198 protein-coding genes, 43 pseudogenes and 3 riboswitches (2 of these 244 only partly in view) are annotated in these 230,686 nt (G+C 47.1%); of the genes and pseudogenes, 83 read left to right on the forward strand and 158 right to left on the reverse strand.

Translation table 11 applies throughout. The annotated features are described in order from the left end of the window. The 6 genes and pseudogenes from rho to spo0F all read right to left on the reverse strand — a co-directional run. On the reverse strand, window positions 1-481 hold the 5' end (the start) of the coding sequence (gene rho, locus D368_RS01115) for a transcription termination factor Rho (protein ID WP_003151107.1). The gene continues 806 nt to the left of window position 1, outside the view; the window shows 481 of its 1,287 coding nt (coding positions 1-481); its start codon is at window positions 479-481; its stop codon lies beyond the left edge, outside the window. 406 nt (window positions 482-887) lie between these two features. Next, the gene (gene glpX / locus D368_RS01120) at window positions 888-1,853 is read right to left on the reverse strand and encodes a class II fructose-bisphosphatase (RefSeq protein WP_003151105.1); all 966 of its coding nucleotides are present in this window, start codon (window positions 1,851-1,853) and stop codon (window positions 888-890) included. A gap of 33 nt (window positions 1,854-1,886) precedes the next feature. Continuing rightward, a pseudogene (locus D368_RS01125) lies at window positions 1,887-3,175 on the reverse strand (UDP-N-acetylglucosamine 1-carboxyvinyltransferase). A gap of 309 nt (window positions 3,176-3,484) precedes the next feature. Further along, window positions 3,485-4,123 (reverse strand): fructose-6-phosphate aldolase, encoded by a 639-nt coding sequence (fsa, locus tag D368_RS01130; protein ID WP_003151103.1) that lies wholly within the window; start codon window positions 4,121-4,123, stop codon window positions 3,485-3,487. 118 nt (window positions 4,124-4,241) lie between these two features. Continuing rightward, window positions 4,242-5,099 (reverse strand): class II fructose-bisphosphate aldolase, encoded by an 858-nt coding sequence (locus D368_RS01135; protein WP_003151102.1) that lies wholly within the window; start codon window positions 5,097-5,099, stop codon window positions 4,242-4,244. A gap of 175 nt (window positions 5,100-5,274) precedes the next feature. Next, window positions 5,275-5,649, reverse strand: coding sequence for a sporulation initiation phosphotransferase Spo0F (gene spo0F / locus D368_RS01140; RefSeq protein WP_012118670.1), 375 nt, complete (start codon window positions 5,647-5,649; stop codon window positions 5,275-5,277). 164 nt (window positions 5,650-5,813) lie between these two features. On the opposite strand from spo0F, the gene D368_RS01145 reads away from it, so the two are divergent. Next, window positions 5,814-6,335 carry a DUF2529 domain-containing protein gene (locus D368_RS01145; protein ID WP_025853590.1) on the forward strand — a complete coding sequence of 174 codons (522 nt, stop codon included), beginning with the start codon at window positions 5,814-5,816 and terminating at the stop codon, window positions 6,333-6,335. Between the two features lie 47 nt (window positions 6,336-6,382). Here the strand turns inward: D368_RS01145 and pyrG are convergent, their stop codons facing one another. The 3 genes and pseudogenes from pyrG to D368_RS01160 form a co-directional block, all read right to left on the reverse strand. Beyond that, entirely contained in the window at window positions 6,383-7,990 is a 1,608-nt protein-coding gene (pyrG, locus tag D368_RS01150; protein WP_003151098.1) for a glutamine hydrolyzing CTP synthase, read from the reverse strand. Between the two features lie 240 nt (window positions 7,991-8,230). Next, window positions 8,231-8,758, reverse strand: a complete 528-nt coding sequence (gene rpoE, locus D368_RS01155) for a DNA-directed RNA polymerase subunit delta (protein ID WP_071392416.1) — start codon at window positions 8,756-8,758, stop codon at window positions 8,231-8,233. Window positions 8,759-8,985: 227 nt separating this feature from the next. Continuing rightward, window positions 8,986-11,093: pseudogene (locus tag D368_RS01160) on the reverse strand ((Fe-S)-binding protein). Window positions 11,094-11,231: 138 nt separating this feature from the next. On the opposite strand from D368_RS01160, the gene cls (D368_RS01165) reads away from it, so the two are divergent. From cls (D368_RS01165) to D368_RS01175, 3 genes are all read left to right on the forward strand, one after another. Continuing rightward, on the forward strand, window positions 11,232-12,431 hold the full coding sequence (cls, locus tag D368_RS01165; RefSeq protein ID WP_071392417.1) for a cardiolipin synthase: 1,200 nt from the start codon (window positions 11,232-11,234) through the stop codon (window positions 12,429-12,431). 12 nt (window positions 12,432-12,443) lie between these two features. Further along, a complete protein-coding gene (gene uvsE, locus D368_RS01170) occupies window positions 12,444-13,406 on the forward strand; it encodes a UV DNA damage repair endonuclease UvsE (protein WP_103526565.1) in 963 nt (320 codons plus the stop codon). Between the two features lie 68 nt (window positions 13,407-13,474). Continuing rightward, the gene (locus D368_RS01175; RefSeq protein WP_003151087.1) at window positions 13,475-13,747 is read left to right on the forward strand and encodes a hypothetical protein; all 273 of its coding nucleotides are present in this window, start codon (window positions 13,475-13,477) and stop codon (window positions 13,745-13,747) included. Window positions 13,748-13,813: 66 nt separating this feature from the next. Here the strand turns inward: D368_RS01175 and D368_RS01180 are convergent, their stop codons facing one another. The 8 genes and pseudogenes from D368_RS01180 to D368_RS01215 form a co-directional block, all read right to left on the reverse strand. Beyond that, complete coding sequence (locus tag D368_RS01180; RefSeq protein ID WP_025853595.1) at window positions 13,814-15,541, reverse strand: ABC transporter ATP-binding protein; 1,728 nt, start codon at window positions 15,539-15,541, stop codon at window positions 13,814-13,816. An 80-nt stretch (window positions 15,542-15,621) separates the two neighbouring features. Next, on the reverse strand, window positions 15,622-17,124 hold the full coding sequence (cls, locus tag D368_RS01185) for a cardiolipin synthase (RefSeq protein ID WP_069473610.1): 1,503 nt from the start codon (window positions 17,122-17,124) through the stop codon (window positions 15,622-15,624). Window positions 17,125-17,219: 95 nt separating this feature from the next. Then, the gene (locus D368_RS01190; protein ID WP_069473611.1) at window positions 17,220-17,849 is read right to left on the reverse strand and encodes a YitT family protein; all 630 of its coding nucleotides are present in this window, start codon (window positions 17,847-17,849) and stop codon (window positions 17,220-17,222) included. A 138-nt stretch (window positions 17,850-17,987) separates the two neighbouring features. After that, a pseudogene (gene narI / locus D368_RS01195) lies at window positions 17,988-18,658 on the reverse strand (respiratory nitrate reductase subunit gamma). Continuing rightward, window positions 18,655-19,226, reverse strand: a pseudogene (gene narJ / locus D368_RS01200) (nitrate reductase molybdenum cofactor assembly chaperone). Before narJ ends, narI begins: the two co-directional pseudogenes overlap by 4 nt. 10 nt (window positions 19,227-19,236) lie before the next feature. Beyond that, window positions 19,237-20,700: a nitrate reductase subunit beta gene (gene narH / locus D368_RS01205; RefSeq protein ID WP_128574481.1), complete on the reverse strand. Its 1,464-nt coding sequence runs from the start codon at window positions 20,698-20,700 to the stop codon at window positions 19,237-19,239. Continuing rightward, a complete protein-coding gene (locus D368_RS01210) occupies window positions 20,690-24,376 on the reverse strand; it encodes a nitrate reductase subunit alpha (protein WP_128574482.1) in 3,687 nt (1,228 codons plus the stop codon). Before D368_RS01210 ends, narH begins: the two co-directional genes overlap by 11 nt. 175 nt (window positions 24,377-24,551) lie before the next feature. Beyond that, the gene (locus D368_RS01215; protein WP_007407629.1) at window positions 24,552-25,028 is read right to left on the reverse strand and encodes a cyclic nucleotide-binding domain-containing protein; all 477 of its coding nucleotides are present in this window, start codon (window positions 25,026-25,028) and stop codon (window positions 24,552-24,554) included. A 142-nt stretch (window positions 25,029-25,170) separates the two neighbouring features. Here D368_RS01215 and D368_RS01220 point away from each other — a divergent pair, with 142 nt between their 5' ends. Beyond that, window positions 25,171-25,890, forward strand: a complete 720-nt coding sequence (locus D368_RS01220) for a YwiC-like family protein (RefSeq protein ID WP_101562516.1) — start codon at window positions 25,171-25,173, stop codon at window positions 25,888-25,890. Between the two features lie 30 nt (window positions 25,891-25,920). Here the strand turns inward: D368_RS01220 and fnr are convergent, their stop codons facing one another. From fnr to D368_RS01240, 4 genes and pseudogenes are all read right to left on the reverse strand, one after another. Continuing rightward, on the reverse strand, window positions 25,921-26,637 hold the full coding sequence (gene fnr, locus D368_RS01225) for a fumarate/nitrate reduction transcriptional regulator Fnr (RefSeq protein WP_061890877.1): 717 nt from the start codon (window positions 26,635-26,637) through the stop codon (window positions 25,921-25,923). Window positions 26,638-26,734: 97 nt separating this feature from the next. Beyond that, window positions 26,735-27,924, reverse strand: a pseudogene (gene narK / locus D368_RS01230) (nitrate transporter NarK). Between the two features lie 135 nt (window positions 27,925-28,059). Then, the gene (argS, locus tag D368_RS01235; protein ID WP_043020956.1) at window positions 28,060-29,730 is read right to left on the reverse strand and encodes an arginine--tRNA ligase; all 1,671 of its coding nucleotides are present in this window, start codon (window positions 29,728-29,730) and stop codon (window positions 28,060-28,062) included. Beyond that, the gene (locus D368_RS01240; protein WP_031379330.1) at window positions 29,727-30,155 is read right to left on the reverse strand and encodes a YwiB family protein; all 429 of its coding nucleotides are present in this window, start codon (window positions 30,153-30,155) and stop codon (window positions 29,727-29,729) included. Before D368_RS01240 ends, argS begins: the two co-directional genes overlap by 4 nt. Before the next feature lie 153 nt (window positions 30,156-30,308). Between D368_RS01240 and D368_RS01245 the strand changes: the two are divergent. After that, window positions 30,309-30,821 (forward strand): annotated as a pseudogene (locus D368_RS01245) (bacteriocin biosynthesis protein AlbG); the annotation flags it as partial. Window positions 30,822-30,827: 6 nt separating this feature from the next. On the opposite strand, the gene D368_RS01250 reads toward D368_RS01245, so the two are convergent. Both D368_RS01250 and D368_RS01255 read right to left on the reverse strand, forming a co-directional pair. Continuing rightward, window positions 30,828-32,204 (reverse strand): YncE family protein, encoded by a 1,377-nt coding sequence (locus D368_RS01250; RefSeq protein ID WP_128574483.1) that lies wholly within the window; start codon window positions 32,202-32,204, stop codon window positions 30,828-30,830. 39 nt (window positions 32,205-32,243) lie between these two features. Then, complete coding sequence (locus D368_RS01255) at window positions 32,244-33,599, reverse strand: YncE family protein (protein WP_071392426.1); 1,356 nt, start codon at window positions 33,597-33,599, stop codon at window positions 32,244-32,246. A gap of 230 nt (window positions 33,600-33,829) precedes the next feature. Between D368_RS01255 and D368_RS01265 the strand changes: the two are divergent. From D368_RS01265 to D368_RS01295, 7 genes and pseudogenes are all read left to right on the forward strand, one after another. Beyond that, a pseudogene (locus D368_RS01265) lies at window positions 33,830-34,974 on the forward strand (response regulator aspartate phosphatase). Next, window positions 34,958-35,077 carry a PhrC/PhrF family phosphatase-inhibitory pheromone gene (locus D368_RS01270; RefSeq protein WP_069473622.1) on the forward strand — a complete coding sequence of 40 codons (120 nt, stop codon included), beginning with the start codon at window positions 34,958-34,960 and terminating at the stop codon, window positions 35,075-35,077. Before D368_RS01265 ends, D368_RS01270 begins: the two are co-directional and overlap by 17 nt. A 197-nt stretch (window positions 35,078-35,274) precedes the next feature. After that, a pseudogene (locus D368_RS01275) lies at window positions 35,275-35,474 on the forward strand (helix-turn-helix transcriptional regulator); the annotation flags it as partial. 15 nt (window positions 35,475-35,489) lie between these two features. Then, window positions 35,490-35,693 carry a hypothetical protein gene (locus D368_RS01280; RefSeq protein ID WP_069473623.1) on the forward strand — a complete coding sequence of 68 codons (204 nt, stop codon included), beginning with the start codon at window positions 35,490-35,492 and terminating at the stop codon, window positions 35,691-35,693. Window positions 35,694-35,727: 34 nt separating this feature from the next. Beyond that, window positions 35,728-35,913: pseudogene (locus tag D368_RS01285) on the forward strand (DUF4177 domain-containing protein). Window positions 35,914-36,100: 187 nt separating this feature from the next. Next, window positions 36,101-36,382 carry a hypothetical protein gene (locus tag D368_RS01290; protein ID WP_014306021.1) on the forward strand — a complete coding sequence of 94 codons (282 nt, stop codon included), beginning with the start codon at window positions 36,101-36,103 and terminating at the stop codon, window positions 36,380-36,382. Window positions 36,383-36,425: 43 nt separating this feature from the next. Further along, complete coding sequence (locus D368_RS01295; RefSeq protein ID WP_069473625.1) at window positions 36,426-36,938, forward strand: stage II sporulation protein M; 513 nt, start codon at window positions 36,426-36,428, stop codon at window positions 36,936-36,938. Window positions 36,939-37,527: 589 nt separating this feature from the next. On the opposite strand, the gene D368_RS01305 is transcribed toward D368_RS01295, so the two are convergent. The 3 genes from D368_RS01305 to speE all read right to left on the reverse strand — a co-directional run bounded on the left by D368_RS01305 (window position 37,528) and on the right by speE (window position 39,678). Then, on the reverse strand, window positions 37,528-37,746 hold the full coding sequence (locus tag D368_RS01305; RefSeq protein WP_003151056.1) for a helix-turn-helix transcriptional regulator: 219 nt from the start codon (window positions 37,744-37,746) through the stop codon (window positions 37,528-37,530). 169 nt (window positions 37,747-37,915) lie between these two features. Then, window positions 37,916-38,788 carry an agmatinase gene (gene speB / locus D368_RS01310; protein ID WP_003151054.1) on the reverse strand — a complete coding sequence of 291 codons (873 nt, stop codon included), beginning with the start codon at window positions 38,786-38,788 and terminating at the stop codon, window positions 37,916-37,918. Window positions 38,789-38,847: 59 nt separating this feature from the next. Further along, window positions 38,848-39,678, reverse strand: coding sequence for a spermidine synthase (gene speE / locus D368_RS01315; RefSeq protein WP_003151052.1), 831 nt, complete (start codon window positions 39,676-39,678; stop codon window positions 38,848-38,850). A gap of 199 nt (window positions 39,679-39,877) precedes the next feature. Here speE and D368_RS01320 point away from each other — a divergent pair. Further along, a pseudogene (locus tag D368_RS01320) lies at window positions 39,878-41,949 on the forward strand (transglycosylase domain-containing protein). 24 nt (window positions 41,950-41,973) lie between these two features. On the opposite strand, the gene D368_RS01325 reads toward D368_RS01320, so the two are convergent. The 3 genes from D368_RS01325 to D368_RS01335 form a co-directional block, all read right to left on the reverse strand. Continuing rightward, complete coding sequence (locus tag D368_RS01325; protein WP_069473626.1) at window positions 41,974-42,405, reverse strand: hypothetical protein; 432 nt, start codon at window positions 42,403-42,405, stop codon at window positions 41,974-41,976. A 143-nt stretch (window positions 42,406-42,548) separates the two neighbouring features. Continuing rightward, entirely contained in the window at window positions 42,549-43,067 is a 519-nt protein-coding gene (locus D368_RS01330) for a YwhD family protein (protein WP_031378564.1), read from the reverse strand. 12 nt (window positions 43,068-43,079) lie between these two features. Next, complete coding sequence (locus tag D368_RS01335; RefSeq protein WP_003151043.1) at window positions 43,080-43,739, reverse strand: site-2 protease family protein; 660 nt, start codon at window positions 43,737-43,739, stop codon at window positions 43,080-43,082. A 104-nt stretch (window positions 43,740-43,843) separates the two neighbouring features. On the opposite strand from D368_RS01335, the gene D368_RS01340 reads away from it, so the two are divergent. Next, on the forward strand, window positions 43,844-44,032 hold the full coding sequence (locus D368_RS01340) for a 2-hydroxymuconate tautomerase (RefSeq protein ID WP_003151042.1): 189 nt from the start codon (window positions 43,844-43,846) through the stop codon (window positions 44,030-44,032). Window positions 44,033-44,069: 37 nt separating this feature from the next. Here D368_RS01340 and D368_RS01345 read toward each other — a convergent pair whose 3' ends face one another. Beyond that, window positions 44,070-44,489, reverse strand: a complete 420-nt coding sequence (locus tag D368_RS01345) for a MarR family transcriptional regulator (RefSeq protein ID WP_003151040.1) — start codon at window positions 44,487-44,489, stop codon at window positions 44,070-44,072. A 390-nt stretch (window positions 44,490-44,879) separates the two neighbouring features. Here D368_RS01345 and D368_RS01355 point away from each other — a divergent pair, with 390 nt between their 5' ends. Beyond that, window positions 44,880-46,259 (forward strand): amino acid permease, encoded by a 1,380-nt coding sequence (locus D368_RS01355; RefSeq protein WP_032862558.1) that lies wholly within the window; start codon window positions 44,880-44,882, stop codon window positions 46,257-46,259. Between the two features lie 64 nt (window positions 46,260-46,323). On the opposite strand, the gene D368_RS01360 is transcribed toward D368_RS01355, so the two are convergent. The 3 genes from D368_RS01360 to D368_RS01370 all read right to left on the reverse strand — a co-directional run bounded on the left by D368_RS01360 (window position 46,324) and on the right by D368_RS01370 (window position 48,549). Continuing rightward, window positions 46,324-46,824, reverse strand: coding sequence for a YwgA family protein (locus tag D368_RS01360; RefSeq protein WP_007407653.1), 501 nt, complete (start codon window positions 46,822-46,824; stop codon window positions 46,324-46,326). Window positions 46,825-46,863: 39 nt separating this feature from the next. Then, the gene (locus D368_RS01365; RefSeq protein ID WP_025853614.1) at window positions 46,864-48,165 is read right to left on the reverse strand and encodes an HD domain-containing protein; all 1,302 of its coding nucleotides are present in this window, start codon (window positions 48,163-48,165) and stop codon (window positions 46,864-46,866) included. Between the two features lie 159 nt (window positions 48,166-48,324). Continuing rightward, the gene (locus D368_RS01370) at window positions 48,325-48,549 is read right to left on the reverse strand and encodes a YuzB family protein (protein ID WP_003151034.1); all 225 of its coding nucleotides are present in this window, start codon (window positions 48,547-48,549) and stop codon (window positions 48,325-48,327) included. Between the two features lie 205 nt (window positions 48,550-48,754). On the opposite strand from D368_RS01370, the gene D368_RS01375 reads away from it, so the two are divergent. The 4 genes and pseudogenes from D368_RS01375 to D368_RS01390 all read left to right on the forward strand — a co-directional run. Then, a complete protein-coding gene (locus tag D368_RS01375; protein ID WP_025649388.1) occupies window positions 48,755-49,531 on the forward strand; it encodes an RsfA family transcriptional regulator in 777 nt (258 codons plus the stop codon). Window positions 49,532-49,792: 261 nt separating this feature from the next. Beyond that, window positions 49,793-50,107 (forward strand): PadR family transcriptional regulator, encoded by a 315-nt coding sequence (locus D368_RS01380; protein WP_014306027.1) that lies wholly within the window; start codon window positions 49,793-49,795, stop codon window positions 50,105-50,107. After that, on the forward strand, window positions 50,108-50,662 hold the full coding sequence (locus D368_RS01385) for an HAAS signaling domain-containing protein (RefSeq protein WP_070082528.1): 555 nt from the start codon (window positions 50,108-50,110) through the stop codon (window positions 50,660-50,662). Between the two features lie 97 nt (window positions 50,663-50,759). Beyond that, window positions 50,760-51,047, forward strand: a pseudogene (locus D368_RS01390) (ATP-binding cassette domain-containing protein); the annotation flags it as partial. Here the strand turns inward: D368_RS01390 and lipL are convergent. Together lipL and cysL are read right to left on the reverse strand one after the other, a co-directional pair. Beyond that, on the reverse strand, window positions 51,028-51,891 hold the full coding sequence (gene lipL, locus D368_RS01395; protein ID WP_071392430.1) for an octanoyl-[GcvH]:protein N-octanoyltransferase: 864 nt from the start codon (window positions 51,889-51,891) through the stop codon (window positions 51,028-51,030). The pseudogene D368_RS01390 and the gene lipL overlap by 20 nt on opposite strands. Before the next feature lie 46 nt (window positions 51,892-51,937). Beyond that, window positions 51,938-52,837 carry a cysJI operon transcriptional regulator CysL gene (gene cysL, locus D368_RS01400; protein WP_003151014.1) on the reverse strand — a complete coding sequence of 300 codons (900 nt, stop codon included), beginning with the start codon at window positions 52,835-52,837 and terminating at the stop codon, window positions 51,938-51,940. 114 nt (window positions 52,838-52,951) lie between these two features. Here cysL and D368_RS01405 point away from each other — a divergent pair, with 114 nt between their 5' ends. Further along, window positions 52,952-53,929, forward strand: a complete 978-nt coding sequence (locus D368_RS01405; RefSeq protein WP_071392431.1) for a YeiH family protein — start codon at window positions 52,952-52,954, stop codon at window positions 53,927-53,929. A 35-nt stretch (window positions 53,930-53,964) separates the two neighbouring features. Here D368_RS01405 and pta read toward each other — a convergent pair whose 3' ends face one another. Further along, a complete protein-coding gene (gene pta, locus D368_RS01410; protein ID WP_003151012.1) occupies window positions 53,965-54,936 on the reverse strand; it encodes a phosphate acetyltransferase in 972 nt (323 codons plus the stop codon). A 262-nt stretch (window positions 54,937-55,198) separates the two neighbouring features. Between pta and hemQ the strand changes: the two genes are divergently transcribed. Both hemQ and bacG read left to right on the forward strand, forming a co-directional pair. Then, window positions 55,199-55,963: a hydrogen peroxide-dependent heme synthase gene (gene hemQ / locus D368_RS01415; protein WP_071392433.1), complete on the forward strand. Its 765-nt coding sequence runs from the start codon at window positions 55,199-55,201 to the stop codon at window positions 55,961-55,963. Window positions 55,964-56,081: 118 nt separating this feature from the next. Next, window positions 56,082-56,861 (forward strand): NADPH-dependent reductase BacG, encoded by a 780-nt coding sequence (bacG, locus tag D368_RS01420; protein ID WP_025649393.1) that lies wholly within the window; start codon window positions 56,082-56,084, stop codon window positions 56,859-56,861. A 16-nt stretch (window positions 56,862-56,877) separates the two neighbouring features. On the opposite strand, the pseudogene bacF reads toward bacG, so the two are convergent. The 7 genes and pseudogenes from bacF to D368_RS01455 all read right to left on the reverse strand — a co-directional run bounded on the left by bacF (window position 56,878) and on the right by D368_RS01455 (window position 64,175). Continuing rightward, a pseudogene (gene bacF, locus D368_RS01425) lies at window positions 56,878-58,076 on the reverse strand (transaminase BacF). Between the two features lie 12 nt (window positions 58,077-58,088). Further along, complete coding sequence (bacE, locus tag D368_RS01430) at window positions 58,089-59,270, reverse strand: bacilysin exporter BacE (protein ID WP_017418686.1); 1,182 nt, start codon at window positions 59,268-59,270, stop codon at window positions 58,089-58,091. Then, complete coding sequence (bacD, locus tag D368_RS01435; RefSeq protein ID WP_071392435.1) at window positions 59,267-60,685, reverse strand: alanine--anticapsin ligase; 1,419 nt, start codon at window positions 60,683-60,685, stop codon at window positions 59,267-59,269. The genes bacE and bacD overlap by 4 nt, the downstream gene beginning before the upstream one ends. Before the next feature lie 17 nt (window positions 60,686-60,702). Further along, on the reverse strand, window positions 60,703-61,464 hold the full coding sequence (bacC, locus tag D368_RS01440) for a dihydroanticapsin 7-dehydrogenase (RefSeq protein ID WP_070082537.1): 762 nt from the start codon (window positions 61,462-61,464) through the stop codon (window positions 60,703-60,705). Continuing rightward, a complete protein-coding gene (bacB, locus tag D368_RS01445; RefSeq protein ID WP_003151000.1) occupies window positions 61,461-62,171 on the reverse strand; it encodes a 3-((4R)-4-hydroxycyclohexa-1,5-dien-1-yl)-2-oxopropanoate isomerase in 711 nt (236 codons plus the stop codon). Before bacB ends, bacC begins: the two co-directional genes overlap by 4 nt. Then, on the reverse strand, window positions 62,161-62,775 hold the full coding sequence (locus tag D368_RS01450; protein WP_003150997.1) for a bacilysin biosynthesis protein BacA: 615 nt from the start codon (window positions 62,773-62,775) through the stop codon (window positions 62,161-62,163). The genes bacB and D368_RS01450 overlap by 11 nt, the downstream gene beginning before the upstream one ends. A 161-nt stretch (window positions 62,776-62,936) precedes the next feature. Further along, window positions 62,937-64,175: an MFS transporter gene (locus D368_RS01455; protein WP_014306036.1), complete on the reverse strand. Its 1,239-nt coding sequence runs from the start codon at window positions 64,173-64,175 to the stop codon at window positions 62,937-62,939. 223 nt (window positions 64,176-64,398) lie between these two features. On the opposite strand from D368_RS01455, the gene D368_RS01460 reads away from it, so the two are divergent. Then, a complete protein-coding gene (locus D368_RS01460; protein WP_071392437.1) occupies window positions 64,399-65,601 on the forward strand; it encodes a multidrug effflux MFS transporter in 1,203 nt (400 codons plus the stop codon). A gap of 32 nt (window positions 65,602-65,633) precedes the next feature. Here D368_RS01460 and D368_RS01465 read toward each other — a convergent pair whose 3' ends face one another. From D368_RS01465 to D368_RS01540, 16 genes and pseudogenes are all read right to left on the reverse strand, one after another. Next, on the reverse strand, window positions 65,634-67,052 hold the full coding sequence (locus tag D368_RS01465; RefSeq protein WP_101562530.1) for an amino acid permease: 1,419 nt from the start codon (window positions 67,050-67,052) through the stop codon (window positions 65,634-65,636). Between the two features lie 24 nt (window positions 67,053-67,076). Continuing rightward, entirely contained in the window at window positions 67,077-68,759 is a 1,683-nt protein-coding gene (locus D368_RS01470) for a M20 family metallopeptidase (protein WP_071392439.1), read from the reverse strand. Window positions 68,760-68,829: 70 nt separating this feature from the next. Next, window positions 68,830-70,377 (reverse strand): L-glutamate gamma-semialdehyde dehydrogenase, encoded by a 1,548-nt coding sequence (gene pruA / locus D368_RS01475; RefSeq protein ID WP_003150992.1) that lies wholly within the window; start codon window positions 70,375-70,377, stop codon window positions 68,830-68,832. A 197-nt stretch (window positions 70,378-70,574) separates the two neighbouring features. Beyond that, window positions 70,575-71,860 (reverse strand): annotated as a pseudogene (locus tag D368_RS01480) (Glu/Leu/Phe/Val family dehydrogenase). Between the two features lie 185 nt (window positions 71,861-72,045). After that, window positions 72,046-72,507, reverse strand: a complete 462-nt coding sequence (gene bslB, locus D368_RS01485) for a biofilm surface layer hydrophobin BslB (RefSeq protein WP_003150988.1) — start codon at window positions 72,505-72,507, stop codon at window positions 72,046-72,048. A 215-nt stretch (window positions 72,508-72,722) separates the two neighbouring features. Then, window positions 72,723-73,178: a dTDP-4-dehydrorhamnose 3,5-epimerase family protein gene (locus tag D368_RS01490; protein WP_015387544.1), complete on the reverse strand. Its 456-nt coding sequence runs from the start codon at window positions 73,176-73,178 to the stop codon at window positions 72,723-72,725. Next, window positions 73,175-74,023, reverse strand: a complete 849-nt coding sequence (gene rfbD, locus D368_RS01495) for a dTDP-4-dehydrorhamnose reductase (RefSeq protein WP_069449083.1) — start codon at window positions 74,021-74,023, stop codon at window positions 73,175-73,177. Before rfbD ends, D368_RS01490 begins: the two co-directional genes overlap by 4 nt. A 20-nt stretch (window positions 74,024-74,043) precedes the next feature. Beyond that, the gene (rfbB, locus tag D368_RS01500) at window positions 74,044-74,991 is read right to left on the reverse strand and encodes a dTDP-glucose 4,6-dehydratase (protein ID WP_014306044.1); all 948 of its coding nucleotides are present in this window, start codon (window positions 74,989-74,991) and stop codon (window positions 74,044-74,046) included. A gap of 2 nt (window positions 74,992-74,993) precedes the next feature. Further along, complete coding sequence (locus D368_RS01505) at window positions 74,994-75,731, reverse strand: sugar phosphate nucleotidyltransferase (RefSeq protein WP_003150981.1); 738 nt, start codon at window positions 75,729-75,731, stop codon at window positions 74,994-74,996. 27 nt (window positions 75,732-75,758) lie between these two features. Beyond that, window positions 75,759-76,763 carry a PseG/SpsG family protein gene (locus D368_RS01510; protein ID WP_071392441.1) on the reverse strand — a complete coding sequence of 335 codons (1,005 nt, stop codon included), beginning with the start codon at window positions 76,761-76,763 and terminating at the stop codon, window positions 75,759-75,761. 1 nt (window position 76,764) lies between these two features. Beyond that, window positions 76,765-77,505, reverse strand: a complete 741-nt coding sequence (locus D368_RS01515; RefSeq protein WP_015387540.1) for a cytidylyltransferase domain-containing protein — start codon at window positions 77,503-77,505, stop codon at window positions 76,765-76,767. Continuing rightward, entirely contained in the window at window positions 77,498-78,619 is a 1,122-nt protein-coding gene (locus tag D368_RS01520; RefSeq protein WP_044052805.1) for an N-acetylneuraminate synthase family protein, read from the reverse strand. Before D368_RS01520 ends, D368_RS01515 begins: the two co-directional genes overlap by 8 nt. Beyond that, window positions 78,619-79,482 carry a GNAT family N-acetyltransferase gene (locus D368_RS01525; RefSeq protein ID WP_071392442.1) on the reverse strand — a complete coding sequence of 288 codons (864 nt, stop codon included), beginning with the start codon at window positions 79,480-79,482 and terminating at the stop codon, window positions 78,619-78,621. Before D368_RS01525 ends, D368_RS01520 begins: the two co-directional genes overlap by 1 nt. Then, complete coding sequence (locus tag D368_RS01530) at window positions 79,483-80,652, reverse strand: DegT/DnrJ/EryC1/StrS family aminotransferase (RefSeq protein WP_071392443.1); 1,170 nt, start codon at window positions 80,650-80,652, stop codon at window positions 79,483-79,485. Window positions 80,653-80,672: 20 nt separating this feature from the next. Further along, window positions 80,673-82,096 (reverse strand): annotated as a pseudogene (locus D368_RS01535) (CDP-glycerol glycerophosphotransferase family protein). A gap of 4 nt (window positions 82,097-82,100) precedes the next feature. After that, window positions 82,101-82,871, reverse strand: a complete 771-nt coding sequence (locus D368_RS01540) for a glycosyltransferase family 2 protein (RefSeq protein WP_003150972.1) — start codon at window positions 82,869-82,871, stop codon at window positions 82,101-82,103. Window positions 82,872-83,151: 280 nt separating this feature from the next. Between D368_RS01540 and gerQ the strand changes: the two genes are divergently transcribed. Continuing rightward, complete coding sequence (gene gerQ, locus D368_RS01545; protein WP_003150971.1) at window positions 83,152-83,697, forward strand: spore coat protein GerQ; 546 nt, start codon at window positions 83,152-83,154, stop codon at window positions 83,695-83,697. Window positions 83,698-83,742: 45 nt separating this feature from the next. On the opposite strand, the gene D368_RS01550 is transcribed toward gerQ, so the two are convergent. From D368_RS01550 to D368_RS01585, 8 genes and pseudogenes are all read right to left on the reverse strand, one after another. Continuing rightward, window positions 83,743-84,114, reverse strand: coding sequence for a DUF423 domain-containing protein (locus D368_RS01550; RefSeq protein WP_003150969.1), 372 nt, complete (start codon window positions 84,112-84,114; stop codon window positions 83,743-83,745). 63 nt (window positions 84,115-84,177) lie between these two features. Beyond that, window positions 84,178-85,496, reverse strand: a pseudogene (locus D368_RS01555) (purine/pyrimidine permease). An 18-nt stretch (window positions 85,497-85,514) separates the two neighbouring features. After that, window positions 85,515-85,937 (reverse strand): YwdI family protein, encoded by a 423-nt coding sequence (locus D368_RS01560; RefSeq protein ID WP_071392611.1) that lies wholly within the window; start codon window positions 85,935-85,937, stop codon window positions 85,515-85,517. Window positions 85,938-85,995: 58 nt separating this feature from the next. After that, window positions 85,996-86,679, reverse strand: a complete 684-nt coding sequence (locus D368_RS01565) for a uracil-DNA glycosylase (protein ID WP_012118732.1) — start codon at window positions 86,677-86,679, stop codon at window positions 85,996-85,998. A 14-nt stretch (window positions 86,680-86,693) separates the two neighbouring features. Beyond that, entirely contained in the window at window positions 86,694-87,500 is an 807-nt protein-coding gene (locus tag D368_RS01570; protein WP_128574485.1) for a glycosyltransferase family 2 protein, read from the reverse strand. Between the two features lie 84 nt (window positions 87,501-87,584). Beyond that, the gene (locus D368_RS01575) at window positions 87,585-88,112 is read right to left on the reverse strand and encodes a hypothetical protein (RefSeq protein ID WP_071392445.1); all 528 of its coding nucleotides are present in this window, start codon (window positions 88,110-88,112) and stop codon (window positions 87,585-87,587) included. 44 nt (window positions 88,113-88,156) lie between these two features. Continuing rightward, the gene (locus tag D368_RS01580) at window positions 88,157-88,792 is read right to left on the reverse strand and encodes a permease prefix domain 1-containing protein (protein WP_071392446.1); all 636 of its coding nucleotides are present in this window, start codon (window positions 88,790-88,792) and stop codon (window positions 88,157-88,159) included. Further along, the gene (locus D368_RS01585) at window positions 88,785-89,123 is read right to left on the reverse strand and encodes a PadR family transcriptional regulator (protein ID WP_003150960.1); all 339 of its coding nucleotides are present in this window, start codon (window positions 89,121-89,123) and stop codon (window positions 88,785-88,787) included. The genes D368_RS01580 and D368_RS01585 overlap by 8 nt, the downstream gene beginning before the upstream one ends. A gap of 149 nt (window positions 89,124-89,272) precedes the next feature. On the opposite strand from D368_RS01585, the pseudogene D368_RS01590 reads away from it, so the two are divergent. Then, a pseudogene (locus tag D368_RS01590) lies at window positions 89,273-90,084 on the forward strand (bifunctional hydroxymethylpyrimidine kinase/phosphomethylpyrimidine kinase). Between the two features lie 30 nt (window positions 90,085-90,114). Here the strand turns inward: D368_RS01590 and D368_RS01595 are convergent. The 6 genes and pseudogenes from D368_RS01595 to D368_RS01615 form a co-directional block, all read right to left on the reverse strand. Next, complete coding sequence (locus D368_RS01595; protein WP_046341456.1) at window positions 90,115-90,390, reverse strand: LOG family protein; 276 nt, start codon at window positions 90,388-90,390, stop codon at window positions 90,115-90,117. Window positions 90,391-90,453: 63 nt separating this feature from the next. Further along, entirely contained in the window at window positions 90,454-90,930 is a 477-nt protein-coding gene (locus D368_RS19780) for a GH32 C-terminal domain-containing protein (RefSeq protein WP_486129203.1), read from the reverse strand. A 12-nt stretch (window positions 90,931-90,942) separates the two neighbouring features. After that, window positions 90,943-91,895, reverse strand: a pseudogene (locus D368_RS01600) (sucrose-6-phosphate hydrolase); the annotation flags it as partial. After that, entirely contained in the window at window positions 91,892-93,274 is a 1,383-nt protein-coding gene (locus D368_RS01605) for a sucrose-specific PTS transporter subunit IIBC (protein ID WP_128574486.1), read from the reverse strand. The pseudogene D368_RS01600 and the gene D368_RS01605, both read right to left, overlap by 4 nt. A 216-nt stretch (window positions 93,275-93,490) precedes the next feature. Further along, entirely contained in the window at window positions 93,491-94,321 is an 831-nt protein-coding gene (locus D368_RS01610) for a PRD domain-containing protein (RefSeq protein WP_003150954.1), read from the reverse strand. 23 nt (window positions 94,322-94,344) lie between these two features. After that, window positions 94,345-94,659 (reverse strand): hypothetical protein, encoded by a 315-nt coding sequence (locus tag D368_RS01615; RefSeq protein ID WP_128574487.1) that lies wholly within the window; start codon window positions 94,657-94,659, stop codon window positions 94,345-94,347. Between the two features lie 523 nt (window positions 94,660-95,182). Here D368_RS01615 and D368_RS01620 point away from each other — a divergent pair. Further along, window positions 95,183-97,594 carry a S8 family peptidase gene (locus tag D368_RS01620; protein WP_101562545.1) on the forward strand — a complete coding sequence of 804 codons (2,412 nt, stop codon included), beginning with the start codon at window positions 95,183-95,185 and terminating at the stop codon, window positions 97,592-97,594. 41 nt (window positions 97,595-97,635) lie between these two features. Here the strand turns inward: D368_RS01620 and D368_RS01625 are convergent, their stop codons facing one another. The 4 genes and pseudogenes from D368_RS01625 to D368_RS01640 form a co-directional block, all read right to left on the reverse strand. Next, a complete protein-coding gene (locus D368_RS01625; RefSeq protein WP_039253397.1) occupies window positions 97,636-98,637 on the reverse strand; it encodes an LLM class flavin-dependent oxidoreductase in 1,002 nt (333 codons plus the stop codon). Between the two features lie 163 nt (window positions 98,638-98,800). Then, window positions 98,801-99,550: an oxygen-insensitive NADPH nitroreductase gene (nfsA, locus tag D368_RS01630; protein ID WP_021494748.1), complete on the reverse strand. Its 750-nt coding sequence runs from the start codon at window positions 99,548-99,550 to the stop codon at window positions 98,801-98,803. A 102-nt stretch (window positions 99,551-99,652) separates the two neighbouring features. Next, a pseudogene (locus tag D368_RS01635) lies at window positions 99,653-100,839 on the reverse strand (FtsW/RodA/SpoVE family cell cycle protein). A 201-nt stretch (window positions 100,840-101,040) separates the two neighbouring features. Beyond that, on the reverse strand, window positions 101,041-101,538 hold the full coding sequence (locus tag D368_RS01640; protein WP_128574488.1) for a GNAT family N-acetyltransferase: 498 nt from the start codon (window positions 101,536-101,538) through the stop codon (window positions 101,041-101,043). Between the two features lie 255 nt (window positions 101,539-101,793). Here D368_RS01640 and ywcE point away from each other — a divergent pair, with 255 nt between their 5' ends. Further along, on the forward strand, window positions 101,794-102,054 hold the full coding sequence (gene ywcE / locus D368_RS01645; RefSeq protein ID WP_003150937.1) for a spore morphogenesis/germination protein YwcE: 261 nt from the start codon (window positions 101,794-101,796) through the stop codon (window positions 102,052-102,054). A 43-nt stretch (window positions 102,055-102,097) separates the two neighbouring features. Here the strand turns inward: ywcE and qoxD are convergent, their stop codons facing one another. The 4 genes from qoxD to qoxA are packed head-to-tail and all read right to left on the reverse strand — an operon-like array spanning window position 102,098 to window position 106,039. Continuing rightward, window positions 102,098-102,466: a cytochrome aa3 quinol oxidase subunit IV gene (gene qoxD / locus D368_RS01650; RefSeq protein WP_014419185.1), complete on the reverse strand. Its 369-nt coding sequence runs from the start codon at window positions 102,464-102,466 to the stop codon at window positions 102,098-102,100. Window position 102,467: 1 nt separating this feature from the next. Next, the gene (gene qoxC, locus D368_RS01655; protein WP_003150930.1) at window positions 102,468-103,082 is read right to left on the reverse strand and encodes a cytochrome aa3 quinol oxidase subunit III; all 615 of its coding nucleotides are present in this window, start codon (window positions 103,080-103,082) and stop codon (window positions 102,468-102,470) included. 14 nt (window positions 103,083-103,096) lie between these two features. Next, the gene (gene qoxB, locus D368_RS01660) at window positions 103,097-105,046 is read right to left on the reverse strand and encodes a cytochrome aa3 quinol oxidase subunit I (RefSeq protein ID WP_128574489.1); all 1,950 of its coding nucleotides are present in this window, start codon (window positions 105,044-105,046) and stop codon (window positions 103,097-103,099) included. 27 nt (window positions 105,047-105,073) lie between these two features. After that, window positions 105,074-106,039: a cytochrome aa3 quinol oxidase subunit II gene (qoxA, locus tag D368_RS01665; RefSeq protein WP_014306059.1), complete on the reverse strand. Its 966-nt coding sequence runs from the start codon at window positions 106,037-106,039 to the stop codon at window positions 105,074-105,076. 500 nt (window positions 106,040-106,539) lie between these two features. Between qoxA and D368_RS01670 the strand changes: the two genes are divergently transcribed. Beyond that, window positions 106,540-106,785: a GlsB/YeaQ/YmgE family stress response membrane protein gene (locus tag D368_RS01670; protein WP_003150926.1), complete on the forward strand. Its 246-nt coding sequence runs from the start codon at window positions 106,540-106,542 to the stop codon at window positions 106,783-106,785. Window positions 106,786-106,801: 16 nt separating this feature from the next. Here the strand turns inward: D368_RS01670 and galT are convergent, their stop codons facing one another. From galT to D368_RS01690, 4 genes and pseudogenes are all read right to left on the reverse strand, one after another. After that, complete coding sequence (gene galT, locus D368_RS01675; protein WP_128574490.1) at window positions 106,802-108,343, reverse strand: UDP-glucose--hexose-1-phosphate uridylyltransferase; 1,542 nt, start codon at window positions 108,341-108,343, stop codon at window positions 106,802-106,804. Beyond that, window positions 108,333-108,434 (reverse strand): annotated as a pseudogene (locus tag D368_RS01680) (galactokinase family protein); the annotation flags it as partial. The gene galT and the pseudogene D368_RS01680, both read right to left, overlap by 11 nt. A gap of 154 nt (window positions 108,435-108,588) precedes the next feature. Next, complete coding sequence (locus D368_RS01685) at window positions 108,589-108,975, reverse strand: GtrA family protein (RefSeq protein WP_029325749.1); 387 nt, start codon at window positions 108,973-108,975, stop codon at window positions 108,589-108,591. A gap of 79 nt (window positions 108,976-109,054) precedes the next feature. After that, window positions 109,055-109,705, reverse strand: a complete 651-nt coding sequence (locus tag D368_RS01690; RefSeq protein ID WP_128574491.1) for a TetR/AcrR family transcriptional regulator — start codon at window positions 109,703-109,705, stop codon at window positions 109,055-109,057. 307 nt (window positions 109,706-110,012) lie between these two features. Here D368_RS01690 and D368_RS01695 point away from each other — a divergent pair, with 307 nt between their 5' ends. The 3 genes and pseudogenes from D368_RS01695 (at window position 110,013) to D368_RS01705 (ending at window position 111,745) form a co-directional block, all read left to right on the forward strand. Next, the gene (locus tag D368_RS01695) at window positions 110,013-110,174 is read left to right on the forward strand and encodes an anti-repressor SinI family protein (protein ID WP_029972917.1); all 162 of its coding nucleotides are present in this window, start codon (window positions 110,013-110,015) and stop codon (window positions 110,172-110,174) included. Between the two features lie 217 nt (window positions 110,175-110,391). Beyond that, window positions 110,392-111,071: pseudogene (locus tag D368_RS01700) on the forward strand (class I SAM-dependent methyltransferase). Then, window positions 111,071-111,745 (forward strand): glycosyltransferase family protein, encoded by a 675-nt coding sequence (locus D368_RS01705; RefSeq protein ID WP_029972918.1) that lies wholly within the window; start codon window positions 111,071-111,073, stop codon window positions 111,743-111,745. The pseudogene D368_RS01700 and the gene D368_RS01705 overlap by 1 nt, the downstream one beginning before the upstream one ends. A gap of 18 nt (window positions 111,746-111,763) precedes the next feature. Here the strand turns inward: D368_RS01705 and D368_RS01710 are convergent, their stop codons facing one another. The 7 genes and pseudogenes from D368_RS01710 to cidR form a co-directional block, all read right to left on the reverse strand. Further along, the gene (locus D368_RS01710) at window positions 111,764-112,366 is read right to left on the reverse strand and encodes a DsbA family oxidoreductase (protein WP_039253377.1); all 603 of its coding nucleotides are present in this window, start codon (window positions 112,364-112,366) and stop codon (window positions 111,764-111,766) included. An 85-nt stretch (window positions 112,367-112,451) separates the two neighbouring features. Beyond that, window positions 112,452-113,707 (reverse strand): annotated as a pseudogene (gene efeB / locus D368_RS01715) (iron uptake transporter deferrochelatase/peroxidase subunit). Between the two features lie 18 nt (window positions 113,708-113,725). Further along, window positions 113,726-114,048: pseudogene (locus D368_RS19785) on the reverse strand (Efem/EfeO family lipoprotein); the annotation flags it as partial. Between the two features lie 72 nt (window positions 114,049-114,120). Continuing rightward, window positions 114,121-114,288, reverse strand: coding sequence for a beta/alpha barrel domain-containing protein (locus D368_RS19790; RefSeq protein ID WP_486129204.1), 168 nt, complete (start codon window positions 114,286-114,288; stop codon window positions 114,121-114,123). After that, window positions 114,262-114,794 (reverse strand): annotated as a pseudogene (gene thiE, locus D368_RS01725) (thiamine phosphate synthase); the annotation flags it as partial. The pseudogene thiE and the gene D368_RS19790, both read right to left, overlap by 27 nt. Then, window positions 114,791-115,609 carry a hydroxyethylthiazole kinase gene (thiM, locus tag D368_RS01730; protein WP_128574493.1) on the reverse strand — a complete coding sequence of 273 codons (819 nt, stop codon included), beginning with the start codon at window positions 115,607-115,609 and terminating at the stop codon, window positions 114,791-114,793. The gene thiM and the pseudogene thiE, both read right to left, overlap by 4 nt. 2 nt (window positions 115,610-115,611) lie before the next feature. Beyond that, on the reverse strand, window positions 115,612-116,520 hold the full coding sequence (gene cidR, locus D368_RS01735; protein ID WP_003150908.1) for a cidABC operon transcriptional activator CidR: 909 nt from the start codon (window positions 116,518-116,520) through the stop codon (window positions 115,612-115,614). Between the two features lie 106 nt (window positions 116,521-116,626). Here cidR and D368_RS01740 point away from each other — a divergent pair. From D368_RS01740 to D368_RS01760, 5 genes and pseudogenes are all read left to right on the forward strand, one after another. Beyond that, window positions 116,627-117,012, forward strand: a pseudogene (locus D368_RS01740) (CidA/LrgA family holin-like protein). After that, window positions 116,994-117,674 carry a CidB/LrgB family autolysis modulator gene (locus tag D368_RS01745; protein ID WP_012118753.1) on the forward strand — a complete coding sequence of 227 codons (681 nt, stop codon included), beginning with the start codon at window positions 116,994-116,996 and terminating at the stop codon, window positions 117,672-117,674. The pseudogene D368_RS01740 and the gene D368_RS01745 overlap by 19 nt, the downstream one beginning before the upstream one ends. A 129-nt stretch (window positions 117,675-117,803) precedes the next feature. Then, entirely contained in the window at window positions 117,804-117,998 is a 195-nt protein-coding gene (locus D368_RS01750) for a YwbE family protein (RefSeq protein ID WP_128574494.1), read from the forward strand. A gap of 155 nt (window positions 117,999-118,153) precedes the next feature. After that, complete coding sequence (locus D368_RS01755) at window positions 118,154-118,915, forward strand: MerR family transcriptional regulator (RefSeq protein ID WP_062623605.1); 762 nt, start codon at window positions 118,154-118,156, stop codon at window positions 118,913-118,915. 46 nt (window positions 118,916-118,961) lie between these two features. Beyond that, window positions 118,962-119,804 carry a DUF2268 domain-containing putative Zn-dependent protease gene (locus D368_RS01760; RefSeq protein WP_079898253.1) on the forward strand — a complete coding sequence of 281 codons (843 nt, stop codon included), beginning with the start codon at window positions 118,962-118,964 and terminating at the stop codon, window positions 119,802-119,804. 88 nt (window positions 119,805-119,892) lie between these two features. Here D368_RS01760 and D368_RS01765 read toward each other — a convergent pair. After that, window positions 119,893-121,079 (reverse strand): annotated as a pseudogene (locus D368_RS01765) (class I SAM-dependent rRNA methyltransferase). A 94-nt stretch (window positions 121,080-121,173) separates the two neighbouring features. Between D368_RS01765 and glxA the strand changes: the two are divergent. Beyond that, a complete protein-coding gene (gene glxA, locus D368_RS01770; RefSeq protein ID WP_003150894.1) occupies window positions 121,174-121,557 on the forward strand; it encodes a glyoxalase GlxA in 384 nt (127 codons plus the stop codon). A 29-nt stretch (window positions 121,558-121,586) separates the two neighbouring features. Here the strand turns inward: glxA and celB (D368_RS01775) are convergent. Next, a pseudogene (gene celB, locus D368_RS01775) lies at window positions 121,587-122,922 on the reverse strand (PTS cellobiose transporter subunit IIC). A gap of 161 nt (window positions 122,923-123,083) precedes the next feature. Here celB (D368_RS01775) and D368_RS01780 point away from each other — a divergent pair. Next, window positions 123,084-124,826, forward strand: a pseudogene (locus D368_RS01780) (S8 family peptidase). Between the two features lie 56 nt (window positions 124,827-124,882). On the opposite strand, the gene D368_RS01785 reads toward D368_RS01780, so the two are convergent. The 3 genes from D368_RS01785 to D368_RS01795 all read right to left on the reverse strand — a co-directional run bounded on the left by D368_RS01785 (window position 124,883) and on the right by D368_RS01795 (window position 127,700). Then, the gene (locus tag D368_RS01785; RefSeq protein WP_128574495.1) at window positions 124,883-125,743 is read right to left on the reverse strand and encodes a glycosyltransferase family 8 protein; all 861 of its coding nucleotides are present in this window, start codon (window positions 125,741-125,743) and stop codon (window positions 124,883-124,885) included. 257 nt (window positions 125,744-126,000) lie between these two features. Next, window positions 126,001-126,633 carry a GTP pyrophosphokinase YwaC gene (gene ywaC, locus D368_RS01790; protein WP_007407732.1) on the reverse strand — a complete coding sequence of 211 codons (633 nt, stop codon included), beginning with the start codon at window positions 126,631-126,633 and terminating at the stop codon, window positions 126,001-126,003. 131 nt (window positions 126,634-126,764) lie between these two features. After that, complete coding sequence (locus D368_RS01795) at window positions 126,765-127,700, reverse strand: 1,4-dihydroxy-2-naphthoate polyprenyltransferase (protein ID WP_003150884.1); 936 nt, start codon at window positions 127,698-127,700, stop codon at window positions 126,765-126,767. 443 nt (window positions 127,701-128,143) lie between these two features. Here D368_RS01795 and D368_RS01810 point away from each other — a divergent pair, with 443 nt between their 5' ends. From D368_RS01810 to D368_RS01835, 6 genes are all read left to right on the forward strand, one after another. Further along, the gene (locus D368_RS01810) at window positions 128,144-128,293 is read left to right on the forward strand and encodes a teichoic acid D-Ala incorporation-associated protein DltX (protein WP_003150882.1); all 150 of its coding nucleotides are present in this window, start codon (window positions 128,144-128,146) and stop codon (window positions 128,291-128,293) included. A gap of 15 nt (window positions 128,294-128,308) precedes the next feature. Then, complete coding sequence (gene dltA / locus D368_RS01815; RefSeq protein ID WP_101562547.1) at window positions 128,309-129,820, forward strand: D-alanine--poly(phosphoribitol) ligase subunit DltA; 1,512 nt, start codon at window positions 128,309-128,311, stop codon at window positions 129,818-129,820. Continuing rightward, window positions 129,817-130,998, forward strand: coding sequence for a D-alanyl-lipoteichoic acid biosynthesis protein DltB (dltB, locus tag D368_RS01820; protein WP_015240830.1), 1,182 nt, complete (start codon window positions 129,817-129,819; stop codon window positions 130,996-130,998). Before dltA ends, dltB begins: the two co-directional genes overlap by 4 nt. Window positions 130,999-131,014: 16 nt before the next feature. After that, on the forward strand, window positions 131,015-131,251 hold the full coding sequence (gene dltC, locus D368_RS01825; protein ID WP_003150875.1) for a D-alanine--poly(phosphoribitol) ligase subunit 2: 237 nt from the start codon (window positions 131,015-131,017) through the stop codon (window positions 131,249-131,251). After that, entirely contained in the window at window positions 131,252-132,430 is a 1,179-nt protein-coding gene (gene dltD / locus D368_RS01830; RefSeq protein WP_015387523.1) for a D-alanyl-lipoteichoic acid biosynthesis protein DltD, read from the forward strand. A gap of 183 nt (window positions 132,431-132,613) precedes the next feature. Then, a complete protein-coding gene (locus tag D368_RS01835) occupies window positions 132,614-133,705 on the forward strand; it encodes a branched-chain amino acid aminotransferase (RefSeq protein ID WP_025853645.1) in 1,092 nt (363 codons plus the stop codon). A gap of 40 nt (window positions 133,706-133,745) precedes the next feature. Here D368_RS01835 and licH read toward each other — a convergent pair whose 3' ends face one another. The 7 genes and pseudogenes from licH to D368_RS01865 all read right to left on the reverse strand — a co-directional run bounded on the left by licH (window position 133,746) and on the right by D368_RS01865 (window position 140,082). Next, complete coding sequence (licH, locus tag D368_RS01840; RefSeq protein WP_003150870.1) at window positions 133,746-135,074, reverse strand: 6-phospho-beta-glucosidase LicH; 1,329 nt, start codon at window positions 135,072-135,074, stop codon at window positions 133,746-133,748. Continuing rightward, a complete protein-coding gene (licA, locus tag D368_RS01845; protein WP_003150867.1) occupies window positions 135,071-135,403 on the reverse strand; it encodes a PTS lichenan transporter subunit IIA in 333 nt (110 codons plus the stop codon). Before licA ends, licH begins: the two co-directional genes overlap by 4 nt. Before the next feature lie 18 nt (window positions 135,404-135,421). Beyond that, window positions 135,422-136,780 carry a PTS cellobiose transporter subunit IIC gene (celB, locus tag D368_RS01850; protein WP_101562549.1) on the reverse strand — a complete coding sequence of 453 codons (1,359 nt, stop codon included), beginning with the start codon at window positions 136,778-136,780 and terminating at the stop codon, window positions 135,422-135,424. 15 nt (window positions 136,781-136,795) lie between these two features. After that, window positions 136,796-137,104, reverse strand: a complete 309-nt coding sequence (gene licB / locus D368_RS01855) for a PTS lichenan transporter subunit IIB (RefSeq protein ID WP_003150863.1) — start codon at window positions 137,102-137,104, stop codon at window positions 136,796-136,798. A gap of 98 nt (window positions 137,105-137,202) precedes the next feature. Next, complete coding sequence (licR, locus tag D368_RS01860) at window positions 137,203-139,158, reverse strand: transcriptional regulator LicR (RefSeq protein WP_063174452.1); 1,956 nt, start codon at window positions 139,156-139,158, stop codon at window positions 137,203-137,205. Between the two features lie 146 nt (window positions 139,159-139,304). Next, window positions 139,305-139,439, reverse strand: a complete 135-nt coding sequence (locus tag D368_RS19795) for a hypothetical protein (protein ID WP_369719122.1) — start codon at window positions 139,437-139,439, stop codon at window positions 139,305-139,307. Between the two features lie 51 nt (window positions 139,440-139,490). Beyond that, window positions 139,491-140,082 (reverse strand): annotated as a pseudogene (locus D368_RS01865) (DNA-3-methyladenine glycosylase). 240 nt (window positions 140,083-140,322) lie between these two features. On the opposite strand from D368_RS01865, the gene D368_RS01875 reads away from it, so the two are divergent. The 13 genes from D368_RS01875 to katX all read left to right on the forward strand — a co-directional run bounded on the left by D368_RS01875 (window position 140,323) and on the right by katX (window position 153,209). After that, the gene (locus D368_RS01875; protein ID WP_050569564.1) at window positions 140,323-141,321 is read left to right on the forward strand and encodes a FecCD family ABC transporter permease; all 999 of its coding nucleotides are present in this window, start codon (window positions 140,323-140,325) and stop codon (window positions 141,319-141,321) included. Further along, window positions 141,322-142,335 (forward strand): FecCD family ABC transporter permease, encoded by a 1,014-nt coding sequence (locus D368_RS01880; RefSeq protein ID WP_029972934.1) that lies wholly within the window; start codon window positions 141,322-141,324, stop codon window positions 142,333-142,335. 45 nt (window positions 142,336-142,380) lie between these two features. Beyond that, window positions 142,381-143,247 carry an ABC transporter substrate-binding protein gene (locus D368_RS01885; protein WP_128574496.1) on the forward strand — a complete coding sequence of 289 codons (867 nt, stop codon included), beginning with the start codon at window positions 142,381-142,383 and terminating at the stop codon, window positions 143,245-143,247. A 102-nt stretch (window positions 143,248-143,349) separates the two neighbouring features. Next, window positions 143,350-143,700 carry an ArsR/SmtB family transcription factor gene (locus tag D368_RS01890; RefSeq protein ID WP_029972936.1) on the forward strand — a complete coding sequence of 117 codons (351 nt, stop codon included), beginning with the start codon at window positions 143,350-143,352 and terminating at the stop codon, window positions 143,698-143,700. Between the two features lie 13 nt (window positions 143,701-143,713). After that, window positions 143,714-145,012 carry an arsenical efflux pump membrane protein ArsB gene (locus D368_RS01895; protein ID WP_029972938.1) on the forward strand — a complete coding sequence of 433 codons (1,299 nt, stop codon included), beginning with the start codon at window positions 143,714-143,716 and terminating at the stop codon, window positions 145,010-145,012. Between the two features lie 150 nt (window positions 145,013-145,162). Then, a complete protein-coding gene (locus tag D368_RS01900; RefSeq protein WP_003150851.1) occupies window positions 145,163-145,474 on the forward strand; it encodes a PTS sugar transporter subunit IIB in 312 nt (103 codons plus the stop codon). Window positions 145,475-145,488: 14 nt separating this feature from the next. Then, complete coding sequence (locus D368_RS01905) at window positions 145,489-145,806, forward strand: PTS sugar transporter subunit IIA (RefSeq protein ID WP_128574497.1); 318 nt, start codon at window positions 145,489-145,491, stop codon at window positions 145,804-145,806. Between the two features lie 18 nt (window positions 145,807-145,824). Beyond that, window positions 145,825-147,144, forward strand: a complete 1,320-nt coding sequence (gene celB, locus D368_RS01910) for a PTS cellobiose transporter subunit IIC (RefSeq protein WP_071392457.1) — start codon at window positions 145,825-145,827, stop codon at window positions 147,142-147,144. Between the two features lie 29 nt (window positions 147,145-147,173). Beyond that, window positions 147,174-148,574, forward strand: a complete 1,401-nt coding sequence (locus D368_RS01915; RefSeq protein ID WP_031379226.1) for a glycoside hydrolase family 1 protein — start codon at window positions 147,174-147,176, stop codon at window positions 148,572-148,574. A gap of 19 nt (window positions 148,575-148,593) precedes the next feature. Next, window positions 148,594-149,475 carry an ROK family protein gene (locus D368_RS01920; protein WP_029972942.1) on the forward strand — a complete coding sequence of 294 codons (882 nt, stop codon included), beginning with the start codon at window positions 148,594-148,596 and terminating at the stop codon, window positions 149,473-149,475. Then, window positions 149,472-150,416, forward strand: coding sequence for a mannose-6-phosphate isomerase, class I (manA, locus tag D368_RS01925; RefSeq protein ID WP_029972943.1), 945 nt, complete (start codon window positions 149,472-149,474; stop codon window positions 150,414-150,416). The genes D368_RS01920 and manA overlap by 4 nt, the downstream gene beginning before the upstream one ends. 19 nt (window positions 150,417-150,435) lie before the next feature. Next, window positions 150,436-151,518, forward strand: a complete 1,083-nt coding sequence (locus D368_RS01930; protein WP_014306088.1) for a glycosyl hydrolase — start codon at window positions 150,436-150,438, stop codon at window positions 151,516-151,518. Between the two features lie 77 nt (window positions 151,519-151,595). Next, on the forward strand, window positions 151,596-153,209 hold the full coding sequence (katX, locus tag D368_RS01935) for a catalase KatX (protein WP_039253332.1): 1,614 nt from the start codon (window positions 151,596-151,598) through the stop codon (window positions 153,207-153,209). 39 nt (window positions 153,210-153,248) lie between these two features. Here the strand turns inward: katX and D368_RS01940 are convergent, their stop codons facing one another. Further along, window positions 153,249-154,235 carry a choloylglycine hydrolase family protein gene (locus D368_RS01940; protein WP_039253331.1) on the reverse strand — a complete coding sequence of 329 codons (987 nt, stop codon included), beginning with the start codon at window positions 154,233-154,235 and terminating at the stop codon, window positions 153,249-153,251. A 315-nt stretch (window positions 154,236-154,550) separates the two neighbouring features. On the opposite strand from D368_RS01940, the pseudogene D368_RS01945 reads away from it, so the two are divergent. Further along, window positions 154,551-155,908, forward strand: a pseudogene (locus tag D368_RS01945) (purine-cytosine permease family protein). A gap of 13 nt (window positions 155,909-155,921) precedes the next feature. On the opposite strand, the gene D368_RS01950 reads toward D368_RS01945, so the two are convergent. The 5 genes and pseudogenes from D368_RS01950 to D368_RS01970 all read right to left on the reverse strand — a co-directional run bounded on the left by D368_RS01950 (window position 155,922) and on the right by D368_RS01970 (window position 162,676). Then, window positions 155,922-156,752, reverse strand: a complete 831-nt coding sequence (locus D368_RS01950) for an NAD(P)H-hydrate dehydratase (RefSeq protein ID WP_039253329.1) — start codon at window positions 156,750-156,752, stop codon at window positions 155,922-155,924. Between the two features lie 90 nt (window positions 156,753-156,842). After that, window positions 156,843-158,572 (reverse strand): annotated as a pseudogene (cydC, locus tag D368_RS01955) (thiol reductant ABC exporter subunit CydC). Next, the gene (gene cydD, locus D368_RS01960; protein ID WP_128574498.1) at window positions 158,569-160,272 is read right to left on the reverse strand and encodes a thiol reductant ABC exporter subunit CydD; all 1,704 of its coding nucleotides are present in this window, start codon (window positions 160,270-160,272) and stop codon (window positions 158,569-158,571) included. Before cydD ends, cydC begins: the two are co-directional and overlap by 4 nt. After that, window positions 160,272-161,288, reverse strand: coding sequence for a cytochrome d ubiquinol oxidase subunit II (gene cydB, locus D368_RS01965; RefSeq protein WP_003150830.1), 1,017 nt, complete (start codon window positions 161,286-161,288; stop codon window positions 160,272-160,274). Before cydB ends, cydD begins: the two co-directional genes overlap by 1 nt. After that, a pseudogene (locus D368_RS01970) lies at window positions 161,272-162,676 on the reverse strand (cytochrome ubiquinol oxidase subunit I). Before D368_RS01970 ends, cydB begins: the two are co-directional and overlap by 17 nt. A 500-nt stretch (window positions 162,677-163,176) precedes the next feature. Between D368_RS01970 and cimH the strand changes: the two are divergent. Then, entirely contained in the window at window positions 163,177-164,520 is a 1,344-nt protein-coding gene (gene cimH / locus D368_RS01975; RefSeq protein ID WP_039253321.1) for a citrate/malate transporter CimH, read from the forward strand. A 34-nt stretch (window positions 164,521-164,554) separates the two neighbouring features. Here cimH and D368_RS01980 read toward each other — a convergent pair whose 3' ends face one another. From D368_RS01980 to D368_RS01995, 4 genes and pseudogenes are all read right to left on the reverse strand, one after another. Next, window positions 164,555-165,397, reverse strand: a complete 843-nt coding sequence (locus D368_RS01980) for a polysaccharide deacetylase family protein (RefSeq protein WP_003150825.1) — start codon at window positions 165,395-165,397, stop codon at window positions 164,555-164,557. A 99-nt stretch (window positions 165,398-165,496) separates the two neighbouring features. Further along, complete coding sequence (locus tag D368_RS01985; protein ID WP_014306096.1) at window positions 165,497-166,597, reverse strand: ABC transporter ATP-binding protein; 1,101 nt, start codon at window positions 166,595-166,597, stop codon at window positions 165,497-165,499. Between the two features lie 117 nt (window positions 166,598-166,714). Continuing rightward, window positions 166,715-167,607: pseudogene (locus tag D368_RS01990) on the reverse strand (PucR family transcriptional regulator). A gap of 167 nt (window positions 167,608-167,774) precedes the next feature. Then, complete coding sequence (locus D368_RS01995; RefSeq protein WP_003150818.1) at window positions 167,775-168,611, reverse strand: YitT family protein; 837 nt, start codon at window positions 168,609-168,611, stop codon at window positions 167,775-167,777. 65 nt (window positions 168,612-168,676) lie between these two features. Further along, window positions 168,677-168,778, reverse strand: a riboswitch (guanidine-I (ykkC/yxkD leader). A 345-nt stretch (window positions 168,779-169,123) separates the two neighbouring features. Here D368_RS01995 and D368_RS02000 point away from each other — a divergent pair. Next, the gene (locus D368_RS02000; protein WP_128574546.1) at window positions 169,124-169,663 is read left to right on the forward strand and encodes a DUF4352 domain-containing protein; all 540 of its coding nucleotides are present in this window, start codon (window positions 169,124-169,126) and stop codon (window positions 169,661-169,663) included. A gap of 46 nt (window positions 169,664-169,709) precedes the next feature. On the opposite strand, the gene galE is transcribed toward D368_RS02000, so the two are convergent. After that, window positions 169,710-170,726 (reverse strand): UDP-glucose 4-epimerase GalE, encoded by a 1,017-nt coding sequence (gene galE, locus D368_RS02005; protein WP_128574499.1) that lies wholly within the window; start codon window positions 170,724-170,726, stop codon window positions 169,710-169,712. Window positions 170,727-170,936: 210 nt separating this feature from the next. Between galE and pepT the strand changes: the two genes are divergently transcribed. The 4 genes from pepT (at window position 170,937) to D368_RS02020 (ending at window position 174,877) form a co-directional block, all read left to right on the forward strand. After that, entirely contained in the window at window positions 170,937-172,169 is a 1,233-nt protein-coding gene (pepT, locus tag D368_RS02010) for a peptidase T (RefSeq protein ID WP_039253308.1), read from the forward strand. 576 nt (window positions 172,170-172,745) lie between these two features. Next, entirely contained in the window at window positions 172,746-172,913 is a 168-nt protein-coding gene (locus D368_RS19800; RefSeq protein ID WP_003150808.1) for a hypothetical protein, read from the forward strand. A gap of 101 nt (window positions 172,914-173,014) precedes the next feature. Then, entirely contained in the window at window positions 173,015-173,491 is a 477-nt protein-coding gene (locus D368_RS02015) for an LURP-one-related/scramblase family protein (protein WP_039253306.1), read from the forward strand. Window positions 173,492-173,575: 84 nt separating this feature from the next. Further along, a riboswitch (SAM riboswitch) is annotated at window positions 173,576-173,662 on the forward strand. A gap of 78 nt (window positions 173,663-173,740) precedes the next feature. Next, window positions 173,741-174,877 (forward strand): 5-methyltetrahydropteroyltriglutamate--homocysteine S-methyltransferase, encoded by a 1,137-nt coding sequence (locus D368_RS02020; protein WP_015387510.1) that lies wholly within the window; start codon window positions 173,741-173,743, stop codon window positions 174,875-174,877. Between the two features lie 31 nt (window positions 174,878-174,908). On the opposite strand, the gene D368_RS02025 is transcribed toward D368_RS02020, so the two are convergent. Then, the gene (locus D368_RS02025) at window positions 174,909-175,793 is read right to left on the reverse strand and encodes a methyltransferase domain-containing protein (RefSeq protein ID WP_128574500.1); all 885 of its coding nucleotides are present in this window, start codon (window positions 175,791-175,793) and stop codon (window positions 174,909-174,911) included. Between the two features lie 363 nt (window positions 175,794-176,156). Next, a riboswitch (purine riboswitch) is annotated at window positions 176,157-176,257 on the forward strand. A 138-nt stretch (window positions 176,258-176,395) separates the two neighbouring features. On the opposite strand from D368_RS02025, the gene D368_RS02030 reads away from it, so the two are divergent. Continuing rightward, window positions 176,396-177,589 (forward strand): NupC/NupG family nucleoside CNT transporter, encoded by a 1,194-nt coding sequence (locus tag D368_RS02030; protein WP_003150774.1) that lies wholly within the window; start codon window positions 176,396-176,398, stop codon window positions 177,587-177,589. Between the two features lie 47 nt (window positions 177,590-177,636). Here D368_RS02030 and D368_RS02035 read toward each other — a convergent pair. The 3 genes and pseudogenes from D368_RS02035 to D368_RS02045 all read right to left on the reverse strand — a co-directional run bounded on the left by D368_RS02035 (window position 177,637) and on the right by D368_RS02045 (window position 181,055). Then, window positions 177,637-178,309, reverse strand: a pseudogene (locus D368_RS02035) (DUF3298 and DUF4163 domain-containing protein). Window positions 178,310-178,449: 140 nt separating this feature from the next. Continuing rightward, window positions 178,450-178,698 (reverse strand): hypothetical protein, encoded by a 249-nt coding sequence (locus tag D368_RS02040; protein ID WP_046341506.1) that lies wholly within the window; start codon window positions 178,696-178,698, stop codon window positions 178,450-178,452. Window positions 178,699-179,003: 305 nt separating this feature from the next. Continuing rightward, window positions 179,004-181,055 carry a catalase gene (locus D368_RS02045; RefSeq protein WP_128574501.1) on the reverse strand — a complete coding sequence of 684 codons (2,052 nt, stop codon included), beginning with the start codon at window positions 181,053-181,055 and terminating at the stop codon, window positions 179,004-179,006. A 200-nt stretch (window positions 181,056-181,255) separates the two neighbouring features. Between D368_RS02045 and citH the strand changes: the two genes are divergently transcribed. Continuing rightward, the gene (gene citH / locus D368_RS02050) at window positions 181,256-182,536 is read left to right on the forward strand and encodes a citrate transporter CitH (protein ID WP_128574502.1); all 1,281 of its coding nucleotides are present in this window, start codon (window positions 181,256-181,258) and stop codon (window positions 182,534-182,536) included. Window positions 182,537-182,577: 41 nt separating this feature from the next. Here the strand turns inward: citH and bglS are convergent, their stop codons facing one another. Together bglS and licT are read right to left on the reverse strand one after the other, a co-directional pair. Further along, entirely contained in the window at window positions 182,578-183,309 is a 732-nt protein-coding gene (gene bglS / locus D368_RS02055; RefSeq protein WP_003150769.1) for a beta-glucanase, read from the reverse strand. A gap of 247 nt (window positions 183,310-183,556) precedes the next feature. Continuing rightward, window positions 183,557-184,390, reverse strand: coding sequence for a BglG family transcription antiterminator LicT (gene licT / locus D368_RS02060; RefSeq protein WP_128574503.1), 834 nt, complete (start codon window positions 184,388-184,390; stop codon window positions 183,557-183,559). Window positions 184,391-184,561: 171 nt separating this feature from the next. Here licT and D368_RS02065 point away from each other — a divergent pair, with 171 nt between their 5' ends. Then, a complete protein-coding gene (locus D368_RS02065) occupies window positions 184,562-185,812 on the forward strand; it encodes an MFS transporter (protein ID WP_101563125.1) in 1,251 nt (416 codons plus the stop codon). A gap of 30 nt (window positions 185,813-185,842) precedes the next feature. On the opposite strand, the pseudogene D368_RS02070 reads toward D368_RS02065, so the two are convergent. The 15 genes and pseudogenes from D368_RS02070 to D368_RS02135 all read right to left on the reverse strand — a co-directional run bounded on the left by D368_RS02070 (window position 185,843) and on the right by D368_RS02135 (window position 194,869). Next, a pseudogene (locus D368_RS02070) lies at window positions 185,843-187,281 on the reverse strand (DEAD/DEAH box helicase). A gap of 54 nt (window positions 187,282-187,335) precedes the next feature. After that, window positions 187,336-187,710, reverse strand: coding sequence for a hypothetical protein (locus D368_RS02075; protein ID WP_025650045.1), 375 nt, complete (start codon window positions 187,708-187,710; stop codon window positions 187,336-187,338). 55 nt (window positions 187,711-187,765) lie between these two features. Then, the gene (locus D368_RS02080) at window positions 187,766-188,026 is read right to left on the reverse strand and encodes a DNA-binding protein (protein ID WP_071392465.1); all 261 of its coding nucleotides are present in this window, start codon (window positions 188,024-188,026) and stop codon (window positions 187,766-187,768) included. Between the two features lie 16 nt (window positions 188,027-188,042). Beyond that, window positions 188,043-188,408 carry a YxiJ family protein gene (locus tag D368_RS02085; protein WP_071392466.1) on the reverse strand — a complete coding sequence of 122 codons (366 nt, stop codon included), beginning with the start codon at window positions 188,406-188,408 and terminating at the stop codon, window positions 188,043-188,045. 257 nt (window positions 188,409-188,665) lie between these two features. Beyond that, complete coding sequence (locus D368_RS02090; RefSeq protein WP_128574504.1) at window positions 188,666-189,493, reverse strand: hypothetical protein; 828 nt, start codon at window positions 189,491-189,493, stop codon at window positions 188,666-188,668. A gap of 42 nt (window positions 189,494-189,535) precedes the next feature. Next, a complete protein-coding gene (locus D368_RS02095; protein ID WP_128574505.1) occupies window positions 189,536-190,015 on the reverse strand; it encodes a hypothetical protein in 480 nt (159 codons plus the stop codon). A gap of 67 nt (window positions 190,016-190,082) precedes the next feature. Next, window positions 190,083-190,491, reverse strand: a pseudogene (locus D368_RS02100) (YxiG family protein). Between the two features lie 30 nt (window positions 190,492-190,521). Next, window positions 190,522-190,834, reverse strand: a pseudogene (locus D368_RS02105) (hypothetical protein). A gap of 64 nt (window positions 190,835-190,898) precedes the next feature. Continuing rightward, entirely contained in the window at window positions 190,899-191,174 is a 276-nt protein-coding gene (locus tag D368_RS02110; RefSeq protein ID WP_128574506.1) for a hypothetical protein, read from the reverse strand. Between the two features lie 315 nt (window positions 191,175-191,489). Then, window positions 191,490-192,554, reverse strand: coding sequence for a pectate lyase family protein (locus tag D368_RS02115; protein ID WP_128574507.1), 1,065 nt, complete (start codon window positions 192,552-192,554; stop codon window positions 191,490-191,492). Window positions 192,555-192,694: 140 nt separating this feature from the next. Then, complete coding sequence (locus D368_RS02120) at window positions 192,695-193,606, reverse strand: DMT family transporter (protein WP_101562566.1); 912 nt, start codon at window positions 193,604-193,606, stop codon at window positions 192,695-192,697. Between the two features lie 147 nt (window positions 193,607-193,753). Then, window positions 193,754-194,200 (reverse strand): universal stress protein, encoded by a 447-nt coding sequence (locus D368_RS02125; protein WP_128574508.1) that lies wholly within the window; start codon window positions 194,198-194,200, stop codon window positions 193,754-193,756. 81 nt (window positions 194,201-194,281) lie between these two features. Next, window positions 194,282-194,409 (reverse strand): annotated as a pseudogene (locus D368_RS02130) (family 1 glycosylhydrolase); the annotation flags it as partial. Between the two features lie 116 nt (window positions 194,410-194,525). Next, window positions 194,526-194,648, reverse strand: a complete 123-nt coding sequence (locus D368_RS19805) for a hypothetical protein (RefSeq protein WP_269775748.1) — start codon at window positions 194,646-194,648, stop codon at window positions 194,526-194,528. A gap of 41 nt (window positions 194,649-194,689) precedes the next feature. After that, window positions 194,690-194,869, reverse strand: coding sequence for a hypothetical protein (locus D368_RS02135; protein ID WP_042635622.1), 180 nt, complete (start codon window positions 194,867-194,869; stop codon window positions 194,690-194,692). 293 nt (window positions 194,870-195,162) lie between these two features. On the opposite strand from D368_RS02135, the gene D368_RS19810 reads away from it, so the two are divergent. Continuing rightward, complete coding sequence (locus D368_RS19810; protein ID WP_486129188.1) at window positions 195,163-195,936, forward strand: helix-turn-helix domain-containing protein; 774 nt, start codon at window positions 195,163-195,165, stop codon at window positions 195,934-195,936. Window positions 195,937-196,126: 190 nt separating this feature from the next. Further along, window positions 196,127-196,684: a hypothetical protein gene (locus D368_RS02145; RefSeq protein ID WP_128574509.1), complete on the forward strand. Its 558-nt coding sequence runs from the start codon at window positions 196,127-196,129 to the stop codon at window positions 196,682-196,684. 108 nt (window positions 196,685-196,792) lie between these two features. On the opposite strand, the pseudogene D368_RS02150 reads toward D368_RS02145, so the two are convergent. From D368_RS02150 to D368_RS02160, 3 genes and pseudogenes are all read right to left on the reverse strand, one after another. Beyond that, a pseudogene (locus tag D368_RS02150) lies at window positions 196,793-197,609 on the reverse strand (protein rep); the annotation flags it as partial. A gap of 55 nt (window positions 197,610-197,664) precedes the next feature. Continuing rightward, entirely contained in the window at window positions 197,665-198,021 is a 357-nt protein-coding gene (locus D368_RS02155; protein ID WP_232518269.1) for a YwqH-like family protein, read from the reverse strand. Window positions 198,022-198,155: 134 nt separating this feature from the next. After that, on the reverse strand, window positions 198,156-198,566 hold the full coding sequence (locus tag D368_RS02160) for a very short patch repair endonuclease (protein ID WP_024085991.1): 411 nt from the start codon (window positions 198,564-198,566) through the stop codon (window positions 198,156-198,158). A gap of 169 nt (window positions 198,567-198,735) precedes the next feature. On the opposite strand from D368_RS02160, the gene D368_RS02165 reads away from it, so the two are divergent. Next, a complete protein-coding gene (locus tag D368_RS02165; protein ID WP_128574510.1) occupies window positions 198,736-199,842 on the forward strand; it encodes a DNA cytosine methyltransferase in 1,107 nt (368 codons plus the stop codon). 129 nt (window positions 199,843-199,971) lie between these two features. Here D368_RS02165 and D368_RS02170 read toward each other — a convergent pair whose 3' ends face one another. From D368_RS02170 to abnB, 4 genes are all read right to left on the reverse strand, one after another. Further along, complete coding sequence (locus D368_RS02170) at window positions 199,972-201,876, reverse strand: Z1 domain-containing protein (protein ID WP_128574511.1); 1,905 nt, start codon at window positions 201,874-201,876, stop codon at window positions 199,972-199,974. Window positions 201,877-201,989: 113 nt separating this feature from the next. Next, entirely contained in the window at window positions 201,990-202,322 is a 333-nt protein-coding gene (locus D368_RS02175) for a hypothetical protein (RefSeq protein WP_486129189.1), read from the reverse strand. 41 nt (window positions 202,323-202,363) lie between these two features. Then, on the reverse strand, window positions 202,364-202,933 hold the full coding sequence (locus D368_RS02180) for a restriction endonuclease PLD domain-containing protein (protein ID WP_128574513.1): 570 nt from the start codon (window positions 202,931-202,933) through the stop codon (window positions 202,364-202,366). 136 nt (window positions 202,934-203,069) lie between these two features. Beyond that, window positions 203,070-204,476 carry an arabinan endo-1,5-alpha-L-arabinosidase AbnB gene (gene abnB, locus D368_RS02185; protein ID WP_128574514.1) on the reverse strand — a complete coding sequence of 469 codons (1,407 nt, stop codon included), beginning with the start codon at window positions 204,474-204,476 and terminating at the stop codon, window positions 203,070-203,072. 241 nt (window positions 204,477-204,717) lie between these two features. Here abnB and hutP point away from each other — a divergent pair, with 241 nt between their 5' ends. The 6 genes and pseudogenes from hutP (at window position 204,718) to D368_RS02215 (ending at window position 212,173) form a co-directional block, all read left to right on the forward strand. Then, a complete protein-coding gene (hutP, locus tag D368_RS02190) occupies window positions 204,718-205,164 on the forward strand; it encodes a histidine utilization transcription antiterminator HutP (RefSeq protein ID WP_004393292.1) in 447 nt (148 codons plus the stop codon). A 112-nt stretch (window positions 205,165-205,276) separates the two neighbouring features. Next, window positions 205,277-206,815: a histidine ammonia-lyase gene (gene hutH / locus D368_RS02195; protein WP_025853677.1), complete on the forward strand. Its 1,539-nt coding sequence runs from the start codon at window positions 205,277-205,279 to the stop codon at window positions 206,813-206,815. Then, window positions 206,812-208,475 (forward strand): annotated as a pseudogene (gene hutU, locus D368_RS02200) (urocanate hydratase). Before hutH ends, hutU begins: the two are co-directional and overlap by 4 nt. Window position 208,476: 1 nt before the next feature. Continuing rightward, entirely contained in the window at window positions 208,477-209,742 is a 1,266-nt protein-coding gene (gene hutI / locus D368_RS02205; RefSeq protein WP_004393286.1) for an imidazolonepropionase, read from the forward strand. After that, on the forward strand, window positions 209,735-210,685 hold the full coding sequence (gene hutG, locus D368_RS02210) for a formimidoylglutamase (protein WP_128574515.1): 951 nt from the start codon (window positions 209,735-209,737) through the stop codon (window positions 210,683-210,685). The genes hutI and hutG overlap by 8 nt, the downstream gene beginning before the upstream one ends. 70 nt (window positions 210,686-210,755) lie before the next feature. Beyond that, a pseudogene (locus D368_RS02215) lies at window positions 210,756-212,173 on the forward strand (amino acid permease). A 39-nt stretch (window positions 212,174-212,212) separates the two neighbouring features. Here D368_RS02215 and D368_RS02220 read toward each other — a convergent pair. The 7 genes and pseudogenes from D368_RS02220 to D368_RS02250 form a co-directional block, all read right to left on the reverse strand. Beyond that, window positions 212,213-213,513 (reverse strand): annotated as a pseudogene (locus D368_RS02220) (pyrimidine-nucleoside phosphorylase). A 27-nt stretch (window positions 213,514-213,540) separates the two neighbouring features. Then, window positions 213,541-214,721, reverse strand: a pseudogene (locus D368_RS02225) (NupC/NupG family nucleoside CNT transporter). Window positions 214,722-214,813: 92 nt separating this feature from the next. Continuing rightward, a complete protein-coding gene (deoC, locus tag D368_RS02230; RefSeq protein WP_128574516.1) occupies window positions 214,814-215,482 on the reverse strand; it encodes a deoxyribose-phosphate aldolase in 669 nt (222 codons plus the stop codon). A gap of 90 nt (window positions 215,483-215,572) precedes the next feature. Further along, a complete protein-coding gene (gene deoR, locus D368_RS02235) occupies window positions 215,573-216,514 on the reverse strand; it encodes a DNA-binding transcriptional repressor DeoR (RefSeq protein WP_004393275.1) in 942 nt (313 codons plus the stop codon). 70 nt (window positions 216,515-216,584) lie between these two features. After that, the gene (gene yidA, locus D368_RS02240; RefSeq protein WP_039063843.1) at window positions 216,585-217,397 is read right to left on the reverse strand and encodes a sugar-phosphatase; all 813 of its coding nucleotides are present in this window, start codon (window positions 217,395-217,397) and stop codon (window positions 216,585-216,587) included. A 68-nt stretch (window positions 217,398-217,465) separates the two neighbouring features. Beyond that, window positions 217,466-217,990: a hypothetical protein gene (locus D368_RS02245; protein WP_014306122.1), complete on the reverse strand. Its 525-nt coding sequence runs from the start codon at window positions 217,988-217,990 to the stop codon at window positions 217,466-217,468. Further along, window positions 217,980-218,399: a lipocalin family protein gene (locus tag D368_RS02250; protein WP_060673806.1), complete on the reverse strand. Its 420-nt coding sequence runs from the start codon at window positions 218,397-218,399 to the stop codon at window positions 217,980-217,982. Before D368_RS02250 ends, D368_RS02245 begins: the two co-directional genes overlap by 11 nt. A gap of 110 nt (window positions 218,400-218,509) precedes the next feature. Between D368_RS02250 and D368_RS02255 the strand changes: the two genes are divergently transcribed. Then, on the forward strand, window positions 218,510-218,896 hold the full coding sequence (locus tag D368_RS02255; protein WP_004393267.1) for a hypothetical protein: 387 nt from the start codon (window positions 218,510-218,512) through the stop codon (window positions 218,894-218,896). A 160-nt stretch (window positions 218,897-219,056) separates the two neighbouring features. Beyond that, on the forward strand, window positions 219,057-219,419 hold the full coding sequence (locus tag D368_RS02260) for a hypothetical protein (protein ID WP_071392480.1): 363 nt from the start codon (window positions 219,057-219,059) through the stop codon (window positions 219,417-219,419). A gap of 50 nt (window positions 219,420-219,469) precedes the next feature. Here D368_RS02260 and D368_RS02265 read toward each other — a convergent pair whose 3' ends face one another. Next, entirely contained in the window at window positions 219,470-219,862 is a 393-nt protein-coding gene (locus D368_RS02265) for a hypothetical protein (protein ID WP_071392481.1), read from the reverse strand. A 129-nt stretch (window positions 219,863-219,991) separates the two neighbouring features. On the opposite strand from D368_RS02265, the gene D368_RS02270 reads away from it, so the two are divergent. Then, entirely contained in the window at window positions 219,992-220,954 is a 963-nt protein-coding gene (locus tag D368_RS02270; protein ID WP_065180350.1) for an iron-hydroxamate ABC transporter substrate-binding protein, read from the forward strand. A gap of 40 nt (window positions 220,955-220,994) precedes the next feature. Here D368_RS02270 and D368_RS02275 read toward each other — a convergent pair whose 3' ends face one another. The 7 genes and pseudogenes from D368_RS02275 to D368_RS02305 all read right to left on the reverse strand — a co-directional run bounded on the left by D368_RS02275 (window position 220,995) and on the right by D368_RS02305 (window position 228,087). Next, entirely contained in the window at window positions 220,995-221,342 is a 348-nt protein-coding gene (locus D368_RS02275) for a YxeA family protein (protein ID WP_071392482.1), read from the reverse strand. A gap of 13 nt (window positions 221,343-221,355) precedes the next feature. Next, window positions 221,356-223,223, reverse strand: a pseudogene (gene yxdM / locus D368_RS02280) (ABC transporter permease YxdM). After that, entirely contained in the window at window positions 223,198-223,971 is a 774-nt protein-coding gene (yxdL, locus tag D368_RS02285) for an ABC transporter ATP-binding protein YxdL (RefSeq protein WP_071392484.1), read from the reverse strand. Before yxdL ends, yxdM begins: the two are co-directional and overlap by 26 nt. Before the next feature lie 144 nt (window positions 223,972-224,115). Further along, window positions 224,116-225,093, reverse strand: a complete 978-nt coding sequence (yxdK, locus tag D368_RS02290; protein ID WP_017418547.1) for a two-component system sensor histidine kinase YxdK — start codon at window positions 225,091-225,093, stop codon at window positions 224,116-224,118. Next, entirely contained in the window at window positions 225,090-225,779 is a 690-nt protein-coding gene (gene yxdJ / locus D368_RS02295) for a two-component system response regulator YxdJ (RefSeq protein ID WP_004393241.1), read from the reverse strand. Before yxdJ ends, yxdK begins: the two co-directional genes overlap by 4 nt. 149 nt (window positions 225,780-225,928) lie before the next feature. Continuing rightward, on the reverse strand, window positions 225,929-227,368 hold the full coding sequence (locus D368_RS02300; protein ID WP_101562577.1) for a sensor histidine kinase: 1,440 nt from the start codon (window positions 227,366-227,368) through the stop codon (window positions 225,929-225,931). Next, window positions 227,365-228,087: a response regulator transcription factor gene (locus D368_RS02305; protein ID WP_128574518.1), complete on the reverse strand. Its 723-nt coding sequence runs from the start codon at window positions 228,085-228,087 to the stop codon at window positions 227,365-227,367. The genes D368_RS02300 and D368_RS02305 overlap by 4 nt, the downstream gene beginning before the upstream one ends. 242 nt (window positions 228,088-228,329) lie before the next feature. Between D368_RS02305 and D368_RS02310 the strand changes: the two genes are divergently transcribed. The 3 genes in view from D368_RS02310 to D368_RS02320 are tightly spaced (at most 25 nt apart) and all read left to right on the forward strand, a layout consistent with a single transcriptional unit that may run on beyond the window. Continuing rightward, window positions 228,330-229,211, forward strand: coding sequence for an ABC transporter ATP-binding protein (locus tag D368_RS02310; protein WP_128574519.1), 882 nt, complete (start codon window positions 228,330-228,332; stop codon window positions 229,209-229,211). Window positions 229,212-229,236: 25 nt separating this feature from the next. Continuing rightward, window positions 229,237-229,995: an ABC transporter permease gene (locus D368_RS02315; protein WP_007614844.1), complete on the forward strand. Its 759-nt coding sequence runs from the start codon at window positions 229,237-229,239 to the stop codon at window positions 229,993-229,995. Window positions 229,996-230,011: 16 nt separating this feature from the next. Beyond that, window positions 230,012-230,686, forward strand: partial view of an ABC transporter permease gene (locus tag D368_RS02320; protein WP_486129190.1) — the 5' portion only. 60 nt of this gene lie beyond the right edge of the window; the window shows 675 of its 735 coding nt (coding positions 1-675); its start codon is at window positions 230,012-230,014; its stop codon lies beyond the right edge, outside the window.

Here is a 230,686-nt window from a genome sequence, read left to right on the forward strand (position 1 = left end):
GAATTCTTGTTGAGAGATAATTCGGTTTCGTCTCAAGCACCATTTGGCGGTCCGGATAAAGCGGTGTCAGCGCGGGAAAATGAACGCGCTCTTTCGCAGATTCCGGATCGTCTCCATTTACCGCTTCAACGTGCAAAAGTCCGTAATAGCGTTCGTTTTCTTTCGGCGGACGCACCTTGCCGGATACTTTGTCACCGTTTCTTAAATCAAAGCGGCGGATCTGGGAAGCAGAAATATAGATGTCTTCTGAGCTTGGCGAGTAATTAATCGGTCTGAGGAAGCCGAATCCTTCCGATTGGATGATTTCGAGCACGCCTTCCATAAACAGAAGATCCTCCTGCTCGGCGTTGGCTTTCAGGATGGCAAAGATTAATTCTTTTTTAGTCAGTTTGCTGTAGTAGGAGATTTTATAATGTCTGGCCAGTTCATATAGTTCTTTTAATTTCATATTTTCCAAAGAGGAAATAGATACGTCTTTCATAAAAACACCACGCTTTTCATAGTCAATGTATTGCTGTTTTCATTCAAATCGGCTGCTTCGCATGATTCCGCCAAAGCACATTCTTTTATAAAACGTTCAGGAACTTCTATCGGTAACACTTCCACCCATGATCGGCGCTTTTTTAAAAAAGGAATGTCTTAATGAGTTTTGAAGGAAGCGAGGACAAAAACTTGAGAAGATCAATATTTATATCGTCTGTATGCGGTAGAATTTGAAAATTTCCCAGTACTCAAAAGAAGGAATGACACAGAAAAATCGCAGCACTCTTTATTTTTACCTCATTTCAAAAAATTATTCAACTTAAATAATGCTTTGACATATAAATGATAGGGTTGACTCTTTTTTGCAAAAGAAAAGCGGGACTTTCCGTCCCGCTTTTCTCTATTTATGGCCGGATCACAAGATTTGGTTTTTTCTTCAGGCTGTGTCTTCCGTCAACGAATCGGACCGTTCCTGATTTCGCACGGATGACCAGGCTTTCAGTCGTGCCGACGGAGCCTTTGAACTGAACGCCTTTCAGCAGCTCTCCGTCCGTCACGCCCGTTGCGGCAAAAATGGCGTCATCCCCTCTCACAAGGTCCTCCATCCGGAGCACTTTGGATACATCAAGGCCCATTCGCTCACAGCGGGCCTGCTCTTCCGCACTTTGCGGCAGAAGCCTGCCGATGATTTCGCCGCCGAGCGCTTTTAACGCAACGGCAGACAGCACGCCTTCAGGAGCCCCGCCTGAACCGAAGAGAATGTCTACTCCCGTATGGTCAAAGGCCGTATTGATGGCGCCCGCGACATCACCGTCGTTGATCAATTTGATTCTGGCGCCCGCCTCACGCAATTCAGAGATGATTTTTTCGTGTCTGTCACGATTTAAAATGGTTGCCACGACATCTTCAATGTCTTTATTTTTCGCTTTCGCAACGGCTTTTAAGTTATCAATGACAGGCGCTTCGATATCGATGCAGCCTACCGCTTCGGGACCGACCGCGATTTTTTCCATATACATATCCGGGGCGTTCAGCAATGTTCCATGGTCGGCGACCGCGATCACCGTCAGCGCATTCCAGCCGCCGCTCGCTACGATGTTTGTGCCTTCAAGAGGATCGACGGCGACATCGACGCGCGGGCCGTATCCGTTTCCGAGCTTTTCGCCGATGTAAAGCATCGGCGCTTCATCCATCTCGCCTTCCCCGATCACGACCGTGCCTTTCATCGGCACCGTGTCAAACACGTCACGCATTGCGCTTGTCGCCGCATCATCAGCTTCATCTTTTTTCCCGCGGCCCATCCATCTGGCAGATGCTAAAGCCGCCGCTTCAGTGACTCGAACCAATTCCATCGATAAGCTTCTTTCCATTTCAACACGATCTCCTCTCAAAAGTCCGCATTTCTATGAATTTTGGAGCTGTTCTATCTCTTCGTCCGTCAGCCTTTGCCGCCAGATTGTGGCGCCCAGACCTTCGAGTTTTTTCTCAAGATTGCTGTAGCCGCGGTCTAAATGCTCGAGACCGGTAATTTCGGTTACGCCGTCAGCCATGAGTCCGGCGACGACCAGACAAGCGCCTGCGCGCAGATCGCTCGCCTTTACTTTTGCGCCCTGAAGCTCGGCCGGACCGGTGATAATGGCCGACCTGCCTTCCACTTTCATATTGGCCCCCATCCGTCTCAGCTCATCTATATGTTTAAATCGGGCCGAGTAGATGGTGTCGGTTACGACGCTCGTGCCGCTGGCTCTCGTTAACAGAGATGTCATCGGCTGCTGAAGATCAGTCGGGAATCCCGGGTAAACAAGCGTTTTTACGTCGACCGGTTTTATCTGCTTCTGCCCGCCGAGCATAAGAAGCTGATCGTCACTCGTCTCGATGTAAAAACCCATTTCCCTGAGCTTCGCCGTTAAAGACTCCAGGTGAGTCGGTATGACATTATCAATAATGACTTCTTTCCCCATCGCGGCGCCGGCGATCATAAAGGTGCCCGCCTCAATTCTGTCCGGAATGATCGTATGCCTGCATCCGTGCAGCTCTTTTACGCCGTCGATTCTGATTACATTGGTTCCCGCGCCTTTGATCTTCGCGCCCATGCTGGTGAGCAATGTGGCAACATCAATAATCTCAGGTTCCTTGGCGGCGTTTTCTATCACGGTTTTACCTTCAGCCAGTACAGCGGCAAGCATGATATTGATCGTCGCTCCGACGCTGACGACATCTAAATAAATCCGTGCGCCTCTCAGCCTTTCGGCGCGCAGATAAATCGCGCCTTGTTCATTGGTGACTTCCGCCCCAAGCGCCTCAAACCCTTTGATATGCTGGTCAATCGGCCGCGGCCCGAGATGGCATCCGCCCGGCAGTCCGATGACCGCCTGTTTGAAGCGGCCGAGCATCGCGCCCATTAAGTAATAGGAAGCGCGGAGTTTTTCACTTTGCCGTTGGGAAGCGGCATGCTGATCATCGGGGAAGGGTCGACGACCATTTCTCCTTTTTCAAAATGGACGTTTCCGCCGATTTCTTTCAGCAGGTCACGCAGCGTTTCAATATCTGAGATCTCCGGAAGCCCTTCGATCGTTACTTCGGAATTTGCCAGAATGGTTGCGGGTATCAATGCGACGGCGCTGTTTTTCGCGCCGCTGATATGTACGGTTCCGTTTAACGGATCGCCGCCGGCAATATTCAACTTTTCCATGATAGTCTCCTTCCATAAGAAGATAGCTGCGGAGCGTAAATAAAATGGCATTTTATTCTGTCTCTGCAAATAAAGCTCTTGTCCAAAATGTAGCCAATTCGAAGAGAAAGAATACAAGGACATTATAAAATAACAGGAAGAAAATAGCGAAGCTTTGCGGGGCATTTTTAACACAGGATGCACAGAGGCCCGCCGGGTTCATATTCCGGGGAAACACACTCTTCACTTTGATACTGAAGGCCCGCTGCCAAACAGGAAAACATAAGGGTGCGGCAAACGGATGCAACCGGTTTGCCGCCCTTTTCCCCCTTATTTATTCCAGTCAGCCAAGAATTGCTCGATGCCTTTATCCGTTAACGGATGTTTCGTCAGCTGGTGAATGACTTTCAGCGGCATCGTACCGATATGCGCACCGCGTAAAGCGGCTTCAGTCACGTGCTGTGCATGACGGATGGAAGCTGCGATGATTTGTGTATCAATGTCATGAATGTCAAAAATCTGTCTTATTTCTGAAATCAGTTCAAGACCGTTATGGCCGATGTCATCCAGACGGCCTAAGAACGGAGATACATAAGTCGCCCCGGCTCTTGCCGCCAAAAGCGCTTGGTTGGCGCTGAAAATGAGCGTTACGTTTGTTTTAATGTTCAGGTCGCTCAGCGCTTTTACGGCTTTTAACCCTTCAGACGTCATCGGGATTTTCACCGTAATATTCGGCGCGATTTTCGCAAGTTCTTTACCTTCTTCAATCATTTCTTCAGCATTCAGGGAAATGACTTCCGCGCTTACTGATCCGCTCACGACTTCCGTAATCTCACGAAGTCTGTCATGGAAAGACACGTCAGCTTCTTTCGCCACTAAACTAGGGTTTGTCGTAACTCCGGCAAGAACGCCAAGTTCATAAGCTTCTTTAATCTCGTCAATGTTTGCTGTATCAATGAAAAATAACATAAGGAAAGCCTCCCCAGTAATAAATTTTCAGAACTGTAAAACATGATTGCGCTTTCTAAAGGTAAGACATAAAACCGCCTGTCAATGCTGTCAGGCGGTTTATGGATGTTACATTGAATTAAGCTTGGTTTGAAGAACCGAACTCACGCATTTTGCCGATAACCGTTTCTTTGATTGCTTCACGAGCAGGTCCAAGATATTTACGAGGATCGTATTCGTTCGGCTTAGCTGCCAATGTTTCGCGGACAGCTTTTGCAGAAGAAATTTGGTTTTCAGTGTTTACGTTGATTTTAGCCGTACCAAGTGAGATTGATTTTTTAATGTCGGCAGTCGGAATTCCTGTACCGCCGTGAAGTACTAACGGAAGGCCGGTTGATTTTCCGATATCTTCCATTTCTTTGAAACCGAGGTTCGGTTCGCCTTTGTAAGGACCGTGAACAGAACCCAGTGCAGGTGCAAGGCAGTCGATGCCAGTGCGCTCTACAAGTTCTTGACACTCTTTAGGGTCAGCATAGATTACGCCTTCAGCGATCACGTCATCTTCCTGTCCGCCTACAGTTCCAAGCTCAGCTTCAACTGAAACGCCGTGGAAATGAGCAAGCTCAACCACTTTAGCTGTAGTTGCTACGTTTTCCTCAAACGGATGGTGAGATGCGTCGATCATTACAGAAGTGAAACCTGCATGAATCGCTTTCGCACAAGATTCAAAGCTTGAACCGTGGTCTAAGTGAATCGCGACAGGAACTGTCACTTTGTATTCTTCCATAAGAGCTTTAACCATGGCAACCACTGTTTTGAAGCCGCCCATGTAGCGTCCCGCGCCTTCTGAAACACCAAGAATAACCGGGGATTTTTCCTCTTCTGCTGCTTGTAAAATAGCTTGAGTGAACTCAAGGTTATTTAAGTTAAATTGTCCAACAGCATATCCTTTTTCTTTAGCTGTATTCAACATTTCCGTCATTGAAACTAAAGGCATGTCGAAAGTCCTCCTTATGTAGCCTGATTTGCTTCTTCTCGAAAAAAGCTTTCCACCTATAGCATGACCATAAAAACCTGTCATATGTAAAACAACAGATCGCTTTTTCTCCATCTCTAGGATACCAACTTTTCGACAAATCGGCAACACAATGACATAATTGTTTCTAATTTTATTAATTCGATTTTAGAGGTAAATATTTTTTCACCGCGTCTCTGATCTCATCAATGTCAAAAGGTTTCGCAAAATGAGTCAGCGCTCCGAGCTCTTTTGATTCCTTAATCATATCGAGTTCTCCGTAAGCGGTCATGATAATGACGCGGATGGATTCGTCGATCATCTTCATGCGCTTGAGAATTTCGATACCGTCCATGCCGGGGATTTTCATATCTAAAAGCACGAGATCGGGCCGTTCTTTCGTTACGATGTCCAGCGCCTGTATGCCGTTGGCGGCCTGAAACGTCTGGTACCCTTCTTTATGGAACACTTCATTGAGCAATATGCGTATACCGTATTGGTCATCTACGATTAAAATCTTTTCATTCATCATTTTACACCCCAATATTATCATTTTCGTCAAAAGGAAGCAGTTGTTTATGTATTCTGTTTGATTTTCACATTTCCTTTAATTATAATAGTCTACTTTCCGACATTTTCTGAGCATTTTCTCTTTTGTTGTATACTGTTCTTGTATGTGTAAAGGAGGTTTCACTCATGTTAAAGATATTTACGACACAGCTTGCAGGCATTTTTTCCCGCATTCAGGATAAGGAATCCGAAGCAATAGAAGACGGCGCGCGCCTGCTGGCGCAGGCAGCCGTCAGCGGTCATACCATTTATTTATACGGCGCAAATGAGATGCAGGGCATTTTGTGCGAGGCGGAACTCGGCTCAGAACCGATGCCTTCCGTCAAAGCGTTTCCGGATACAGCTGATTCGATTACAGAAAGCGACAGGGTGCTGATGTTTTGTTCAGGTCCGGGAACAGCTGAAGAACAGACGCTGGCTCAAAAGCTTTATGAAAAAGGGGTCGGCCTCGTTTGCGTATCTCCTGTCATCAAAGATCAAACCGGGATTGAGGAATTTTGTGATGTTCATATTGACAGCAAATTAAAAATGCCGCTTCTGCCCGATGAAGACGGGACAAGATACGGCTTTCCTTCATTAATGACAGGCCTGTATGTCTATCACGCGCTATCCTTTACGTTAAAGGAAATGATGCAGGAATATGCCTGATGCAGAAAAAAGACTTGCCGCTTTTAAAGGAGGCAAGTCTTTTTTTATTACTTCTGTTCTGCAGCTTGTACGGAAGCGCCGATAAAGTCTTTGAATAAAGGCTGAGGTCTTGTCGGTCTTGATTTGAACTCAGGGTGGAACTGGCAAGCGACATACCAAGGATGGTCTTTCAGCTCGATGATTTCCACAAGACGGCCGTCAGGGCTTGTTCCTGAGAACACAAAACCGTTCTCTTCCATTTGCTGTCTGTATTCGTTGTTGAATTCATAACGGTGGCGGTGGCGTTCGTATACCACTTCATCCGCATACGCTTCGAAGGCTTTCGTGTCTTCCTGAAGCTTACAAGGGTACAGTCCGAGACGAAGCGTTCCTCCAAGATCCTCGACATCTTTTTGTTCTGGCAGAAGGTCGATGATCGGATAAGGGGTGGACGGATCGATCTCCGCAGAGTGAGCCCCTTCCAGGCCTAATACGTTTCGAGCATATTCAATGGATGCAATCTGCATACCGAGGCAGATGCCGAAGAAAGGAATTTTATTCTCACGCGCATACTTGGCGGCAATGATTTTCCCTTCTACGCCGCGGTCCCCGAAACCGCCGGGCACGATGATTCCGTCTGTGCCGCCAGTCAGCTCTTGAATATTGCTTTCTGTCACTTCTTCGGCGTTAATCCATTTGATCTTCACATCAGCGTCAAACGCATAGCCCGCGTGGCGCAGTGATTCAACGACTGAAATGTAAGCGTCCTGAAGCTCGACGTATTTACCAACTAGGCTGATTGTAATGGTTTTAGACAAGTTTTTCACTTTCGTGACAAGGTCTTTCCATTCCGTCATATCCGGGTCTTTGCATTCTAATTTCATATGATCGCAGACAAGCTTATCGAGTCCCTGCTCCTGAAGGTTAAGCGGGATGGAGTAAAGGTTGTCCGCATCTTCGCACTCGATGACCGCTTTCGTGTCAATATCGCAGAAGAGCGCGATTTTATCTTTCATATCTTGAGAAATCGGCATTTCCGTGCGCACGACGATGATATTAGGCTGAATACCGAGGCTTCTCAGCTCTTTTACGCTGTGCTGCGTCGGTTTTGTTTTCAGCTCGCCCGCCGCTTTGATGTACGGAACAAGCGTACAGTGAATGTACATCACGTTTTCATGGCCGATGTCGCTTTTCATTTGACGGATGGCTTCAAGGAACGGAAGGGATTCGATGTCTCCCACTGTTCCGCCGATCTCAGTAATGACTACATCTGCGTTTGTTTCTTTGCCTGCACGGTAAACGCGGTCTTTCAGTTCATTTGTGATGTGCGGAATGACCTGAACCGTTCCGCCGAGGTAGTCCCCGCGGCGCTCTTTTTTCAATACGGCAGAATAGATTTTACCGGTCGTCACGTTGCTGAATCTGTTCAGATTAATGTCAATGAACCGCTCATAATGCCCTAAGTCAAGGTCAGTCTCAGCGCCGTCATCGGTAACGAATACCTCACCGTGCTGGTACGGGCTCATCGTTCCCGGGTCAACGTTGATATAAGGGTCAAATTTTTGGATGGTGACGCTCATGCCTCTGTTTTTCAAAAGGCGGCCGAGTGATGCTGCCACAATTCCTTTTCCGAGTGATGATACAACTCCCCCGGTTACAAAAATATATTTCGTCATTTCGTTTGCTCCTCTCTTCGGTCTGCGCTACATTCCTTAAAATGTGCCGTTTTATAGAAAATCATTTCACTAAAAACAAATGATGTGTAAAAGAATTTGGGAGATGAAAATAAGAAAGCTCCCTTTCAATTTCTTGAAAGGGAGCGTAGCACTCTTATGAATTCTCTTCTTTTTGAAGAGCCCAAAATACATACTACATAGTTCGACAATGAAAGTCAAGATCGTTTTGCTGATATAAAATCAGTCTTTGCGATCCTCTTCCTCATCATCATAATCTTCCTCATCTTCTTCAATCATCTCATCTTCAATCTCAAGCTCGTCGTCATCTTCTTCATCGATATCTTCGTCTTCAAAGCTGTCTGCGTCAAGGTCAATATCTTCTTCCATTTCATCGAGATCGATGTCATCTTCATCAACTTCCTCGAATTCATCAAGATCGAGATCTTCCTCAACGGCTTTTTTCGCTTTTTTCTTTTTCGCTTTTACAGTCGGCTGTGTTTCTTCGTCCAGCTGATCGTACGGATACCAGCTGCGGAGCCCCCATGTCTGATCTGACAGAGCAATAAAGCGGCCGTCAATGTTGAGGTCTGTATAAAATTGGGCGATACGGTCGCCCAGTTCCTCTTTCGTAACACCGAGCATGGAGATCATTTCATTCAGCAGCTCCTGGAACGGAACCGGTTTTTTATGTTCTGAGAAAATTTCGTGAGCGATTTCAACTAAAGCCATCTGCTTCAGCTGTTCCTGAGAATATTGTTTGATACTCAAGGTCGGACACTCCCTTTCTATTACTTATATGTATCTGTTTCTATCCTATAATAAGAACGAATTTGTATTGTTTTGTTCATAAACCATACCTCTCATTATAAACAAATTAAAACAGAATATGCTACCCTAAACAGCGTAATTTAAGAAATTTTAGAGCCTTCCCTTCATAAATCGGCTGATGTGCGAAAACAAAGCCGCCGGCATATGCGCCGGCGGCCCGCTTCTTTCTATAAAGACTCTTGTTTTTCGGCGCCGAATACAGACATGGCGAGCAATTCACTGACATCATAAGTGCCGATCGCGTCTTCGGCTTCTTTCGCTTTCGTCCCGTCACCGAGCATGGTCAGACAGTAAGGACATCCGGAGCTGATGACCGTCGGACTGACAGAAAGCGCCTGCTCAGTCCGGGCCGTGTTGATTCTCGCTCCCGTTTCTTCTTCCATCCACATGAGCCCTCCCCCGGCGCCGCAGCACATCCCGTTTTCGCGGCTGCGCTCCATTTCCTTCAATTGAACGCCCGGAATGGCTTTTAAGATCGCTCTCGGCGGCTCATACACTTCATTGTATCTTCCTAAATAGCACGAGTCATGGAAGGTAATCGTTTCATTGACCGGGTGAAGCGGTTTTAGTTTCCCCTGTGACACAAGCTCGGCTAATAATTCAGTATGATGATAGACTTCGGCCCGGAATCCGAAATCAGGATATTCATTTTTGAACATATTATAGGCGTGCGGATCAATTGTGACGATTTTTTTGATTCCGTGTTTTTCAAATTCGCCGATGTTGTGTTCCGCCAGCTCTTGGAACAGAAACTCGTTGCCCAAACGGCGCGGCGTATCGCCTGAGTTTTTTTCCTTATTGCCGAGAATCGCAAAGGATACGCCCGCTTCATTGAGCAGCTTTGCAAATGAGACGGCAATCTTTTGGCTCCTGTTGTCGTAGGAACCCATTGAGCCGACCCAAAACAAATAGTCGAACTCTTTGTCTTGTTTTTTCATTTCTTTCACTGTCGGAATCTCTGTATCAGCCTGCTCCCGCCAGTTCTCCCGCTCTTTCCGGTTTAAGCCCCACGGGTTTCCCTGTCTTTCAATGCTTGTCATGGCCCGCTGCGCGTCGCTGTCCATCTTCCCTTCCGTGAGCACAAGATAGCGGCGCAGATCGATAATTTTATCAACGTGTTCATTCATGACCGGACATTGATCTTCACAGTTGCGGCAAGTGGTGCACGCCCAAATCTCCTCTTCCGTGATGACCTCGCCGATTAAGCTCGGGTTGTAATCAATGGCTGCCGCCGCTTCACGCGATCCTCCCCCAGAGGAAGCCGCGGCGAGCTGATTCGCCTTCGTGTGCTGAAAAACGGGCGCGGGCACCCACGGAGATTTTGATGTCACGGCAGCGCCTTTTTCCGTCAAATGGTCTCTGAGCTTTAAAATGAGGTCCATCGGCGAGAGCATTTTGCCCGTACCGGAGGCCGGACACATATTTGTACAGCGGCCGCATTCGACGCAGGCGTAAAGGTCGACAAGCTGAGAGCGGCGGAAGTCTTCAATCTTTCCGACGCCGTAGCTTTCTTTCGTCTCATCGGTAAAATCGATTTTTTCCAGCTTTCCTTTTGAATCCAGCCTGCTGAGGAACACATTCGCCGGGCCCGCAATTAAGTGCGCATGCTTTGATTGCGGCACGTACACTAAAAAGCTGAGCAAAAACAACAGATGAAGCCACCATGAAACATAAAACACGGCGGCAGCCGCCGGCGCTGAAAGACCCCCGAGCACAAACGCAATGGAGGATGCGATCGGTTCCGTCCAAGACAGAGAATGATCGTGCCATAAAAGGTTCATGGCGTTCCCGAGAAGCACCGTCACCATCAGTCCGCCGATAAACAGCAGGACAAGCCCCGCTTTAAACCCGCGTTTCAGTCTGACGAGCTTTTCAATGTAGCGCCGGTAAAACGCCCAGACTACGGCGATTAAAATCAGAAACGTGACGATTTCCTGAAAAAAGGTAAACGCCGGATAAAGCGGGCCGAACGGCAGATGGCGGTCAGGAAGCAGCCCTTTCAGAATAAAATCAATTGCGCCGAACTGAACGAGTATAAAACCGTAAAAAACAGAACGTGGATGATTCCGCTCTTTTTATCTTTCAGCAATTTTTTCTGTCCGAACACATTCACCCATATCTTCTGAAGACGTTCTTTCAGGCGTTTATCAAATTCTTCCCTTTGGCCGAGCTTAATATAAGCGATCCTCGTTCTGATCAGGTAAACGAATAAATAAACGGCGTAAGCGGTTACAGCTGAAAACAGCAGCGCGTTTACCATGAGAAATGCGTTCATCTTGTCTCCCCCTTTGTTCTTATTCCCCTCTTCATTGTCATATCTTTACTTTATCATAAATAATGAATGAGTGTTCAGTCAATAATTAAATTCACATTCTCAGGGCACACTACGGATACTTCGGAAAGGAGCGTCGGTATGAAGGTCATTTTTGTGTTGCTTGTCATTTTTATCATATTGATCGCACTTATGCTGCTTGATATGCTGCTTGGCCGGGCGGCGTACAAAAAACAGGCGTATGAGCCCGTTTTTGACCCGAAAAAAAGTGATATCAGACTTATTCACTGCGGCAGCGAGCTTGTGCAGCAGATGACGGCTGATATCCGCCAAGCCGTCTCTTCTATTCATATGATGTTTTTTATTATGAAGAACGACCAAGTCAGCCATGAGATGTTTGATTTATTGAAAGAAAAGGCCCGGGCCGGCGTCTCCGTATATCTGCTGCTCGATTGGGCGGGCAGCCGCCAAGTGAAAAAGCCTTCCATTCAAACGATGAAAAAAGCCGGCGTTCACGTTCATTTTCTAAATAAACCGGCATTTCCGTTTCTTTTTTTCAGGCTGCAAAAACGGAATCACCGGAAAGTGACCGTCATTGACGGCAAAATCGGCTATGTCGGCGGTTTTAATATCGCTGAAGAGTACCTCGGCAAAAAAGCGAAGTTCGGAAACTGGGAGGATTATCACCTGCGGATGACCGGCGAAGGCACGGCGGATCTTCAGACTCTGTTTGTAAGCGATCTGAAACGAAACACCGGAAAAGCACCCGAATCACCCGGGGTTTATCCGGCATTATCCGAAGGGAATATCTCTCATAGGACATATGCATCTGACGGGTTTTCGCTTGAATCGCATTATGAAAACTGCATCCGTAAGGCGGAGAAAAAAATCATTATTGGCACGCCTTATTATGTACCGAGCAAAAAGCTTCAGGAAGCGCTTATTTCAGCCTGCCGAAAAGGCGTCAAAGTCATCTTGATCGTGCCGATGAAGTCAGACCACCCGCTCGTTCGGGAAACAGCTTTTGCCTATTATCCCGAGCTTCTGAAGGCCGGCTGCCTCATTTATCGGTATTATCAAGGCTTTTATCATGTTAAAGCCTTCATTATAGATGACCGCATCAGCATTATCGGCACGCCGAATTTTGATAAACGGAGCCTGTTCTGGAATGAAGAGGTGAATGTCATCATTCATGATGAAGCCTTTACAAAGGAAGTGCTTTCAACCATAAAGCAGGACATCGAAAAATGCGAGCTTCTCACATTAGAAAAAGTGAAACAGCGCTCCGTCAGACAGCTTCCTGCAGAATGGCTGGGAAAGGCCGTATCTTACTTTTTATAAAGGAGAAACCATATGCTGTTCAGATTCGGATTCGTCGCAAACGCCATGTGCCTTTGGGACGCGTCCCCCGCCAAAACCTTAACATATGCGCGCTATACCAAGCTTTCCCGCAGTGAGCGGAAAGACGCCCTGCTTTCTGTGACGAAAGCAAATCTTACCAATACGCTGCGCACCCTCCACTATGTGGTCGGCCACGGCATCCCTTTATACAGGTTCTCAAGCTCAATTGTGCCGCTCGCCACGCACCCGGATGTAATGTGGGATTTTATCACGCCGTTTCGCCAGGAGTTTCGTGAGATCGGCGGGCTGGTCAGAAAATATGACCTCAGAACGAGCTTTCATCCGAACCAATTCACGCTTTTTACAAGCCCGAAACGGGAGATTACCGCAAATGCGGTCAAGGATATGGCCTATCATTATAACATGCTGGACGCAATGGGCATCGCGGACCGTTCCGTCATCAACATCCATGTCGGAGGCGCTTACGGTGACAAACAAAGCGCGCTTGGCCGTTTCCGCGTGAATCTGAAAGAACTTCCCGATGTCATCAAACAGCGGATGACTTTAGAAAACGATGATAAAACATATACGTCCGAGGAAACACTCAGTGTATGTGAGCAAGAAGGCATTCCGTTTGTGTTTGATTATCACCATTTTTACGCCAATCCGACAGATGACGCTGATTTAGATGACATTCTTCCGCGGATGATCAAAACATGGCAGCGGATCGGCTTAAAGCCGAAGGTCCATCTCTCCTCGCCAAAATCAGAATCAGCCGTACGCAGTCATGCGGACTATGTGGATGCGAATTTTATTCTGCCGGTGCTGGAGCGGTTCAGACAATGGGATACGGACATCGATTTTATGATTGAGGCGAAAGAGAAAGACCGGGCGCTGCTCCGGCTCGTCGAAGAATTAAGCGCCATCCGCGGAGTTAAACGCCTGGCGGGCGGAGTGCTGAGGTGGAAGGTATAACCAGGTTTATCACCCGTTCATATGGGGAATTTCCGAAATAACAGACCATCAGACGGAGGAGAAAACACATGAAAAACATTACATCTTTGAAAATAGCCGCTAAGAAGTTCACTTTAAGAAACATGCTTCAGCTTTATCAGCTTTGCCACACGGGAGGCCACGAGCTGTATATCTACTCTAAAAAAACAATGTGCAAAATCAAAGATATCATTGAGCTGGAAACGTTCAGAATGGCTCATAAAGAACAAGAATATTTAATTGTAGTGGAAGGAAAGAAAGCGGTGCAGCTTGTTGACCGTTTCAAACATATCATCGAACCTGCGCAAAAAGAAGCCCATTAAATAAGGACTACATAAAAAAGGATAGACAGGAGGCTGCCCGGCCCCCGCTCGTCTATCCTTTTTCCATTATTCATGTATCAGCTCGCCGAATTGGGCCTGATGGAGTCTCTGGTACATGCCGCCGGATGCCAGCAGTTCCTTATGATGACCTTGTTCAGCGATGCCTTCTTTCGTGACGACGACGATCCGGTCCGCATCCTTAATCGTAGCCAGCCGATGGGCGATCACAAGCGTTGTGCGTCCTTCAGACAGCTCTTGCAGCGATTTTTGAATGGCGGCTTCCGTTTCTGTATCGAGGGCTGATGTAGCCTCGTCTAAAATTAAGATCGACGGGTTTTTCAAAAACATTCTGGCGATGGAAAGCCGTTGCTTCTGCCCGCCTGACAGCTTCACGCCGCGCTCGCCGATCACCGTGTTTAAACCGTCGGGATACCCGTTTACCAAATCCTCTAAATGTGCCTGGCGGACGGCCTGCCGGATTTCTTCCTCAGACGCATCGAGCCGCCCGTACGCAATGTTTTCCCGCAATGTGCCGGAAAACAGAAAGACATCCTGCTGGACGACGCCGATTTGTCCGCGCAATGATGACAGCGTCATGTCCTTAATATCGATACCGTCGATGGAAATCACGCCTTCAGACGGCTCATAAAAGCGCGGCAGCAGACTTGTCAGCGTTGATTTCCCCGCTCCCGAAGGCCCGACGAATGCGACTGTCTCCCCGGCATGAATGGACAAATTGATTCCCGACAGAACCGGGCTGTTTTCTTCGTAACCGAATGACACACCATCATAACGGATATTCCCTTTTAAACCGGACACATGTCTCGCGTTCGGGGCGTCCTTGATATCAGGCTCCGTTTCCATTATTTCTATAAAGCTTTTAAAACCGGCTATGCCTCTCGGATACAGCTCAATAATCGCGTTGATTTTATCAATCGGACGGAACAGAACGTTCGTCAGCAGCACAAAAGCGACGAATTCTCCGTAAGATAACGATCCGCGGATCACGAACCATGTCCCGCACAACAGGACGAACAGCGTGACGAATCTTGTCAGCATGTAACTGATCGAGCCGTTTTTCGCCATGATTTTATATGACGTCAGCTTTGTTTTGCGGAAACGCTGATTGTTCACGTCAAACCGCTGCTTTTCAAACGCTTCATTGCTGAAAGCCTGAACAAGACGAATGCCGCCGATATTGTTTTCGACCCTCGCGCTGAAGTCTCCGACGTCTTTGTTCAGTTTTGTAAACGCAGAGGTCATTTTTTTATTAAAATACAAAGCAAGCCAAATGACGACCGGCATAATGATAAAGGTCAACAGCGCGAGCTGCCAGTTAATGAACAGCATCACACCGAACGCGCCCAAAATCGTCATGACCGCGATAAACAGGTCTTCAGGCCCGTGGTGGGCGGTTTCTCCGATATACATCAAATCATTGGTGAGCTTGGACATTAAACTGCCCGTTTTGTTGTTATCGTAAAATTTGAACGAAAGCTTTTGCAGATGGTCAAAAAGCTTTTTCCGCATATCGGTTTCAATGTTAATGCCGAGCATATGGCCCCAATACGTCACAACATACTGAAGCGCCGAGCTGAGGGCGTAGACTCCGAATAAAGCAGCGGAAGTCAAAATAATCAGACGCCAATCCCGCCCCGGGAGCAATGTATCGATAAAGTAATTGACAATCAAAGGAAAACTCAGCTCCATCAATCCGCCGGCGATGGCAGAAAAGAAGTCGAGAAAAAACAGCTTTTTGTACGGTTTATAATAAGAAAAAAATTGTCGCAGCACGATTCCGTCCTCCTTGTGCCTCGTTCCTAATGATAATATTTCTCAATTATACTATACACAAGGAGTTTTAAAAGCGTTTTTTATAAAACGCCGGAAAATAACCGCGCGAAGGATTCCTTCGTTCTTTCCCATAATGTGCGCTTATAGAAACGGACGGGGCTGATTTTCTCAGACTCTCTCATATCCTCCAGATAATGCGCTTCAAGATCTTTGATCGCCTTTTGATCTGTAAAAAAGACATTGACCTCAAAGTTCAGCTGAAAGCTTCTCATGTCCATGTTCGCCGTCCCGACAGAGGCGAGGTTTCCGTCAGTGATGAGCACCTTTTGATGCATAAAGCCTTTTTGATAGGAATAGACTTCGATTCCTTCGCGAAGAAGCTCGGGGAAATACGATCTCGTCGCGTACTGGGTTAAAAATCCGTCATTGGTTTCCGGCACCATGACTCGCACCCGGACGCCTCTGGCAGCAGCCTCCTTTAGCGCTGTGCGGATCGGCTCATTCGGCACGAAATAAGGCGTCGCGATCCATACAGATGATTCGGCCGCCGCTATCATGGCATAATACAGATCGCTCATCCGTTCCTTCATATCGGGGCCCGTCGGAACGACTTGATAGACGCCGCCGCTTTCTGCAGGGACCGGGCGGCTGTATGCTTTCTGATCAATCAGCACCTCATCCGAAACGTATTCCCAATCAAGCATAAAAATGCTGTGGAGCGTCTGAACGATTTCTCCTTCGACTTTCATATGGGTGTCCCGCCAAAAACCGACACTTTGGTCTTTGCCGATATACTCCTTGCCGACATTCAGCCCGCCTACAAAACCGGTTTTCCCGTCAACGATGACGATCTTGCGGTGATTTCTGAAATTGAATTTTTGGTTGAAAAAACCGTATTTCAGCGGCAGAAACGGGACGATGTTCACGCCCGCGTGTTTCAGTTTTTTAATGTCTTTGCCGGCCAGCTTCAGGCTGCCGGCCGCGTCGAACAAAAACCGCACCTCCACGCCTTGACGCGCTTTTTCCATCATAATGTCCATCATCTTGTGCCCAAGCATGTCTGATTTGAACATGTAATACTCAATATGTATAAATGATGCTGCCGACCTGAGCGCTTCAAACAGCTCCGGAAATGTTTCGTCCCCGTTTTTGAGCACCTTCAGCCTGCTTTTTGTATTGATATTCATATGGGACGCCTTGATTGAATATTGAAAGAAACGCTTCTGATTTCCTTTCAGCCCGGATAGATCGGGCGTCTGTTCCATATCAAATATCGTTCTCAGCTTTTCCCGGTTGTATGTCCGTTTTGACCTGAACAGCTTGCCTTTTTCATAAAGCTGGCCGGAAAACAGGTAAAATAAGTACCCGGCGATCGGAAAAAACACAAGAATATGAATCCATAACAGCGTGTGCTGCGAGGTGCGGTTTTCAAGAATTAACGAATAGATGCTGAACAAAATAATGCTTGCATAGCAAAGCAACCCTCCGTAAAACTCAAGCCTGGAAACCGGAAAAAACCATATGACATATGCTCCGATAAGCATCATATATAAAAAGCAAAATTCCAGTCTCCTTTTCAGCATCCCGACTCTCTCCCATCTGATCCGATATCTCTGTATACCCTCTGTTTTCCGGCCTGTAAACATATGAAAAATCCTCTCCGCACGAGCGGAAAGGATTATGATGACACTTCCTGTGACTGGCCGGGTGTGATGTTCTGAAGCAATGCCGGATTAAGCGAGCAGCTGCCTTTGATTTTATTTTTGAAGATGCCGATGATCAGACCGGTAACCGCAATCGACACTAAGGAGAAGAGCCCTTTCAGCAATCCGACGGAGAAAATGCCGGCCAGCACGACGCCAAAATCGAAGAGGAAATTAACGGCACCCGGATTCCATCCGCAGCGCTTTTGCAGAAATAAAGCGAGGATATTGGCGCCGCCGAGCGATGCCTGATGATAAAACATGAGCGACAGGCCGAACCCGATCAGCGCCCCGCCGCAAATCGCCCCGGCAAGCGGTGAAACAGAGACCGGCGGCAGCCAGTGATCCGCGCCGGTAAACAGAGTCAGCACTGTGACTGCAAAAACGGTGGATAGAGTGAATTTGATTCCCATTCTGATGAGAGAAAATATATAAAACGGGATATTGATCAGAAAGAAGATAATCGCAAACGAGGAATGAAACAAGTATGACAGGCTTAGTGACAGTCCCGCTGTGCCGCCGGTTAATACATGAGAATGTCTGAGTGTCAGGATGCCGGCGCTTGTCATCAGACAGGCGGCTAAAATGAGGAAAATCCGCTTCATTCTTCACTCTCCTTTTGTTGATGTTATTTCCAAATAAAACATAACAGGAATCCCCGCCGCCCAGCCATTACCTTGGCAGAAAATATCTTATGTTTTTATTTTCTCACCATAAAAAATCCCCCTCTTGCAGGGGGATTTTTACGTGCGTTTCCGATAGACAACATAGCTGCGGGTCAAATACTTGAGGGGCAGGCTGAACACGTGAACCAATCTTGTAAACGGCCAGAGAATAAAAACGACGTACCCTATGATGATATGAAACTTAAACCATAGCGGGACACTTTCCATCAAAGAAGCGTCAGGCCGGAACAAAACAATTTCCCTGAACCACGGCCCGACTGTTGCCCTGTAATCAAATCCTTTCGAATCAATGTTGAGAAACGTGGCCGCAACGCCTGACAGCATCATGAACAGCAGCAGGAGGAGCGTCAGGATATCCGATGGCGAGCTGGTTTTGCGGATTCTTTTGTCAAACAGCCTTCTGTACGTCAGGATCACTAGTCCGGTACATGCCGCAATCCCCGCCGGCAGGCCTGCGCCGATCGCCATTTTGTGATACGTATGCTCTGAAATGCCAAGTGCAGCATACACGCCTTCCGGGATCAGAATTCCCATGACATGTCCGCCGACAACGCACAGCAGTCCCCAATGAAAAAGTGTGCTGCCCGCCGCGAGTTTTTCTTTTCTAACAGCTCGCTTGATTTCGCCGTCCAGCCGAATTGGTCATGCTGATAGCGGTAAATATGCCCGCCGATAAAGATCGTCAATACAATGTACGGCATAATCCCCCACAGGATCTGCCCGCTCATGCCTGAACAGCCCCTTCTTCAGTGCTTTCATGTACACCGATGCTTTCCAGCGCGGCCTGCAGCACGTGCAGCAGCTCAGCATAGAGGCTGTCATTTTTTTCGAGGCGGGAAGCCAGCTCCCTCACATTGGACAGGTATTTCTCAAACACGCTTCTCACCGCTTCAATCTCCGCAACTGCGGCGAATTCCAGCATCAGCGGCAGGTAATCAGGCAGTTCTTTCTCTGTCGGCAGGAAACCGGATTGCTGGTAGGTGTTTTTTAAATGCAGCAATTCGATGCCGCGTTCCCTTTGTTCGCCTGAGTTAAAGTAGGTGACGTACATATTCGTTTTTTTCCGAAATCGAACGTATACACATAGTGTTCAATCAGCGCTTCTCGAGAAAACCTGGCTGCCGCCTCGAAAAATTGCAGCAGTTTCTCACGAATTTGCTGATTGGTGATGTCATGGATAAGAGCCTCCCAATCGGGAAGCCCGGCTCTCCACTCTTCATCCGGATAAGAGAGAAGAATGGAAAGAGCTGCGAACGTCATTTGCCGGTCTGTGGTGTTCATCTTGTTCCACCTCATTTATCAAAAGTTAGAAACAAGAGCCGGGGCCGCCTGAAAATGACAAGCCGCAGCTTCCTTGTTCAGCGTATAAATCAGACACTTCTTCACGATGGCTGCTCGGGATCACAAAGCGGTCATCATATTTGGCGATCGCAAGCAGCCGATACATGTCTTCAATTTGCTGTTCTGTTAAACCGACACCGGAGATCAGTGCCGCGTCGATGGATTTATTCGTCTGGACCGCCCTCATATACTGACGCATGACGGACATTTTCTTTAACGTTGACCGAATATGATCCGTATCACCGGCCGTTAATAACTGGGCCAAATAGTCAATCGGAATTCTCATTTGGTCGATAGCCGGGAAAATATCTTCCGCCGTTTGCCGGCTGCCTTTTCCTTCAAAGAGATTCATAATCGGGCTGAGCGGCGGAATGTACCAAACCATCGGCAGCGTACGGTACTCAGGATGAAGCGGCAGCGCAATCTTCCAATCGATGATCATTTTATAGATTGGCGATTGCTGCGCGGCCTCTATCCATTCAGCCGGGATGCCTTGTTCTTTTGCTAGTTTGGCAACTTCAGGATCATTCGGATCAAGAAAAACGTCCAGTTGGGAATGGTAGAGATCCTTTTCATTTTCAACGGAGGCCGCTTCCTCCACTTTGTCCGCGTCGTACAGCATGACGCCGAGATAGCGGATTCTGCCCACACACGTTTCGGAGCAGATGGTCGGCAGCCCCGCCTCCAAGCGCGGAAAGCAGAGTGTGCATTTTTCCGCTTTGTTCGTCTGCCAGTTAAAATAGACTTTTTTATAAGGACAGGATGAGACACAATATCTCCATGAACGGCACGCGTTTTGATCAACGAGTACGATGCCGTCTTCCTCACGTTTGTACATGGCGCCGGACGGGCAGGAGGACACGCATGCCGGATTGATGCAGTGCTCACAAATACGGGGCAGATACATCATAAAGACCTCATCGAATTCTGTTTTGATCGATTCCTCCATTTTTTGAACGTTTGGATCTTCAAGCCCTGTAATATGGCCGCCCGCGAGATCATCCTCCCAGTTCGGGCCCCATTCGATATTCATAAAATCACCCGTCAATGACGATTTCGGCCGTGCCACCGGCTGGTGCTTTTTCTGCGGACTGTTTGTTAATGTTTCATAATCATAGTTCCAAGGTTCATAGTAATCATCAATCGTCGGCTGGTTCGGGTTATAGAAAAGGCCTGCTAGCCGATTCGTTTTCGGGCCTGATTTCAGCTCGAGCTTTCCTTTTTTCAATGTCCAGCCGCCTTTATATTTGTCCTGGTCCTCCCATTGCTTCGGGTAGCCGATGCCGGGCTTTGTTTCGACATTATTAAAATACATATATTCCGCACCGGAACGATTTGTCCACGTGTTTTTGCAGGTGACGCTGCACGTGTGGCAGCCGATGCATTTATCCAAGTTCATGACCATCCCGATCTGCGCTTTAATCTTCAAGCCAATCGACCTCCTTCAGCTTGCGAATGACGACATTCAGATCGCGCTGATTCCCCGTCGGACCGTAATAGTTAAAGCCGTAACTGAGCTGTGCGTAGCCCCCGATCATCTGGGTCGGCTTGACGTGAATCCTTGTCGGGCTGTTATGGGTGCCTCCGCGGTTATTCGTCAGTTTTGTGCCGGGCACGTTGATGTGGCGGTCCTGGGCATGGTGCATAAACGCCATTCCTTTAGGAATCCGGTGAGACAAAACCGCTCTCGCCACGACAACGCCGTTTCGGTTGAAGCATTCAATCCAATCGTTGTCTTTGATATCCGTGTCCTCTGCGTCATCTTTATTCATCCACACGGTCGGCCCGCCCCGGAACAGCGTCAGCATCGGCAGGGAATCAAAATACATGCTGTGAACGGACCATTTATTATGCGGCGTCAAATAATTAAGAACGATCTCTTTGCCCTCTTGATCAGGCCGCTTGCTTAGGAACGGGCGGTGCTGGAGGATCGGTTTAAATGTCGCCATCGTTTCACCGAATTCCATCATCAGTTCATGATCGACATAATAGGATTGTCTGCCTGTCAGCGTCCGCCACGGGATTAATTTTTCCACATTCGTCGTAAACGGCGAGTATCTGCGCCCTCCTTTTTCTGAGCCGGTAAAAGCCGGAGACGTGATGACCGTTTTCGGCTGGGCTGTAATTTGCTCGAACGTAAAGCATTCTTCCTCGCGTTCTTCCGCCAGGTCTTTCAGCCTCAGGTTGGTGATGTTTTCAAGCGATTCCCATGCTTTCACGGCGACCTTTCCATTTGAGGTGGACGACAGGGTTAAAATCGCTTCTGCCGCCTGCTTTGCTTCACTTATATTCGGGCATCCTTTGGCAACGCCGTCTGAATCGGTTTCTCCCAGTCTCTGTTTGAGTGATTCGTATTCATCCGCAATCGACCAGCTCATCCCTTTTGTTCCGCTCGGCTTTAAAGCAGCGTTAGGACCGAGTGCGGTCATTTTATGAAAAATGTGTTTGTAATCCCGTTCAACGACATGGATGTTCGGCATCGTTTTTCCCGGAATGGCTTCACATTCGCCCTTGCTCCAGTCATTGATTTTTCCGAACGGCTGGGCCAATTCCTGCATCGTGTCGTGGAGGAGCGGCGTCGCGACTACCTCTTTCACCGGCTCCATCTCGACTTCTTCCGCCAGGTCGGAAACGGCTTTTGACAGCGCCTTAAAAATATCCCAGTCTGACCTCGATTCCCACGGCGCCGAGATCGCCGGAGCAAAGGGATGAATAAACGGGTGCATATCCGTGCTGCTGAGATCGTGTTTTTCATACCATGTCGCCGCCGGCAGCACGATATCGGAATACAGCGCCGTACCGGCCATTCGAAAGTCGAGATTGATTAACAAGTCAAGCTTGCCTTCCGGCGCCTGTTCCCGCCATTTGATTTCTTCAGGGCGGATGCTGTCGCTGTCGTCATTCATCAGACCGTTCGTCGTCCCCAGCAGATGCTTGAGAAAATATTCATGCCCTTTTCCTGAGCTTGAGATCAGATTTGCCCGCCAGACGAAGAGATTCCTTGGGAAATTCACTTCATTGTCCGGGTCTTCAATCGCGAATTTCAGCTTTTTGTCCTGAAGCTGTGAGGCTACATACGCACCAACGTCTTCAGGTGTCGCCGCCCCCGCTTTTTCAGCTTCTTTGTACAGGTCAATGCCGTTTTGATTGAATGTCGGATAGGACGGCAGCCACCCTAATCGCGCTGCCAGCACATTGTAATCGGCGTGATGCTTGTAGCGGGATGACGCGGCTATCGGTGAAGCCAAGTCACTGATCGGCTGGTCTTCATAACGCCACTGGTCTGTCGCAAAGTAAAAAAATGAGGTGCCGTTTTGCAGTTTAGGCACGCCTTCCCAGTCCTTTGCGGTTGCGATCGTCTGCCACCCTTCAGCAGGACGGAGCTTTTCCTGCCCCACGTAATGGGCCCAGCCTCCGCCGTTTACGCCTTGGGCGCCTACGAGTAAAACAAGATTTAACACCGCACGGTAAATCGTGTCGGAGTTGAACCAGTGGTTGATTCCCGCCCCTACGATAATCATCGATCTGCCGTCTGTATCGATCGCATTTTGAGCAAACTCCCTGGCAATCTGTATAACGGCTTCTCTTTTAATTCCCGTGATCTGTTCCTGCCAGGCAGGTGTAAACGGACGGGGATCATCATAAGATGCGGCTGATTGTCCGCCGATGCCCCGGTTCACGCCGTAGTTTGCCAATATCAAGTCAAACACGGTCGTGACGTACGTCTCTTCACCATTCAGATCCAATTTTTTAATAGGAAGATTCCGCTCAAGCACTTTGTTTCCGTCATTTGAAAAATACGGAATGCGCACTGTACTGATTTCATCCTCTATTCCGAGCACGGAGAGACGGGGCTCGATCTGTTCCCCGGTGTCTTCGTCGATCATATGCAGATTCCATTTCTGCTGCCCGTCCCAGCGGGAGCCCATTGTTCCTTGCGGTATGGCAAACGCACCTGTCTGTTCATTCCAGACAGCCGGCTTCCACTGATCATGCTTTGTCTGCCGCCCGATGTCTTTCGCATGCAAAAACCGCCCCGCAGTGTATACGCCATTTTCCTTTGACAGAGTGACGAGAAATGGAAAATCAGTGTATTGCTTCGCGTACTCAATAAAACGTTCAGTTTCTTGGTTCGCGTAAAATTCCTGCAAAATGACGTGACCCATCGCCATCGCAAGCGCCCCGTCAGTCCCTTGGCGAATACTCAGCCAGTCATCCGCGAACTTTGAGGACTCCGCAAAATCGGGACTGATTGAAATAACCTTGGCGCCTTTATAGCGGGCTTCCGCCAGAAAATGCGCATCAGGCGTTCTCGTTAACGGAACGTTGGAGCCCCATGTGATGATATAGCCTGAATTGTACCAATCACTGCTTTCCGGAACGTCCGTCTGGTCGCCCCAAATTTGCGGGGACGCCGGCGGGAGATCCGCATACCAGTCATAAAAACTGAGCATTGGGCCGCCGATTAAAGACATGAATCGCGAACCTGATGCGTGGCTGATCATGGACATCGCCGGGATCGGAGAAAAACCGACATTCCGGTCAGGCCCGTATTTCATCATTGTATACAGCAGAGAGGCTGAAATCAGCTTCAGCACTTCCGGCCATTCCGCGCGGACAAAGCCGCCTTTCCCTCTTGCCTGTTTATAGGACTTCGCTTTTTCAGGGTTTTCAACGATCGATTTCCAGGCATCCAGCGGATTTTGATGCGTCTGCAGTGCTTCCCGCCACAAATTGATCAGCACACCTCGCACATATGGATATTTCACACGGAGCGGGCTGTAGATGTACCATGAAAAACTGGCCCCCCGCGGACAGCCTCTCGGTTCGAAATCAGGCATATCCGGGCCTGTTGATGGATAATTCAAGTTTTGTCCTTCCCACGTGACAATTCCGTTTTTCACATAAATATTCCAGCTGCAAGAACCCGTGCAGTTGACGCCGTGGGTGGAGCGAACGACTTTGTCGTACTGCCATCTGTTTCTGTATACATTCTCCCAATCACGATCTTCGCTTGTCGTTTGGCTATGATGATTTGAATGATGTTCGATAGGAGAAAAATAGTTTAATCTCCTGAGCAACGGACTCATTTTCTTTTTCTTCATGATCGTTCACTCCTTCCGAGTCAGGTGATGCTATGTACACTATAAACAGAGACGGCGCATCACCTTGTGAACTATGTCACACACTCTGCTTTTTTCACAAAACGTTCACACAGAGCAGCAGGAAGGATTTTCAAACGATATAGGGACGCCCGCGTCATCAAAAAACCGGTTCTGTTTAAGAACCGGGTTCGGCGTTTTCATCCCGTGATGTATGCAGATACCTCAAAAACAACTGATAGGAACAGAAGACATTTTGCTGAAGCATCGCCAAAAAGTTCATTTGCAGCCGCGGATGGTAAGACATCATTTGCTTAAATACGGAATATGGAATATGGAGTACCAGAATATCCGGTGAGGCATTGACTGAGATAAAAGGCGATAAAGAGAGCCCGCCTTTTTCATCAATCGGAAACACATCGCCTTTTTCCCACAGCGCAACGGTTTGCGACCCTTCAGGAAGCCTGCTGTCCGTAAAACGGATATTGCCTTTTAATACAATATAAACGGATTGTGAATGAAGAAAGGATGGAGATTGGTCAGATGAGCCGCGGATAAACGTCCCGTTTTTCAGCAAGGTTTCGACAATGGACAGAGGCACTTCATTAAACATAGGAAGTTGTTTCAGAAATAATAAATAGTCACACTGATTCATAGGAAAGCCTCCTGTGCTATTGATAGCTTTAGTGTAGCCCGATTGAGCCCGCGCGGCAGTGATGTATTTCACAGCTTGTATGATAAAGGTCACTTATCAGGAGAGTGTTTGCACTTATAATGAAATAAAAAGGAGGGTTTCGATGAAAGCGATGATTCCGAAGCAGCACGGCGCATGGGCGATGCTGCTGATTCCATTTTTACTCGGCATGGTCAAGGGAGGCCCGGTTTTCTGGCATATTCCGCTCTTTCTGGGCTGGCTGTTCCTTTACTTGACGGTTTATCCCGTTTCGCTCGCTTTGAAAAAGAAACAGCTTCGGCCCTATCAAAAGTGGATATGGTATTACGGTTTTCCGGCCTGCTGCTTTTTGATCATTTCTGTCTTTCATAAGCCGCAGCTCGTCTGGATCGGCGTTTTTTTATTGCCGCTGTTTCTCATACATACGCATTATGCCCGCCGAAAAAACGAACGGGCGCTCACGAATGATATTGCGGGTGTTCTGTTCTTTTGTTCGGGCGGGCTTGCGAGCTGCTGGCTGGGAACGGGAATCCTTGACGGCTGGGCTTGGTTTCTATTCTTGCAATCCGCTTTATTTTTTGTTGGGAGTTCTTTTTATGTGAAATCGGTCATACGGGAGAGAAAAAACAGAAGGTTTGCTTACTGGTCGTGGGGATATCACCTCTTGCTCCCCTTTTTATCGGCCCTTCTCGGGGCAGGCTGGGCGTTTCTCGCTTTTATCCCAAGCAGTCTGCGGGCCTGGTTTTTTCATGGAAGAGACTGGCCGGTGAAAACGATCGGCATTCTGGAAATCGTAAATGCCGGCTTCTTTTTCGCCGTCATGTGTATATGTATCACAAGCTGAAAAACAAGGACATCGGCTGCCCTTGTTTTTTCAGTCAATATTGCAGATCTCAAGCGGACAATTTTCACACTCGATCTCGCATCGTAAATAGTCCCGCTTGTGCAAAATAATTTTTCCGGTTTCGTCTATCGAAATAACCCCTTGTTTGCGGAGGTCTCCCAGCATGCGGTTGACGCTCTCCCTTGCCGCCGCGCAAAACTTAGCCAAATCCTGATTTGTCAGCACAATGTTAATCAGAATCCCGTCGCTTCGTTCCAACCCGTAGCTGTTTGATAAGCGGATAAGGGTAGAATAGAGCGCCCCTTTTTTGCCGTGAAGAAGCAGATCCCTGATCTTAGACTGGATTTTTCGCAGATGGGTGCTCATCCATTTCATAAATTCAAACGTTAAAACACCGTTTTGGATCAATTCCTTTTCCAGCTTGTTTTTATTAATGACGAGCACCTCCCCGTCCTCTAACACTTTCGCACTGAGCATATATCTCGGCTCATCTGTGAATAGCGTCAATTCCCCGACAATATCGTGTTTCTGGCAGATTCTAAGTGTCAGGTCTTTTCCGTCAGACGTCAGCTTGCCGATTTCAATGAGTCCTGATTGAATCAGATAAAGCTCTTCTGCATCCATTCCTTCTTGAAACAAATACGTGTGTTTTTTCATTTTCCTTTTCGTACTGATCGATTCCAGCAATTCATGCAGTTCGCGGGAAAGAAGTTCTTTATCAGATTTTCGGACAGAGAGAATATTCATGAGCTCACCTCGAAGAAAGTCACGTTGCGTATGTATATTGTAACGTGACTTGATTTGCACTCGCCCAGAAAAAATTAACAATCTTGTGAATGGATCATTATGAATTGAGGCTATGACTGTTTCTCTCCGTATGTGTTTTCTTTCTTTCCTGCCAATACATCCAGATCACAAGGACAAAGCTGGCTAACGCAACCTCTGAAAGCGCCATAAACCCGATCGCGTATTGGCCTGTCGCCTGAAATACACTTGCCAGAATCAGCGGAGGGAAAAACCGCCCAGTCCGCCCATGGCAGACACAATACCGTTGGCAATCCCCGCTTGCTTCGAAAAATAGAAAGGCACCAGTTTAAATACCGTCCCGTTTCCAATCCCTGAGCAGACTGCCACCGTCAGCGATCCGAACGCATAAAGGCCGATCGCCGGGGAGAATGACAGCATGACGCCTGACAGCGTAAGCCCTGCGAAAACAAACATCAGAATGCGGAGCGGGCTCAGTTTATCTGCAAGAAACCCTCCCACAGGCCTGAGCAGCGTAGAGACCGCAATAAAGCCGGCCGTCCGCAGACCGGCATCCGCAGGGCTCAGCCCAAAATGCTCAACCAAAAAATTCGGAAGATAGATGGTAAAGGCGACAAAGGCGCCGAACGTAATAAAATAAAACAGGCTCAACATCCACAGCACATGATTTCGGTAAACGGCTTTCATTTGTGTCTTTATGGAAACTTTGACTTTCTTCTCATGCCGGTCGCCGAACAAAACGTGCAGTAATGCGAAAACAGCCAGCAAAACAAGATACATCTGCACGGTTGCTTTCCATCCCGCGGCTTGAGCGATAACCGGCGCGGCAAAGGTAGTAACGGCGGTCCCGATGTTTCCGGCACCGTAAATCCCATTGACGACACCGTGCTTTTCTTTCGGATAATATTTCGGGAGGGACGTCACTCCGATGGAGAATACCGCTCCCCCGATCCCTAAGAAAAAGCCGCCCGCAATTAAATCAAATAAAGAATCCGCGATACTGATCCAAAATACGGGAAACAAAAGCAGGATGAAGCTGATCATAAACATCAGCCGCGCGCCATACCTGTTCGTTAAATATCCTAAAGGAATACGGAGAAGCGATCCGAGAATAACGGGAATCGCCGTCACCAATGAAATCTCGCCTTTGCTTAAATGAATATCTGATGTCATTTGAGAAATGAGCGATGAAATCAGCACCCACACCATAAACCCTGCCACTAAGCTTAATGACTGCAACGATAATTGAGTATGTTGACGATTGATCATTCGGCTTGCCCCTTTCACTGATTCAATATCAGTCTTATCATACAAAAACTCAGTGTGCGGGATTGTGAATTACATCACACGCTTTATATGCAAAAAAAAAGAACAAAGCCCGAAGACTTTGTCCTTTGATCATCATTACATTTTTTCCGGAGCGGATACGCCGATCAGCTGAAGCGCATTGTTCAGCGTAATTTGCGTCGCCTTCATTAAAGCGAGACGCGCGCGGCTCTTCTCTTTATTTTCCGGATCGATGACTTTCTCCGCATTGTAGAAGCTGTGCAGAGCGGAAGCCAGATCATAAATATAGTTTGTGACACGGTGAGGAATGCGTTTTTCCGCCGCTTCTGCCACTGCTTCAGGGAAGCCGCCGATTGTTTTCAGCAGGTCATATTCTTTTTCTGATTGAATATGGCTGAAATCAAGATCTGCCGCCGGTTTAAGTCCCTGCTCCTCCCCTTGGCGAAGCATGCTGCAAATACGTGCATGTGCGTATTGCGCATAATACACAGGGTTTTCGTTAGATGTGGATACGGCAAGATCCAAGTCAAAATCCATATGCGTATCAGCGCTGCGCATCGCGAAGAAATAACGGACCGCGTCAAGGCCGACCTCTTCAATCAGGTCGCGCATCGTTACGGCTTTCCCCGTACGTTTGCTCATCTTCATTTTTTCGCCGTTTTTGTATAAATGAACGAGCTGAATGATCTCAACTTCCAATGTGCCTTTCTTGTAACCGAGCGCTTCAATCGCCGCTTTCATACGCGGAATATACCCGTGGTGATCCGCGCCCCATACATTGATGAGCTTGTCGAATCCGCGGTCAAGTTTGTCTTTATGGTATGCGATATCCGGCAGCAGATAAGTGTATGAGCCGTCTTTTTTGATCAGCACACGGTCTTTATCGTCGCCGAACGTTGTGGAGCGGAACCATGTCGCGCCGTCCTCTTCGTATACATGGCCCTTTTCGCGAAGCGCCTCGAGCGCCTGATCAATTTTTCCATTTTCGTACAGGGACGTTTCAGAATACCATACGTCAAACGGCACGCGGAAATTTTCCAGGTCGGAGCGAAGTTTATCAAGCTCGTACTTTAAGCCGTATTCACGGAAAAACGCCTGACGTTCGCTCTCCTCTTCATGTACGAAACGATCGCCGAAATCTTCGGCAAGCTTTTTCCCGATGGCGATAATATCCTCGCCGCGGTAACCGTCTTCCGGCATCGGTTTCTCGAGGCCGAGCGCTTCAAAATAACGGACTTCAACGGAAAGCGCCAGGTTGTTAATCTGGTTGCCCGCATCATTAATATAGTATTCACGGCTCACATCATAGCCCGCTTTAGAAAGCACGCTGCACAGCGCGTCACCTACCGCCGCGCCGCGCGCATGGCCTAAGTGAAGATCTCCCGTCGGGTTGGCCGATACGAATTCGACCTGAATCTTTTCGCCTTGTCCGATGTTTGTCTCTCCGTAATGTTCACCCGCTTCAAGCACGGACGGAATCAGTTTTGTTAAGTAGCTGTTGTTCATGTAAAAGTTGATAAAGCCGGGCCCCGCAATATCCATCTTTTCAATGGAAGCTTTGCCTTTATCAAATGACGCCACGATCTCCTCAGCGATTTGGCGCGGCGCTTTTTTTGCGATTCTCGCCAGCTGCATCGCCATGTTTGTGGAATAATCACCGTGTGTTTTGTCTTTCGGCGTTTCTAACAGTACGCTTGGAATCTGGCTTTCGTCCGCCAGGCCCGCTTTCAGAACGGCCGCTTTGATCTCTTCCTTCAGCACGTCCTTCATTTGTTCCGCAATATTCATGCGTGAGTTCCTCCCTCATACGTGATCGTCATATTATGTAAATGCTGCTGCTCGTCTCCGACATGCATGTCATATGCGATGCTGATTCGGCCTTTTTCTACACCGAGATCAGATTGAATCGATTTTGTGCTTGTTTGCAGCTCAAGCTCACCAAATGACATTTTATATTTCGCAATTGTGGAAGCTCCCGTTATGAAACGCTGATTCATTTTAACAGCGCCTGACCTCATGATCAGGACTTCGCCTTCGCTCACCTTCACAATCGTTTTTACTTTGCCTAGGTCGTGTTCTTCATAATAAGATAGATACACTTTTTGTTGTTTTACATAGTAAAATCCGGTAGTACGGAATTCGATGACTTCCTCATTTCCGTCATCCTCGATCACAGACTTCACATGGAGTGTTATCGGTGTCTCTTGTTTCATTTTGACACGTCCTTTTCATCATTCCACTTTGACTTGAATAGTATAATCCTTCAGTTTGTAAACTTCAACTGCTTCTATCTTACCATCATTGCTCATTAGATTTGAAGATAAACCTCATAAAAAGCAGTTCCTTATGAGAAGAGAAAATCATATCACGATGTCACCCAATCCGTGAAAAACATGACAGCAGCTTTTCAGAAACCCACACAGTCTCATCGAAGCTGCTGCGACTTCCAGCAACATAGATTGGGCAGCAGAAATGCCAACGATGTCAAAGCGCTGCGTGACAGCTATAAAAACGTCCGCCAAACACACGTGATGGCTGCTGTATTATGCCAAGTCATCATATTCGGCTGCGTGTTCGAAATCATCAAAGCCGTCCCTTTCCGCTTTCACACGCCCCTTGCCGTATCAATGGGACTCGCGGTGTTACTGATTTTGTATTTATCGTATTTTATACGGACGTACTTGCTGCAGCTTTTCCAGCATGGCAGCCTGTTCAAAAAAGGGCATGCGGGAGCGCTGACAGGAGCCGGGGGTTGGCGGATGTTCAGTTTCACCATAAGTGAACTGCTGTTTTTGATCATCCTGGCTGCCATCCGGCAGATCGGCTCATTTATTTATAAACGATTTTTTTATCGCAGCTCTGCTTCTCTCAACCTGTGAAATAAGCTACATCGCAATCGCTGACGGACCAGTCCCAACCGGAATCACCGTCATGGCTGTATAATCACTCGTGCGGTACACGGTTACGGTATTGTCGTCGGGCTGTGCTGCATAAATGTACTGATTATCAGGTGTTACGGCAAGGTCAAAGGCGCCGGGCAGAGACACGTTTGCAATGATCCTCTGTCCAGCCGTATTAACTACGTATAAGTTATTAATGAGAGACGGTTCACTATATGGCTCTAGAAAATAAGCCCTAGTGCTATCGCGAGAAAATACAATCGTCCTCAGAGTTTCAAATAAACGGTTGAAGCCGCCTCCCCTGCTTAATGGTGACAAACTGATCTCCGTTACACCTTTCGGCAGCAGCTCACCATTCAACACATACGCAAAATTTCCAGCGTAAGGAGTTGCAATTAAACTGGGAAATTCAAATGAATCTATGATACTTTCTACCAACTGCCCAGTATTTACATCATATTTATCAACCGACCAACTGCTTCCATTAGCGGTATAGACATACTGTCCATTCGGATCAAGAGCAAAGTCTAAAGCGCCGGGTATCGGAATGACATCAATGACCGATTGAGAGGCCGTGTTAATCACATATATAGATCCGGCGGCCATCACGTACGCGAACTCATCTGTTGGATCAAATTCGATCTTTCTCGGCCCTCCTCCAACAGTAATGGTATTTATGATGGTTAATGTTTTATTATCTAGCACTGAGACAAGGTTGGTATTCCCATGGAGGACATACGTGAAAGCTTTATCGAAAGTAACGCCTAGATTAGTTGGCACGTCAGAAAAAGGGATTGTTTTTACAACAGTGTTTAAATCTGAATCAATAACCGAAACCGTGCTGTCTCCTGAATTGGCTGTAAACACATACGATTGAGGGTCTGGTGATGGCGGTAAAATAAGTGTCCCGGTCACCGTAAGCGGACTGCCGTAGAAAGGCGGTACAATGAGAAGATCTTCCACTGTTATTTGACTGAAATCAGGACAGCGGCCAGACTGCGCTGCATAATAAACAACTTGATCAATCTCTTCAGTATGAATCACAGAAACAGACCCGTCCCCTTGTCCATATTGATTTCGCACAGGCGACACACTGACAAGAAGCGTAACGGTCCCTTTTACTCTCACGGCATATCGAACACCGATATCTTCTGGTTCCGGCCCAGTCTGGATTAAGCAAGGCTCACTGATACATAATAAATGATCAGTACTCCATGTGACCGTCGCAGCTGCTTCGGCAGAATCAATGGTGAACCCCTCGGGAATGTCAATCGGCGCTTGAAACGGCGCTTCTCTGCTAATTTCCTCATCACAAAAACAGAAACAATTTTCCTGTAAAGCAGACAGATCATTCTTTTTCATGAATTCACGTCCTTTTAGAAATGTACAGCATGCAGTTGATTAAATCACAATAGCTCCCGGTGAAACCCCAAGAGATATCACAGTTTCCACAGAATAATCATCCGTGTTGTAAACAGTGATGTTCTGCTCTATAAAATGAGCAGCATACAGAAATTCGCCATTCGGAGTAAACGCAAAGTCTCTTGCCGATTGCGGAACATTTCCTATAACGCCTGCACCATTCGGACTGACAGCATATAAATTTCCGGTGAAGCTGTCATGTAAATACACCTCTGATCCACTCGTAAACATTACATATTGACCATCAGGCTCCAGCTCTTGGGTAATGCTGATCGTAAACGTATTTAAGTCAATAACCGTCAAATAATTGAATAAGAATTCTTGTTCTAAGACATACGCATACCGCTCCGGCCAATTTGTTTCTATGGATGATACGATAAGCTCTCGTTCAATCGTTCCTGTGACTTCACCGGTGAATAGGTCCACTTTTTGCACTAAACCAAAATCAAGAACATAGGCGAATAACCCATTGGGATCAATTTCAAAATCAAATCCTTCCACAGGAATCGACCTATCCACAGTTAACGTATCAATTTCAATCACATAAATCGCAGTATCGCCGAGAACATAAGCAAACTCATGATTTGGGATACATTTTATCGATCTAGGCGGCTGATCAAGCAGTATGGATGCTGTCACTGTTAAAGTGTCATAATCGATGACAGAAATCACATTATTGTTGAAGTGCAAAACAAACACAGCGCTTTTATCCGGAATTATTTCAATACCTGTCGGCCGGTACGGCAGAGCAATCGTTGTCACAACAGTATGAGTGTTTGTATCAATCACAGAAACTGATTGATCATTTGGATTCGCTGTAAACGCATAAACGGGTTCCGGCTCAGGAACAAACACAATCGTGCCCGTCACCGATAAAGGACTGCCATAGAATGGCGGAACGACAATAAGGTTCTCGATCGTAATGTCACTGACATCCGGGCAATCATCGGGTTCATCAGAATAATAGACGACTTGGTCAATCTCTGCATTGCGGATGACAGAAACAGCCCCGTCCCCTTGTCCATATTGATTTCGCACTGGTGAGACACTGACGAGAAGCGTAACAGTTCCCTGCAGGCGCACTGCAAATTGAATACCGATTTCATCAGGCTCAGGCCCCGTCTCAATGAAACAGCGTTCAATTTCACAAGAAAGGCTCCCTGCATTCCACGTCACGTTTGCAACAGCTTCAGCCGGATCAACAACAAACCCCTCAGGCAATTCAATCGGCGCTTGAAACATCGCTTCACGGCTTGCTTCTTCCCCGCAAAAACATAAACATTCTTCTTGTGCGGCTCCTGCATTTTCTTTAAAGGAAAGCTTGTTATTTCTCATATCTTCACTTCCTTTTCAGACATACACTGCTCACGCAGATACAACAGAATATGGGAAGGTGTATTTGTTTGCTTGTACAAATTGCGGGGATAATAGTGGATTTTTGAAATGATATCCGCAGACATGCGGTTTTAACGAAAGAAAACATTGCGGTATTTTTGCGCTATCCTTCCGAATGAAAATGATAAAATATGTCATATACATAACGTGGAAGGGAGGGATTCGGAATAGTGGCGAGTGTTTTATCGTCTTCAGCGATTGGAGAAAAAATCAACGAATGGTATATGTACATTCGAAGGTTCAGCATCCCGGACGCCGAATACTTGCGGAGAGAAATCAAAGAAGAACTTGCAGGCCTTGAAGATGACCAGGATCTTCATCTGTACTATTCTCTCATGGAATTCCGCCACAATCTGATGCTCGAATACCTCGAACCGCTGGAATCGCAGCGGATAGAAGAACAGCCGAGACTATCGGATCTGCTCGCGGATATTGATAAAAAGCAGGCCCGGCTGACCGGACGGCTTGATTATTATTTTAATTTTTCCGGGGGATGTATGAGCTGGAATGCCGTGAATATCTTTCAGCGATTCAGTTTTTTAAGAAAGCTGAATATAAGCTGGATTTTGTCAAAGATTGTATCGAGAAAGCTGAATTTTATTTTAAGATGTCAGAGTCCTACTATTATATGAAGCAGACTTATTTTTCTATGGATTATGCCCGGCAGGCTTATAAAATTTATCATAAGCAGGAGGCATATAATATAAGGGTGCTTCAGTGCCATTCATTGTTCGCTACCAACTTTCTTGACTTAAAGCAATATGATGAAGCAATTCAGCATTTTAAAAAAGCTTATGCCATGGCAGAGGCAGAACAGCAGCCTCAATTAATGGGCCGGACTCTATATAATATCGGACTTTGTTTTAACAGCCAAGGAAATTACAAACCAGCCATTGATTACATAAAACAGGCAATAGCTGTTTTTGAAGATGGGAACATCATCACTTCTCTCCCGCAAGCCTATTTCTTAATCACACAAATACATTATAAAATCGGAAATATGGCCATAGCCAGACAATATCATGACAAAGGGGTATCTTATGCAGAGGAGGCAGAAGATTCCCTATATATAGTCGAATATGAATTTTTAGAATCTTTGTATGTCGATGAGCCTGATGAAGAAGCAATCATGGAATGTTTTGACTTTCTCAGAGATAAAATGATGTATGCTGATCTTGAAGATTTTGCCTTAGATGTGGCAAAATATTATCATGAAAGAGAGAATTTCGAGAAGGCTGCTGCATATTTTTTAAAGGTGGAAGAAACAAGACAGCAGATTCAAGGAGGTGTGAAGTTGTATGAAATTGAAGTATAAATTAGCACTTACTTGCTTGGCAGTAAGCACTGTTTTTGTTTCAGCCGACATCGCAAGTGCACCGGAACATCAATTTGAAATTGCTCAGCGCGGAATGATTTAAATGATAATTACTTTTAGGCTTGCAGGTTAAACTGCAAGCCGTTTTTTATATAAACAACTAATTTACAAAAACAAAAAACATACCTTAGAACTCAAATGTGTAAAAAGTATTTGACACTTATACATATATTATTTAAAATAAATATATATAAATTTGAAAATTTAAAATAAAAACAAAATAAGTTAAGGAGGGTTTTAGTGGATAACAATATAAAAAACTTAGAACAGCAGCTGATATTTCACAAAATGATCTGGCTAAGCTCTGCAATGTGACCAGGCAAACCATCAATGCAATTGAAAATAATAAATATGACCCGACTTTAAGTCTGGCTTTTTCGATAGCTCACGCTTTAAATACGGGAATAGATAAAGTATTCAACTATAACGCCAAAAAAATTAAGGGAGCGGTTCTTATGAAGAAAATGGATGAGATGCAAAAACACCAATCGGGTACAGCCGCCAGAATAGCATTTAGTTTTTATACTGTCGCTTTACTGATATGGTCATTAATAGATTATTTTAAAAACGGAAATACAGGATGGCAATTTCCGATTCTTTTAATAGGCTGCGCGCTCTATTTATGGATTCAAGTTTATCAAAATCGAAAAACAAGGTAACGATTTCAATACACTTCCGGAGGATTATACAGCAATGTACGAATACAAGTTCATAAAAGTAGAAGTAAACCGATGGAAAGGAAAGCCTAAAGAAGACTATAAATAAATTATTGAAAAGTATTCGCAGCAAGGGTGAAAGCTGGTTCAAATATTTGCTCCTGCTATTTCAGGCTATGGGGCAGCCGATTATTTTGATATTATTTTTGAAAAAAAAGTATAATGTTTCAGTACCAAAGAAAGCCGGATCATACATATGGTCCGGCTTTCTTTGTACGAAATAAGCCAGCAGATACTTTTACGGATTTCACCTCTTAACTATTATTTTTTCGGAAATCCGCAATTCAAATAGATTCCAATATATTTTATTATTTAACTTGCTGGGGATATTGAAAAAATTGGAGGAAAAAATGAATCTACTTTTAAAAACACAAAATAGTAAAGCGATTTTTACATTAGTAGCATCAGGAATCATTGTTCTCGCTCTTTTCAGTATGAAACATAATCATTTAAGCATGGATGTTATCGATATTTTAAACAGAGCTGGAATTATCGCTCCTAGTTGGATTGTCAGTGCTATCACCGCAACGGGTTCAGTTCTGGCTATCATTACTGTTTTAGGATCTCTTGGTGCGGGCTTGCCATTGGCCGTTTTAGAACAATTGGCTGCAGCAAGTACAGCAGCAGCATAATATAAAACATTAAATTCAATATCCCTGGCAGTCCCTTTAACGAATGGATGAAAATACATTGTTTAAAAAGAATGTTTTAGTCAAATTGTACATACTCTGTCTGATCTTATTTTTAATTGCTTTATTTACAGCATATTTTTATACAGATTCCGCTTCAAATGTAAATAATCTAAATCGAAATATCCGTCCGGATTTTTTTCAGATTTTCTTTAATAATATTAAAGTAGCGAGTCTGCTTGTTTTTTTAGGCCCGTTGACGCTGTCGCTTGGCACGGTTGCTGTTTTAATTATTAATGGATTAATTTTAGGAAATGCGATAGGAAACATTAAAAACAATTTAAACCTTTTACTGCTTGTTATACCCCATGGAATAATTGAAGTGCCGGTATTGCTTCTTGCAGCCTCTGTAGGAATGAAATTAACTTTAGATTTATTACTCCTCAAAATAAATTTGAAATTCACTTTTAAATATATTGGTATTATATTTCTCGGTTTAATGATAGCAGCTATGTTAGAAACATTTATTACACCTATCTTTATAAAAGGAGCCTCTTAGGATTATGCAAATTGAATTATCTTCATTTAAGGAACGAAACATTAATTTTTTGTCCTCGTTTTTGTTTTATATTATCGGGTTAGCTTTTTATTTAAGTTCCCTTTTACCTTTTATGAAAAGTTTAATTCCCAAAAACATCCCTATACAAGTTGTTGAGCAAGTAAAACATTTAGATTACATCATTGCAATAGCCGCACTGTTTCTTTTAATGTTCGGGGTCATTTTTGAAGGATTCGTATTATTTCTCATTATAAATTTTCTTGGCGCTCAAATTAAGATCAAAACTTTTTATTCCCTATTTATGTTTTCTAACATCCCGGTCGCAATTAAGTTTTTCTTATATCATTCAAAAATATTTTCGCAGAACATCCAAACACTAGTTTATTTTTCACAAGTAATCATTTGATTTTTTCTATCTTTGATTTGTTCAATATTGCATATTTATTTCTTTTGTTTATTCTTCTGAAATGGAGAACAAATTTGAACTACCTGACAATCTCAGTTTTTATTTTTACGGCATTCCTGTATAGAATGTTTTTTTAGCATATATAAATAAACCCCCTCAATAGGGGTTTTTCTTTCATTTTGTTCACTGTATACAATTCCTTTTATATGCTTCCGAAACAATACCGACTCTAGTACTCACATTCCACTTTTTACAAAGACCGGCTATGATATATTCGACATTACGCTGCGAGTAGTTTAATGACTTAGCGATCTCTTTATTAGGCTTTTCAGCAATTATCAGTTTAATTACTGAAATTTCAATCTTTTTTAATTCCAATTCATTTTCTACTGCTGTTTTCATTCTAACTTCCTTTCTAAAGATGTATTTACTAAATAATACCCTATTATATAATTTTTATCAATAACATCAATTATTAATAGTAAAATAATATATTGCTTTTACTAACTTCTAAGTAGTTTATATACAATATAAAAATCCCCCGCCATGTTTCAAGCGGGGGAAATTCTTTCTATTTCACAAACCCAAGCAGCATTTCACGGATCATCTTGCTTGCCGTGTTTGCTGTTTGTTCTGAGTGGTCATAGACCGGTGCCACTTCTACGAGGTCGGCGCCTTTTACGCTGACCTCTGAGCGCGCGATTTCATGGATGGACGCGAGCAATTCTTTAGACGTGATGCCTCCCGCGTCAACCGTGCCCGTTCCCGGCGCATGAGCGGGGTCAAGAACGTCGATATCGATCGTGACATAAACAGGGCGTCCCGCAAGCTGCGGCAGCACTTTTTTCAGCGGCTCAAGCACTTCAAACTTAGAAATGTGCATGCCGTTTTCTTTCGCCCATTCAAATTCTTCCTTCATTCCGGAACGGATGCCGAATGAAAATACGTTTTGCGGCCCGATGAGCTCAGCTGCTTTGCGGATCGGAGTAGAGTGGGAAAGCGGTTCGCCTTCATAATCCGTGCGCAGGTCGGTGTGCGCGTCAAAATGAATGATGGCAAGGTCCGGAAACTTCTTATACATGGCTTTTATGACAGGCCATGATACAAGGTGCTCCCCTCCCATGCCGAGCGGGAACTTGCCTTTTTCTAAGATGCCGTCCACATATTCTTCAATCATATCAAGGCTTCTTTGCGGATTGCCGAATGGAAGCGGAATGTCGCCGGCGTCAAAGAAATTCAAATCAGCCAAGTCACGGTCGAGGTACGGGCTGTATTCTTCAAGACCGATAGACACCTCGCGGATTCTCCCCGGGCCGAACCGTGAACCCGGACGGTAGCTGACCGTCCAATCCATCGGCATGCCGTAAAGGATGGCGTCCGCCTCTTTCCAGTCGGGGCGGCTTGCGATAAATACTTTTCCTGAATAAGCTTCATCAAATCTCATCAATAATACCCTCGCTTTCCTGTAAAAAAGCGCAAGATTCGCTCCTGCGCCGTACGTTTTTATTTGATTAAGTCGCTCACAAATTTCGGAAGAACAAATGCTGCTTTGTGAAGCTCTTTCGTGTAATACTTCGTGTCGATGTCGAAGAAACGGCTGTCCTCTACTTCAAGCGGATCGTACTTTTTAGAACCGATCGTAAATGTCCACAGGCCGCTCGGGTACGTCGGGATATTAGCCGTATACAGACGGGTGATCGGGAAGATTTCTTTCACGTCACGCTGTACGTTTGTAATCAGCTCCGGTGTAAACCACGGGTTGTCCGTCTGCGCGACGAAGATGCCGTCTTCTTTTAACGCCTTGGAAATTCCGGCATAGAAGCCTTTTGAGAACAGATTGACGGCCGGTCCGACCGGTTCTGTTGAATCAACCATGATAACGTCATACTCATTTTCTGATTTCGCGATATGCATGAAACCGTCATCGACTCTCACGTCGACGCGCGGATCATCAAGCTTGCCCGCAATGGACGGAAGGAATTTTTTAGAGTATTCAATAACCTTGCCGTCAATGTCGACAAGCGTCGCTTTTTTTACGCTTGGGTGCTTCAGAATCTCTCTGATGACACCGCCGTCTCCGCCGCCGACAACGAGAACGTTTTCCGGATTCGGGTGCGTAAATAACGGGACGTGCGCAACCATTTCATGATAGACGAATTCGTCTTTTTCAGAAGTCATGACCATTCCGTCTAAGAACAGCATGTTGCCGAATTCTTCTGTCTCCACCATTTCCAGATGCTGAAATTCCGTCTGTTCCGTATGTAATGTTTGTTTCACCTTTAATGTAATGCCGAAATTCTTCGTCTGCTTCTCCGTATACCAAAGCTCGCTCAATTGTCATCTCCCTTTCAAGGCTTATTTCATTTATTGTAAGCGTCTGTATCGCTTTTATTCCGGTTAAAATCTCATTTTCACCTAAGGAAAAAGTATAGAGGATGGAGGGGAAAAAGTAAAGAAGTGTCCGGTTTGATATGTTTAAAAAACCCCCTTTTTTCACATAATAATAGAATCATGAAAAAGGGGGTTCCCAAAAGTGGATAAAGTATCTGGAAAACAGCTCAGAATCACGTTCAAAATCATCCGCGCCTGCATCTTTCTGACACTGATCGGCGGAATGCTGGCCGGCGTCTGCTTCACATCCGTTCTTCTTGCAGCGAAATGGCAGGGCGCCCCCTCCGTCCGGGTTCCTCAGTCTACGATTCTTTATGCAAATGACGGCTCAAAGCTAGGTGAGACCGATTTCGGGGAAAAGCGCTACTGGGTCCGGTTAAAAGATATCAATCCGACAGCGGTGCAGGCCGCGATTGCGGTGGAGGATCAAAACTTTTACAATCACCACGGTTTTGATTACCGGCGGATGGCCGCCGCCGCGCTGGCTGACATAAAGGCAATGGCCAAGGTTCAGGGCGCCAGCACCATCACCCAGCAATACGCGAGAAATCTCTACCTTGAGCATGATAAAACATGGAAACGAAAATGGAACGAAGCATTTTACACGATCCGCCTTGAACAGAACTATTCTAAAAACGAGATTTTAGAAGGTTATGTAAATACGATATATTACGGCCACGGCGCATACGGAATTGAAGCCGCCTCCCGCCTGTATTTCGGCAAACACGCCAAAGATCTGAACGATGCGGAAGCCGTGCTTTTGGCGGGCATACCGAAAGGCCCGTCCGGCTATTCGCCATATGTCAGCGAAAAGAAGGCCAAACAGCGCCAGGAAACCATTCTCCGTCTGATGGCCAGACAAAAAATGATCTCAAAAGAAAAGGCGGAAAGGCTTAAGAAAACGCCGCTTGCCTATCAGCCGCTGAAAAGCAGAACCGCGGCGAAAACGGCGCCTTATTTTTACGATGATGCGATGAAAGAACTCGAGAAAAAGCTCGGCATGACGCGCGAACAGCTCGCAACGAGCGGATTGCGTGTTTATACAACGCTTGATAAGCGCATGCAGCGGATTGCGGAAAACACTGTGGCACATACGATCCGTACCGGCTCTGACATTCAGGTCGGCTTTTCCGCGATTGATCCGGCAACAGGGCGCGTGCTTGCGCTTCTCGGCGGACGTGACTACGAAAAAGCCCGTTTGACCGGGCGACACAGGCGAAACGGCAGCCGGCTTCCACGATCAAGCCGCTTTTGTACTACAAAGCGATTCAAAGCGGCTTTACACCGGTCACGCTGATGAAAAGCGAAGCCACTGAGTTCCAGATTGACGAAAACGGAGATACCTATTCTCCAAGCAATTACAACGGCTACTACGCCAATAAACCGATTACGCTGCTTCAGGCGCTTGCGTTATCAGACAACATCTATGCCGTGAAGACCCATCTCTTTCTCGGCATGAATAAGCTCGTGTCGGCGGCAAAGGAATTCGGCATCAGCGAACATTTAAAGCCCCTTCCGTCTCTGGCGCTCGGAACTGAACCCGTGCGCCCGATTGAGATGGTTAATGCCTACGCGATGCTCGCAAACGGGGGAAAACAAATCACCCCTTCCTTTATCACAAAAGTGACGGATACCGCCGGCAACGTCTTGTATGAACAGCCGCGCGGACATCAGCAGACGCTTGATAAAAAAGCCGCTTTTGTGACGGCGAGCATGATGACGGGCATGTTTGATCAAGATTTAAACGGCTATACTTCCGTCACGGGACGCACCATTTCAGACAGGCTGACCCGGACGTACGGCGGGAAATCAGGCACGACCAGCGCAGACAGCTGGATGATCGGCTTTAATCCGGCACTTGCCGCCGGTGTGTGGACAGGCTATGACAAAAGCAGCACGATTGATTCAGTAGAAGAAAAAAGCTATGCGAAGACGATTTGGGCGGACTTTATGGAGAAGGCGCTCGAAGGAGAACCGGAAATAGCGCTTAAACCGCCGAAAGGCGTCACGGGCGTCTATATTGACCCCGCTTCCGGCTACACATCGGGACCCGGATGCGCCGCAAAGCATTATACGTATTTCATCGCAGGCACTGAGCCCGCGGATGTGTGCTACGGACCGGAACCGTCTAAAAAAGAAAAGGAACACGTCCCCGCCCGTAAAGAAGCTCCGCGCAAAAAGTGGTGGGATAAGTGGCTCGGCAAAAAAGACTGAGCCCGGTGCATTGCGCGCCGGGCTTTAATCCGCGTCTTCCTCAAGCACCCACGGGAGCAAGAGTGAAAAGTCGAGATGGATAATAGGGTCAGGAAAACCCTTCGGTATAAAAAATGTTGTACTCGCCAATGAAAACGAAAAGCGGATATCTCCCGCCCTCTCGATATGAAACTTTGGCCAGCCTTCCCTAAGCCTGCCGACAATCGGATAGCTGCCCGCATAATGATGCAGGCCGTTTTCCTTTCCATGCTCCCCCAAATCGTGACAGACAGCCAGACGAATCCCAAACTGCGTAAACAATCTTGTTTTCTCGGCGGGAAGGAGATTCACCGCCTCGGAAAAGTTCCGGCAGCTCCCGCATTCGCAGGGATCAGGCCATGATTTTTCATATTGTTTTCTCGTTTCCGCCGTATCTGCTTCAATGACCCAAGGCCCGATGTCAAAGACGGTGAACATGATGAAACCTCCGCGTAAACATGAAAAACCCCGAGTCTTGGTTCGGCTCGGGACTTTCCATGTCCTGATTCTGTATCAACAGTTTACTCAGTACAATTGCGAAATAGTGCAAATATTTATAAAGTTCACAAAAAGTTCACAAATTATTTTTCGCCCGGAAGCAGACCCGTTTTCAATTCATCGGATGAACGTTCCCAGAGCCCTGGGTCATGCTTCTGCAGAAATTCAGCAAGCACCTGCTTTGAGCTGGCGTCCATTTTGTCCACGATAATGCGGCGCTTCATTGATTTATCCATTAAATTCACATGCTCCGGCAATGACTTATAGCCTCTGCGGATACTTCTGTCCACGGTCATTTCACAAGCCGTCACACCCGCGTAATAAGGGCCTTCTTCTTTTCTGTCGATGGTGACCCACACGAGCCAGTACGGTTTTCCGTTCGGCACTTCATCTTTGTTCGGCAGGAATTTGATGCCTTTTTCAACGACACTGCGGGCATGCATTGCGCCGATGTCAACGAAGGCTTCCTTCTCTTCCACATCGACAAATACCGGAGATATATTGTCAAGGCTCAGCGACCCGGCGCCGAAACCGCCATGTCCGTCGGTCGGATCACTTTTAATAATATTAAATCCGATTGTTTTCTTCTTTTTTTCTTCCATGAAAATACCCTCCTACAAAAGCGGTTGAAATATAATGGCAAATACCTTGAGAATCCAGTCTCTCCCCTCGCTTAGCAGCGGCCACACCACATAGGAGCCGACCGGTGTCACAAACAGCACGAGAAACACGATAATCCCGTAGCTCTCAAACTGAGTCATTTTGGCGCGCACCCGCGGCGGCACGAGATCCTCAATAATCCGGTAGCCGTCAAGCGGAGGAAGCGGCAGCAGGTTGAATAAACACAGCGCGAGATTCAGCTGAATCCAAATAGAGAAAAAGCGGTCAAGCCCCATGCTGAATGCAGAAAGCAGCTCCATTCCGTAAGCATGCATCAACACTAGCAAAAAGAAACCGATAAAGGCAAGAAGCAGGTTGCTTACGGGCCCGGCGACGGAAACCAGCACTCCCGCCAGCCGCGGTCTTTTAAAGGCGCGGCGGTTCACCGGCACCGGACGGGCCCAGCCGAAACCCGCGACCAAAATTAGAATCGTTCCGAAAACATCAAGATGTTTAATCGGATTGAGCGTTAATCTGCCCTGTCTCGCCGCGGTATCGTCTCCGAACCGATACGCGACATACGCGTGCGCCAGTTCATGCATCGTAAATGCCACGATCAGCGTAATCACGACATAGGGCATAAGCTCCAGCGGATAATATAAAAATCTGTCCAAATGTCAAAATCCCCTTTTTTAAAAAATGCAAGATTGTCCTTCATTCAGTATACTATAAGTGATCTCTCTTCCAAAGAGAGGAAACGATAAAGGAGGACAGCACCATGCCGCTCGTAACCGTTAAAATGCTTGAAGGCCGCACAGATGAACAAAAACGGAATCTGGTTGAAAAAGTGACCGAAGCCGTAAAAGAAACGACAGGCGCAGCCGAAGAAAAGATCATTGTCATGATTGAAGAAATGAGAAAGGATCATTACGCCGTCGCCGGCAAACGGATCAGCGATACGGAGTAATCCTTGATAATGGCCGGCGCTGCTATGTCAGGCCGGCTTATTTCACAACCTTTTCAACCAGGCTGAAAAAGATTTTCTTTTCTTCCTCTGTCAATGCTTCGAACAGTTCGTCAATCAGCAGCTGCCGGTTTTCAATCATTTGCATGGCCGCCATTTTTCCCGATTCGGAAAGCGTCATCCATACCGTGCGGCGGTCTTCATTGTTTCTCGACCTTTCCACGAATCCTTCTTTTTCTAAATGATTGAGAGCGGTTGTCGTGGCGGAAGGCGATAATGTGACCTCCTGTAATATATCTTTAATCGTGCATGTGCCGTGCCGGTAAATAATCCTCAGAATAAATCCTCTGATATTGTTTATACTCTTCGGAATTGTCGCCTCATCAAGCTTTTTCGTGCTCTTTAAATATTTCGTGAGCGCGTAATCCAGTACATTTGCTTGCAAGTTATCGTGCTTCATGCAGAAACTCCCCATTTCAAGATGCATCCATCATCATTTGTTTGTTTTTTATTACATTTTACTGATACCTTACGGAGAAAGTCAAAATTCCGGCCGGAATGCCCGCAACTTTTATCCTGCCCTGCACAGGCTTTTGTCTCCCTCTTTTTTACCATATCCTTTTATGCAATGCTGGTTTTATAGACACGATTCAGGTAAAATCATTAAGGGTGACTGCGTTTGACGGAAAGGATAATCTGATCGGATGCGGCAGACAATATGATTGGAAAAGAAAAGAAACGGAACAGACGGGGAAACAGAACACAGGATTGTCGATTACACAGAAGATGTGACACGGGTAAAAGCCAAAGAGTCCCTCTTGGCTTTTGCTTTTGGATGGAGGGATGCGTGTTGCGGAATATCCTACAAAAAAAAGACATCACCCAGCTGCTTGAACAAAGCAGAAACAGGCAGACTGCCAAAACAATGGGTGGATTTGATTTAACATTACTGGGCATCGGCGCCGTCATCGGGACGGGCGTCATGGTTCTTACAGGCATTACGGCCGCGAAAAACGCCGGGCCTTCCGTAATCTTTTCTTTTATCATTGCAGCCGTTGTCTGCAGCCTTGCAGCATTATGTTACGCCGAAATCGCTTCTGTTCTCCCGGTTTACGGAAGCGCCTATATTTACTCTTATACCACCATGGGAGAAATTGTCGGCCATTTAATGGGCTGGACGCTCTTATCCGTTTATATGGTGACGGCGTCGGCGGTGGCAAGCGGCTGGTCAAGTTATTTTAATAATCTGTTAGCCGAAATCGGCACGCCTTTGCCGGACAGTCTGCTGCACGTGCCGAGCCAGGGGGGCATCGTCAACCTTCCTGCCATCATCATTACTCTATTAATTGCCGTCGTTCTGTCACGCGGCTCTAAAGAGAGCAAAACCTTTAATAATATAATGGTTCTCGTAAAAATCGGAATTGTTTTGCTGTTTATCATCACAGGAAGCTTTTTTGTAAAGCCGGGCAATTGGCATCCTTTTATGCCTTTTGGAATCAAAGGCGTCATTACGGGGGCTTCTGCCGTCTTTTTTGCGTTTCTCGGGTTTGACGCGATTTCGGCTTCGGCTGAAGAAGTCAAAAAACCGCAGCGCAACCTGCCGATCGGTATTATCGGTTCACTGGTGATCTGTACATTGGTATACGTCATCGTCTGTCTCGTCATGACGGGTATGGTTCCGTATTCACAGCTTAATGTGCCGGAAGCCATGTCTTATGTGCTGCAGACTGTCGGACAAAACGCGGTGGCGGGCATTATCGCTGCCGGTGCGGTGATCGGACTGATGGCCGTCGTTCTCGCCCATACCTATGCGGCGACCCGTATATCTTTTGCGATGGCAAGAGACGGAATGCTGCCGAAAGTCTTTACCATTGTCGGAAAGAAATCGGGAGCGCCGATCTTTAATACGTGGCTGATCGGACTGATCAGCGCATGCATCGCGGGTTTTGTTGATCTGAAAGAGCTGTCAGATCTCTCAAACATCGGCGCGCTATTGACATTTGCCATGGTCAGTCTGTCCGTGCTGATTCTGCGCCGCACCCATAAAGATCTTCCACGGGGATTTAAAGTGCCTTTTGTACCCGTACTGCCGATTTTGGCCATTATCTGCTGTTTGTTTTTAATGGTCAATCTGCCGCTGAAAACGTGGCTTTATTTTGCCGTCTGGCTGATCATCGGCGTCATCGTTTACTTTTTATATTCGTACAAGCACAGCAAATTGAGACAATAAACAAAACCAGGCCCGCTTTATCGCGGCCTGGTTTTTTCATAAAAAAAGACGAAAGCCATCGCCTTTAACAAATGTGTTTCAGCTCTTCTATGTAGTGAAGCGCCTCATCATATTCTTCATCCGTATATTTCTGTTTGCTTTTTATCGTAAACACTTTCTCTTTCTTTTCCTCAGCTTCAAGGCCGTCAAAATACAAAATCGTAGACACCAGCTCCAGAAACCGGGATGAGCGGCTGTTGACGCTGTCGATGTACTTCTTCATATCCGGCATCGTAAGCTCCGCATGATGTAAAAACTCGGCTCCCGTCTCCGTCAGCGAGTACCGGTATTGAAAGTAGCCGCCCTTTTTTTCCTTCACCTCATCCAGAAACCCAAGATTGCACAGCTCTTCAATTCGAAGCGTCAGTTCTTCGGAATACGGGCCGTAAAAATGAAAATCATATTTTTCGTAGAAAGGATACTGCATTTTCTTCGCGATATAAATGATTTTCTGCAGCTTTTTCCGCCCGATGATTTCTCCAGAATCCGAGAACACCTTCATCAGTTTTGCATGTTCTTTCAACAAATTCCCGACATCTCCTTTTCCTTCTTTACCAAAATCCTTTTATGTCAGTCCCAGCAGCTGCCGGATTTTTAATTTTGCTTCAGGGTTTTCTGAATCATCAAAAATGAGGTCCATCGGATAGTACAGCTTATGATCCGTCCGGCGTTTGCCCGAAATGGATTCGACAATAGCGGACTGCCTGGACAGCTCTTTGATCTGGCCGTTCTGCGTTAACAGATGAATCGGCAGACGCTCCTCCTCTTCACCCGGCCGGTAAAAATCATACGGCAGATCCGATGAAGAATCGACCACTAAATAGTAATTGGGATCAATTCCCGCCTCTTTAAACAGAGCGGTCAATTCAAAATAAGCCGACATTTCCTCATTGGGATTAAATTCGGCATATTGAAACAGCTGGCGGTTAATGAAGCGGCGGCACAAGTCGGACAGAATCGGGTCCTCTTCTTCCTCCCAAGCCTGGAAATAATATAAAATGATGGCTTCATCAAGCTTCAGGTAATCCGCAAGCGTCAGCTTCCCTTCAAAAATGGAATAAAAATGAACGGGAGCATGAGTGAATATATACCCTTCTTCATGGAGCTGCTTCGCGCGGTGGAGAATTTTCGTCAAAATGACTTCTGCGCTTCTCGTCACGGGATGAAAATACACCTGCCAATACATTTGATAGCGGCTCATAATATAGTCTTCGACGGCGTGCATGCCGCTTTGCTTAATGACGATCTGGTCCTCTCGCGGACGCATGACCCTTAAAATCCGTTCCATATCAAAATGTCCGTAGCTGACGCCCGTATAGTATGCGTCCCGCTGAAGGTAATCCATCCTGTCGGCGTCAATCTGGCTCGAAATCAGGCTGACCACCTGTTTGTTTTTGTATGTTTTGGCAATGACTTCGGCAACATCCTGCGGAAATCCCGGTCCCGCCTTTCTGAGAACCTGATTCACCTCGGTGTCGCCGAGAATGATTTCCCTCGTATAGTCTTCATGATCCAGATGAAAAACCTTTTCAAAGGAATGCGAAAACGGCCCATGTCCCAAATCGTGCAAAAGCGCGGCGCTGAGACAGAGTTCGCGTTCATTGTCATCCCATTCAGGACGCCCTTTAAAAACATCATCAACCATTCGTCTGACAATCTCATAGACGCCGAGAGAATGGTTAAAACGGCTGTGTTCCGCGCCGTGAAACGTCAAATACGTCGTACCGAGCTGTTTGATCCGGCGCAGCCGCTGAAATTCACGGGTGCCGATCAAATCCCAGATCAGCTTGTCCCGCACATGAACATAGCGGTGAACGGGATCTTTAAACACTTTTTCTTCTGATAATTTTCCGTTTGGATACGCCATCGTCATTCCCTCTTTTTTTAGCCGTGATTCTATTATATCGGCTCTGTAATTTGAAAACATCCTTGAATTTGTCCGGCGTTTTGTTCCAGTTTTCCGACATTGATTTTTTGAAGCAAAAAAGCCTGACCCATCGGGCGAGGCTGTCGTAAAAATGCACATTTACTTTTTGATCTTCTTTTTCACTTTCTCAATCAGCTCGTCCTCAGTCGGCGCCGACAGCGGGCGGTTGTTTACGAAAGCAAACGATTTTTTGCGTCCGGGCCCGCAATATGACTGACATCCGACCTCCACTTTTGCATCCGGGTCAGCTTCTTTCAAACGCGGCAGCAAAGTCTTAATATTGGTGGCCTGGCAATCATCACACACTCGGAATTCATTAGCCATGATGTACGCTTCCCTTCATTCAATGTGTTCCTCTATGTTAAATCTTAATTTTAAAAACGAAAAAAATCACATCACGTTTTATTGTACAAGGATTCATCTTATCCTGCAAGGCTCTGCGTATCTCTCATTCTTTCAGCCAATTTGTATAAATATTTTCCAATCTGGACATTCTAATACCATCAAAGATTATTGGGGGTTGAGAACATTGACAAAGCAAAGACAGGACGCCTGGTCGGAGGAAAATGACCTGCTGCTTGCGGAAACCGTGCTCCGGCACGTCCGGGAAGGGAGCACGCAGCTGAACGCCTTTGAAGAGGTAGGCGATAAATTAAACAGGACGTCGGCAGCGTGCGGATTCAGATGGAATGCCGTCGTGCGCCATCAATATGAAAAAGCGCTTCAGCTTGCAAAAAAACAGCGGAAACAGCGGATGCGCGCGCTCGGAAACGGCCAGCCGGCCAAGAAGAAACTATTATACCAGCCGCCTGCACCGGATGCGGACATCATTCAAGAAACCGCAGCCGAAGAGACGGTTCAAACGGAAGCGCCAAAAGAGGATCGGCAAGCCGTCATGTCCGGCGAACACATGCCTTATGTCGATGAAAGCTTCAAGGAAGAGTTAGCTAGTTTATCACATTTGCTGGCGCCTCAGCAGCCGAGCCAAAAGGCGGAGCTCACAATGGCAGACGTCATTCAATTTCTGCAGAGCTATGAAGGCAGCGGAAAGCAAACTTCCGCCTTGCAGATGGAAAATGACCGTTTAAAACGGGAAAATCAAGAACTTCAGTCTAAAACCGAGCAGCTGGAAGCGGCCGTCGAAAAGCTTGAAAAAGATCAAAAGACCATTCAGGAAGACTACGAAACCTTGGTGAAAATCATGAACAGAGCCAGAAAACTAGTTTTATTTGAAGACGACGAGCATGCCTCTTCTCCGTCCTTTAAAATGGACCGGAACGGCAATTTAGAAAAAATGGCCGAATAACGCAAAAAACCCCTTTCCTTGTCATGGAAAAAGGGGTTTTTGCCATTTGTCAATGACGCGCATCCTGATCTATATTAATGTAAACATTGTTCAGGAGGCCTTCTTCCCGCAAGGGCTGCGCATCTCGGTCCCCGCCCGCGCATAAGCATAAAGATTCAATTCCTCATCCCAAATGGTTCTTGGGAATTATTGATCGATTAGCTACTGTGCAATACACTGTATAGAGAATACAATTATTAGATATGATGGGAATGATAGTAAATGAGTAGCCAATTACGAAAAGGAGCATTGGAACTTTGTGTGTTGTCCCTGCTTCTTTATGAAGATTTATATGGTTATGAATTAATCAAGGTCATAAGTGAAACGTTCCCTGTATCGGAGGGCACCATCTACCCCATATTACGAAGACTTACGAAAAATAACTATTTAAAAACGTATACAGCAGCTTCAGATCAAGGCCCGTCACGCAAATATTACAAAGTAACAGAAGAAGGCGCCTTTTATCATCACACATTAAAATCGGAATGGCTTGACCTGTCCGAAAAAGTGAACAGCATCATTAAGGAGGGAAAATGAATGTGTAAAGACCAATATTTAAAACATCTCCGGCGGGAAATAAAAGATCTGCCGGAACTTGAACAAAAAGAGATACTCGCCGATATCGGCGAAATATTCCAAATGGGCGGCGCTGAAGGAAAAAGCGATGAACAAATCGCCGGCAATTTAGGAAACCCCAAAACACTTGCGCGCGCCTTAAAAGCGGATATTTTCATCAGTGATGCCGAGGAGCAGAAAACATGGCGCTCCTTTTTCAAAGCGTTCGGCCTGATGCTGGGTATGGGCATGTTCAACTTCATGTTTATGCTGACACCGTTTCTTTTTGCCTCTGTTGCGGTGTTAAGTTTGATGGCAATCGGCCTGATGCTGATGACCGGATCATTCTTTCTCCTCATAAAAGTGCCGATTGTAACAGCCATTTTTAACGGATGTATGGTCCTCGGAGCGGGTATGGCGGTGTTTATGGCCGGATTTGATCTTTCGAAACTGATATTCCGCATCTTTTTGCGCTATTTCAAATGGAATGTCAGCGTTGTAAGGAGGGAAACCATTGAATCGAAAAATGTGGTATAGCATTGCTTTCATTTTAATCGCTGCCGGCCTGATCGGAAGCATGTTCTTCGGTTTTGACGGCTTTTACCCTAAATCATAAGGAAGGTGTGCCAGTAGCATGAGTGAACCAGCCCTGATATTAAAAGATGTCTCTAAAACCATCAATCATACCCCTATTGTACAGTCAATTTCTTTCGATGTGAGAAAAGGTGAGATTTTCGGCCTTTTAGGGCCGAACGGCTCAGGTAAAACCACTATTTTCAGAATGATCGTACAGCTTATTAAAAAAACAGAAGGAGCCATTTCATTCAGAGGCAGACCGGACAGCGACTTTGAATATTTTATGAGACATATCGGGGTTATCATTGAAGCAAAAAAGCCCGGACTCAGTCCAAGCTTTCGTGCGTGCCGAACACCTTCTCATTCCGTTCCAGCATTCGGGTCAGATTTTTTTCAAATACCATTTCCTCTTCCGGCGATAATCCGGCTGCATACAGGCGTCCGCTGAGTTCCTTCAGTTCAGTCAAAAGCGCCAGCATTAAGTCCTGCACGGTAATGTCCGTTTGCAGCAATTCGCTTAATGAAGCCATCGTTTCGGGCCGGATATCGGGATATACGCCTTTTGTATCGTTGCTTTTGTCTTTTAAAGCGGCTTGATAGAAACGTCTGATCAGATCGGCGCGTTCGCTTCCGCTTTTATCGGCGCAGAGGTAAATCTGAACCGCGGTTCCGCCCCGCAGGCGTCTTTGTGAGATTCCCGCGAATTTTCGGCCGCCGATGCTGAGATCATAGCTGCCCGGACAGTACGATCCTTTAATTTCATATGCTTCAATTTCGGCATTGTGCGGACGCAGCATCCGCCGCACCAGCTCTGTCATCGCCTCGTAGCCTCTGTCAATGTCGATGCCTTTTTTCTCATCTTCAAAAATAAGCGAGATATTCAATACGCCTTCATCGAGAACGACCGCTAGGCCTCCTGAATTGCGGACAATGACACGGTAGCCTTCGTCCTCCAGCAATTTCACGCCGTCCTCTAAAAACGGCAGGCGTGTGTCCTGAATACCGAGCACGATCGTCCGGTGGTGCACCCAAGAGCGTGCCGTCGCAGGCGATTCCCCTTTGCCTACGGAGGCGCACAGCGTATCATCCATTGCGAATGACTGCTTCGCATCAAAATAAGGGCCGAGGCTGGATTGGTCAATGATTCTCCAGCTCGGCTGCATCAGTAAATCAATCGGTTGCTTTCCCATCTATATTAAATCCCTTTCGTCATAGGCTTTCCATGCATTTATTATATCACTCCGCTTGAGATGATTGAAATTGGCTTTTCAAAAGAGCGATGAAGATTTCTTTGTTTTTTGTGTTCTCCATAATGGAAGATTGGATGATAGACAGTTTCCGTTTTAAGGAGAATCCTTTTATCTCAAGCACGGAAATGCTGCCGTGAAGCAGATCCTTTTGCAGCACGCTTTTTGACAGAACGGAAAGACCCATTCCGCTGATCACGGCTTCCTTGACGCCCTGGTTGCTGCTGATCGTCATCATGGATTTCGGCCGCAGTCCGTTTGATTGAAGGACGTGGTCTAAATATTCCCTCGTTCCCGAACCCTTCTCCCTTGTCACCCACGCTTGATTTTGCAATTCGGCAGCCGGGATGTTTTTTCTGCCGGCGAGCGGGTGTCCGTTCGGTGCGGCAATGCACAATTCATCCTCCATAAACGGCTGAATGTCGAGCTCGTTTTTCCCCGTATGCCCTTCAATTAATCCGATATCGGCTTGAAGCATACGAACCGCTTCGCTGACCTCCTCCGTGTTTCCGATCATGACGTCCAGGTTCAGCTCAGGATACTCGTCATGAAGCTTGGCGAGAAGCGGCGGCAGAATATATTCGCCGATGGTAAAGCTCGCGGCGATTTTGAGCTTCCCTTTGACATAATGATGGTGGGCGTAAATTTCGGATTTCGCCTGTTCGTACAAAAAGACCATCTGCTTGGCGCGCTGATAGAGAATGTCCCCCGTCGGCGTCGTCGTAAAATGCTTCGGAGAGCGGTTCAGCAAGGCAGTTTGAAATTCTTTCTCCAGGTTTTTAATGTGAAGGCTCACGCTCGGCTGAGAAATCATCAGCTTCTGCGCCGCCTTTGTAAAGTTTTTTTCTTCCACGACGGCAATGAATGTTTTCAGTTCCCCATAATACAAAAAGCATCGCCCCTAATCATTATTTTCCTAATCGTTTATATCATATAAATATATTTTACTAATGATTAAGACCGCAGTAAAGTGGAGTTATCAAGATAATGGGAAGTGACTGAGATGAAGATGATAAAGGGTATTTCAGTTACCGCAGGAATTGCGTTTGCGGCTTTCTATGTCAGCCGCCTGCCGTTTTTGCATATGCTCGGAATGCTTGTCCTTGCCATGCTGATCGGCATGCTCTGGCGCGCCGTATTCGGACAGCGGGCGGCATTAGAGCCGGGGATCGCGTTCTCAAGCAAATACTTGCTGAAAGCAGGCATCATCCTGCTTGGCATGAGACTGAATCTGGCGGATATCTATCATGCGGGCTGGCACATATTTGCAATTGCTGTCTGCTGTATGATGTTTGCGGGTGCCGTTGTATACGGACTTTCCCGGCTGTTCCGTATAGATCAGACACTCAGCACGCTGACAGCCTGCGGCACAGCGATCTGCGGGGCGGCTGCCATTGCCGCGATCGCGCCGCAGATCAGATCAAATGAAAATGCAGCCGCCATCAGCGCGGCCGCCGTTTCGTTATTAGGAACCGTTTTTACTGTTGTATATTCTCTTGCTTATCATGGATTGGGCTTCTCTCCTGCGGCTTACGGAGCCTTTTGCGGGGCAACGCTTCACGAAGTGGCGCATGCGGCGGCTGCCGGCAGCGCCGGAGGAAAAGCAGCCGTCGAGATGGCGGTGATCGTCAAACTGACCCGGGTCGCGCTGCTCGTCCCGGCCGCATTCATGCTCGGAATGCGGGCGCGCCGCAGCGGAAAGTCAAAGACGGCTTCTGCCGCTTCGCTCCCCATCCCTTGGTTTATCTTCGGATTTCTCGGAATGAGCGCCATCCATACATCAGGCGTTATTTCAGCTTCGTTTTCCGCATTTCTTGTTCAAGTGTCTTATGTTTTAATCGGCATGGCGATGGCGGGTCTCGGTTTGAAAGTCCATATATCGGCGTTTCGTCATAGCGGCTGGCGGGCGCTCGCAGCAGGCTTGATCGGTTCTCTCTCTTTGTCCCTGTTCGGCTGGGCCGCAGTGACGTTCTTTCTATAAAAAAGCCGGACCTCGTAAAGGCCGGCTTTTGCGGATTACAGCGCTTGAGCAGCCGTAATTAACGCAAGATTGTAGACGTCTTCCGCATTACATCCTCTGGAAAGATCATTTACAGGCATATTCAATCCTTGCAGAATCGGTCCGACCGCTTCAAAGCCGCCTAAGCGCTGAGCGATTTTGTAGCCGATGTTTCCTGCTTCAAGGCTTGGGAATACAAATACATTCGCGTCTCCTTTAATGTCGGAGTCCGGCGCTTTTTTCTCCGCGACAGACGGCACAAATGCAGCGTCGAATTGGAATTCGCCGTCAAGCGTAAGCTCAGGCGCTTTTTCCTTCGCAATTTTCACGGCTTCAGCCACTTTGTCCGTCTCGTCTGATTTCGCCGATCCTTTTGTAGAGAAACTGAGCATGGCAACGCGCGGGTCAATGTCAAACATTTGAGCCGTATTGGCGCTTTCAATGGCGATTTCGGCAAGGTCCTGGCTGTCAGGAGCAATGTTGATCGCGCAATCAGCGAACACATACTGCTCGTCACCGCGGGCCATGATGAAGACGCCTGATGTTTTTTTCACGCCTTCTTTTGTTTTAATGATTTGCAGTGCAGGGCGCACCGTATCGGCTGTAGAATGTGCAGCTCCGCTGACAAGTCCGTCTGCGAGACCTTTGTACACAAGCATCGTGCCGAAATAGTTTTCGTCCAGCAAAGCTTTGCGGGCCTGTTCTTCCGTCGCTTTGCCTTTGCGGCGTTCTACGAAAGCCTGAACGAGTTCTTCCATGCCTTCATATGTATGCGGGTCAAAAATGTCCACGCCGTCAAGCGTAAGATTTAATTCTTTCGCTTTTGCTTGAATGTCTTCTTTATTGCCGACCACGATCGGCTTTAATACCTTGTTGCCCGCCAAGTTGTTGACCGCAACCAGGATACGTTCGTCCAACCCTTCAGGAAATACGATTTTCACATCTTTTCCTGCGACTTTTTCTTGTACTTTTGTAAATAAATCTGCCACGATATTCCCTCCTCTATGTTGACAAAAAACGCTTACTTTTACAGCATACTCTTCTTCCAGCTAAATTCAAATAACCAACTTCTATTATAGCGCTTTCAAAAAGAAATCTTATTTTTCTAACTAATTTAATTGACGGTTTGTTTCACGGCTTAGTTTCTGACACAAGGCTTCGGATTATTCAAGGTTTCTCCACAGCCGAAACGGTTAAACTGTGATATAGTGAAGGCATCAATGTAATGAAAAGATATAGGAGTGAAGATACATGAGTGAGCAGCAAAAAACGAACGAAGCCGCCCAAACGCTTGACGGCTGGTACGCGCTTCACGATTTCCGCACAATGGACTGGACGTCATGGAAGATGTTATCCAGCGATGAGCGCCTGTCGATTATTCACGAATTTACGGGACTGCTTGAAAAATGGGGCGTCGCCCAAAAAGAAGGCAAAGGCTCGCAAACGATCTACAGCATCGTCGGACAGAAAGCTGATTTCATGCTGATGATTCTTCGCCCGACAATGGAAGAGCTGAACGAAATCGAGCTTGAATTTAACAAATCAAAGCTTGCTGAATTTACAATCCCGGCTTATTCTTACGTGTCCGTGGTTGAGCTGAGCAACTACCTGGCAAGCGGAGAAGGCGATCCGTATGAAAACCCCCATGTCCGCGCGCGCCTGTATCCTGAGCTGCCGGAAGCGAAATACGTCTGCTTCTATCCGATGGATAAGAGAAGAAGCGGCGATGACAACTGGTACATGCTTTCTATGGATGAACGCAGAAACCTGATGAGAAGTCACGGCTTGATCGGACGGAGCTATGCCGGCAAAGTCAAACAGATTATCACAGGATCTGTCGGTTTTGACGATTACGAATGGGGCGTCACGCTCTTCAGCGATGATGTGCTTCAGTTCAAAAAGCTTGTTTATGAAATGCGCTTTGATGAAGTCAGCGCGCGCTACGGCGAATTCGGTTCATTTTTTGTCGGAAACCGCTTGTCTCTCGACACGCTTCCGAAGTTTTTGCATGTGTAACACCCACCCGCCTGTCCGGCGGGTTTTTCTTTGTCAGAATTTAAATAAAATTTGCTATTTTTATCATTTTTTTTTACGATGTAAAGGAGATTCCATTTTGGTAAAGGGGTGCAGACAGTTGTCAAAACGAACCGCATTTATTATGGGAGCCAGTCAGGGGATCGGCAAAGCGATCGCTCTGAAACTGGCGGACAATGGCTTTCATACCGTCATTAATTCACGAGTTCCCGAAAATATCGAATCGGTAAAAGAAGAGATCCTCGCCAAACATCCGGATGCGGGCGTCACCGTTCTGGCCGGCGATATGTCGGACCAGAAGGCGAGAGCCGGCATTTTTGAAGAAATCAGATCACAATGCGGACGGCTTGATGTATTGATCAACAACATTCCGGGCGGCTCGCCGGATACCTTTGAAAACTGCGATATAGAGGATATGACAAATACCTTTACGAATAAAACGATCGCCTATATCGACTCTATGAAAACGGCCGCAGCAATCATGAAACAGCACGAATTCGGCAGAATCATTAATATCGTCGGAAACCTATGGAAAGAACCCGGCGCCAATATGTTTACCAACAGCATGATGAACGCCGCTTTAATTAATGCCAGCAAAAACATCGCCATTCAGCTTGCGCCTTTTCACATTACTGTCAACTGTCTGAATCCCGGATTTATCGCCACAGACCGTTATCACCAATTCGTGAAGAATGTCATGAAGCAAAACGGCATTTCTAAAGCGGAAGCGGAGGAACGGATTGCCTCAGGCGTCCCGATGAAGCGTGTCGGAACTGCGGAAGAAACCGCGGCGCTGGCTGCCTTTCTTGCCTCTGAAGAAGCCTCCTATATTACCGGACAGCAAGTGTCAGCCGACGGCGGCAGCATGAAAAGCATATAATAAAAACATCCCGCTCTCAGCGGGATGTTTCTTGTAATGAAGGAAAGGACAAACCTAGCTTTTGAATCCGCAGCACGAATTCCCTTAAATCGCCCTGTTTTGCCACCATTGATATTCTGACATAACGCTTTCCGCCGCTGCCGAAAATCTCGCCGGGCGTCACGACAACATGGGCATGCTCCAGCAGATAGTCCGAAAACTGGTGTGATGACTCGAATTCATTCGGAATTTCAGCCCAGACATAAAAAGTCCCTTTCGGTTTTTCAATGCTCCAGCCTAATTCCTTTTCACATAACGCCGTGAAAAAATCAATCCGTTCTTTATATGTGCGCTTCAGACGCTCCGTATGCTCAGGATTTCCTGACAGCGCCGCCGCTGCCGCCTGCTGAAGGCCGCCGAACATGCCGACGAAGACGTGATCCTGAAACTCATTGACCGCCTGAATGATTTTCTCATTCCCCACGGCAAATGCCATTCTCCAGCCTGCCATATTGAAGGTTTTCGAAAATGAATAAAGCTCCGCGCCGACTGTTTTTGCTTCCTTCGCCTGAAGAAAGCTGGCCGGGTTCTGATCAAATTCGAACGCGCCGTATGCAAAATCGTGAATAAGATGGATGTCATGTTTTTTGCAAACGCAGCCGCTTTTTCATAAAACGCCTGATCCGCAGTCGCGCCCGTCGGGTTATTCGGGTAATTCAAAAACATCAGCTTGGCTTTTTTCAGGACGGCGGGATCAATCCGCTCAAAATCCGGCAGATAGCCGTTTTCAGGATGAAGCGGCATCTCATGCAGCTCCGCTCTGGCCATTGTGATTCCCGATAAATACTCAGGGTAGCCGGGGTTCGGGACTAAGGCGATATCGCCGGGGTTCAGCAGGCATTGCGTCAAAACGTACAAACCAGCTTTCCCTCCGCCGAACAGCGCGACTTCTGTCTCCGGATTGACCGATACCCCGTACTCTCTCTCATAAAATTCCGCGATGGCTTCTTTCAGAAACGGATAGCCTCTGAACGGGCCGTATCCGTGATACGAAGGATTCAGCGCAGCCTCCCGCAATGTTTCAACGATATGCGGCGGAGTGGGGAGATCGGGATTCCCCTGCCCGAGATTAATGATCTGGGCTCCCGTTTTCTCCATCTCTTTTACCTTTTGAAAAACGAGCGAAAATTCCTGTTTCGGAAGTGTCTTGATGACGTCGGACGGTATGATTTCCATCTGAAAGGCTCCTTATAAATGAATTTGCTCTGATTCGTTATTCCGTTCTGAAAAGGATTTATTGACCAGTTTTGTATGCAGAAACAGCCCGCTGACCAAAAGGACGATAAACGCCATGATGACTGCCGCGTCTACAATATTGATCAGCATGGAACCGACGGCGATGCACAATCCGATGGACGCCTCCGCCACCGAAAAGATCCGGCCCTGAATCTGGTTCGCCGCGTTCTCCTGAACTTTGACCTTTGCCAGCACTTCACCGTATTCCATTGCGATAAAGAAAAGAATGGCGGCAATGACTGACACGGCGAAAATCGGGGTAAACAAAAACAGCGCAAGCGAGACGATCGATAACACTGTAAAATACATCAGCCCTTTATTGTTGTTAAAGCCCCATTTGCTGACAAGAGCGGCGCCGATAAAGCCGCCGAAGCCGATACAGAACGTCAGGATGAAATTGCCGATTTCCCCGTCGCCTAAAAAGCGGCTGACAATCGGGAAATAGCTGTAGACGACACCCCACAAAAGCGCCATCGTAATCATCGTGAACATGGCGTTTAACACAAAAGCATTTGTTTTGATTTCCTTCAGGCCTTCTTTAAACGACTGAAAAGCTTCTCTTACGTTTTCTGACTGAATCGGCACGTATTGAAGCTTAATGCGGCTGATGAAAAACGCGGAGACAAGATAGGTCACCCCGTTAAACGCGACGGCAAGCTCCACAGAACCGCCTAACAGAAAAAGTCCGCCGGCTGCAGCGCCGACAATAATCGAAATCGTCGTGGCTTTTGCAAACAAAGTGTTGATATTTTTAATATCCGCTTCTAAAGACGACATGACCGCGAGACGTGCCGGGTTAAAGAACACGCCGCTTCCGTAAGAAATAAACAGCAGCGCCAGAAAAAGCAGCGGATATTCGCCTTTCGGGAGAAATGTCAGCCCCAAAAAGATGACACCTCTGATCACATCCGTCCACAGCATGATTTTCACCCTGTCGAGCCGGTCCACGAGCACGCCTAAAAACGGCTGAAACACCATCGGAATACTGCGGACCGCGATGACGCCGGACGTCACCCAGTAGTCGTGATAGTATGTAGACAAAATGAGCAGGGCCGGGAGAACGCAATAGTCTCCCATAAACGAAAGCGCCTGCCCGAAAAGCAAATACTTAGAGTTCGGTTTCAGCTGTTTCATACCGGTAACGCATACTTTGCAGTCAGCTTCGCCTGCTGCTGAATTTGTTTGATTGATTCGGTCACGTCACCCGAATTGCTTCCTTTCAGCTCAAACGCCGCAATGCTGTTGAACGCTTCGAACAGCCGCAGATCCACGGATGTACCCGCCTCCGCCGCCGAGAAAGAAACGAGTTCGGTGTCTCCCTTTAAGACGCCGTCAGGAATGTCAATGCTTTCAATGACGAAATCGACAGCTGTCTCAGGCAGCTGGCCGTTCTCTTTGAAATGCTGAGGATACAAGTGGCAGTCGGCGACATAGCATGGCTCCTGCTCCAATAATCCTTTCGGCAGATCGGCTTCTTTTCCGAAACAGAGAACATCCAATAACAGCTGCGCCATATCGACGCCGAAGACCTTTTTAATATTCGGAATCATGTTCCATCCCGCAAATCGTGCCGCTGATTCAATCAGTCCGGCTTCCCTGTTTTTCATTAATTTAATCTCTGTATGTGTCGCACAGTTTTCGAGGCCGAGTCCTTCATTCGCCTTTTTGGCTGCTTCGACGATTTTCCGCTTCGCGTCATCATCCAGGATGGACGGCGTAATATGCGATGTCTCCGTGAATCCGATTTGCGGTGTTTTATCATGAATCGCGACAGGGAAGTATTCCCCGTCGGCCATGATGCCTTCTATGCTGATATAGTCGGAATAACCGCTTGTTTCGTACCAGTCGTCATACTCGCCCTGCAAAAATTCTTCCGCGATAAAAGGCGCTTCAAACGTGACCGCTTTCGGTACGTTAATCGACTTCAGGTATTCATTGACTCTGTTAAATTCGGCTTCTGCCGTTTCTCTCTCTTTGATGAGCGTCACGCCGATGGAGCTCGCCAGATATGTAGGCTTCAGAATGAGCGGCGTTCCGATTTCCTGAAGCGCGGCGCGGAAATCTTCCAGCGTCGTCACCCGTTTGTTTTTGATGGACTTGACGCCGGCCCGGTTGAAGGCGGCTCTCATTTTGTTTTTATCTCTGGCATTTTCAGCGGCCTGTACGCCCGCTCCCCGCAGGCCGAGACGTTCACACGCTTTTGCCATCGGAGCGATAAACAGTTCATTGTTGGTCGTAATGGCGTCAACCGCGAACATGTCAGCCACCTTGACGATTTCTTCGACGACTTCTTCCTCAGGTTTGTCATGATCTTCATGAGCCCAGTAAATCGAATCGGGATGCTCAAAATCAGCCAGACTCTTAAAATAGTCTTTATCTTTAATGACCGCAATCGAGTATTTTTCAATTAATGCCGCATGAGAGGCTGTAATTGCAAAAGGTCTCGGAATAAAGCTGACGAGGTTGTATTTTTCGGCTGCGCTTTTGTAAAACATATGCGGCGGGCATCCCCCAAGGTCAGCGATAACCAATACTGTTTTTCTCTCCATATGTAAACACTCCTTCTCTATTGTGCGGTGTATCCACCGTCTGCGGTGATCGCGCTTCCGGTCATATAGCTTGATAAATCCGAAGCGAGAAACAGCATGACGTTCGCTATTTCTTCAGGCTTGCCGAGTCTCAGCAGCGGATTGACTTTCGCTTTTTCTTTTTTGATTTCTTCAAGCGTGCCTTCGTTGTTTTCAAGGAACGACTTTTCATTCAAAGGTGTGTCAATGATTCCCGGGCACACGCAATTGACGCGGATGTTGTGTTTGGCGTAATCGACGGCCATCGAACGCGTCAGCTGCAGTACGCCGCCTTTAGAGGCGTTATACGCGGGAATGTCGGGCCATGCGACGACTCCTCCGACGGAGCACGTGTTAATGATATTGCCCTTGCCGCTTTTGAGCATATACTTGAGCGCGTGCTTGCTCATAAGAAACATGCCCGTCAAATTGACGTTGAGCACTTTGTCCCAATCGCTCAGCTCCATCTCATGAATCGGGGCGACAATCTCGATGCCGGCGTTATTGATTAACACATCCAATCCGCCGAACTTGTCAACCGCTGACCGGATGGCGTTTTGACATGCCGGTTCATCTGTAATATCCGTCTGCACAAAATGCAGCCTGTCATTGTTTTCTTTCCGGATCATCGCTTCTCCCTGCGTCTCATCAATATCCGCGACGACCACATTTGCCTCTTGATTCAGAAACGCCTGAACCGCGGCATAACCGATGCCTGATGCGCCCCCTGTGATGAGGACGGTTTTATCCGTCAGGTTCATGACTCTTTCGCCTCTAATTTTTTCGCTTTTGCTCTGTTATAGCGCGGAGGGAAAAAGATATTGACTGATTTTGAATCTTTTTCAAATCTGTTGATGGCGCCGTGATCTTCTCTCGGATCGCAGAAATAAGCTGTACCGAATGTCATATCCACTTTGCAGCCTTCAATGGTCATATCATAGCCGCCGCCGATGCAGATGCCGATCTGTTCATTGCGGTGTTTATGGAACGGCATTTCTCCTCCGTTGCCCGGAATGTTGGCAAGCATGATTTCCACCCAGTCTTCCACGAAGAACGTGACTTCCATCCCAGGCAATAAGTCTCTTGTTTTAAAAATATTCAAAAAATAATCCTCAGGGCTTGTATAGGTTTCACCGGCTTTCAGGCGTTTAATATCAATGGCGATCACTTCTTGATCCGTCTCGTTTCTTGCGCCGTGAGGCACGTTAGGAGGCGCGATATAGGCTGATTCCAGCGCTGTCATCTTTCTTGTGACATCTCCGACAGTCATGGACAGCTCGCCGGAAACGACAAGGCCGATTTGGACTTCCTTATGCTGATGCGGTTCCACGTTTGTATGCGGCGGAACGTAAGAAAGCAGAACTTCCGTATCGCCTCTGACGGACGAATATTGTCTTACTCCGTTATCCCATTCTATTAATTTAGGCGTCGGGAAATAAAGTTCCTGCAAATCTTGTTCAGTTTTCATCATGAATCTCTCCTTTTCCGAATAATGACCAGCTCATGGGAATGCTTTTAAATGTTTTGACAAAGTGAAGGCCGTACTTTTGTCTGGCCAGCTCATTTGTCAGCGCGATGTCGGACAAACCGTCCTTCACTCTTTTCGCGGCTGCGCTCGTTGAGTTCACCAGATCAAACGTGACATCTTTACGGGTAAAATACTTAATCAAATTGATAGGAGACGGGTGGGATACGATGACAGTCTTATCAAGCATGTCATCTGTATATTCAAAACCGGGCCGGACAGCCAGGCCGTACATCGGGGTGTCGCACCTGAAAATTTGCAGAAGCTGCAGATCCGGTCTCATGTAGAAGTGCTTAATGCCGTCATACGCGTGAGGCACAATTGTGTATTCCAGCGGACTTTGAAGCGTTTTTTCAATGCACGATTCAAATGTATCATGCAGTGATAATTTGCTGTTCACCCCTTGGAGAAGGGTGAAATTGGTGATGAAGTTTTTTGCTGCGTACTCACTGCTTGTCCCTTCAGGACCGAGCGTGTTGATCGTAATCAGTTTAGATATTGAATAAGCCTTGCTTTTTGTTTGAATGCTATTATCCAATATAATCATGAGCACCAACCAATCTGTTAAATTTTAAGTAAATATTATCCATAGACGTTCAAGCTGTCAATATTATTTGAAAATATTGATAATTATTCCTATATATTAGAAAACACCTTATGATATAAGGTGTTAAAAATTAACATTTACAAAATTATAGAAACTTTATTTTACCGATACAATGATTGGTCGGTCTTATGCTCATATTTTCCATACCTTCTGTATGCGAAAACGCTGAGGACAAAGCCGATGAGGGTGACGGCCGCACAGATAAATCCGACAGCTGCATATCCGTATCCGACATAGACCGGACCCATGACAGCAGAACCCAAGGTGACGGCCAAATTGGACGCCAGACTGTAAAATGCCATGATTTTGCCCCGGCGGCTCTGTGAGCAATCACTTAAAATAGTGCTGAGCAAGGTCACCGTCAGGCTTTGCATCAACCCCCAGACGAATAACCCGATGACCAAAAACGGCATTGATGACGGCGCATAGGCGAGACAGGAAAGCCATATGCTGATCACGGCCAATGCCGCGATCAAAGAGCGCATTTTCCCCGCCTTATCTGCGATTTTTCCGGTGAACACGCTCATGGAAAAACCGATTCCGTACACCATGATCAGCAGCCCTGAAGCTGTATTCCCCCCCGGCAGCACGCGGTGAAGATATGTGCCGAGAAAGGAATACATGCCGTAAAAACCGATCATGTTGCAAAAAGTGATCGTGAGGTATACAGGGACACGGGGCACCTTCAGCGCATCCCGGAAAGTGCCTGCCTGCCGTCCGTTTTCCTCTTCTGTTTTATTCCCATCCGCCGTGCTGCGGCGCGCCTCAATGAAAATGAGCGAAGCAACGAGGACAGACATGAGGGCGAAAATCCAAAACGTCCACCGCCAATTCAAAACGCCGCCGATAAAAGAGCCGATCGGAACGCCGAAAATCAAAGCGAGCGACCAGCTTGACACGATCAGACCCATCACCTTGCCGCGGTACGCATAAGGCACACGGTCGCCGACCACCGCGTATGCTGTCGGCACAAACGCACCCGCCGCAAGCCCGGAAAGCGCCCTGCCCAGAAAGAAGAAAAAGAGATTGTGCGCCAGCGCGCAAATCACCGTGCCGGCCGTAAATATAAGCAGCCCCGCCAGCAGACTGAGTTCCCGGGAATATTTATCTCCCAGCGGAACGAGAAGCGGCGCCCCGATAAAAATCATCACTCCGTAAATACTGATGGAAAGCGCCAGCACACTGACATCCGAACTGAAAGCCCGCGCTAAATCCGGAAGCAGCGGAGAAATCACCAGCTCTTCAGAACCCGCGGCAAATACGCCTAATGTCAAAGCAAGCGCGAGACAGACCGGAAATCGGCGTTTCGTTTCGATGTGATCGGTTTGTTTGCTGTTCATGCTCTTTGAACACCTCTTCCGTAAAACTTTTCTACCTTTTGTTGTTTTATAGTTTAGCATCCTTATATTTCATTTTACATTTCACATGAAAACTAATTCTGATTTTTTATTTACATTCAGATTTTAAATAAAATATTTAGTTTGTATTCAATAAATGATATAAAATACGCCGTCCGCTTATGCTATAGTGATAGAATCATTTGTTAAGGTGGGGGGTTATGAAATGAATAACGCTGATTCAAAGGCCGCCCGCGCAGGCCTCGGCATGGTACTGATTCTCGGGACGCTCGCTTCATTCGGGCCGCTTTCGCTCGATATGTATCTGCCCGCTTTGCCTGAGGTGGCGGCCGATCTTCACACGACAGCGTCACTTGCGCAGCTGAGCCTGACGTTTTGTCTTTTGGGGCTGGCGGTCGGGCAGATCGTTGTCGGGCCGCTCAGTGATATGATCGGGCGCCGGAAGCCGCTGATTCTGTCATTGCTGCTTTATACGCTGTCTTCTTTATTATGCGCCTTCAGCCCTTCTGTTTCGTTTTTAATTGTCATGAGGTTTATTCAAGGATTCACCGGGGCGGCCGGAATCGTCATCGCACGGGCTTCCGCACGCGATATGTATTCCGGAAAAGAATTGACGGCTTTTTTCTCATTACTGATGCTCGTCAATGGGGCGGCGCCGATTTTAGCGCCGATTACAGGGGGATTTATCCTTCAGTTCGCCGGCTGGAAAATCGTATTTATCGTGCTGGCGGTGATCGGCTGTATCATTTCTGCCGCCGTGCTTACGGCGTTGCCTGAATCACTCCCGCCGGAAAAGCGGACAAGCGGCGGACTCCGGGAGACGCTGATGACGTTTCGCGGCCTGCTTGGCGACCGGATGTTTATGGGATTTGCGCTCAGCCAGGCATTTGTGATGACCGGCATGTTCGCATATATTGCCGGGTCGCCGTTTGTACTGCAAAACATCTACGGCGTATCGGCGCAAATGTTCAGCCTGCTGTTCGCCGTAAACGGTGCGGGTATCATATGCGCCACCCAAATCACCGGACGGATGGCCAAAACACATGATGAACGGAAGCTGTTTGTCTCCGGTCTGATGATTGCCGTCATCGGGAGCATCGCTTTGCTTTTATCACTTGCGTTTGGTTTAGGCCTGACGGCGGTCTGCATTTCTTTATTCATCATTGTTTCTTCTGTCGGGATCGTCACAACGATGGGGTTTTCTTTGGCTATGCAGAAACAGGAGAAAGGCGCGGGAAGCGCTGCGGCTCTTCTCGGACTCCTGCCCTTTATCGGCGGTGCGGCAGCCGCTCCCCTTGTCGGTATTGCCGGAGAAGAAAATGCCTGGCCGATGGCCGTCAGCATTTTCGGTTTTCAGTTCTGTGCCGTTCTATCCTATGTTCTGTCGGCCAAACGAAACACAAAGTAAAGCCCGCCGCTTTAAGCGAAGGGCTTTTTTTCTTATCCGGCAGCGCCTTTTTCCGAAGAAGCCGGCTCACGCTTCAGGCGTTTTTTGATACCGAAGTGATAATACGCGTAACAGATGATCATCAGCGGGACGCCGCAGTACAGACCGATACGCTGGTCGGGGATAAAGATGAGACTGATTAAGATAAGACCGTAAACCGAAAATCCGAGAATCGGCACAATCGGATAAAGAGGCGTTTTAAATGCCAGGTCTTTCAGATTTCCTCCTTCAGCAAGAAAGCGTCTCCGGAAAACGAATTGTGAAGCGCAGATTGACATCCACGCGACGACGGTAATCATACCGGAGATGGAAATGAGCCACACATACACCGTTTCAGCCGCGACTACACTTGTCAGCAGGGATAAACCGGAGATGGCGATGGTGATGGAAAGAGCTTTCAGAGGCACGCCTTTTTTCGTCAGTTTCGTTAAGGAAGCGGGGCCCATCTTAGTTTTTGACAGGGACCACATCATTCTGGACGAAGCGTACAGCCCGGAATTCGCCACCGACAGCATGGCGGTCAGAATGACAAAGTTCATGATATCAGCCGCATAAGGAACGCCGATTTTATCCAGCACAGCCACAAACGGGCTTTCGATGACGCCTGCCGTTTCGTACGGCAAAATGGACACGAGAACAAACATCGCCAGCACGAAGAAAAACAGCGTCCGCCATATGACGTTTCGGATCGAGCGGGGAAGCGTCTTTTCCGGATTTTCGCTTTCTCCCGAGGCGATTCCGACCAGTTCGGTACCCTGGAATGAAAAATTCACCATGACAAGGGTAAACAGCACGGCTTGGGCGCCGTTCGGGAAAAGCCCTTTGTCCGTCGTAAAGTTTGACAGATACGGAGCTGTCTGCCCGCCGTTAAAACCGACAAAGCCGAATACCGCAGCGCAGCCGAGAATAATAAACAATACAATGGCCATGACCTTAATGCTGGAAAACCAAAATTCCATCTCCGCAAAACTCCGCGCAGACAGCGCGTTAATGGAAAAAATGACGACGCCGAATACCAGGCACCACACCCAAATCGGAACGGCCGGAAACCATCGTTGCATTAAAATCCCCGCCGACGTCAGCTCAAGCCCCACTGTATTGGCCCAGCTGAATGCGTACATCCATCCGATCGTAAATCCCGTCGACGGCCCGAGAAACTTTGCGGCATACGCCTGAAATGATCCTGCGACCGGCATAGCGACCGCGAGCTCCCCCAAACAAAGCATCACCAGATACATTAAAAATCCGCCGATCACATAAGCCAATATCGCGCCGATCGGTCCCGCTTCACTGATCGTAAAACCGGAGCCCAGAAAAAGCCCTGTCCCGATCACGCCGCCGAGGGCGATCATAAACAAATGCCGGCCCTTCATCGTGCGCTGCAATTCATTTTGATTGGTATCTCCCTGCATATACATCCCCCTTATTCCGTTATGTCAGCCATTTGTGCGTATGTCTAATCGGTAGCTGTGCAAAAGGTGCATTGTCGTCTGCTGAATGAGTTCCGGCAGCACATGGAATGTGTACGGCTTGTACACGCGTTCCGTCCATTTATGGCCGTCCTTTCCGTATACCCCTATATTGACCGACGGAATATTCAATTCCCTGATTTCTTTAAAAGGAATCGTCCCGATGACATCCCAGCCCGGAAAATTATCGGTAAAGGCGGAGACCTCCTCGTCTGTTTCATGCAGCGATAAAAAGCTTCCGTCCGCTAAATAGGGGAAAAACTTTTTAAAGACGAATGTTTCTCCGGTTGATGCCGCTGTTTTATCGACCGCTTCTTGAATGACATGCTGCAAAAGCCGGTCCCGTGTGCTTTCTTCCTTCAGATAATTGTGCGGAAGATAAGGCGGCGCATAGAAAATAATGACTTTGGCTCCCTGCTCAGGATCGAGTTTTTGCAGTTCTTCGACGGCTTTAAAACATCTCATCCGCAGTTCAAGATGTTCATATGTTTTAAATGCCTGCCCGATACACTGTGCAGGGTCTATCCCGCGGCTTCTCAGCCTTTTCAGGTAATCTTCCAGACTGTACACTTGAACGTTCCATGACATCTCTTTTTTCGGCAGGCTCGTTCTCTCACAGTATTCGTCATAATAATCAGATAATTTTTGTTCTGTCTCTTTGCAGGCTTCGTCAGCCACGGCGGTCAGCTGATCCATGACTTCTTTGGCGGTTTTCTCGTAAATAAAATAATTAAAATAGACATAGCTGCTGACGGCGGTCTGCACGTTATACGCTTCCTTATTGTCACGCTGGTAGAGGCAGGTCGGCGGAAGCACAAGCTCCCCTTCAATGTTTTCCGCCATATGAATATTGTTGTGAATTCTTCTGGTGATTTCTGACGCGATCAAATTCGGGTCGATGCCGGACAGCGTATCTCCGACATGCACCTCCCGCCCGTAAATCGCAAAGCAAGGCAAAAGCTTCCCTGCCGCACCCGTGTATATGTACCTTGTCGTGTCACCCTCATACAGCGGCGTGATGAAGTCATTGTTAATCGCTGCTAAATAACGAAGCTGCTTTTCTTGTTTCAGCCGTTTTAATTCAGAAATGCTGGTTAAAATGCCGGAATGCTGGCTTTCTTCATCCGGGTTTGCCATGAACAGAATATGGCCCGGCAGCTGATCGCGCCGTTCAGAAAAGTGAAGCAGATTGGCGAGATGAACGGCAATACCGCTCTGCATATCAACCGAACCCCTTCCGAACATCCACTCGCCTGAGCGGGCGTCCCGCTGCACATCCCGATCAAATTCATAGTTTGAGAAATATTCCGCGAGACGGTCGGAATCAAAAGCGATATCTTTTAAAGGGCCGAAATCCTCGATGCCGACCGTATCAAGATGAGCGTGATAAATGACCGTATTCAGGCTTTCGCCGTTTCCCTCAATAAATGCGAAAATATTTTTGCGGCCGTAAGGGTCCTCAGGAATCGCCTGCTCCCACACATGTGACGGATTCTCCTGAAAGTAGGGAAAGCTCTTGATCATATCTTTGATATAGTCGGCTTTTTTTCCTTCTCCCAATGTGCCGTTGATGCTGTTTAAGGCCACCAGTGATTTCGTAATGGCTTCTATTTTCTCCTCCGGAAGCATTTTGCTGAGCTGCTGATACATATTCCATCCTCCTTACCCTCATATAGAGAAAATAGCGCGACTCTTTTTTCATCGCGCTATTTCCGAAAGATTAATAGGCTTCAGACGTTGTTTTTGCCTGCATATGAAGAATCAGATAGTCAGGTCCTCCGGCTTTTGAATCGGTACCTGACATATTGAAGCCGCCGAACGGCTGGTATCCGACAATCGCTCCCGTACAGCCGCGGTTGAAGTATAGATTTCCGACGTGAAAATCTTCGCGCGCGCGTTCAATGTGCGCGCGGGTTTTCGATAACAGAGCGCCCGTCAGTCCGTAATCGGTATTATTGGCAATCTCAAGCATATGGTCGAAATCACGGGCTTTTGAGATCGCGACGACAGGCCCGAAAATTTCCTCCTGCATCAGGCGGGCGTTTTCATCAACATCCGCAAAAATGGTCGGCTGAATAAAGTATCCTTTTGAATCATCACCTTCGCCTCCCGTCAGGAGTTTTCCTTCTGTTTTGCCGATTTCGATATAACTCATGACTTTATTATAAGATGCTTCGTGGATGACTGGCCCCATGTATGTATCAAAATCTTCCGGACTTCCGACGGTGAGTGATTTTGTTAAAGCGACGGCTTTTTCAACAACTTCATCATAGACGTCCTGATGAATGACCGCACGCGAACCGGCTGAACATTTTTGTCCTGAGAATCCGAAGGCGGAATACACGATTGAGGAAGCGGCAAGATCAAGATCAGCATCTCTGTCTACAAGCACCGTATCTTTCCCTCCCATTTCGGCAATGACCCGTTTCAGCCACTTTTGGCCCGGCTGTACTTTTGCGGCGCGTTCATAGATGCGGCATCCGACCGCGCGGGAGCCTGTAAACGACACAAATCTCGTCTTCGGATGCTCAACCAGATAGTCGCCGATTTCTCCTCCGTCACCCGGTATGAATTGGAGCACGCCGTCCGGCAGGCCCGCTTCTTTCATTACTTCAACGAATTTCGCCGCCACGACAGGCGCCGCATCCGCCGGTTTCAGAAGTATCGTGTTGCCTGTTACGATGGCTGCCGCCGCCGTTCCGGCCATAATCGCAAGCGGGAAGTTGAATGGAGAAATGACAATTCCCACCCCAAGCGGCTCATAGTGATACTGATTATATTCTCCGTCACGGCTCTTTACAGGAGAACCGTCTTTCAGCTTCAGCATCTGACGGGCGTAATACTCTAAAAAGTCGATCGCTTCCGCCGTATCCGCATCCGCTTCCTTCCACGGTTTTCCCGCTTCTTTCACCAGGTACGCGGAGAATTCGTGCTTTCTTCTGCGGATGATCGCCGCCGCTTTAAACAGCACATTCGCGCGGTGTTCCGGCCGTACTTTTTTCCATGTCTGAAATGCCTGCAGCGCAGCCTGCATGGCCTTTTCCGCAAGTTCTTTTCCGGCTGCCGATACAGAACCGATCACTTCTTTTTTATCTGCCGGATTGACGGAAATGATCTTTTTATCCGTTTCAATCGCTTCACCGTTGATGATAAGCGGATAATGCTTGCCGAGCTGTGAATTCACATAAGCCAGCGCTTCCTGAAACGATTGTTTATTTGTCTCTTCCTGAAAATTTGTAAATGGTTCGTGTGCGTATGAAACTGTCATTAGAATTCCTCCCCGTATTTTGTAATGTGTGCTCACGCTTAATGAAGATGCAAGAAGCATACCAGCATAGCAATTTGTGATAAAAAAAGATAATCTTTGCCGAAAGCTTGTCCGAATCTGTCAGCTGCAATCTGAAAACGCAAAGAAATTTTGCGATCCGCTATATAATTGATGCAAAATCTCTTTGCGGATAACACTTAGACCCAGCCGCGGAACCGGGCCGCTTCAGCCGACTTTCTGATGCCCGTCATATAGGCGGCCAAACGCATATCGACTTTGTGGGTATGCGCTGTCTGATAAATGGATTCAAACGAATTCACCATGACGCTGCGCAGTTTTCCGGCGACTTCCTCCTCAGACCAGTAAAAGCCTTGATTATTTTGCACCCATTCAAAATAAGACACCGTCACGCCGCCGGCGCTTGCCAAAATATCCGGCACGAGAAGCACGCCTCTTTCATTCAGGATTTTCGTGGCGTCTATCGTTGTCGGGCCGTTCGCCGCCTCCACAATGATTGAGGCTTTAATGTGATGGGCGTTTTCAGCCGTTATCTGATTGGAGATTGCGGCAGGCACGAGAATATCACAGTCCTTTTCCAGCAGCTCCCGGTTCGTTATGACATCAGAGAAGAGATTCGTCACCGTGCCGAAGCTGTCCCGCTTATCCAGCAGGTAATCAATGTCAAGGCCGTCAGGGTCATACAAAGCCCCGTGGGCGTCTGAGATGCCGATCACCTTGGCGCCGGCGTCATGCATAAATTTAGCGAGAAAGCTCCCCGCATTTCCGAACCCCTGAATGATGATCCGCGCATTTTCCAATGGAATCCCTTTTTCTTAACGGCTTCCTCAATACAAATCGTGACGCCTTGCGCGGTCGCCGTTTCCCGCCCCTGTGAACCGCCGAGAACAATCGGTTTGCCCGTAATGAATCCCGGTGAATCAAATTCTCTCAGGCGGCTGTATTCGTCCATCATCCATGCCATAATCTGCGAGTTGGTATATACGTCGGGAGCCGGAATATCCTTTGTCGGACCGACGATCTGGCTGATCGCGCGCACATATCCGCGGCTCAGCCGTTCCAGCTCTCCGAATGACATCGTCCGCGGATCACAGATGATGCCGCCTTTTCCGCCCCCGTAAGGAAGATTTGTGATGCCGCATTTTAAAGTCATCCAGATGGAAAGCGCCTTAACCTCTTCTTCACTGACTTCCGGATGAAACCGCACGCCCCCTTTTGTCGGGCCGACTGCGTCATTATGCTGTGAGCGGTAGCCCGTGAAAACCTGTACTGAACCATTGTCCATTTTGACGGGGATGCGTACGGTCAAAAGCCGCATCGGCTCTTTCATCAGTTCATACATATTGTCAGGATAGCCCAGTTTGCGCAGGGCCTCTTTTATGATCGATTGTGTGGACAAGAACAAATTAAGAACTTCTTTTTCTTCATCTTTCTGATTGCTTTTAGAAAGCGGGTTGGCTGACATGTTTTATCACCTCATCGTATTTTACGTGTAAGCTTCAATTACCGGCAGAACGAAATGTAAGCGCTTTTACACCAAAACCCATCAATCCCTTTCACATTGTCGTTACACCCCTTTTTATATGCAAGATTCATGCCAGGATTTTGCGCATAAAAAAAGAGGCTGTTGTCAGCCTCTTTCCTCCCGGATTAACGCGGGTCAATAACCAGCTTTGTTTCGGCATAGAGACTGCCGGCCCCCAAACCGTTTACGTAATCGCCTTTAATTGTATACGTGCCCGCGCGCGGAAGGTTTTTACGCACCAGGACGAGATTGTATTCAGAGGCGCCCAATAAGTCAAGGGTAAGCGGAAGTCTGACCGTTTTTCCGTAGTTGAGAATTTGCGTTTCTTTCAGTGTTCTTCCGTTTACAGAGTCCCTCACAGTGGCGTTGAACCCGTCAGGAAATTGAAATTCAACGGCACCGACGGCAAGCAGCGCATTCGGCTTGTATGTGACTTCAATATCAGACGTCGCGTATTCTTTCGTACTATTGACGGTTTTCGCTTCAATAACGGCAGATTGGGCGTTCGCATGAAAAGATGGCAAGAACACAGCTGAAAATACCGCAGCACTGATGAGAAAGGCAGAAAATGATTTTCTTTTTAACATCATGAATTCCTCCAGATCATATAGGATTCAGAGCGTCCTCTGCCGGAAAAGCGTGTCTGATGATTCCATTCGCGAATTGGGTTTCTCTTTTCCTGAGAATAATCTACCACCTTTATCCATGGAAGTAAATTATTTTTTAGAATATTCAATCATTTATTTTTCGCGAGATGAATCAGCACAAAAAACGAAGACATCCGCTGTCTTCGTCTTGTGCGCTACCGGTGAGCCGTCTGCCAGTCAAATCCGATGCTCTCATCATTCCACGGGATTCTTTTTTCGTCAGGCTGATCCGGATTGTAGGACATTGTCGTGAAATAAATAATGGTCAGCGGGGTTTCGCCCAGCACTCTGTACCCGTGTGCGACGCCTTTGGGAATGAGAAGGAGCATCGGATTGTCTTCTCCCATGTAGTAGACATCCGTTTCTCCCTTGGTTGCCGACTCTTCGCGAAGGTCATGCAGCACGACCTGGGCGTGGCCCGTCGGGAAAAACCACAGGTCATCCTGTTTCTCATGATAGTGAAACGCTTTAATGACGCCGGGATAGCTTTTGGACCAGGAAGCCTGCCCGAAACGCTCTAAGAGATGTTCATCGTCACGGACGAGTTCTGAGAAAAAACCCCGGTCATCGCTGTGTTTGATCAGCTTTTTAATTTTTACGCCTTCGATCACTTGCACTGTCCCTCCCTTTGTAAATAATCCTGCAGCGCTTCCCGCCAATGCCTCATGCCGAGCCCCTGCCGTTCAATCGACTCAAGGCTCAACACCGAGTAAGCGGGGCGCGGCGTCTCATTTCCGTATTCCTCCGTCGTGACGGGCAGCACGGCGGCGGTTCTGCCGCTTTCTTCAAAAATAGCCTTGGCAAATTCATACCAGCTGCACACTCCGCTGTTTGCGGCATGGTACAAGCCCGGCGGCCTGTCAAACAGACCGATCACCGTTTCGGCTAAATCCTTTGTGTACGTCGGTGCGCCGACTTGATCGTTAACGACACGAACCTGATCATGTGTATCCGCAAGTTTCAGCATCGTATTGACAAAGTTGTGCCCGCCGCTGCCGTACACCCACGACGTTCTGATAATGGTGTGGTTTTTTCCCGTTAACCGGATCAGTTCTTCGCCGAGTTTTTTGCTTTTTCCGTAAATCGTGCCCGGATCTGCGGGATCATCGGTCTCGTATGGCCGTGTTCCTTTGCCGCTGAAGACATAATCGGTGCTGATGTGAATGAATTTCGCGCCGGTGTTTTCAGCCTCAAGCGCGGCATAATAAGCGCCGATTCCGTTTATTAAATACGCTTTGTCGAGCTCCGTTTCACATTTGTCAACGGAGGTGTATGCCGCCGTATTGACGACGATATCCGGCTTGTAATGGCTGAACGAGTGCCGCACCGAACGCTGGTCGGATATGTTCATCATCGCTTTTGTCAAGGCGATCACTTCATACCCTTCCCGCTTCAGCTGGCGGCATAACTCCCGCCCCAGCTGACCGGCCGCTCCGGTTACTAATACCTTCGTCAATCGGATCCCCTTCTTTCCGATTAGTCTTGGCTGTCTGTATACCAGCGAATGGTTCTTCTCATTCCTTCTTCAAATGTGACGTCCTGCCGCCATCCCAGCTCATTTTTCAGCTTTGAAGCATTGATGGCGTAACGGCGGTCATGCCCTTTTCTGTCTTCGACATGAGCAAACCGTTCCTCGACACCGAGCTCCTTCATGATAAATGACGCAAGCTCTTTATTCGTCCGTTCATTTCCTCCGCCGATATTGTAAATTTCGCCGAGTGTTCCTTTTTCCAGCACGAGCTTAATGGCGCGGCAATGATCTTCCGCAAACAGCCAGTCTCTGATCTGCATCCCGTCGCCGTACAGCGGAACCGGCGTGCCGTTTACAGCATGCCTGATAATGGTCGGAATCATTTTCTCATGGTGCTGGTACGGCCCGTAATTGTTGCTGCATCTCGTAATGATGGCAGGAAGCTTATGGGTTTTCACATAAGACATGACAAGCAGGTCTGAGCTTGCCTTGCTGGCGGAATACGGATTGTTCGGAGAAAGCGGCGTCGTCTCTGTAAAAGCGGGATCATCCGGCGCCAAATCTCCGTACACCTCATCTGTGGAAATGTGAATCAGCCTGCCGGCTTTTCCCTGTAACACCGCGTCCGCCAGTCGGTATGTGCCCATCACATTTGTTGTGATGAACGGCTCTGCCTGATTTATGCTTCTGTCCACATGGGATTCAGCCGCAAAATGAATGACAGCGTCATACATTTGGGAAAAGACTTTGTCAATGTCCTCTTTTTCAGAAATGTCACCTTTGATAAAACGGAAACGGCCGTTCTTTTTTAAGGCTTCTATTTCAAGCGGCCTGCTTGCATACGTGAGATTATCCAGGACGGTAATCTGCGCATCTGTTTCTTTCAGCATCATCTTTGTGAAGGTAAGGCCGATAAATCCGGCGCCCCCTGTAATTAAATATGATTTTGGCATGATTAATGCTCCTGTCCTTTCTGTAATGCCTGATGCGCCAGGCTTCCGGCGAGATAGAGCGATTCATGCGTGCCCGCATCCACCCACCAGCCCGTTAACACATCATACGTCAGCTCACTGTGTTCAATGTATAAATTATTGACATCCGTAATTTCCAGTTCGCCGCGTTTTGAAGGAGAAATTTGTTCAATATAAGAAAACACTTCTGCGTCGTACATGTAGATCCCCGTGACGCATAGTCTGGTCGGCGGCTGCTCCGGCTTTTCAATGATCGACTTGATCCGTTTGTTTTCCTCATCAATCTCGGCGATGCCGAAGCGCTCCGGATCGTCAACTTCTTTCAGCAGCACTTTCGCTCCTTTTCCCTGCTTTGCGAAACGCTCCGTATAAGGTTTTAATGAATCTTCAAAAATATTATCTCCCAAAAGCAGAACGAACGGATCGCGCCCGGTAAACCGCTTTGCGTATGATAAACCGTCGGAAATGCCGGATGCGGCTGGCTGAACCTGATATGTGATTGAGACGCCGAGCTCTTCTCCGGTTTCGAGAAGTTTATGAAATTGCGGAATATATTCTTTTTGTGTAATCAGCAAGATATCCGTAATCCCCGCTTCTTCCAGCTTCATGATCGACCAGTAAATCATCGGATATGGACCGACAGGGAGTAAATGCTTATTGACCGCTTTTGTCAGCGGCATAAGGCGTGAGCCGGTGCCTCCGGCTAAGATAACACCTTTCACATGAACACTTCCTTACGTGTGGTTTTATCACAAATCATAAAGAATCGCCGCCGCCCGTTTGATGCCCCTGCCGTCAACCAGCGGCTTTCCGTTTTGATGAAGTCCGGTCCGCATCGGATAATCAGCGGCCAGCTCAGACATATGCCGAGCGAGCACGTCCGCCGCGGTCTGTTCTCCCAGGCCGAGATGAACGGCGGCGCCCCGTGCGGCGAATTTTTCCGCCGTCTCAGTTTGATGCTCCACTTGAGAAAGAACGATGCAGGGCACACCTGTACAAATGGTCTCATATAAAGTGATCCCGCCGGACACGACGGCCATATCAGCTCTCGTGAGAAGCGCGGCCATGTCATTTGTCTGCCTTACCATCTCGGCATAAGGCATTTGTGTGATCAGCGCGCGCACGTCATCAGCATGAGGCGCGGCGCCGCCCATGACGATGATCACTCGTTTCCGCTGAATGCCGGGGATGCGGCGGCATGCTTCCATCACTTTAAAGACAAGCTTCTTCGGGTCGCTTCCTCCTAATGAGACCAATATGGTCCGGCATTCTTTATTCAGCTGATAAAGCTGTTTGGCTTTTTCAAAACCCGGATGAAGAATCATATAATCCGGGCCTTCATATACCGCGGCGCTGCCCATTTGAACCGTCCGGCTTTTCAGCCCGCCGTAAATGCCGTTTATAACGGCATCGCATAAATGAATGACATGTTCCCTCTTTTCTTCAAATAAGACGATACGAGCCGATGAATGCTTTTTAATTTTCTCCAGCCAGTCACACGGCATATCGAGCAGATCGAATATGAGAAGGTCGGGAGCCCGCCTGTTTATTTCCCGGACAATAAATTCCTTCTGTCCCTTGTCAGGCTTGATGATCACTTCCCATTGATCAGATGACAGATAAGAAGAAGCCTCTTTATTTGTGTAGAACGTTATTGAGCAATTGTTCTTAATGGCACCGGCAAGCAGCTTCATCCGAACCGCGTGCCCCATGCCGATGTCACGGCCCCCGTCCGCGAAAATCAAAACCCGCACGCTAATCAGCCTCTTTTTGCCGGATCATTTGATTAATGGCCCTGAGCTCCGGATCACGATTCAGCAGATGGATCAATTCTTTTGCCGGAATATCAGGACGCGAGCCCGCTTTTACGTACAGCTCGCGGGCCAGCCTGTAGTCCTCTTCTGTATCGACGGTCATCCGCAAGTGAGGAGCCCGGAGTTCCTGCGGGGGCTCAGGAAAGAGAAGCCGGTACCTCTCAGGAGATTCTCTTATTAAAAGGGTGACATGCTCCTGATATTTGTCCGCCAGCGTTTTGTCGGCATTGATCTCCGTTAAAAGGCGCGCGTTTACCGCTTCGCCGCCGATCCCGAGCGGTGTACCGCAGATATACGTGTAGTCTGCGTGCTGATCTAAATGCGATTGAATCAGAAAATCAAGCAGCGAAGGGTCGACAAACGGGTTATCCCCCGTCAGTCTGACTGCGATGTCCGGTTTTACTTGTTCGATGACTTGTGCAAACCGGTCAAGCACACGCTGTTCGCTGCCGCGGTGCACACGGTAGCGGTTGCTGAGGCAGTGCGCAGACAGAATGTCGTCGGTCTTGCTGTCAGACGCGGCGACGATCAGATTATCCCGTGATTGATCGTAAAACGCGCTTTGCCGAACCCTTTTGACAATCATATCGAGGATCGTATACCCGCCGATCGGTTTCAGCACTTTGCCGGGAAGACGCCCGCTTCCCATCCGCGCCTGAATGATAAACAAAATGTCAGTCATCATATGGGCTGCCTTTCGTCAAAAGGTCATCCCAAGTGATGCCCGTGTCGGCGGGGATATCCCTGACCGCACGCGCGCCGTCAGTTAAAAGCTCAAAATATCTCGGGTGAAGCCCCTGCGGTTTTTGGCCGGGACGAAGGACGGCAAGGTTTTCCGCCGTAAAACATTCGCCTTTTTGAATCGGCGCTGTTGAAAAAATGCCTCTGTAAGCAAACCTTCTGATATCCCCTTCAATCGGTGTCGTCGTTTTATGGGAACTTCCCGACAGCACTTCCGGCACCGGAGCGTGATACCCCTGCCGCAGCTCCGCTTCAACTGAGCGGATCGCCGCAACCATTTCTTTTAATTCATCCGGATTGAGGGCGAAGGAGTGATCAGCACCGGGCAGGTTTTTATCGATCGTAAAATGCTTTTCAATCAGTTTCGCTCCGAGCCTGACAGCCGCGCACGGCACATCATACGGATGGGCGCTGTGATCGGAGAAACCGATCACAGCATCCGGGAATGCGGCGGCAAGCATGGGAATGACGCTCAGATTGCTGTATTCAGGCGGCGCGGGATATTTCGCCACACAATGCATGATCGCAATTTCTTTGTTCCCCTCGCCGGTAATGGTTTGATAAGCCTCCTGAATATCTGAAATATCAGCGCCCGCGGTGGAGAAGATAATCGGTGTCTTCAGCCCCGCGACATATTTCAATAACGGCAGATGGTTCAGCTCGTAGGAGGCGATTTTAAAAGCTGAAGGCGAAGTCGCATACAGTAAGTCGGCAGAGCCTTCGTCACATACCGTGCTTAAAAACAGCACGCCTTTTTTCTTACAATATTCAAGCAGCGGTTCGATCCACTCAGCGGGCATTTCCATTGATTGCACCAAAGAAAAAATAGAGACGTTTTTTCCCGCAGCGGTTTTGTATAAGCCGGGGTCTTTCTGATACATTTTGTCAGCCTGAAACATTTGGAACTTGACCGCGTCCGCGCCGGCCTCACTGGCCGCATCTATCAATTCAAACGCCTGGCTCAGTTTTCCGTCATGATTAATTCCGGCTTCGGCGATGATGAATACGGGCGAACCTTCGCCGATTGACTTCGTTCCGATTTTGCATGATGCCATCAGTCCGCCTCCTTCCCGGGCCACACATGATAGTAGTAATAGGACGCATCCGCTTTAAATCCCATTCTTTCATACAGGCGGATGGCTCTTACATTGTGGAGCTGCGTTCCCGCTGATACAGTCTTATGCTGAAAACGCAATGATTGTTCAATCACGTGCGCCGCTAAATGGTATCCCGCTCCTTTTCCTTCAAAGCCCGGCTTTACCGCCATCAGATCAAGGACGAATTCATCGCCTTTAGACAGCCCCTGAACAAAGCCCGCGGTCTCTCCCTTATATTTGGCGAGGAATTGTAACGAAGCTCTTCCTTCCGCGTTATTCCGCGCCCACTCTTCAAACAGGCGGTTTGCACTTTCATAGCTGAGATGGGGGTCTTGATAATACCTGCTTTTTGTAAAGGCGTCGCGGGCCAGCCGGCTGATCGCTTCCGTGTCGCCGGGTCCGGCTTCTGTAATCTCAAACGGCGGCGTGCTGTTATATACACGCACCGGACTGACGAGCTTGAGAAGACTACCTACAAAATAAGCGTTCGGAAGCTGCTGCACGACCTGCATCGCGCCGATATCTTCAGCCGGTATTTTAATAAATATAAAATCAGTGCCGTCCGCCCGCCTTGCCGCGTAAAATTCCTGAAACAGCCTTTTGAGCTGTCCGGTGCTGTTTGCGGCTGCAAGCTTCACATTGATGATATTTTTTCGGAACAATTGACTTTCCCACGAAGAGTTTTCATATAAAATCACGCCTTGAAGGCTGTTTTCTTCCAATAAACAGAGCGACGATTCATAGGCTTCCGGCTGAATGCCCTTCTGATGCAGGAAGGCATGAATCATGTCCTGCGCAAGATTTTCCCTCAGTCTGTACACCTAATCAGCCCCTTTGACGATATCCGTAACGGCTGCAATGACGTATTCAACGTCATCATCTGTCATTGACGGATAAAGAGGGAGTGATACGGTGCGGTGATAATACGCGGCCGCGGCCGGAAAATCAGTTTCCTTATATCCGTACGTTTTTTGATAATACGGATGGAACGGAACCGGAATAAAATGAACACTTGTGCCGATATTATATTGGTCTTTCAAAGCGGAAATCAGATCGTTCCGGCTGATCCCGGCCTCCTGCTCCTCTATTTGAAGAACATACAGATGCCATGCATGCCGCCCGTCATCACTGACATATGGGACGGTCAGCCCTTTCATGTCTCTGAAAGCGTCCTGGTAGCGGCTTGCAATGTCAGCCCTTCTTTGCTGCATGCTGTCAATCCGTTTCAGCTGATGAAGCCCAAGCGCTGCCTGAAGATCAAACATATTCATTTTATAGCCGGGCGTTTCGACCTCGTAGTACCAGCTTCCGTTTGAAGAATAGCGGTTCCACGCGCCTTTGCTCATGCCGTGAAGGCTGAGCACCCTGATCTGATCGGCAAGCCCGTCATCGTCCGTCGTCAGCATGCCGCCTTCACCGGTTGCCAGGTTTTTTGTCGCGTAGAAGCTGAATGCCGTCGCATCACCGATTGATCCGATCATTTTCTGTTTATAAGTGGTATACACGGCATGTGCGGCATCCTCTAAGACAAATAACTGATGCTTTTCGGCAATGGCCAGAATCTGATCCATATCACACGACTGGCCGGCGAAATGAACGGGTACAATCGCTTTTGTCCGCGGGGTGACGGCCGCCTCAATTTTTTCAGGGTCTGCATTCAGCGTAAGCGGATCGATGTCAGCAAACACCGGAACGGCGCCTGTGTGCACGATTGTATTGGCTGTTGAACTGAACGTCACGGCAGACGTGATGACCTCGTCACCGGGACCGATCCCTTTCGCTTTCAGGGCCAAAAACAAAGCGGCGGTACATGAGTTCAGCGCGATCGCGTGCTTTGCCCCCGTCCAGGCGGCAAAGGCTTTTTCAAACGCCTCTACTTTCGGTCCCTTTGAAAGCCAGCCCGATTCAAGCGTATCAATAACCTCCTGAATTTCGTCCTTCCCGATCATGGGCAATGAATAGGGAAGAAAAGCTGATCTTTTTTGCACCATTTTTTTGCGCTCCTATCTTTTTATGAAGGGTCAACCCGTCTGAAGCTGACTCCGGTTTTTTCCTGAAGCACTTGGCATAAAGCGGCAAGCGAATCCTGAACCGGGTAGTTCGCGGCGACAAAAGCACGGCGCGCCTGTTCCGCTTTTTGATATGCTGCGGGGCTTTCGCATATCCGGATTAATTCCTGAGCGAGTGCCTGCGGGTCCTCAAAGACAAATTCTCCAAGTGAATGATAATAAGGGTATCGGCGGGTTCCCGCTGATTTTCCGATCAGCACGGGCTTTTGAAACAGCATCGCTTCAAGACCGACCGTTGATGTCTGTGTCACCGCAGCGTCAGCATACGGGAGAATATCATACAGCTCCATCTCTTTTTTGATGATTTTGCCTGCTTTATATTTCCGCAGCACCTGATTGTAAGCATCCAGCTTGTTTTTGCCGATTTCCCACGGATGCGGTTTAATAATGAGCTGCATGTTCTTTTGGCCGGCAAGCTCTTCAAGCACTCCCGTATAAAATTCATCAGAAAACGGCTGCGTGGCGATCAGCACCGTCCGCTGTGACGGGAGAAAAGAAAGTTTGCGGTAAAACGTGTCCCGATCTATCGGCTCTCTTGAGAAAATCTCGTCGAAACGGGGATGCCCCGTGATGATGATTTGTTCCTCCCTGCAGCCTTTTGCTTTATACCACTCCGCTTCATAAGCCCCGAATACGGCCTGATAGTCCGTAAATACGGGCAGAAACGCTTCATCTCCCATGAGCGCTCCGTGCTGCAGACAGATGCTGACGGCGTTTTTTTCGCGGACATCAGCGCCAGCACACGGCTGTAAATATCCTCCGTCGTGCCGACTACAACGGCTGAAATCTTCTCGGCCGTAAACAAAATATCAACGGCGTCAATCGCTTCAATAAATAACGGGATGTCTTTATACAAACGTTCCTGAAATTCTCTGTTTCCAAAAGCGGGATGGCTGTGAAGCTCTTTCAAAATGGAATGGGCTTTTTCAATATAAGGGACGGGGTTCCCTTTTTGTCCCATTTCCGTCAGCTCCAATTTGCAGATAACGGGCAGCCCATGATGGTCAGGCAGACTCCACCTGGCCAGTACCGCTGTTTTTGCCGGATCAAACTGCCGGTAATTTCCCTCGGTGAACCGAAGATGATCGAAATGCAGAATGACTTTTCCGTTTACCGGTTTCTCATCTGTTTTCTTAATGTTTTGCCTTTTTTGATCATAATAAGGCTGAATACCGGCTTCAGGAATATGCTGATCCGCCGGACCGAAAAGCTCTGGGTTCTGCTCCATGTTCTCCCGAAGCGCCGGACTGATATATTGATAAAAATTACTGATCAATGCGAGCGGGATGTCTTTGTAGCGAAGTGACTGAAAAAGGTCAATATACTGCCGGTACAGCACCCAATAGTTCGCTAAGTATGCCGACAAGCCCTCACCCCTTTCCAAGCTTTTTTAATGATTCCCTCAGCTCCCGGCACGTGGTCTGCTGCGGAAGGCTGTTCACAAACTCGTTTTTCTCCGCCGCGAAAAGCTGATAATGGATGGATTGATCGGTAATATAATTGATATCAAGCTCCTCAGAAATCGGGTAAAACGGATAAAAATGATTCACTCTCCAGAAAAAACGGGCGTCACCGATACGGTAAAACGCGGGGCTTTCATCCCAATAGGAACCGAATGCCGATTTGACCTGTTCCAGCACGGAAAACCGGTGCATGACCGAACAATGGTCAATGGCGCACGGCGCGTTCCACACGATCCGTTCGGCGGGCCTGGCCGTCTCCTTCACCGTCTCTTTCCGCTGATTCAGATGATAGGTTTTGGAACTTGAATACACGACGGCTTTTTCCGGGTCTTCATCAAGCTCTTTCACCATTTTCTCGAGCCGTTCCGGCACATACGTGTTGTCGTCGGTCGCATACGTCACGTACTCGCCCTCCGCCATTTCTATTGCCTGATTAATCAAGGCGGCGTAGCGTGTTTTTTCCGTTCTTTCTTTGACGCCCGATACATCGCTTTGATAAAACCGGACGCGGTCATCCGTGAGAAAAGGACGTATTTCCGCCAATGTCGCTTCATTTGAGTTGTCATCCATAATGAACAGTTCAAAGTCTGTAAACGTCTGAGACAGAATACTTTTAATAGAGCGGGCCACATAGTCACTTTTGTTATAGCTCGTCATGATCACTGACACTTTAGGCAACTCGTCACCCCCTTTTCGCACCTGAAACTACCGCTATCATATGTTCCTTATGCGGAAGATGCGCTAGGAAGACAGACTATTATGTGAAAAGTCAGCATTGCGCGCACAAAAAAAGCCGGCTCTGATGTCCGGAAACATTGGATCGTATTTTCTTTTTTCGCATAAATCTTTCTTTGGGCTCATATGGTGGAATAGATAAAAACAGCAGCCGCTCTGTCGGCTGTCTGATACTTGTCAGGAGGTTTCAGCATCAAGAGGTTTTCATCAAAGGAGGAACAATATGAAACCGAAAAAGAATCAATATCAGCAAATGCAGGGGATGGGGATGGGAATGGATATGCAAGGATTCCAGCCGCAGCTCGGGCCTAATCCTTATCCGCAGCCTCAGGGCCAAGGATCACAAATGATGCCGATGCAGCAGCAAATGACAATGCCGATGCAGCAAGGCCAGCAGGGCTTCGGCGGGGGGTTCCCCGGCCAGCCGCAGCAGCAGGGCGGCGGCAGCTTTCAAATCCCGTCAGGTCCATCATCGTCACAAAACGTTCCCGGCATGCTGCCGATTGAAGAGTCATACATTGAAAATATTCTGCGGTTGAACCGGGGCAAAACGGCGACGATTTATATGACATTTGAAAACAGCAAAGAATGGAATTCAAAGATTTTCCGCGGTGTGATTGAGGCGGCGGGACGTGACCATATCATCATCAGCGATCCGAAAACGGGCACCCGCTATCTGCTTCTGACCATTTACCTTGATTACATCACGTTTGATGAGGAAATCGCTTATACTTATCCGTACTCCATGTCTTCTTATTCTCCGAGATAAATCAAAAAGCCAATCGCTCACTTGACAGAGGATTGGCTTTTTTCTTTATAAATATTTGACGGCCGCGACGATAATCATAATCCAAGAGATGATAAACGCCACGCCGCCGAGCGGTGTAATCGCGCCGAGAATGGAAATCTGCGTCACGCTCAATACGTACAGGCTTCCTGAAAACAGAACGATGCCCGCAAACATCAGCCAGCCCGCGACAGAAACACTGCCTGCGCCAGAAAGCTTTTCGGCCAAAAACGCGACAGCCAGAAGACCGAGCGCGTGATACATATGATATTGCACGCCTGTGTGCCACACCTGCAAATATTTATCGGGGATTTTCCCTTCAAGCCCATGCGCGCCGAAAGCGCCCAGCGCCACGGCCAATAAAGCGTTAATCGCACCAAGAATAATAAACACTTTCATCTATTTTTCTCCCGCCTTTTCGTTAAAGTTTCCAATTCAATCATAACCCAACATCGGCAAAATTCAACGTCCGTCATCCGATGACACGAGATTGTCGGATTTTTCTTTTTGATAAGCTGGATTCGGTCAATCGCTATCGCCAGCAGCGTCCCGAGCACAAGGCCGTTGCTTAAGAGCGAAATCAGGATCGGATGCATCCCTGATAACGCGCTCTCCGGCACAAACATTACGCCGACCCCCGTGAGGAGCGCCAGACCGATAATGGAGCGGATTCGTTTTTGCTCCGCTTTCTCATAAGAGTCAAACTCTGTAAAGGCAAGACCCGCCATCGTGGAGAAAACGACGAAGTTTACCGCAAAGCCGACCGGTGAGGGCAGACTCGCAAACGCATTCATAAATAGCGGGATCATACTGATGATCATGACAAATACACTTCCCAAAAGAAACGGCTTTTTCGAAGGAAGCTTCGTCGTCTCAATAAAACCGGCCGCCCCTGAAATCGGCACAGGCGCAATGCCCCCTGACAGTCCGCTCAAAAGGTGGCTGATCGAAGCCGCAAACCCTGCCGGACGCTCACGCCGTTTCCCAACGGTGCCGCCGAATTTTTTCACCGCCGCTTCTACAACCCGGATGCTCGCGAGCATGTTGACAATCAAAAGCACGGTAATGAAGAGTGACGTAATGATCAAGCCGCTGTCAAACACGGGTTTTCCAAACGGAAAAAGAACCGGCAGCTGAATCACGCGATCCGGTATTTGAATCGGTTTGGCAGCGCCGAAGACGGCGAATAAGATCCATCCGCCGGCAAGCGAAAGGAGAATCGCATACTGTCTTAAGAACGTAACATTCGATCGGGACATGATGAACATCGCCGCCGTCACAACCATGGCGAGCCCGAATACAAGGCCGTCGACGCTGTTTTTTAAATAGCCGATGCCCAAAAGGCCTTTCACAATCGGCTGACTCAGCTGCATGACCAACAGCAGCAGATACACACCGGTCACAACCGGCGTAAACAGCACGGCCAGCCGTTCAATCACTTTAAAAAGGCTGAACAAAAAGAAAAAGACAGCGCTTAATAACAGCGCCCCCTGCAGCGCCCGCAGCGTCTCGCCGAATGTCGCAAACACCGTGCCCGTCAGTCCGCCGTAAATCGTGTATACGCCCCACCATAAGCCTGCCGGGCTTTCATTAATCGGCAGACGATGTCCCTGGAGACATTGGATGACCGCAGCGACGCCAAGCACAAAAAATGTGCTCTGAATCAATGCGGCAGAATCGGCATGGTTCAAGTGAAATGATTGTGCGATGGCGACAGGAACTACAATCGCAGCCGCAATCATAAATGCCGTCCATTGCAAACCCCCGAGTATCAGTTTCAAGTCAATCAACCTCTCCTGTTAAAAATCGAAAATGGAATCCCCGTTTCCGTCTTCCTCACGTTCGTCTTTCGCTTTTTTCTGATATTGGTTCAGCCCGGCGCTGCCCATCATTTTTTCAAGCAGCAGCGGGTCTGTCGAAGGAGACGCGGAAGGTTTCGGCGCCGCTTTCGGAATCGGATTCTGCACAGGCGCCGGAGCGGTGTGCGTCTGAGTGCCGAGCACGACATCACACAGAGAGCGGATGGCGGCCGAGTGCATTTTGACCTCCTCGATGCGGGTCGCCGTTTTCGCCTGCCTCAGTTCTTCTTCCATCTTCTGAATCAAAGCAGAAATATGTATGTTCATGAGTAAATCCTCCAGCAGTAATTTGTCTTCTTCCTGCATTTTATCAAATTTCTGAGCGAATCGCAGAATGGAGTTTGTTATTTTTTCTGACGGCATTCCGCCCGGAACATCAAAAAAGACGCTTCCGCCGGGCGGAAGCGCCTCAAAAAACCGTTTATTGCGGCAGGTCGGGGATGCACCAATCGATCGGCTGCTCCCCCATTTTTTCAAGGGCGGCGTTTGTACGGGAAAACGGTCTGCTCCCGAAAAAACCGTTCCTTGCCGAAAACGGGCTCGGATGAGTCGATTCAATAATAATGTGTTTCGATGTGTCAATGCGCTCTTTTTTCATCTGCGCGTGACGCCCCCACAGGATAAAGACAATCGGCTTCTCTCTTTCATTCACCACATCAATGATGCGGTCAGTGAGCCGCTCCCACCCTTTGCCTTTGTGGGAATTGGCCTGCCCGCGGCGAACCGTAAGCACTGTGTTTAACAAAAGCACTCCCTGCTTCGCCCAGCTGACGAGCGATCCGTGGTTCGGTACGGAGCAGCCGATATCGTCCTGAAGCTCTATGAAAATATTTTTCAAAGACGGCGGCTGTCTGACCCCGGGCTGAACGGAAAAACTAAGCCCATGCGCCTGTCCTGGCCCGTGATACGGGTCCTGTCCGAGAATGACCGCTTTTACATCCTCATAGGGCGTATAATGCAAGGCGTTAAAAATATCATGGCTGTCAGGATAAATCGTTTGGCTGCTGTATTCTTGTTTCAGCATCTCTCTCAGCTCTTGATAATACGGTTTGTCAAATTCATCTTTCAGCTGATTCCACCAGCTGTCTTTTAAAAGCTGTTTCAAACTGTCCGTCCCCCTTATGAACTGTGCAGTCTTGAATGGACGGGCTTTCCGTCCCACACAATGTCAGTCGGCGCCTCCCGCCTCTTCATGTCCGGCTCTTCAAGAAGAACCGCGAAGTTTTTCGTCGGGAGCTCCCCAAGCCCGTGCTTTTCGCTTAACCGGTCTAAGTACCGCTTCCGTTTGCCGCCGAGATCCGCGGACTGATTGCCGCCTCCCTCAAAAAACGCATATATGACGCTTGCGCAAGGAACACGCTTCACACAGTGCTGTTTCGCGGCGCGCAAATAAAAGTCCCAGTCCCAATAATTATGGACATCCGGATCAAAATACCCTAACGTGTCATGCAAAGAACGTCTGTACATGCTGCCTGACGGAACGTACGTGGAAAATACCCGCATATCCGCATAATCGGCCGTATAGGCGAATGGCTTTCGTGACACCGGGTATCTCGTGCCGCCCCGTTCTTCAAATGACACAATTTCCGCGTCAGAATGGACAAAATCCGCATCAGCAAGTGCAGCCGCCATTCTTTTCAAATGGCCCGGCGTAATGAAATCATCATCATCGCACAGCATGATGTAATCACCCGACGCTTTTTTCACACCTGCGTTCCGCGCTTCCACATGTCCGGCATTCTGTTCTAAATCAATAATCTGAATCTGCAGATCGCTGTACAGCTGCTTCGCTTGTTCGACCGATTCCCCGGCATCATTTACGATGATGACTTCATAAGGCTTAATGGTCTGCCTGGAAATCGACTCCAGCAGTTCACACAAAGCCGGAATCCGATTATACGTGACTATGACAATTGATATATTCATGACCCGCTCCTTCTGCTTTTTCTCATGTTCTATTAAAACATAAAGCGGCGGAGAGATCAGGGGGGATTTTTGATTTCGGCCCATTCAGAAACAAATCCAGGTCATCCCCGCCAGCAAAACCAGAATGATCAGAAGGTCTCCCCAAACAGTGCATACCGCCTTGGCATTAAGTCTGCCCGCATCCATGGCATTCCAAAGTTTTGATTGATAAACAGGCACCAGCACCATCGCATAGCATGTGCACAAGCAGACAAAAGCCGGCGGGACAAGCGCACATCCATCCTCATGCCAATCATGAATCAGTTCCGGTATACTCACCCCGCTGTCAATGTACAAGTATAATATACCCGCCAGCGGAATGAGCGAGCTGATCTGCAGCTCGAAAAGCTTCACCTTCCACTCACGCGCAAACGAAACGGCCCAAATCCATCCCAGCGCATAAAACAATAGAAGAAGCAAAATACTGAAAACAACAAAAATAGCGTCTTGCATCCCATTCAGAAACATAATAAAAAGACTCACAACGGGCAATGCAAGAACCAAGCCGCAGACGGTAAATACGGTAACGGCTATTTGGGCGCACGCACCGTACATCCACGAACCTAATCTCATTTTAACACCCCTATATAGATTTCCTATGTATATAGTGAAAAAGATCAGGCAAGTCTCTGCCTGCCTGCGTAAAAACCCATTTTGCCGCAAAACGGAAAACATACCGTCACAACGGCGCATACTGCCGCAAAACTCGGTGTGACCGCCGAAGGAAACAGCCCAGCCGGAACCAGATTGAACAAAAAGACAAACATAAAACATAGATTCGGCACCATTGAAGCCCATACCGTCCGCTCAGCAAGCTTTTTGCCGCCAGCCCCGAACTCTTTACCAGCTTGATAGCCGATTTGGAACCAATACAGCACATAACCGATCATAATCAGCCATACTGACACGGAAATCCCTTTCCACAGCGCGTCAACTGCGGGATGAATCCTCCACGCGTGCATCATCGTAATCATCGCCCCCATCACAAAAAGACCGCAGTTGCAGAACAGATAAAAGAGCATAAAAGTCCGCGCGGGAACCGCCGAAGCTTTTTGAAAAGCAGAGATAATCTCAGACGGAGTCCCCACTTCCCGCAGAATAAGCTCCATCGCTTCGCTTTCGGTTTTGCCTTTTTCCAGATGATCACAAATGGCATGATGAATATGGCTTTCGATTTCCTTTAATAATTCACGGCTTCCGGCCTTGCCTTCCAGCCCTTTTCTGATTTCCTGCACATAAAGGTCCTTATCCATTCTGCCCGCCCCGCTTCAGCATCCGGTCCATCAGAGCGGAGAACAGATTCCATTCCTTCGTCCGTTCGGCTAGAATGTTTTTTCCTTCATCGGTGATCCGGTAATATTTTCGGTCGGGCCCTTTGGTCTGCTTTTCCCAGTAAGAAGAAATATAGCTTTGGCGTTCAAGCTTATGAAGCGATGGGTACAGCGTGCCTTCCTTCATTTGCAGTTCATTCCCGCTTCTTTTCTCCATTTCTTTCACAAGTTCATACCCGTACATGGGCCGTTCATTCAGCAGCGTCAGCACCAGAATGACCGTGCTTCCCTTTACAAGCTCCCTGTTGAGCATTTATTTTCTCACCCTTACCTAGTAATCTTATGTAGGTATTGTACGCACATCCCCCGGGGCTGTCAAATCATTCCTCCAAGCCTTCCGTATTGTGATCGGGAGAAAATCTAACTATAATGAGATATAAAACACTGATGGAGGCCATTGATATGTCAATGCACAAAGCACTTACTATTGCCGGTTCTGATTCCAGCGGCGGCGCGGGAATTCAGGCCGATTTAAAAACATTTCAAGAAAAAACGTATACGGAATGACGGCTTTGACCGTGATCGTAGCGATGGACCCGGAGAACAGCTGGGATCATCAAGTATTTCCGATTGATGCCGATACGATTCGCGCACAGCTGGCGACGATTGTTGACGGAATCGGCGTAGACGCCATGAAAACGGGAATGCTCCCTACCGTGGAGATCATAGAGCTTGCGGCGAAAACGATTAAAGAAAAACAGCTGAAGAATGTCGTTATCGATCCTGTCATGGTCTGCAAAGGAGCGAACGAAGTGCTGTATCCGGAGCATGCCGAAGCGCTTCGCACCCAATTGGCGCCGCTGGCAACCGTCATCACGCCAAACCTGTTTGAAGCAAGCCAGCTGAGCGGTATGGATGAATTAAAAACGGTGGAAGACATGAAAGAAGCGGCCAAGAAAATTCACGAACTCGGCGCGAAATATGTATTGATTACAGGCGGAGGCAAATTGAAACATGAAAAAGCGATCGACGTGCTGTATGACGGAGAAACCGCGGAAGTATTAGAAAGCGAAATGATTGATACACCTTACACGCACGGAGCCGGATGCACATTCTCCGCCGCCGTGACGGCCGAACTGGCCAAAGGCGCTGAAGTGAAGGAAGCCATCTATGCGGCAAAAGAATTTATCACTGCGGCAATCAAAGAATCTTTCCCGCTGAACCAATACATCGGACCGACTAAACATTCGGCGATGCGTCTTAGCGGAAAATAAAATAAATATCCCCCTCATGATCGAGGGGGATTATTTCATTTTTTTCGCGGATGACCGCAAAAACATCTCAATCGATTGCACAAACAGCGCATATTCCTTCATCTGTTCATATGTATGCCTCAGCCGATCACTCCATTCATTGTGCGGCTCAGCCCTCTTGAGCATGCGATTCAGCTGAAGCAATACTTCTTTATATTCTTCCCGCTTATCTTCCACTTGCTCTGCGGCTTTGACAAGTAAACATTTCGGCGTCATCTTCTGATTTTTCAAAACTGAGAAAACAACTCCTTTTATTCCTGGAATCATAGGCTTTCGTTTGAAGAATAGCACAGATGGCATAGGTTTCACATAAGAAAAAAGAACGATTTTCTACAAAAGTGTCCAAATTGAGGCATTTATTTCCGTTTTTCCAACCGAAGTGACGGTTACGTCATCATTTCCCGGGAAAGGAAAATATCTGGCGCTGAATACCTCTTCTCCATCATTCAAAAACAATTCAATGGAGGATGCATCCAGAAAGAGCTGCACGGAATGCACCTCGCTGATGGCGCAGCTTCTCTTTTCTTTTTCTTCTCCGCTGAAAGCAGTGCGCTCCAGCACAGCCAGCCCCTCTTCCTGATGAAATATAAACCGGGCCGCGCCCCGAATTGAGATTTCAAAACCGGAGGATTCGCAAGTGATGTCTTCCAGCAGCACTTCAGCCCGGGACGCATCTTTCACCGGGAGGCTTACAGACGAGCAATTCAATTGAAGACGGCGCTTTTGTTCATCCGTGCGGCGCGATTTCATTTCCGGGAGCGGACGCTGTATGATTCTGCCGTTGGACAGTGACAGCTGTCTCGGCATCGTTAAGCAGTGAATCCAGTGATACGCATGTGTCGGATGTTTGTCCTCATGCTGATCCGGAACGCCCATCCACGCGAACAGAATCCTCCGCCCCTTATCATCTTCCAGCGTCTGCGCCGCATAAAAATCAAATCCTCTGTCAAGCTCCGTAAATTCACCATGCTTAAATTCTGGCGGCTCTGTATGCAGCCTGCCGAGGAAATAGCCCGCCTGGTGGCTGTTATGATATTTTATCCCGTCGGCTTCAAGCCCCTGTGGACATACGAGCAGCACGTCGGTTCCGTCAAGGGAAAACAGGTCGGGACATTCCCACATATAGCCGAATGACCCGAGACCGCCCGAGTCCGCCCCCGCAATCGAACCGAGAAACGTCCAATCCGTCAGGTTCTCTGATTTGAACAATACAGCGCTTCCGGTGAGCTTTTCTGTCTGCGCGCCGAGCACCATGTAATACGCTCCGTCTTTCTTCCAAACCTTCGGATCACGGAAATGAGCGGTATAGCCTTTTGGGAGACGCGCGACGATTCCTTTTTTTCAAATACGATCCCGTCTTCGGATACGGCGAGGCATTGATACGTTTCCCGATTTCCTTCTCCGTCACGGACATTGCCTGTGTACATCAGGCAGAGCCGCCCGTCTTTTTCGATGGCGCTTCCGGAATAACAGCCGTTTTTGTCATACCACTCACCCGGCGCAAGCGCGATTTCTTCCTCTTTCCACTCAACGAAATCCTTCGTCGTCACATGCGCCCAAAATTTCGCGCCGTGCCCCGTATGAAATGGCTGCCATTGAAAAAACAAGTGATATACGCCGTTCCATTGGATCACGCCGTTAGGATCATTTAAAAGCCCGACCGGCGGCATAACATGATAGTTCTGGCGGTATGGATCTGACGCGGCTGTTTCTCCCCGCTTCTTTTTCACTTCCTCAGCCTGCAGGCGCAACTCTTGATCCGTTGTCCTCATTTGACGGCCTCCTTTTCTTTAGCTCCCATAATGTAAGCGGCAATAAACGCCGAAACAGAGGCGATGCCCATTCCGATCAGATAGTTTATAAGATTTCCTAAACCGAGCGGAGCCGTGATGGCAATCATCGGAATTCCGGTCAGACCGTAAGCATTGGCTGCGACACCGGTCACCACGACATAGGCCCCTCCCAGCGCTCCGCCGATCATTCCCGCGATAAACGGCTTACGGTACCTTAGGTTCACACCGAAAATGACTGGTTCTGTTACGCCGAGAAAAGCGGAAAATGCGGCAGGCAGAGCGATTTCTTTCATTTTCACTTTTTTTGTCAGGAAAAATACAGCCAGCCCCGCCGCACCCTGAGCGACATTCGCCATCGACCAGATAGGAAGGATATAGTTTCTGCCCAAATCAGCGATGAGGCCGGCCTCAATCGCATGAAAGCTGTGATGCACACCGGTAAGCACAATAAGCGGATAAAGACCGCCGAAAAGAAGTCCGGCAACAATGCCCGCATGATCATACACATATGTCAGCGAGACGGTAATGCCTGATCCGATCGCCCTGCCAAGAGGACCTATTGCGATAAAGGTGATAAATCCTGTGACAATCACCGTGACAAACGGCGTGACCAATAAATCGAATGCGTGAGGCACAATTTTTCTCGTGCCCTTTTCCACTTTGCTCATAATGTAAACGGCTAACAGTACGGGGATGACCGTCCCTTGGTAGCCGAGCAGCGCAATGTCGAAGCCGAAGAGCTGCATAAAATCAGGTGATGCATCCGCAAGCCCCCACGGATCTAAAAGCGAAGGATGGATCATAATTCCTCCGAGCACAGCACCGAGATAGGCATTACCGCCAAATTCCTTCGCCGCGCTGAACCCGATGAATACGGGCAGGAAGATAAACGCCGCGCTTGAAAACATGTCTAAAAGCTTAAACAGCGATGATTGTTCAGACACCCAGTGAAAAGCCTTCATCATGCCGAGCAGCCCCATTAAAAGTCCGCTTGCCACGATAGCCGGAATGATGGGAACGAATATGTTAGACAGTGTTTTCGCAAATCTTGCGGCCGGATTCAGCTTTTTTTTCGCTGCGTCCTGATGTGTCTCACGATCCTCCCGCCCCAAATCGGCTTCTTTTGAAACAGCGTCATACACTTTATTCACAAGACCGGTGCCGAATATAATCTGATATTGTCCCGAGCTGCTGAAAGCCCCTTTTACTCCTTCTATCTCCTCAATGCCGGCCTGGCTGATCTTCTGTTCATCTTGAATGACGAGCCTGAGCCGTGTGGCGCAATGTGTCGCGCTGATGATATTTGATTTCCCTCCGATGTGTTTGATAAGCTGTTTTGCCGTTTCTTGATAATTCATGATGTATCCCCCTTTCTAAAATCAAAAAAGACCTAAAATTCGCCAACGAAAAAGGTCAGCATGATCCCTTTTTCATGTACGCAAATTTTAGGTCTTGCCTGCATTACCAGTCACAATCCCGCAGATTCAGTTTTTTAATGCGCTTTCATTTTATTTCATGATAGCGCTTTCGTCAATATGTTTTCAAAAAAAAGTCTGTTTCTCGAAACAGACGTGTTATTCCGGGTTTTTTTGCAGACGCTGGACATGCAGCGTAATATAGCCGGCCTCGGATTCCGGCAGTTCCAAATCATATTCATTTTTTAAGAACGCCGCCAGTTCAAGCGCACACCGATAAGCAAACGGATACTTTTTTTGGATGAAATAAAGCATCTCCTCGTCCATGGAATGGAGTGCTTCATTTGAGTCCAACCGGCTGACCGCATACCGCAAGTGCGTGACGAGGCGCTGATAGGAAATACTGTCTTCATCCACCTTCTGTTCGAAAAAGGATTCGATCTTTTCGATCATTTCTTTGATCATGGTTGTATGCTTCATCGCCGAATACATGCTTTTGGCATCCGCCTTAGCAGTGTGGATATGAAGCGCGATATACCCCGCCTCATCATCAGGCAATGATATACCGAGGGTTTGTTTCACGTGTTCAACCGCCCAGCGGCCGATTTCATATTCTTTTTTATAAAGCGCCTTAATTTCATGAAGCAATCGGTTATGCACCTGAAGGCCGTTTTGAATCCTTTCGATCGCAAAGGATAAATGGTCCGCCAGCGCAATGTGGATGTGATCGTTCAAAGGTGCCGCAAGCTCTCCCTCCGCATGGCTGATGATATCTTCAGCCGCCTCTATATGCTCTTCGGGAAGCGTTTCTAACACTTGTTTGAACTTTTCATTTTCGTCGTGCACGACAAATATTTTTTCAATTTTATGTTTTTGAATCACATCATTTTTTCTCTTTTGAAAAGCGATTCCGGGACCCATTACGATCTTTTCCCGTCCGTCTTCTTTTATTAACGCCGCATTGTTATTTAATACTTTGTCTATTCTCAAGAGGTTCGCTCCCGTTCATATGTTTAGTGGGATTGTACCCTCTTTTTCATATGATGTAAAGGTGCCGGACCCGCGCGCTCCCGTTTCGGCAATTCTTTGCGGACAGGCATCCATCGGTTTTTATCCAGCCTGCCGCGGGCCGATTTCGTTTCATCGGTCAAATCCGCCGATCGGACACGGCTCACAAACGAAAAAGCCCCAGCCGTCCGCTTCGCTTTCTTATGATAAGCCGCTTGGTTTCCGTACACGGCGGCTAATGGATATCTTCCGTTACCCAGCGCCATCCAGTTCATCAGAAAGACCATCCACACCCGTAAAGATACTAGCAAACGTTTCATTGCAAATCATCCCTCCGCTTCTTTTTGACAGACAGCTTGTTCGCAGGCCTGTTTTTCTCTCCGCTTTAACGGAAAAGGCGGCCGATCCTTCTCCGCTAAAAACTAGCGGGTCTAGCAACCCTATGACTCTATGATAGACGCGGCCGGGCGAATTGTTTGTCACAATATGAGTGAAAAAACAAACTAGTTTTCAGAAGTTTTGTTGAAAGCTGATGGAAATGACCTGAAAAATGGAAAAGCCGATAAAAAAGTTATACACACCTTATCCCTTGGTTAAGCACAGCTTAAACACAGGGTATATCCACATATCCACAAACTCGATCTATATTTTGTATAGGAACACTCGTTCCCAACAATATATATACACAATTTTATTCAGTTATACACAGGATTCTGTGTATAACTCCCTCCTTATTCACAGACCAATTTCCATAAATGAGTCATATGTCACAAGGATTATTTTGAATTTTCAAGAAATATATACTAGATTTCTATTTCAGATAAAGAAAAGGGGGAAACACGATTGAAAAAAGGAATCATCCGTTATCTGCTTCCGGCTTTTGTCTTATCCTTTACCTTATCCACAAGTTCACAGGCTGCGCCGGCTTCAAAACCGCAAACTCCTGATCTTGAGAAGGCTGAGGTGTTCGGTGACATTGATATGACCACCGGCAAACAAACGACAGTCATCGTCGAGCTGAAGGAAAAGTCACTGGCGGAAGCAAAGGAACTCGGCAAAGCACAGACAAAAAGCAAGCTGAAAAGCGAACGCTCAAAAGTGAAAAAGAAAGCGCTCAAAACCATTAAACACGGAAAAATCAACAGGGAATATGAGCAAGTGTTTTCCGGCTTCTCCATGAAACTCCCGGCAAATGAAATCCCCAAACTGCTGAGTGATCAGGATGTCAAAGCGGTTTATCCGAACGTCACCTATCATACCGATCAGCTGAAAGATAAAGACATCACCCTATCTAAGGATGCCGTGTCTCCGCAGATGGATGACAGCGCGCCTTATATAGGGGCAAATGACGCGTGGAAGCTCGGCTATACGGGAAAAGGCGTCAAGGTGGCCATTATTGATACCGGTGTCGAATATAAACACCCTGACTTAAAGAAAAATTTCGGACAATATAAAGGATACGATTTTGTGGATAACGATTACGATCCTGAAGAAACGCCGTCCGGTGATCCGAGAGGCGCGTCGACTGACCACGGAACCCATGTCGCGGGCACGGTAGCGGCAAACGGAACGATTAAAGGCGTAGCGCCGGATGCTACACTCCTTGCCTACCGTGTGCTCGGTCCGGGCGGAAGCGGAACAACGGAGAACGTCATCGCCGGCATTGAACGCGCCGTACAGGACGGAGCGGATGTCATGAACCTTTCTCTCGGCAATTCTGTGAATAACCCGGACTGGGCGACAAGCACGGCGCTTGACTGGGCGATGTCAGAAGGCGTCACGGCCGTTACATCAAACGGAAACAGCGGGCCGAACAATTGGACCGTCGGCTCTCCGGGAACGTCCAGAGAAGCCATCTCCGTCGGAGCGACCCAGCTGCCGCTGAACGAGTACGCCGTCTCCTTCGGTTCCTATTCCTCAGCGAAAGTAATGGGCTACAACAAAGAAGATGACATAAAAGCACTGAATAAAAAAGAAACAGAGCTCATAGAGGCGGGTATCGGCGAGCAAAAGGATTTTGAAGGCAAAGATCTGAAAGGAAAAGTCGCGGTCGTCAAACGGGGCAGCATCGCCTTTGTGGATAAAGCAGACAACGCCAAAAAAGCGGGCGCGATCGGTATGGTTGTGTATAACAATGCTCCGGGAGAAATTGAAGCCAATGTACCGGGCATGTCCGTGCCGACGGTTAAGCTTTCATCAGAAGACGGCGAAAAACTCGTCAGCCAATTAAAAGCGGGCGGCACAAAAGCGACATTCCATTTATCCGTCGCTAAATCGCTCACTGAACAAATGGCAGACTTTTCGTCACGCGGCCCGGTTATGGACACGTGGATGATTAAACCTGACGTCTCCGCTCCCGGCGTAAACATCGTGAGCACCATTCCGACCCATGATCCGGCCGACCCGTACGGCTACGGATCGAAGCAGGGAACGAGCATGGCTTCTCCGCATGTAGCCGGCGCAGCTGCCGTCATCAAGCAGGCCAAACCGAAATGGAGCCCGGAACAAATAAAAGCCGCTCTCATGAACACGGCGGAAACCTTAACGGACGCGGACGGTGACGTATACCCGCATAATGCGCAAGGCGCCGGAAGCATCAGAATCATGAAGGCGATCAAAGCAGACTCCCTTGTCGCCCCGGGAAGTTATTCTTACGGAACGTTTATGAAAGACAAAGGCAATGAAACGAAAAAAGAAACCTTTACGATTGAAAACCAATCGTCCATCAGAAAATCATATCAGCTCGAGTATTCTTTCAACGGCACGGGCATTACCGTTTCGGGCACAGACCGGGTCGTGATCCCCGCTCATCAAACCGGAAAGGTCAATGCGAAAGTAAAGGTCAATGCCAAAAAAGTAAAGGCGGGCACCTATGAGGGAACCGTCACAGTGCGTGAAGGCGGAAAAACAGTCGCAAAAGTGCCGACGCTCCTGATTGTAAAAGAGCCGGACTATCCGCGCGTGACGTCAATCGACGTGCAGGACGGCACAACGCAGGGAACCTACCAAATTGAAACCTATCTTCCGGCGGGAGCCGAAGAGCTTGCCTTCCTTGTATATGACAGTAATCTTGACTTTATAGGCCAAGCCGGCATCTACAAAAAGCAGGATAAAGGCTATCAATATTTCGACTGGAACGGCAAAGTCAATGGTGACACCGCACTTCCCGCAGGAGAATATTATATGCTGGCCTATGCCGCGAACAAAGGGAAATCAAGCCAGGTGCTGACTGAAAAACCTTTTATCATTGAATAACCGAACAGCCCTGCTGGAGCAACAGCAGGGTTTCTTTCTGACTATTCGGCAAAAGCTTCTCGAAGCAGACGGTATGACTGAAGTTTATCTTCAAAATGATGAGTAATGGTTACAGCCATCACTTCTTCCGTTCCATATGCTTTACTGAGAGCCACAATCTGTTCCTTCACTTGCTGCTTCGTTCCGATGATCATCCGATTCCGATTATCGGCAATTCGTCTTTGTTCATACGGTGTATACGTATTGCCGCGGACGGTTTCGTAAGACGGTACGCCGTGAAGCGGAATCCCCTGTTCACCTGCAAGCAGCGTATAATCCATGACAGCCGCGAGTTCCTCCGCTTTCTCCTCCGTATCCGCGCACAGTACAAACACCGCCACGGCTGTTTTTGGTTCTTTTCCTAATACAGAAGGTTTAAATCTGCGCTTATATTGTGCTGTCGTGCTTTCTCCGCCTTCTCCATTAATAAAATGGGCAAACATATAGCCTGCTCCCATTTCTGCGCTCAGAAGCGCGCTTTCCCCCGAAGAACCGAGAAGCCAGACTTCCGGCGCCGTCTTAATAAGGGGTGATGCGGTCAGATTCGGAAAACGGTGATTGTCATCAGCTGCATCATGCAAATACATCGCCAGCTCACGAAGCTGCTGCGGATATTGATCAGCGTTACGCTTCCCGCCGTCATTCAGCGCCCATGATGCGATCGGCATTCCGCCCGGCGCTCTCCCTAATCCGAGATCGATTCTGCCCGGCGTCAACCCTTCAAGCACGCGGAAATTCTCCGCCACTTTATATGCGCTGTAATGCGGAAGCATGACACCGCCTGATCCTACCCGAATGTCATTCGTTTTCGCCGCAATATGACTGATCAGCACTTCAGGGCTTGAACCCGCCAACCGCTCTGAAAAATGATGCTCTGACACCCAAAACCTCTTATATCCGAGCTTTTCCGCCTCCTGCGCCAGTCTTACTGTATTCCGCAGTGCACTTTCCGCAGAACACCCTTCTGATACAGGAGATTGATCCAATATACTTAATGAAATCATCACTGTCACCTCATCAACATCGTACCACTGCTAAGCCGTTTTTTCTTTCTGTATGCTTATAAGCATCCCTGATGATAAACATTTATATACCTTGTTCCATTTTGTCGAAATATGTTACACGTGAAACATAAAAAAACCTCTCCCGGTCAGGAGAGGTTTTTTCTTAATTCTTTTGAAAACCTTTATCTTTTACATATTGATTTAAATAGGTTCTCGGTTTTTGTTTCATGAACTGCAGGATTTGATCAGACCACGTTTCAACCCGCTTGCCGTTTGTCCGTTTATCATAATAATCGGAAATGGTTTCATCATATTCCTTCATATAACTGCGGAAGTTTTCTTCATTCGTATCGTACGTGTTTTCATGATATACGGCTTGTTTCGGCAGGCGCGGCTTTTGACCGGACGGATGAGCGGGATGACCGACTACCAAGCCGAACAGCGGCAGCACATGATCAGGTGTACCAAGCACTTCCGTCACCTGATCAAGTTCATTTCGAATGCCTCCGATATAACAAATGCCGAGTCCCATTGATTCCGCGGCAACACTTACGTTTTGTGCGGCAAGTGCGGCATCAATGACGCTGACCATAAACATTTCCGTATTCTCAAGAAGCTCGGTAATGTTTTCGCCTTTTTCCTCAGCAAGTTTTTTATGACGGTACAAATCAGCGCAAAACACAAACAAGTGCCCGTTATTTTCGACGTAAGGCTGGTTTCCGGCCAGTGCCGCCAGCTTCCGCTTTTTCTCCTTATCGGTTACGCCGATGATGGAGTAAGCCTGCACGTAACTGGACGTTGACGCCGCCTGGGCGCTTTTCACTAATGTATCTATCTCTTCTGCTGTCAGAAGCTCGTCAGTAAATGATCGGATCGACCGATGATTAAGTATAGTTTCGATGGTATTGTTCATATAAAAGCCTCCTTCTTTATATATCATATCCGAAAGGGAATCATGTCAAAAGCGAAATGCTCTAAACAAAAAAAGACAGCCCGAAAAACGAGCCGTCTCACATTAAGAATTGAACAAGTAGCTTTTATATTTCGTCAGCTGCACACTTGCGTTATATACGATCCCGAAGCTGATTAATGTAGAAAGCACCGAGCTCCCCCCCATAGCTGACAAACAGCAGCGGAATACCTGTAACCGGCATAATGCCGATATTCATCCCGATGTTCTGGAAGGTGTGAATCACGATAAGTGCAGTAAACCCTACGCAAAAAAACGCGCCAAATCGGTTAAACGCATGCAAGCGGTCAATCAGCACCACAAGCCTGTAAATTAAAAGAAAACATGACAACCGCAATGGCGCAGCCTAAAAACCCAAAACTTTCACCCAAAATCGCAAAGATAAAGTCAGTCTGTCCCTCAGGTACGTACACCTTCAGATTATGAACGCCGTTTCCGGTAATGCCGCCCGATCCGATCGCCATAACGGCCTGATCCACCTGCCAGCTTTTATCGCTCTCGGCCTGAGTCGTTGCCGCACTGGAGTCAGACATCCACGATGTAATCCGGTTAATTTGATAATCCGCAATGCCGATTGAATTCGCCACATGGGGAAATTCAATTACCAGCACTAAGAAAAGGCCAAGCACAAGCGCGGCCGAACCGCCGATGATGGTGATCAGCTTCCAGTTTACACCAGACATAAACACCATCACCATAACGATAAACAGACAGATCGCACCCGTTCCGGCATCCTGCAAAACGATCATCCCGATCGGAATAACCGTCCATGCCGCAATTTTCAAAAGCAGATTCACATCTTCCCGAAGTGATCTTTGATCTTTCGGGCCCGCCTTCGATATAATGGACGCGACCATCATCATAATTCCTATTTTCGTAAACTCAGAGGGCTGGAGGGTAAAGTTTCCGATTTGAAACCAGCTCTTCGCTCCGTTTTTAATCGGCGCGATGGATTCCGGCGCCACACGCAGAAGGAGCAGCGACAGCACGCCGGCAATCAATACATACAGACTCAGTTTCTCAAGCTGCTCTAAATCAAAGTACAGCAATAATCCGATGAATCCCGCACCTATAACATAGAAGACAATCTGCTTCATCCAGGCACTGCCTCCATACTGCCCGAACTGTCCGGCCGCATAAATCGCCGCAACACTAATTATTAAAAACACACCAAATATAAAAATCAAATCCCCCTGATAATAGGGATTTTGCTGTTTCTTATATCGACTCATTCTATCCCGCCTTACATTTTCATCGGAAGTCACTATTGTTTATTATACATGAACACCGTTCAAGAAAACATGATGAGGTTGCTTCCTTTTTATTTTTTACGGTTTGGGGACTACACGACATATGACGTGTCAGAAAAGGAAATGTTTCGGTCATGATGAAACTTTTCCGATAAAAAACCCCTTCTCGTCAGAAAAGGGGTTTCAGCCTATGTTTAACGTCATAAACAAGCTGTTCGGGTCCTCTTTATAATGTGCAAACGAATCACAATATTGAAACCCGGCTTTTTCATACAGGCGTCTGGCGGGGAGAAAAGCCTCCATAGAACCGGTTTCTAAGCTGATCCGCTCATAGCCCCGCCGCCTTGCTTCTTCAAGCATATGGCGGAGGATCCGCTTGGCTGCGCCTTTTCTGATATGATTCGGAGAGGTTTTCATTGATTTGATCTCACCGTGCCGGCTGTTTAGCTCCTTTAAGGCGCCGCAGCCGAGCAGGACGCCGTCTTCCCTCGCACTCCAAAACGTAACGTCAGGCTGACGCAGCCGGTCCGCATTGAGCGCGTGTATACTTTCCGGGGGAGAATGCATGGTCATGCTCTTCAGATGCTCCTGCAAAAGCGCAATGACCTCCGGCGCTGTGACATCGTCTTTTGTTATGTCCACTTCAAACCCACCCTCGCTGTGCATGTTTTCTTTGAACATGGCAAAGGTTCAAAGCCGTGCGCCATTCCCTTGTACGGAAATGTGACAGGGTATTTGACCTTTCCGGTTTCTTGTACCTATCCAAAAATGAGGCAATAGTTGCAATACATTTCTCGAAAAAGCGGTATCAAAAATTGGAAAACATGGTATAATAATTGTAACAAAATGTTCAAAAAACGACCACAAAACAGACACATTTTATTCTCTGCATTTCATTTTGGAAACGCTGCCATAAAATGAAAGGAGACATGTAAGATGGACATGTTTTTTGCTTATTTACTGGTCGCAAGCGCAACACCCCTCTTTATCTGGCTGGATAACAAAAAAGTCGCTCTTTCGGCCATACCGCCAATTATTCTCATGTGGGTTTTCTTCTACTTTTACGCAACCAGCAGCCTGTCCCCTCTCGGCCACACACTCATGATCATCCTGTTTGCCGTCAACGTCATCGTTGCCCATATCGCCGCCTTTATCATTTATGGCCTTCCGCGCCTGCGCCGGAGAAGAAGCCAATAAAGGCACAAAAAACCCTCTTCGCCTGAACGAAGAGGGTTTCTTTTTATTCCTGATGTTCGGAATGTTGCTTCGCACCGCCAGGAGGGTTTCCATCCATATGGTCCCCGTGATGGTAGTGCGCCGCAAAAATCCAGATGGAACCAAGGATGATAACAATCGCTCCGAAAAATCCGAAGAGCGTGTTTCCGACTTGAATTCCGCCGTTTTCGCTTTCTGTCATGTGCATGAACATGAGAAGCTGAAGGCCGGCTTGGATAAATGCGAATCCGAAAATGATCCACAGTTTTGCTGATGGGCTTAATTCCGTATATACCGCAACCCAAAGGGCCAGCAGGGTCAGAATAATAGACAACGCAAAACCTACGATATGCTTCCACGGAAAGTGGCTGTGTTCAGCAGATTTGTTTGCCATATTATAGTCCCCCCAATCCGATGAGATAGACGCCTGTAAAGATGAAGATCCAAACAACGTCTAAGAAGTGCCAGTATAAACTTGAGATAAAGATTTTTGAAGACGTCTGCGGCGTTAATCCGCGTTTCTTCAATTGCAGTAAGATGCCGGCAATCCAGAAGATACCGATCGTTACGTGCGTTCCGTGCGTTCCCAGAAGGACGAAGAATCCAGACCAGAAAGCACTTGTACCGAGAGATGCTCCTTCATGTACATAGTGGATGAACTCGTTAAGCTCACATCCGACGAAGCCCGCGCCGAGAAGAAGCGTAATGATCGTCCAAATGACGACGCCTTTTAAACTTCCGCGACGCATTTCATGAACAGCGATCCCGCAGGTGAAACTGCTGATCAGAAGCAGGAATGTCATGATCATGACAAGCTTCACTTCAAATAATTCAGCCGGTAAGACTCCTCCTGCTGTTCTTCTTTGAAGAACGAAGAAGGTTGCAAATAGTGTTGAGAACAACACAATCTCTGCCCCTAAAAAGATCCAAAACCCGAGAATATTGAGTCTGCCGGTTTCAGATTGATATTCCATAGGCGCGTTAGAATTGCCGTGTTCTGCATGTTCCATAAATCACGCCTCCTTTATTCGGAAATCTTTCTTTCCGTCTCTTTTATTTCTTCAACAGGTATATAGTAGCCATTGTCATATTCAAATGAACGAAGCACCATGCAAAGCAGAATGCCGATCAAGCCGACAATGCCCATCCAGAACCATTCAAATACAAGTCCGAAGCCTGCAATACCGAACGCCACTGACATAATAAGCGGTCTTCCGGAGTTGTGCGGCATATGGATTTTCTTGAACTTGCTTTCCGGATGAATATCCGTTTTGTCTTCTTTCAATTGCAATAACGCATCTTGAGATTTCACTTCAGGAAGCACCGCAAAGTTGTAATGCGGCGGAATCGCAGATGAAGTCGCCCACTCAAGCGTACGTCCCACGTCCCATGAATCTCCGCTGATCTCGCGAGTAGAGTAGCGGAAGCTGTAGTAGATGTTGTAGCAAAGGATTAAGAATCCGACACCCATCATGAAGGCTCCGACAGTTGAAATAAAGTTCAATGCAGTCCATCCGTCATTCGGTCCGTAAGTGTAAATACGGCGAGGCATACCTTGCAGCCCCAAGAAGTATTGAGGGAAGAAACATACATTAAATCCGATCATAAAGATCCAGAAGAACCATTTTCCGATTCTTTCGTTCAGCTTGTGGCCGAACATTTTCGGATACCAGAAAATAAATCCTGCGAAACATGCAAATACCGTACCCGCGATCAGCACATAGTGGAAGTGAGATACGAGGAAGTACGTATTATGGTATTGATAATCCGCTGCAGCCATCGCAAGCATAACCCCTGTTACCCCGCCGACAACGAAGTTCGGGATGAACGCGAGCGCCCACAGCATCGGTGTTGTAAAACTGATTCGGCCTTTATACATCGTAAAGAGCCAGTTAAAGATTTTAACCCCGGTCGGAACCGAAATCGCCATCGTTGTAATCGAGAAGAAAGAGTTAACAGACGCACTGTTCCCCATTGTGAAGAAGTGGTGAGTCCATACAAGGAAACTCAGGACGGAAATGGCGATAATTGAGCCGACCATCGCTTTGTAACCGAATAACTGCTTTCTTGCAAACGCTGAAATAATTTCAGAGAAAATACCGAATGCCGGTAAGATAACGATATATACTTCAGGGTGTCCCCAAATCCAGAACAAGTTAGCCCAAAGCATCGGCATACCGCCGGCTTCCAGCGTGAAAAAGTGAGCGCCGAACAAACGGTCAAATGATAACAGCGCCAATGCCACTGTCAAAACAGGGAAGGCGAATACGATAATAACCATTGTAATCAGCGTCGTCCATGTGAACATCGGCATACGCATCAGCGTCATGCCTTTCGTACGCATTTTCAGGATCGTCACCATAAAGTTGATACCCGTCATCAGCGTACCGATACCGGCAATCTGAAGACCGAGCAGGTAGAAGTTCTCACCAGGCCCGGGACTCATGTCGTTGCTTGCCAGCGGCATGTAACTCGTCCATCCTGCGTTCGGAGAACCTCCGATAACGAAAGAAATATTGAAAAGCATCGCACCTACAAAGAACGTCCAGAAACTCAGGTTGTTCAAGTAAGGGAATGCTACGTCGCGCGCACCGATCTGCAAAGGTACGACAACGTTGATCAGACCGATTAAAAACGGCATCGCCATGAAGATAATCATGATCGTACCGTGAGTCGTAAAGATCTCATTATAGTGGTTTGAGTCTAAAAAACTGTTATTAGGAAGCGCTAACTGGGCGCGCATCATCAAGCCGTCGACCCCGCCGCGGAACAGCATGATAACAGCAGAGATAATGTACATGATTCCAAGTTTCTTATGGTCTACAGACGTCAGCCATTCAGACCAGAGCCATTTCCACTTTTTGAAGTATGTGAGTACAACGATGATAGCGATAGTGGAAAGCGCAATGGAAACTTGTGCGCCCAGAATTAATGGGTCACCTGTTACAAAAAATTCATCCCATCTCAATTTCATTCGGGCTTCCTCCTTTCTTGTTCAATTTCAATCTTGTTTATCGTCGGATACTTTAAATTCGTTTTTCTTTACATCTTCCCACGGGTCTGTTTTAGAGTGCGGTGATACGGCTTTGTAGCCAAGGCGTTTGCGCGCCTCCATCGCATATTCGGCATCTTGGCCGTGGTCAACGTATTTTAAGTGTGTAGAAGAGAACGTTAATTTTCCGACATTCTCCGGAAGCATCAGTTCGTCATACTTCTCTTTCGTCAGCTTTGGAGAATCGCTTTGGGCTTTTTTCACCCAGCTGTTAAAGTCTTTTTGCGTAACAGCTTTTACGTTGAATTTCTGGTCGGCAAAGTGTTCGCCGGTGAAGTTCGCGTTGCGGCCTTCATATGTTCCCACTTTGTCAGCTTGTAAGTATTGATCCATCAGCATTCCCGCCATCGCGTATTTTTGTCCCCCAAGCTGAGGAATCCATAGCGATGCCATTGAATCTGCTGAAGAAATTTTAAATAAAACCGGACGGTCTACAGGAATGTTCAGGTAGTTAACCGTCTCAATATCCTGCTCAGGGTAGCTGAATACCCATTTCCAGTCTACCGAAGTAGCATAAACAACAAGAGGCTCTTTATCCTTTGTCGCTTCAGGCGCTTTTTCTAACGAATATATCGTCTGTACGGTAGGCACAGAAAGTGCAATAACAATTAAAATTGGGATCACTGTCCAGACTACTTCTAAGAACGTGTTGCCGTGCATCTCGGGCTTGTAATTTCCGCTGTCTTTGCCTTTGCGGTCGCGGTATTTCACTAAAATGATTGTAAATAGTACGAATACGACGCCGACAATGAACAGCATAAATCCGATTGACAAGAGAATCAGATCTTTCTGCTGGTCTGCTACAGGTCCTTTCGGATCTAAAACGGAAATGTCGCTGCATCCGCCCAGTACGAAAACAACAGCCAACATCGCTAATAAAAGTAACGGTTTAAATGCTCTGAACAAGAAGATCACCATCCTTCCTATTGATGTAGTGAATCTGAAATGTACTTTCTCAAAATCTTTTCTCTATCTACCTTGTTATGCTATCAAAATCTGCACTTATTAGCTTTATTTTTTCTAAAGTTCATCTTTTTTTCGACCTAATGTCACAAAATCGTCAAAAAATGCATGAACTTTTTCCACTTGCGTAAATCAAACATAAAAAGTTTTAGATCATTTAGCATATATAGAGAAAAAAGATAGCGAGAACGAATAATACCAAATAAAGGTTTACCATAATAAAAATCGCTGGTCAACAAAAAGTTTCATTTTGTTAAACATTCTACAAAAGAAATATTTTTTCCTTTGCTCACACCTTTTCACACGGTTTCCATTTTAACGCAACGCATTGTGAAAAAAAAGACCGGAACGCGCCTTGATATGTTCATTATAAAAAACGCATTCATATGTTTAATATGGACAAAACGAAGGAAACATATAGGCATAAATAATAAAAATAGGAAGTGATATTTATGGGTTTTATCGTATCTCTGATTGTCGCTATTATTATCGGCTGGATCGGAAGTTTATTTGTAAAAGGCAGTATGCCCGGGGGAATCATCGGGTCAATGATCGCCGGTCTGATCGGCGCATGGATCGGGCACGGACTGCTCGGCACATGGGGTCCTCACCTTGCCGGCTTTGCCATCATTCCGGCAATCATCGGAGCTGCGATCGTGGTATTCTTATTCAGCCTGATCGCCAGAAGCAGAGGATAAAAAAAAGCCTCGTCCCTTATGGGATGGGGCTTTTTTCCGGTAGAGCGCCCAAATGGCGGATAAACCGCCGGAAAGCCGCTCTGCCTTCTTCTGTCTGTTTAAAGACGCCGGCATGCTCCAGTATCCGCGCAAAGGCATGGCCGATTTCCTCTTTCAGAATCTGTTCCGCGTTTTCTTTCGTTACCTTCCGCTTATGCAGCACACTGAGCGCCCAATCTTTATGCTTTGCCGCAGAAGGGTCTGCCGTTAAGACCGCTTCCGGGTCCGGGGAGCACAGCGCTTCAGCCGTGTATTTCATTTCTTGTTCAAGGCGGCCCGGCAGAATTGCAAGCCCCATTACCTCAATCAGTCCGATATTTTCTTTTTTCAGGTGATGAACTTCCTGATGGGGATGAAAAATTCCCAGCGGATGCTCATCAGAGGTGCGGTTATTTCTGAGGACGAGATCTAATTCGAATAAACCGTTTCTCCGCCGGGCAATCGGCGTAATTGTATTGTGCGGTGTTTCTCCTGAAAAGGCGAGGAGATCAGCCGCCTCATCGGAATAACCGCGCCACGCCCGCAGGATGGCATCCGCCGCGCCGGAAAGCTCAGACGCGCTCTCGCTTTGCAGGCGGATGACCGACATCGGCCACTTCACAATTCCCAGCACCGTTTTCGGATAGTCAGGCAGCCTGTACCGGCTTTCTGTCTCCGCCCGCGCCATCGGGAATTCATAATGGCCCCCCTGAAAATGGTCGTGGCTTAAAATACTGCCGCCGACAATCGGCAGATCAGCATTGGAACCGAGAAAATAATGAGGATACTGGCTGACAAACGACAGCAGCCTGTCAAACGTTTTTTTGCTGATCTTCATCGGTTCGTGCCGGTCTTTCAAAACGATGCAATGCTCCCGGTAATACACATACGGAGAAAATTGCAGAAACCACTGCTCATCGCCGAGAATGACCGGAATGACACGAAGGTTTTGACGCGCCGGGTGATCCGGTCTCCCCTCGTACCCGACATTTTCTTTACAAAGAACACATCTCGGATAATCGGATTGAGGCTGCTCTTTGGCAGCGGCAATTGCTTTCGGATCTTTTTCCGGTTTTGAAAGGTTGATCGTGATGTCCAGCTTTCCGTAAGCCGTCTCAGCCGTCCACCCGACATTCCGCTGTATTCTGTCCGAACGGATATAATACACATCCTCTGAAAATTGGTAAAACGCCTTTGTCGCCTGCTCCGGCCCGTGCACCGCCTTTGTTTCTTCAAAACGACGGACAATCTCGGACGGCTGCGGGGCAAAACAGCCCATGATCTTCGCGCTCAGCAGGTCGCGATAGGTGTCTGTATCGGCTGCAATCCGGCCCGTTTCTGCCGCCCATTCATAAATCGGGGCCAATATGTCCGGCAATGATGCCGCCGATTCATTTTCTTTCTGTTCTGAAGCCTCCGGATGGGTAATATGCAAAGTTTCGTATAAACGGTTTCTTGTATATTCAATATCAAGAAATGAAATCAGCTCTTTTTGCAATCCGTACCGGATTAAACGTTCCACGTGCCGCTCAATTGCCATCGTCATCCCCCTTTAGTTCTCTCGCTCCGGCTCCGATATCCGCCGTGTAAAAGTCAGCTTTTCTCCCTGTCTTCTCCTCATAGCGGGCCCCGTTAGCTCTCCGATGAGATACTCTGCCGGGCGCAAAGAAAACGCGCAGGTCTCGGATTCCCCCGAATACATCAGCAAACGCTTTCTTTATTTTGTGCTTCATACGCATCCTCTTCCACCATTACACTTTCCCCCCGGGGCGCGGAAAGAAACCGTTATGACACGCCCTCTTCTTTCGCTTTTCTGAAGACAATCCACTTGCTGGCCGCATAGTTGACGACTACGATAATGACGTTATCGGCGATTTTCGCCAATGTTTCGTTCATATGAAATTGACTGACCAGAAGAATCATCATGGCGAGATCGATGGCGAGAGACAGCACCCGCACGCTGAAAAAGGCCGTTAATTCTTTCATCAGACTCCGCATCCCCGCGGTCTTTTGCTGAAAGACATACAGTTTATTCGTAACATAAGCAAATAGAACGGACAGAATCCAAGCGGCGACAGTCGCCGCCTTGTAATCCATCTCAAATGCCGACGTCAGAATGTAAAAACTGACGATATTCACGATGGTCGTGAATATCCCCATAATGATATACATCATAATTTCTCTGTAGCGCATGGCAGTTCCTCGCTTTCTGAAAGACTTTTCTAAACCTTTTGTCAAATCAAGAAGAACGTTACCCTGATTTTCTGCCGCTGACAAAAACATAGAGCGCGTCAAACATGCTGCGGAAAGTAACCGGCCTTCCCAGCACATTGGATTGCTTAATCATCCCGTCGATGAGCGCGCACATCATGTTAGCGGTATGCTCGGTATCTATATGGTCTTCTATTAAATTTCTCGATTTGAGCCAATTTATGTACATGGTGCTTTCTTCTATCCATAACTTATAAAGACGGATATAAGCTTCATATTCACTGACGACTTTGTAAGTAGGCATATGAACGGCAAAAGACACAACATTCCAGGCAGGCTTGCTGTTTACAAACCGCATCAACAGGCTGGCCGCGCTGGCCGCGGCTTCACAAAGCGTCAACGGCCGCTCTGTTTGCTTTTCTAATTCGTCGAGATAGCCAGTGATGATCCTTTTTTTAATCTGACGCCTCTCTAACAAATGCTTCAGAAAATCTTCCTTGCTTTCAAAATGAACGTAAAACGCCCCTTTGCTGAAACCCGCCGCTTTACTGATGTCATCGATTGAGACTGAATCGTAAGCTCTTTCAATCAGGAGATGAAGGCCTGCGTCAATAAAACTTTCAAATGTTTCTTCTCTCTTAATTTGAAATTTGTTTTTTTCATTTTTTACCCCAGCTGTTTGATCATTCACTTTATCTTACACCGAATCATTCTTTTGCGGTATTTTTTATGCAAAAAGAATATGCTATTCGACGTTTTGAGGGTAAATATTAATAGGTCATATGGTTTATTTTTATTTGCATACTATCCAGTCAGTATTTATTTGTTTATTATTATATGTAAGAATTCTTGAAGGATTTTGGTTATTTCAGTCATTTTCTTAGGGAATAGGTAGGTGAATTCATCTTCAATTTGGGATTACCGGCCAACTATGTGTGATATTTGTTATACATTGGCTGCTGTAGCTGGGCAAATCAATTTTTCAATTGGAGGTTCTTATGAAAACTCATGTAATGAAAGATATAGATCAAGATTGGCAATTGTTAATTCAAGAGGCTAGAATCATGGGTTTGAACATTGACGATGTGAGGCGCTTCTTAAATACTGAAAAAGCGGTGAAGAAAAAAACACCAATGAAAAACACCATCCGCCAGCGGTAAGATTACAGGCGGATCCTTTTACTATATGACCTGCCACAGTCCGCCCGCACCTGAGTTTTCAAAGGAACACCCGCAATAAGAGGGGAATCAGAGAACAAACCGTATACCGGACAACCATTCCCGTCCGTATTCCGCAATTGAACAGCCAAACATGGTGATATGAGATCCCCCCGCTGCATATCTTGTGTATTATGCCCATTTATGAGGTGATACACAGATGGATACGAATCCCTATTATGATGAAAAACAACAGAACTACTACGAAGGCCTGAATCCTTATTTATTGAACAAAATAGACGAAAACTGGCGGACAGTGCTTGATGTCGGCTGCGGAACGGGCAATTTAGGAGCGGCGATCGAAGACCGCGGAATAACGGTTTACGGCATTGAAGCGTATCCCGAAGCCGCAAAAAAGGCGGAAAGCAAATTGAGCCATGTGCTTTGCGGCGACATTGAATCCGCCATTCTTCCGTACGAACCAGAGCAATTCGACTGCATGCTGTTCGGAGACGTTCTTGAGCATCTTATCGACCCGTGGACAGTGCTGAAAAAGCTTCGTCCTTATGTAAAAAAGACGGCACTGTGCTTGCATGCATACCGAATGTCGGCCACATCTCAGTCGTGCTGGAGCTTTTAGCCGGCAAATGGACTTACAGTGACGCCGGATTAATGGATCAGACCCACCTGCGTTTTTTTACCCGGGAAGAGACTCTTTCATTATTTAAAGCCGCCGGCTATGAGGTGAAACGCATTGAAGCGATCCGCGTTGATCACCCTTCTTACCACAAAGCTATCGCATCATTGCACGAAGTATGCGTACAGCTTGGCATAAGGCATGACTTTATGACAGAAGCATCGGCCTATCAATATGTGATTGAGGCCGAGAGGAGCATGTAATGGATTCACATTCATTTCTGTTTGTCATTTGCGTGAATGATGAGTCGCTCTACTCCCGATGCAAAAACCATATTCTAAAGCTTACCGTCCCCCCTTCACATTCCGTTGATATCTTGCCGATATACGATTCAGCAAGCATGGCCTCGTCCTACAACAAAGCGCTGAAACACCCCTCCAAATATAAAATTTATCTGCATCAGGATACTTTTATCATTCATCAGCATTTCCTTCATGACATGCTTCATATCTTTCAATCTCATCAGGAGCTCGGCCTTCTTGGTGTCGCCGGCTGCAAAACCCTGCCGCCGAACGGCATTTGGTGGGAAAGCGGACAGCGGATGGGAAAAGTGATTGAATACCGGGGGAATGCTTATCACCCGCTGGATTTTGAGCACGGTGATGAAGACGGCCTGTTTACGCCCGCTGACGCCATTGACGGCTTGTTAATGGCGGCTCAATATGACGTGGAGTGGCGGGAGGATTTGTTTCGCGGCTTTCATTTTTACGACACATCACAGTCGCTCGAATTTCAAAAACACGGCTATCAAGTCGGCGTCGCCTGCCAGAAAGACCCTTGGTGCCTTCATTTTTGCGGCGACTCCTTTGACGCCGCGGCATATGAAGCGGACAGACAAACATTTGTCAAACACTATATGGCAAAGCCCTCTCGCTGATGCAAAGAGGGCTTTTTACTAACGTTTATTCAGTTCCCGCTCAATGATTTGTTCAAAGGTTTCCTTTCCCGCCGCGCCAGGGATTCTCTCATCGCCGATGATAAACGTCGGCACTGCCGTAATGCCGGCTTCCTCATAAGCATGGCGGAGCGCTTCCCGCTGTACGTCCTTGTACGCTCTTGTCTCAAGCGCCTCTTTGAAGGCAGCGCCGTCAAGTCCGGCTTCTTCCGCAAGCTTTGTCAGCACGCCAACGTCACCGATATTTTGTTCTTCCTGAAAGAACGCCTGAAAAACGCGTGTATGGTATTCGCTTCCTTTCCCATGTTCCTTTGCGAAATGAAAGCCTTCAAATGCCAAATCCGTGTAAGGATGCGGTGACACGCGGGGGAACGTGATGTCAACGCCTAACGACTGCGCCATCGGCTCAATGGAGTTTTTCCACATCTGCTGCTTGGCGGGATCATTCACCGGATCAAGTTTCGGCGAGGGGCTCGGACGCAATTCAAACGGCATCCATTCCACCTGTACGTCCTTGTCTTTGATAGCTTCTTCAAACGCCGCTTTGCCGACATAGCAAAACGGACATACATAATCAGAATATACTTTAATCTGCAGTGTCATTGTAAGTCTCCTTTCCTTATCATTTTAAGTTGTAACTTTTATAGTTACAAGCGTTTTTTAAAAAACACCTTCCATATGGAAGGTGTCACGATTCCAGCAGCCTTTGGGCGATATATTCTCCTTTTTTACAGCCCCCGGGACAGGCGAATAAGGAAGAGCCGATCGTTTGTGTGTATTCATTCAGCGCATCCTTTGCCGCCAAAGCCTTCAGCATCGGGACAAATTGGCGGTCCGGGTCTTTTTGAAAGCAGATAAACAGCAGGCCTGCGTCAACATAGCCCGTCTTCGGATCAATTCCGTCCGTATAGGAAAATGCTCGGCGCAGGATCTGTCTGCCGGTTGATTTTGCCACGCTGACATGCGAGTCGGCGGGAATTTGATTCAGCTTCACGGGATCGGTTTCCTTTTTTGTCCGAAAGGCGCGCCCGAGCTTTTCACCCGCCCGAACGTGTCCTCTTGTTCCTTCAAGGATGAACGGTCCCATATATCTAAAAACATCTTAATTTTCCTAAACGCCATGTACGTGCCGCCCGTCATCCAGTCCGGCTCTCCTGATTGAACCCAAACGATCGAATTCATCAGGTTTTCATCCTTCGTGCTTTGGTTGCCGGTACCGTCTTTGAATCCGAAGAGGTTGCGCGGTGTTTCTCCGTTTTTTCCGCCGCTTAAGAAACCTTTATTGAGAAAGCGGACTTCACACACACCCGATGCCTGTTTCATCAGATTGCGCACCGCGTGAAACGCCGTTTGTTCATTATCCGCGCAGACCTGTATGACGATATCACCGCCGCCTTGTTTCTTATCGAGCTTGTCGTTAGGCATCGGCGGAATATCGGCGAGGTGCTTCGGTTTTTTATCTTTCAGTCCGAAGCGGTCCTTCCCGTCTTTCTCGAAAAACCCGGGGCCGAAGCCGAAGGTAACGGTCAAATTCGTCGGTGCCAGATCCTGCGACTCCCCGGTATCCTGCGGAGGCATATATTTATTTTTCTGTTCGCCTGACGGGACGGCGCCTGAAGTCAGCAGCTGTGTCAGGCTTGTCCATTGTTTGAAAAGGGAGATGACATCGGCTTTGTCGCTTGACATGACATCAAGCGCCGCAAAATACACATACGTCTGATGCGCCGTTGTGATTCCTGCTTGGTGCTTTCCGTAAAAAGGAACGATTTGATCACGATCACGTTTTTCATCATTCTTCTTTGAAGCGGTGGCCGCCGGTTTGAAGAACGGCGCGAGTCCTCCGAGGCCGCTCGCTCCGACAGCGACGGCTGCGCCCGCGACGGCGCCCCACTTCAGGACATCCCGTCTGTGGATCTGTTTTTCCTTGTTATGTTCATCGCTCATGCTGTGTCTTAACTCCTTTTAAAGCACATCGGCAATCTTCGACATGGTTTCAGAAAGGGCCGTCAGCTTCGTGCTTATCTCTCTGATTTGATCTGTACTTAATTTATCACAAGACGTATACGATTGATCGCACGTTTTGTATTTCGACATCAAAACTTCAAATTCGCTGAATTCCGCATTAAGTTTTTCCGTGACCTCGAAATGATCTCTCACTGCGCGCTATTCACTGTTTTATAGAGGGCTTTTGAGCCTTCGGCGCCGGCGGTGATTGGTTCAGGCGTCACTTTGAGAGAAGCGATAGAGCCGTCAAACGCTTCGGTCGATATTGCAAGCTGATTGCTCTGTTCTTGACATACGGCTTATATTCTCCAAGTCCGTCACTGCCTTTTTGCACACACAGAAAAAGGGCCGCCCTATCGGGACAGCCCTGCTTTGGAGCGCCGAATTTCCTCTGAAAACTTCCGCGCCGCCGCTTTTGGATCTTCGGCTTGGCTGATGGCGCTGATCATGCTGACGCCGTCTGCACCCGCTTCAATGACGGGCGCCGCGTTGTCAGCCGTAATGCCGCCGATTCCTACAATCGGAATGGTGATGCCCTGACGCCGTACCTCTTCAATCAATGTAACGCCCTGCACGGCTTCAGCATCTTTTTTGTTTCGGTCGGATAGACCGGGCCCATTCCGACGTAATCGGCTCCGGCTTCTTCCGCCCGCTTCACCTCGGAGACGTTATGTGCTGACACACCGAGAATCATATCGCCGATTGCCGCTCTCGTTTCTTCGGCGTCTGCGTCATCCTGTCCGATATGCACTCCGTCCGCCTCAAGGCGCAAGGCCAATTCGACATCATCATTAATGATGAAAGGAATCCCGGCCTGCCTGCAGACATCCTGCACCCGCTTCGCGAACAGGACACGTTCATCCCCTGTTAAAGAACCGCTCCCCTTTTCCCGAAATTGAAAAAGCGTAGCGCCGCCCTCAATTGCTTTTTTCACCACGGAAACCGGGTCTGCGCTTGTATTGTTTGATCCCATAATAAAATAAACCGATAACATATCCTTCATCATTTCCCGAGAAATACGCGTCATTTTTCTGTCACCCTTTCAATTGCGGCAAGCTCGGCCGCTTCTTGTTCTGAGATGCTTGCCAGCTTGTTTAAAAGCTCAATCTGGAAGCTGCCCGGCCCCTTATGGGAGGTGTCCAAGGCGGCAAGCTGAGCGGCGCTTCCGTATACAGAAACGGCTGAAACGGCCGCTTGCAGAACGTCCTGCCCCGCTGCGCAGAAGGCTCCGATTACAGACGTCAGCAGGCATCCCGCCCCCGTCACCTTCGTCAGCAGTTTATCACCGTTATGTACGGCGTATGTGTCGGTGCCGTCGGAGATGACGTCGGTTTTTCCGGTAATCGCAATGACCGTCTTCAGCCTGCTTGCAGCCGTCTTAGCGAGCTGAACCACATCTCCTCCGGCTTCCCCCGCATCCACGCCTTTTATCTTCCAATCAGGGGCGCCGGCAATATTGGCGATTTCCGCGGCATTTCCGCGAATGACGGACAAGCGGACCTCCTGTATGATCTTGCGGGCTGATGCCGTCCGAAACGGCGTGGCGCCGGCGCCTACCGGATCAAAAATGACCGGAACACCGTTTTCATTGGCCGATTTTCCGGCTGCGATCATAGCTTCAACCGACGCCGAGCTGAGGGTGCCTATATTCAGGACGAGCGCTCCGGCGATTTTCGCCATGTCGGCGGCCTCCTCAATTGCATAAGCCATAACGGGTGATGCGCCGAGCGCGAGCAGTCCGTTAGCGGTGAAGTTCGTGACGACATTATTGGTGATACTGTGAACGAGCGGGTTTTGATCCCGCACTTTACTCAAGTGTTGAGCTGCGGTTTGTGCGTCCATGCTTAATCATCCTTTTTTCTCTTTTTCGGATTCCATAAATACGATTTCGTATGCTCCAGCCAGGCTCTGGCGGCAAAGGACATATAGCGGTCTTTCCGCCAAATGATGGCTAAATGCCACGGAATGACCGGATGAACGAGCGGAATGGTTCTGACTTTGTCAGGATCAAGACCGCGGCAGATTCTTTCCGGCAGCAGGCCGATACCGAGATTGGCGGATACCATTTCGCTGATAAAGTCCCACTGTGATGTTTCATAAATGACATGCGGCCTGAATCCGGCTTTCACGCATTCCGTCATAATTCGATTATGAAGGACAAAATCCTCCCTGAAAAATATGAACGGCTCCTCTTTCAATTCGTGAAGACTGCATTCTTTCTCGTCAGCGAGCCGATGTGACGGATGGACGACGAGCATAAGGGTTTCCTTGACAATTGTGAAGGTATGAAAAATCTCTTCATTCGCGGGAAGCACGACGACCCCGATATCAAGCGAGCCGTCCTCCACCCCTTGCTGCACTTTAATAGAGCCGTCCTCAACAAGCTGAAACGTCACATCGGGGTATGTGACGCGGAAGTCACCGAGCACTCTCGGGAAAAAGCCGGACCCGATCATCGGCGGAAGACCGATGCGGACGTGCCCTTTCTTCACTTCCATAATATCGTTCAGCTCTGACGTCAGGTTTTGGAATGACTTTGTGATTTCCTGCGCCTGCACATACATGCTCTGCCCGGCGTCAGTCAGTTCAACTTGCCGGCCATTGCGGTAAAACAGCTTAATGCCGAGCTCCGTCTCCAGGTTTTTAATCATTTTTGAGATTGTCGGCTGTGAAACATACAGAGACTGCGAAGCCTTCGTAAAGCTTTTCAAACGGGCCACTTCCAAGAAATACGTTAAGTGCCGGATATCCATTACATTTCATCCTTTCTATAGACAAAAGGAATACATATTATTCTTTATATGTATTTTACCTATAGCAAAACCTTCTGTACAATATAAATATAAGGGAGGCATCATTATGAAAAAATTGCTGCTTACCGTTATTCAAATCGCTCTGCTGTTTATATTTGCGCGTCTGATCAATTGGGTCACGGCGGCTCTTCATATAAATATTCCCGGCAGTATAATCGGGATTGTGATTCTTTTCACATTATTGCACTTCAAGATTATCAAACTTGAATGGATTGAGCTTGGCGCAGCATGGCTCCTCGGTGAGCTGCTGCTGTTTTTCATCCCGTCTGCCGTCGGAGTGATTGAATACGGAGATATTATGTCTAAATTTGGCGTAAGCATTTTACTTGTCGTCGTCATCAGCACATTTGTCGTGATGGTTTCAACAGGTACGCTTACACAGCTGATAGCAAAAAGAAAGGAGAAAAACAAACGTGTTCATCGGAATCATAAGTTTATTCTTAACTGTCTTAGTGTATTTGGGCGCGAAAAAACTCTACATTCGTTTTCCGCGGGTGTATACGTCGCCGCTTCTGATTACGCCCGCTGTTTTGGTCGTCCTGCTGCTTCTTGTCAATGTCCCGTATCAGACATACAATCTCGGCGGCGGACTGCTGACCGATATGCTTCAGCCGGCAACAGTGGCGTTCGCCATCCCGCTTTATAAATATTTCCCGATTTTAAAGAAATACGCCGTGGAAATTATTTTGAACGTAGCGGTCGGTTCATGTATCGCCATTCTGTCAACAGCCTTTATCGCAAAATGGTTCCATCTCGGCAGCAGCTTAGTCGACAGTCTCGTGCCGCGATCCGTGACGACGCCGATTGCCATGAACGTTTCAGAAATGATCGGCGGGATGCCGGCCGTTACAGCGGTTTTCGTCATTTTAACGGCTTTATTGGGAACGATCATCGGGCCGATGGTCATCCGCTATTTCCGCATTGATAACGAAATTGCCCGGGGCGTGCTGCTCGGAACTAGCGCGCACGGAGCGGGAACATCTAAAGCATTTGAGCTCAGCTCCGTATCAGGAACGATCTCAAGCGTGTCGATGATCCTCGCCGCGATTATGACACTGTGCGCGGCCCCGATTTTGCTTTCGTTTATGTCATAAAAGACTGCTCCTTACAGAGCGGTCTTTTTTTAGTTGCCATGAAGAATTGATTTGTCTGTCCTTCATAAAAAGACGAAAACACGATATGATAAGACATGAAGTGAAAAGACTGAAGAACGGATGTGTCATATGAACGGCCAGCAGCGAAGCAGCATCAGAAAAGGACTTGAAGTCGATATCGTCCTGAAAGCCGATCAGCGTTCAGGAAAGCTGACAAGAGGAATCGTCAAGGATATTTTGACGAACTCAAGCTTCCACCCGCACGGCATTAAGGTCCGCCTTGAAGACGGGCGAATCGGCCGGGTGCAGCACATTATTGAATAGAAAAAAGCCGGAGTTTCACGCCCGGCTTTTTTTCTTTAATTTCAGCAATGAAATCCTCATATGTTCTCCCTTTATATACAAAAAATCTTTAACCAACTATTGACTCTTACGTTGCGTAATACTTTAGAGTAGCCATTAAGGAGGCGGCAAACGTGATGGGTATGAAAGTAAAAGAAGTAGCTGAACTGATTGGAGTAAGCATACGTACTCTCCATCATTACGATCAAATCGGATTATTGACTCCTCAAGAAACGACCGATTCCGGTTATCGGCTTTATTCTGAAGAGAATCTTGAACAGCTGCAGCAGATACTATTTTTCAAGGAGCTCGATTTCTCCTTAAAAGAGATTAAAGAAATCATTAATAGTCCTTCATTTAACCGAAGGGAGGCATTCATTTTACAAAAGAAAATGTTGATTGAGAAACGGAATAGAGTCGATAAGATGATTGATACCATCGATAAATCAATCAAACATATGATGGGAGAGATTTGCATGACGAACAAAGAGCGGTTTGAGGGAATGAACTTCAATCATAATCTTTATGAACAAGAAGCCCGCAAACGGTGGGGTGATCAACCTGTCGATAAGGTAAATATTAGATTGAAAAACATGACTGATGGCGAGCAAAAAGATTTATCTGATAAGTGGACTGCAATGTTCAATAAATTTGCACTCCTTATTAAGCAATCTCCCGAGTCCCCAGACGTACAAACCGCTATCAAAGAGTGGTTTGATTTTCTCAATGAAAATTTTGGTGAATATTCTTTTGATGCCTTTTACGGATTAGGTCAACTCTATATTGAAGATGAACGCTTCACTAAGAACATCGACCGGTATGGTGAAGGGTTGGCGAAGCTCATGAGTGATGCCATTACAATTTATATAGATACTCAAAAAAAGGGTGGTACCCATTAAAATCATTATCGAGGATACAATTGGGCAATACGAAAAGTTATTTTCAATGATTGAAAATAGAGAAGATTATTATCGGTATTCAATGATGAAACCTTTTGAAGATATGTGGAAAAAGATTAATGTTCCCTTAAAGGCAAAGGAACCTAACGGATATGATGTAATCATGGCTGCAAATATGCTGGGCTATCTGAGCATATTTGATACGGAAACCGGAAGAAAAGCACTAGAGAATCTAAAAGAAATTCAAGCTCCTCAAATTGCATTTGACACTTTAACTCATTGTGTTAAATTTATCAAACAAAACCGCTTAAAAATAAATGCTGATGAAATAAGGTTTGGGATGTATCTGGCCAATCAAAAAAAGCTTGAATTACATAGAGGGTATTGTGGATTCGGAGGAATTCCGGGATTTATTCAAGTTTCAATATTCCCCAATTCATATAACATACCGAGACTGCCTGCTGTAATCGCACATGAATTTCATCATAATATTCGTTTTTCGTATTTCAATTGGGATTATGGGAACGTAACGGTTGGGGATTACTTAATGATAGAGGGGTTGGCAGAATCGTTTGCCAAAGAACTTTACGGAGAAGCTCTGTTAGGTCCCTGGGTTACTTCTTTTGAAAAAGAAGACTTAGAATACTCAAAAGAAATTATCAAAGACTCATTAAATGTGAAAGGATTTGCTGAGGTCAGCAGTTACATGTTTGGTGACACCTTTGCAGCCGAACAAGGTTATCAGCCTGTCGGCTTATCACCGTTTGCAGGTTATGCGGTTGGCTACCAAGCGGTGCAATCCTTCATGAAAGCCAACAATGTGGGGATTAGTGAGGCCACTTTACTTGGCACAGATGAGATACTAAGTAATAGCGGGTTTTTTCTTTAAACAGTAAGATATGAAGATTATTTATCCCGGATTAGAGCGATGGAAGAGGGTTTTCTTTTCCCCTCTTTCCACGCTATAAATGATCATCCTATTTTTTCCGCAAGAAAACAACCTTCAAATAGTTCCCTTCTTTAAACGCGGGAATCGTTTTGAAATCTTCCGGAAGCGTGTATTCTTCCAAAATGTCGTAACGCTCATTTGTTTCTTTAAAGGCGGTCTCTATAAAACCTTTAAATTTCTTCATATTGAAGGCGCTGCTGTTTGTCGAAGCGACGATGATGCCGTTTTTTGCAGTGATGGCGATCGTTTCCTTCAGCAGGTTTTTATAATCTTTCGCCGCGCTGAACGTCCGTTTTTTGTGCGGGCGAAAGAAGGCGGATCAAGGATGATGAGGTCAAACGCCAGCCCTTTTTTCTCCGCATAGCCGAAGTATTTGAAAACATCCATGACTTTAATGTCATGCGCCTCATAATCAATTCCGTTGGCGCTGAACTGTTCAATCGTTTTTGCGAGACTGCGGTTGGCGACATCGACGCTTGTCGTTTTCTCAGCTCCGCCAAGCGCCGCCGCAACGGAAAATGCCCCCGTATAAGAGAACGTATTCAGCACCCGTCTGCCGTTTGCATACTTGTCCCGAATCGCTTTGCGTACATGACGCTGGTCTAAGAAAATGCCCGTCATCGCCCCATCGTTTAAATCCACCGCGTACCGTATGCCGTTTTCTTGAACAATGACCGGAAAAGCTCCTCTTTCGCCTTTGACAAAATCGTCGTCTTCCACGTATTGCCCGGCAGTATCGAATCGTTTCTTTTCATAGATTGCTTTATAAGAAAGCTCCAGTCCGTCAATCGCCTCAATCATGCTGTCCTTATAAGCGTAAATGCCTTTACTGTACCATTGAATCAGCAGATAACCGTCATAAAAGTCAATCGTGACGCCGCCGATGCCGTCGCCCTCACCGTTGAAAAGCCGGAACGCCGTCGTATCGGGCGCCTTAAACAGATGAGCTCTTGCTTCAGCCGCTTTTTTCAGCTTGTCCAGAAAGAAACGTCCGTCGATCCGTTCATCTTTCGCGCGGGACAGCACCCAGCCGACTCCTTTATTCTGCAAACCGTAATAGCCTTTTCCGATAAACTCACCCTTCTCGGATGTCACATCAAAAAGATCGCCCTCTGTTAAATGAGCCGAGCTTCCGGACAGAGCGTCTTTTTCAATCAGGGGGAATCCTTTTTTCAGCTTTCCGGCAAATGTATCTTTCACTGTAAGTAGCTTCATTGTGCATTCCTCTTTCGTTTTGCTTTCTCTTATCGTACCATAAAACATGATCAACACCGCATTGTCCCGAAAAATTCAAAACAGGGGGAAAACCATGACAGCCAAAAGAATCGACCATACAGGCATTATGGTCAAAGATATTGAAACATCCATCGCCTTTTACCAAGACGTTCTCGGTATGCAGTTAAAGGATCGTATCACTCATACGAACGGCATTATTGAACTTGCCTTTCTCGGCTTTCAAGAAGGACCGGAGACCGAAATTGAGCTGATCCAGGGCTACAGCAGCGAGCTTCCCGCAGAAGGGAAAGTGCACCATGTCGCTTTATTGACTGAAGATATCGCGGCGGAGTTCACGCATGCGAAGCGTCAGGGCGCCGTATTTATTGATGAAGAAATCACGACACTTCCGAACGGGTACCGCTACTTTTACATTGAAGGACCTGACGGCGAATGGATCGAATTTTTCCAGCGTTAAAAAAACGGGCGAAAGCGCCCGTTTTTTTTTTATGTTTCTTCTGTGACGTTTTGTTCCGCCGCCCGTTCCTCTCTCCATTTTTTGAAGATCCCAAATTCGGAAAAACGGATAATAAATGATAAATGTAATCAGGAGATTGATCAGCTGCATGACCGAACCGGAGATTTTCCCGCCCGTCGCCAAATAACCGGAAATCAGCGGCGGCATCGTCCACGGCACGGCGATTCCCGCCGGTTTTGCCACCATCCCCGTGCTCATCCCGATGTACGTCGCCGTAATGGTCAAGAGCGGCGCAATGATAAAGGGCACGATTAACAGCGGATTCATGACGAGCGGCATCCCGAAAATAATCGGTTCGTTAATGTTAAAAATCGCGGGCCCGATGCCGAGACGGCCGAGCTGTTTCATCTGTTTGCTTCTGGAGCGCACAAGCATGGTCAGCACAAGGGCAAGCGTCGCTCCGCTTCCGCCGACATTAATCCATATTTGAAAGAACTGTGTCGTAAAAATGCTCGGCAGCGCTTCTCCCGCCTGAAAAGCCAAACGGTTGGCATCCATCGCCCCGTACCAGATCGGCGACATGACTCCGCCGATAATGGACGCGCCGTGTATGCCGCACGACCAAAGCAGCATTTGCACGAATTCGGCGATAAGACTTCCGCCGAGACTCCCGCCCAAAATAGACAGCGGGGTGCCCAGCAGATCGCCTACGACGTTGTGGAGGCTTTTAAAAGGAGTTATTTCAATAAACAGACGGGCCAGCCATACAAGCGTAATAATAATGAAACCGGGGATGAGCGCAACGAACGATTTGCTGACCGCAGGCGGCACTCCGTCAGGCATCTTAATAACGATATTTCTTTGTATGATAAACCGGTACACTTCCGTAGACAGCATTGCAATGATCATCGCGACAAACAGACCTTTGCTTCCGAGCAGCGAAATCGGAATGCCGCCTCCCACCATAATCTCTGTTGACGAGCCGTCAGGGATAAACGGAATCTGATACGGCGTCGCCAATAAAAAGGCGGCAAGGGCAATGGCTCCCGACGACAGGGCATCCACCTCATAGCTTTCCGCAAGCCGGTAAGCAATCCCAAAGGCGGCGACAAGCGCCATAATGTCAAAGGACGCATTCACGGGATACCCGAGCTTTTCAACCCAATTTTCACCGAAAAGACCAGCCATAAAATCGGCATAACCGGGAATCGGAAGACTCGTCAGAATCAGAAAAACCGATCCGATGATGATAAGCGGCATCGTCAAAATAATGCCGTCCCGCAAAGCTCTTAAGTGCCTTTGGCCGGCGACTTTTCCGGCGACAGGCATGATTTTTTCTTCCATGACCCGATTGAACGTACTCATTTATCAAAAACCCCCTTTTTGAGTTCATTGCGCAGATGTCTTAAAGCATTTTCTCCATCATATTTTGGAAACGCTTACATTTGCATACAGAAATTTTCCTTATCCCTCAGGAAAAAAAGAATTCCGCACTGCCGATATATAAAGAAAAAGGGGGAATTGCAATGTATCACACCCTGAAACCGATAATGGCCGCGGCCTTGTGCGTCGGACTGTTCTCCGCCGCGGCGCCCGCGCACGCCGAGACGCACGACCGGGACGTTATCGTGGTGTACAAAAATCAAAACGGCAAGGAATCCGCCATAGACAGCGGAGCGGATGTGGAACAGACCTATCAGCATCTCCCGGCAGTCGCCGTGTCAGCCGATTCGCAAACGGTGAAAAACCTGAAACAGGACCCTGACATCTTATATGTAGAAGACAATGTATCCTTTCAGGCAGCAGGCGGTTCTGATATCCGCCCGTTATCAGCGGCCCAAAGCAGCAGTTACGCGCTGCCGCAATGGGATATAGAACCGACTCAGGTTAAGCAGGCGTGGAAAGAAGGCTTGACGGGAAAAAAGGTGAAAGTGGCTGTCATTGACAGCGGCATTTATCCTCATGATGATCTGTCCATTGCGGGAGGCTATTCCGCAGTCAGCTATACTTCCTCATACAAAGATGACAACGGACACGGGACGCATGTCGCCGGAATCATTGCGGCCAAACATGACGGATACGGCATTGACGGCATCGCGCCGGATGTCCGGTTATATGCGGTTAAAGCATTAGACAGAAAAGGTGCGGGAGATCTTAAAAGCCTTCTTAAAGCGATCGACTGGTCGATCGCCAATAAAATGGACATCATCAATATGAGCCTCGGGACAAACGCAGACAGCAAAAGTCTTCACGACGCCGTTGACAAAGCTTACAAAAAAGGAATCGTGATCGTAGCCGCCGCAGGAAACGACGGCAACAAAAAACCCGTCAATTATCCGGGCGCCTACAGCAGCGTAACGGCAGTCTCAGCGTCAACTGAAAAAAACGGGCTCGCGTCTTTTTCCACGACCGGAAAACAAATTGAGTTTGCCGCACCCGGCACCAATATTACGAGCACATATCTGAATCAAATGTACGCCACGGCTGACGGCACATCTCAAGCCGCGCCGCACGTCACCGGCATGTTCGCGCTGCTCAGGCAGAAATATCCGGAGGAAACAAATACACAGCTCCGGCAGCAGATGCAGCAAAACGTCAAAGATCTGGGCGCTCCCGGACGTGACAGCCGATTCGGGTACGGACTGGTGCAATATCACACAAAGCAAAAGAGCTTTGCCGAACGGGCCGTAATAAAAGCGGAAAAGACGAAAAAGCAGGCAGATATCAATGAAGCAAAAACGGCAGTCAGCAAACTGTCCAAGTCAAAAGGAAAAACCGCTCTCGAGGCGCGGATCAATAAAGTTCAGACGGCAAGAAATGTGACGGACGCAAGAGACAAAGTCCGGACTGCCGAAAAACAAAAGAAAAAACCGCCGTCAATGCCGCACAAAGCGCCATCCGCAAATTACCGGCCGGTTCAGAGAAAAAAGGGCTGCAAAAGCGGCTGAACGCTGTCAACTCAAGCCTTTTGAAAACAGCTGAGGCCAGCGTCAAGCAGGCGGAAAAAAGACCTCTGAAGCCAACACCGCAAAAGCCCAAAAAGCAGTCAGCGAAATCCAGCCGGGAAAAGAAAAAACCGCTCTGGAAAAACGGCTTGGCCGGATAAAAGATAAACTCAACCTGCAGCAGGCAAGGGACAAAGTAAAAACGGCGGAAAAACCAAGACGAAAAAAGCAAAATCAGCGGCGCAAACGGCAGTCAGCCGATTGAAGCCGTCTGCCGAAAAGACCAGCCTGCAAAAACGCGTGCGTGCGATTCGGGTGAAATAATAAAAAAACGCTTGGGAGCCGGTCAACGGCTTCACAAGCGTTTTCATCACACCTGCCTATTGGTTCATGGCCGGGCGGTCAATCGTGTTCCATTTCGTAAAGGACATATATCGGAAATAATGATCACGATACGGGTGCGAGGTGCCTGTATTCCAAGGCTTGTCCCCGCCGCAGAAATGGACGATGGCCGGTTCGGCACGTGTTTCTCTGTAACGTATACGGTCGATCAGTTCAGGAGGCGTTTTCTCATTCATGATAATATGCGTCTGCGCGTTCCAGCGCGGATGCAGTTCATGCCATTGATCATATAAGATCGCGTTAAGCGCGTCCTGATCATGAAACACGAGAAAATCCTCCGAGCTGTTATCATTGATAAAATCAATCACTTTTTTAGAAATATTCTGTTTTCTCCAAGGTTCGAAATCTATAATCATAATACCGGAATTAAAATACTTGGCAGTGTCGCTGATATTCATTTTTTTCAGTCTTTCATGCTGTCCGGCATCTTCTACCGCCGCAACTATTGCCGGGGAAATATCCAAGTCCCATAAAACCGAAATATCTTCCATCACAATTGCATCGCAATCGATGTAAATCATCCGCTTTACAGACTCATCCTTAATTAAATCAGGGATAGAAATGCGGTAATAAGCCGCTTTTGTAATGTGGCTGCTTTCGACTGCATGCTTGTATTGATCAGCGTCTACTTCTAAAAATTCAAGCGGCGTCCCGAATGACATCGCAGTCTGTTCAAGCTTGTCCTTGTTTTCGGCAGTAATTCCGCCGTCGATCACATATAATTTGGCATTCCTTGTTTTATCCATATTCATCAATAAAGAAGCGAACATCCCACCCAAATGACGAGCATAATGATCATCGGCACATGATACGATATGCATTGTTTCATTCTTTCCCACTGATATTCATCTCCCTTTTTGTTGTACAAATGTCTTTCCCTTTTTAAAAAGTAAACCTCGATCCTACACATTTTTTCTGCGGGAATGTGCTGTTTGCGATTTGATATCTATTGCATTCTCTGTTCAAATTCAATCAGAATTTCAGCCTGAATCGTCGTCAGAATACATCGTGCGGGAAAGCGAAAACGCGTAAACATAAAAACAACCAGCCGGACTGCGTATAATAGCGGTCCGGCTGGTTGTGACGGGTCAATCGTTTAATCGACTTCTTTCTTAATCCCAAGCATCTTTTCGTCTAAATAATGGGCGATGTCCGCCGCTTCCTTCAGCTCGTCGGTCAGATGCTTTGGGACTTCGTTATTTAATTTGTAATAAATTTTGTGTTCAAGGCTCGCCCAAAAATCCATGGCGATGGTGCGGATTTGAATTTCCGCCTTCACATATTCCACACGATTCGTCAAATAAACGGGAATTTCAATAATCAAATGCAGACTGCGGTAGCCGTTCGGCTTCGGATGTTTGATATAATCCTTCACCTTTACGATCTTCAGGTCCTTATGCTGCTTCAGAACCTCAGCGACATTATAAATATCGGAAATAAAGGAACAGATAATCCTGACACCCGCGATATCATGAATATGCTCTTTCATTTCCTGCGTCGTCACATCGCAGCCTTTGCGCATCAGTTTATTGACGATGCTTTCAAAACTTTTCACGCGTGATTTTGTATGCTCGATCGGGTTATGCCCGTGAATCAGATTATATTCCTGGCTGATGATCGAAAACTTCGTATCCAGCTCATCTAAAGCGAATTTATAAACTAATAATTCATTTTTCCAATCTTCCATGACCGTTTTTAAATCATCCATATGGGCTGTTGACAAGTCCATTTTTTTCATCTCCTTGCTTTGCTGTCCATATATGAGACGGGTCAGTCCGCGGTCAGGTTCTTTACAATATCGTGAAGATTATGTCATAAAAAAAAGCAAATGCCGGTTATGGCATTTGCCCTTTCATTTGATCAGCGGAAATAACTGATCAGGAGTCCGATTGAAAGCAGGAATCCGAAGAATGTATTGGTTTGCGCCGTTGATTTCATCGCAATAATCATGTTCATCGGCATTTCGTTTTTCACAAAGCCTTTCACGGCCTGAACGGGTTTCGGCACGCTCAAAAAGACCAGGAACAGCCACGGGCTTGTGTAACCCATGATGACAAGACCGACGATCCAGATGTAAGCGATGGCAAAAGATGCGGCCAGTATCATGACGGCCCCTCTATGCCCCATCAAAATGGCCAGCGTTTTACGTCCGCCTTTTTTATCTTCCTCAATATCACGAATATTGTTGGACAGGTTAATCGCTCCGACCAGGATGGCGATCGGGATGGAAATCAAAATGCTCTGTTCATTAATTCTGCCTGTCTGAATGAAGAAAGAAATAAGGACAAATACAGAGCCCATGCAAATGCCGGAGAACAGTTCCCCGAACGGTGTATACGCAATCGGCAGCGGGCCGCCCGTATACAGATAGCCGATCAGCATGCCGGCAAGGCCGATAGCCGCAAGCCACCAGCTGCTGCTCATGCAGATATAAACACCGAGCACGAGGGCAATCGCATAAGAGCCGAGCGCCAGCTGCAGAATTGTTTTCGGCTTCATGCCGTGGCGGACGATCGCTCCGCCGATACCGACGGAATCCTCCGTATCTAAACCGCGTTTAAAATCGTAATATTCATTGAATAAGTTCGTGGCGATCTGGATCCAGAGACAGGAAAACAGCATGGCCAAAAACAGCAGGAAATCAACCTTTACGTAAAACATCGCCAATACGGTGCCGAGAAGTACGGGCACAAACGATGCCGTCAATGTATGAGGGCGGGTTAGCTGCCACAAAATGCGGCCCATGCTTTCTTTCTCGGGCGTCTTTTGGCTGCCCCCCATATTGTTTTGATTCATTTTCCTCTTCCTTTCTATTAAAAGGCTTTCACAGTCAGCCGATAACAGTAGTGTTGAATTGGGGTTTTCACGTTTTCTGCTACCTTATCTATCATAATAATTTCTTCCTCATTTCACAAGATGCGGCGCTTTATCAGCTATCCTGCCGGAAACGGCTTTTCGCCCTTCTCCATTGGGGTTCGGCACAAGCCTGCTTAAGAAAAAGCCGCCAAAATTTTTTTACCTCGTTTATATTTACGATAAGTTAAAAATCCCGCCTGAACAGCGCTTTTTTAGTATGATCATTTTCCAATTTATACATGCGTGTTTTCCATCCTTTTGTTTCTCATTCATTTTTAAGGAAATTTTAAGCTTAGGATATTAGACATATTTTGAAACTTTTTGTTAATCTAATCGTCATATACTGGTGTAATTATTGAATACGCGGGGAAGGAATTTTGAATATGATGCAAAAATTAAAACGTGCTTATGAAAATACATTGATCAAATGGACGTTTCATACGGGCTTTTATTTTCTGATATTAGTATTGCTCTTTTGGATGTATGGATTTCATACAGCGAATACCGGCACTTATATTTACAACGATTTCTAATCGGGGAGGATAACTATGAAACTACTTGATGCTATAAAAACATACGCAGACGCCAAGCCGCAGGCCATAGCGTTTCGTTCCTTAGATCATTCCCTCACTTACGGGGAATTATGGGATTTGTCGGAGCGGGTTGCGTCCGGCATTCAAAAACATACAGCTGACGGTTCGAAAGCGCCTGTCCTGGTTTACGGACATATGGAGCCGAATATGATCGTTTCTTTCTTGGGAAGCGTCAAAGCGGGCCGCCCTTACATCCCTGTCGATGTTTCCATTCCGCCGGAGCGGATCGTCAAAATCATTGAAAGCTCAGGCGCAGAGCTGCTTATCAGCGTATCGGGCGATGCAGTCGATACGGGAAGCAATCTGATTAAAACCGTTACGCCCGAAGAGCTTGCAGCTGACGGAGATCCAGACCTCAGCCGTGAGAACTGGGTAAAAGAGCTGGATACGTTTTACATTATTTACACGTCCGGCAGCACGGGAAATCCGAAGGGCGTGCAGATATCGGCTGATAACCTGCAAAGCTTCACTGACTGGATCTGCAGGGATTTTCCTGTGGGCGGGGGTAAGACATTCTTAAACCAAGCTCCGTTTTCTTTTGATTTATCTGTCATGGACATTTTCCCGTCGCTTCAAACGGGAGGTACGCTGCACTGCGTAACGAAAGACAAAATCAATAAACCGAAAGTACTATTTGAAGAGCTGGAGAAATCCAAACTGAACGTGTGGACATCGACGCCGTCTTTCGTCCAAATGTGTCTGATGGACCCCGGCTTTACGCAGGAGCTCCTGCCTGAGGCAGAAGTATTTATGTTTTGCGGAGAAGCGCTTCCGGCTGCCGTGGCACAGGAACTGTTAAACCGTTTTCCGAAGGCCCGCGTATTCAATACATACGGCCCGACTGAAACAACGGTTGCCGTCACCTCCGTTGAAATTACGCAGCAGATTATCGATGAAAATGAATCTCTGCCCGTCGGTTTTGCAAAACCCGATATGAATATCTTCATCATGGATGAAAACGGGAATAAGCTTCCGGACGGAGAAAAAGGGGAAATCATCATCGCCGGCCCGAGCGTGAGCAAAGGCTATCTCGGTGAACCGTCTCTGACTGAAAAAGCGTTTTTCTCAATTGACGGCCAGTGGGCATATCACACGGGTGATGCCGGTTATGTTCAGGATGGTCAGATTTTCTGCCAAGGACGCCTTGATTTCCAGATTAAGCTTCACGGCTACCGCATGGAGCTGGAGGAAATCGAAGTACATGTAAGGCAGTCTCAATATGTGCGCACGGCGGTTGTCATCCCGTATCAGCCTAACGGACCAGTCGAATATTTAATTGCCGCCATCGTGCCTGAAAAACATGATTTTGAAAAAGAATTCCAGCTGACAAGCGCCATTAAGAAAGAACTGGCCGCTTCGCTTCCGGCCTACATGATTCCGAGAAAATTCATTTATCAGGATCACATTCAAATGACTGCGAACGGAAAAATCGACCGTAAACGCATTGGCGAAGAGGTTCTTGTATGACGCCTTACAGCTCGTTTTTCTTCTTTATCTTACTTGGAATCCTTCTTTTGCCGACGATTATTTTAGGGCTGAACGGCAAGAGATTCCAAGGATACAACATGTTTATATCCATCATCGTATTGGCTTTGATTTTCGCGCATGATCTGCACGGCGTGATCGCACTATGTATCTTTACGCTGTGGCAGGTGCTTTTAATCAGGGGTTATCTCGCTTACAGACTGAAAGCCAACAGCGGCTTTGTCTTCAGTATGGCCGTGATCGCGTCTATTTTACCCCTGTTTTTATCTAAATTATGGCCGTTTTTCTTCCCGCCGGTGCCTCATCACCCGGTTCATAACCTGATCAGTTTCTTAGGAATTTCTTATTTGACATTTAAAGGCGTCCAGCTGATCATGGAAACGAGAGACGGACTGATTAAAGAAAAAATGCCGCTTCACCGCCTTTTGTACTTTATTATGTTTTTCCCGACCATTTCTTCCGGCCCGATCGACAGATACCGCAGATTTGCCAAGGACGAACAGAAAGTATGGACAAAGGGAGAATACGCTGATTTACTGTATACCGGCATTCATAAAATTTTTATCGGTTTCTTATACAAATTCATTATCGGATATGCGATTAACACGTATTTCATTATGAATCTGTCTCATATCACCCACAGCAAACTGTGGGGTAATGTGCTGTACATGTACGGATACAGCTTGTACCTGTTTTTTGATTTTGCGGGTTACACGATGTTTGCCGTCGGTGTAAGCTATATCATGGGTATCAAATCTCCGGAAAACTTTAATAAGCCGTTTATCAGCAAAAACATTAAAGACTTCTGGAACCGCTGGCACATGTCCTTATCCTTCTGGTTCAGAGACTACGTATTTATGCGCTTTGTTTTCTGGATGACAAAGAAAAAATGGATAAAGAACCGGATGGCCGTCTCGAACATCGGGTATTTCCTGCTGTTCATGCTGATGGGCGTCTGGCACGGACTCGCCCTGCAATATATTGTATACGGCCTGTACCACGCCGTATTAATGACCGGGTATAACTTTTTTGAGAAATGGAATAAGAAATACAAGTGGCTGCCCGCCAATCGTTTTACGGCCTTTTTAGCCATCGTCATCACATTCCATTTCGTATGTTTCGGATTTTATATTTTCTCAGGAAAACCATTTCATCACTAAAGGAGATTGAAAACACATGGAATTTAAACAGGAAGTATTAGACGTATTAGCTGAAGTTTGTCAGGAGGACGCTGTGAAAGAAAATCCTGATATTGAAATCTTTGAAGAAGGACTGCTTGATTCTTTCGGAACAGTAGAACTGCTGGTCGCCATCGAAAACCGCTTCGGCATTACAGTGCCGATCACTGAATTTGACCGTGACGAGTGGAATACGCCAAACAACATTGTAAACAAACTGACTGAGTTGAAGTAAATGAAAAAGCGTTTCTTTGGACCAATTATTTTAGCGTTTGTCCTGTTTGTCGGAGCTATCGCAGTTCCGGCTTCATGGCTTACGCGCTTCATTCCTGAAAAACGTGTCGAAGAGTCGGCAGCGGCCTTAAATCCGAATATGTTCCAGGGGCTCTATCTGCAAAACAAAATGTTCGAAGACTCGAAGTATATGCCGATTTTCGGTTCTTCCGAGCTTTCAAGACTGGATGAGTTTCACCCGTCCAACTATTTCCAAGTGAACAACCAAGGCTTTACGCCTTATCTTGTCGGAAAAGGCGGGGACCAATCCTTGATACACGCCGTGAACTTTGCGGCGCATTATCAGCAGCTGAAGGGCAAAAAGCTGGTATTCATTGTTTCTCCGCAATGGTTTATCAAAAAAGGTTCTGATGAACAGCACTTTGCGCCGAATTTTTCATCACTTCAGGCATTGGATTTAGCATTTAATAACCAGATTGATCCCGCGGTCAAAAAGAACATGATGAAGCGCATGCTCCGTTTTAAAGTCGTTCAGCATGATGCCGTCCTTTCTGAATTATACAAGGGAATGGTCAACGGACAATCATGGAAAGTGAAAGCGGTCATGCCGGCTGCCAAAGCTTATTATTCTCTGCTTGAGAAAAAAGATCTTTATTATTCAATGGGAGAAACCAAGGGCCCTGAACGGACGATCTCTGAAAACCTGAAAGGGAAATCGTGGTCAGAGTTAAAGACAGCCGCCGCTCAATTAGGAGAACGGAGCTCCAAGTCCAATCCTTTCTATATCGATGACGCTTCTTATAAAAAGATTAAGAAGAAAGTAAAGAGAGTGAAAGGAATCAACAAAGGAAGAACGTACGCCAAATCAGTCGAATATCACGACTTTGAGGATATGCTGGACATTCTGAAAGATGCCGGCGCTGAACCGATGTTCGTGGTTATTCCGGTCAACGGAAAATGGTATGACTACACCGGCTTCCCGAAAAAAGGCCGGACTGATTACTACAAAAAAGTCACTAAGCAAATTAAAGCGAAGGGCTTTCAGGTTGCCGACTTATCCGGGCACGAATATGATCCGTACTTTATGAAAGACACCATCCATATCGCCTGGAAGGGCTGGGTGTACGTCGATAAAGCAATGGAGCAGTTTTACAAAACCGGCAAGGTGACGGTTCACTGAGCACAGTGATGACAGAATACGTAAAAACGAACACGCAGGGGGCATTCTCTCCCCTGCTTTTTATGTGATTTGATTTTTTCACAAATTTGAGGAAAACTATTGCGAATATTTGTTGAAGGTATACAATAGAATATAAATTATTTTCAAATAAGTTTGACAATAACACCAATAGGGAGACAGAACATTATGAAACAAGACATTCGTGTTGAATTGACTTCAGCCAAAAAACCGAAACCGGACCCCCATAACCTTGCGTTCGGCAGAATTTTCACCGACCATATGTTTGTTATGGATTACGACGCCGGTCAAGGATGGTATGATCCGAGAATTATCCCTTATCAGTCCATCTCAATGGATCCTGCGGCCATGGTTTATCATTACGGCCAAACCGTTTTTGAAGGGCTTAAAGCGTATGTAACGAAGGATCAGGAAGTGCTTCTGTTCAGACCGGAGAAAAATATGGAGCGCCTGAACCAGTCAAATGACCGCCTTTGCATCCCGCTCATTGATGAAGAGCTTGTTCTTGAAGGCCTGAAACAGCTCGTAGCCATCGACCAAGACTGGATTCCGAAAGCGGAAGGCACTTCCCTTTATATCCGTCCGTTTATTATTGCGACTGAGCCTTTCCTCGGTGTAGCGGCATCCCATACGTACAAGCTGTTTATCATTCTTTCCCCGGTCGGCTCTTATTACAAAGAAGGCATTAAACCGGTAAAAATCGCCGTGGAAAACGAATTCGTGCGCGCCGTCAAAGGCGGCACCGGAAACGCGAAAACCGCCGGCAACTACGCATCAAGCCTGAAAGCGCAGCAGGTTGCGGAAGAGAAGGGATTTTCTCAGGTTTTATGGCTTGACGGCATTGAGAAAAAATACATCGAAGAAGTCGGCAGCATGAACATCTTCTTTAAAATTAGCGGCGAGATCGTGACGCCGGAGCTGAACGGAAGCATTCTTGAAGGAATTACGAGAAATTCCGTCATCACCCTTCTCAAACATTGGGGACTGACTGTGTCTGAGCGGAAGATTTCGATCGATGAAATCATCCAGGCGCATCGTGACGGCCGATTGGAAGAAACATTCGGAACCGGTACGGCGGCGGTCATTTCTCCGGTCGGCGAACTGATCTGGAATGATGAAAGTCTTGTCATCGGCAGCGGTGAAACCGGAGAGATCTCGAAGAAATTGTACGATACCATTACAGGCATTCAAAAAGGCGCGGAAGCCGACGTGTTCGGCTGGACGACGAAAGTCGCCTCACTAAGCGAATCAAAATAAGCAAAAAACCCGGAAGCGAATCCGGGTTTTTTTACTGCTCTTATGCTTCAATCGACTTAAAGAAATGGGGCAGATGTTCTTTGTGGGCCTCAAGCATTTCATCCAGAATGGCCTTTGCCACGGAGTCTGACGGGACAAGAGGGTTGATCGTCATCGCAAGAAGCGCCGTTTGATAATCTCCCGTGACGGCTGCTTCAGCGGCGACGCGCTCAAATGATTTGATTTGCTGGACGAGTCCGCGGACAGACACCGGCAGATCACCGACGGCGATCGGTTTCGGACCGTCTTTCGTCATGACGCAGTTCACTTCGACCGCTGAGTCATTCGGAATGCTGGCGATCGCGCCGTTGTTTATCGTATTGACGGGCTGGATATCATGTTTGTCGTTATAGATGGAGCTGATCAGGTTGCAGGCCGCGTCACTGTAGTACGCTCCGCCCCGTTTTTCCAGCTGCGGCGGTTTGATGGCGAGATTCGGATCTTTGTACAGTTCGAACAGTTCTTTCTCAACCTTCTGCACGACCTCGGCGCGTGTGCCCTCCGTCTGTGAAGCTTCTATTTCATGCTCGAGCATTTCTTTCGTTTTGAAATAATAGCGGTGGTAGCCGCAAGGAATCAGATCGAGCGCCTTCAGGAATTCTGGCTCCCATTCCGCTCCGGAAATGTTCTTCATCGTCATGGCGTTTTCCGGGTCTCCCATGGCTTCAATGACTTGATCCTTCACACTGACGCCGTCTAAGAAAACATCTAACCCGAAGACCATGTGATTCAGTCCGGCAAATTGCACTTCGATCCGGCTGACATCCACATCCAATGCTTTTGCGACGCCCATTTTAATGCCGATCGGCACATTGCAGAGGCCGACGACTTTTGTGAGATTCGAGTAGCGGAGCAAGGCCTCGGTAACCATGCCGGCAGGGTTTGTGAAATTCACAAGCCATGCATTCGGACAAAGCTCTTCGATGTCTTTCGCGATTTCCAGAATAACCGGGATGGTGCGCAGCCCTTTGAATAAACCGCCCGGACCGTTTGTCTCCTGGCCGATTACGCCGTATTTTAACGGAATCCGTTCGTCTTTGGCGCGGGCCTCAAGGAGACCGACGCGGAATTGAGTCGTTACGAAATCAGCATCCTTCAAAGCTTCTCTCCGGTCAAGCGTCAGGTGAATCTCTATCGGAACGCCCGCTTTTTCGACCATGCGTTTTGCAAGCGTGCCGACGATATTGAGTTTTTTCTCGCCTTCGGGAATGTCGACGAGCCATAATTCTCTGACAGGCAGTTCCTCATAGCGCTTAATGATGCCTTCCACAAGCTCCGGTGTATAGCTTGAACCTCCGCCGATCGTTACAATTTTAATTCCTTTTGTCATATTTTTGCTCCCCCTTGCAGACTCACTTTTTCGTAAATCTCGACTAACTCAGCGGCCAAGTCTTTCACGGTCATGGCATTCATTAAATGATCTTGCGCATGCACCATTAAAAGCGTCATGTCTGTTTTTTCTCCGCCGGCTTCATTTTGGATCAATTCTGTCTGGTAATGATGGGCTTCGGTCAGTTCCCTTGCGGCTTCCTGAAGCTTTTCCTCGGCCATGGCTCTGTCCCCCCGCTTTGCGGCGGCAATGGCTTCCATTGATGCGCTTCTTCCGTTGCCGCCATGCAGGATGATCTGAAAAATGGTCTGTTCCATTTTTTCATTCATGTGTTTCACTCCCTTTCTCTACAGCACGGCTTTTTCGTCTCCCTGTACGGCTGGCGCCTGCGATTGTTCAAGTTCGTTTTCTTCTTTCAGCTTTTGCGAATCCCACATTCTGAAGAACGGATAGTACACGATAAAGGCTGTGGTGATATTAATCGCCTGCATGACAGCCCCTGATATTTTTCCGCCCGTGGCAAGATAGCCGGAGAAAATCGGCGGCATCGTCCATGGGACGGCAATGCCGGCAGGTTTGGCGACGAGGCCTGTGCTCATTCCGATATAGGTAAAGACCAGTGTGACAAGCGGTGTGATAATGAACGGAATGAGAAGCATCGGGTTCATGACGATCGGCATTCCGAAAATAATCGGCTCATTAATATTAAAGACAGCCGGCCCGATGGCGAGTTTCCCAAGCTGCTTCATCTGCTTGCTTCGCGAACGGAGAAACATGGTGACCACGAGCGCCAGTGTCGCGCCGCTTCCGCCGATGTTGATCCAGATTTCAAAGAACTGCTGGGTGAAAATATTCGGCAGCGCATCGCCCGCCTGAAACGCAATCCGGTTGGCATCCATCGCTCCGAACCAGATCGGCGCCATGACGCCGCCGACAATGTTCGCCCCATGTAATCCGCACGCCCACAAGAGCATTTGAACCGCTTCGGCTACCAGGCTTCCGCCGAGACTTCCCCCAAGAATCGAGAGCGGCGTCCCCAGTACAACGCTTACAATGTTATGAAGGCTTTCAAACGGCGTCGCTTCGACAATTAAACGCGCACCCCAGATCAGAAAGATGACGGCAAAGCCGGGAATTAAAGCGACAAATGATTTGCTGACCGCCGGAGGCACGCCGTCCGGCATTTTGAAGACGAAATTCCGCTGGATGATCAGGCGGTAAATTTCCGTCGACAGCATGGCGATGATCATCGCGACAAACAGCCCTTTGCTTCCCATGAGAGACAGCGGGATGCCGCCGCCCACCATGATTTCCTCTTTGGCGCCGGAAGGCAGAAACGGAACTTTGTACGGCGTTGCCAAGAGAAACGCTGCCAACGATATCGCACCGGCCGATAATGCGTCCACCCCGTATTTTTCGGCCAGGCGGTAGGCGATTCCGAAAGCGGCGACAAGGCCCATGATTTCAAAGGTCGCATCAACCGGATATTGCAGTTTTTGAGACCAGGCGCTTCCGAACGTCTTTGCCATGAAATCCGCATATCCCGGAATCGGCAGGTTGCCGATGATCAGAAAAAACGAACCGATGATGATAAGCGGCATAGTGAGGATGATTCCGTCACGCAATGCTTGCAGATGCCGCTGGGAGGCAATTTTTCCGGCAATGGGCATGACTTTTTCTTCTAAAAACTGGTTCACCTTATTCACACGGCCCGCCCCTTTCTACGATGCGTTTCCGAGCTGTTCCGCTGATTTCAGAACCTCCGCTCCATTGCAAGTGCCGTAATGGACGGTATTGATGACTTCAACCGGCACTCCTTTTGATTCACCCAATTTTTTCAGCTGCGGAAGCAAATAACGGACTTGAGGCCCAAGCAGCAATACGTCCGCTTTATCAATATGCTGGTTGACTGAATCGCCTGACACCGCCCAGATTTTATATTCTTTTCCTTGTTCCTGCGCGCTTTTTTCCATCTTGGTGACGAGTAAGCTTGTTGACATCCCTGCTGCACAAACGAGTAATATATTCATGTAAAAGACCTCCTGAAAGTTTGATATTTTGTATGTCTCGATGTTAGTACCATCATATTATGAAATCGCTTTCATAACTACTCAGGCTTTTTCCGCTGCTAACGGAAAAAAGGTGTATCCCGGTCTTTCTCTGATCGTTTGTCTCTGAATACTCGTAAAACCTCCTGATAGGTTGTGCATTTTAAGAGACGGCTTACCGCGGCCGGATCATCCAACATCCCGCCGAGCCATTTGTACATATGCTGGAGGTCGGCTTTGCTTTCTTTCTCGACGCAGAGCAGGCAGACAAATTGGACACGCTTATCCGCCCAGTCAATCGGCTTCTTCAGCGTGCATACCGCCCAAAACGTCGTGTCCGTCTGCGGAACGAGCGGGTGCGGAATCGCCGTAAGATTGCCGAAACTCGTAGGAGAAATCGCTTCCCTTTCAAAAATAGAATCTGTCAGAGAATCAGAAGCGAGGCCGGCTTCTGCAACCTGCTGTCCGAGAAAACGGATGACGTCCTCCTTCGTCTCCAGATCCTGCTGCAAAAATACCAGCTCCGGTTTCAGAAAGTTCAATTGTTCCCGGTTTTCTTCCAGCATGGCGTCGATTTTTGTAAAATCCCCGCCGCCCAACAGCGTATGAACCTTCAATACGGGAACGGGCAGGTCTTTTTTGATCGGCACCGTGCTGACCACAAAATCAATCGACTCAAAGGAAAGCTGGTCAAGGCTGCAGTAATCAGCCGTTCCGACGATTTCAAGACGCTTTGCGAACCGGGATCGGAGCTTTTCTCTTAAAAGCTGCGCGCTGCCGGCGCCGGACGCACAGACAATCAGACAGCGTTTAGGCGGCCGTTCCGTCTTTCTCCTTTCAATGGCGGCTCCGAAATGAAGCGCCAAATATCCGATCTCATTTTCATGAATATCAATGCCGGTTTGCTCCTTGATTACGATTCCCGCAATCACTCCCGCTTCAAATGCGAGCGGATAATTCTCCTTTATGGCGGAGAGCATCGGGTTTCTCAGGTTCATTCCGTACCGGTTTCGGTTAATCGCCGGCTTGATATGGAGCGCAAGACCCGCTTTCAGCTCATTGTCGTCCGTGATTCCGAGCTTCAGCTCCCGCTCAATGGCTTCAATCATGGCCTCCGTCAAACGGCTGGTTTCCCCGTCTATCAGCCTTGTAAGCTCTTTTCCTTCCATTTGTGACTGGGTCATGCGCTTTGTCCCGAGCAGGTGAATGGCGATATAGGCGGTTTCCTGTTCGGGAAAGGTGACCGAAAGCGCCGATTCAAGCTCTTTTACGATGGCTTCCGCTGACTGATATTCTGTTTCGAGCTTAATATCATGAAGATCTTCCGGAATGAGAGATACATAGTTTTCTGTCCGGATTCGTTTGCAGGCAATGGCGATATGGATGATGAGATTGTTCAGGCCGAAGAAAGAAAGCGGGATCTTATGGTTTCGAACCTGCTTCATAATGGCTGTGCGGATCACATGAATGTCGTCTTTCGGCAGAATACCGGCCTTTTCACTCAGGAGATCAGGCTCGGGCTCGCGGTCGTCCACTAAGTATTCCGCCATACAATAACGGAGACGGAGCTCTTCGCCGCGCAGCTTAAAGCCGTAGTTCGGCCTTGTTTCCAAAATGATGTCATAGGGGCGGAGCCGTTTTTTGACTTCTTTTAAATCAGATTGAAGTGTGGATTTACTGATGAACAGTTCTTCCGCCAAGTCATCCAGCTTGAGGTAGCCGTCGGTCAGAAGCATTCTTTTCATCAGGTAATCTATCCGTTCATCGGGAAAAATCGGCACGGTGCTGTTCTGCTGGAAATTGTCCTGAAGCCAGTTTTTAAACGGCTGCTCATTCCGGATCAGCAGCTTATAGCCGCTCCCTCTGACAGATTGAATGGATGCGCCGTGTTTTTCTACAATGGTTTGCAGTTCCTTTATGTCATTGCGGACCGTCCGCGTCGTTACCTTTACATTTGCAGCGATGACTGAGCTTGTAACCGGTGTTTCAGCAGCTAAAAGCAAGCGCAGAAGTTCACGAAGCCGCCCATGAAGCATGAGAAAAACCTCCTATCAGATCAGATGCAGACGTGAAAAATGGGCAAAAAGAATGAGGAAGGGGTAAATGTATGTAAATTCTATAATGGGAAGGATTTCAAGTCAATGCGGCAATCCGATGCCAAGCCCGTAAAAAAACAGCCGGATCAGCCGGCTGTTCGGGATGCGGACATGCGGTTCCGCTTAGATGCCTTCCGTTCTTTTATGATTTTTCTGATGATCGGATAGATGACGGGCGCCCATTTGATAATCGTTTTGAAAAATTTTTTCAATGTCTGAATCCCCTTTCTTTTACCTTGTCTTTCCCCTGTTATCAGCGTTTATAAACATGGTCAGCGTGAGACATACCGGTTCCCCGTCACCCAATAGCGCCACGGATAATCCCGGGCTTCTCCGCTGTTGTCAATCCCGATTCTCGGGCCTGTTGATATATGTTCAGGCGTAAAGCCCTCCGTAATATACAGCGGCGGTTCCGTGATCATGCCGCCGTAGTCGTTCATTGAAATGCCCATCGCCTTCGTCAGTTTTCCCGGGCCGTTTGTCCACTCTCTCGGGGGGTCTGCCCGGTCTCCTGCTCTCCATCAGGAACTGTCCTTCATGAGGCTCCGCCGCCCTGATTAACACGGCCTGCGGAATGCCGATGTCCGCGGCGACGACGTTCATTAATGTATGAGTGTGCATGACGTATGTATAAATGCGGCCCGCCTCATGGAACATAATTTCCGTCCGTTTCGTGCGCCGGTTGCCGAAGCTGTGCGCCGCCCGGTCATCCGCTCCCATATAAGCTTCCGTTTCCACGATAAAACCTGAAGCCGTTCCCTCATCCGTCTCCTTCACCAGGAGACAGCCGAGCAATAAAGGGGCAAGCTCCACTGACGGTCTCTGGTAAAATTCAATCGGCAAAGGCTTTCCTTCTCCCGCCATTTGCCTCCCTCCTTTCTGAATATAGCGATTTCCTCTTTCACGTTTTTCACTTCTTTTTTACAATATAAACATGAAAGAAAAAGGGCATCATTGTTGAACACTCTATTGCGTTTTAAAAATCGGCCCGGTATAATATGATGGTTCAAATGAAAATGATTCTCATATTCAATAAATACCGGACAATGATCATAAAAGTAGGTGAATTGATTTTTGAGCGATTCTGTCACGTCCGCAAGCCGTCTGATCAGCATCTTAAAAAACGGGGTTTTCTTCCTGATCGCGGTGATCGGGCTGCTTGTTTCTATTTTTTTCGCCGTCTCATTCGGCGCGAAAGACATTACTTTACATACGGTTTGGTCGGCTGTTACTGATTACAATCCGAACATGACGGGCCAGCAGATCATTCATGAATTGCGTCTTCCGAGGGTGCTCGGGGCGGCCGTTACAGGAGCCGCTTTTGCCGCAGCCGGCGCCCTCATGCAGGGTGTCACGAGAAACCCGCTTGCCGATTCGGGTGTCTTAGGCGTAAATGCGGGCGCCATGTTTGTTGTTGCGCTCAGCTTTGCTTTTTTCCCTCATTTGTCATATGCCCTGCTGATGGTGATGTCATTTTTGGGAGCACTGGCAAGCACCGGCTTGATTTTCTTTATCAGTGCGGCGGGAAAAGGCAGCATGTCACCTTTAAAGGTGACGCTTGCCGGGGCGGTCGTGGCCGCGCTCTTACACTCACTCAGTACCGGTGTGGCGATTTATTACGATTTAAGCCAGGATTTGGCCTTCTGGTACGCCGGCGGGGTGTCGGGGATCAAGTGGGCTCATTTACAAGTCCTTGTTCCCGTGATTGCGGTCTTCATCATTCTCGCGACATTCATGGGCCGGTCCGTCACCCTTCTCTCAATGGGAAATGACGTGGCGGCGAATTTAGGGGTGAACACGGCTCTCACGCGTGCCGCCGGATTAATGATCGCCGTCGTTCTTGCCGGTGTGTCTGTTTCCGCTGCCGGCGCGATCGGCTTTGTCGGGCTGGTCATCCCCCATATCGCCCGCAAGATCGTCGGCGTTACGTACAGGCTGATTATTCCGATGTCCGCGTTGCTCGGCGCGATTCTTTTGATTTTGGCCGACTTGGCCTCACGCACGTTCAGTCCCCCGAGAGAATTGGCGATAGGCATCATGGTCGCACTTGTCGGTGTCCCTTTCTTTCTTTATATTGCCCGCAAGGAAGGGAGAGACTTATAAATGAAAGTGCAGAAAGAAACAAAAAAAGCGGCGGCGGCAGGTCTCGTTCTGCTGGTCATCGCCGTTTGCATTATTCTGATCGGGCTGCATACGGGCTCATTCCGGCTTTCTCCCCTCACCGTGGGAAAAACGCTGTTCGGTTACGGCACGTTTCAAAGCACAACCGTTTTATTCGATTACCGGCTCCCCCGGATGCTGGTGACGATGCTGGCCGGTATCGGCTTAGGCGTGTCGGGCGCTATTTTGCAGGGTGTATCCCGAAATCCGCTTGCCGATCCGGGCATTCTCGGACTGCATGCCGGCGCTTCCTTCGGTTTGATGATGTATATCACATTCTTTCATTCCCTGGAGGCGCAGGCGTCGATGTTCATCCCGCTGTTTACGTTTGCGGGCGGAACACTCGCCGCCCTGCTGATCGTAGTGCTTACGTACGACAGGCTGAACGGTTTTTTAACGATCCGCATGCTGTTGGTCGGGATCGCCGTTTCCGCGGGCTTCAGCGCCGTTACATTGTTTATGTCGCTGCGCCTGAATGAAGAAACTTATACATTCGCTTCCCGCTGGCTGGTGGGAAACGTCTGGGGCAGAGATTGGATTCACGTGTGGTCGCTATTGCCCTGGATCGGCATTCTCGCACCGCTTGCATGGCTTAACGCCCGTTCTTTGAATATTTTAATGCTCGGTGACCAGGCAGCCGCGGGGCTCGGCGCACACGTGCAGAGAAAAAGGATCATGCTGATCGCCATAGCGGTCGGCTTGTCCTGCGCGAGCGTCGCGATGGCCGGCGGAATCGGCTTTATCGGCTTTGCCGCCCCTCACTTGGCAAGACGGCTCGTCGGCACCATGCATCAGCATATTATTCCGATTGCGGGATTAATCGGCCTTGTCATTCTTGTCGCGGCAGACACCATCGGCCGGTCTTTGTTTCAGCCGAACGCCATTCCGGCCGGCGTGGTTGCGGCAGCCATCGGCGCGCCGTATTTTCTCTATCTCGTCATGAAAATCAAATCATAAAACAAGGAGTATTCCCATGAAAAAACAATAGCGCTCATCAGTTTCATGTGTATTTTCTTACTGGCTGCCTGCCAATCCGATTCATCACAGCCGGAGTCAAAAAAGAAATCCGGCGATCATAAAATCGCTTCGATGTCCATTCACCTGACAAATGATCTGCTGGCTCTCGGCGTTACACCTGCCGGTTCCGTCGTGGGCGGAGAATTAAAAGATTTTCTCCCTCATGTGAAAAATCAGCTGAAAGACACGAAAAAACTCGGACCTGCATCAGACCCGGATATGGAAGCTTTACTTGAGCTGAATCCAGACAACATTTATCTTGATAAAGAATTTTCGGGAAAAGATGTGTCAAAATACAAGAAAATCGGAAACACACACGTTTTCGACCTTGATAAAGGCACATGGCGCGATCATTTAAAAGACATCGGAAAAATCGTCAACCGTGAAAAAGAAGCTAAAACATTTATTCAAGATTACGAAGATGAAACAAAACAAGTCAGATCCATGATGAATAAGGAATTAGGGAAAAACGCCAAAGTCATGGCGATCCGCGTGAACGCAAAAGAGCTTCGCGTCTTCAGCACACGCCGCCCGATGGGACCGATTCTGTTTGACGATCTGAAGCTGAAACCGGCTGACGGCATTAAAGAAATGAACACCTCCCGCCCTTATGAAGTCATTTCTCAAGAAGTGCTGCCTGATTACAACGCAGATGCGATTTTCGTGGTCGTTAACAGAGACGACAAGTCACAGCAAGCTTATAAAGAATTGCAAAAAAGCGCTGTCTGGAAAGGGCTTAAGGCCGTGAAAGCAAACCATGTCTATAAAATTGCCGATCAGCCTTGGCTTGATTATTCGGCACTGGGAAATAAATTAGCAATAGATGAAGCGAAAAAACTGTTCCAAAAATAAACATGAGCCGGTTTTGCGAAAAGTGCAAGACCGGCTTTTTTATATTACCATTTACTTATATAAATATCTGCTTATATAATAGTGTAAAAAAGGAGTGAGCGCATGGAACGGCGGCATAATGCTTTAAGTTCCGAAGGGATCAGCCAGTGCCTCAAACTTCTAAGCGACCCGACGAGGCTTTTGATGCTGAAGCTTCTGGAGGATAAGGAATATTGTGTCTGCGAGCTGACGGCTATTTTTCATATAAGTCAGCCCGGCATCAGCCAGCACTTGCGGAAATTAAAGAACGCCGGCCTTGTGCGGGAAAGACGCGAGGGCCAGTGGCGGTACTATGCCATTCATCCGTCCGGACCGGAATACGCGCTGGTTTGCTCGATTCTGCAGCAGATAGATGAAAAGGACGAAGTTTTACAGACATTGCGGCAAATAGAAGTCACTGTTACATGCCGGTAAGGGGGATATATTCTTGGGAGTTGCGGTTTTATCAGCGCTGATTTTTGTGCTGACACTTGTGTTTGTCATATGGCAGCCGAAACATATATCAATCGGCTGGTCTGCCTGCGGCGGAGCGGTCCTCGCTTTGATCGCCGGAGCAGTCAGCCTGCACGATATCGCGGAAGTGACGGGGATCGTCTGGAATGCGACACTCGCCTTTATCGCCATTATTATCATTTCATTAATTCTTGACAGTATCGGTTTTTTTGAGTGGGCCGCGCTGCATATGGCCATGGCGGCCAAAGGCAGCGGGCTGCGGATGTTTCTCTATGTGTCGGTCTTAGGGGCTGTGGTCTCCGCCCTTTTTGCCAATGACGGAGCGGCGCTCATTTTGACGCCGATCGTACTGGCGATGGTGCGGGCTTTGAATTTACCTGAAAAGCTGGTTTTACCGTTTATTATCGCCGGAGGATTCATCGCCGACACCACCTCGCTGCCGCTCGTTGTAAGCAATTTGGTCAATATCGTATCCGCCGATTACTTTCATATCGGGTACATTGAATATGCATCACGCATGCTGGTGCCCAACCTCTTTTCTTTGGCGGCAAGCATTTTGGTGCTGTATCTCTATTTCAGAAAAAACATTCCGAAACGGTTTGACACCAGCCTTGTGAAACATCCTGCATCCGCCATTAAGGATGAGCGCCTTTTCCGGTTATCATGGGCTGTCCTGGCCGTTTTATTGATCGGGTATTTCGTCAGCGCGCTGCTGTCGATACCCGTTTCCTTCGTTGCCGGCTCCATCGCGGTCATTTTTCTCATTCTGGCGCAGCGAAGCCCCGCCGTCCCTGCGAAACAAGTCATCAAGGACGCCCCGTGGGCCATCGTGTTTTTTTCTGTCGGCATGTATGTTGTCGTGTACGGCTTGCGGAATGCCGGACTGACGGATCTTCTTTCTCAGCTTATTCAGAAAGCGGCGGATCACGGATTGTTTGCGGGCACACTCGGAATGGGTTTTATCGCTGCGATCCTCTCCTCCGTTATGAATAACCTGCCGACGGTGATGATTGACGCCATAGCCATCAGCGGAACGGACACTCACGGGCTGCTGAGAGAAGCATTGATTTACGCGAATGTTATCGGTTCTGACCTCGGGCCGAAAATCACGCCGATCGGGTCGCTGGCGACATTGTTATGGCTCCACGTGCTGAGCCGGAAAAACGTGAAAATTTCCTGGGGAATGTATTTCAAAACAGGTCTGATATTAACCATTCCGACGTTATTCATCACCCTGATCGGACTTTATATATGGCTGTTATGGCTCGCTTGAGAAAAAAACCTTTTAGTTGAATCTTAAAAGGTTTTTTTGTGTCAAAATCCGAAAAGTTAAACTTTTATATTTTAAAAGTATAGACATTTAATTTCAAAAGATTATAATATTCATGAAAACGTTTTAACTTTATGAAAGAAGGGATTCCTCATGAAAAGAATTTTATTAGCCTGCAGCTCAGGCATGTCCACCAGCCTTCTTGTCACGAAAATGCAGAATTACGCCAGCTCCATCGGTGAGGAGGCCGAGATTTGGGCAGTCGGACAGGATAAAGCAAAAGAAGCGATGAAAGACGCAGACGTCGTACTGATCGGCCCGCAGATGAGTTTTTTAAAAGGCGAGCTTCAAAAAGAGGCGGACCCGCTTCACATCACCGTTGATGTGATTGATATGATGGCATACGGCATGGGAGACGGCAAAAAAGCATACGAACAGGCCGTTGCCTTGATAGAGAACAAATAAAGGAGGCGATAAGCATGGAAACGTACACGGATGAACAGATCAGTTTTCAGCTGATTCTTCACAGCGGCAATGCCCGCAGCTGTATTATTCAATCGATACGCGCTTATAAAGACGGCCGGCCAGATGAGTCAGACACCTTTCTGACAAAGGCTGAAGATGAACTGGGGAAAGCGCACGACATCCATTTTCAGATGATTCAAAAAGAAGCCGGCGGCGCCAAAACGGATGTCTCTCTGCTTTTTATGCATGCTGAATATCACTTAATGTCAGCGCTTTCAATGAAAGAGATCGTCAAAGAAATGCTCGACTTATTTCAATCAAAGAATTTATAAAAAGCCGGGGGTGAAGACGTGTTTGAGAAAATCAGCCAATTCCTTGTTCCGATCGCGGGCAAATTAAACAATAACCGCTACCTGCAAGTCTTACGGGATGCTTTTATGCTGGCGTTTCCGCTGACCATTTTCGGTTCGGTGTTCGTCGTGCTGACGAACCTGCCGTTTTTAAACAAAATCATGAGCAGCTCCGCCCTGTCTGTCTTTCAATCCAGATTTGGCGGCGCTTCGACGGCGACGATGGGGATTATGTCCATTTTTGTCGTCTTCGGGATCGGCTATTACCTTTCCAAAAGCTACGAAGTGGAGGCCGTATTCGGCGGAGCGATCGCATTGGTTTCTTTTCTGCTGCTCACCCCTTTCGTCTTAGAGCCGGAAACGGGCAAAGCGGTCGCAGGCGTCATTCCGGTTGACCGGCTTGGAGCAAAAGGAATGTTTCTCGGCATGATGACCGCGTTTTTGTCAGGTGAAATCTACAGAAGAATCGTTCAGAGAAACTTAACGATTAAGATGCCTGCCGGTGTTCCTCCGGCTGTTGCTAAATCGTTCGCCGCATTGATTCCGGCTTTTATCACGCTTACTGTCTTCCTCTTGATCAACGCGGCTGTCACCCAGATCTTTCACACCAATCTGCATGATGTCATTTATCATACGGTTCAAGCCCCGCTTGTCGGACTTGGAAGCGGCATCATTCCTACATTAATCGCTGTTTTCTTTATTCAGATTTTATGGTTTTTCGGACTTCACGGACAAATCATTATTAATTCCGTGATGGACCCGATCTGGAATACATTACAGGTCGAAAATTTGGCTGCGTATACAGCGGGAAAAGAGATTCCCCATATTATTTCTAAGCCGTTTATGGAGATTTACACCGTCGGAATGGGCGGAACCGGAATGACATTGGCCATAGTGATCACCATCTTGCTTTTTATGAAAAGCAAACAGATGAAACAGATATCCAAACTCGGTCTCGCGCCGGGCATTTTCAACGTCAATGAGCCGGTTATTTTCGGTTTGCCGATCGTGATGAACCCGATCATTATCATTCCGTGGGTGATCGCGCCGATGGTTGTCACGCTCGTCACCTACCTGGCCATGTCGGCGGGGATCGTGCCCCCTCCTACCGGCGTGACCGTGCCCTGGACCGTCCCCCTTTTCATTAACGGGATTATGGCGACCAATTCCGTCATGGGCGGCATTATGCAGCTGGTCAACCTCTGTATTGTGTTTGTCATCTGGTTCCCGTTTCTTAAAGCGCTGGACAAATTAAATATGGCAAAGGAAAAAGAAGCAGAGACCGAGCAGCATGCCCGGGATGACAGCATGAGTATGTAATCAAAATCGCAGTAAGGGAGAGAAATCAATTGACTGAATCAAATATTCAATATCGTTTTCCGGAAGGATTCTGGTGGGGGTCTTCCGCCTCCGCCACCCAAACAGAAGGCGCCGCCGACAGAGACGGAAAAAGCCAAAACATATGGGATTACTGGTATGAAAAAGAGCCGAGCCGTTTTTTTAACGGCGTCGGCCCCGGCGACACGTCACGTTTTTATGATCAATACAAGGAGGATATCCGGCTGATGAAAGAAATCGGCCACAACTCCTTCCGGCTGTCTATTTCCTGGTCAAGATTGATTCCGGACGGAACTGGCGAGGTCAATCAGAAAGCGGTCGCGTTTTATCAGGACGTCATCGATGAAATGCTTGCCCATCGCATTGAGCCGTTTGTCAATTTGTTTCACTTTGACATGCCGCTTGCCCTTCAGCGTAAGGGGGGCTGGGTCAGCCGGGACACCGTTGACGCGTTTGAACATTACGCCAAAACCTGCTTTTCGCTATTCGGTGACAAAGTGAAAAAATGGTTCACTCACAACGAGCCGATTGTGCCGATTGAAGGCGGCTACTTATACGACTTTCACTATCCGAATCACGTTAATTTTCAAGAAGCGGTGCAGGCCGGCTTCCATACCCTGCTGTCGAATGCAAGGGCTGTCAAAGCCTACAGAGAATTGAAACAGGACGGACAAATCGGAATCATTCTGAATCTGACGCCTTCTTATCCGAGAAGCTCACACCCTGAAGATCTGAAAGCATCCCGGATTGCCGACGCCTTTTTCAACCGCTCATTTTTAGATCCCGCCGTAAAGGGCGAATTTCCTGAGGAGCTTGTCGAGATTCTCAAGGCAGAAGGCTTTCTGCCGCGTTACGAGAAAGAAGATCTCCGCCTCATTCAGGAGCATACGGTTGACCTGTTAGGCGTGAACTACTACCAGCCGAGACGCGTCAAGGCAAAAGAACATGTTCCGAATCCGCACGCCCCTTTCCTGCCTGAGCGTTTCTTCGATCCGTACGTCATGCCCGGACGGAAAATGAACCCTCACCGCGGGTGGGAAATTTACGAAAAAGGAATCTATGACATTCTCACCAATCTCAGAGAACATTACGGAAATATCGAATGTTTTATTTCCGAGAACGGCATGGGAGTTGAAGGCGAGGAACGCTTCCGCGATGAAAACGGCATCATTCAGGATGATTACAGGATTGAATTTATCCAGGAACATCTCAAATGGGTGCATCGGGCCATCGGAGAAGGTTCAAATGTTAAAGGCTATCATCTTTGGACTTTCATGGACAACTGGTCTTGGACAAATGCTTATAAAAACCGCTATGGCTTTGTATCTGTCAATCTGGAAAACGGGGGCGAACGGACCGTCAAAAAAAGCGGCCGCTGGTTCAAAGCCGTTTCCGATCAAAACGGATTTTAACAGATGAGGAGGTACGGCCATGCTTGGAGGTATTGAAGCCGGCGGCACGAAATTTGTCTGTGCCGCCGGACAAAAAGACGGCACCATTCTGGACAGAGCGGAGTTTCCGACGGGAGAACCGGATGACACACTCAGACAGGTCATCCGTTACTTTACAGATTTCCCGATAGAAGCCATCGGCATCGGGTCGTTCGGACCGATTGACATCCGCCCCGACAGTCAAACATACGGGTGCATCACCGCGACGCCGAAGACAGCCTGGCGGAACTGCCCTATTCTTCAAACGATCAAAAGCGCTCTGGATATTCCCGCAGGCTTCACCACCGACGTTAATGCGGCGGCGCTCGGAGAAGCTTCTTTCGGCGCGGCCAAAAACGCGGACAGCTGCCTCTATTTGACGGTCGGCACTGGCATCGGAGCGGGCGCCATCATGAACGGCAGATTTGTTCAAGGGCTGTCTCATCCTGAAATGGGCCACATTTATGTCAGAAGACACCCTGACGACGGCTACAAAGGCAATTGCCCTTACCATACAGATTGCCTGGAAGGCCTCGCGGCAGGTCCCGCCATTGAGAAACGCTGGGGGAAAAAAGCATATCTGCTGGCGGATCAGCAGGAAGTGTGGGAGCTTGAGGGCTATTATATTGCCGAAGCGCTTGTGCAGTATATTCTCATACTTTCGCCGGAAAAGATCATTCTCGGCGGGGGCGTCATGAAGCAGCATCAGCTGTTCTCTTATATCCGTCAGCACGTGAAAAAGCGGCTGAATCAATATATTGACCTGCCCGACATTGAACACTTCATCGTTCCCCCTCAATTAGGGATTCACTCCGGCGCGGCCGGTTCGCTCGTATTGGCGGAGCGCGCATTAGAGACGGCAAACCGGGAGGCGGGAAAATGACGAAACTCTTATTTTTGGAACCGGTTTTTAAAGAAAGATTATGGGGCGGGACGAAGCTGCGCGATACATTCGGGTATGAAATTCCTTCTGAGCGGACGGGAGAGTGCTGGGCGATTTCAGCTCATCCGCACGGTACATCCATCGTGCGGAACGGGCCTTTTTCCGGAACATCATTACACCGTCTCTGGAATGAACACCCTGACCTGTTCGGACATCCGAAAGAAGACGCTTTTCCCCTGCTCACAAAAATTCTTGACGCAAATATGGACTTATCCGTGCAGGTTCATCCGGATGACGCATATGCACATCGGCATGAAAATGGAGAACTCGGAAAAACGGAATGCTGGTACGTGTTGGACTGCAAAAAAGACGCGGAGCTCATTTTAGGGCACCGCGCCCAAACGAGAGAAGATTTCGTTCGGCTCATTGAACGAAACGAGTGGGATCACCTGCTCCGCCGCATCCCCATTAAGCCCGGCGACTTTTTCTATGTCCCGAGCGGCACACTGCACGCTTTATGTGAAGGTACGCTCGTTCTTGAAATCCAGCAAAGCTCTGATGCCACCTACCGGCTTTACGACTATGACCGGACGGATGGGAACGGGAATAAACGCGAGCTTCATCTTGAGAAAGCAATTGACGTAACAGACATTCCCCATACCGATGAAAATGTAAAAAGCACAAAGCATCGGATCGGAGATGCTCTTATTACGATACTCGCCGAAACACCTTTCTTTTCAGTTTATCAATGGGATGTGAGCGGGAAAGCATCATTCCCCGCACCCGGCCGGTATTTACTCGCAAGCGTCATTAAAGGACGCGGAGAACTGGATGGATGCCCCGTTCACAAAGGCGATCACTTTATCATGCCGGCGGATTCCGGAGATTTTGTTATAGAAGGAGATTGTGAGGTTATCGTTTCACATCCTTCATCATCTTAAAAATCAGGAGGTCTTTTATATGCTTAAAAAGTTAGCAGTCTGCCTGTCTATCGTTTTATTACTCTTAGGAGCCGCCAGTCCGATATCGGCTCACACCGTTTATCCCGTCAACCCAAATGCCCAGCAGACGACAAAAGATATCATGAACTGGCTGGCGCACCTGCCCAACCGTTCAGAAAACAGGGTCATGTCCGGAGCGTTCGGCGGCTACAGCGATGTCACTTTTTCAATGACAGAGGAAAACCGCTTGAAAAACGCGACGGGACAGTCTCCCGCCATCTACGGCTGTGACTATGGGAGAGGGTGGCTGGAAACAGCGGATATCACCGATACTATCGATTACAGCTGCAACAGCAGCTTAATCTCATACTGGAAAAGCGGCGGCCTCCCTCAGGTCAGCCTGCATCTCGCAAATCCGGCCTTTCCATCCGGAAACTATAAAACGGCCATCTCAAACAGCCAGTACAAAAACATCCTTGACCCTTCAACTGTGGAAGGAAAACGGCTTGAGGCGCTGCTCAGCAAAATCGCCGACGGCCTTACTCAGCTGAAAAATCAAGGCGTCACCGTTCTGTTCAGACCGCTGCATGAAATGAACGGCGAGTGGTTCTGGTGGGGGCTGACAGGCTACAACCAAAAAGACAATGAGAGAATCTCGCTGTACAAAGAGCTTTACAAGAAGATATACCGCTATATGACAGAGACAAGAGGATTGGATAACCTTTTGTGGGTGTATTCGCCGGATGCCAACAGAGACTTTAAAACAGACTTCTACCCAGGCTCATCTTATGTGGATATTACCGGTCTGGACGCTTACTTCACTGATCCGTATGCGATATCAGGCTATGATGAAATGCTGTCTCTGAAAAAACCGTTTGCCTTTGCCGAAACCGGTCCGTCCGGCAATATCGGAAGCTTTGATTATGCTGCTTTTATTAATGCGATCAGGCAAAAATACCCTCAGACCGCGTACTTTTTGACATGGGATGAACAATTAAGTCCGGCGGCCAATCAAGGCGCGCAAAGCCTTTATCAAAACAGCTGGACGCTGAACAAGGGCGAAATATGGAACGGCGGGTCCTTGACGCCGATCGCGGAATAACCGCTTCTTTTGAAAATCGGTTTTAAAAAACGGCTCTGCTGGGCATATTGTTACCGTTCAAAAAGGAGGGTTCAACAATGGAAAATAACAAAAACAGCAAAGAAACGCTTTCCAGTAAGACGACCGGTAAAGGCGAGTCAGAAGACACGCTGACAAACCGGCAGGGCCATCCGGTCACTGACAACCAGAATGTCAGGACAGTCGGCAATAGAGGACCGACGACATTGGAGAATTATGATTTTTTGGAGAAAATCAGCCACTTTGACCGCGAACGGATTCCCGAGCGCGTCGTTCACGCGCGCGGCGCCGGCGCACACGGATACTTTGAGGCGTACGGAAGTTTTGGAGACGAGGAGATTTCTAAATATACAAGAGCGAAAGTGTTTCAAAAGAAAGGAACGAAAACTCCGGCGTTTGTGCGGTTTTCTACCGTCAACCACGGGAAGCATTCCCCGGAAACATTGCGTGATCCCCGGGGTTTTGCCGTTAAGCTTTATACCGAAGACGGCAACTGGGATCTGGTCGGCAACAACCTGAAAATCTTTTTTATCCGTGATCCGCTGAAGTTCCCGGATCTTGTGCACGCATTTCAGCCTGATCCCGTTACGAACATTCAGGACGGCGAGCGTATTTTCGACTTCATTTCCCAATCACCGGAAGCGACTCATATGATCACTTTCTTGTTTTCGCCGTGGGGCATCCCGGCCAACTACCGGCAGATGCAGGGCTCAGGCGTCCATGCCTACAAATGGGTCAATGAAGAAGGAAAAGCCGTGCTCGTCAAATATCACTTTGAACCGAAACAAGGCATCCGCAACCTGACACAGAAGGAAGCGGAAGAGATTCAGGGGAAAAACTTTAACCATGCGACACAGGATTTGTATGAAGCGATTGAAAAAGGCGATTATCCTGAATGGGAAGTGTATGCGCAAATCATGACTGATGACGAGCACCCCGAGCTGGATTTTGATCCGCTTGATCCGACCAAGCTGTGGTATAAAGACGATTTCCCTTGGAAGCCGATCGGTAAATTGGTTCTGAACAAAAACCCGGAAAACTACCATGCCGAGGTGGAACAAGCATCATTCGGAACGGGCGTGCTTGTGGACGGCCTTGATTTTTCAGATGACAAATTACTTCAGGGGCGGACATTCGCCTATTCAGATACCCAGCGGTACCGCGTCGGCGCAAATTACCTGCAGCTTCCGATCAACTCGCCGAAAAAGCATGTCGCCACCAACCAGGAAGGCGGGCAAATGCAGTATCGTGTCGATCGGGCAGAAGGACAAAACCCGCACGTCAACTATGAGCCGTCCATTATGGGAGGACTCACCGAAGCAAAGCAGGATGGGAAAGACCATACACCTCATGTCGAAGGCGATGTGAAGCGGGAAGCGATCGACCGGCCGAATAACTTCGGCCAGGCCGGAGAAACATACCGCAGATTTTCGGAATTTGAACGGAACGAATTGATCACAAACCTGGTCAATACGCTTTCTTCCTGCCGGAAAGACATTCAGGATCAAATGATTGAGAATTTCACAAAAGCAGATCCGGACTACGGAAAACGTGTTGCGGAAGGGCTGAAAAAAGCCTCCGAAAGCAGCAGCGGCGGGCCGATCGGCACTACAGATACGGCCCAAGCCGCAAAACAGGCTGAACAGGAAAGCCATCCGTCTGATCCGTATTAAATAAAAAAACAGGACAATCGCGTCCTGTTTTTTTTTGAGCTAATTCAGCTCCTGTATATTCTGCTCCGCCGCGGCCGCAAATACTTTCGGCTCCGGACGGTCAAGATCTTCATGGAATAAACTTACTTTGTGAATCTGCCGGTTGTCGTACAGATGAAAGTAGTAGTTTCCGGTGTCACAGCACATGACCGACGTATACTGCGTATAATCAATTTCATTCTCCTCTGTGATCACCGCGCCTTTTGGAATATTCACATTGGACAGCACGTGAAAAGCGGCCGTAACGCCATCCGTTTCATGGGCGGAAGGCTCTAAATGCTCTTTCAGATAAGCGGCTCTGATGAACCGGGATGGCGGCGTGTAATCACCGGGAAGCCCGATCGTTCCAGATCCTTGGCCGAAAGCGGTTAATGTCATTCCGCCCAATGTTTTGCTTTCTGACTGCTGCGGCCTGATTCCGATATAATGGCGCAGATTGGTCACATGCCAAGGAAATTCCGGACTGTTGGTCATCACTCCGGGTTTGTTGTCATATACTTTCATTCCCTCCGGTGTCGGCTCGATGACAATGCAGCCGCCCGTGCGGTCTGATAAAATCCAATGAAGAGGCAGCACCGTATCCAATAACATTAACTTCTTCTCTACAATCGTCAGCATTGAGAGCTTTTCCTTTATGTCTTCAAGAGAGTCACAGTTTGATAAGGCCCAGGTGACAAACTCATGAGGAGCAATGTGACAGGTGCCCTCCCGTTCCGCTTTCTCGTATCCCGCAAAGCCCGGAAAATACAGCGTCGCACACGACAGCCCTTTTTCATTTACGCCGTCGGCAAACAGAACATTGCCGAGATTTCTCCCCATGCCGATAAATGCGTATTTCGTCTTATGCATCCTGCCGTCAGCTTCGCTTTTCCAGCTGTACTGACGAGGGTAAAGCACGACGTCCGTACCGAGCTGAAATGCAAAATCCATCGTTCGCGCCAATAGGTGATTACCGTCTGTCGTTTTCAATGTAAGACTTGTACACATATCATCAATCCCCTTTTCATTAATGAAATTTACACAAAGTAAACTATTCTTTCAGCTTAACGAATAATGGCTCCATTCGTCAAAAGATTGACACATTTCTCCTTCATACATATTAGTCCGTAAGCATATCCATGCCTTTTAACCCCTGGCAAATCGTTTTGGCGGCAGTGTTTGTTCCGTTTTTCAAAAAAACTTTGAACGGCTGTCAGCGAGGCTTTACAATGTTTTTCCTGCATGCTGGAATTTGTAAACGGCAGGTCAATCTGTTAAGCTATGTCTTTATGTTAAAGAAGAACATACGGAGGAGATTATCTATTGAAAGTAGAAAGGCGAACGATTGAACATATTCCGCATGACGAAAGACACGGAAAGGCTAAAGATTTATTCCCCGTCTGGTTCGGGGCTAATATGCATATTACGACGTTAGTCACAGGCACACTGCCCGTTACAATGGGACTCGATCTCTTTTGGAGTATCGCCGCCATTATAATCGGAACCTTTATCGGCGCAATCTTTATGGCGTCTCATTCCGCACAAGGACCTCAGCTCGGAATTCCGCAAATGATTCAAAGCCGCGCGCAATTCGGCGTGATCGGAGCGATTCTGCCCCTCTTTTTGGTCATGTTTATCTACCTGGGCTTCTTTGCGAGCAGTACGATTCTCGCAGCCGGTACACTGAGCAGCTTTGTCCCGATTCCGGCTTCATGGTGTATTATCGGCTTAAGCGCCATCTGTTTTTTACTCACGATCTACGGTCATGATCTGATTCACAAAATGCAGAAAATCCTCTCTTGGACCTCCTTTGCCGTTTTTTTGCTGCAACAATTCTTATTTTTCAACTGCCGATTCCTTCAGGAAGCTGGGTGCCCGGCTCATTAGATCTGCCTGTTTTTCTAGTGGCGGTCAGCGCGGTGGCCACATGGCAGCTGGCATACGCGCCATATGTCGCAGATTATTCCCGTTATCTGCCGGTCAAAACACCGGCATCGCATACTTTTTGGTACAGCTATGCAGGTACGTCAGTCAGTTCCATCTGGATGATGCTTCTCGGCGCCATTTTGACGACGGCGCTCCCGGAATTTACCGCTAATGCGGGAAATGAGATTGTCCGATTGTTCGGTCCGTTTTCCTTTATTATGCTGATCATCGTCCTGTTCGGGCAAATGGCGATCAACGTCTTTAATTTATACGGAGCCTTTATGTCAACCACGACTACCTTGGAGCCGTTTTTAAAACTGAAGGTGACGCCGAAAACGAGAGTGGTAATGATCCTTTGTGTGACGGCAGCGGGTACTGTATTAAGTCTCTTGGGCCAAAGCAATTTCATGGAACTGTTTTTAAATTTCATCTTTTTCATCAGTTATTTCTTAATTCCATGGACGGCGATCAACCTCGTGGATTACTATTTTATCCGACGCGGAAAATACCACGTCAAATCGATGTTTGACGTCAACGGACAATACGGCAGGGTCAATTGGATTACAGCGGCCGCCTTCGTTTTGTCGATTATATTAGAAATCCCGTTCATCAATACATCCTTTTACATCGGGCCGCTCGCTGAAATATTCGGCGGAGGCGACATTGCCTGGGTCATCGGCCTGGCCGTTCCGTCGCTGCTGTATTATGTCCTGATGAAATCAAGGGTAAAACAAAAAGAGGCGCCTTCCCTATGAAGACGCCTTTTCTTTATTCATATTCCTTCCATACACGCGGCAGCAGTTCAGAAAGTTCGTGCGCCAATAAGGTATGGGCGGAGCGCTCTTTCGTCCATAATTCCGCACATTCGCCGTGAAGGCGGACGGCGTTCAATACGGCATGCTTCGGGTCTTGATGACAGCACAGCATGCCGAGAATCATTCCCGTCAGCGTGTCGCCGGTTCCGCCTTTTGCAAGCGCGCCGTTTCCGGTTGTATTCCTGCGGCATTCCCCGTCGGGAAAAGCGATAATGGTTTCGTTTCCTTTCAGGACAATCGTGACATGAAGCCGCTCCGCCCATTCCGCGGCATATTCCGCTCTGTTCTGCTGAATCTCTTGAATCGGAAGGCCTGTCATTCTGGAAAATTCGCCGGGATGAGGCGTCAAGATCACGGGAGCTTTCCTCTTCGGATAGGTTCTTTTCGTAATGGCGCCCGCATCCAGTATGACGGGATAATCGCCAGAAAGCAGCTGATCAGCCGCCTGCTGCACTTCGTCTGTTTGGGGAAGGCCCGGCCCGATGGCAGCGGCCCGGACGGTTTCCCCGGGCTGGCCCGCCGCGGCTTTTTTCCAGCCGTCCCGCCAGTACGTCGCTTCCGGCAGCACTGGGACGATAAGCGGAATGACGCCTGCCGATGTACCGATGACGAGCTTGCCGACACCGCTTCTCATCGCGCCCAATCCGGCCAGAAGGGCGGCTCCCGGCATGTCATCGCTCCCGGCCAGCAATAACGCCGTCCCGAACGTTCCTTTATGGCTGTCTGCCTCCCGTTTCGGCAGCGTATCTTTCACATCTTGTTCCGTCCAATCCATTATATTCATCTCTGTACCTCCTCTTCTGTCTCCTATTTATATTCCAAACAAGAAGAGATTTTAAACCGCACAAAAAAACAGCCGCTCGTTTGCGGCTGTTTATGTTCTGATCGGAACATCAAGACGGTAAAGCTTCCGGTACCTTTCGTTTTCTGCAAGCAGCTCTTGATGGGTTCCTTCCATTTCTGCTTTTCCATTTTCTAAAAAGACGATTTTATCAGCTGTTTCCACACCCGCTAAATGGTGTGTAATCCAGAGGATCGTTTTCTCTTTAAAAACATCAAAAATCGTATCAAGCAATTCACGTTCAGTGACCGCATCAAGGCCGACCGTCGGTTCATCAAGGATAATGACCGGCGTGTCTTGGAGCAGAATACGGGCAAGCGCGATCCGCTGCCGTTCCCCGCCTGAGAAACGAATCCCCGTCTCCTGCACGGACGTTTCATATCCGTCAGGCAGTGATTCAATATAATCATGCAGCTTCACTTGCCGAGCCGCACGCTTAACATCTTCATCACTCGCCTTGCCGTTTCCGAGCCGGATATTGTTCATAATGCTCGTGTTAAAGAGATGAGGTTTCTGATTCAAAACGGCCACCGCTGAGGAAATCTGCTCCTGCACGGCCGCAGTTTCCAGCCCGTTCAGCATCACCTTGCCCGAATCGGGAACTAAGGCGCCTTCAATTAAAGCGAGAGAGGTCGACTTACCGGAGCCGCTCCTGCCGAGCAGCGCCATTTTTTCCCCCTGGCGGAGAGTGAAGGAAAAACGGTCAAGCACATGACTGTGCTGATCATAAGAAAACGTCACGTTATCAAATGTAAGTGTCACATCAGATACATCCAGTTTCTCATCGGTCTGCTTCACCTCACGACTTCGCAGCTCCGGAGCCGCCTTACTCATTCTTTTGATGGAATCCTGATAAGAAGGCACTTCCGTCAGCGCATCCGAAAGGGGCAGAAACGCCTCCGTCAATGGAAATACGACAAGCACAAAGGCCGCGATCATCGTGTTGGCGATGCTGCCGTCCGCATACTGACCCGCCGTCCAGAACAGCATGATCAATATGAAGCCGCCGACAAGGCATTGCGCGGCGAGATCACGCCATCTCGTAAACCGCTGACGTTTGCTTTCAAGGTCAAACCATGCCTTCTCTTTCTCTTCATAAGAGGAAATAAAGGCCGCCTGTCGTCCCGAGAACATCCAGTCGCTCACGCCGAGCACGGCATCTGTCAGCCGGCTGTAGAGCGTATTCCGGCCGCTTTTCAGCCTCATGTTTTTCGCTCTCGTCACAAGAAGCGACACAACCGGAAACAATACAACCAATATAAACAGGTAAATCGCCGCAAAAGCGGCAAACGGCCAGGAAAAAAAACCGAGTCCGATAACGGATGCCGCATACAGCAGCAAAGCGGAAACCGCCGGGAAAATCGTTTTTAAAAACGCATCCTGCAAATGCTCAATATCCTCAGCCAAAATGCCGAGCATGTCGCCCGTCCGAAAACGGGATGAAAGCATGAGCGAGGCCGGCTCCAGCATATTGTAAAGCCGCACCCTCATGTCGGACACGATTTTCAAAATGATATGGTGTCCCGTCAGACGCTCGGCGTACCGTGAGACTGAACGGGCAATCCCGAACGTCCGCACGGCCACAATCGGAACGTACACCAGCAGGATATTCTCAGGCCTTGTCGCCGACTTAGAGATCAAAAAACCGGAAGTGAACATGAGAAAGGCCGCCGAAAAAATCGTCACCGCGCCTAAAAAATCACAAGAACAAACAAACGGGCATTTTGCTTCATATACGGCAGAATCCATTCTTCTTTTCTCATGTTCTTTCCCCCAGTTGCGCCTTTACAAGTTTGGCGTATACGCCTTGTTTCGCCATCAATTCGTCGTGGGTGCCGATTTCCGCCACCGCGCCGTCATCAAGCACGATAATTTCATCCATCTCAAGCATCCAGTGAAGACGGTGAGTGGCCAGAAAGACAAGTTTGTTTTCAAACAGGTCTTTCATCGTTTCTTTTATTTCATATTCTGTTTCAATATCAAGGTGAGCGGTCGGCTCATCCAAAAGGAGAATCGGCCGGTTTCCTAAAAAGGCTCTGGCCAGCGCGACACGCTGAGCCTGCCCTCCGCTGAGCGTCCGTCCGCCCTCGCCGATCCGGCCGTCAAGACCGCCGGGCAGATCGCGGATCAGTCCGGAAAGACCCGCTGAATCAGCGGCGCGCGCCGTTTCCTCACGGGAAGCATCAGGATGATAAAACCGGATATTATTCAAAAGCGTGTCATCAAAAATGTACGGATGCTGCGGAATATAGAGCAGCTGCTTCTGCCAGCCGTCCGACTGAAGATGCGAGCGGGATTCACCGTTTACCTTGATCTCACCGGACGCAGGCTCTAAAAAGCCGCCCAGCACATCAATGAGTGTCGATTTTCCCGCACCGCTTTCCCCGATAATTCCGATTTTCTTCTTCCCTTTAAAGGACAGATGAAATTCAGACATCGATTCTCGGACGGACAAACGCGTAAGCTGTAATTCATCCCCGTCAGTCCACGTATCAAGTTCGAGCGGCTTTTCTTCTTTAAAACCGGGCTGCGCCAAAATCGCTTGAATGGTTTTCCCCGCCTCCTGCCCGTTTAACGTCGCGTGGTAATCATTTCCCACTTCGCGGACCGGGAGAAAATATTCAGGCGCGAGAATCAGCGCGGTCAATGCCGGACCGAGCAGAATTTGTCCGTCTATCAGCCGCAGGCCGAGAAACACCGCCACTGTCGCCACCGACAGCATCGTAAAGAAATCCAGGGCGAATGATGATAAAAACGCGACCCGGAGCGTACTCATCGTCGCCTTGCGGTATCTCTCACTGACATGAAAGATGTTTTTACTGTGTGATTTGCTTAATCCTAAAAACCGCAATGTCTCCAGTCCGCGGAGCGAATCCACGAAATGATTGGAAAGCGTCTGATAGGACTTCCATTGGCGATCGGCTTTTTTCTGCGCGACAAGTCCGAGCAGGATCATAAATACAATCAAAATCGGAAGCGCAAGAATCAGAATCAAAGCCGATGTTTTATCCTGAAAAAACACGTAAATAACAACGGCCGCCGGCACAATCGCCATGCTGACCATTTTCGGCAGAAACAGCTCTAAATAACGGCGGAACTGGCTGATGCCTTCCATCGCCAGCGTCACCATCCGGCCTGTCCCCTCTTTTTTCGCAAAGCGGGGGCCGAGACGGAACAATTGCTCAAGAAATCTTTTTCTTAAGTCTGCGCCGGTTTGCGCGGCATATTGGTATACGATTTTCTGCCGGACCGCTGTCACCGCATGCCGGACCAAAAACGCAAGCAGGAAAAAGCCGATAACCGGATAAAGAGAAGCAATCCGCTTCCCGTTAAATAATCCGGTTACCGCCTGGCTCAGCCATTCCGCCTGCAAGATGATGGCGGCCGTTTGTATAATCGTTAATCCCGTAATGATCGCAAGAATCCGCTTCATTCCTTTATAAAGAAACAGGTCTTTTCCCATTAATAAGTCATAGGCTCCTTATGGCTGACGCGTTTCCGGAAGACATAATAGCTCCAGATCTGACTGCCGATGACAAACGGCAGCAGAGTCAGTGCGGCAATTGTCATGACTTTAAGTGAATAATCACCGGATGACGCGTTAGCTACTGTTAAGTCATACGCGCTTTTCAGCGAGCTGACCATGACGCGCGGGAACAGAGAGATAAAAATCATCGCAACTGTCAAAGCAAGACCCGCGCCGGTCATACCGAATGCCCAGCCGTCTTTTTTCTTGCTCATGAACACAACAGCAAGAACGTTGCAGATGACAATCAGCACGAATACCGGAATCGTGATGTTTGCCCGGCGTGTAAACATATCCGTATCGTATGCAGACATCGCAAAGAAAGCAAGTACAACAAGAAAGATAACACCGATTACGCGTTTTGCCATTTTTCTCGCACGCTCTTGTAAATCACCGATCGTGCGCAGTGTGACAAACATTAAACCGTGCAGGAATGAAAGAAGGGTGACGGCTGCTCCGCCAAGGACGGAATACACGTTCACAATATCTGAGAAACCCGCATGCATATTCATATGGCCGTCAATCGGCATGCCGCGGAACAAGCTTGTGAAGATCAGGCCGAATACAAACGGCGGGATAAGGCTGCCGAAGAAAATCACCCAGTCCCATGTTTTGACCCATTTTAAATGATTCACTTTTCCGCGGAATTCAAACGCCACCCCGCGGCCCATTAAAGCAAGAAGGATGATGATAAACGGAATATAATATCCGCTCAGCATCGTCGCATACCAGTTCGGGAATGCCGCGAAGATCGCTCCCGTACCTGTCAGCAGCCATACCTCATTCGCATCCCAGAACGGGCCGATGGTGTTAATCAGCACTCTGCGTTCTAATTCATTATGGCCAAGAAATCGGGTCGAAATGCCGACACCGAAATCAAAACCTTCTAAAAAGAAAAATCCGACAAACAAAACTGAAACGAGTACAAACCAAAGATCATGAAGTGACCCCATGGTAGACCTCCTGACTGAACGGATCCGTTGATACAGGAACATCCTTGTGATCATCATGGTCCGCACCTTTTTTAATTTCACGAACGAATAGGAAAACAAGCAGCGCGCCTAAAATCAAGTACATGACGCCGAAACCGATAATTGAAAACAGCAGAGATCCCGTCGTTACGTTAGGCGAAACGGATTGTGCGGTTGTCATTTGCCCCATAACCGTCCACGGCTGGCGGCCGATTTCAGTCATAATCCATCCGGCAGAGTTCGCAATGAACGGGAATGCGATCAGTGCGATCATGCCCCGTAAATACCACTTGCTCGTATGAAGCTTTTTGCGGCGGTTCAGAATAAAGCCTGCAATCGCGGCAAAAATCATAAGCGCACCCGCTCCCGCCATAATGCGGAAACTCCAGAACGTCGTTTTAACAGGCGGGATATAGTCGCCTTTTCCGTACGTTTTTTCATATTCTTTTTGAAGTGTTTTCATCCCTTTCACACTGCCGCTGAACTTCTGGTAAGCCAAGTAGCTGAGTGCGTAAGGAATTGAAATTTCTGATGTGTTTTTTCTTTATTCGTATCAATATTCGCAAAAGCCGTCCACGCGGCAGGATCACCGCTGTCATCCCAAAGCGCTTCACTGGCGGCCATTTTCATCGGCTGCGATTCCATTAAATGCTCAGCCTGCATGTGTCCGCTGAACGCAACGCCGATACCGGCGATCAGACCGACAATCATCGAAAGCTTGAAAGATTTATGGAAGAAAGGCACTTCTTTTTTCTTCAATAATTTAAATGCGCTGACACCGGCGATAAAGAAAGCACCCGTCGCAAGCGCTCCGAAAATGACGTGAGGGAATTCAACCCAAAGCTGAGGGTTTGTCAAAAGCGCTCCGAAGTCATTCATTTCCGCGCGGCCGTTTTTAATCGTAAAGCCGACCGGCTCCTGCATGAATGAGTTTGCCGTCAAAATCCAGAAAGATGACATAATCGTTCCGAAGGATACAAGCCAAATGCAAAGCAAATGCACTTTTTTAGATAAACGGTCCCAGCCGAAAATCCATAATCCGATAAAAATAGACTCCATAAAAAACGCCAAAAGCGCTTCAATCGCAAGCGGAGCCCCAAATACGTCCCCGACAAAACGGGAATAATCAGACCAGTTCAATCCGAACTGGAATTCCTGAAGAATCCCTGTGACGACGCCGACAGCAAAGTTAATTAAAAAGAGATGCCCCCAAAATTTAGCCATTTTGAGATAGGTCTCTTGTTTTTGACAACATAAAGCGTCTCCATCAAAGCAACCATAAACACAAGCCCGATAGACATAGGCACAAACAAGAAGTGAAACAATGTTGTAGATGCAAATTGAATGCGGGCTAATACCAACTCACTCATGATGTTTTTCCTCCAATCTGGTAAATTGCTCAACATTTCACAAACATAGTGGAATTCTTGCTCGGTATTTCACAAAAAATGATATATTTGCTCAATGTTTCACAAATTCGTCAAAACTATTGAAATATCAGCCTGTACACCCTAGGGACAGCGGCTGTCATAGAAATGATTCAATATCATTACTTTACAACGATTCAGCCTAAAAAAAGAATCAATATACCTAAAATCAGGCTGAAATTGTGACTGATTATTGTCGGATTTGTAGAGATTTTATGTCAGCACCTAGGATATTTGTCCCTTTGATATCGTACCTCTTTTTTATTCGTGTGGCGAACAAAATGCTTTTCTCGGCGAAAAAGTCCGCCAAATCGCCATTTTGAGAAAGAAAATGTGAAGAAAGCATGTCCTCTAGTAAATTCATAATATATGAACAATTTAAATTTTTTAGTATACTTTAAATGGGGATATTTTTTCACTACATAACGACTGGGGGAACAAGCATGGGAGAACTTCAACCAAAATTGCAAACGGATTCAATCCAAAAACAGGAACGGACTGATAACTGGTTTGCCAGAGCAATGAATATAAGAATCGGCATTATTCCTCTTCCTATCTATATCCTGCTTTTCTTGCTTATTACGGTGTTTGTCATGAGCCGTGATGTAAAAAGCGACATTCTGACATCAATTGCCGTCATGAGTTTTTTCGGATTTACCTTCGGCCAGATCGGAAAATCCATTCCGATCGTGCGGTCCATCGGCGGCCCTGCGATTCTCGCAACCTTTATTCCATCCGCTGTCGTCTACTACCACCTGCTTCCGAAAGACATTATTACTTCAACAACAGAATTCACGGAAAGCTCCAACTTTCTCTATCTATTTATTGCCGGTATCGTCGTCGGCAGTATTCTCGGGATGAAAAGAGAGACGCTCGTCAAAGCTTTCGTTAAGATTTTTATTCCGCTGATCGCCGGCTCGATCGCGGCCGCCGTCGTCGGCTTATGCGTCGGGACGCTGCTCGGGCTCGGCTTTCAGCACACGCTGCTTTATATCGTCGTTCCGATTATGGCGGGGGGTGTCGGTGAAGGCGCGATTCCTTTATCCATCGGCTACTCCGATATTATGCCGATGTCCCAGGGAGACGCCTTTGCGCTTGTGCTGCCGTCCATCATGCTAGGCAGCCTGTGCGCCATTATGTTATCAGGTTTGCTGAATGTCATCGGGAAACGCAAACCGGAATGGACGGGCAACGGGAAGGTTGATAAGTCTGATCATTCCGCTCCCGCATTGGAACAGCCGGCCGATGATAAAACGTTTGATTTGTCCTTTTTCGCTTCGGGCGGTATTTTAGCGGTTTCCCTCTATTTGGTCGGCATGCTGGCGCATGATTTCTTTCAGCTTCCGGCTCCTGTCGTGATGCTCGTCCTTGCCGTTCTCATTAAGCTGTTCAGGCTGGCGCCGGCTTCGATTGAAAACGGAGCCTTCGGCGTCTCGCGCTTTTTCTCCACAGCCGTGACCTATCCGCTCTTATTTGCGATCGGCGTTTCAATGACACCGTGGGACAAGCTGATTGCGGCGTTTACGATCAGCAACATCATTACCATTTTATCAATCGTCGTCACGATGATGGCCGTCGGTTTTCTGACCGGAAAATGGCTGAATCTGTACCCGATTGAGACGGCGGTTATTAATGCCTGCCATTCCGGCCAGGGCGGCACCGGCGACGTCGCGATCTTGAGCGCCGCTGAACGGCTTGAGCTTATGCCGTTCGCCCAAGTGTCGACCAGAATCGGCGGAGCGATTACCGTAAGCGTCACTCTTCTGCTGCTTCATCAATTCTATTAAACTGAAAAAAGCCTCCGCATATGCGGAGGCTCTGTTATTTCATCACATTTTGAATATAAGAGCCGAATGCAGCGCCGGACATGCCCGGCGACACACGGACGCGGTGAAGCCCGTAAAGCCCCTGATCTCTAGACGCCGCTCCCGGCTCTGTCGTGACCGCCATACGGTAGCCTGACGAGGCGGCGGCTTTTAATGTTTCTTTATTATATCGTCCGACAGGGTAGCTGATCATAGTCGTCCGCTGCCCGAACATTTGATCAAATAAACGCTTAGAGTCCTTCATTTCACGTCGCTGCTGCTGCGGTGTGAGCCCGTTCAATTCGAGATGGTTCATCGTATGGCTCTGAATGGAAATGCCGTGGGCGGCCATCTCCTTCATCTGCTTCTCAGTCAGATGATTCTTATGCCCGATAAAGTTTCCGATCATAAAGATTGTCGCTTTCATCTTGTATTTCTTTAAAATGGGATAGGCTGCTTTCACATTGTCTGTATAGCCGTCATCAAATGTGATCAGAACACATTTTTCACGCGGCTCCTTATCCTCCGTCAGCATCAGATAGGCTTCTTCAGGAGTCATCGTATAATAGCCGTGATCATGAAGCCACTTCATATGCTGCCGGAATTCTTCCTTCGGCACACGCAGGCTGTTTCCCTCTGAAATGCTGTGATACATCAGAATCGGCAGTCTCGCCGTTCCTTTCGTTTGAACCCAGGCGGACGTATCCGGCTCTTTTTTGATTTGCCGCTTTACGGACTTTTTTTCGCTGTGCGCTTCTGCCTTCGGAATGCTTTGTTCGGCGCTTGCCTCATGGCCCGAGCAGGCGGCAAGTGTAAACACGGCAGCCAAAAGGCACATGCACATGATCATGCGTTTCATCGTTTTCCTGCTTTCTGTCTTCTATTTACTTTTTATATCGGTTATGCGTCATAAATTGTTACATCAAAAAAACCGGACATCCAGCTGTCCGGCTTTGCGTTATGAGCGGATTCTGATTTCTGTTTCACTGTCAAAAAAGTGAGCCTTATTCATGTCGAAAGCGACGGTCAATTCCTCACCGGCACGAATGTCATGGCGGGCGTCAATCCGGGCGATAAAATCCTGATCCCCGATCCGGGAATAAACCATAATTTCTGACCCGAGCAATTCCGCGACATTGATTTTAGCTGTGATGGATGAATTCTTATAGGATTCTACTACAATCAGCTCGTCATGTATGTCTTCCGGGCGGATGCCGAAGATGATATCTTTGCCGGCATACCCTTTTTCCCGGAGCATTTTCATTTTCCCTTCCGGCACGCTGAGAGCGGCTGAACCGATCTGAATGGCGCCGTCCGTCAGCTTTCCTTTGAAAAAGTTCATCGCCGGAGAGCCGATAAACCCGCCGACAAATACGTTTTCGGGATGTTCATACACTTCTTTCGGGGTGCCGATCTGCTGAATTTTTCCGTCCTTCATGACTACGATGCGTGTCGCCATCGTCAGTGCTTCTGTTTGGTCGTGCGTCACATAGATTGTGGTTGTTTGCAGCCTTTGATGGAGCTTAATAATTTCAGCCCGCATCTGCACCCGAAGCTTTGCGTCCAGATTTGACAGCGGCTCATCCATTAAAAACACTTTGGCGTCCCTGACAATCGCCCGGCCTAATGCAACCCGCTGCCGCTGCCCGCCGGAGAGCGCCTTCGGTTTACGGTGCAGATACTCTGTGAGCCCCAGCATTTTCGCCGCTTCTTCGACCCGTTTTTTAATCTCCGGTTTCGGCATTTTCCTCAGCTTCAGACCGAAAGCGATATTATCATAGACCGTCATGTGCGGATATAACGCATAGTTTTGAAACACCATGGCGATATCCCTGTCTTTAGGAGCGATGTCATTCACTCTCGTATCACCGATATAGAAATCGCCCTTCGTAATGTCTTCCAGCCCGGCTACCATCCGCAAAGTTGTCGACTTGCCGCACCCCGACGGACCGACAAACACGATAAACTCTTTATCTTTAATATGAAGGTTAAAATCATCGACAGCCGCTTCTTTTTGATCGTAATACTTATAAATATGCTCGAGCCGAAGTTCCGCCATGTATATCCCCCTTTATTTGTAAACGCTTTCTTAAATAGGATTGTAACAGCGTCAGACGGCGGCGGATATAGGCAATGTTCATAAAAAAAGTCCGCTGCCTTCGTGCACATTTCCCATTTAATGTGATTTTTCATATTGCAGACAAATGAAATAAGCCAGCAGGGCGCCCCGATATGTCTTAATATCAATACCTGAGCGTTCCGCAAATTTATCAATCCGATATTGAAGACTGTTGCGGTGCAAATGCAGTTTTTTCGATGTGAGCGACATGTTCGAGTTATGTTCAATAAAGGTCTGAATCGTATGCTTCAGCTCCGGTTCTTTCTGAAACAGCAGCGCCGCTTCTTCGTGAAGCAAGGCTGAGAGCTTTTCTCTGCTTTCTTCCGTGAGCATGGCCGGAAATACCGTTTCCGCGGTCAGCGTGCTCAGCTGCGGGAGATGACGCCGGCCGATCTGACAATATTGCTGTTCTCTCTGATAATGAAGGCGCAGACGTTCCCCCTTGCAGTAATACCTTCCGACGAAAAAACGGACACTGAAATAAAAATCGCCTTCGAGAATCTTCACAAAAGATGCGATGTCATCCGAATCTGGCGCTCCCAGCTTTTCTTCCTCCACAATCACGCCATGATCCCTCCCCGTCGGGACAACTGTATATAAAACCGGCCAGAAATGGCGCAGCGCTTCCGTAAATGCCCCCCAGTCCCGTTCTCCCAATAAGTCATAATGGATAAAACGGACACGCGGCTCCTTGACATCAGGCACCGGACCTTCTTCCAGCAGAAAACGCCGCCACCTCTTTGCTGCCGCCGTCTCCGGAAAAAAACGCCTTTTTCTTCAGCGGGCGTCAAAAATGATTCCAGAAGCAGTTTCTCCTTCGGGGTAATATCCTCCTTCGGAATGGCGGCATAGACCCGCCTTTTCTCATCATAAAAGCAAAAGACATCCTCCGCCGTACAGCACGTATCAGACAACACAGCCCTCGGGTAAATTGCCAATAACGGGTTCATATGCGCTCCTTTCTATCGCTCTATCATATTTTCAGTATAAAACGTCCGGCCGATAGTATCCACTTCGTTTTAAGAAACAGCTTTCAGGCTATTTCCCGGGAAACGGATCATAACCGCTTCTGCCGGCATAAGAAAAAAACCCTCTGCGCCGGCAGAGGGATCCTTTTTTATTTAGAGATATCGACGAAGCCTTCACCAAAGACGTCACGCACATCATGAACAATGACAAACGCTTTTGTATCACAGCTTTTAATAATTTTTTTGAGCATGGAAAGCTCTTGTTTCTGGATGACGATATATAAAATTTCCTTCGACTGCCCCGTGTAATTTCCTTTACCCGACAGCAGCGTAACCCCTCTGTCCATCAGCGTGTTGACCTGTTCAGCGATTTCGTGCTTATGCTCAGATATAATTGTCACCGCTTTTTTCGTATTCAGGCCTTCAATGATAAAGTCCATCACCTTCGTTCCGATATACAGCATAACAATGGTAAACATCATTTTTTCCGCACCGATGATGAAATAAGAACTGAAGACGACAATCAGATCAAAGAACAAAAGCGCATAGCTGATATTCCAATCGAGATATTTGTTCGCAATCCTCGCCAAAATGGCAGAACCCGCAGTCGTGCCTCCGACTCGAATAATGATCCCGATTCCGACACCGGCAAACACACCCGCAAAAATAGTATTAATAATGAGTTCATGTGAAGGCGAGTGCCAATCATGCGTCAGATGCAGAAACAGTGAGTTGGCGACAACGGTAATGATCGTATAAAGCGTTGTTTTTCCGTCTAAAAATTTATATCCGATAATCAATAAAATCCCGTTCAAAATGATATTCGTCACCCCGGGCGACCATTCAAACACATAGTACAAGATCAGGGTGATTCCCGTTACCCCGCCCTCTCCAAGATCATTCGGAATGGCGAATAAATTAACGGCCAAAGCAAAGATAAAAGCTCCAATAATCAGCATCAGCACATCCAGCAATCTCTTTTTCATCCCAGACACTCCCTTTTTATAAAATCAAAAAAGCCCGGGAGAGCACTCTTCATTAAAAGAGCAGAAACTCCCGGGCTTTTATCCCAACGTGTCACAGCAGGAACCTGCTGTGTGTTTTCTCTCGGTCCAGACCAATTCAGCATTGCGGAACCCTAGAAAACCACTGTTTTTTATGTTCAGTTTTTGTATATCTTTCAAGATTATACGGGAAATCCCGAACATGTTCAACCACTCTTTTTTCAATAAACCTATAAAGAATTCGAACGATCTGCCGATACTAAAAAAGGAACTAAAATACATGACTAAAAAATTATTAAAATACTTTTTTTCTCAAAATATTATTGACTATAGGTTATTTTACAGGCATTATAGTATGTAGTTTTTAAGAAATAGTTTACATAGGAGGAAATATTATGGCAGGCAACCTGGTGTCTTGTAAGGCGTGCGGCAAAGAAATCGCTAAAGGCGTTAAAAAATGCCCCAACTGCGGTAAAGATCAGAGAAACTTTTTTATGAGACATAAAATCATCACACTGCTTCTGGCAGTAGTGGTTATTATCATTCTCGTAAACATCGGCGGCGGAGGCGATTCTTCATCATCTAAGGTCGCATCTTCAAGTTCTGCGGAATCTAAAGAAAAACTGTATAACATCGGTGACACTGTTAAGACTGAGAAAACTGAAGTGACTCTTACAAAAATAGAAAAAAGAGACTCAGTAGGGACACAATATATCCAGAAAAAAGCGTCTGACGGCGGCGTTATCGTAGCTGTACAATACACAGTTAAAAATGTTTCAAAGAAGCCTATTAGCTCTTTCTCCATTCCGAGCGTGAAACTAGTAGATTCTGAAGGAACTTCCTATGATCCGGATATTGACGCTTCATCGACTTATGCAACGGAAACAAAAGTGAACAACAGTAAAATTTTAAGTGACCTGAACCCGAACATTAAGGTCACTGGAGTGAAAGCCTTTGAAGTTGATAAAGACGCATACTCTAAAGGCACTTGGAAAATAAAATTCAGCAACGATGTTGAAGTAAAAGTTAAATAATGATCATAACAAAAGAGACCTTCATCATTTGAAGGTCTCTTTCTTTTTACGCCTTTTGGTACCCGTTCACATTGGAGGACTGCCACTTCCAAGAGTCGGCGCACATTTCTTCAAGCCCGCGCTTTGCTTCCCAGCCTAATTCAGCCTTCGCTTTTGCCGGGTCTGCGAAGCATGCGGCGATGTCTCCCGGGCGCCGGTCGGCAAAACGGTACGGCACTTCTTTTCCCGATACTTTTTCAAACGCCTTGACCATCTCCAGAACGCTGTAGCCTCTTCCTGTGCCGAGATTATAGGCGTCGGCGCCCGTTGTGTTCAGCACCTTTTCAAGCGCTCTGACATGCCCCTCGGCAAGGTCAACGACATGGATGTAATCCCGCACGCCGGTGCCGTCCTTTGTCGGATAATCATTGCCGAACACCTGCAATTGCTCAAGCTTGCCGACAGCGACTTGTGCGACGTACGGCATTAAATTATTCGGAATGCCGTTCGGGTCTTCTCCGATCCGGCCGCTCGGGTGCGCGCCGAACGGATTAAAGTAGCGGAGCAGCGCAATGCTCCATTCAGAGTCCGCTTTATGCAGATCGCGTAAAATCTGTTCCAGCATCAGCTTTGTCTGCCCGTAAGGATTGGTCGCGCTTAAAGGAAAATCCTCAGTGATCGGCGTTGTTTCCGGAACGCCGTAAACCGTCGCTGAAGAACTGAAGACGATTTTTTTCACGCCGTGTGCCTGCATGGCTTCACATAAAATAAACGTTCCCGTCAGATTATTATGATAATAACGGAGCGGAACAGCCACAGACTCACCGACGGCTTTTAATCCCGCAAAATGAATGACGGCTTCAATCTCATTTTCAGCAAACACACGGTGAACGGCGTCACGGTCAAGGAGATCCGCTTCATAAAACACAAGCCCTTTTCCGGTAATGTCTTTCACACGCTCCAATGCTTCCGGTGAACTGTTTGACAGATTATCCAGAACCACGATGTCATAGCCGCCGTTTAACAGCTCGACACATGTGTGGCTTCCGATATAACCCGCTCCGCCTGTCACTAAAATCGCCATGAAGAAAGCCTCCCCTATTGAATGAATTGACCATATTATATCGGTTTTTTCTTCCTCAATCATCCATTTCCAAAAAGTTTAATCGTTTAGTCATCGTTTCTTCATAATTTATTTTCATTCGCGTAAAAAACAGAGCCCTCAATTCAAACGGGTTGTGAAATAGAAATCCCTCCCCCGCGCATGGTAAGATAAGACAAAGGAGATGACGGTATGAAAAATGAAATCATTGAACGCTTTACCTCTTACGTAAAAGTCGATACACAGTCTGACGAAAACAATGAAAACTGCCCTTCAACCCCCGGCCAGCTGACATTGGCCAACATGCTGGCAGATGAATTAAAGTCGATCGGCATGACAGAAATCACAGTCGATGACAACGGGTACGTCATGGCGACTCTGCCGGCGAATACGGATAAAGACGTGCCGACTGTCGGTTTTCTGGCTCACGTGGACACCGCGACCGATTTTACCGGGAAAAATGTGAATCCTCAGATTATTGAAAGCTACGACGGCCATGATATCGTTCTGAATGACAAACTCAATGTCGTCCTGTCGCCTGAGCAATTCCCGGAGCTTTCCCGCTATAAAGGCCAGACGCTGATTACAACAGACGGCACGACGCTGCTCGGAGCCGACAACAAAGCGGGCATTGCCGAAATCATGACAGCAATGGCGTACTTGATCAAACATCCGGACATCAAACACGGAACGATCCGGGTCGCGTTCACGCCCGATGAAGAAATCGGCAGAGGCCCTCACAAATTCGATGTCGCCCGCTTCAACGCCGCATTCGCCTACACGATAGACGGAGGCCCCCTCGGCGAACTGCAATATGAAAGCTTTAACGCAGCCGCCGCAAAGCTTACTTGTTACGGAAAAAGCGTCCACCCGGGGACGGCGAAAAACAAAATGGTCAACGCTTCAAAAATCGCGATGGAATTTCATCATGCGCTGCCGAAAGAAGAAGCGCCGGAATATACGGAAGGGTATGAAGGCTTCTATCATTTACTTTCCATGGACGGAGACGTTTCTGAAGCCGCCCTGTCGTACATCATCAGAGACTTTGACAGAGACCGCTTTGCAGAACGAAAAGAATATATGCAGAAAACCGCCGATGCGCTAGCGGCCAAATACGGCAAGGAAAGCATCAAGCTTGAACTGCGTGATCAATATTACAACATGAGAGAAAAAATCGAACCGGTCAAAGAGATAGTCGATGTCGCGTATCAAGCCATGAAAAACCTCGACATCGAACCGATTATCGAACCGATCCGGGGCGGAACCGACGGATCACAGCTCTCTTACATGGGACTGCCGACACCGAACATTTTCACGGGCGGCCAAAACTTCCACGGAAAATATGAATACATTTCCGTCGATCATATGGAAAAGGCGGTAAACGTCATTGTTGAAATCGCCAGGCTCTTTGAAGAGCGCGCTTAAAACCAAAGCCCCCTGCTTTGGTTTTTTTCTTTCACATGAAACCTTTCCTTCTTTCTTTCCGTATATAAGGTATGAAATGGAAAGAAGGAGTGAAGACTATGGCAAGAGGGACTGTAGCGAAAGAATTGAAAAAAACCTTAAAAGACCCGCGTGTTCTGGAGACAAAATCAAACCCTTTTAAAAAACTGCGGAAAATGTTCAAACGATTTTTTTAAGATAACATCTCGTTTTCTTTAAAAAAATAAAGAAAGCGCTGTCAACTTGCAGTCATCTGTTAGAAGCAGTTATTTTGCATATCATAAGGTTTTTTAGGGTACTGAATAACACAAGGCAAACGAAAACACCGAAGTAGTTAATTAGACACTTACAAAAAATAGTGAAAAAGTTATATAAACGATCATCATTCATCAGCCGATACAATCTATAGAACCACAACAAGAGCAAAATTTCTTCAACCCATAGTCATTTTTACGGAAAATGACATTATTTTTTAAAAAAGTGACAATTGTTTGAATACTTTTCGTTTGTTTTTTCGTACAATAATAATACCAAAACTTTTTTTGGGAGGTATGTAAAATGATGCTACTTATTTTCGCTGCTTTGACAGGGTATCTTGTTTTCTCTTTCAGTAAGGACAACCGCCGGAAAACGCCAAAGACAAGCCCGCTGGTGACAGCTGCCGACACGAATAACATCATTGATTTAAATGCGATCCGTCAAAAACGCCGGATGCCGCTATCATAAAAACGACAGCTGCCGCAAAATCGGCAGCCTTTTTTTATGCACCCGGCCGATATGAAACCTTCCGCCTCCTTTTTTCGTACAACATAAAAAAGGAGTTTTTTATGTACCATTTTTACATCAAAGAGCGAATGTTTACGATTAAGAATCGTTTTCAAGTGTTTCTTGAAAGCGGAAAAGAAGTCTACAATGTTGAAGGAAAGCTGTTTTCATTCGGTGATGAACTGAAGCTGACTGATTTGGACGGCCGCACGCTTGCCAGCGTCAATCAGAAACTGATGTCGCTCGTTCCCCGTTACGAGATTTCCGTCAGCGGCAAACCCGTCTGCCAAGTCATCAAGAAAGTCACGTTTTTCAAACCGAAATTTGAAATTTCCGGACTCGGCTGGGATCTTACCGGCGATGTGTGGGGCCGGAATTTTCAAGTGACAGACGGAAAATCAAACCGGATGACCGTCACCAAATCATGGATGAGCTGGGGCGATTCCTATCATTTGCAGATTGAAAAGGAAGAGGATATTGCTCTTTGTCTTGCGATCGCCATCGTGATAGATATGATTCTATTTGAGGGTGACAAATAAAAATATTTATCGAAATATATTGACAATATAAGATAATATACTAAGATTAAGAGTATTACAGTTTATTCTGAAAAATATCATATTTCCTTATCAAGAGAGGTGGAGGGACTGGCCCTATGATACCCGGCAACCGCTGTTCAGCAGAATGGTGCTAAATCCTGAAGATAAGGTTGAGATTTGCGGACGCAAGCTCTTCCCTATCCGAGGGAAGAGTTTTTTTATATTTCATCAGGAAAGAAGGAATCGTTCATGTCACAGCAAAACACAGAACAACCATTGCATACTCTTCTAAGAAAAAACCCGCCGTTTCGCGCGGATCAGGTCGGAAGCCTGCTGCGGCCGGCGGCTGTGAAGCAAGCCCGCCTGCAAAGAGCGGCGGGTGAGATTTCGGCAGAACAGCTGCGCGAAATCGAAAACAGAGAAATCATCCGCAGCGTGGAAAAGCAGAAAGAAACCGGCCTCAATGTCGTGACTGACGGCGAATTCCGCCGTGCCTGGTGGCATTTTGATTTTCTCGAAAATTTAGACGGCGTTGAGGCATTTACGCCTGAAAGCGGCATTCAGTTTCACAACGTACAGACGAAAGCGCGCGGCATTAAAGTAACGGGAGATATTGATTTTTCTCAGCATCCGATGCTCGAAGATTATAAATTCCTGCACAGCATTGCCGGCGATGCTGTTCCGAAAATGACCATCCCAAGTCCGAATATGCTGTTTTTCCGTGGAAAATTGGAAAAAGCGGCCTACCAGAATGATTACAAACAATTTCAGCACGATGTGTCAAAAGCGTATAAAAAAGCGATTCAAGCTTTCTATGATGCCGGGTGCCGCTACCTTCAGCTTGATGACACCGCATGGGCCGTTTTCTTATCTGAAGCGGGGCTTCGTCAGATTGAAGATTTCGGCACAACGCCGGATGAGCTGCGCAAGCTGTTTGCCGCTTCCATTAATGACGCGATCAAGGACCGCCCTGACGATCTGAAGGTTACGATGCATATCTGCCGCGGCAACTTCCAATCCACATGGACGGCTGAAGGCGGCTATGATGCAGCGGCTGAAACGATTTTTGACGGGCTTGACCTTGACGGATTGTTCCTGGAATATGATGATTCCCGCTCCGGCGGCTTTGAACCGCTCCGCTATGTCAAACGCTCTGATCTTCAGCTTGTGCTTGGATTGATTACATCAAAACATGGCGAACTTGAAGACAAGGACGCGATTAAACGCCGGATTGAAGAAGCTTCACAATATGTCAGCCTGGATCAGCTTTGCCTCAGCCCGCAATGCGGATTCGCCTCCACTGAGGAAGGAAACCTGATCACAGAAGAACAGCAATGGGCGAAACTTCGTCATGTCGTCAGCATTGCCGGTGAAGTCTGGAAATAAAAAAGACACGCGATCAGCGTGTCTTTTCTGTTTACAGAGGACCGTTTCCAATTAAAATATCGATATCTATCGTAATATCCGCCGCTTTCCGGCTGATAAACCGCCGGATGCTTTCATCAGTACATTTCCATGTTAAGGGCGTCATTTTCACAAGCCGCTCGAGGTCAGGCTGCGATAAGGTCTTCGTGTAACACAGCCGTTTGCGCTCAAAGGTTTGAAAGCCCGCTTGGAATCGTCCGGCCGCAGAATCGGTGGTGTCATTCCGCCGAGGACTGTCTCCGAAGAAGAATTCCCTTACTTCCTTCAAATAATCACGCCGCGGCACCGCTTTAATGACTGTGCCGCCCTTTCGTAAAAGCCTGCTGCATTCCTTGTAATTCCAAGGTGATAAAACAGACATCACGACATCAAAACAGCTGTCGGCAAACGGCGCATCCGCCACATCAGCGACGGCAAAAACAAAATGATCCCCGAAGGCCTTTGCGGCATGCAACACACCTTCTTTCGAGAGATCAATGCCGATTCCCGTCACGGAAAAAGCGGGCTGAAGCCATTTGCATACGGCGGCTAAATGAGAGCCTTCTCCGCATCCCGCATCCAATATCGCCGCCGTTTTTGTTTGCGGAGATTGAATGCGGCTGATGATGGCGGCGATCTCCTTTTGAACCGGGACAAAAAATTCCCGGCTGTCAAAAAGAGCGCGTCTCGCTTCGAACAGCTGCCTGTCATAGCGGGTTTTGACCGATTTATTGAGGAAATTCACATATCCTTGTTTTGATATATCAAATGTATGCCCGTGTCCGCACATCAAGCTTTGGAATTGTGAGACCGCCATGGCCGACCGGCATAGCGGACACCTGAATACGGACTGACATGATTGCAGTAATTCCGCGCGTTTTCTTTTTATAGACGTCAATAAAAACACCTCATTCATTCGTTATTCCGATGAAATGAAAAAGGCATAGACAAATAAACCTCGCAAAATTGGAAGTTTAACCTATTTATCTATACCTCTCATTATCTGTAACGAATGAACTGAATGATCATGAAAATGACCCCTTCTCTGCCGTCTTTTGAAGGCGGTGCCCTCAGATCCATTTTATCAGCTGCATCCCGTCTTTACAATGAACCGGAACTGTTTTTCGGGGGCTTTTTATACCTTTTTAATCCAATTACTTGTGAACATCCTTTATTTTCTTTATTTATAATATAAATTTATTATTTTGAAAATATCTAAAAAGGTTGATTTTCAAAAATTGAAACGATAAAATACTGCTATCTCATGTAATATCGTTATTCTTGTATATGATCAGTAATATGGTCTGATTGTTTCTACCTAGTGCCGTAAAAGACTAGACTACAAGAAAGTTTGCATAAATTTGAACGAGTGAAAAGCATATGATGCTGTCAGTCTATTCTTTTCTTTTGGCTCTTATTTATCACACTTTCTGGCTTTCAGGAATTTGTGACGAATAAGAGCTTTTTTATTTCCATAATACCCTTATAGGAGTTGCTCACATGTACTTTTTATTGAACATTGTCGGTCTCATTGTTGTCATGGCTGTTGTTTTCTTATGTTCTCCCAACAAGAAGAAGATTAAATGGCGTCCGATTGTCATGCTCCTCGTCTTTGAGTTTCTGATTACTTGGTTTATGTTAGGGACAAAAGTCGGCGGCTTTGTCATCGGGAAGATCGGCGCGTTCTTTACATGGCTGATTTCCTGCGCCAGTCAAGGAATTGCGTTCGCTTTTCCGTCTGTCATGGCCAATCCGACGGTTGATTTTTTCTTCAGCGCATTGCTGCCGATTATCTTCGTCGTGACCTTCTTTGATATGCTGTCGTATTTCGGTATTCTGCCGTGGCTCATTGATAAAATCGGCTGGCTGATTTCTAAAATATCCCGTCTGCCGAAGCTGGAGAGCTTTTTCTCCATCCAGATGATGTTTTTAGGAAATACGGAAGCTTTAGCCGTCATCCGCCAGCAGCTTGCCGCCGTCAGCAACAATCGGCTTCTGACATTCGGGCTGATGAGCATGAGCAGCATCAGCGGCTCGATCATCGGATCATACTTGACGATGGTTCCGTCCACTTATGTGTTTACAGCCATCCCGCTGAATTGCTTAAATGCGCTTTTAATCGCCAATATGTTGAATCCTGTGGACGTTTCTAAAGAGGATGATATTATTTACGTTCCTTCAAAAGCGGAGAAAAAAGACTTCTTCTCCACGATTTCTAACAGTATGCTTGTCGGCATGAACATGGTCATTGTCATTTTAGCGATGGTAATCGGCTATGTGGCGTTAACAGCTGCGTTAAACGGCGTACTCGGACTGTTCATGCACGGTTTGACCATTCAAAAGATTTTCTCATACATCTTCAGTCCGTTTGCCTTCCTTCTCGGATTAGGCGTACATGACGCGATGTATGTCGCACAGCTGATGGGCATCAAGCTCGCGACGAATGAATTTGTGGCAATGGCCGATCTGAAAGGGCAGCTGAAATCACTTCCGCCGCACACGATTGCCGTGGCTACGACATTCCTGACATCATTCGCAAACTTCAGCACCATCGGTATGATCTACGGATCTTATCAATCTCTGCTTGATGGTGAAAAATCAGCCATCATCGGGAAAAACGTCTGGAAGCTGCTTGTCAGCGGAATTGCCGTTTCCTTATTGAGCGCGGCGATTGTCGGATTGTTTGTCTGGTAAAATAAAAAAAGCGATACCGCTCCGTTTTGGAGTGATATCGCTTTTTTTTATTGATAGACGGATGCAGGCACGAAAACGTCCCGGATTCCTGCCGCGTATGGTCCGAGATCATATTGTCCAAACACAACGGCAATGCCGTTTTTCGTAAAGAAGAAAGGTCTTTCGTTATTGAGGATGATCTCTTGTTTTTTGACGTCCTGGTCAAACAGATCGTCATGTTTCTTGATGTAGCCGTAAAGATAGTCTCTCGTTTTGTTGGCTTTCGTTTTTGTATTGAGCACATCATTGAGTGTGACCCGTTTTTTTGCGGCCAGGTCGTAATTAAAGGTCTGAACGGCTGTCAGCCCGTGTGCGCCGCCTGTGTAACTGTAGTTTTCCGTCTGAATGCTGAGCTTGCCGCCTTGATTATACTTCACCTTGAAATCTGCCTGGTATTCCGCTTTATAGCCTTGTTTTTCACCGTCTTTTTGTTTTTACATATTCTTTGTACGAGTTTTCAATATAGCGTTTGAAGTCCTGATTGATTTTCTTTTCAAAAGATGCGTTTCCCGTATTTGTGACCTCGGGGTACGTCAGCTGCTTTACATGCTTATACGTCTGGCTTTTGACGACGGGCTTTGCGGTTTGCGCGGCCTCGGCTGAAGGCGCGAAACCTCCGAACGGCGCGGCTGTCAGCACGGTTAAGAGCACGGCCGCCATCATTTTGAATGCCTTTTTCATCACAACTCCTCCTTTTCATTACCGTTCCCTTTTTGAAAACGGATTACACTCTATAGACAGCGCAGATCAGCAAATTGTTTCTGGGCCTTCTTTCACATTTTCTCCATGAAAAAAAGAGACATGGATAATCCACGCCTCTTTTACCGTGAAGGTCTTTGTGCAATGGCTTCATAAACGGCTTCCGCCAAATCGGAGTTGCCGAACATCTCCAAAACGCCGATGACGGTTTGATCAGGAATCGGTTCTGATTCCTCCTTCGGCACGACAAGCTCTTCAGCCGTTTTTCGCAGCTCTTCGTTTAAAGGCTGTCCGGGGTAAGCCTTGCTGTAAATGGCCATCGGATCAAGGTCATGATTGACACACCATTGGGCGAACACCAAAATCATCATGTTTTCGTCACGCCGGTAATATTCTTCGAGTTGTTTTTCGGTAAACGGCTTCACTATCAATCGCTCCTCCAGAAAATCTACCCCTAAGATACACAAACACAGAGCGGAAGTAAACCAAAGAGGGTGAAACATATTATTTCATCAACCCGCCTGCTTTAAATGGCGCATGCCCTGACTCTCTAAAACTGTTGTCTGAATGTCCAGGACAGCGGAAGGTACGGATTTGTACGGAAGCAATTTCGTTTTCTCCCAATATTCTTTCACAAGAAAAAAGCGCCCCTCTCATCAAAGGCGCTTTTTCATTCTTATACGTTTCTGTCCCAATGCCGATGCTCAGCCACGGCTTTCAGAAATTGTTCATGGTTTCCGTCCGGAACAAGACCGGGGCCGCTTTCGGTTCCGGCGGCGAGGACGAGAAGTTCTTTTCCTTCACCGGAGGCGCCGATCGCTTTGTAATGGCTGAAAGCTTCGTTGACGAAGTCTCTGGCCGATTTTTGGGCTTTGAGGCTGTCTGTGCTTTGTTTTCCGCCCGGAATGAAAACAGCGTCGTACAGGACGGAATCCGCTGTCAGGAAAGTGGCTGACGCTTTCAGCTCCGTACCGTTTTCTCCCTTGACGGTTCCCAGCGCAGGACTGATGATATCGGCTCTGACTCCCGCCTGTTTGCATGCGTCAAGCACTTGTTTGACTTTCTCATCAGAAAACCCGTGGTCGGTTAAAACCGCAACCTGCCTTGTCGCTGCCGTCTTCACCGTGTTTTCCTGGCTTAAGGCCGGGGAAGTGAACGTTTCATCAGATTCACGGTCCTTCGGCGGCGGGTTCACGCCGATTCCTTTCGCAACACGCTCGGCAAGCCCGGCGTCGACGTGACTGAAGACGTCAACCACCTGCTGCTGCACATCCTTGCTGTTCACTTTTCCGACCTCAAAACAGAACGCGGAGATGATATGTTCTTTTTCGGCGGGAGACATGCTGTTCCAGAACATCTTGGCCTGAGAAAAATAGTCATTGAAGCTCTCACTGCGCTGGCGGATTTTTCTGCCTTCTACTTTTTCCTGGTAATGAACGTATCCGCCTTCTTCTTCTGAGGCCGGCGACGGATCATTGTTCTGCAGGGAATTTTTATGATAGGCGACAGGGCCCTTATTAATCGTCATCCGGTGGTAGCCGTCGTATTGGTTGTTATGGAACGGGCAGACCGGCCGGTTGATCGGAATCTCGTGAAAATTCGGCCCGCCAAGACGGATGAGCTGTGTATCTGTATAAGAGAAAAGCCGGCCTTGAAGAAGCGGATCATTGGTGAAATCAATGCCCGGCACGACATTTCCCGGATGGAATGCAACCTGTTCCGTTTCCGCAAAGACATTGTCCTGATTGCGGTCAAGGGTCATTTTTCCGATCAGCTTGACGGGAACCAGTTCCTCCGGCCACAGCTTCGTCGGATCAAGGATATCGAAATCAAATTTAAATTCATCTTCTTCGTCAATCATCTGAACACCGAGCTCATACTCGACTTTGCCGCCGTTTTCAATCGTTTCCCATAGGTCGCGCCGGTTGAAATCGGGATCTTTCCCGGCAATTTTCTGCGCTTCATCCCATACGAGGGAATGAACGCCGAGCACGGGTTTCCAGTGGAATTTGACAAAGCGCGCTTTTCCTTTCTCGTTGACGAAACGGAACGTATGCACGCCGAAGCCCTCCATCATCCGATAGCTTCGCGGGATGCCGCGGTCAGACATCGTCCACATGACCATGTGCGCGGATTCAGGATTGTTTGCGACAAAATCCCAGAACGTATCATGAGCCGTCGCAGCCTGCGGCATTTCATTGTGCGGTTCCGGTTTTATGGCGTGAACGAGATCCGGGAATTTGATCGCGTCCTGAATGAAGAACACCGGAATATTGTTTCCGACGAGGTCATAGTTCCCTTCTTCAGTATAAAACTTCGTCGCAAATCCCCTGGCGTCACGGACGGTGTCGGCTGACCCCTTGGAGCCCGCCACTGTTGAGAAACGGACGAAAACAGGTGTTTTGACAGACGGGTCCTGCAAAAATTTCGCCCGTGTATATTCCGTCATCGGTTCGTACACCTGAAAATGCCCATGAACGCCGTACCCGCGCGCATGAACGACCCGTTCCGGAATCCGCTCGTGGTCAAAGTGCGTCATTTTTTCACGAAAATGAAAATCCTCCATCAGCGTGGGGCCGCGGACGCCCGCTTTTAAGGAATGCTCATCCTCAGACACGCGAAGCCCCTGATTGGTCGTCATTTTTTTGCCGCTGTTATCAGACCGGTACTGCTCCAGCTGTTCGTCCTTTGAGTGTTCATTTACTCGTTTGTTTTGATCATCACTCATGTCAGTTCCCCCTTCTAAAACGAAACATTCTACAGCACATTTACCCGCGGCGTTCTTCAAATAAACTGCTGATCCGCTCATTAGGATTTTAGGTCTGTATTTACATATGCGGTCATACACATTTTGAAATAAGCCCTTTTCACAGAAACAAAATGTGAAAACGCTTACCAAAACAGCTGTTGAACAGGGGAGGTCATATCGTGCTTGCCATACTCGGTTTTGTGATGATGATTGTCTTTATGTATCTTATTATGTCTAACCGGCTTTCCGCTCTTATTGCTTTGATTGTCGTTCCTGTTGTGTTTGCCCTGATCAGCGGATTTGGAAAAGATCTCGGCGGGATGATGATTCAGGGCGTTACAGACCTCGCTCCTACCGGGATCATGCTGTTATTCGCCATCCTGTATTTCGGCATTATGATTGATTCAGGTCTGTTTGATCCCCTCATTGCCAAAATCCTATCGCTTGTCAAAGGAGATCCGTTAAAAATCGCCATCGGCACAGCGGTTCTGACGATGACCATTTCGCTGGACGGAGATGGGACAACAACGTATATGATTACGATTGCGGCAATGCTGCCCCTTTACAAACGGCTCGGCATGAACCGTTTGGTGCTGGCGGGGATTGCGATGCTCGGTTCGGGCGTCATGAATATTATTCCGTGGGGCGGGCCGACGGCAAGGGTTTTGGCTTCCTTGAAATTGGACACGTCAGAAGTTTTTACGCCGCTGATTCCCGCTATGATCGCCGGCGTTCTCTGGGTGTTCGCCGTTGCTTATCTCCTTGGAAAAAAAGAACGGAAGCGTCTCGGCATCATTTCGATTGAACACGCGCCGTCTTCTGATCCGGAGGCGGCGCCGCTGAAGCGTCCCGCTCTCCAGTGGTTTAACCTGCTGCTGACTGTCGCTCTGATGGCCGCGCTGATCACCAGCCTGCTTCCCATCCCTGTTCTTTTTATGATCGCGTTCGCCATCGCCTTGATGGTCAACTATCCAAATGTCAAAGAGCAGCAGAAACGGATTTCGGCGCATGCGGGTAATGCGTTAAACGTTGTCTCAATGGTGTTTGCGGCAGGCATATTTACAGGCATTCTCTCAGGCACAAAAATGGTCGATGCGATGGCGCATTCTCTCGTTTCCCTCATCCCTGATGCCATGGGCCCGCATCTGCCGTTGATCACGGCGATTGCCAGCATGCCTTTCACCTTTTTCATGTCGAATGACGCCTTTTACTTCGGTGTTCTTCCCATCATCGCCGAAGCCGCTTCCGCTTACGGAATAGACGCCGCTGAAATCGGAAGAGCCTCCTTGCTGGGCCAGCCGGTGCATCTGCTCAGCCCGCTTGTGCCATCCACCTATCTATTGGTCGGAATGGCAGGCGTCAGCTTTGGCGACCATCAAAAATTCACTATTAAATGGGCCGTGGGAACAACGATTGTGATGACGATTGCGGCGCTTTTGATTGGGATTATTTCGTTTTAATTAAAAAAGGATTTCCGCTGGCGGAAATCCTTTTCTGTACATTATTTTTTTGTATAACGCACCCAGTCATAATGAGCGTATAGCGGATTTACACCATTGTAGGAACCGAGCCAGTCATCGACACCTATCCCATTCCACAAGTTCATCATGATCTTTCCCGGTGTTGTCGGGATTTGGCTTGTCGCAGTATGTTTTAATTGCCCATCGACATACCATTTAATAGAGTTCGGCTGCCAATCGAACGCATACGTATGATAGGCATTGGCCGCGTCAAATCCGAGATCCGCAACCTTCTCATGGTTTCCCGCGCCATTTGTATAATAATTAAATTGAACCTTTGTCGTATCTTTTCCTAAAAATTCGATATCAATCTCATCCCAAGGGGTACCATCCGTTGGACCTGTATAAGTGAAGAACGATGAAACGATCCCCGTGTTTTTAGCCGGTTTCATTCTGACTTCATAAAGTCCATAGCCATAGGTTTGAGCGGAGCGGTTCTCCCCGCAGTCAAACTTGTTATAAGACGGGCTTGTCAGCGCCAAACGCATTTCACCTGATGACGTCACGGATACATTATTTGCACGCCAAGTGCAGTTGAACATATCTCCATTGGAGTAACCATTTGCTTTTTGCCAGAAACCGGAGTTATAGCTGTTAAAAGGTTCAAAAAACGATCCGCCTGTTTGAGCTGATGCAGCAGAAGTGATCGCACACAAACTCAAAAACAATCCAGTGACAAGAATGAGCAGCACTCGTTTCATACGATAAAACATGTTGGCATTCCCCTTTCTTTGAAAGCGATTTCTTTATCGATCATACATGATTCTGTTAAAAGGGAACATCGGTCAGAATAATGATAATAATGAATCTTAAAAACCTAAATTACCATCAGCACAGTAAGAGATGATCCGCACTCATTGTAATTTAGGTTTTGCCTGCTTATGAGTAACAATCCTAACAAGATCATATGTGAATGTAAGAAAAAATGAATACAAGAAAACAAAAATGCCAACGCTTTCATTATGCTTGTTTGACTACCCTTTCTATGTGAATCGTTAAATACAGCAGCTCGTCACTGGTGAGCTTGTGCTCATACGCCCTCTCAATGCATGTTTGGATTTTCTTCGTGCATTCATACGCCCGATGATATTTTTCTTTCACTGTCTCCAGCAAAAAGTCGTCCTGGCTTTCCATATGTGTGCCGTTAAAAAGACGCTGCGCGAAAAACTTTAAGTGGGTGACAAATCGATAATAGTGAAGCGATTCTTCGTTGAATTCAATCTTAAAATGGTATTTTACGATCCTCAAAATCTCTTGCATGACTTTTGTAACGTTGATGATATTGGGCATCTCTTCATTCAGCTCGGCATTTACAATATGCAGCGCAATAAAGCCTGCTTCATCCTCCGGCAGAGACACGCCAGTCTTGTTTTTCACCATGGCCAACGCTTGTTTGCCGTTTGCAAATTCGTCTTTGTACAGCCGTTTCGTTTCCCACAGCAAGGCGTTTTTGATATCCAGCCCTTTCTTATTGCGCTGGATCGCAAAGTTAATATGATCGGTCAGCGATACATAGATGCTGTCGTTGAGCTTTTTGCCGAGCTGTAATTTCGCATAGCTGATAATCTCTTCGGATACTTCCATACACTCGATCGGAATATCATACAAAAGGGTTTTGAACTTTTCGGATACATCTTTGTTATCGAGGGTGAACACTTTCTCAATGCGGGCTTCATCTACCGGATCTCCCGTTTTCTTTTGAAAAGCAATGCCCCGGCCCATGATGACCAATTCCTGATTGCCTTCTTTGAGCACACTGACGACATTATTATTAATGACTTTCGCAATCTTCAATTCCGTCTCCCTCCCGCCTGACCATTTACCTGCTGCACCTTGATTGTACATCCTTTTTGTACTAGGTCAATATCTCCAGGTCAATCAGAAAACGCCGTTCAGAAATCATTGTCCAACGATGAGGCAGAGGCGCATATAATGCAGAGAACCGGTTTTTGGGAAGGAGCGTGTGTGATGAAACGGTTTTCGAAAGAAGAAAGCAGCTGGATGCTGTATGATTGGGCCAATTCAGCTTATTCGGTCATTATTATGACGGCGGTGTTCCCCTTGTTTTTTAAAGCGGCGGCGGCGGAAAACGGCGTCAGCGCAGCTGATTCCACCGCTTATTTGGGCTATACGATTGCCGCCGCGACTTTTATTTTGGCGATGCTCAGCCCCGTCTTAGGAACGATTGCCGACTACAAAGGATGCAAGAAACGGTTTTTTGCCTTCTTTTTTCTGATCGGTGTGGCGGGCACCGCCGCGCTGGCTTTGATTCCCGGCGAATCTTGGATGCTGTTATTAATTTGTTATACGATCTCCACGATCGGCTTTGCCGGATCTAATGTGTTTTATGATGCGTTTCTCGTTGATGTGGCCGCAAAGGAGCGGATGAATATGGTGTCCGCCAGGGGGTTTGGGCTGGGCTATATCGGCAGTACAATCCCTTTTCTCCTCAGCATTGCCGTGATTCTGTCAGCACAAGCGGAGGTGATTCCGCTGTCCGCCCAGACTGCGGGCCGCATTGCCTTTTTGATTACGGCGGCATGGTGGGGGCTGTTTTCGATCCCGCTCCTTCTCCGCGTCCGCCAGCGCTATTATATCGAGAGGGAGCCGCGGCTTGTGATCAGCAGTTTTATACGGCTGGCCGGCACGCTGAAGCAGATCAAGAAGCACCGGGCGCTGTTTTTGTTTCTGCTCGCCTATTTCTTCTACATCGACGGGGTCGGCACCATCATTACGATGTCCACGTCATACGGGGCTGACCTCGGCATCAGCGCGGCAAATCTGCTGATTGTTTTATTTGTCACACAGGTCGTCGCCGCGCCTTTTTCAATTTTGTACGGGCGGCTGGCCGAACGGTTTAAGGGAAAAACAATGCTTTATGCCGGCATCGGCGTGTATATGATTGTCTGCACGTATGCTTATTTTATGGATTCCGCTTTTGATTTCTGGGTTTTGGCTATGCTTGTCGCCACTTCCCAAGGCGGTATTCAGGCGCTGAGCCGCTCTTACTTTGCAAAGCTTGTCCCCAAACAGAACGCCAATGAGTTTTTCGGCTTTTATAATATCTTCGGCAAGTTCGCTTCGATTATCGGCCCGCTTTTGATTGCCGTCACCGCCCAGCTGACCGGAAATTCGTCAGCCGCCGTGTTCAGCCTGATTTTGTTATTTGTAATCGGCATTGCCATCCTTGCGTTTGTGCCTGAGGAAACGGCGTAAAAAAAGCCTGCACGCGGCAGGCTTTCTTTTTTATTTCTTGGCTTTATGGACTTTCAGTTTTTTGCCTTTGACCGTCGTATTTTTCATGATGTCAAGAACGTGCGGGCCTTTGCCGTTCAGAATTTCGACGTACGATGCGTTGTCCAGAATCGTGATAATCCCGATATCATCGGCTGAAACGCCGTCGATTTTCGCGATCGTCCCGACAAAATCGACCGCTCTGAGTTTTTTCTTTTTCCCGCCGTTAAAGTACAGCTTCATGATGTCTTTGTTTAACTGTTCGCTTTTGTCTGTTTTGACATCGGGGCGGGCGTTCAATTTTTCCGCAAAAGCCGCTTTCCGTTCCGCTGTTTCTTTCTCAGACGGCGCCTCCCGCTTTTGGATGCGGAAACCGATATATGTCTCAATGTCATTCAGAAACCGCGATTCAGACGGCGTCACAAACGTAACGGCCCGTCCGCGGTGTCCGGCGCGGCCCGTTCTGCCTGTGCGGTGCACATAGCTTTCTTTTTCAAGCGGAATATCATAATTGATGACGAGGTTGATGTTTTCGATATCAATTCCTCTGGCGGCAACGTCGGTCGCAATGAGATAGCGGAACTCGCCGCGCTTGAATTCATTCATGACGTCAAAGCGGTCTTCCTGCACCATACCGCCGTGAATTTTATCGCAAGGGTAGCCCAGCCTGTCCAGCTCATCGGTTAACTGGATGACCCTTTCTTTTGTCCGGCAGAATATGATGCAGCTGTCCGGGTTTTCGGTGATCAGAACATCACGCAGCAAAGATGTTTTGTCCTCTTCTTCTGTTCTGGTGACAAAATGCTCGATGTCTTTTGTCGTCAGGCCTTCCGCTTTTACTTCAATCAATTCAGGGTCTTTCATATATGTGCGGCTCAGCTTCTCGACGTCATCCGGCAGCGTCGCTGAAAACAGCATGGTGACTCTGTTTTTCGGCAGATGCTGAATGATGGCTTCCACCTGTTCAATAAATCCCATATTCAGCATTTCATCCGCTTCGTCAATCACCACATACGCCAGCCGCTCAAGCGGCAGCGTCCCTTTTTCTATGTGATCAAGCACACGTCCCGGCGTTCCGGCAACGACGTGGCTTTTTTGCTTCAGTTCGGTTTTCTGTTTGTCAAAAGAAGCTTTTCCGAAAACCGCCGTGGCTTTTATCCGTTTGAAACGGCCGATATTCGTGATATCTTCTTTAATCTGCGCCGCAAGCTCGCGGGTCGGCGTTAAAATCAGGGCCTGCGGTTTGTTTTCCTCCCACTCCGCAAGCTCGCAGATCGGAATGCCGAAAGCCGCGGTTTTGCCGCTGCCCGTCTGCGATTTGACGACGAGGTCTTTTTTTGCAGCGCGGCGGGGATGACGCGCCGCTGCACTTCAGTCGGCTCGGTGTATTGCAAGCCATTCAGCGCCCGTCGGATCTCGGGGCTGATCGCATATTCATTAAACTCATTCATGACTAAACTCCTTCTCTGTCCGGCTCCCCTCATTATACGCGAAATGCCGCCGCTTTACCCTGACGTTTTGCCGGGCCGTTCGGGGGACTGCTTTTTCTTCATGTCGAGCACGACCCATTTGGCGCAATAAAAGCTCATGCTTCCTTCCCCGTCATTGACATAGTAGCGGATCGATTCCCAGCCGCCGTCGACCGGGCTGATATCCAGATGGATGTCGGTGATGCTTTCAAGATCATCCAGCCGGGCAGACCTCACATCCTCAAACCGCAGCACGGCATCATACTGTCCGTCAGTCAGCTTCAGCTCAAACACCGGGATTTTATCATAATACTCGTTATACCCGGTATAGAAAGTAAACTCCGTCAATTCAAAACAACCCGGCGAATCCGGCCCCAGCAGAACTGCTTTCTCATGTTTGTGCCACTCCATTTTGCGCCTCCTTTTTTTCACCTGAATTGACATGTCTGACTCAAATGAATTTTTCTTACAAACCCCCATGAACTTCTTTATATTCCTGCACCCAATCTCTTAATTCTTCTAACGTATGCAGATACGCATCAGGCGAATCTTTCAGATCAAGCCCGCTCAAATATACGAGCATCTCCCAAACGGTTTCGTCCTCAACCGCCGGATCATCTGCAGCCACGTACTCGCACGCCCAATCCGACACTTCTTCCCTCGCCGCTTGACCGTTCAGGATCAGACCAGCCTTCTTCAGACATTCTGCTATTGTGGGTTCTTTCACGTCAGAAGCCTGCCTTTCATTTCTTGTTTAAAATGCTGACTAACAGCCTCCTGGCCCGTTCATGCCGCCCGATTTCCCGGCTGAGCTCCGGATAATCCGTTAAAGCGTTTTTCAGCTGCGCATATTGCGGATACAGCTCAAAAAAGGATTTATATAAGGCTTTACGCTGCCGCGCAGGGATTTGTTTATTCGCCAACACAAAATCTAAGCTGCCGCAGACAAGTGCGAAGTATTCATAAAAATCCCCAGCGCAGGCAGCACCCTCAAAGTCTTCTTCGAATCTCCCTGCATCTGAAGGCAGCGGCCCCTCTAATTCTTTTTTGTATAATTTCAGGTTTCGGATGACGTCATTATTTAAAGAATATCTGTTGGATCTTAACATCTCAGAATCACTCGAATATCATCTGATTCTTCGATGATCGTAATCGAAAGCCCGCCATTCTGATGCCGTCCGAGATACAGACGCCCGCAGTTATCAAAATGACAAAAACATCTTTTTACTGATTCTTCGACTATCTTATTCATTTTTATTTTCATGTACTTGCCCCTTGAGTCTTGGATGGTATTTTATTTATATCGATCGTTCACTCTGTAAAATGATATGCAGATGGCTGAAAAAAGCCATCTGCATAGGATTGATCAATACTTTACCAGATATAAATCGTTATCATGAAAGATAAAAATACGGTCCTGGACGGCTCTGTACGTTGTTTCTCCTTTTCTATCAATACCGTGTATCATGACGTCAGTCTCTGATAAGCCTTTGTGCTCTTCATGAAATGAAAATAGGGTATCCTCGTGACTCTGAATCAGCAGCACCCTTTTTTTCGAAACGGATAGCTGATCACAATAGGAGTATTGATCGCCGTCCAGCACATATTCTGCAACAGTACGAATTCTGTCCCGTCCAATCTGATAATGCCCGATGACACAGCGATCCTCTCCCTCGAAACATACATACAAATCAGATTTGATCGATTGTACGGCATAGCATTCATGCATCATTTCTTTAAAATCGTCTTCAAAATAAAACGTTCTGTCTTCTGTATGAAAAGCAAATATCGCTTTTCCTTGAGGATTTCTCTCATCATACATACCCTCGTCCGTTAATCCGATCCATAATAAACCATCCTCACCCAGATGAAATACATTGGCGCTTAATAGAAAAGAACAAATCGGATTGATTTTATTACTGTTTATGCAGTATGCGGCTAATTGACACGTATGATTTTCCAGGTAAACGATCACGATTGTGTTATCATACGAATCAATCAGATAGAAATGGGCATCTTCAGAAAATCCGTGTAACTCTTTTTTGATTAAAAGAGAGCTGCCTTTCATAACCTCCAATATTACTTTGTGATCGTGCACCGACACAATAAATACCTGATCATCCCGACCCGCATTGAAATAGATGATGTGCTCTCTTTTATATGACCCAACCCGCTCCGCGGTAAGTTTCAACATCAGCAACACTCCATAGATTAAGAATCTGGAATTTATATCAAATTAATCAATGATATATAAATCTGCTGCATCAAATTCAAACCAAATGATTTTTTCATTATTTTCAGTAGTTACATCAACCTTTTGAGTGTTCAGGTTCATATAGGACTTATTTTTGGCAGGATTTGCTATTATAACAACAAAGTCATTGATCGATGCTAAAAAATATAATTCATCTAATAAGTGATCTGCCATCAATTCTTCTTTGGTTAGGGCACATTCAATATGAATGAACTTTTTCGATACAGTATTCATATTTATCATTTTCTTTTCAACCTTCTTCTTCCATTCTTCAATAAAAGAAGGAAATGCCATTACTTCTATTAGAGCTGTTTCGAATTCTAAGTCATTCATTAATTGAGAAAAAGTATCTTTACTCACTAGATCACATGAATAAATCGAATTGTATTTAAGCGGATTAATCACATCCAGATTCCCTATAGCCTTCAATGATTCTTTTTGTAAATTTAAAGGAGTGTTCATGTTTGCCTCCGCGAACGATTTCGTTATGTAAGAAAAGAGAGGCTGGGGACCTCTCTTATTTGTTTATTTATGATTTCGAATGATACGCATAAAATGATTGATCATCAAAGCGAACTGTTTCAGCTTCTATAGCAATCAGCATTCTGTTCATGTCAATGAGAAAATTAGCATTTGATTGATACTCCGGAATTACAGCATTTGATAGATTACCGATTCCTTCCGGGTGGTAACTCATCTCAAATACTTGCCAATTGTATTCTTCAGGATCTATTTTTTCTAATCTCATATCACCAATATCTGCACTAAAATAAACAGATGCTACATTTTGAAAAAGAATGTTATGCGTATATTCGGCTTTATTTTCAACGACCTGAATCTTAAGTGAAAGTTCTTTTTTAAACACTTGAAAATCAAAATGAAGGACAGCGCACCCCCCCATCTATGTAATCTACCCATTCATTTATAGTTTTGTACATCGTTTATCTCCCTAATAAAGTTTTGGATTCTTAGAGATCTGATTTTAAAGTCTCACAAAAATTTCTAGCGTTTCTTCATTACGAATATTCGTTTTCTTTATCTATACTCAAAATAAAAAATGGTTCAATTGTTTCTAAACGTATCCTGTCTTGATTGCCTGCTAATAACGCTTCGATCACTGATGTCAGCATTTTATATTCACTTTCTAATAAAACGGCAGAGTAATCGCGGGCGATTACTTTATTATGTTCCAACATTTCAAACATTGTTGAGATAAAAGGATCATCCTCCGCCTCTTGACCTTCTTGGTGTTATTTCAAGTTCCAGACAGCTGTCTCCGATTTTGGTCGCTGTCTCCTCCCTTTGAGTAAGAGAGAGGCTGGGAACCTCTCTTCACATTAATAGACTAGGATTCATTTAACATTTCAATCATTTCTGCCGCTTCTAAGTACAATTCATTTATCCTGTTTTGAATTTCTTCTGCGATTTCTTCATCACTTTCTAGATCTGATAAATATCCCGCTTTACCTGAAAACAACTTTTTTTCACAAACCCATATATCAAAATGGTCTACACAATAGCCGTCTTCATTATCGTGAAAGCCGGTGCTGTCCAAATAGGCTGCAAAAAAAATATCAGTGAATGATAGGTATTCTCCCGATTCTTCCAAAAGCAGCTTCAATTTTCAATCCCATTTTTCTAAACGTTTCTTGATTCTTATTTTGTTTAATGCGATTCGTTCAAATTGTTTTTCTATTTGTAAGATTTCTTTTTGTGTAATAGAATTCAGGTTGATGTTTTCATGTTACTCTCCAGTATTCTGGCGGTTAGGGTGAGTTAAGTTCCACTTCTTGTGCAACACAGTTTTAACAATAGTAATATTATTGAAATTGTTTATCAATATTCTCCTAGGTATTTAAGGTTATTTTAAGGATTATAGGAATTTTGAACCTTTTATTCATATAAAAAAACCGCCGGGTGCCGGCGGTTTTTCGTATTATGGATAGCGAAGATTTGTATTTTGTGCTCCCGCGTAGGATTGGGCGAAGTTTTTGGCGTCCTGGGCTGAAAGCGTGCCATAGCTGTAATTTGATCTCGGATTCCAGCCGGTGCGCGGTGATTTCGGGGCTTTGAGCGACGGGAATGAACCGATGTCAGTGAGTTGGGCCGTCCCGTAATCGTCTATCATTCCGCCTTTTTCATTTCCGTTACCGAAATAGTTGGCTTCTGAGAAGACAGTCGCGTTTGTATGAATGGTGAATCCTAAATTAAAATTGGTCACATAGTTGTTTTTCGCGTGAAAATAGCCGTATCTCATCAGGCCCGGTGAACGCACATAGACGTTATTAAAATAGTTGTTGGTGATCGTCATATGCGGATAGCCGATATAATTGCGTCCTTCGTTATCATCATTCGGATAACCGAGAATCAGGCCGTACAGATGGTCTGTGAATTTAGAGTTAGACAGCGTCACAAAATCCGCTTTGGCGCCGACATACAGAAGCTTTCCCAAATCGCTGTGGCTGTTCGGATTGTAGCTGTGTCCTTCAAACCACACGTGGTCAATCCAGTAATTCTGTCCGTTCGCTATGTACATCGGAATGTCGTTGTTGCCTGTAATGGCGGCATTATGGCTGATAATGAGATTTTTGAAAATCACATTGTTTGAGCCGGAGCCTGTTGTCAGATAGATGTTGGTCAGCCTGTGGCTGATATAAGAGCCGACGATGGTTTTATTGGCGCCGACTGTCACAACGGCTTTACCCGGGGAAGAAATATCACTTGTGATGACGATGGTTTTGCGGTCCGTTCCGCCCGCATTGTTTTTCAGATCATTAAGATTGCTGACGTAGACGACGGGGCCGCCCTGGCCTCCCGTTACGGCGGATTTTGCTTTTCCGTTATGATCCTTCGCATTTCCCGCGAATCCGGTAAGTCCCTGCATCACATCCGGATAAGCCGCTGCCGCTTCTGCCTGCTTGGATGCGGAACATACAATGGCCAGACAAAGCGCAAAGCCGAGTGCAGCCAAGAAAGCGAGATGACGCGTCTTCTTTTTCATGCCCTTCACTCCTTTAATCTCTTAAATTGTAAACACATGGAGTATTATACAATTACTATCCTCTTTTTCCATGATCTGTTTGTCTGCTTTTTCGTTATGGCTGAAAAGCCCCAAAATAAAAAAGCAGCCGGTACGGCCGCCTATATACGGGTGCTGTCTGCCTGAGTTTCCGCCGGCACGGCTTTTTGCTTTCGAATCAGGGACAGCGCCATTCCCGCAAAAATCAACACAATCCCCAAAGATTGATAAAGGTCGGGGCGAAATCCCGTAAATACGGTGTCAAGCACAATCGCCACCGCCGGATCAAGAAATACGATGATTGAAATAAACCGGGTGGATAAAAACCGCAAGCTGTCAAAAAAGAGCAAATACACAATTCCCGTATGAATGATACCGGTTGACACAATCATGATCCAGTTCACATGCGACAAATCAGAAAAAGCGCCGAAACGGACGAACGGGAGAAGAATGATAACGCCCAACCCGGTCTGCAAACAGGTGACCGCATATGGGCTGAGACTGTTGATACCTTTCCCGGCCAGTGTCGTAAAGGCGTAAAAAAGGGCGGCCAGCACGGCCCAAATAATACCCGATCCCATCAGCTGAGAAAAAGATGTACTTCCGTTGATGCCGGAAATCAGGGCGGTGCCCAGAAAACAAATCACGATGGAACTGACGGACACAAGATGCAGTTTTTCCCGGTATATGAGACTCCCGAGGAGAAGAACAAGAACCGGAGCCAGATGATAAACGGAAATCGCTATCGTCACTGATGTCTCCTCAAATGATTTAAATAAAAACACCCAGTTCAGCACGAGAAAAAATCCGCAGGCCAGTGTCTGCAGCACCTCACGCCGGTTCCATTGTTCGGTGCGGTACCGTCCGGAACCAAACCAGCAAACGCCCAGAAACAATGAGGCGCACAGACATCTAACAAAAACCAGTTCAATTGAAGGTACATTCGTATGTTCTGAGAAAAAGCCGATTGATCCGAAAATGACCATGGAAATGACCATTTTGATGACGGCATTTGATGTTTGTTTAGCTTGCATTGATTCGCTTCCTCCATATCATTGACTGTTTATTCAGACAAATACTAACAGCCATTTTACTTGATTCAGAGGAAGATTTCACCCTATTTTTCGAGAGACGGAGATCTTTTCTCATAAAAAAAGCCCCGCATCAGCAGGGCCGTCTGTTTAATGAACGATCAGTACAGGGCAAGGAGACAATTGTGAGACTTTGTGGCTCACGCTTCCGAGCATCATTTCTTTAAATCCGCTGATTCCGCGGCTTCCGACGACAATCAGATTGAAATGCTGTTCTTTCGCTATGTTTAAAATTTGATGTGCAGGTTCGCCTTGAACGTACAGGCTTTCCGCGTTAACTCCGCTTTCCGCCGCTTTCTGCTTGGCATCTTCCAGAATGGCTGCTCCTTTTTGCGCGACTTCATGTTTGATGTCTTCAATTAAGTTTTCCGGAACATAGACAATGCCGGTTAAGGCTGTTGTGGAGACAACGGCTTCACGTCCCGCATAGAGAATGGTGAGTTCCGCCTGCTGTTCTTTCGCCAGATGGATCGCTGCATCCAGAGCTTTGCTGCTCATGTCTGAACCGTCTACTGCTGCAAGAATTTTTTTAAACATATGAATCCCGCCTTTCTGCTTTTATTGTCCTCCTCTCTTTGCTGAATGTCAATTTTGCCGGCTTTCTCCGGAACATTGCGCTTACAGACTTTCTCCGTTTGTGGCGATGACGTCTTTATACCAATAAAAACTTTTCTTTTCTTTCTTTCAAACGTGCCTTTTCCGTCATTGCCGCGGTCGACATAGATATAGCCGTAGCGTTTTTTCATTCTAAAAGGGTCCGGGTGGCGCTGAGTGAGTCAACTCCTTAATCCTCCCTACGGTCCGGTTACCGTTGACTCACGCCCTATTCGCTTGCTTCCCTAAAATCCTTTAATAACGCAATTCAAAAAATAATTAACACAACAATCGCAGTAACAACCACTGCTTCTACAGTGTAGGTCACTTTTTTCCTTCGCATTTGCTCTTTATATTTTCTTTGGATTTCCCTCTTCTTATCAACATTCATTTTTTCGGCTCCTTCCCAACCCCTCGAAAACTTCACATCCCTTATTTTGAACTACCGGAATAAGACAGCTCTAGCGCTTTTCGTATGTATTCTTCTTCTGTGATTTCTCCATGAAACCGCCTTTCTAAGAGCTTTTCCTCTTCTTCCGTCAGCACTAAGCCCTCAAAGCCAAGGGTTGCTCTTACATATTTCATCCCTGTTTCAAAATCAATCTCTTGCATTACTACCCCCTCCTCTTTATCAAAAGGCCCTGCGGGTCATTTTCGCCAGTACGCCCCAATTTATTTGGTGCGTATAACTGGGCACTCCGTGACCGCTCCTAAATTCCAAAACAAACTCAAACACAAAAGAACCCAGTCAGTCCCCTGTCATGACTGGATTTTTCCTCTCGTTTAGGTATGCAGCGCCTTTTAAAATGCACCCTTTTCAAAACAACTCAAATCATAATAAAGGGTGCAACACTTAAAGGTGTCTGACCTCGCCATAGCGAACCTATTTTACGAGGTGATTCGTGATGGATATGGGAGTCAAATTATCGTCCAAGGACGTCGCAAAACACCTCGGTATAGAGCCGGTGACTGTCCGCAAGTATGCCAGTATGCTTGAAGAACAAGGCTACTCGTTCAATAAAGATTCGAAAGGATGGCGACTCTATACCGAAGATGACGTAAAGACTTTAGAGTATCTATGTACAATGACTAAGATCAATGGACACTCACTCGACGAAACGGTAAAGCATATAGCAAGCCTGTATCGTTCAAAACTGACCATATCGGATACCGCTACATCGCTACAGGACAATCCTTTGGTGGAATTCATGAAGCGACAGGAAGAATTCAACCAAAGAATGGCGGAACGGATGGAACAATTCGAAAAAAGACAGCATGAAAGACACGAGACACTCACTGCGGCATTACGGAAGTCGCTAGAGACACAAAGAATGATCGCAGCCACTAAACAAAAAAGTAGTGGCAATTTTGGAAATAGAACACACGGAAAATGGCGCACTTATACACACAACCCTGTGTACATGCTAAATCTCTCGATTTCCGTCAGGCGTGTTACAAAAAAGGAGACTTTCACCGAGTCCACTTTTTTATTTTTTCACTCATGCATAACAATTTTCTCTCTTTTGCACCGCAATAAAAAAACAGGCCTGAAGGCCTGCTTAATCTATTTTAGCTTTTTTCCATGTACTCCTAACAATTCCCATGATCACTATGTATACAATCGCAATACCAACAGTTACACCCTCAATTTTTGTAAAAAAGCTATTCAAAATTATTAATAAAAACGCTAGTACTGACGCAAACCAGTGTATAGATTCATATTTTTTGTCACTCATTGCTGATCCCCTCACTCTTTCTGTTAAACACTTTATATACCTAAATCCATCATGACACAATTTCCGCTATGGAATCAAGCGGTAAAATGGTTTATAATTTACAAGGTATTTTCAAGTAAAAAAGGGGGATAATATGAAATTTGTTCTAAAGTACAGAAGTAAAATTATTTTGGCAGTTGTTTCAGTGTTTTTATTTTCAATCCTTGGAACGACAGCCGCTGAAGCCGCTGAATCACCGAATAATCAATCATTAGTTCGAGACACTAATCTCGAAAAAGAATTTTCAAGTTTGCTTTCTAGTCAAAAAGCATTATACGCAATTGAAAACATACCTGACTCAGTGGTCAACCAAGGTTCTGATGCAATTTTAGATTGGTTCAGAAATAACATCGATGATCAATCGCTAATCAATGATATGAACGCCGCTGCAACTGAGCTTCATCAATCGGACAAACCATTCAAGACTCAAGGTGTCCTAGGTTGTATAAGTGCTGTTGGTACCGCACTTGCCAGCCTAGCTTTCGCTCCTGCAAAATTGTTAAAGATCAAAAAGGCAATAAAAGCCTTGGGTGGAGTAAAGACATTCGTCACTAAAACATATCAGTACTACAATTATTACAAGAAAAATACCGCAGTAAAAAACCGCTTGGAACAAAGCAGTCTCCAAAGCAGCTTCAAAAGCCAGCCCTGAAATAAAAGAGGCGATAATGGACTTCTTTGGCATTACGGCCATCGTTTCTGCTTGTATTGAATAACGGTTCCACAAAGTAAGAGAGCAAGCCACATGGCCTGCTCCCTTTCACTTGATTATGTAATTTTTGATGCCGGGATGCCAATAAGCCATGACCTCAAAAGCGCTGTTTGCCACCTCATCGTCTTCCTCATCAATCTTAACCAGATCGCCGTCTTCCGCATCTTCAAGGTTCAGATCTCAGATCTTTATGTATCTCCTATCTCCTTCAAAATGCCGCCGTACCCGATCAGCCTTCGCGCAGAAAGCGCATCATCCAAGTAAAACACAGTATTTAAGTTATCATCCGTCACCTTGCTGCCACGCACCACATCCGTGTCCTTAACAGGATATTTAGAAATTTCGAGAACTGCTTTTTGCTCCATCATGGCTTCCCGCACATCGCTCTCAATTTGCTCAGCATCAATTTTAGCTCTTCCCTTGACTCTCGAATGTCAACAATCGGCGTATAGTCCAGTTTCATCGCCCTTTTCCAAAGACTTGTCCATTCTGCCTGCTTGATATAATTTTTGCCAAAATAACTTCTCTTCACAGGCAATAACACATGAAAATGCGGATGATATGTATCTTCTTCATGATTTTTAGTAATCTCTAAAGCTCTAAAATAGCCAAGTACCGCTGTATCGACCCTTTTGTATTTCATGAGACGATTAAACCCTTTCATCATGTCAGAAATCTTAGACTTCAGCTCTTCTCCTGCTACATTTCTGACAGTCAGCGTGAGAAAAATCCACCCGCAACCGTACTGCCGGTTAGCTTCTTCTACAATTAATTTATTATGATAAGCAATTTTTAACGACCGGCGCCACGCACACATAGGGCATAACCTCACTTTGCAAAAATGGGCTTGATACAGCTTCAGTTTGTCCCCTGCTTTACCATATGGAAATCCATCTTGATCTCCTGTCCCATATCGCACCTCATCTCTTCTCTTTTTGTTTTCGGATCTCATTCTCAATTGATCGTATTCTGTGCTGAAGTGTATGCACGTCACCCTCTAATATAGAAATCTTTTCATTAATGCGTTCAATTATCCCGTTCACCTGGTCCTTTTTGATATCAGCCCAGGCATGTGCCATATCTTCGCGAACCTCTTCAAAGGCCTTTGCATGGCTCCCTTTCCACGTAGGCGGGGATAAATGAGGCTGACTGATCAAATGGTTGATATCTGAAAACTCAAGTTTTAAATTTGTTATTTCATGTCTGACTCGTTTCAGGGCATGAATGTGCTCTTGTTTTATAGCAAAGTCGGCTCTTGCCGAATGTAATGCGTTCATCTCTGCTAGTATAAGTAAACACCTCGCTTGTAAATTTTGGGGATTATAGACTATTTTCATGTTACACTATGGGTTTATTTGGATGAATGAGAAAAAGGAATTATTTATCATCGGGAAAATTTATAATCAGTTATCTACATATTCGTTTTTATAAAAGTTTCTATCTCATCTATTGTTCTTTCAAAATTCTCTTTAAAAGCATGTTCCCAAACCCTTAATATATGCCAGCCATGTTTTATATAGTAGGAAGTAACCTCTTGATCTCTTTCCTTATTCCGCTTCAGTTTTTTCTCCCAATACGCTTTGTTGCTTTTTGGCTGATTTCCATGAGAGCTGCATCCATGCCAAAAACAAGAATCAACAAAGATAACAATTTTGTATTTTTTAATAGCTATATCTGGCTTACCAAAAAGAGATGAAACATTTCTTCTGAATCGCAGCCCCCTGTTCCATAAGGCTGCGGATACTTTATCTTCTAATTTTGATTTTGCTTTAATTGCCTGCATATTCTTTCTTCTTTGTTCTTTTGTATGAGTGTCAGCCATACGACTCCCCTCCCGATTTGTAAAAGTTTTCCCTGAATGAAAACATTTAAATCTTCTATTAAAACAAAAGTTATCTCCTTTCAAATTCGCGAAACAAACGTTCCCTTTTTAGCGTTAAGATGTGTTATAGTTTATAATGTGTATGAGATCAACAAATGGAGGTTTTTATATGATCTTCCGAAAAGGAGAATTGTTCAGCGGACCAGGAGGACTGTCTTTAGGAATTACAAGCGCCCGTGTCGTTGACAGTTCCGGTAATGAATACAGCATAAAACATGAGTGGTCTAATGATTATGACGAATCTGCATGTAAAACATACAGAAGAAATATCTGCAAAAATATTGATGACCCGTCAGTAATTGAGGGTCCTGTGCAAGAATTGGATATAGAAAGCCTCCCTCCTATAGATGTATTAGCCTTTGGATTCCCTTGCAATGATTACAGTATAGTTGGAGAACATAAAGGAATGAGCGGCGATTACGGCCCTCTCTACTCATATGGTGTAAAGGTGCTCAATTATCATAACCCAAAATTTTTCATTGCTGAAAATGTGGGCGGTCTGCAAAGTGCAAATGAAGGTAAAGCTTTTATTCAGATATTGAGGGAACTGGGAGAAGCGGGGATGGGTTATACAATCACTCCTCACTTATATAAATTTGAGGAATATGGCGTACCGCAAAAAAGACACCGTATTATTATAGTAGGTATCAGAAAAGACCAAAATTTAGAATTTAAAATTCCTGCTCCTACTACTCCAACTCAGTATGTTACTGCATACGACGCACTCAATAATCCGCCTATTCTTGATTTTACTGAAAATCATGAGCCTACGAAACATAATCAAAAAACTATTGAGATGCTGAACTATATTCCTCCCGGAAAGAACGCCTGGTATGAGGGCATTCCGGAAGAATTACGACTTAAAGTGAAAGGTGCCCGAATGAGTCAGATTTATAAACGTCTTCATCCGGATGAACCATCTTATACGGTGACTGGAAGCGGCGGCGGCGGCACTCACGTGTACCATTGGGAAGAGCCCCGCGCCTTAACAAATAGAGAACGGGCACGCTTGCAAACCTTTCCTGATCATTTTGTATTTGAAGGAAAGAAAGAAAAGGTAAGACAGCAAATCGGCATGGCTGTGCCTCCAAAAGCTGCTCAAATTATTGCAGAAGCGATACTAAAAACGTTTGCTGGAATTGAATATGACTCCATTGAGCCAAAATGGACTTTTAAAGAGTTAGTTAAAGAGGAAAAAGTTCCATTTCTCATCTAAAATACATCGTTACTTGCAAATGACAACATTTGCAAGTTTTTCATTTGTTTTAAAATAAAAAAAGGGACTGGCCCCCTTTTTTAATCAATGTTCGATCGTTAAGATCAGTCCCGTCCTTTTATAGTAATTTTAATCGTTCGGTATGTCATTAGTTGAAAACATAAAATAGGTATTTCCATCTGGGAACCTTAAATTAGGCACCCATAAAGGTTTGTCATCAGACCACCCTTTATTCGCAGATCCAGTGTACTTATACATAATTAAAGTCGGACCATGCGGATTGAATAATAAATTATCATCCGATGACAGCATTGTTCTGGCATTCTTTTTTATGTCTCTGTTTCTGCGTACGGCAATATAGCCGCGGTTATTATACATCTCTTTCATATTTTTCAAACAAGCTAAAATTGCTTCATCATCCCAGCTGCCGCCCTCAATATTCTTAGACTTAGTTAGATTGACGATTTCTATCAATCTTTGAATCGTTATCATTTCCAGCCCTTGCTCATCTTTATAATCTTCTAATAACTGATCTAACAAACCCACATTACTTACCAATGGATTTCTGGGAAAATAGCGTTTTCCTGACATATAAAATAATACAGAATCCAGATAGATAACATTCGATCTTGTCGGCCTGAGCAAAGAGTGTTTTGTCCTTGATAGAACTAATGCTTGAAGGTCACTAGAATCAGCCTTATTAATTACTGTTCTTAATCTTTTTTCAGAAAGATAGGCTTCTGTAAAAATCTCAGCTATTGAGTACGATGTAAAAAATCTTAACACACCTAAATCTCGTTCTCTATAACCATACATTCTGGCATGTTGAAGAATTGTATCAACTTTGGGCGCTTGGCTGGAACGTCCATAATAAGTAACTAATAACCTTTTAACTGTTACTCCCCTGCCTAATTTATTTCCTCCTATTAGAATATTGAATGGGGAACTGTATCTAGGTTTTTTAAAATGACTCCCCGAAATAATTAATTGTGACTGCGTGCTGGTTATGTTATCAGCTAGCTCCGCTATAACTAATTCAAATGAAGGCGTCCTGCTGTTAGTTTGCACCAAATCTTGATAAGCTTCATTTAAATAAGTATATACAATATTTTTTTCTGTTTCATGGTTCTCTTCGTGCAAAGCCTTAGATAGACTTGTAATAAAACCATTAATCATCGTCTCTAACCTTCGATGGTCGTCCTGTTTATGACTGACGTGACAAAGAAATGTATAATTTGTTCCTTCTCCATTGCAAATTTTAATTGAAGCTCCAATAAAAAAAGTGCATAGGGCTTGTCTTAAACCGGTAGGGATAGCGAGCCCCTTTGTATGGGGAGCAATATCTGATTCTTCGTTCATTATGTCATCAATCTCTGAGTCTGCAAATGTCTTGAGAGCACCAGCACCTTCTTCAAAGAACGCTTCTCCCCCTATATAACCTGCGCCGGGACTGAATTTCACAATAAAATCCGGTCGGAATTCTTTGTTTGCGCCTTGTAATAACAGTGCTTGAGGCGTAGCGGTTACTTGAACATAGACATGATTGTTAAAAAAATCTCTAAGGTTAACAATAGCAGCACTTACTTCACTTAATTTATCCTGCACTTCAGTATTGGCAAACGTATTTAAGCTTGCTTGATCTGCTTCATCATCAAATATAACTGATCTTGTATTCCGGGGTATGTGCTCTTTAATAAACTCCTGCATTTTAGGTAATATTTTTTTATTCTTAGTGGTAACTAAAACAACTCCTCCGTTATGGTTTAACGCTGTTTGAATTCTAGAGGTCATTGATTCAATTCCCCAAGAATCCTTTCCAAGAGTAAGTAACCCGGGGAGCGCTTCTTGAACACGCTCTAAGGTCTGGTCATACAACCACAGGTTGTCAGATGTCAGTATGATAAATAAACGATGGCCATTATCCGAGGCTTGAGCAATTGTCATCAACATATGATTTGTTTTACCGCTTTGTACTTGTCCAAACAGTAAACCTTGACGGGTTTCATTATTAGGAAACCCTATCTTTTCATTCATTTCTTCAGCTGTTTTTTTATCTTATTGATTTCCTTTTCTGCTAATTCTCTCTTTAAGACTCTGCTGAACTTCTCAACCTTACTTATTCCAGATCGAATCATTATATTTCTCCCTTAGCTAAAATCCATAAAATAAGTTTCATTATTTATTTTATATATGGTGACATGATGTCTCCCGTACCTATCTAAATCTTCAACCCTAACAAAACTGCCTAATGGTACGTTGAGTCTTTTTCTGAAATATTTTCCCAGTATGCTATTATCCTCTGGTGTCTCAAGAGCTTTATTGTTTTCTTGCGCTACTACACATGTAAAACTCTCTCCGTCATCTGTTATCAAATTGAATTGCATTTTCTTATCTGGAAAAAAGTCAGTTGTATAAACTTCTTTAGGAATAGGGATATAGGCTTGATTCGATTCTCTATCCGGACGCTGTCCCCAATTCAATCCTGATTTTTGATGAATCTTCCTTCTATCACTTTTAATAGTTAACGGGAAATCAAAATGTTTATATTCTTTTCTTTTACTATTTTCCCTAACCCAGACCCTTCTTTTTCTGAACTTTTCAAATCAGACTGATATGTAAATGTAATATACTCTTCAATATTAGGATGTTTAAAATCTATATACTCTCCAATATCATTAAAAATATTGCCTATTTCTATTGGGTCAGCCTCTGCCATTATTTCGCTATAATTAACATAGCCATTTCTAGTAAAATTTGCAGATCCAACAAAAGCTAATTCTGATGCAAATAATCCCTCCTGCTCCCAATAAATAATTTTAGAGTGGACAGGTCTCTCTCCATAAAAATAATTTACACTTAATCTATTAGTTTCACTCGCCATTTTTAAGTATTCTTTGTGATCCCATACTGTTATTGGCTGATATTTAGTCATACCGATGTACATTTCAATTTCAATTTCATTAAGTCCATATAGTACATGATGTAAAAAAGCAGGGGAAGCATAAGCAGTAATCACTTTTAGCTTTCTTCTTCCTTTGTTATATGGATTTAGTATAATATTATTAAATAAACGATCTTTATATACAAGAATAGAACTTCCCTCCTATTTTAAAAAACATTATTCAAGGACTAAAGTTTAAGAATTAGATTTGCGTTAATTGCATATACATACTTATTATATCTCTTTTGGATAAAACTAGTCTAGTACTTGTAAATGCATTACAAAGTTACTTCACACCCCAAACAGCCTCCCCCTCACCGCTCAGCACACTAAACGTCACAACTTCCTTCTCCCTCGCTGAGTCCCATTCTTTCAGGAAGACGCCGTCATAATGTGTGCCGTTCAGGTTGATTCGGGCTTTGCTGCTGTCCGTTATTGTCCAGGTTCCGGTCATTTCCCCGGAAATGGTGCCGTCGTTGTTAAGCCGGATGGTTTTTGGGGTTTTGATCGTAGCTGTAATGTCTTTTCCGTGCTGGATGAGTTTGTAGGCTCCGGATGCGGCGGCTGCCGATATGTGAGTATCCGGTTCTCCCGCGTAGCGGTACGGCGCTGCAACGGGCCATCCGTCTTTGTTCATGTACAGCCGATGCACTCTGACTTCGTGCTCTTCTCCTCTGTTCGGGAAACGGGTGTGGAAAATGAGGTATGATCGTTTCGTTTTCCCGTCGTAAAACACGGAGTTGTGTCCCGGAGAGACGTAGCCCGTGCCTTTTTCAGATTGTGAGGCGAAGCTGTAGCCGCCCATGAGTTTGACCCCGTACGGTTCAATTGATTTGTCGTCGAAGAAACTGCCGTCTTTTCCTTTGGCGTCAAGCATGTTATGGCCTGCGGCGTCATAGTACGGACCGTCCGGATTTTGGGAACGCGCCACACGCATATTGTAACCGCCGGCTGTGTCAAGTCCGCCGAATGACAGATACAGATAGTAATATTTCGTTTCCGGATTGTAGCTGATGTACGGGCCTTCGATTCTGCTGTGATTTCCGCCGAGCAGTTTTTTTCCGTAGCCTTGGTTCGGGAGCGGGAAACCGGTTTTCGGATTCATTTCCAGTATGAAAATCCCCCCGGAGTAAGAGCCGTACACCATCCAGAGCTTGCCTTTATGGTCAAAAAACGTTTGCGGATCTACGACGTTCGGGTGAACGTTTGCATGATACGTCGTGCCGTCTTCGCTTTTTCCTTCCATGCCTGATTTCAAAAAGATGCCTTTGTTTTTGTAGGGTCCTTCGATTTTGTCACTCACGGCGACACCGAGAGCGGATCGCGGCGAGTCTCCTTTACAGGCGTTATAGTACATGTAATATTTCCCGTCAGCCAGCTGAGCCACATCCGGCGCCCACAGCGTATCAGACTGGGCCCAGTCGAATGTCTCTTTTAATTCGGAGTAGACGTTCGGGATCAAGGGATTATTGGGATTGACGCTTGAAGACAGTTGCTGCCACTGCATCAGGTTTTTCGACTTGGCGGAAGCCAAATGCGAGCCGAATACATAGTATGTATCGCTTGTTTTAATGACGGACGGATCATGCACGCTGACCTCTGAAAAAACGGGATGCTGGGCTTTTGCCTGCGGCAGAGTGAACCCGATAATCGCTGCTGAGACCAGGCACACACGAAAGAAACTGGTTTTCATTTTCTGAAATCTCCTCGCTCTCTTCTTTTCTTAAAACGCTTTCAAGACAACGCTCCATTTTATGACGCGGATGGCGGAAATATGTGATCAACAGCGCCGGCTTCCCGATGTACCGCTTTAATACAATAGCAATCTGATTTGTGAAAGACTGGAAAAAAAGTTTTGACTTCTGATTCGCAAACACTTAATATAAAAAACAGTTACTAGTTATCAGAATATTTAAGAATTGAGTGAAGCATATATGACCTTACACAAAGACCGCCGCATCGGGCGATTGTCCGTCCTTCTTCTGCTTCATGAGACTGAAGAAAACCAGCAGATCAGCCGGCTGGAACGGGACGGCTGGAAAGTCTGTCTCGGCAGGGTGGGTTCAATGGATGCGCATAAGGTGGTAGCTGCAATTGAAACCGCTTCCAAAAAGAGCGGCGTCATTCAATCTGAGGGTTATCGCGAATCACATGCGCTGTATCATGCCACAATGGAAGCTTTGCACGGAGTGACGCGGGGCGAAATGCTGCTTGGCTCGCTGCTTCGTACCGTGGGCCTGAAGTTTGCCGTCTTGCGGGGAAATCCGTATGAAAGCGAGGCGGAAGGCGATTGGATCGCCGTTTCCCTTTACGGCACGATCGGAGCTCCGATTAAGGGGCTTGAGCACGAAACATTCGGAGTCGGAATTAATCACATATGAATCAGCCCATAGATTTCAGATGATAGGGGGCTATGCATGAAACATCATTTTCATGGCATAGCTCCTTTTTGTATGGGCGCTTTACCAAAGTAAAGAAAAAGGGGTTGAAATGATGGTAACGTTAGACGGTTCCTCACTGACAACCGCAGATGCCCAGCGTGTGCTGTTTGATTTTGAAGAGGTTCAGGCATCTGCCGAAAGCATGGAACGTGTGAAAAAAAGCAGGGCGGCGGTTGAACGGATCGTTCAAGAAGAGAAGACCATTTACGGGATTACGACGGGGTTCGGCAAGTTCAGCGATGTGCTGATTCAAAAAGAAGACGCCGCGGATCTGCAGCTGAATCTGATTCTTTCTCACGCGTGCGGCGTCGGTGATCCGTTTCCGGAATCTGTATCGCGGGCCATGCTGCTTTTGCGCGCCAATGCCCTGCTGAAAGGCTTTTCCGGCGTGCGGACTGAGCTGATTGATCAACTGCTCGCGTATCTCAATCATCGCATTCACCCGGTCATCCCGCAGCAAGGGTCACTGGGGGCGAGCGGAGATTTGGCCCCGCTTTCTCATCTCGCACTGGCGCTTATCGGGCAAGGCGAAGTCTTTTACGAAGGTGCCCGGATGCCGGCAGCTCATGCTTTAGAAAAGACAAACCTTCAGCCGGCCGTCCTGACCTCTAAAGAAGGGCTCGCGCTGATCAACGGAACGCAGGCCATGACCGCGATGGGACTGATCGCTTACCTCGAGGCCGAAAAGCTGGCCTATCAGTCGGAACGGATCGCGAGCTTAACGATCGAAGGCCTTCAGGGCATTATCGATGCGTTCGACGAGGACATTCATGCCGCCCGCGGATATCAGGAACAGATGGATGTCGCAGAGCGAATCCGCTATTACTTGTCAGACAGCAAGCTGACGACCGTCCAAGGGGAGCTGCGTGTCCAGGACGCTTATTCAATCCGCTGTATCCCTCAAGTCCACGGCGCATCATGGCAGACATTAGCGTATGTAAAAGAAAAATTAGAAATTGAGATGAATGCCGCGACAGATAACCCGCTCATTTTCGAAGACGGCGCCAAAATCATCTCGGGCGGAAACTTTCACGGACAGCCGATCGCCTTTGCCATGGATTTTCTCAAAGTGGCGGCGGCCGAGCTTGCGAATATTTCTGAACGCCGTATCGAACGGCTTGTGAATCCGCAGCTGAATGACCTGCCGCCCTTTCTGAGCCCTCAGCCCGGCTTACAATCCGGAGCGATGATCATGCAATATGCGGCGGCCTCCCTCGTGTCAGAAAATAAAACCCTGGCCCATCCCGCCAGTGTCGATTCCATTCCTTCATCGGCAAACCAGGAGGATCACGTCAGCATGGGAACCATCGCCTCAAGGCACGCCTACCAGATCATCGCGAATACGAGACGGGTGCTTGCCGTTGAAGCTATTTGCGCGCTGCAGGCCGTGGAATACCGGGGTGCGGAACATTGCGCCTCGTACACAAAACAGCTCTATCTCGAAATGAGAAACATCGTGCCGTCCATACAAGAAGACCGCGTGTTTTCTTATGACATCGAACATCTGAGTGACTGGCTGAAAAAGGAGTCTTTTCTGCCGAATGAGCATCACCAAAAACTGATGACCAATGAAGGGGGACTTACAAGATGACTGATGTAAAGAAATCAATCCGCGCCGGCCGCGGCACCGAACTTGAATGCTTAGGATGGGAGCAGGAAGCCGTGCTCCGCATGCTCCGAAACAACCTTGACCCGGAGGTTGCCGAAAAGCCGGAGGATCTGATCGTATACGGCGGCATAGGCAAGGCCGCGCGAAACTGGGATGCTTTTCACGCGATTGAGCGCTCCCTCAAAACGTTAAAAGATGATGAAACACTGCTGATCCAATCCGGAAAACCGGTCGGACTGTTCCGCACGCACAGCCGCGCGCCCCGCGTCCTGCTGGCTAATTCGGTTCTCGTGCCGAAATGGGCAGATTGGGAGCATTTCCATGACCTTGAGAAAAAAGGACTGATGATGTACGGGCAAATGACCGCCGGCAGCTGGATTTATATCGGTTCACAAGGTATTTTGCAAGGCACCTATGAAACCTTTGCGGAGCTTGCGAGACAGCATTTCGGCGGCAGTCTGAAAGGAACCCTTACACTGACGGCCGGACTTGGCGGAATGGGAGGCGCCCAGCCGCTGTCCGTCACGATGAATGATGGCGTCGTCATCGCCGTTGAAGCGGATGAAACACGGATTGATAAACGGATGGAAACAAACTATTGCGACCGGAAAACCGCATCAATTGACGAAGCGCTGCGCTGGGCCGAAACAGCCAGACAAGCCGGAGAACCTTTATCGATCGGCCTTCTCGGCAATGCGGCAGAGGTGCATCATGAGCTTTTGAACCGCGGTGTCCATATTGACATCGTGACCGATCAGACTTCCGCTCACGACCCGCTGATCGGCTATATTCCGGCAGGATACTCACTTGAGGAGGCCGACCGCCTGCGCCGGGATCAGCCTGATTTATACGTAAGGCTTTCCAAGCAGAGTATGAAAAAGCATGTGGAAGCCATGCTCGCCTTCAAGAAAAAGGTGCCGTCGTCTTTGATTACGGCAACAATATCCGCCAAGCTGCCAAAGATGAGGGGCTCGCCGATGCTTTTGATTTTCCGGGATTCGTTCCCGCCTACATCCGGCCTTTATTTTGTGAAGGAAAAGGGCCGTTCCGCTGGGCTGCGCTGTCCGGTGACCCTGAAGATATATACCGCACGGACGCTTTATTAAAAGAGCTGTTTCCAGAAAATCAAGCCCTCCACCGCTGGATTGACATGGCGCAGAAAAAAGTCACGTTCCAAGGCCTGCCGTCCCGTATTTGCTGGCTCGGCTACGGTGAACGGGAAAAGATGGGGCTCGCCATCAATGAATTGGTCAGAAACGGCGAGCTGAAAGCCCCGATCGTCATCGGAAGAGACCATTTAGACTGCGGATCTGTCGCCTCTCCGAATCGGGAAACAGAAGCGATGAAAGACGGAAGCGACGCGGTCGGCGATTGGGCGGTGCTGAACGCGCTGATCAACACGGCCTCAGGCGCAAGCTGGGTTTCTTTTCACCACGGCGGGGGCGTCGGCATGGGGTATTCCCTTCACGCGGGAATGGTCGCGGTCGCTGACGGCAGCATCCTTGCGGAACAACGGCTTTCCCGCGTTCTGACAAGCGATCCGGGAATGGGCATCATCCGCCATGCGGACGCAGGTTATGAAAAAGCGGTTCAAGTCGCCGAGGAACAAGACATTATGATACCGATGAAAAAGGAGCGGTAACATGCCGAAACAAATAGATACCATACTCACCAACATCGGCCAGCTGCTGACGATGGAATCCGGCGGCCCCCGATCCGGCGGGAGCATGCAGGATCTTCATGTCACGGAAAATGCCGTCATCGGCGTTCACGACGGGCGCATTGTTTTTGCCGGACATCAAGGAGCGGAGAAAGGATACGAGGCAAGAGACATTATCGACTGCGGGGGACGGCTCGTCACCCCCGGCCTCGTCGATCCCCATACCCATCTTGTATTCGGAGGGTCCCGCGAAAAAGAACTGAATTTAAAAATTCAGGGTATGTCTTATTTGGATATTCTGGCGCAAGGCGGCGGTATTTTGTCAACGGTCAAAGACACGAAAGCCGCCTCCGAAGAAGAACTGATTGAAAAAGGGCTTTTTCACCTCGGACGCATGCTGTCATACGGCATCACGACCGCGGAAGTAAAAAGCGGGTACGGACTCGACAAAGACACGGAGCTGAAACAGCTGACCGCGGCGAAAAAACTGGGTGAGCGCCAGCCGGTCGACCTTGTCACGACCTTTATGGGAGCACACGCCATTCCGCCTGAGTACCGGAACAGCCCTGACGAATTTCTGAATCGCATGCTGCAGCTTTTGCCTGACATAAAAGAAAAAGGCCTTGCGCAATTTGCCGATATTTTCACAGAAACAGGCGTCTTTACCGTCAGCCAGTCACGGGACTACCTGAAAAAGGCGGCTGAAGCTGGTTTCGGCTTGAAAATTCATGCTGATGAGATTGACCCGCTCGGCGGCGCGGAATTGGCGGCAGAGCTGCATGCTGTTTCTGCCGATCATTTGGTGGGGGCGTCTGACGCAGGCATCGAAAAGCTGGCGGAGTCCGGAACAATCGCCGTCCTGCTGCCGGGCACGACTTTCTATCTCGGAAAACACACTTATGCGAGAGCCCGGGAGATGATTGATGCGGGCGTACGGGTCAGTTTGGCGACTGACTTCAACCCGGGCAGCTCACCGACGGAAAATCTCCAGCTCATTATGTCGATTGCCGCGCTTCATTTAAAAATGACCGCAGAAGAAATCTGGCACGCTGTCACCGTTAACGCTGCGTATGCGATCGGAAAAGGCGAAGAGGCCGGACAAATTAAAGCCGGACGGGCGGCTGACATTGTCATTTGGGAAGCGCCGAATTACATGTATATCCCGTATCATTACGGCGTCAATCATGTCCGCCGTGTCATCAAGAACGGAAAGACGGTCGTTTCAAGGGAGGGAGCCGCTCTTGGATAAGTATCCGTTTCTGCAAAAAGCCGGCTCCCTCTTCAACGACCGCCATGTGACAAGGATCGGCGATGTGACGGAAGCGTGGGCGGGACAAACGATCAAAGGGCCGGCTTTGATCGGCGTTCCGCTTTCTAAGTCGTCAATCAGCCATTCCGGCGCCTGCTTTGCACCCGGTGCGATCCGCCGGGCGCTCGGCGGCATTTCCGCATATTCCGCGGAGCTGCGGGAGCATGTCACTGACCATCTGTACGATATCGGCGATATTCAGATTCACGTCACGGATGTCGTCAAATCTCATGAACACATTTATCGGACCATTTATGACATTCTGACGGACCAGCCTGACTGGGTGCCCGTCATTCTCGGCGGCGACAACTCCATCAGTTATTCCACCATTAAAGCCATTGCGGAAACGAAAGGAACAACGGCCGTCTTTCAATTCGACGCCCACCACGACGTCCGCAACACAGAAGACGGAGGGCCGACAAACGGCACGCCATTCCGCCGTCTGTTAGATGAAAATATCATAAGCGGACAAAACCTGATTCAGCTTGGAATCAGGGAGTTCAGCAACAGCTTGGCATATGAAAAATATGTAAAAGAGCGTCAGGCAGACGTGCATACAATGGAGATGATCCGGGAGAAAGGGCTTCTCCGAACGATACAAGACACTTTGCCGGCCGTTCAAAAAAGAGCCGACGCCATTTTTATTTCGGTTGATATGGATGTGCTGGATCAAGCTCATGCGCCCGGCTGTCCTGCGATCGGCCCCGGAGGCCTGTATACCGAGGAACTGCTTCAGGCGGTCCGGTTTTTAGCCCAGGAGGCTGACATCTCGGGTATTGAGATCGTTGAGGTTGATCCGACACTTGATTTTCGCGATATGACAAGCCGGGCAGCCGCACACGTCATTTTACATGCATTGAAGGGATTTAAATTGTCACGTTAAAGTCAAATCCGGCACGCGTGATCTCGGCTGCCGGAAGATTCTCATGCCACGCAAAAAGGGGGAGATCACGATGGATGTTGATCAAGGCGGCAATCAACTAAAGCGCACGATGAAAAGCAGGCACTTATTTATGATTTCATTGGGAGGGGTCATCGGCACGGGGCTGTTTCTGAGCACAGGGTATACATTGAGCCAGGCCGGGCCGGGCGGGACGATCGCCGCTTACCTGATCGGCGGCTTGATGATGTATCTTGTCATGCAGTGTCTCGGAGAATTGTCAGTAGCCATGCCTGTGACCGGTTCATTTCAAACGTATGCGACAACGTTTATCGGGCCGTCCACGGGTTTTATGGTCGGTATCATGTATTGGGTGAATTGGGTGGTGACGGTAGGATCGGAGTTTACAGCTTCCGGTATCCTCATGCAACGCTGGTTTCCCCACAGCAGCGTCTGGATGTGGAGCGCGATTTTCGCGGCTCTCCTTTTTGCCGCCAATGCATTCTCCGTTAAATTGTTTGCAGAAACGGAGTTTTGGTTTTCCAGCGTCAAAATCGTCACCATCCTTTTATTTATCATCTTAGGCGGCGCCGCGATGTTCGGTTTGATTTCATTGCACGGTTCGGGTGAAGCTCCGATGCTGTCGAATTTCACCTCACACGGCGGACTGTTTCCGAACGGCTTTCTTGCGGTTTTCATCGCAATGATTTCCGTAAGCTTCGCCTTTTCAGGGACGGAGCTGATCGGAATTACAGCGGGTGAAACCGCCAATCCGGCAAAAGATATTCCGCGTTCGATCCGAAATGTCGCCTGGAGAACGGTCATCTTTTTATCGGCGCCATTTTTGTGCTGTCCGGACTGATCTCCTGGAAGGAAGCCGGTGTGATTGAAAGTCCGTTTGTCGCGGTCTTTTCCCAAATCGGAATTCCATACGCCGCAGATATCATGAACTTCGTGATTTTAACGGCTTTGCTTTCGGTCGCCAACTCCGGACTGTATGCTTCCACCCGGATGCTGTGGTCTCTTGCGAATGAAAACATGATCAGCGCCCGGTTCAAAAAAGTCACGCCGAAAGGCATTCCGCTGAATGCTCTGCTCGCCAGCATGGCCGTTTCCTGCATATCCTTGATCTCAAGCATCGCCGCCCCGGGCACGGTCTACGTAGTGCTCGTGGCAATAGCCGGATTTGCCGGCGTCGTGGTGTGGATGAGCATCGCCCTGTCTCAGCTGTTATTTCGAAAACATTATGTGAAAAACGGCGGACGCGTCGCGGATCTGACCTTCCGCACACCGTTATATCCTCTCGTTCCGATCGCCGCTGTGATCTTATGTTTCGCTTCATGCGTAGGCCTTGCATTTGATCCCAATCAAAGAATCGCCCTCTTCTGCGGAATTCCTTGTATGATCTTGTGCTATCTCATTCGTTTTTTGAGAAAGAAACAGCCGAAACAATCCGTCCGTGACATTCATTTGGATAAAACCATGCCATAAAAAAAGGCGCATACTGATGAGGTATGTGCCTTTCTTCTGTTATTCCGTAATCAGCGTATGAATCAGTTTCGGCGCTTCCGCTTTTTCTGAGATGCGGATGTTGTCATAGACTTTGGCGGTCACGTCGTCAACGTTTTCGCGGTTGGCGTAAAGGGTGACGAGCGGCTCGCCTTTTTCGACTGTGTCACCGACTTTTTTGCGGAGCATAATGCCGACGGCAAGGTCGATTTCGTCCTCTTTTGTCGCACGTCCCGCGCCTAACAGCATCGCTGCGACGCCGATTTCGTCAGCGACGATTTCTGAAACGACACCCGCTTCTTTTGCCGGAACGTCAATTTTGTACGCCGCTTGCGGAAGTTTGGACGGTTCGTCAACGACGGAAGCGTCTCCTCCCTGATTGCTCAGGAACTCTTTGAACTTTTCAAGCGCTTTGCCGTTTTTCATGACTTCCTGAAGCTTCGTTCTCGCTTCTTCCAATGTCTCAGCTTTTTTCGCCAATACGACCATTTGGCTGCCGAGCGTGAGGACGAGTTCGTTTAAGTCTTCAGGCCCTTCCCCTCTTAACGTATCAATGGCTTCTTGTACTTCCAGGGCATTCCCGATCGCAAAACCGAGCGGCTGCGACATGTCAGAAATCACGGCCATCGTCTGGCGGCCGACGTTGTTTCCGATGCGGACCATTGCTTTGGCGAGGTTCACGGCGTCTTCATCCGTTTTCATAAACGCGCCGGCTCCCGTTTTGACGTCAAGCACGATGGCATCTGCTCCGGCGGCGATTTTTTTACTCATAATTGAGCTTGCGATCAGCGGGATGGAATTCACCGTACCCGTTACATCACGCAGCGCATACAGCTTTTTATCGGCAGGCGTCAAGTTCCCGCTTTGTCCGATGACGGCTACCTTGTCACGGTTCACAAGCTTGATGAATTCATCTTTTGACAATTCCACGTGGAAGCCTTCGATCGCTTCCAGCTTATCAATGGTTCCCCCCGTATGGCCAAGGCCGCGGCCGGACATTTTAGCGACGGGAACGCCGAGCGCCGCGACGAGCGGAGCGAGTACGAGAGTTGTCGTGTCGCCGACCCCGCCCGTAGAGTGCTTGTCGACCTTAATGCCTTCAATGGCGGAGAGATCAATCGTTTCCCCTGAATTGACCATCGCCATTGTCAGATCGGCGCGCTCCTGATCCGTCATATCCTGAAAGTAAATCGCCATAGCAAGGGCGCTTGCCTGGTAATCAGGGATGCTTCCGTCCGTATATCCTTTTACGAAAAATTGAATTTCTTCTGTTGTCAGTTCTTTTCCATTTTGTTTTTTACAATAAGATCTACCATTCTCATGATCTATCACCTGTCCTTCATTTATGTTCAGTGAATCAATCCGACGATCGCCGCTGTCAGGAAGCTGACGAGCGTTGCGCCGTACAGCAGCTTCAGCCCGAACCGCGCGACGACGTTTCCTTGCTTTTCATGCAGCCCTTTCACCGCACCGGTAATGATTCCGATAGAAGAGAAATTCGCGAATGAGACAAGGAATACAGATACCACTGCCTGTGTATGCCCGCTGAAATGGAAATCGCCGGATGAGAGCGTCTGCATCGCCACAAATTCATTCGATACCATTTTCGTCGCCATAATGCTTCCGGCGCTCACCGCTTCATTCCACGGAATACCGGTTAAAAACGCAAACGGCGCGAATACATATCCGAGCAGCGCCTGGAATGTAATGCCGAAGACCGCGTTAAAAACGCCGTTGACCAGGGCAATGAGTGCGACAAATCCGATCAGCATCGCCGCTACGACAACGGCGACTCTGAATCCATCCATTATATACTCACCGAGCACTTCAAAAAAGGATTGCTTTTCTTCTTCAGGAACGACGATCAAATCCTCTTCTTTGCTGACGGTGTACGGGTTGATGATAGAAGCGATGATAAATCCGCCGAATAAGTTCAGCACAAGCGCCGTCACGACGTATTCAGGCTTCAGCATCATCATGTAAGAACCGACGATCGACATTGAGACCGTCGACATTGCGGACGCGCAAAGCGTGTATAAGCGCTGTTCAGTAAGATAACCGAGCTGTTTTTTCAAACTGATAAAGACTTCTGATTGCCCTAAAATCGCGGATGCGACAGCGTTGTAAGATTCGATTTTCCCCATTCCGTTCACCTTGCTTAACGCAAGTCCGATATACTTCGTGATAAAGGGGAGGACCTTCCAATGCTGCAGAATTCCGATTAAAGCGGATATAAAGACGATCGGCAGAAGCACGCTCATGAAGAACGTCGTCTGTTTCGCATTCACAAGCCCGCCGAATACAAAGTTAATCCCTTCTGATGCATATTCCAGCAAGTAGTTAAATCCTTTTGCAAAACCGCCGACAAGAAAATTCCCGATACCGGTGTTGAGGAGAATATAACCGAGAATCAGCTGCAGCACGAGCATGACGGCGATCGGCCGGATTCTGATTCTTTTTTGCCGTTGCTGGCAAGCCAGGCAAGACCTAAAAACACAATGATTCCGATAATTCCGATGAGATACTTCATATGTGTTCTCCTTTTATTTGTATTCGCTTACAATTTTTTATGCATCAACAAAGAAAGAGGATGGCGGAAGCTTTCGGCTTCCGCACTGCTGATTAATAGTCGCTGCTGCCGCTGTCTCCGCCGCTCACGATAGAGACGCCCGCACTTGCGCCGATCCGGCTCGCGCCCGCAGCGATCATGCTGTCAACATCAGCTTTTGTTCTGATGCCGCCTGATGCTTTGACCCCGATGTCCGGTCCGACTGTTTTTCTCATGAGAGCGATATCTTCAGCCGTTGCCCCGCCTGTAGAAAAACCGGTAGACGTTTTGACGAAATCGGCGCCTGCGGATACCGCCAAGCGGCACGCGCGCTCTTTTTCTTCATCTGTCAAAAGGCATGTTTCGATGATCACTTTGACGAGCGCTTTTTTATCAGCTGCTTCAACTACCGCGCGGATATCAGCTTCAACCGCTTCATCATCGCCGTCTTTTAGTGCGCCGATATTGATGACCATGTCAACCTCAGTGGCTCCTTTTGAGATGGCATCCTTCGTTTCATATGCTTTTGTTTCCGATGTCGTTGCGCCGAGAGGAAATCCGATAACGGTGCAAACGTCAACTCCCGTGCCCTTCAGTTCCTCCGCTGCGAGTTTGACCCAAGTCGGGTTCACACAAACGGAAGCGAATTTATATTCTTTTGCTTCTTTTATCAGTTGTAAAATATCCGCTTTTTGTGTATGCGGTTTCAAAGCAGTATGGTCTATTTGACTTGCAATTGACATTGTATGCACTTCCTTTTTCCTAGGATACGTTTAGAATAACCGAATTTTGAACATATGTAAATTGGTAATTGAAATTATGTTCATGAATTGTCACAATTCTTGAATGAGTTTTTTGGCCGTATGCTGATCGGTAATCAAAACGTTGGCGTACTTTCCTTTCAGGGCACCGTGAATGGCCTTGCATTTTCTGCTGCCGCCCGCCACCAGAATCGAACGCTCTTTCATTTTCAAGTCGCTGAGCTCAACTCCGATCGTCCTGCCGTTAATGCTGCTGCTGCAAATCCTGCCTTCCTCGTCAAAAAAGCGCGAACAAATATCGCCGACTCCGCGTGCTTTCAGCAATTGTTTCTCTTCTTCCCGGAAATAGCCGAGTCTGAAAAGCAGCGCCTCATCCCGGACGGTTCCGACCGTAAACAGGGCGATATTGGCTTGTCTGCCCATTTCAATGATCCGCTTAATATGCCTGTCCCGCTCGACCATCTGCTTCACATCAGCGCTGTCAAATATAACCGGCAGCGGCAAATACCTCGGCATGGTCTGAAATGCTTCGGCGAACAGCTGAATCGTTTCTGATGAATACGTATTGACATTGGAATGACTGATGCCGCCTTTCAGCTGCACGACTTCAACGCTCTTTACCTGCTTCGGCTCCATGCGGCTTGCGATCTGGTACATCGTCGTCCCCCAGCTTACGCCGAGTATATCGCCGTCCTTTACGGTTTTATGCATATAGTCTGCGCCATAGCGGCTTAAGTAATGTGTAATGGCCTGGTAATCGTCGCTTGGAGAAAAGACGACGTGCGCCTCAAGGAGCCCGTATTTTTCTTCCAGCTTCGCGCCGAGTTCGTCCAGATCCTCAAACGGGTCCATGACGCGAATTTGAACATACCCTTTTTCCTTTGCGTACTGAAGCAGCCTTGAAACGGTGGGGCGTGACAGATTAAGCCGTTCGGCGATCTGCTGCTGGCTGTAATCTGATTGATAATATAGTTTTGCCGCTTCTATGCTGAGCTGCTGTTTTTCACGATCCATGTCGCGCCTCCCCTCTCCGCTTATCATATCACCAAAACACGCGGTAAAAAAGCACCCTCTGATGGGGTGCCTATTTTTTCAGCACAAGCTCCTGAATCGCATGCGCCACGCCGTGTTCGTTATTTGATTTCGTTTCAAAATCAGCAATCTCCCTTACTTCCGGGATGGCATTGGCCATTGCCACACCGCAGCCGGCCCACTGAATCATGGACATGTCGTTGCCGTTATCGCCGATTGCCATGACGTCTTTCTGCTCAATGCCGAGTTTTTCGGCCAGCAGCTTGACCGCGTTTCCTTTACTGACTTTCGGGTGAAGAATCTCATGGAAGAATGGCGCGCTTTTGACCATTGTGTATGTTTCCCTGAATGATTCCGGAATGGAAGCGATCGCTTTCTCCAGCTTGTCCGGCTCGTCAATGAACATGACTTTCGGAATCAGAATATCCTTCGGCACTTCATCGATCGTGCGGAAATGAAGCGGCACTTTCGTAATGTATGATTCGTATACCGTGTATTCACTGATATCCCGGTTCGGCGTGTACAGATTGGCTGTGTCAAAGTAATGCATCGGAGTATCCAGCTGTAAGCTCAGCTCGTAAAGCGACTCCAAATCTTCAAAGCCTAATGACTGCTCGGCCACGACACCGTTTGTATACGTATTTTGGACGAGTGCGCCGTTATAGGCAATCACAAAGTCGCCTTCTTCCTGTAAGTTCAGCTCTTCCAAATACCGACGCACGCCGCCGATCGGCCGGCCCGTGCACAGGACGATATTGACCCCTTCCGCTTTGGCGGCATCAAGCGCCCCGCGGACTTCAGCCGTCACTTCATGATGATCGTTTAATAGTGTTCCGTCCATATCTATTGCGATTAACTTGTACATCCTGCATCTCCTTTGTATCCTTTTCTGCTTATGCTTTCATCATATCGTTTTTTCGTTCCAATGAAAAATCAAACGGACAAGTTTCTCCGCCTTCTCTTCGTATACCGGGCCTGCCTCCGGATGCGGGGCCGTCTTTTCCCCTTGTCAGCTTGTTCGCCGCCGTCATCTGTTTTCTGCTTCAAGAGCATCAGCCCCGCCGCAAAGAAAGGGACGGCCGCTATGTCCAGAAGGGCAAGCTTTATTCCCATCGCTGCGGGAAAGTATGCCCATAATGAACGGCTGTTCCGCCTGATCATGATATAAGAAACGATTTCCAGCAGGATAAACAGAGCGTTCACCCATAAGTAAATGAGCATCGCCGCAAACAGAAACAGCAGGAGCGTATTCCGCAGCGTGCCGGAAAACAGAAGAGCGCGCATCATATCAAAGAATGAAAAAGACTGCATGCTGCCGTTGACGACATTGGGATTATAAATGGTAAAACGCCCGAACTGATCAAAAAGCATAAAAAATAACCATAACAGTGAAAACCATTGAATGATATGTACGATGACACCCGTCAAAACGAGTCTGTCGGCAGCCTTATTTCTCATGTGCATCCTCCCCGCCGGTTTTTATTCTTGTCATTGTTTTTGTTTCTCCGTATATCTTCCAAATGAGCGTATCGTTTTTTCCTCTTTTCAACGTGCTTTTGACGGGGTGCGGATGTCCGAGGTATTCAATCTCGATCGTTCCGTCCGTGTTTTGTGAGATCACCTTGTAAACATCTGAGGGCATAGGAACCTCGCCGCGGCCTTTAATGACCTGCTTTGTCAGCACGCTGTCTTTCGTAAACGTAACGGTTTCAGATCTGACCCCGTCCATCGGGCCCGGTTTCAGCCCCGCATCCCATGTCCCGTAATAAAAAGGGGGTTCGTCTGCTTTCTTTTGCGAGCAGCCTGTTATCATGACGCATCCGATAACAAGAACCGTCATGATGAAAATCCGTATGTTCCGCAACATGATCACCTTCTTTTGAAGCTTTTTTACGCCTGTAAGTTAGGCGGATGCCGTGGCACTGTGCAATTGACTACATAGTGTATAAAGACTTCACTAGATAAGGAGAATGATGAATGAACCCATATCAGTACTACACCCCATCTGCCTATTTCCCTCAGCAGCAGGAATACGAAGTGAGCCCCGTTGAGTATGAGCCGTATCAGCAGCAGGAAAGCTATTATTATGCGCCCCCTCAGTCTGAAGAGCGGCAGCCGACGGCTTTAGAACGGAGAGTCGCCCAGCTTGAAAGACAAAACGCCCAGCAAACGAGAGAGCTCACCCGCCTCTCACAAGAAGACCAGCGCCAAAACCGGGAAATCACGCGTATGAATGAGCAGATCAGACGGCTGAGCCAGTCCATTGAAATCCATACCCGCCGCTTAAACCGTTTGAATCAGCGCCTGCGCGCAGTCGAAAACAGACTCAATATTCCTTTTCACGCTACAGAAGGCGGCTTCTGAGAAAAAGGGCCGGAATACAAAGCTCGACAGGCCATCCCGAGCCTTGTATTCCGCTCTGTACATAACAGGTAAATATTTGAATCTCCTTCTTGCATGAATGCCTCTCCTATTCTTTCACATGATAAATGTGTAAAATCAATCACTTCAGGAGGTCTTCATGATGTATCAAAACCAATACAGCGGAAATCAGCTGCAGCAATGCCGCCAAACAGCACAGCAGCTTATTCAGCAGACACAGCAAAGCAGTCAGCAGTACAAGCAAATGCTCCAGCAGGAACAGCAAAACATTCAAATGCTTCAGCAGATGCTTAACCATGAACAGCATGCCGTTCATACCATTCAGCAAGCGCTGCAGGGGCATGAAATGGCCATTCAGAAATGCCAGCAAATCGTGAATGTGTGCAATCACCTTCAGCAGGAAGTAAGCGGACACATGCCTGCACCGATGGCAAACGCTAATGTTTCTTCATTCCCGCAAACACAGCATCACACACCGTTTCAGCAGCATTCATACCAGCAATAGGCCGGTCATGCAAATGACAAAGCGCGAGATACCGGCTTTGTCATTTGTTTTTATCTCTGTTTTGTCAGATCAATGCGATGAGCGGGTTTTCCGCCGAATTTTTCCTCCGCCTCATGCCTTACCGCTTCAAACGCTCTTGCTTCGACGTTTTGTTTAAACACATCAAGCTGTATTAAATAAGCCGCCCGCACTTTCAGCCCGTGGATGATGGAGATGACCCATAAAGGCAGCACGATATACACGCCCGGCGTGCTCGGCAGCACAAAAGCAATTGCTAAAATAATAAAATAGATAAGTCCGTATTTCAGCCATTTTTTGTTCTTGGCCCGGTAGCCGATATAGAAAAAGGCCAAGAAAGCGGTCAGCGCAAACGGCGCGAAAGTCAGCAGCAGCCACCAGCTGTGCAGCACTTCCCACCAAGTCCCTCTTTTCGTAATCAACATTCATTCCTCCTCCTTTACTACTATAACATGGATAATCAAGGAAGGTTTTCTATAAAAAACATAGACGGAATGACGTCTTCCTGCTATATTAATAATGATAATCATTATCACTGAAATAGGGGGATCATTATGAAGAAACAATCATGGCTGATCGGCCTGGCACTTCTGCTTGTTTTCGCATTAAGCGCTTGCAGCGGCGCGAAGGAAAACAACGGATCGGCATCAGGCAAAGGAAAGACAGACATGCGTACATATGAATCAACAAAAGGAAATATTGACATACCCGCACATCCGAAACGGATCGTCACTGACTTTTATGCAGGTGAGCTGCTGTCCGTTGACGCAAATGTCGTCGGGGCGGGCTCATGGGCTTTCAAAAATCCGTTTATCAAAAAACAGCTGAAAAACACCACGGACATCGGCAATCCCGTCAATGTGGAGAAAGTGATGCAGCTGAAGCCTGATTTAATCGTACTGATGAAGGATGACCAATACGAGAAACTATCGAAAATCGCACCGACGATTGTCATTCCTTTTAACACCGCAAAGAATACGAAAGATACGGTCAGCCTATTCGGCGACATTGCCGGGGCGAAGGATAAAGCCAAAAGCTTTATGGCAGACTTCAACAAAAAGGCCGAAGCCGATCAAAAGCGCCTCAAAAACGTGATCGGCAAAGACGAGACAGTCGGCCTTTATGAAACGACAGATAAAGGCGAAATCTGGATTTTCAATGACAATTCCGGCCGCGGCGGCCAAGCCGTTTATAACGCGCTCGGATTGAAAGCGCCGGCCAAAATCGAAAAAGACATCATGAAAACGGGCGCCATGAAACAGGTTTCCCAAGAGGTCATTCCCCAATATGCGGCTGATTATATGTTCATTACCGATTACAATCCGAATGGAGAAAGCAAAACATTTGAGCGTCTGAAAGATTCGTCCGTTTGGAAAAATCTCGATGCCGTAAAGAACAATCGTGTCTTTATCAACGATTTCAACACCTTCTATCCGTATGACCCGATTGCCGTCAGCAAACAGATGGATATCATCACCGACATGCTGATCAAACGGGCTGAAGAAAATAAAAAGTAAAAAAAGCGGCACAGTCATGACACTGTGCCGTTTTTCATGTTCACTTTAATTTTGACTGTACGGAGCCCGGCATATCTTCAAATCTGACTTCTTCCCAGGTCTCGACATACTTTCCTTTCGCCTTCACCTTCAAATACGCGTTCTTCCGAAGGTCTTTCCCGGCGAAAAAGTTCACTTCTTCTTTTTTCCCGGATGCGTTATATCCGTCTAATGTATACTCAGTACCGCCCGGGCTAAGATGTTTGCCATCTCGATCAATCTGTACATAAACATCTTGCTGGTGAATAAACGGATTAAATCTGTCTGTAACATCATTATGAAAAAAGAGAAGTCCGCATATGACGGCAGCGGCCGCCAAGACGGCCAGGATTGCCAATGCTTTTTTCATCTGTGCACTCCCCTTACTTGTTCATTTTTTTCAAATAGCTTGTCCGCACCGCGAGGAAGAACAGAAGCTGAAAGATGAAAAATCCTCCGATGGTCAGACTGAGCGGCCCCGCTACATCGGAATAGCCTTCCACCGCTAATGTTCTCAAAGCAAACAGCGTATGCATGACGGCAATGACGAAAGGAAAGAAAAAGAGAATCGCCAATTGTATCGTCACGCTTTGTGCCATTTCACGCTCACTCAGACCGATTTTGGCCAATGAACGGTAGCGCTCCCGGTCCTCATCTAAATCGGTGAACAGCCTGAAATATAAGAAACTCGCTGCCGCGACAAAGAAGACGATCGCGATAAACAGGCCGATGAATAAACTCAGGCTCGGCAGCTGCACCGTATCATAGTACGTCCCGGCTTTTGCCATAAAATCAGAATGCACGTCGATATAGTTGCCGTAAATCTCATTTTTCAAGGATTGGCTGATCCCAAGACTGTCTTTCCAATGATCATAGCTGTAGCCGTATAATGACGCTTTCTCACCGAGTGATTTCAGCTGATCAAAGGTTTGATCGTTCACCGCGATGATGGCATTCAGTGAAATCAGCGGTTTTTTGACTTCTTTTACCGTCAGTTTTTGGTCAGACGGCTTGCCTTTTTGGTTCAGCAGCTTCAGCTGATCCGGCGCTTCGTTTTTGAAATTGCGGTCATACGTGCCCGGGAAATAGACAGCCTCACCATGTTTCAGCCCGTTCAGCTTGACATGGAAGTATGTTGACACATCCGATTCGCTGATCATGTAAACAGGCGGAACAGTATCTCCTTCCTGATAGCGGACATAGGAGACATTTATTTTGTCTTTCTTATACGTAAAGCCGTGTGTTTTCAGTTCATGGTCAATATCTTTCAAATGAGTCTGTTCTTTCGGGTTATTGCTGAAAGATAAATACTCCATCTCATAGGCGGACTCTTCCGCCCCGACGGTCGATTTGTACATCGCGAGCACGCCCGTCGCCGTAAAGGCAACCGCGGAAATAATGCTGACGATAAAGAACAGGCGGGCGTTGTCTTTTAAACGATAAACAAGATCAGAAACCCAAATGACGTTTTTCCCGCGCAGATAAAAGGTTTTCCACTTCTTCAGCGCGCGCAGAATCCAGATGCTGCTTTGGCTGAAAAAGAAATACGTGCCGATGACGGTAAGCAGTAAAATGATGAACGGCTCGGTCCCGTGGACATTGCCTTTCAGAACCATACCGTACCCGCCGCACAGGCAGGCGATGCCGAATAAGGACAGAAGCACGGACGGCTTCGGCTCCGGCTTGATCTTGTCAGTGCCCTTTATTAATTTGATCACCGTATTTGATCTGACAAAAAGGATCGTGAACTGCGATAAAAGGAAAATAAGAGCAGAAATCCGCCGGCCGTAATGCCGAGCGCTTTCCAAGGCATGTACAGAGGCAGTGCATCCATTTCTAAAATATAAGCGCCGACCGTAAAGAACGTTTTCGAAAAAATGAAGCCTCCGATAATCCCGGCTGCGATCGACATGACGCCGATGATCATGTTTTCCGCCGTAATGAGCTTTCTCAGCTGCACCGGCGTAATACCCTGCATCAGCAGAATACCGAATTCTTTATTTCTCGATTTCAAAAATGCATTAACCGAATACAGAACAAATAAGAAAGAAAAAACAAAGATCATCCATTCCGCGGCGGTTAAGCCTTTTTTGGCGATGTTATTCAGGTAGCCTTCCTTTAACGCCGGATGAAACAGGAACATCGCAAAGGTAAAGAAAATCAAAACGGAAAAGGCGCTGCTTAAAAAGAATGCAAGATAGGCCCTTTTGTTTCTCGTGACGTTTTTATAAGCGAACTGAAGAAAGGTCATTTGCGTTTCCCCCCAGCATAGACAGCACATCAAGAATCTGCTCATAAAAGACTTGGCGGTTTTCCCCGCGGTAAATCTCATTAAACAGTTCGCCGTCTTTTATAAAGATGACGCGGCGGCAGTAGCTTGCCGCAACCGGATCGTGGGTCACCATCAAAGCCGTGACATGATCATCCTGATTCAGGCTCTGCATCGTTTCCATGACGTCTTTTGACGCTTTGGAATCAAGGTTTCCCGTCGGTTCATCGGCCAGAATAAGTGACGGCTTATGAATGACCGCTCTTGCGATGGCGGCCCGCTGGCGCTGTCCGCCGGATACTTCAAACGTCCGTTTGCTGAGCAGGTCTTCGATTCCGAGCTTTTTCGCGATGCCGTGCAGTTTTTCTTCCATGACAGACGGCGCTTCTTTTTCAAGCGTTAACGGCAGCATGATATTTTCACCGATTGTCAGCGTGTCCAGAAGGTTGAAATCCTGAAACACAAATCCGAGCTGCTTGCGGCGGAAATGAGCGAGCTTTGTCCGCTTCAGCCGGTGCGGGTTTTCTCCGTGAATCAGGATATCGCCTGAATCCGGCCGGTCGATCGTTGAAATGATATTCAAAAGTGTTGTTTTTCCGGAGCCGGACGGTCCCATCACCGCCGTGAACCCGCCTTCTTCTATTGAAAATGAAATTTGTTTTAAAGCTTGATAGGATACTTGTCCTTTATAGGTTTTATTTATATGTTTGACTTCAAGCATATTCGCCATGAGAATCCTCCTTATGGTTTTATTCTTGTTGATCTGGGCTGCTTTCATGTAGTGCCGGGGCATTCAGCATAAAAAATCCCCTTGACGTAAATCCATGTTATCAAGGGGAAACAGAATGAGCTATGTTGTTTTCTTAACGGAGCCTTACATTTTTGTAAGAAATGAAAATCGGACCGATGTCCCTTCACCGGGGGACGAGCTGATGTCCACCGTATGATTGAGCTTGCCCGTAATTTCTTTGACGAGATGGAGACCGATTCCCGTAGATTCTTGGAAACGCCGCCCGTTTTCGCCGGTGTAATAAGGGTCAAACACCCGCTTGATATCTTGCGAGGGAATGCCGACACCGTAATCTTTGACTTCAAGCACCGTCCTGTCTTCATCGCGGAAGACATTCAGCTCCAGTCTGTCACTCTTGCCTGCCGAATATTTGACCGCATTTGTGACGACTTGGCCGATCGCAAATTTGAGCCATTTGGCATCGGTGTAAATCTGATGATCATCGCGAATATCCATTTTCGGATAGACGCGGTACTGAATAAAAAATCGTTTATAGCTTTGAATGACCGATTGGAGAAGCTCTGATAAGGAAACCGCTTCGACTTTAAAATCCCGCTCAAACAGGTCAAGCCTTGATGAATAAAGGAGCGTCTCCAGCCCGAATTCAATCTGCCGGACCTCTTTTTTGATTTGTTCAAAGACGGGCTCATCCTCTTCCTGAATGATTAAATTAATGACCGACAGCGGCGTTTTTACTTGGTGCACCCATTGATTCATATACGTCACCCGCGCGTCGAGCTTGGCTTCGGTCTCGTAGAGCTTCTGGTGCTGCAGCCGGGTCAGCTCCATCTGCTTTTCATACAGCTCTGAACAGAACACTGAAGAACCGAGATACGGGATGTCCGTCCCTTCCTGCTCAGAGCTGAGCCAATGATACACACCGCGGTCTTTGTACCAGCGATAGGCAAGATACCCCGCCAAAATCAGAAGCTGCACGCCCAATATGTAAAACAGGTGGGAAAAAGAATGGAGACCCGCAAACCAGTAATAAAAGAAGACAAACAGCCCTTGAAGGAGAAAAAGCAGAATCAGCACGGCATGAGACCGGAGAAACAGCTTCATGACAGCGCCCTCAGCTGGTAGCCTTCGCCCCGCACCGATTCAATGGAAACAGGCGCATTCAGCTCCCGCAGTTTTTTTCTGAGCCGCGTGATATACACGTTAAGCGTATTATCATCGACGAAAATGTCGGTGTCCCACGTTTTTTCCATGAGCCGGTCCCGACCCGTCACCTTTTCTCCCCGCTCCAGCAGCACTTCCAAAAGCTTGCTTTCTTTTTTAGAAAGCTCGCTTTTTTCGTCCTGAAAGCGCAGTTCAAACCGTTCCACAAAGAGCTGCACACCGGCATATTCAACCACTTTCTCACCCTGCTTGGCGGCGTACTCTCCGTATGCCCTGCGGATCTGGCTTTTGATTTTCGCCAGCACAATATCGTAGGAAAACGGTTTTTCGATATAATCATCTCCGCCGTTTTCAATCGCCATCACCTGATCCATTTCCCCGCTTCTGGCTGAGATGAAAATGATCGGGCTTGTAGAATGCTGGCGGATCTGGCGGCACCAATAATAGCCGTCATAAGACGGCAGGTTGATATCAAGCAGCACCACATCAGGCTTTTCCCGCAAAAAAACATCAAGAACAGCCGTGAAATCCGCGGCGGCCACGGTTTGATATCCGTATTTTTCAAGGTAATTCTGCAATAGTCCGCGAATGTCTTCACTGTCTTCTACTATCATGATTTTATTCATGCAACCATCCTCCAAAAGGATACGGCTTTTCGGAGCCATCATTATTTGATGCCCCCATCATAATGCTTTCATCGCTTCTCTGCAACATGAGAAAGCGGGCCTTTATAAAAGACCCGCTTCACCCTTTCTCAACGTAAGATAGATTATTTCTAATTGACATTGTTATACTTAGATGGCGGCTTCGGAAAGGTAATTTTAAATCTTGTGCCAACTCCCGGCTGACTGTATATATCAATATTTCCACCATGCGCCTTGATAATTTGCTGAGCAATAGCCATTCCTAATCCAGTCCCGGAGTTATTTGACGAAGCGCTTATCCCTCTGAAATACCGATCAAATAAACATTCAACCGTCTCTTCGTCCATTCCTATCCCATCGTCTTCTATTGTAATTTGTATTTCGTTGTCATGTAACACGTCCTGATATAATATGACCTTTATTTTAGTGCCCGGAGGATTATGTTTAATACAATTAGCAATCAAGTTTTCAACTGCGCGCTTTAGGTACCTTTCATCCATATTAAAAAGTATCTTATTGTGACTGGATTCTAAAGCGAATCTCTTATTTTCTGACTCCGGTAGCAACTTCATTTTTTCTAAAGTGTCATGAATTACTTTCACTACGTTTTTTTCTTCAAGATGGATTGGAAGCGACTCATTTTTCAATTGAAAAGTTAAGTTGAAATCTTCAATCAGCTTTTCCATATATTCGACACGTTCTTCCATTATTAAGGAAAAATCACGCACTTGCTGATTTTCCCACTCATATTCATTTGAAGATAAAAGAACCGTATATCCCTTAATAACCGAAAGAGGGGTTTTTAAATCATGTGAGACACCGGCCATCCACTCTTCTCGTGTCTTTTCCAATAATTCTCTTTCAGCCTTATTCCTTTGAAGCGTTGAGGTAAGTTCAGACAGAGCCTGCATTAATTCTTGATAGGTCTTATATCCAGATTTATTATGTTTATATTTGCTTGAATGAAACTTCCGATCATAAGGTTCTTCATATTTTTCTTTAGATAAATTCTCAATCCAAGATACAATAAACAGCAGGGGAGCACCTAGTTTTTTTCCGTAAAATATTGCAATTACAATCCCTGCCATAATAATAGAAACAATCCACAAGTTATTCACCCAATAGAAAAAAGGGTTATTTTTTTCCATCGGCTTTCCCAATACCCACGTTAAATCATGGTTGTTTTTCGTTTCGTACCACGTAGATAATTGATAACCTTTTTTGGCAGGGTACATGTAATCTGATATTAACTCTCCAAGAATATAATGCTTAGGTATATTTTTAGGTTTATTAAAAGAAAAAACCTCATCTCCTTGTTCATCTAAAATTTGAATCCACATCCGGTTCTCTAATAAATCTTCTTTTGCTTTCGTGTTTATTGAAAATTGTTTATCTCCAACAACTGTTTGGGCAACAATTTTTTTCAAGGATAATTGTGGGGTTTCCATTTTATTTTGACCTAAGACGAGGCTGAAAAATATGATACTGCCCACCATGAGCAGACCCCAAATAAACATGAGTAAAAAAAGTCTCGATACGAAGTAAAATGCTATCCTATTTCTCAGCTTCACAATAACTCCTCATCTATAGGCTCTGCTTCAAATATATAGCCCTGTCCTCGAACTGTTTTTATCCCTCTTGGTCTGCTCGGGTCTTCCTCTAATTTTTCACGTAATCGTCTTACATGTACCATTACAGTACTATCTCCGCCATAAAACTCCCCCCATACATCTTTATAAATTTGGTGTTTACTTAAAATTTGATTGGGATGTTCACAGAAATAAATCAGAAGTTTCATTTCCTGAGCAGGGCAATCGATTCTTGTCCCGTTAACAACAAGTCTTCCGGTATTGGGATCTATTTTAAAGTATTCATAATCGTATACCTGTTTTAGAGGGTAAGAAGAAGAGAGCTGAGTCGTTCTCTTTAATTGGGCTTTTACACGAGCTACGATTTCCAGTGGATTAAATGGTTTAGTAATATAGTCATCTCCCCCAAAACTAAACCCTTGCAATTTATCTAAATCTGTTGTTTTTGCTGTTAAGAAGAGTATCGGCACATTTGTATGGGAGCGTATTTTGCTGCATAAGGTGAAGCCATCAGTGTCCGGAAGCATGACATCTAATAAAATAATATTTGGAAGTTCCTGATCGATTTTCAGAAGGGTTTCGCTCCCTGTCATAGCTGTGGAAATATTGCTGAAACCTTCCTTTTCAAAGCAAGTTATTAATAAGTTTAAGATATGTTCGTCATCATCCACCATGAGGATTTTGTTCTCTTCTAAAGTCATAAGTTATCCTCCTTTTTATTTCTTATTTTATATGAGATCAAGGACATAAAGGTCAGAAAAGGAAAGAATTTAACTTTCGTTAAGGGTTCAGAATATTCTTTTAATATTTTAACCTTGATATTCAGGGATCAATATAACTACATACAGAAAATAAACAATGGATGTCGTTAAGTGAATGTTTAGGAAGAGTTTCGTTTGTGTTTAAAGAACATCGCTTATGATAAAAGTGAGGTGAGAGACAAATGAATGATCAAATAGTGGTAACACACGATCTAACTAAAAAGTATAAAAAGCATACTTCAGTTGATGGATTAAACTTAAGGATTAGGCGCGGCGAAATTTATGGTTTTCTTGGACCGAATGGTGCTGGTAAAACAACAACCATCCGAATGTTATTAGGTTTAATTAAACCAACAAAAGGAAACATCGAAATCTTTGGCCAAAACCTAAACAAGAATCGTTTGCAGATATTGCAAAGAATCGGGTCACTGGTAGAATCTCCAACTTATTATGGTAATTTAACCGGTTACGAAAACTTAGAAGCTGTTAGGAGGTTAAGAGGGCTTCCGGAACAACGGGTCAATGAAGTATTGGAAACTGTAAGGTTATCTAAAGTAGCAAATCGACTGACTAAGGAGTATTCCCTTGGAATGAAACAACGTTTGGGAATTGCAGTTGCCCTGTTAAGCAGTCCTGATTTATTAATTCTGGATGAACCGACAAACGGTTTAGATCCATCCGGTATCCAAGAAATAAGAGAGTTAATTAAAGAATTGCCTAAATCGGGAATGAGTGTCGTTGTATCCAGCCACCTGTTGAGTGAAATAGATCAAATGGCTACTCAAGTGGGGATTATAAACAATGGGAGGATGATTTTCCAGGACTCAATTGCAAGTTTACATCAAAAACGAAAACCACTATTAAAAGTCGGTGTTAGTGACGTAATCGAAGCAAAAACAATACTAAACAGGAAAGGATTAAAGGTTGATTTACAAAAAAATTATTTGTGGCTGTCTCAAACAGAACCGGAATTTGTTTCAGAAATCAATTCCATACTTCTTCATTCAGGGCTGTCTGTATTTCGACTTGAAGAAAAGACACGATCGCTTGAGGATATTTTTTAGAATTAACTGGTACAGAGGGAAGTCTATGAAAAAGTTATTATGGGCAGATCAATTAAAACTGAAACGTTCGTCGTTATTGATTGTAGTCTTATTGGTTCCCTTACTCATTATAGCATACGAGTTGGTGAATCTTACTTATCGATCTGAATACGTGGAAAAACAAGCTGAAATGTTCCATGCTGGGTCAATGTGGATGTATTTACTGTATGATAACAGTTTGTTATTTGGTCTAGGTTTTCCATTAGCCGCCACACTTTCTGCGTCAATAATAGCAAATATAGAGCATCAAGCAAACGGATGGAAGCAAACCCTTTCTTTTCCCGTATCTAGAATGCGAATTTATGTAAGTAAATTTATTTGCTTAGTAGTCAGTTTATTTATTTCGTCAACAATCTTCTTGCTCGGCATGGTACTGCTGGGCAAACTGGTAGGATTCGAAGGCAGTGTACCTTGGGGACTTTTGTTTGGAGATAGTTACAGCATGTTAGTTACAGTACTGCCTATAATGGCATTCCAGATATGGTTATCTATGGTGTTTAGCAACCAAGCATTCTCAATTCTTGTAGGATCAGTATCATCTATAATGGGTTTGTTTTTGGCTGCTGCTCAATCAACGAGATGGTTTCCGCTGGCTTATCCTAGTCAATCTTCGACAGTCATTCTGCAGTATGAAGGTATAGGATATAACCCAGATCTTTCATCTTACCTTTGCATTAGCCTTTTCTTAGGGATAATTATATTATTTCTAGGCTCTATTCATTTTGCTAAACGGGATGCTTTGTAAAAAGGAGGCGAAATACTTGAAAAACATTTTATTTGTAGAACGTTTAAAGCTTAGGCGATCAAAGTTATGGATCATCTATTTACTAGGGCCTTTGTTAGGTGTATCCCTGGCATACACTAACTTTATTAAAAACTATAACCTTTTTATGAATCCTGGAGACAATCCCTGGGTAGAGGCTTGGACACAAGTGGCCTTATTTATGGGCCCTTTTGTATTGCCTATCGTAGTGGGAATTTTCGCCGCCCTTGTTTGCAGGGGGGAACATGTAGGAGGCGGTTGGAAACAGCTTCTAGCCTTACCAGTTAAACACTCAGATATCTTTCTGGGAAAGTTTCTAACAGTGGTCCGCATGATATTCATTAGTATGTTCATTTTAATCCTCTTATTTATTGGATTCGGTTATATGTTAGGCATAAGCGGGAGTTTTCCTTTACTTACAATTCTAGGATATGGAATTAGAGGGATCTTAGCTTGTTTACCATTAATTTTATTGCAGCTTATTGTTTCAATCAGGTCTAAAACATTTGGCATACCACTCGCTGTTAGCATTGTTTTTACATTACCGGCCATTATTATTGCCAGTACACCATTAGGTCAAGTATATCCATGGACACAGCCTATGTTAGCAATGTCACCCGCAGATGAATCACCGATTCAATCAAATTTCCTGTTTTACTCAATTATGGTAATA

Origin of the sequence: Paenibacillus lentimorbus NRRL B-30488, assembly GCF_000411595.1 — a bacterium.
Lineage (GTDB): Bacteria > Bacillota > Bacilli > Bacillales > Bacillaceae > Bacillus > Bacillus velezensis.

Coding starts and splice junctions, on each gene's coding strand:
- glpX (WP_003151105.1), bottom strand. CDS start 1,853: ATGGAAAGAAGCTTATCGATGGAATTGGTTCGAGTCACTGAAGCGGCG.
- fsa (WP_003151103.1), bottom strand. CDS start 4,123: ATGTTATTTTTCATTGATACAGCAAACATTGACGAGATTAAAGAAGCT.
- D368_RS01135 (WP_003151102.1), bottom strand. CDS start 5,099: ATGCCTTTAGTTTCAATGACGGAAATGTTGAATACAGCTAAAGAAAAA.
- spo0F (WP_012118670.1), bottom strand. CDS start 5,649: ATGATGAATGAAAAGATTTTAATCGTAGATGACCAATACGGTATACGC.
- D368_RS01145 (WP_025853590.1), top strand. CDS start 5,814: ATGTTAAAGATATTTACGACACAGCTTGCAGGCATTTTTTCCCGCATT.
- pyrG (WP_003151098.1), bottom strand. CDS start 7,990: ATGACGAAATATATTTTTGTAACCGGGGGAGTTGTATCATCACTCGGA.
- cls (WP_071392417.1), top strand. CDS start 11,232: ATGAAGGTCATTTTTGTGTTGCTTGTCATTTTTATCATATTGATCGCA.
- uvsE (WP_103526565.1), top strand. CDS start 12,444: ATGCTGTTCAGATTCGGATTCGTCGCAAACGCCATGTGCCTTTGGGAC.
- D368_RS01175 (WP_003151087.1), top strand. CDS start 13,475: ATGAAAAACATTACATCTTTGAAAATAGCCGCTAAGAAGTTCACTTTA.
- cls (WP_069473610.1), bottom strand. CDS start 17,124: ATGCTGAAAAGGAGACTGGAATTTTGCTTTTTATATATGATGCTTATC.
- D368_RS01190 (WP_069473611.1), bottom strand. CDS start 17,849: ATGAAGCGGATTTTCCTCATTTTAGCCGCCTGTCTGATGACAAGCGCC.
- D368_RS01210 (WP_128574482.1), bottom strand. CDS start 24,376: ATGAAGAAAAAGAAAATGAGTCCGTTGCTCAGGAGATTAAACTATTTT.
- D368_RS01215 (WP_007407629.1), bottom strand. CDS start 25,028: ATGAATCAGTGTGACTATTTATTATTTCTGAAACAACTTCCTATGTTT.
- D368_RS01220 (WP_101562516.1), top strand. CDS start 25,171: ATGAAAGCGATGATTCCGAAGCAGCACGGCGCATGGGCGATGCTGCTG.
- fnr (WP_061890877.1), bottom strand. CDS start 26,637: ATGAATATTCTCTCTGTCCGAAAATCTGATAAAGAACTTCTTTCCCGC.
- argS (WP_043020956.1), bottom strand. CDS start 29,730: ATGAATATTGCGGAACAAATGAAGGACGTGCTGAAGGAAGAGATCAAA.
- D368_RS01240 (WP_031379330.1), bottom strand. CDS start 30,155: ATGAAACAAGAGACACCGATAACACTCCATGTGAAGTCTGTGATCGAG.
- D368_RS01250 (WP_128574483.1), bottom strand. CDS start 32,204: ATGAAAAAGAATGATCTGTCTGCTTTACAGGAAAATTGTTTCTGTTTT.
- D368_RS01255 (WP_071392426.1), bottom strand. CDS start 33,599: ATGAGAAATAACAAGCTTTCCTTTAAAGAAAATGCAGGAGCCGCACAA.
- D368_RS01270 (WP_069473622.1), top strand. CDS start 34,958: ATGAAATTGAAGTATAAATTAGCACTTACTTGCTTGGCAGTAAGCACT.
- D368_RS01280 (WP_069473623.1), top strand. CDS start 35,490: ATGAAGAAAATGGATGAGATGCAAAAACACCAATCGGGTACAGCCGCC.
- D368_RS01290 (WP_014306021.1), top strand. CDS start 36,101: ATGAATCTACTTTTAAAAACACAAAATAGTAAAGCGATTTTTACATTA.
- D368_RS01295 (WP_069473625.1), top strand. CDS start 36,426: ATGGATGAAAATACATTGTTTAAAAAGAATGTTTTAGTCAAATTGTAC.
- D368_RS01305 (WP_003151056.1), bottom strand. CDS start 37,746: ATGAAAACAGCAGTAGAAAATGAATTGGAATTAAAAAAGATTGAAATT.
- speB (WP_003151054.1), bottom strand. CDS start 38,788: ATGAGATTTGATGAAGCTTATTCAGGAAAAGTATTTATCGCAAGCCGC.
- D368_RS01325 (WP_069473626.1), bottom strand. CDS start 42,405: ATGTTCACCGTCTTTGACATCGGGCCTTGGGTCATTGAAGCAGATACG.
- D368_RS01330 (WP_031378564.1), bottom strand. CDS start 43,067: ATGGAAGAAAAAAAGAAGAAAACAATCGGATTTAATATTATTAAAAGT.
- D368_RS01340 (WP_003151042.1), top strand. CDS start 43,844: ATGCCGCTCGTAACCGTTAAAATGCTTGAAGGCCGCACAGATGAACAA.
- D368_RS01345 (WP_003151040.1), bottom strand. CDS start 44,489: ATGAAGCACGATAACTTGCAAGCAAATGTACTGGATTACGCGCTCACG.
- D368_RS01365 (WP_025853614.1), bottom strand. CDS start 48,165: ATGGCGTATCCAAACGGAAAATTATCAGAAGAAAAAGTGTTTAAAGAT.
- D368_RS01370 (WP_003151034.1), bottom strand. CDS start 48,549: ATGGCTAATGAATTCCGAGTGTGTGATGATTGCCAGGCCACCAATATT.
- D368_RS01380 (WP_014306027.1), top strand. CDS start 49,793: ATGAGTAGCCAATTACGAAAAGGAGCATTGGAACTTTGTGTGTTGTCC.
- D368_RS01385 (WP_070082528.1), top strand. CDS start 50,108: ATGTGTAAAGACCAATATTTAAAACATCTCCGGCGGGAAATAAAAGAT.
- lipL (WP_071392430.1), bottom strand. CDS start 51,891: ATGGGAAAGCAACCGATTGATTTACTGATGCAGCCGAGCTGGAGAATC.
- D368_RS01405 (WP_071392431.1), top strand. CDS start 52,952: ATGAAGATGATAAAGGGTATTTCAGTTACCGCAGGAATTGCGTTTGCG.
- hemQ (WP_071392433.1), top strand. CDS start 55,199: ATGAGTGAGCAGCAAAAAACGAACGAAGCCGCCCAAACGCTTGACGGC.
- bacE (WP_017418686.1), bottom strand. CDS start 59,270: ATGAAACAGCTGAAACCGAACTCTAAGTATTTGCTTTTCGGGCAGGCG.
- bacD (WP_071392435.1), bottom strand. CDS start 60,685: ATGGAGAGAAAAACAGTATTGGTTATCGCTGACCTTGGGGGATGCCCG.
- bacC (WP_070082537.1), bottom strand. CDS start 61,464: ATGAACCTGACGGATAAAACCGTCCTCATCACAGGGGGCGCATCAGGC.
- bacB (WP_003151000.1), bottom strand. CDS start 62,171: ATGAAAACTGAACAAGATTTGCAGGAACTTTATTTCCCGACGCCTAAA.
- D368_RS01450 (WP_003150997.1), bottom strand. CDS start 62,775: ATGATTATATTGGATAATAGCATTCAAACAAAAAGCAAGGCTTATTCA.
- D368_RS01455 (WP_014306036.1), bottom strand. CDS start 64,175: ATGAACAGCAAACAAACCGATCACATCGAAACGAAACGCCGATTTCCG.
- D368_RS01460 (WP_071392437.1), top strand. CDS start 64,399: ATGAATAACGCTGATTCAAAGGCCGCCCGCGCAGGCCTCGGCATGGTA.
- D368_RS01465 (WP_101562530.1), bottom strand. CDS start 67,052: ATGCAGGGAGATACCAATCAAAATGAATTGCAGCGCACGATGAAGGGC.
- D368_RS01470 (WP_071392439.1), bottom strand. CDS start 68,759: ATGTATCAGCAGCTCAGCAAAATGCTTCCGGAGGAGAAAATAGAAGCC.
- pruA (WP_003150992.1), bottom strand. CDS start 70,377: ATGACAGTTTCATACGCACACGAACCATTTACAAATTTTCAGGAAGAG.
- bslB (WP_003150988.1), bottom strand. CDS start 72,507: ATGTTAAAAAGAAAATCATTTTCTGCCTTTCTCATCAGTGCTGCGGTA.
- rfbB (WP_014306044.1), bottom strand. CDS start 74,991: ATGCCAAAATCATATTTAATTACAGGGGGCGCCGGATTTATCGGCCTT.
- D368_RS01515 (WP_015387540.1), bottom strand. CDS start 77,505: ATGACTGACATTTTGTTTATCATTCAGGCGCGGATGGGAAGCGGGCGT.
- D368_RS01520 (WP_044052805.1), bottom strand. CDS start 78,619: ATGGCATCATGCAAAATCGGAACGAAGTCAATCGGCGAAGGTTCGCCC.
- D368_RS01530 (WP_071392443.1), bottom strand. CDS start 80,652: ATGGTGCAAAAAAGATCAGCTTTTCTTCCCTATTCATTGCCCATGATC.
- gerQ (WP_003150971.1), top strand. CDS start 83,152: ATGAAACCGAAAAAGAATCAATATCAGCAAATGCAGGGGATGGGGATG.
- D368_RS01550 (WP_003150969.1), bottom strand. CDS start 84,114: ATGAAAGTGTTTATTATTCTTGGTGCGATTAACGCTTTATTGGCCGTG.
- D368_RS01560 (WP_071392611.1), bottom strand. CDS start 85,937: ATGCCGTCAGAAAAAATAACAAACTCCATTCTGCGATTCGCTCAGAAA.
- D368_RS01570 (WP_128574485.1), bottom strand. CDS start 87,500: ATGAATATATCAATTGTCATAGTCACGTATAATCGGATTCCGGCTTTG.
- D368_RS01575 (WP_071392445.1), bottom strand. CDS start 88,112: ATGAGATTAGGTTCGTGGATGTACGGTGCGTGCGCCCAAATAGCCGTT.
- D368_RS01580 (WP_071392446.1), bottom strand. CDS start 88,792: ATGGATAAGGACCTTTATGTGCAGGAAATCAGAAAAGGGCTGGAAGGC.
- D368_RS01585 (WP_003150960.1), bottom strand. CDS start 89,123: ATGCTCAACAGGGAGCTTGTAAAGGGAAGCACGGTCATTCTGGTGCTG.
- D368_RS01595 (WP_046341456.1), bottom strand. CDS start 90,390: ATGATTCCAGGAATAAAAGGAGTTGTTTTCTCAGTTTTGAAAAATCAG.
- D368_RS19780 (WP_486129203.1), bottom strand. CDS start 90,930: ATGCCGAGACAGCTGTCACTGTCCAACGGCAGAATCATACAGCGTCCG.
- D368_RS01605 (WP_128574486.1), bottom strand. CDS start 93,274: ATGAATTATCAAGAAACGGCAAAACAGCTTATCAAACACATCGGAGGG.
- D368_RS01615 (WP_128574487.1), bottom strand. CDS start 94,659: ATGAAACGTTTGCTAGTATCTTTACGGGTGTGGATGGTCTTTCTGATG.
- D368_RS01625 (WP_039253397.1), bottom strand. CDS start 98,637: ATGATTTCATTAAGTATATTGGATCAATCTCCTGTATCAGAAGGGTGT.
- nfsA (WP_021494748.1), bottom strand. CDS start 99,550: ATGAACAATACCATCGAAACTATACTTAATCATCGGTCGATCCGATCA.
- D368_RS01640 (WP_128574488.1), bottom strand. CDS start 101,538: ATGTTCAAAGAAAACATGCACAGCGAGGGTGGGTTTGAAGTGGACATA.
- ywcE (WP_003150937.1), top strand. CDS start 101,794: ATGGACATGTTTTTTGCTTATTTACTGGTCGCAAGCGCAACACCCCTC.
- qoxD (WP_014419185.1), bottom strand. CDS start 102,466: ATGGCAAACAAATCTGCTGAACACAGCCACTTTCCGTGGAAGCATATC.
- qoxC (WP_003150930.1), bottom strand. CDS start 103,082: ATGGAACATGCAGAACACGGCAATTCTAACGCGCCTATGGAATATCAA.
- qoxB (WP_128574489.1), bottom strand. CDS start 105,046: ATGAAATTGAGATGGGATGAATTTTTTGTAACAGGTGACCCATTAATT.
- D368_RS01670 (WP_003150926.1), top strand. CDS start 106,540: ATGGGTTTTATCGTATCTCTGATTGTCGCTATTATTATCGGCTGGATC.
- galT (WP_128574490.1), bottom strand. CDS start 108,343: ATGGCAATTGAGCGGCACGTGGAACGTTTAATCCGGTACGGATTGCAA.
- D368_RS01685 (WP_029325749.1), bottom strand. CDS start 108,975: ATGTATATCATTATGGGGATATTCACGACCATCGTGAATATCGTCAGT.
- D368_RS01695 (WP_029972917.1), top strand. CDS start 110,013: ATGAAAACTCATGTAATGAAAGATATAGATCAAGATTGGCAATTGTTA.
- D368_RS01705 (WP_029972918.1), top strand. CDS start 111,071: ATGGATTCACATTCATTTCTGTTTGTCATTTGCGTGAATGATGAGTCG.
- D368_RS01710 (WP_039253377.1), bottom strand. CDS start 112,366: ATGACACTGCAGATTAAAGTATATTCTGATTATGTATGTCCGTTTTGC.
- thiM (WP_128574493.1), bottom strand. CDS start 115,609: ATGGACGCACAAACCGCAGCTCAACACTTGAGTAAAGTGCGGGATCAA.
- cidR (WP_003150908.1), bottom strand. CDS start 116,520: ATGGATATCCGGCACTTAACGTATTTCTTGGAAGTGGCCCGTTTGAAA.
- D368_RS01750 (WP_128574494.1), top strand. CDS start 117,804: ATGAACGGCCAGCAGCGAAGCAGCATCAGAAAAGGACTTGAAGTCGAT.
- D368_RS01755 (WP_062623605.1), top strand. CDS start 118,154: ATGGGTATGAAAGTAAAAGAAGTAGCTGAACTGATTGGAGTAAGCATA.
- D368_RS01760 (WP_079898253.1), top strand. CDS start 118,962: ATGATTGAAAATAGAGAAGATTATTATCGGTATTCAATGATGAAACCT.
- glxA (WP_003150894.1), top strand. CDS start 121,174: ATGACAGCCAAAAGAATCGACCATACAGGCATTATGGTCAAAGATATT.
- ywaC (WP_007407732.1), bottom strand. CDS start 126,633: ATGGACTTGTCAACAGCCCATATGGATGATTTAAAAACGGTCATGGAA.
- D368_RS01795 (WP_003150884.1), bottom strand. CDS start 127,700: ATGAATCAAAACAATATGGGGGGCAGCCAAAAGACGCCCGAGAAAGAA.
- D368_RS01810 (WP_003150882.1), top strand. CDS start 128,144: ATGATGCAAAAATTAAAACGTGCTTATGAAAATACATTGATCAAATGG.
- dltA (WP_101562547.1), top strand. CDS start 128,309: ATGAAACTACTTGATGCTATAAAAACATACGCAGACGCCAAGCCGCAG.
- dltB (WP_015240830.1), top strand. CDS start 129,817: ATGACGCCTTACAGCTCGTTTTTCTTCTTTATCTTACTTGGAATCCTT.
- dltC (WP_003150875.1), top strand. CDS start 131,015: ATGGAATTTAAACAGGAAGTATTAGACGTATTAGCTGAAGTTTGTCAG.
- dltD (WP_015387523.1), top strand. CDS start 131,252: ATGAAAAAGCGTTTCTTTGGACCAATTATTTTAGCGTTTGTCCTGTTT.
- licH (WP_003150870.1), bottom strand. CDS start 135,074: ATGACAAAAGGAATTAAAATTGTAACGATCGGCGGAGGTTCAAGCTAT.
- licA (WP_003150867.1), bottom strand. CDS start 135,403: ATGAATGAAAAAATGGAACAGACCATTTTTCAGATCATCCTGCATGGC.
- licB (WP_003150863.1), bottom strand. CDS start 137,104: ATGAATATATTACTCGTTTGTGCAGCAGGGATGTCAACAAGCTTACTC.
- licR (WP_063174452.1), bottom strand. CDS start 139,158: ATGCTTCATGGGCGGCTTCGTGAACTTCTGCGCTTGCTTTTAGCTGCT.
- D368_RS01880 (WP_029972934.1), top strand. CDS start 141,322: ATGAAAGTGCAGAAAGAAACAAAAAAAGCGGCGGCGGCAGGTCTCGTT.
- D368_RS01885 (WP_128574496.1), top strand. CDS start 142,381: ATGTGTATTTTCTTACTGGCTGCCTGCCAATCCGATTCATCACAGCCG.
- D368_RS01890 (WP_029972936.1), top strand. CDS start 143,350: ATGGAACGGCGGCATAATGCTTTAAGTTCCGAAGGGATCAGCCAGTGC.
- D368_RS01900 (WP_003150851.1), top strand. CDS start 145,163: ATGAAAAGAATTTTATTAGCCTGCAGCTCAGGCATGTCCACCAGCCTT.
- D368_RS01905 (WP_128574497.1), top strand. CDS start 145,489: ATGGAAACGTACACGGATGAACAGATCAGTTTTCAGCTGATTCTTCAC.
- D368_RS01920 (WP_029972942.1), top strand. CDS start 148,594: ATGCTTGGAGGTATTGAAGCCGGCGGCACGAAATTTGTCTGTGCCGCC.
- manA (WP_029972943.1), top strand. CDS start 149,472: ATGACGAAACTCTTATTTTTGGAACCGGTTTTTAAAGAAAGATTATGG.
- D368_RS01930 (WP_014306088.1), top strand. CDS start 150,436: ATGCTTAAAAAGTTAGCAGTCTGCCTGTCTATCGTTTTATTACTCTTA.
- katX (WP_039253332.1), top strand. CDS start 151,596: ATGGAAAATAACAAAAACAGCAAAGAAACGCTTTCCAGTAAGACGACC.
- D368_RS01940 (WP_039253331.1), bottom strand. CDS start 154,235: ATGTGTACAAGTCTTACATTGAAAACGACAGACGGTAATCACCTATTG.
- D368_RS01950 (WP_039253329.1), bottom strand. CDS start 156,752: ATGAATATAATGGATTGGACGGAACAAGATGTGAAAGATACGCTGCCG.
- cydD (WP_128574498.1), bottom strand. CDS start 160,272: ATGGGAAAAGACCTGTTTCTTTATAAAGGAATGAAGCGGATTCTTGCG.
- cydB (WP_003150830.1), bottom strand. CDS start 161,288: ATGGGGTCACTTCATGATCTTTGGTTTGTACTCGTTTCAGTTTTGTTT.
- cimH (WP_039253321.1), top strand. CDS start 163,177: ATGGGAGAACTTCAACCAAAATTGCAAACGGATTCAATCCAAAAACAG.
- D368_RS01980 (WP_003150825.1), bottom strand. CDS start 165,397: ATGAAACGCATGATCATGTGCATGTGCCTTTTGGCTGCCGTGTTTACA.
- D368_RS01985 (WP_014306096.1), bottom strand. CDS start 166,597: ATGGCGGAACTTCGGCTCGAGCATATTTATAAGTATTACGATCAAAAA.
- D368_RS01995 (WP_003150818.1), bottom strand. CDS start 168,611: ATGAAAAAGAGATTGCTGGATGTGCTGATGCTGATTATTGGAGCTTTT.
- D368_RS02000 (WP_128574546.1), top strand. CDS start 169,124: ATGAGACATAAAATCATCACACTGCTTCTGGCAGTAGTGGTTATTATC.
- galE (WP_128574499.1), bottom strand. CDS start 170,726: ATGGCGATTTTAGTGACAGGCGGAGCGGGTTATATCGGAAGCCACACA.
- pepT (WP_039253308.1), top strand. CDS start 170,937: ATGAAAAATGAAATCATTGAACGCTTTACCTCTTACGTAAAAGTCGAT.
- D368_RS19800 (WP_003150808.1), top strand. CDS start 172,746: ATGATGCTACTTATTTTCGCTGCTTTGACAGGGTATCTTGTTTTCTCT.
- D368_RS02015 (WP_039253306.1), top strand. CDS start 173,015: ATGTACCATTTTTACATCAAAGAGCGAATGTTTACGATTAAGAATCGT.
- D368_RS02020 (WP_015387510.1), top strand. CDS start 173,741: ATGTCACAGCAAAACACAGAACAACCATTGCATACTCTTCTAAGAAAA.
- D368_RS02030 (WP_003150774.1), top strand. CDS start 176,396: ATGTACTTTTTATTGAACATTGTCGGTCTCATTGTTGTCATGGCTGTT.
- D368_RS02040 (WP_046341506.1), bottom strand. CDS start 178,698: ATGATGATTTTGGTGTTCGCCCAATGGTGTGTCAATCATGACCTTGAT.
- D368_RS02045 (WP_128574501.1), bottom strand. CDS start 181,055: ATGAGTGATGATCAAAACAAACGAGTAAATGAACACTCAAAGGACGAA.
- bglS (WP_003150769.1), bottom strand. CDS start 183,309: ATGTTTTATCGTATGAAACGAGTGCTGCTCATTCTTGTCACTGGATTG.
- D368_RS02075 (WP_025650045.1), bottom strand. CDS start 187,710: ATGGAGTGGCACAAACATGAGAAAGCAGTTCTGCTGGGGCCGGATTCG.
- D368_RS02085 (WP_071392466.1), bottom strand. CDS start 188,408: ATGTTAAGATCCAACAGATATTCTTTAAATAATGACGTCATCCGAAAC.
- D368_RS02090 (WP_128574504.1), bottom strand. CDS start 189,493: ATGTTGAAACTTACCGCGGAGCGGGTTGGGTCATATAAAAGAGAGCAC.
- D368_RS02095 (WP_128574505.1), bottom strand. CDS start 190,015: ATGAACACTCCTTTAAATTTACAAAAAGAATCATTGAAGGCTATAGGG.
- D368_RS02115 (WP_128574507.1), bottom strand. CDS start 192,554: ATGAAAAAGAAGACGCGTCATCTCGCTTTCTTGGCTGCACTCGGCTTT.
- D368_RS02120 (WP_101562566.1), bottom strand. CDS start 193,606: ATGCAAGCTAAACAAACATCAAATGCCGTCATCAAAATGGTCATTTCC.
- D368_RS02125 (WP_128574508.1), bottom strand. CDS start 194,200: ATGTTTAAAAAAATTCTTGCAGCAGTAGACGGTTCAGACATGAGCAGC.
- D368_RS19805 (WP_269775748.1), bottom strand. CDS start 194,648: ATGAATGTTGATAAGAAGAGGGAAATCCAAAGAAAATATAAAGAGCAA.
- D368_RS02135 (WP_042635622.1), bottom strand. CDS start 194,869: ATGCAAGAGATTGATTTTGAAACAGGGATGAAATATGTAAGAGCAACC.
- D368_RS19810 (WP_486129188.1), top strand. CDS start 195,163: ATGGATATGGGAGTCAAATTATCGTCCAAGGACGTCGCAAAACACCTC.
- D368_RS02145 (WP_128574509.1), top strand. CDS start 196,127: ATGAAATTTGTTCTAAAGTACAGAAGTAAAATTATTTTGGCAGTTGTT.
- D368_RS02155 (WP_232518269.1), bottom strand. CDS start 198,021: ATGAACGCATTACATTCGGCAAGAGCCGACTTTGCTATAAAACAAGAG.
- D368_RS02160 (WP_024085991.1), bottom strand. CDS start 198,566: ATGGCTGACACTCATACAAAAGAACAAAGAAGAAAGAATATGCAGGCA.
- D368_RS02165 (WP_128574510.1), top strand. CDS start 198,736: ATGATCTTCCGAAAAGGAGAATTGTTCAGCGGACCAGGAGGACTGTCT.
- D368_RS02170 (WP_128574511.1), bottom strand. CDS start 201,876: ATGAATGAAAAGATAGGGTTTCCTAATAATGAAACCCGTCAAGGTTTA.
- abnB (WP_128574514.1), bottom strand. CDS start 204,476: ATGAAAACCAGTTTCTTTCGTGTGTGCCTGGTCTCAGCAGCGATTATC.
- hutP (WP_004393292.1), top strand. CDS start 204,718: ATGACCTTACACAAAGACCGCCGCATCGGGCGATTGTCCGTCCTTCTT.
- hutH (WP_025853677.1), top strand. CDS start 205,277: ATGGTAACGTTAGACGGTTCCTCACTGACAACCGCAGATGCCCAGCGT.
- hutI (WP_004393286.1), top strand. CDS start 208,477: ATGCCGAAACAAATAGATACCATACTCACCAACATCGGCCAGCTGCTG.
- deoC (WP_128574516.1), bottom strand. CDS start 215,482: ATGTCAATTGCAAGTCAAATAGACCATACTGCTTTGAAACCGCATACA.
- deoR (WP_004393275.1), bottom strand. CDS start 216,514: ATGGATCGTGAAAAACAGCAGCTCAGCATAGAAGCGGCAAAACTATAT.
- yidA (WP_039063843.1), bottom strand. CDS start 217,397: ATGTACAAGTTAATCGCAATAGATATGGACGGAACACTATTAAACGAT.
- D368_RS02245 (WP_014306122.1), bottom strand. CDS start 217,990: ATGAGAAATAAGGCTGCCGACAGACTCGTTTTGACGGGTGTCATCGTA.
- D368_RS02250 (WP_060673806.1), bottom strand. CDS start 218,399: ATGTTGCGGAACATACGGATTTTCATCATGACGGTTCTTGTTATCGGA.
- D368_RS02255 (WP_004393267.1), top strand. CDS start 218,510: ATGAACCCATATCAGTACTACACCCCATCTGCCTATTTCCCTCAGCAG.
- D368_RS02260 (WP_071392480.1), top strand. CDS start 219,057: ATGTATCAAAACCAATACAGCGGAAATCAGCTGCAGCAATGCCGCCAA.
- D368_RS02265 (WP_071392481.1), bottom strand. CDS start 219,862: ATGTTGATTACGAAAAGAGGGACTTGGTGGGAAGTGCTGCACAGCTGG.
- D368_RS02270 (WP_065180350.1), top strand. CDS start 219,992: ATGAAGAAACAATCATGGCTGATCGGCCTGGCACTTCTGCTTGTTTTC.
- D368_RS02275 (WP_071392482.1), bottom strand. CDS start 221,342: ATGAAAAAAGCATTGGCAATCCTGGCCGTCTTGGCGGCCGCTGCCGTC.
- yxdL (WP_071392484.1), bottom strand. CDS start 223,971: ATGGCGAATATGCTTGAAGTCAAACATATAAATAAAACCTATAAAGGA.
- yxdK (WP_017418547.1), bottom strand. CDS start 225,093: ATGAAGCTGTTTCTCCGGTCTCATGCCGTGCTGATTCTGCTTTTTCTC.
- yxdJ (WP_004393241.1), bottom strand. CDS start 225,779: ATGAATAAAATCATGATAGTAGAAGACAGTGAAGACATTCGCGGACTA.
- D368_RS02305 (WP_128574518.1), bottom strand. CDS start 228,087: ATGACTTTAGAAGAGAACAAAATCCTCATGGTGGATGATGACGAACAT.
- D368_RS02310 (WP_128574519.1), top strand. CDS start 228,330: ATGAATGATCAAATAGTGGTAACACACGATCTAACTAAAAAGTATAAA.
- D368_RS02315 (WP_007614844.1), top strand. CDS start 229,237: ATGAAAAAGTTATTATGGGCAGATCAATTAAAACTGAAACGTTCGTCG.